At 65.1% G+C, this 227936-nt stretch carries 197 protein-coding genes, 1 tRNA gene and 3 pseudogenes (1 of these 201 only partly in view); 95 read left to right on the plus strand and 106 right to left on the minus strand.

The genetic code is table 11. The features are described from left to right. Positions 1–275 precede the first annotated feature (275 nt). Positions 276–2543, plus strand: a complete 2268-nt coding sequence (ptsP, locus tag ACE10X_RS42830) for a phosphoenolpyruvate--protein phosphotransferase (RefSeq protein ID WP_038387057.1) — start codon at positions 276–278, stop codon at positions 2541–2543. A gap of 57 nt (positions 2544–2600) precedes the next feature. Beyond that, positions 2601–3680, plus strand: a complete 1080-nt coding sequence (gene prfA / locus ACE10X_RS42835) for a peptide chain release factor 1 (RefSeq protein ID WP_038387058.1) — start codon at positions 2601–2603, stop codon at positions 3678–3680. A gap of 31 nt (positions 3681–3711) precedes the next feature. Here prfA and ACE10X_RS42840 read toward each other — a convergent pair whose 3' ends face one another. Both ACE10X_RS42840 and ACE10X_RS42845 read right to left on the minus strand, forming a co-directional pair. Next, positions 3712–4182 (minus strand): MarR family winged helix-turn-helix transcriptional regulator, encoded by a 471-nt coding sequence (locus ACE10X_RS42840; protein ID WP_038387059.1) that lies wholly within the window; start codon positions 4180–4182, stop codon positions 3712–3714. A 148-nt stretch (positions 4183–4330) separates the two neighbouring features. Next, complete coding sequence (locus ACE10X_RS42845) at positions 4331–4771, minus strand: hypothetical protein (RefSeq protein ID WP_244435932.1); 441 nt, start codon at positions 4769–4771, stop codon at positions 4331–4333. A 292-nt stretch (positions 4772–5063) separates the two neighbouring features. On the opposite strand from ACE10X_RS42845, the gene ACE10X_RS42850 reads away from it, so the two are divergent. The 4 genes from ACE10X_RS42850 (at position 5064) to ACE10X_RS42865 (ending at position 9972) form a co-directional block, all read left to right on the plus strand. Beyond that, positions 5064–6419: a substrate-binding protein gene (locus ACE10X_RS42850; RefSeq protein ID WP_038387061.1), complete on the plus strand. Its 1356-nt coding sequence runs from the start codon at positions 5064–5066 to the stop codon at positions 6417–6419. 114 nt (positions 6420–6533) lie between these two features. Beyond that, positions 6534–7409, plus strand: a complete 876-nt coding sequence (locus tag ACE10X_RS42855; protein ID WP_038387062.1) for a branched-chain amino acid ABC transporter permease — start codon at positions 6534–6536, stop codon at positions 7407–7409. A gap of 14 nt (positions 7410–7423) precedes the next feature. Further along, positions 7424–9277 (plus strand): ATP-binding cassette domain-containing protein, encoded by a 1854-nt coding sequence (locus ACE10X_RS42860; RefSeq protein WP_375763847.1) that lies wholly within the window; start codon positions 7424–7426, stop codon positions 9275–9277. Next, positions 9274–9972: an ABC transporter ATP-binding protein gene (locus ACE10X_RS42865; protein ID WP_038387064.1), complete on the plus strand. Its 699-nt coding sequence runs from the start codon at positions 9274–9276 to the stop codon at positions 9970–9972. The genes ACE10X_RS42860 and ACE10X_RS42865 overlap by 4 nt, the downstream gene beginning before the upstream one ends. Here the strand turns inward: ACE10X_RS42865 and ACE10X_RS42870 are convergent. After that, positions 9969–10394, minus strand: a complete 426-nt coding sequence (locus tag ACE10X_RS42870; protein WP_038387071.1) for an HIT domain-containing protein — start codon at positions 10392–10394, stop codon at positions 9969–9971. The genes ACE10X_RS42865 and ACE10X_RS42870 overlap by 4 nt on opposite strands. Positions 10395–10499: 105 nt before the next feature. On the opposite strand from ACE10X_RS42870, the gene prmC reads away from it, so the two are divergent. Together prmC and ACE10X_RS42880 are read left to right on the plus strand one after the other, a co-directional pair. After that, positions 10500–11387 (plus strand): peptide chain release factor N(5)-glutamine methyltransferase, encoded by an 888-nt coding sequence (gene prmC, locus ACE10X_RS42875; RefSeq protein WP_038387065.1) that lies wholly within the window; start codon positions 10500–10502, stop codon positions 11385–11387. Between the two features lie 497 nt (positions 11388–11884). Next, positions 11885–12652 carry a DUF4167 domain-containing protein gene (locus ACE10X_RS42880; RefSeq protein ID WP_038387066.1) on the plus strand — a complete coding sequence of 256 codons (768 nt, stop codon included), beginning with the start codon at positions 11885–11887 and terminating at the stop codon, positions 12650–12652. A gap of 49 nt (positions 12653–12701) precedes the next feature. On the opposite strand, the gene ACE10X_RS42885 is transcribed toward ACE10X_RS42880, so the two are convergent. Further along, positions 12702–13454, minus strand: a complete 753-nt coding sequence (locus tag ACE10X_RS42885; RefSeq protein WP_038387072.1) for a class I SAM-dependent methyltransferase — start codon at positions 13452–13454, stop codon at positions 12702–12704. Positions 13455–13638: 184 nt separating this feature from the next. Here ACE10X_RS42885 and gloB point away from each other — a divergent pair, with 184 nt between their 5' ends. Together gloB and ACE10X_RS42895 are read left to right on the plus strand one after the other, a co-directional pair. Beyond that, positions 13639–14406 carry a hydroxyacylglutathione hydrolase gene (gene gloB, locus ACE10X_RS42890; protein WP_038387067.1) on the plus strand — a complete coding sequence of 256 codons (768 nt, stop codon included), beginning with the start codon at positions 13639–13641 and terminating at the stop codon, positions 14404–14406. Next, positions 14406–14840 carry a cupin domain-containing protein gene (locus ACE10X_RS42895; RefSeq protein ID WP_304557355.1) on the plus strand — a complete coding sequence of 145 codons (435 nt, stop codon included), beginning with the start codon at positions 14406–14408 and terminating at the stop codon, positions 14838–14840. Before gloB ends, ACE10X_RS42895 begins: the two co-directional genes overlap by 1 nt. A gap of 210 nt (positions 14841–15050) precedes the next feature. On the opposite strand, the gene ACE10X_RS42900 is transcribed toward ACE10X_RS42895, so the two are convergent. The 3 genes from ACE10X_RS42900 to ACE10X_RS42910 all read right to left on the minus strand — a co-directional run bounded on the left by ACE10X_RS42900 (position 15051) and on the right by ACE10X_RS42910 (position 18284). Next, a complete protein-coding gene (locus ACE10X_RS42900; RefSeq protein WP_038387074.1) occupies positions 15051–15923 on the minus strand; it encodes a DMT family transporter in 873 nt (290 codons plus the stop codon). Between the two features lie 187 nt (positions 15924–16110). Further along, positions 16111–16836 (minus strand): acetoacetyl-CoA reductase, encoded by a 726-nt coding sequence (gene phbB, locus ACE10X_RS42905; RefSeq protein WP_038387075.1) that lies wholly within the window; start codon positions 16834–16836, stop codon positions 16111–16113. Positions 16837–17105: 269 nt separating this feature from the next. Next, positions 17106–18284 carry an acetyl-CoA C-acetyltransferase gene (locus ACE10X_RS42910; RefSeq protein WP_038387076.1) on the minus strand — a complete coding sequence of 393 codons (1179 nt, stop codon included), beginning with the start codon at positions 18282–18284 and terminating at the stop codon, positions 17106–17108. A 312-nt stretch (positions 18285–18596) separates the two neighbouring features. On the opposite strand from ACE10X_RS42910, the gene phaR reads away from it, so the two are divergent. After that, a complete protein-coding gene (phaR, locus tag ACE10X_RS42915; RefSeq protein WP_038387077.1) occupies positions 18597–19187 on the plus strand; it encodes a polyhydroxyalkanoate synthesis repressor PhaR in 591 nt (196 codons plus the stop codon). A 77-nt stretch (positions 19188–19264) separates the two neighbouring features. Here the strand turns inward: phaR and ACE10X_RS42920 are convergent, their stop codons facing one another. Next, positions 19265–21643 (minus strand): acetamidase/formamidase family protein, encoded by a 2379-nt coding sequence (locus ACE10X_RS42920; protein ID WP_375763848.1) that lies wholly within the window; start codon positions 21641–21643, stop codon positions 19265–19267. A 385-nt stretch (positions 21644–22028) separates the two neighbouring features. On the opposite strand from ACE10X_RS42920, the gene ACE10X_RS42925 reads away from it, so the two are divergent. Beyond that, positions 22029–23483, plus strand: a complete 1455-nt coding sequence (locus ACE10X_RS42925) for an acetamidase/formamidase family protein (protein ID WP_038387085.1) — start codon at positions 22029–22031, stop codon at positions 23481–23483. A 189-nt stretch (positions 23484–23672) separates the two neighbouring features. On the opposite strand, the gene ACE10X_RS42930 is transcribed toward ACE10X_RS42925, so the two are convergent. Then, positions 23673–25364, minus strand: coding sequence for a bifunctional diguanylate cyclase/phosphodiesterase (locus tag ACE10X_RS42930; protein WP_038387079.1), 1692 nt, complete (start codon positions 25362–25364; stop codon positions 23673–23675). Positions 25365–25583: 219 nt separating this feature from the next. Here ACE10X_RS42930 and ACE10X_RS42935 point away from each other — a divergent pair, with 219 nt between their 5' ends. Then, entirely contained in the window at positions 25584–25868 is a 285-nt protein-coding gene (locus tag ACE10X_RS42935) for a hypothetical protein (RefSeq protein WP_038387080.1), read from the plus strand. A gap of 52 nt (positions 25869–25920) precedes the next feature. Here the strand turns inward: ACE10X_RS42935 and ACE10X_RS42940 are convergent, their stop codons facing one another. The 4 genes from ACE10X_RS42940 to mtgA all read right to left on the minus strand — a co-directional run bounded on the left by ACE10X_RS42940 (position 25921) and on the right by mtgA (position 28203). After that, the gene (locus ACE10X_RS42940) at positions 25921–26391 is read right to left on the minus strand and encodes a nuclear transport factor 2 family protein (RefSeq protein ID WP_038387081.1); all 471 of its coding nucleotides are present in this window, start codon (positions 26389–26391) and stop codon (positions 25921–25923) included. Positions 26392–26409: 18 nt separating this feature from the next. Next, on the minus strand, positions 26410–27045 hold the full coding sequence (locus tag ACE10X_RS42945) for a hypothetical protein (RefSeq protein ID WP_038387082.1): 636 nt from the start codon (positions 27043–27045) through the stop codon (positions 26410–26412). A 143-nt stretch (positions 27046–27188) separates the two neighbouring features. Beyond that, positions 27189–27374 (minus strand): 50S ribosomal protein L32, encoded by a 186-nt coding sequence (gene rpmF, locus ACE10X_RS42950; RefSeq protein WP_021077536.1) that lies wholly within the window; start codon positions 27372–27374, stop codon positions 27189–27191. A 157-nt stretch (positions 27375–27531) separates the two neighbouring features. Beyond that, the gene (gene mtgA, locus ACE10X_RS42955; RefSeq protein ID WP_038387083.1) at positions 27532–28203 is read right to left on the minus strand and encodes a monofunctional biosynthetic peptidoglycan transglycosylase; all 672 of its coding nucleotides are present in this window, start codon (positions 28201–28203) and stop codon (positions 27532–27534) included. 199 nt (positions 28204–28402) lie between these two features. Between mtgA and ACE10X_RS42960 the strand changes: the two genes are divergently transcribed. Further along, positions 28403–29323: a polyprenyl synthetase family protein gene (locus ACE10X_RS42960; RefSeq protein WP_304557356.1), complete on the plus strand. Its 921-nt coding sequence runs from the start codon at positions 28403–28405 to the stop codon at positions 29321–29323. Between the two features lie 18 nt (positions 29324–29341). Then, positions 29342–30022 (plus strand): DUF1345 domain-containing protein, encoded by a 681-nt coding sequence (locus ACE10X_RS42965; RefSeq protein ID WP_038387087.1) that lies wholly within the window; start codon positions 29342–29344, stop codon positions 30020–30022. Between the two features lie 73 nt (positions 30023–30095). Here ACE10X_RS42965 and ACE10X_RS42970 read toward each other — a convergent pair whose 3' ends face one another. Next, complete coding sequence (locus ACE10X_RS42970) at positions 30096–30530, minus strand: GFA family protein (RefSeq protein WP_038387094.1); 435 nt, start codon at positions 30528–30530, stop codon at positions 30096–30098. A gap of 202 nt (positions 30531–30732) precedes the next feature. Between ACE10X_RS42970 and ACE10X_RS42975 the strand changes: the two genes are divergently transcribed. Beyond that, complete coding sequence (locus ACE10X_RS42975; RefSeq protein WP_038387088.1) at positions 30733–31107, plus strand: nuclear transport factor 2 family protein; 375 nt, start codon at positions 30733–30735, stop codon at positions 31105–31107. A 107-nt stretch (positions 31108–31214) separates the two neighbouring features. Beyond that, positions 31215–32822: a Na+/H+ antiporter gene (locus ACE10X_RS42980; RefSeq protein ID WP_038387089.1), complete on the plus strand. Its 1608-nt coding sequence runs from the start codon at positions 31215–31217 to the stop codon at positions 32820–32822. Positions 32823–32967: 145 nt separating this feature from the next. On the opposite strand, the gene ACE10X_RS42985 is transcribed toward ACE10X_RS42980, so the two are convergent. The 3 genes from ACE10X_RS42985 to ispG all read right to left on the minus strand — a co-directional run bounded on the left by ACE10X_RS42985 (position 32968) and on the right by ispG (position 36911). Next, positions 32968–34308, minus strand: coding sequence for a Rieske 2Fe-2S domain-containing protein (locus ACE10X_RS42985; RefSeq protein WP_038387090.1), 1341 nt, complete (start codon positions 34306–34308; stop codon positions 32968–32970). A 167-nt stretch (positions 34309–34475) separates the two neighbouring features. Further along, a complete protein-coding gene (locus ACE10X_RS42990; RefSeq protein ID WP_038387091.1) occupies positions 34476–35369 on the minus strand; it encodes a TauD/TfdA family dioxygenase in 894 nt (297 codons plus the stop codon). A 252-nt stretch (positions 35370–35621) separates the two neighbouring features. Beyond that, entirely contained in the window at positions 35622–36911 is a 1290-nt protein-coding gene (gene ispG / locus ACE10X_RS42995) for a flavodoxin-dependent (E)-4-hydroxy-3-methylbut-2-enyl-diphosphate synthase (protein ID WP_038387092.1), read from the minus strand. 259 nt (positions 36912–37170) lie between these two features. Here ispG and ACE10X_RS43000 point away from each other — a divergent pair, with 259 nt between their 5' ends. Beyond that, positions 37171–38046 carry a sulfurtransferase gene (locus tag ACE10X_RS43000; protein ID WP_375763849.1) on the plus strand — a complete coding sequence of 292 codons (876 nt, stop codon included), beginning with the start codon at positions 37171–37173 and terminating at the stop codon, positions 38044–38046. A gap of 308 nt (positions 38047–38354) precedes the next feature. Here ACE10X_RS43000 and ACE10X_RS43005 read toward each other — a convergent pair whose 3' ends face one another. The 4 genes from ACE10X_RS43005 to ACE10X_RS43020 form a co-directional block, all read right to left on the minus strand. Next, positions 38355–39392: an IS110 family transposase gene (locus ACE10X_RS43005; RefSeq protein ID WP_038388997.1), complete on the minus strand. Its 1038-nt coding sequence runs from the start codon at positions 39390–39392 to the stop codon at positions 38355–38357. 251 nt (positions 39393–39643) lie between these two features. Continuing rightward, positions 39644–39832: a hypothetical protein gene (locus tag ACE10X_RS43010; protein WP_038387623.1), complete on the minus strand. Its 189-nt coding sequence runs from the start codon at positions 39830–39832 to the stop codon at positions 39644–39646. Between the two features lie 126 nt (positions 39833–39958). Next, the gene (locus ACE10X_RS43015) at positions 39959–40915 is read right to left on the minus strand and encodes a DMT family transporter (protein ID WP_018269207.1); all 957 of its coding nucleotides are present in this window, start codon (positions 40913–40915) and stop codon (positions 39959–39961) included. 232 nt (positions 40916–41147) lie between these two features. Continuing rightward, complete coding sequence (locus ACE10X_RS43020) at positions 41148–41636, minus strand: Fur family transcriptional regulator (RefSeq protein WP_026191999.1); 489 nt, start codon at positions 41634–41636, stop codon at positions 41148–41150. A gap of 152 nt (positions 41637–41788) precedes the next feature. Between ACE10X_RS43020 and ACE10X_RS43025 the strand changes: the two genes are divergently transcribed. From ACE10X_RS43025 to ACE10X_RS43040, 4 genes are all read left to right on the plus strand, one after another. Continuing rightward, complete coding sequence (locus tag ACE10X_RS43025; RefSeq protein WP_038387624.1) at positions 41789–42283, plus strand: MarR family winged helix-turn-helix transcriptional regulator; 495 nt, start codon at positions 41789–41791, stop codon at positions 42281–42283. After that, positions 42276–43448, plus strand: coding sequence for an HlyD family secretion protein (locus tag ACE10X_RS43030; RefSeq protein ID WP_038387625.1), 1173 nt, complete (start codon positions 42276–42278; stop codon positions 43446–43448). The genes ACE10X_RS43025 and ACE10X_RS43030 overlap by 8 nt, the downstream gene beginning before the upstream one ends. 188 nt (positions 43449–43636) lie before the next feature. Further along, positions 43637–45193 (plus strand): MDR family MFS transporter, encoded by a 1557-nt coding sequence (locus ACE10X_RS43035; RefSeq protein ID WP_038387626.1) that lies wholly within the window; start codon positions 43637–43639, stop codon positions 45191–45193. 283 nt (positions 45194–45476) lie between these two features. After that, positions 45477–46787, plus strand: a complete 1311-nt coding sequence (locus ACE10X_RS43040; protein WP_304557359.1) for an ABC transporter substrate-binding protein — start codon at positions 45477–45479, stop codon at positions 46785–46787. 215 nt (positions 46788–47002) lie between these two features. Here ACE10X_RS43040 and ACE10X_RS43045 read toward each other — a convergent pair whose 3' ends face one another. The 7 genes from ACE10X_RS43045 to pcaF form a co-directional block, all read right to left on the minus strand. Continuing rightward, positions 47003–48172: a Gfo/Idh/MocA family protein gene (locus tag ACE10X_RS43045; protein WP_038387628.1), complete on the minus strand. Its 1170-nt coding sequence runs from the start codon at positions 48170–48172 to the stop codon at positions 47003–47005. A gap of 15 nt (positions 48173–48187) precedes the next feature. After that, positions 48188–49042, minus strand: a complete 855-nt coding sequence (locus tag ACE10X_RS43050; RefSeq protein WP_038387629.1) for a shikimate dehydrogenase — start codon at positions 49040–49042, stop codon at positions 48188–48190. A 21-nt stretch (positions 49043–49063) separates the two neighbouring features. Beyond that, positions 49064–49528 carry an SRPBCC domain-containing protein gene (locus ACE10X_RS43055; protein ID WP_038387630.1) on the minus strand — a complete coding sequence of 155 codons (465 nt, stop codon included), beginning with the start codon at positions 49526–49528 and terminating at the stop codon, positions 49064–49066. A gap of 11 nt (positions 49529–49539) precedes the next feature. Continuing rightward, positions 49540–49863: a helix-turn-helix transcriptional regulator gene (locus ACE10X_RS43060; protein ID WP_028344906.1), complete on the minus strand. Its 324-nt coding sequence runs from the start codon at positions 49861–49863 to the stop codon at positions 49540–49542. A 141-nt stretch (positions 49864–50004) separates the two neighbouring features. Continuing rightward, positions 50005–50607: a protocatechuate 3,4-dioxygenase subunit alpha gene (gene pcaG / locus ACE10X_RS43065; RefSeq protein ID WP_038387631.1), complete on the minus strand. Its 603-nt coding sequence runs from the start codon at positions 50605–50607 to the stop codon at positions 50005–50007. Then, positions 50608–51309, minus strand: coding sequence for a protocatechuate 3,4-dioxygenase subunit beta (pcaH, locus tag ACE10X_RS43070; protein WP_038387650.1), 702 nt, complete (start codon positions 51307–51309; stop codon positions 50608–50610). 105 nt (positions 51310–51414) lie between these two features. Continuing rightward, positions 51415–52623, minus strand: coding sequence for a 3-oxoadipyl-CoA thiolase (pcaF, locus tag ACE10X_RS43075; RefSeq protein ID WP_038387632.1), 1209 nt, complete (start codon positions 52621–52623; stop codon positions 51415–51417). A 214-nt stretch (positions 52624–52837) separates the two neighbouring features. Between pcaF and mutS the strand changes: the two genes are divergently transcribed. Continuing rightward, positions 52838–55564 (plus strand): DNA mismatch repair protein MutS, encoded by a 2727-nt coding sequence (gene mutS, locus ACE10X_RS43080; RefSeq protein ID WP_038387633.1) that lies wholly within the window; start codon positions 52838–52840, stop codon positions 55562–55564. A 231-nt stretch (positions 55565–55795) separates the two neighbouring features. Here mutS and ACE10X_RS43085 read toward each other — a convergent pair whose 3' ends face one another. From ACE10X_RS43085 to ACE10X_RS43105, 5 genes are all read right to left on the minus strand, one after another. Beyond that, the gene (locus ACE10X_RS43085) at positions 55796–56602 is read right to left on the minus strand and encodes a hypothetical protein (RefSeq protein WP_038387634.1); all 807 of its coding nucleotides are present in this window, start codon (positions 56600–56602) and stop codon (positions 55796–55798) included. A 129-nt stretch (positions 56603–56731) separates the two neighbouring features. Beyond that, the gene (locus ACE10X_RS43090) at positions 56732–57241 is read right to left on the minus strand and encodes an OsmC family protein (RefSeq protein WP_038387635.1); all 510 of its coding nucleotides are present in this window, start codon (positions 57239–57241) and stop codon (positions 56732–56734) included. Positions 57242–57297: 56 nt separating this feature from the next. Then, the gene (locus ACE10X_RS43095; protein ID WP_038387636.1) at positions 57298–58083 is read right to left on the minus strand and encodes an ABC transporter ATP-binding protein; all 786 of its coding nucleotides are present in this window, start codon (positions 58081–58083) and stop codon (positions 57298–57300) included. Beyond that, positions 58083–58916: an ABC transporter permease gene (locus ACE10X_RS43100; protein WP_375764658.1), complete on the minus strand. Its 834-nt coding sequence runs from the start codon at positions 58914–58916 to the stop codon at positions 58083–58085. Before ACE10X_RS43100 ends, ACE10X_RS43095 begins: the two co-directional genes overlap by 1 nt. Before the next feature lie 112 nt (positions 58917–59028). Beyond that, complete coding sequence (locus ACE10X_RS43105; protein WP_038387637.1) at positions 59029–60003, minus strand: aliphatic sulfonate ABC transporter substrate-binding protein; 975 nt, start codon at positions 60001–60003, stop codon at positions 59029–59031. 199 nt (positions 60004–60202) lie between these two features. Between ACE10X_RS43105 and ACE10X_RS43110 the strand changes: the two genes are divergently transcribed. Next, positions 60203–62995 carry a [protein-PII] uridylyltransferase gene (locus tag ACE10X_RS43110; protein ID WP_038387638.1) on the plus strand — a complete coding sequence of 931 codons (2793 nt, stop codon included), beginning with the start codon at positions 60203–60205 and terminating at the stop codon, positions 62993–62995. Positions 62996–63239: 244 nt separating this feature from the next. Here the strand turns inward: ACE10X_RS43110 and ACE10X_RS43115 are convergent, their stop codons facing one another. From ACE10X_RS43115 to ACE10X_RS43125, 3 genes are all read right to left on the minus strand, one after another. Next, entirely contained in the window at positions 63240–65186 is a 1947-nt protein-coding gene (locus ACE10X_RS43115) for a glycosyltransferase (RefSeq protein WP_375763850.1), read from the minus strand. Continuing rightward, complete coding sequence (locus ACE10X_RS43120; RefSeq protein WP_375763851.1) at positions 65183–66538, minus strand: HlyD family efflux transporter periplasmic adaptor subunit; 1356 nt, start codon at positions 66536–66538, stop codon at positions 65183–65185. The genes ACE10X_RS43115 and ACE10X_RS43120 overlap by 4 nt, the downstream gene beginning before the upstream one ends. A gap of 376 nt (positions 66539–66914) precedes the next feature. Then, positions 66915–67181 carry a hypothetical protein gene (locus ACE10X_RS43125; RefSeq protein ID WP_038387641.1) on the minus strand — a complete coding sequence of 89 codons (267 nt, stop codon included), beginning with the start codon at positions 67179–67181 and terminating at the stop codon, positions 66915–66917. Positions 67182–67535: 354 nt separating this feature from the next. On the opposite strand from ACE10X_RS43125, the gene ACE10X_RS43130 reads away from it, so the two are divergent. The 3 genes from ACE10X_RS43130 to ACE10X_RS43140 all read left to right on the plus strand — a co-directional run bounded on the left by ACE10X_RS43130 (position 67536) and on the right by ACE10X_RS43140 (position 70446). Further along, the gene (locus tag ACE10X_RS43130) at positions 67536–69302 is read left to right on the plus strand and encodes a PAS domain S-box protein (RefSeq protein ID WP_244435978.1); all 1767 of its coding nucleotides are present in this window, start codon (positions 67536–67538) and stop codon (positions 69300–69302) included. Continuing rightward, positions 69296–69970 (plus strand): response regulator transcription factor, encoded by a 675-nt coding sequence (locus tag ACE10X_RS43135; protein WP_038387642.1) that lies wholly within the window; start codon positions 69296–69298, stop codon positions 69968–69970. Before ACE10X_RS43130 ends, ACE10X_RS43135 begins: the two co-directional genes overlap by 7 nt. A 125-nt stretch (positions 69971–70095) precedes the next feature. Continuing rightward, positions 70096–70446 carry a response regulator transcription factor gene (locus tag ACE10X_RS43140; protein WP_244435979.1) on the plus strand — a complete coding sequence of 117 codons (351 nt, stop codon included), beginning with the start codon at positions 70096–70098 and terminating at the stop codon, positions 70444–70446. A gap of 6 nt (positions 70447–70452) precedes the next feature. Here the strand turns inward: ACE10X_RS43140 and ACE10X_RS43145 are convergent, their stop codons facing one another. Then, positions 70453–70629: a hypothetical protein gene (locus tag ACE10X_RS43145; protein ID WP_157788127.1), complete on the minus strand. Its 177-nt coding sequence runs from the start codon at positions 70627–70629 to the stop codon at positions 70453–70455. Between ACE10X_RS43145 and ACE10X_RS43150 the strand changes: the two genes are divergently transcribed. Next, complete coding sequence (locus tag ACE10X_RS43150) at positions 70628–70792, plus strand: hypothetical protein (protein ID WP_157788128.1); 165 nt, start codon at positions 70628–70630, stop codon at positions 70790–70792. The genes ACE10X_RS43145 and ACE10X_RS43150 overlap by 2 nt on opposite strands. Positions 70793–71157: 365 nt before the next feature. Here ACE10X_RS43150 and ACE10X_RS43155 read toward each other — a convergent pair whose 3' ends face one another. Beyond that, entirely contained in the window at positions 71158–71682 is a 525-nt protein-coding gene (locus tag ACE10X_RS43155) for a methylated-DNA--[protein]-cysteine S-methyltransferase (protein WP_193375444.1), read from the minus strand. A gap of 206 nt (positions 71683–71888) precedes the next feature. Here ACE10X_RS43155 and ACE10X_RS43160 point away from each other — a divergent pair, with 206 nt between their 5' ends. From ACE10X_RS43160 to ACE10X_RS43170, 3 genes are all read left to right on the plus strand, one after another. Further along, a complete protein-coding gene (locus ACE10X_RS43160) occupies positions 71889–72188 on the plus strand; it encodes a DUF1304 domain-containing protein (protein WP_080583543.1) in 300 nt (99 codons plus the stop codon). Between the two features lie 205 nt (positions 72189–72393). Next, positions 72394–73614, plus strand: coding sequence for an ABC transporter substrate-binding protein (locus ACE10X_RS43165; protein WP_028341470.1), 1221 nt, complete (start codon positions 72394–72396; stop codon positions 73612–73614). 405 nt (positions 73615–74019) lie between these two features. After that, positions 74020–75246: an ABC transporter substrate-binding protein gene (locus tag ACE10X_RS43170; RefSeq protein ID WP_038387645.1), complete on the plus strand. Its 1227-nt coding sequence runs from the start codon at positions 74020–74022 to the stop codon at positions 75244–75246. Between the two features lie 229 nt (positions 75247–75475). On the opposite strand, the gene ACE10X_RS43175 is transcribed toward ACE10X_RS43170, so the two are convergent. After that, positions 75476–75901 carry a DUF1330 domain-containing protein gene (locus ACE10X_RS43175; RefSeq protein ID WP_038387653.1) on the minus strand — a complete coding sequence of 142 codons (426 nt, stop codon included), beginning with the start codon at positions 75899–75901 and terminating at the stop codon, positions 75476–75478. Between the two features lie 248 nt (positions 75902–76149). Here ACE10X_RS43175 and ACE10X_RS43180 point away from each other — a divergent pair, with 248 nt between their 5' ends. Further along, positions 76150–78408, plus strand: coding sequence for a transglycosylase domain-containing protein (locus ACE10X_RS43180; protein ID WP_038387646.1), 2259 nt, complete (start codon positions 76150–76152; stop codon positions 78406–78408). A 229-nt stretch (positions 78409–78637) separates the two neighbouring features. On the opposite strand, the gene ACE10X_RS43185 is transcribed toward ACE10X_RS43180, so the two are convergent. The 4 genes from ACE10X_RS43185 to ACE10X_RS43200 form a co-directional block, all read right to left on the minus strand. Then, entirely contained in the window at positions 78638–79477 is an 840-nt protein-coding gene (locus ACE10X_RS43185; protein WP_038387647.1) for a M48 family metallopeptidase, read from the minus strand. A 198-nt stretch (positions 79478–79675) separates the two neighbouring features. Beyond that, complete coding sequence (locus tag ACE10X_RS43190) at positions 79676–81004, minus strand: polyhydroxyalkanoate depolymerase (RefSeq protein WP_028341465.1); 1329 nt, start codon at positions 81002–81004, stop codon at positions 79676–79678. A 128-nt stretch (positions 81005–81132) separates the two neighbouring features. Further along, positions 81133–81957, minus strand: coding sequence for an ABC transporter permease (locus tag ACE10X_RS43195; RefSeq protein ID WP_375763852.1), 825 nt, complete (start codon positions 81955–81957; stop codon positions 81133–81135). Next, positions 81954–82748: an ABC transporter ATP-binding protein gene (locus ACE10X_RS43200; protein WP_038387654.1), complete on the minus strand. Its 795-nt coding sequence runs from the start codon at positions 82746–82748 to the stop codon at positions 81954–81956. The genes ACE10X_RS43195 and ACE10X_RS43200 overlap by 4 nt, the downstream gene beginning before the upstream one ends. Positions 82749–82888: 140 nt before the next feature. Here ACE10X_RS43200 and ACE10X_RS43205 point away from each other — a divergent pair, with 140 nt between their 5' ends. Together ACE10X_RS43205 and ACE10X_RS43210 are read left to right on the plus strand one after the other, a co-directional pair. After that, complete coding sequence (locus tag ACE10X_RS43205; protein WP_028341462.1) at positions 82889–84208, plus strand: ActS/PrrB/RegB family redox-sensitive histidine kinase; 1320 nt, start codon at positions 82889–82891, stop codon at positions 84206–84208. A 135-nt stretch (positions 84209–84343) separates the two neighbouring features. Further along, positions 84344–84898 (plus strand): ActR/PrrA/RegA family redox response regulator transcription factor, encoded by a 555-nt coding sequence (locus ACE10X_RS43210; RefSeq protein ID WP_016845514.1) that lies wholly within the window; start codon positions 84344–84346, stop codon positions 84896–84898. A gap of 327 nt (positions 84899–85225) precedes the next feature. Here the strand turns inward: ACE10X_RS43210 and ACE10X_RS43215 are convergent, their stop codons facing one another. Beyond that, the gene (locus ACE10X_RS43215; RefSeq protein ID WP_038387656.1) at positions 85226–85711 is read right to left on the minus strand and encodes an MmcB family DNA repair protein; all 486 of its coding nucleotides are present in this window, start codon (positions 85709–85711) and stop codon (positions 85226–85228) included. Positions 85712–86208: 497 nt separating this feature from the next. Here ACE10X_RS43215 and ACE10X_RS43220 point away from each other — a divergent pair, with 497 nt between their 5' ends. Both ACE10X_RS43220 and ACE10X_RS43225 read left to right on the plus strand, forming a co-directional pair. Further along, positions 86209–86397: a hypothetical protein gene (locus tag ACE10X_RS43220; protein ID WP_051003242.1), complete on the plus strand. Its 189-nt coding sequence runs from the start codon at positions 86209–86211 to the stop codon at positions 86395–86397. A 117-nt stretch (positions 86398–86514) separates the two neighbouring features. Beyond that, on the plus strand, positions 86515–88215 hold the full coding sequence (locus tag ACE10X_RS43225; RefSeq protein ID WP_375763853.1) for an alpha-amylase family protein: 1701 nt from the start codon (positions 86515–86517) through the stop codon (positions 88213–88215). Here ACE10X_RS43225 and ACE10X_RS43230 read toward each other — a convergent pair. Together ACE10X_RS43230 and ACE10X_RS43235 are read right to left on the minus strand one after the other, a co-directional pair. Then, entirely contained in the window at positions 88203–89810 is a 1608-nt protein-coding gene (locus tag ACE10X_RS43230; RefSeq protein ID WP_304557372.1) for an alpha-amylase family glycosyl hydrolase, read from the minus strand. The two genes, ACE10X_RS43225 and ACE10X_RS43230, sit on opposite strands and share 13 nt — an antisense overlap. Positions 89811–90011: 201 nt before the next feature. Beyond that, positions 90012–90824, minus strand: coding sequence for an RMD1 family protein (locus tag ACE10X_RS43235; protein ID WP_038387660.1), 813 nt, complete (start codon positions 90822–90824; stop codon positions 90012–90014). Positions 90825–90999: 175 nt separating this feature from the next. Here ACE10X_RS43235 and ACE10X_RS43240 point away from each other — a divergent pair, with 175 nt between their 5' ends. Beyond that, positions 91000–91668, plus strand: coding sequence for an MBL fold metallo-hydrolase (locus ACE10X_RS43240; protein WP_028341457.1), 669 nt, complete (start codon positions 91000–91002; stop codon positions 91666–91668). Between the two features lie 8 nt (positions 91669–91676). On the opposite strand, the gene ACE10X_RS43245 is transcribed toward ACE10X_RS43240, so the two are convergent. Next, entirely contained in the window at positions 91677–92858 is a 1182-nt protein-coding gene (locus ACE10X_RS43245; protein WP_304557373.1) for a PHB depolymerase family esterase, read from the minus strand. Positions 92859–93067: 209 nt separating this feature from the next. Continuing rightward, positions 93068–94474: an MFS transporter gene (locus ACE10X_RS43250; RefSeq protein ID WP_038387662.1), complete on the minus strand. Its 1407-nt coding sequence runs from the start codon at positions 94472–94474 to the stop codon at positions 93068–93070. 272 nt (positions 94475–94746) lie between these two features. Between ACE10X_RS43250 and ACE10X_RS43255 the strand changes: the two genes are divergently transcribed. Both ACE10X_RS43255 and ACE10X_RS43260 read left to right on the plus strand, forming a co-directional pair. Continuing rightward, a complete protein-coding gene (locus ACE10X_RS43255) occupies positions 94747–95988 on the plus strand; it encodes an LLM class flavin-dependent oxidoreductase (RefSeq protein WP_028341454.1) in 1242 nt (413 codons plus the stop codon). Between the two features lie 860 nt (positions 95989–96848). Then, positions 96849–97247 (plus strand): hypothetical protein, encoded by a 399-nt coding sequence (locus tag ACE10X_RS43260; protein ID WP_375763854.1) that lies wholly within the window; start codon positions 96849–96851, stop codon positions 97245–97247. 87 nt (positions 97248–97334) lie between these two features. Here the strand turns inward: ACE10X_RS43260 and ACE10X_RS43265 are convergent, their stop codons facing one another. Continuing rightward, positions 97335–98177: an SDR family NAD(P)-dependent oxidoreductase gene (locus tag ACE10X_RS43265; RefSeq protein ID WP_038387664.1), complete on the minus strand. Its 843-nt coding sequence runs from the start codon at positions 98175–98177 to the stop codon at positions 97335–97337. A gap of 178 nt (positions 98178–98355) precedes the next feature. Here ACE10X_RS43265 and ACE10X_RS43270 point away from each other — a divergent pair, with 178 nt between their 5' ends. Both ACE10X_RS43270 and ACE10X_RS43275 read left to right on the plus strand, forming a co-directional pair. Further along, positions 98356–99318, plus strand: a complete 963-nt coding sequence (locus ACE10X_RS43270; protein ID WP_038387665.1) for a sensor histidine kinase — start codon at positions 98356–98358, stop codon at positions 99316–99318. Between the two features lie 246 nt (positions 99319–99564). After that, on the plus strand, positions 99565–101295 hold the full coding sequence (locus tag ACE10X_RS43275; protein WP_085970782.1) for an EAL domain-containing protein: 1731 nt from the start codon (positions 99565–99567) through the stop codon (positions 101293–101295). A 340-nt stretch (positions 101296–101635) separates the two neighbouring features. Here ACE10X_RS43275 and ACE10X_RS43280 read toward each other — a convergent pair whose 3' ends face one another. Next, positions 101636–102274, minus strand: coding sequence for a carboxymuconolactone decarboxylase family protein (locus ACE10X_RS43280; RefSeq protein WP_038382517.1), 639 nt, complete (start codon positions 102272–102274; stop codon positions 101636–101638). 219 nt (positions 102275–102493) lie between these two features. Here ACE10X_RS43280 and ACE10X_RS43285 point away from each other — a divergent pair, with 219 nt between their 5' ends. After that, complete coding sequence (locus ACE10X_RS43285; protein ID WP_016843571.1) at positions 102494–102898, plus strand: YccF domain-containing protein; 405 nt, start codon at positions 102494–102496, stop codon at positions 102896–102898. 21 nt (positions 102899–102919) lie between these two features. Here ACE10X_RS43285 and ACE10X_RS43290 read toward each other — a convergent pair whose 3' ends face one another. From ACE10X_RS43290 to ACE10X_RS43300, 3 genes and pseudogenes are all read right to left on the minus strand, one after another. Continuing rightward, positions 102920–103177, minus strand: coding sequence for a GCG_CRPN prefix-to-repeats domain-containing protein (locus tag ACE10X_RS43290; protein WP_240536778.1), 258 nt, complete (start codon positions 103175–103177; stop codon positions 102920–102922). A 110-nt stretch (positions 103178–103287) separates the two neighbouring features. Further along, entirely contained in the window at positions 103288–104328 is a 1041-nt protein-coding gene (locus ACE10X_RS43295; RefSeq protein ID WP_375763855.1) for an alpha/beta hydrolase, read from the minus strand. Between the two features lie 94 nt (positions 104329–104422). Next, positions 104423–105498: pseudogene (locus tag ACE10X_RS43300) on the minus strand (LLM class flavin-dependent oxidoreductase). A gap of 130 nt (positions 105499–105628) precedes the next feature. Between ACE10X_RS43300 and ACE10X_RS43305 the strand changes: the two are divergent. After that, positions 105629–105705: transfer RNA gene (locus tag ACE10X_RS43305), tRNA-Arg, on the plus strand. 55 nt (positions 105706–105760) lie between these two features. Here the strand turns inward: ACE10X_RS43305 and ACE10X_RS43310 are convergent. The 3 genes from ACE10X_RS43310 to ACE10X_RS43320 all read right to left on the minus strand — a co-directional run bounded on the left by ACE10X_RS43310 (position 105761) and on the right by ACE10X_RS43320 (position 113294). Then, entirely contained in the window at positions 105761–106081 is a 321-nt protein-coding gene (locus ACE10X_RS43310; protein ID WP_028341440.1) for a hypothetical protein, read from the minus strand. A 71-nt stretch (positions 106082–106152) separates the two neighbouring features. Beyond that, positions 106153–110976, minus strand: coding sequence for an NAD-glutamate dehydrogenase (locus ACE10X_RS43315; protein ID WP_038382519.1), 4824 nt, complete (start codon positions 110974–110976; stop codon positions 106153–106155). A 374-nt stretch (positions 110977–111350) separates the two neighbouring features. Then, on the minus strand, positions 111351–113294 hold the full coding sequence (locus tag ACE10X_RS43320) for a sigma-54-dependent Fis family transcriptional regulator (RefSeq protein ID WP_304557375.1): 1944 nt from the start codon (positions 113292–113294) through the stop codon (positions 111351–111353). A gap of 283 nt (positions 113295–113577) precedes the next feature. Between ACE10X_RS43320 and ACE10X_RS43325 the strand changes: the two genes are divergently transcribed. Then, positions 113578–115386, plus strand: coding sequence for an NAD(P)/FAD-dependent oxidoreductase (locus ACE10X_RS43325; RefSeq protein WP_375763856.1), 1809 nt, complete (start codon positions 113578–113580; stop codon positions 115384–115386). 192 nt (positions 115387–115578) lie between these two features. On the opposite strand, the gene ACE10X_RS43330 is transcribed toward ACE10X_RS43325, so the two are convergent. The 7 genes from ACE10X_RS43330 to ACE10X_RS43360 form a co-directional block, all read right to left on the minus strand. After that, positions 115579–115998: a CBS domain-containing protein gene (locus ACE10X_RS43330; RefSeq protein ID WP_038382541.1), complete on the minus strand. Its 420-nt coding sequence runs from the start codon at positions 115996–115998 to the stop codon at positions 115579–115581. A 253-nt stretch (positions 115999–116251) separates the two neighbouring features. Beyond that, positions 116252–116722, minus strand: a complete 471-nt coding sequence (locus ACE10X_RS43335) for an aminoacyl-tRNA deacylase (RefSeq protein WP_038382522.1) — start codon at positions 116720–116722, stop codon at positions 116252–116254. Positions 116723–116842: 120 nt separating this feature from the next. Continuing rightward, a complete protein-coding gene (locus ACE10X_RS43340) occupies positions 116843–117655 on the minus strand; it encodes a pentapeptide repeat-containing protein (RefSeq protein ID WP_375763857.1) in 813 nt (270 codons plus the stop codon). A gap of 331 nt (positions 117656–117986) precedes the next feature. Continuing rightward, positions 117987–118544, minus strand: a complete 558-nt coding sequence (locus tag ACE10X_RS43345) for a hypothetical protein (RefSeq protein WP_375763858.1) — start codon at positions 118542–118544, stop codon at positions 117987–117989. 189 nt (positions 118545–118733) lie between these two features. Then, positions 118734–120569 (minus strand): DUF1963 domain-containing protein, encoded by a 1836-nt coding sequence (locus ACE10X_RS43350; protein WP_080583218.1) that lies wholly within the window; start codon positions 120567–120569, stop codon positions 118734–118736. Positions 120570–120772: 203 nt separating this feature from the next. Next, on the minus strand, positions 120773–122011 hold the full coding sequence (locus tag ACE10X_RS43355; protein ID WP_375763859.1) for a CaiB/BaiF CoA transferase family protein: 1239 nt from the start codon (positions 122009–122011) through the stop codon (positions 120773–120775). Beyond that, the gene (locus ACE10X_RS43360; RefSeq protein WP_038382527.1) at positions 121998–122699 is read right to left on the minus strand and encodes a haloacid dehalogenase type II; all 702 of its coding nucleotides are present in this window, start codon (positions 122697–122699) and stop codon (positions 121998–122000) included. Before ACE10X_RS43360 ends, ACE10X_RS43355 begins: the two co-directional genes overlap by 14 nt. Before the next feature lie 94 nt (positions 122700–122793). Between ACE10X_RS43360 and ACE10X_RS43365 the strand changes: the two genes are divergently transcribed. Next, on the plus strand, positions 122794–123696 hold the full coding sequence (locus ACE10X_RS43365; protein WP_038382528.1) for a LysR family transcriptional regulator: 903 nt from the start codon (positions 122794–122796) through the stop codon (positions 123694–123696). On the opposite strand, the gene ACE10X_RS43370 is transcribed toward ACE10X_RS43365, so the two are convergent. Beyond that, on the minus strand, positions 123693–125102 hold the full coding sequence (locus ACE10X_RS43370; RefSeq protein ID WP_038382529.1) for an MFS transporter: 1410 nt from the start codon (positions 125100–125102) through the stop codon (positions 123693–123695). The two genes, ACE10X_RS43365 and ACE10X_RS43370, sit on opposite strands and share 4 nt — an antisense overlap. 298 nt (positions 125103–125400) lie before the next feature. On the opposite strand from ACE10X_RS43370, the gene ACE10X_RS43375 reads away from it, so the two are divergent. Continuing rightward, on the plus strand, positions 125401–126570 hold the full coding sequence (locus tag ACE10X_RS43375) for a hypothetical protein (RefSeq protein ID WP_375763860.1): 1170 nt from the start codon (positions 125401–125403) through the stop codon (positions 126568–126570). 115 nt (positions 126571–126685) lie between these two features. On the opposite strand, the gene ACE10X_RS43380 is transcribed toward ACE10X_RS43375, so the two are convergent. From ACE10X_RS43380 to bioB, 4 genes are all read right to left on the minus strand, one after another. Further along, positions 126686–127948: an adenosylmethionine--8-amino-7-oxononanoate transaminase gene (locus tag ACE10X_RS43380; RefSeq protein ID WP_038382530.1), complete on the minus strand. Its 1263-nt coding sequence runs from the start codon at positions 127946–127948 to the stop codon at positions 126686–126688. After that, the gene (bioD, locus tag ACE10X_RS43385; protein WP_038382531.1) at positions 127945–128577 is read right to left on the minus strand and encodes a dethiobiotin synthase; all 633 of its coding nucleotides are present in this window, start codon (positions 128575–128577) and stop codon (positions 127945–127947) included. The genes ACE10X_RS43380 and bioD overlap by 4 nt, the downstream gene beginning before the upstream one ends. Then, positions 128574–129728, minus strand: a complete 1155-nt coding sequence (locus ACE10X_RS43390; protein ID WP_038382532.1) for an 8-amino-7-oxononanoate synthase — start codon at positions 129726–129728, stop codon at positions 128574–128576. The genes bioD and ACE10X_RS43390 overlap by 4 nt, the downstream gene beginning before the upstream one ends. Positions 129729–129793: 65 nt before the next feature. Next, positions 129794–130789, minus strand: a complete 996-nt coding sequence (gene bioB, locus ACE10X_RS43395; RefSeq protein ID WP_375763861.1) for a biotin synthase BioB — start codon at positions 130787–130789, stop codon at positions 129794–129796. A 124-nt stretch (positions 130790–130913) separates the two neighbouring features. On the opposite strand from bioB, the gene ACE10X_RS43400 reads away from it, so the two are divergent. Then, positions 130914–131552: a GntR family transcriptional regulator gene (locus ACE10X_RS43400; RefSeq protein WP_038382534.1), complete on the plus strand. Its 639-nt coding sequence runs from the start codon at positions 130914–130916 to the stop codon at positions 131550–131552. A 226-nt stretch (positions 131553–131778) separates the two neighbouring features. Here ACE10X_RS43400 and greA read toward each other — a convergent pair whose 3' ends face one another. The 4 genes from greA to ACE10X_RS43420 form a co-directional block, all read right to left on the minus strand. Continuing rightward, on the minus strand, positions 131779–132261 hold the full coding sequence (gene greA / locus ACE10X_RS43405; RefSeq protein WP_038382535.1) for a transcription elongation factor GreA: 483 nt from the start codon (positions 132259–132261) through the stop codon (positions 131779–131781). Positions 132262–132340: 79 nt separating this feature from the next. Further along, on the minus strand, positions 132341–135487 hold the full coding sequence (locus tag ACE10X_RS43410) for an efflux RND transporter permease subunit (protein WP_038382536.1): 3147 nt from the start codon (positions 135485–135487) through the stop codon (positions 132341–132343). Further along, positions 135484–136719, minus strand: a complete 1236-nt coding sequence (locus ACE10X_RS43415) for an efflux RND transporter periplasmic adaptor subunit (RefSeq protein WP_244435692.1) — start codon at positions 136717–136719, stop codon at positions 135484–135486. Before ACE10X_RS43415 ends, ACE10X_RS43410 begins: the two co-directional genes overlap by 4 nt. Positions 136720–137031: 312 nt before the next feature. Next, complete coding sequence (locus ACE10X_RS43420; RefSeq protein ID WP_038382538.1) at positions 137032–138168, minus strand: hypothetical protein; 1137 nt, start codon at positions 138166–138168, stop codon at positions 137032–137034. Between the two features lie 658 nt (positions 138169–138826). On the opposite strand from ACE10X_RS43420, the gene ACE10X_RS43425 reads away from it, so the two are divergent. Continuing rightward, positions 138827–139939, plus strand: a complete 1113-nt coding sequence (locus ACE10X_RS43425; protein ID WP_038382539.1) for a helix-turn-helix transcriptional regulator — start codon at positions 138827–138829, stop codon at positions 139937–139939. Between the two features lie 25 nt (positions 139940–139964). Here ACE10X_RS43425 and ACE10X_RS43430 read toward each other — a convergent pair whose 3' ends face one another. After that, positions 139965–140723: a dienelactone hydrolase family protein gene (locus ACE10X_RS43430; RefSeq protein WP_304557376.1), complete on the minus strand. Its 759-nt coding sequence runs from the start codon at positions 140721–140723 to the stop codon at positions 139965–139967. A gap of 250 nt (positions 140724–140973) precedes the next feature. Between ACE10X_RS43430 and ACE10X_RS43435 the strand changes: the two genes are divergently transcribed. Then, positions 140974–141279 (plus strand): hypothetical protein, encoded by a 306-nt coding sequence (locus tag ACE10X_RS43435; protein ID WP_051002729.1) that lies wholly within the window; start codon positions 140974–140976, stop codon positions 141277–141279. 3 nt (positions 141280–141282) lie between these two features. Then, entirely contained in the window at positions 141283–141804 is a 522-nt protein-coding gene (locus ACE10X_RS43440) for a DUF1697 domain-containing protein (RefSeq protein ID WP_038382543.1), read from the plus strand. 139 nt (positions 141805–141943) lie between these two features. Here ACE10X_RS43440 and ACE10X_RS43445 read toward each other — a convergent pair whose 3' ends face one another. The 13 genes and pseudogenes from ACE10X_RS43445 to ACE10X_RS43505 form a co-directional block, all read right to left on the minus strand. Beyond that, on the minus strand, positions 141944–143167 hold the full coding sequence (locus tag ACE10X_RS43445) for a threonine ammonia-lyase (RefSeq protein ID WP_038382544.1): 1224 nt from the start codon (positions 143165–143167) through the stop codon (positions 141944–141946). 472 nt (positions 143168–143639) lie between these two features. After that, complete coding sequence (locus ACE10X_RS43450; protein ID WP_162832404.1) at positions 143640–143795, minus strand: response regulator; 156 nt, start codon at positions 143793–143795, stop codon at positions 143640–143642. 54 nt (positions 143796–143849) lie between these two features. Further along, a complete protein-coding gene (locus ACE10X_RS43455) occupies positions 143850–144260 on the minus strand; it encodes an aminoacyl-tRNA deacylase (RefSeq protein ID WP_244435693.1) in 411 nt (136 codons plus the stop codon). Between the two features lie 94 nt (positions 144261–144354). Further along, positions 144355–145911: a magnesium-protoporphyrin IX monomethyl ester anaerobic oxidative cyclase gene (bchE, locus tag ACE10X_RS43460; RefSeq protein WP_038382546.1), complete on the minus strand. Its 1557-nt coding sequence runs from the start codon at positions 145909–145911 to the stop codon at positions 144355–144357. Positions 145912–146027: 116 nt separating this feature from the next. Next, a complete protein-coding gene (locus ACE10X_RS43465; protein WP_018269238.1) occupies positions 146028–146768 on the minus strand; it encodes a di-trans,poly-cis-decaprenylcistransferase in 741 nt (246 codons plus the stop codon). A gap of 30 nt (positions 146769–146798) precedes the next feature. After that, positions 146799–147221: a transcriptional regulator gene (locus ACE10X_RS43470; RefSeq protein WP_375764659.1), complete on the minus strand. Its 423-nt coding sequence runs from the start codon at positions 147219–147221 to the stop codon at positions 146799–146801. After that, positions 147208–147825 (minus strand): hypothetical protein, encoded by a 618-nt coding sequence (locus ACE10X_RS43475; RefSeq protein WP_038382547.1) that lies wholly within the window; start codon positions 147823–147825, stop codon positions 147208–147210. Before ACE10X_RS43475 ends, ACE10X_RS43470 begins: the two co-directional genes overlap by 14 nt. A 128-nt stretch (positions 147826–147953) precedes the next feature. Then, positions 147954–148310, minus strand: coding sequence for a DUF1428 domain-containing protein (locus ACE10X_RS43480; protein WP_028341411.1), 357 nt, complete (start codon positions 148308–148310; stop codon positions 147954–147956). A gap of 113 nt (positions 148311–148423) precedes the next feature. Beyond that, positions 148424–149161: a thioredoxin family protein gene (locus tag ACE10X_RS43485; RefSeq protein WP_038382548.1), complete on the minus strand. Its 738-nt coding sequence runs from the start codon at positions 149159–149161 to the stop codon at positions 148424–148426. Between the two features lie 18 nt (positions 149162–149179). Next, positions 149180–149542: pseudogene (locus ACE10X_RS43490) on the minus strand (SRPBCC domain-containing protein); the annotation flags it as partial. Continuing rightward, positions 149527–149982, minus strand: a complete 456-nt coding sequence (locus ACE10X_RS43495) for a helix-turn-helix transcriptional regulator (RefSeq protein WP_038382550.1) — start codon at positions 149980–149982, stop codon at positions 149527–149529. The pseudogene ACE10X_RS43490 and the gene ACE10X_RS43495, both read right to left, overlap by 16 nt. A 130-nt stretch (positions 149983–150112) precedes the next feature. Continuing rightward, positions 150113–150400, minus strand: a complete 288-nt coding sequence (locus ACE10X_RS43500; RefSeq protein WP_028341408.1) for a DUF3551 domain-containing protein — start codon at positions 150398–150400, stop codon at positions 150113–150115. Between the two features lie 171 nt (positions 150401–150571). After that, positions 150572–151543 (minus strand): tripartite tricarboxylate transporter substrate binding protein, encoded by a 972-nt coding sequence (locus ACE10X_RS43505; protein WP_038382551.1) that lies wholly within the window; start codon positions 151541–151543, stop codon positions 150572–150574. A 204-nt stretch (positions 151544–151747) separates the two neighbouring features. Between ACE10X_RS43505 and ACE10X_RS43510 the strand changes: the two genes are divergently transcribed. Next, complete coding sequence (locus tag ACE10X_RS43510) at positions 151748–152167, plus strand: VOC family protein (RefSeq protein ID WP_038382552.1); 420 nt, start codon at positions 151748–151750, stop codon at positions 152165–152167. A 209-nt stretch (positions 152168–152376) separates the two neighbouring features. After that, on the plus strand, positions 152377–153957 hold the full coding sequence (locus tag ACE10X_RS43515; protein WP_038382567.1) for an AMP-binding protein: 1581 nt from the start codon (positions 152377–152379) through the stop codon (positions 153955–153957). A gap of 16 nt (positions 153958–153973) precedes the next feature. On the opposite strand, the gene ACE10X_RS43520 is transcribed toward ACE10X_RS43515, so the two are convergent. The 4 genes from ACE10X_RS43520 to ACE10X_RS43535 all read right to left on the minus strand — a co-directional run bounded on the left by ACE10X_RS43520 (position 153974) and on the right by ACE10X_RS43535 (position 159580). Then, positions 153974–155263: a cytochrome P450 gene (locus ACE10X_RS43520; RefSeq protein ID WP_051002737.1), complete on the minus strand. Its 1290-nt coding sequence runs from the start codon at positions 155261–155263 to the stop codon at positions 153974–153976. A gap of 151 nt (positions 155264–155414) precedes the next feature. Continuing rightward, positions 155415–156512, minus strand: a complete 1098-nt coding sequence (locus ACE10X_RS43525; RefSeq protein WP_016842658.1) for an HD-GYP domain-containing protein — start codon at positions 156510–156512, stop codon at positions 155415–155417. 294 nt (positions 156513–156806) lie between these two features. Continuing rightward, entirely contained in the window at positions 156807–159092 is a 2286-nt protein-coding gene (locus tag ACE10X_RS43530; protein WP_038382553.1) for a molybdopterin cofactor-binding domain-containing protein, read from the minus strand. Beyond that, on the minus strand, positions 159089–159580 hold the full coding sequence (locus ACE10X_RS43535; protein WP_026192016.1) for a (2Fe-2S)-binding protein: 492 nt from the start codon (positions 159578–159580) through the stop codon (positions 159089–159091). Before ACE10X_RS43535 ends, ACE10X_RS43530 begins: the two co-directional genes overlap by 4 nt. 309 nt (positions 159581–159889) lie before the next feature. Between ACE10X_RS43535 and ACE10X_RS43540 the strand changes: the two genes are divergently transcribed. From ACE10X_RS43540 to ACE10X_RS43550, 3 genes are all read left to right on the plus strand, one after another. Continuing rightward, positions 159890–160675 (plus strand): alpha/beta fold hydrolase, encoded by a 786-nt coding sequence (locus tag ACE10X_RS43540; protein WP_038382554.1) that lies wholly within the window; start codon positions 159890–159892, stop codon positions 160673–160675. Next, on the plus strand, positions 160672–161007 hold the full coding sequence (locus ACE10X_RS43545; protein ID WP_028341400.1) for a hypothetical protein: 336 nt from the start codon (positions 160672–160674) through the stop codon (positions 161005–161007). The genes ACE10X_RS43540 and ACE10X_RS43545 overlap by 4 nt, the downstream gene beginning before the upstream one ends. A 134-nt stretch (positions 161008–161141) precedes the next feature. Further along, a complete protein-coding gene (locus ACE10X_RS43550; protein WP_038382555.1) occupies positions 161142–161816 on the plus strand; it encodes a dienelactone hydrolase family protein in 675 nt (224 codons plus the stop codon). A 137-nt stretch (positions 161817–161953) separates the two neighbouring features. On the opposite strand, the gene ACE10X_RS43555 is transcribed toward ACE10X_RS43550, so the two are convergent. The 3 genes from ACE10X_RS43555 to ACE10X_RS43565 form a co-directional block, all read right to left on the minus strand. Then, positions 161954–162709, minus strand: coding sequence for a polysaccharide biosynthesis/export family protein (locus ACE10X_RS43555; RefSeq protein ID WP_038382556.1), 756 nt, complete (start codon positions 162707–162709; stop codon positions 161954–161956). A gap of 174 nt (positions 162710–162883) precedes the next feature. After that, complete coding sequence (msrA, locus tag ACE10X_RS43560) at positions 162884–163540, minus strand: peptide-methionine (S)-S-oxide reductase MsrA (RefSeq protein ID WP_038382557.1); 657 nt, start codon at positions 163538–163540, stop codon at positions 162884–162886. 130 nt (positions 163541–163670) lie between these two features. Then, the gene (locus tag ACE10X_RS43565) at positions 163671–163988 is read right to left on the minus strand and encodes a hypothetical protein (protein ID WP_016842666.1); all 318 of its coding nucleotides are present in this window, start codon (positions 163986–163988) and stop codon (positions 163671–163673) included. A 374-nt stretch (positions 163989–164362) separates the two neighbouring features. Here ACE10X_RS43565 and rpsT point away from each other — a divergent pair, with 374 nt between their 5' ends. The 9 genes and pseudogenes from rpsT to ACE10X_RS43610 all read left to right on the plus strand — a co-directional run bounded on the left by rpsT (position 164363) and on the right by ACE10X_RS43610 (position 176635). Continuing rightward, the gene (rpsT, locus tag ACE10X_RS43570; protein WP_016842667.1) at positions 164363–164629 is read left to right on the plus strand and encodes a 30S ribosomal protein S20; all 267 of its coding nucleotides are present in this window, start codon (positions 164363–164365) and stop codon (positions 164627–164629) included. Between the two features lie 1231 nt (positions 164630–165860). Then, entirely contained in the window at positions 165861–167291 is a 1431-nt protein-coding gene (gene dnaA / locus ACE10X_RS43575; RefSeq protein ID WP_038382558.1) for a chromosomal replication initiator protein DnaA, read from the plus strand. Between the two features lie 264 nt (positions 167292–167555). Beyond that, complete coding sequence (gene dnaN / locus ACE10X_RS43580) at positions 167556–168674, plus strand: DNA polymerase III subunit beta (protein ID WP_016842669.1); 1119 nt, start codon at positions 167556–167558, stop codon at positions 168672–168674. Between the two features lie 78 nt (positions 168675–168752). After that, a pseudogene (locus ACE10X_RS43585) lies at positions 168753–169117 on the plus strand (endonuclease domain-containing protein). Between the two features lie 73 nt (positions 169118–169190). Beyond that, positions 169191–170327: a DNA replication/repair protein RecF gene (recF, locus tag ACE10X_RS43590; RefSeq protein ID WP_038382559.1), complete on the plus strand. Its 1137-nt coding sequence runs from the start codon at positions 169191–169193 to the stop codon at positions 170325–170327. 417 nt (positions 170328–170744) lie between these two features. Next, the gene (gyrB, locus tag ACE10X_RS43595) at positions 170745–173180 is read left to right on the plus strand and encodes a DNA topoisomerase (ATP-hydrolyzing) subunit B (protein WP_375763862.1); all 2436 of its coding nucleotides are present in this window, start codon (positions 170745–170747) and stop codon (positions 173178–173180) included. 165 nt (positions 173181–173345) lie between these two features. Beyond that, positions 173346–174638: a UDP-N-acetylglucosamine 1-carboxyvinyltransferase gene (gene murA / locus ACE10X_RS43600; RefSeq protein ID WP_038382561.1), complete on the plus strand. Its 1293-nt coding sequence runs from the start codon at positions 173346–173348 to the stop codon at positions 174636–174638. A gap of 141 nt (positions 174639–174779) precedes the next feature. Next, complete coding sequence (locus ACE10X_RS43605; protein WP_375763863.1) at positions 174780–176165, plus strand: MATE family efflux transporter; 1386 nt, start codon at positions 174780–174782, stop codon at positions 176163–176165. After that, positions 176162–176635, plus strand: a complete 474-nt coding sequence (locus ACE10X_RS43610; RefSeq protein WP_038382563.1) for a DUF2867 domain-containing protein — start codon at positions 176162–176164, stop codon at positions 176633–176635. Before ACE10X_RS43605 ends, ACE10X_RS43610 begins: the two co-directional genes overlap by 4 nt. Positions 176636–176648: 13 nt before the next feature. Here the strand turns inward: ACE10X_RS43610 and ACE10X_RS43615 are convergent, their stop codons facing one another. After that, entirely contained in the window at positions 176649–177788 is a 1140-nt protein-coding gene (locus ACE10X_RS43615) for an aromatic acid exporter family protein (protein ID WP_304557377.1), read from the minus strand. 162 nt (positions 177789–177950) lie between these two features. Here ACE10X_RS43615 and ACE10X_RS43620 point away from each other — a divergent pair, with 162 nt between their 5' ends. Further along, entirely contained in the window at positions 177951–179321 is a 1371-nt protein-coding gene (locus ACE10X_RS43620) for an MmgE/PrpD family protein (protein ID WP_038382570.1), read from the plus strand. Positions 179322–179590: 269 nt separating this feature from the next. On the opposite strand, the gene ACE10X_RS43625 is transcribed toward ACE10X_RS43620, so the two are convergent. The 4 genes from ACE10X_RS43625 to ACE10X_RS43640 all read right to left on the minus strand — a co-directional run bounded on the left by ACE10X_RS43625 (position 179591) and on the right by ACE10X_RS43640 (position 183319). Continuing rightward, positions 179591–179881 (minus strand): DUF1330 domain-containing protein, encoded by a 291-nt coding sequence (locus tag ACE10X_RS43625; RefSeq protein ID WP_038382571.1) that lies wholly within the window; start codon positions 179879–179881, stop codon positions 179591–179593. 129 nt (positions 179882–180010) lie between these two features. After that, positions 180011–181438, minus strand: coding sequence for a serine hydrolase domain-containing protein (locus ACE10X_RS43630; RefSeq protein ID WP_375763864.1), 1428 nt, complete (start codon positions 181436–181438; stop codon positions 180011–180013). A gap of 194 nt (positions 181439–181632) precedes the next feature. Further along, complete coding sequence (locus ACE10X_RS43635; RefSeq protein ID WP_375763865.1) at positions 181633–182706, minus strand: helix-turn-helix domain-containing protein; 1074 nt, start codon at positions 182704–182706, stop codon at positions 181633–181635. 31 nt (positions 182707–182737) lie between these two features. Further along, the gene (locus ACE10X_RS43640; RefSeq protein WP_244435694.1) at positions 182738–183319 is read right to left on the minus strand and encodes a GNAT family N-acetyltransferase; all 582 of its coding nucleotides are present in this window, start codon (positions 183317–183319) and stop codon (positions 182738–182740) included. Positions 183320–183547: 228 nt separating this feature from the next. Between ACE10X_RS43640 and ACE10X_RS43645 the strand changes: the two genes are divergently transcribed. From ACE10X_RS43645 to ACE10X_RS43665, 5 genes are all read left to right on the plus strand, one after another. After that, positions 183548–184465 (plus strand): pirin family protein, encoded by a 918-nt coding sequence (locus tag ACE10X_RS43645; protein WP_375763866.1) that lies wholly within the window; start codon positions 183548–183550, stop codon positions 184463–184465. Positions 184466–184547: 82 nt separating this feature from the next. Further along, positions 184548–185462, plus strand: a complete 915-nt coding sequence (locus tag ACE10X_RS43650) for a phosphoribosylaminoimidazolesuccinocarboxamide synthase (protein ID WP_038382575.1) — start codon at positions 184548–184550, stop codon at positions 185460–185462. A 286-nt stretch (positions 185463–185748) separates the two neighbouring features. Beyond that, entirely contained in the window at positions 185749–186789 is a 1041-nt protein-coding gene (locus ACE10X_RS43655; protein WP_375763867.1) for a zinc-binding dehydrogenase, read from the plus strand. Positions 186790–186836: 47 nt separating this feature from the next. Next, positions 186837–187643, plus strand: a complete 807-nt coding sequence (locus ACE10X_RS43660) for a crotonase/enoyl-CoA hydratase family protein (protein ID WP_038382577.1) — start codon at positions 186837–186839, stop codon at positions 187641–187643. Between the two features lie 443 nt (positions 187644–188086). Then, positions 188087–190240: a SulP family inorganic anion transporter gene (locus ACE10X_RS43665; protein ID WP_375764660.1), complete on the plus strand. Its 2154-nt coding sequence runs from the start codon at positions 188087–188089 to the stop codon at positions 190238–190240. A 105-nt stretch (positions 190241–190345) separates the two neighbouring features. Here the strand turns inward: ACE10X_RS43665 and ACE10X_RS43670 are convergent, their stop codons facing one another. Continuing rightward, complete coding sequence (locus ACE10X_RS43670; protein WP_375763868.1) at positions 190346–191716, minus strand: NAD(P)/FAD-dependent oxidoreductase; 1371 nt, start codon at positions 191714–191716, stop codon at positions 190346–190348. Between the two features lie 59 nt (positions 191717–191775). Beyond that, a complete protein-coding gene (locus ACE10X_RS43675) occupies positions 191776–192477 on the minus strand; it encodes a GntR family transcriptional regulator (protein WP_375763869.1) in 702 nt (233 codons plus the stop codon). A gap of 140 nt (positions 192478–192617) precedes the next feature. Here ACE10X_RS43675 and ACE10X_RS43680 point away from each other — a divergent pair, with 140 nt between their 5' ends. Next, positions 192618–193517: an amino acid ABC transporter substrate-binding protein gene (locus tag ACE10X_RS43680; protein ID WP_375763870.1), complete on the plus strand. Its 900-nt coding sequence runs from the start codon at positions 192618–192620 to the stop codon at positions 193515–193517. A 103-nt stretch (positions 193518–193620) separates the two neighbouring features. Here ACE10X_RS43680 and ACE10X_RS43685 read toward each other — a convergent pair whose 3' ends face one another. From ACE10X_RS43685 to ACE10X_RS43695, 3 genes are all read right to left on the minus strand, one after another. After that, a complete protein-coding gene (locus ACE10X_RS43685; protein WP_375763871.1) occupies positions 193621–195687 on the minus strand; it encodes a TonB-dependent receptor in 2067 nt (688 codons plus the stop codon). Between the two features lie 622 nt (positions 195688–196309). Next, the gene (locus ACE10X_RS43690) at positions 196310–197806 is read right to left on the minus strand and encodes an NAD-dependent succinate-semialdehyde dehydrogenase (protein WP_038382582.1); all 1497 of its coding nucleotides are present in this window, start codon (positions 197804–197806) and stop codon (positions 196310–196312) included. A gap of 156 nt (positions 197807–197962) precedes the next feature. Next, positions 197963–198286, minus strand: a complete 324-nt coding sequence (locus ACE10X_RS43695; RefSeq protein ID WP_038382583.1) for a hypothetical protein — start codon at positions 198284–198286, stop codon at positions 197963–197965. Between the two features lie 346 nt (positions 198287–198632). Between ACE10X_RS43695 and ACE10X_RS43700 the strand changes: the two genes are divergently transcribed. Beyond that, positions 198633–199826, plus strand: a complete 1194-nt coding sequence (locus ACE10X_RS43700; RefSeq protein ID WP_038382584.1) for a serine hydrolase — start codon at positions 198633–198635, stop codon at positions 199824–199826. A 387-nt stretch (positions 199827–200213) separates the two neighbouring features. Beyond that, entirely contained in the window at positions 200214–201866 is a 1653-nt protein-coding gene (locus ACE10X_RS43705; RefSeq protein WP_375764661.1) for an AMP-binding protein, read from the plus strand. Between the two features lie 149 nt (positions 201867–202015). Here the strand turns inward: ACE10X_RS43705 and ACE10X_RS43710 are convergent, their stop codons facing one another. Continuing rightward, a complete protein-coding gene (locus tag ACE10X_RS43710; RefSeq protein ID WP_038382586.1) occupies positions 202016–203017 on the minus strand; it encodes an adenosine kinase in 1002 nt (333 codons plus the stop codon). Positions 203018–203255: 238 nt separating this feature from the next. Here ACE10X_RS43710 and murJ point away from each other — a divergent pair, with 238 nt between their 5' ends. From murJ to trmB, 16 genes are all read left to right on the plus strand, one after another. Then, a complete protein-coding gene (murJ, locus tag ACE10X_RS43715) occupies positions 203256–204794 on the plus strand; it encodes a murein biosynthesis integral membrane protein MurJ (RefSeq protein WP_038382587.1) in 1539 nt (512 codons plus the stop codon). A gap of 65 nt (positions 204795–204859) precedes the next feature. Beyond that, the gene (gene trpS / locus ACE10X_RS43720) at positions 204860–205912 is read left to right on the plus strand and encodes a tryptophan--tRNA ligase (RefSeq protein WP_038382588.1); all 1053 of its coding nucleotides are present in this window, start codon (positions 204860–204862) and stop codon (positions 205910–205912) included. 88 nt (positions 205913–206000) lie between these two features. After that, positions 206001–206495: a universal stress protein gene (locus ACE10X_RS43725; RefSeq protein WP_038382589.1), complete on the plus strand. Its 495-nt coding sequence runs from the start codon at positions 206001–206003 to the stop codon at positions 206493–206495. 201 nt (positions 206496–206696) lie between these two features. Next, on the plus strand, positions 206697–207266 hold the full coding sequence (locus ACE10X_RS43730) for a NifU family protein (protein ID WP_018269252.1): 570 nt from the start codon (positions 206697–206699) through the stop codon (positions 207264–207266). An 88-nt stretch (positions 207267–207354) separates the two neighbouring features. After that, entirely contained in the window at positions 207355–208050 is a 696-nt protein-coding gene (gene tsaB / locus ACE10X_RS43735) for a tRNA (adenosine(37)-N6)-threonylcarbamoyltransferase complex dimerization subunit type 1 TsaB (RefSeq protein WP_038382590.1), read from the plus strand. Further along, positions 208047–208532 carry a ribosomal protein S18-alanine N-acetyltransferase gene (rimI, locus tag ACE10X_RS43740; RefSeq protein WP_038382591.1) on the plus strand — a complete coding sequence of 162 codons (486 nt, stop codon included), beginning with the start codon at positions 208047–208049 and terminating at the stop codon, positions 208530–208532. The genes tsaB and rimI overlap by 4 nt, the downstream gene beginning before the upstream one ends. 76 nt (positions 208533–208608) lie before the next feature. Beyond that, positions 208609–209061 (plus strand): Fur family transcriptional regulator, encoded by a 453-nt coding sequence (locus ACE10X_RS43745; protein ID WP_038382592.1) that lies wholly within the window; start codon positions 208609–208611, stop codon positions 209059–209061. 27 nt (positions 209062–209088) lie between these two features. Further along, a complete protein-coding gene (locus ACE10X_RS43750) occupies positions 209089–209787 on the plus strand; it encodes an HAD family hydrolase (protein ID WP_375763872.1) in 699 nt (232 codons plus the stop codon). A gap of 59 nt (positions 209788–209846) precedes the next feature. Continuing rightward, positions 209847–211235 (plus strand): tRNA (N6-isopentenyl adenosine(37)-C2)-methylthiotransferase MiaB, encoded by a 1389-nt coding sequence (miaB, locus tag ACE10X_RS43755; RefSeq protein WP_038382594.1) that lies wholly within the window; start codon positions 209847–209849, stop codon positions 211233–211235. 5 nt (positions 211236–211240) lie between these two features. Beyond that, positions 211241–212311 carry a PhoH family protein gene (locus ACE10X_RS43760; RefSeq protein ID WP_077231173.1) on the plus strand — a complete coding sequence of 357 codons (1071 nt, stop codon included), beginning with the start codon at positions 211241–211243 and terminating at the stop codon, positions 212309–212311. Between the two features lie 68 nt (positions 212312–212379). Further along, positions 212380–212877, plus strand: coding sequence for an rRNA maturation RNase YbeY (gene ybeY, locus ACE10X_RS43765; protein ID WP_038382595.1), 498 nt, complete (start codon positions 212380–212382; stop codon positions 212875–212877). A 1-nt stretch (position 212878) separates the two neighbouring features. Beyond that, the gene (locus ACE10X_RS43770; RefSeq protein ID WP_038382596.1) at positions 212879–213991 is read left to right on the plus strand and encodes a hemolysin family protein; all 1113 of its coding nucleotides are present in this window, start codon (positions 212879–212881) and stop codon (positions 213989–213991) included. Further along, positions 213988–215601, plus strand: a complete 1614-nt coding sequence (lnt, locus tag ACE10X_RS43775; protein WP_038382597.1) for an apolipoprotein N-acyltransferase — start codon at positions 213988–213990, stop codon at positions 215599–215601. The genes ACE10X_RS43770 and lnt overlap by 4 nt, the downstream gene beginning before the upstream one ends. 261 nt (positions 215602–215862) lie before the next feature. Beyond that, positions 215863–216279, plus strand: coding sequence for a helix-turn-helix domain-containing protein (locus ACE10X_RS43780; RefSeq protein ID WP_016840389.1), 417 nt, complete (start codon positions 215863–215865; stop codon positions 216277–216279). A gap of 180 nt (positions 216280–216459) precedes the next feature. Then, complete coding sequence (locus ACE10X_RS43785) at positions 216460–217584, plus strand: M20 family metallopeptidase (RefSeq protein ID WP_038382623.1); 1125 nt, start codon at positions 216460–216462, stop codon at positions 217582–217584. Further along, a complete protein-coding gene (gene trmB, locus ACE10X_RS43790; protein ID WP_038382598.1) occupies positions 217581–218318 on the plus strand; it encodes a tRNA (guanosine(46)-N7)-methyltransferase TrmB in 738 nt (245 codons plus the stop codon). Before ACE10X_RS43785 ends, trmB begins: the two co-directional genes overlap by 4 nt. Before the next feature lie 148 nt (positions 218319–218466). Here the strand turns inward: trmB and ACE10X_RS43795 are convergent, their stop codons facing one another. Together ACE10X_RS43795 and ACE10X_RS43800 are read right to left on the minus strand one after the other, a co-directional pair. Next, the gene (locus ACE10X_RS43795; protein ID WP_038382624.1) at positions 218467–219306 is read right to left on the minus strand and encodes a phytanoyl-CoA dioxygenase family protein; all 840 of its coding nucleotides are present in this window, start codon (positions 219304–219306) and stop codon (positions 218467–218469) included. 212 nt (positions 219307–219518) lie between these two features. Continuing rightward, a complete protein-coding gene (locus ACE10X_RS43800) occupies positions 219519–220589 on the minus strand; it encodes a DUF2336 domain-containing protein (protein WP_038382599.1) in 1071 nt (356 codons plus the stop codon). 347 nt (positions 220590–220936) lie between these two features. On the opposite strand from ACE10X_RS43800, the gene rimP reads away from it, so the two are divergent. The 6 genes from rimP to truB all read left to right on the plus strand — a co-directional run. Next, positions 220937–221725: a ribosome maturation factor RimP gene (gene rimP, locus ACE10X_RS43805; protein ID WP_038382600.1), complete on the plus strand. Its 789-nt coding sequence runs from the start codon at positions 220937–220939 to the stop codon at positions 221723–221725. Positions 221726–221728: 3 nt separating this feature from the next. Next, the gene (gene nusA / locus ACE10X_RS43810; protein WP_028343910.1) at positions 221729–223345 is read left to right on the plus strand and encodes a transcription termination factor NusA; all 1617 of its coding nucleotides are present in this window, start codon (positions 221729–221731) and stop codon (positions 223343–223345) included. A gap of 15 nt (positions 223346–223360) precedes the next feature. Further along, positions 223361–224047, plus strand: a complete 687-nt coding sequence (locus ACE10X_RS43815) for an RNA-binding protein (RefSeq protein ID WP_038382601.1) — start codon at positions 223361–223363, stop codon at positions 224045–224047. A gap of 107 nt (positions 224048–224154) precedes the next feature. Continuing rightward, complete coding sequence (gene infB, locus ACE10X_RS43820; RefSeq protein ID WP_038382602.1) at positions 224155–226863, plus strand: translation initiation factor IF-2; 2709 nt, start codon at positions 224155–224157, stop codon at positions 226861–226863. A 158-nt stretch (positions 226864–227021) separates the two neighbouring features. After that, entirely contained in the window at positions 227022–227432 is a 411-nt protein-coding gene (gene rbfA / locus ACE10X_RS43825) for a 30S ribosome-binding factor RbfA (protein ID WP_253638166.1), read from the plus strand. Beyond that, positions 227432–227936 carry the start of a tRNA pseudouridine(55) synthase TruB gene (gene truB / locus ACE10X_RS43830; RefSeq protein ID WP_038382604.1) on the plus strand. The gene runs 605 nt beyond the window's last position, so only the first 505 of its 1110 coding nucleotides appear in the window; it begins with the start codon at positions 227432–227434; the stop codon falls past the right edge of the window. Before rbfA ends, truB begins: the two co-directional genes overlap by 1 nt.

A 227936-nucleotide genomic window follows, 5' to 3' on the forward strand; every position in this document is an offset into this window, starting at 1 on the left:
CCTCGGAGTTAGAATTTCTCTTAGCGGGCGCAGCATTGGGCTGACGCAGACGTTATTTGCTACTGGCAGGCGTTTTGCTTGGCAAAGCAAGCCTCGATTGGCTATACGGCCAGTCAGGTAGGCTGTCGCAAACTGTGGCACAGTTTCGGTGATCGCGAATCGGCGGGAACTGGCGAGCGGCGACACCGAATGACTAAAATTGTTGTTTTTGACGAGTTTTGCGCCAGCGGCCGGCCGCACCGGTGCGCCGGCTTCGTGGGGAGGGACTGAAACACATGCGGAGCGCGTCGGGAGGCCCCCGCATCCTGTTGAGACGGCTTCGCGAGACCATGGCGGAGCAAGTCTCCGCCCAGGAGCGGCTCGACAAGATCGTGGTGCTGATCGCGGCCAACATGGTGGCCGAGGTCTGCTCCTGCTATGTGCTGCGCATCGACAACACGCTCGAGCTCTATGCCACCGAAGGTCTGAACCGCGACGCCGTCCACCGCACCGTGATGAGCGCGCATGAAGGCCTGGTCGGCCTCGTCGCCAGCGAGGCGACGCCGCTCAATCTGTCCGACGCGCAGAGCCATCCGGCCTTCGCCTACCGCCCGGAGACCGGCGAAGAGGCCTACCACTCGTTCCTCGGCGTGCCGATCCTGCGCGCCGGCAACACGCTCGGCGTGCTCGTGGTGCAGAACCGCGCCAAGCGCACCTATGTCGAGGAAGAGGTCGAGGCGCTGCAGACCACCGCCATGGTGCTGGCGGAAATGATCGCCTCCGGCGAGCTTGCCGCGCTGGCGCAGCCCGGCGCCGAGCCCGCCGCGCGGCACTCGCTGCACAAGACCGGCGCGGTGCTCTCCGACGGCATCGCGCTCGGCCATGTCGTGCTGCACGAGCCGCGCGTCGTCATCACCAACTACATCGCCGAGGACCTGCCGAAGGAGATCAAACGGCTCGACACCGCGCTCGCCAATCTGCGCGCCGATCTCGACCGCATGCTGGAGCGCGGCGATGTCGCCGACGGCGGCGAGCACCGCGAGGTGCTGGAAGCCTACCGCATGTTCGCCAACGACCAGGGCTGGTCGCACAAGCTGCATGAGGCGGTCGCCACCGGCCTCACCGCGGAAGCCGCCGTCGAGCGCGTGCAGTCCGACACCCGCGCGCGCATGCTGCGCTCGACCGATCCCTATCTGCGCGACCGCCTGCACGACCTCGAGGATCTCGGCCATCGCCTGATGCGGCAGCTGGTCGGCCAGGACCATGCGCCGTCGCGCGAGCAGCTGCCCGACAATGCCATCCTGATCGCCCGCGCGATGGGCCCCGCGGCGCTGCTCGACTATGACCGCAAGCGGCTGCGCGGCCTGGTGCTGGAGGAAGGCACCGCGAATTCCCACGTTTCGATCGTGGCGCGCGCGCTCGGCATTCCCGCGGTCGGCGAGGTGCCGAACGCGCCCGGCATCGCCGATCCGGGCGATGCCATCATCGTCGACGGCATTTCCGGCGAGATCTATGTCCGCCCCTCCGCCGAGATCGAATCCGCCTATGCCGAGCGCGTCCGGTTCCGGGCGCGGCGGCAGGCGCAATATTCGGCACTGCGCGACAAGGCCTGCGTGACCAAGGACGGCCAGCCGATCGAGCTTCTGATCAATGCCGGCCTGACCATCGACCTGCCGCATATCGACGACACCGGCAGCGCCGGCATCGGCCTGTTCCGCACCGAATTGCAGTTCATGGTGAGCCCGAACCTGCCGCGCTCGAGCGACCAGCTCGCGCTGTACCGCACCGTGCTCGACGCCGCGGGCACCAAGCCCGTCACCTTCCGCACGCTCGACATCGGCGGCGACAAGGCGCTGCCCTATATGGAGACCGTGATCGAGGAAAATCCCGCGCTCGGCTGGCGCGCGATCCGGCTCGGCCTCGACCGTCCCGGCCTGCTGCGCGGCCAGATCCGCGCGCTGCTGCGGGCTGGCGGCGGCCGCGCGCTGAAGATCATGTTCCCGATGATCTCGGAAATCGCCGAATTCGATCAGGCCAAGGCGATCGTCGAGCGCGAGCTGACCTATCTGCGCCAGCACGGCCATTCGCTGCCCGAGCGGATTGATATCGGCACCATGGTCGAGGTGCCGGCGCTGCTCTACCAGCTCGACGAGCTGCTGAAGAAGGTCGACTTCGTCTCGGTCGGCTCCAACGACCTGTTCCAGTTCCTGTTCGCGGTCGACCGCGGCAATGCCAAGGTTTCGGAACGCTTCGACATTTTGTCGGCGCCGATCCTGCGCGCGCTGCGCGATATCGTGCGCAAGGCCAAGGCGGCGAAGAAAGCCGCCTCGCTGTGCGGCGAGATGGCGTCGAAGCCGATCGGCGCGCTGGCACTGATCGCAATCGGCTACCGTTCGCTTTCATTGTCGGCAACTGCGCACGGCCCGGTCAAGGCGCTGATCCTCGACCTCGATGCCAAGAAGGCCGAGGCGATGATCAATCCGCTGCTGGACGCGCCGGTCGGCAGCGTCTCGATCCGCGCGGCGCTGACGAAGTTTGCGGAAACCGAGGGGCTGGCCTTGTAGCGACGCTGCCGTCGCCGCTGCCGCCCTTCCGTACCTTCCGCAATTCGAGATACCGCCATGCTACCCGAAGCTAAACTCGACGTCCTGCTCGCCCATCATGCCTCGCTCGAGGCCGAGCTGCTCGGCGAGGTCAAGTCCGAGCGCTATGTGCAGATCACGCGCGAGCTCGCCGAGCTCAACCCGCTGATCGACGCGGTGAAGCTCTATCGTTCCGCGCGTAGCGAACTCGCCGATACCGAGGCGATGCTGGCGGATGCCGGGACCGATCCCGAGATGCGCAGCATGGCGGAAGCCGAGCTGGAAACGCTGCAGGCGCGGCTCGGCGAGCTCGAGCAGCAGATCCGGATCGCGCTGTTGCCGAAGGACGCGATGGACGACCGCAACGTGATGCTGGAAATCCGCGCCGGCACCGGCGGCGACGAGGCCTCGCTGTTCGCCGGCGACCTATTCCGGATGTATGAGCGCTTCGCGTCCTTGCAGGGCTGGAAGGTCGAGGTGATCTCGGCGAGCGAAGGCACCGTCGGCGGCTACAAGGAAATCATCGCCGAGGTGCAGGGCCGCGGCGCGTTCGCCAAGCTGAAATTCGAATCCGGCGTGCACCGCGTGCAGCGCGTGCCCGACACCGAGACGCAGGGCCGCATCCACACCTCGGCCGCCACGGTCGCCGTGCTGCCCGAGGTCGAGGACGTCGACGTCGATATCAAGGACACCGATTTAAGGATCGAGACCATGCGCGCGGGCGGCGCCGGCGGACAGCACGTCAACAAGACCGAATCGGCGATCCGCATCACCCATCTGCCGACCGGCATCGTCGTGATGATGCAGGACAGCCGCTCGCAGCACAAGAACCGGGCGTCGGCGATGAACATCCTGCGCTCGCGCATCTACGATGCCGAGCGCCAGCGCGTCGAGGCGGCGCGCTCCGCCGACCGCAAGGAGAAGGTCGGCTCCGGCGACCGCTCCGAGCGCATCCGCACCTATAATTTCCCGCAAGGGCGAGTCACCGACCACCGCATCAACCTGACGCTCTACAAGCTGCCGCAGGTGATCGCGGGCGAAGCGCTCGGCGAATTGATCGACGCGCTGACGACCGAGCACCAGGCGGCACAGCTCGCCGCGCAGGGCGCCGCAGCCTGACGCGCGCCGCTTGCGCCGGCGGATGCTACGCTCAGTCCTCGCCGGAAGACGGCGAGGACTTTAGCAAGCGGCGCAACGCCGGGCTCGCGACGCGGCGCAGTTCCTCGATGTTCTTCTTCGAGACCGCCTGGAGCTTCTGCTCGCCCTTTGCCGTCAGCCTGAGCTGGACCCGCCGCGCGTCGTCGGGATCGGCAAGGCGGCTGACCAGCCCGAGCTTTGCCATGCGGTTCATCAGCTCGACGGCGGAGTGATGCCGGATCAGCAGAAACCGCGCGATGTCGCCGACGGTCGGCGGACCGGGGTCGACGAAACCCTTGATGCCGAGCAGCGCCTGATGCTGCCGCGGTGTCATTCCGGCCTTCCGGGCCCCCTCCTCGCTGAATGCAAGAAACCTCCGCAACTCGTAGCGAAACTGCGCCAGCGCCCGGTAGTCCACCGTCGCGGCCGCGGCCTTGCGTTTCGTTGCGCCGGCTGGCGCTCGTCGTTGCTTGGGTTGCGGCATTCGATCGTCCTGCTGCTGGCTCGCTCCGCCGGACGGCAGACGCCGCGCAACGCTATCAAGCCCGCGCCGGACGCACCATACTACCGGTTATCCTTCCACTCATGTTTTCAACGGTTTGACGGTCGAGCGGCGGCGGGGCCGGGCAGGCTCAGGGCTGCGGCCAGCGATCGTAGGTCGAGCTCAATATCTTCAGCAACACGATCTGGAAGGCGACCGGAATCCGCGGGCTCCTGCGGCGAATGGATTTCTCCAGCGCCTCGGTGATCTCGCTCTTGGTGAGATGCCCGGCCGAGGCGCGCGCGACCAGATCGCCCCAGACCTCCGACAACGACTTGCCGGTGTGATGCGGAGACGGGATCGTTATTCCGCGCGTCGCGGCCCAATCGATGATCTCGCGCATGGTTTGCCGTCCGCAATTTCGCGCCGTCGCGAGATGGCGCGCGGTGAGCAGGCGCAGCAGATCGTCCGGCGGCGTCCAGCCCATCTTCGGCGGCACTTCGTCGAGCAGCTCGACCGCCAGCTCCTTCAGGACGTTGACCGCGCGGATGCTCAGGCTGCCCGATTGCTCGGCGCCACCGTGCTCGGTCACGGCGTGCTCTCCGGCATTTCCGGTGCGACTTGAAGGCTCCTGGATCATCGCTCCCTCACTTACAGGACCCGCACCCGGTCGGTAAACCCTCGATGCATCGTAGAACGATATTAATTCTATCGTAGGCCGATATGATTCGACGAAAGGTGACATTGACTAAATATGCCGGTGGGGAATTGTAGCTGTGACAGGCTGCTCGATTGCAGCCGGCGCATCGTGCCGCCGATCGATCCGATCCGGCGACGAGTGAACATGCGCGGCAACAATCAATATAATTGGAGGATACTGAGCGATGAGCACCAAGGATTTTCGGCCGGGCAGCGCCCTGAACGTTTCGCGCCGCACTTTGCTGCAAGCCGGCGCGGGCCTGATCGGCGGCACCGTGCTGCCGGCCTCGATCGCATCGCGGGCATTCGCTGAGGACCATCCGGCGATCGGAACCTATCCCGCGGGCACGTCGGGCTCTTCGGCCTTCATCGGCATCTCGGTGCCGCGCACCGGCACCTATGCGGTGCAGGGCGAGGATGAGCTCAAGGGCTACCAGCTCGCGATCGAGCACATCAACAGCGGCCACGAGATGATCAAGAAGATCTCGCCGAAGACCAGCAAGGGCGTGCTCGGCAAGGAGCTGAAGTTCGGCGTCGCGGATTCCGCGGCGAAGCCGAACGAAGCCGTGCAGGCGCAGCAGCGCTTCATCTCCGAGAACAAGGCGGTGATGATCACCGGCGGCACGTCGAGCGCGGTCGCGGTGGCGCTGAACAAGCTGGCGCAGCGCGAGAAGGTGATCTTCGTCTGCGGCATTTCCGGCTCCAACGACACCACCGGCAAGGATTGCGTGCGCTACGGCTTCCGCCAGAACTTCTTCGGCCAGACCGCCGCGGCGGCGATCGCGCCGGTGCTGATCAAGCAGTTCGGCAAGAACAAGAAGGCCGCCTACCTCACGCCCGACTACACCTACGGCCACACCGTCACCAAGTCGATGCAGGACTACCTCGCCCAGGCGGGCTGGACCACCGTCACCAACCAGGTCTCGCCGCTCGGCGCGCCGGACTATTCGTCCTATCTGCTCAACGTCGCGAATTCCGGCGCCGACGTGCTGATCAACGTCAACTGGGGTCACGACGCCGTGCTGTCGACGCAGCAGGCCAAGCAGTTCGGCGTGCTCGACAAGATGAAGCTCGTGGTGCCCTACCAGGTGCCGTTCATCGCACGCGAGACCGGCGGCCTGATGCAGGGCGTTTACGCCGCGACCGACTATTGGTGGACCATCGAGGACAAGTATCCGCTGGCCAAGATGTTCAACGAGGCCTTCGAGAAGAAGTACGGCTACAAGCCGGAATGGGGTGCCGAGAACGCCTATGTCAGCTTCGCGCACTGGGCCCGCATGGTCGAGGAAGCCGGCAGCTTCTATCCGCCCGACGTCATCAAGGCCTACGAGAAGGGCGAGACGCTGCCTTCGCTGGTCGGCGACGTCCACTATCGCCCCGAGGATCACCAGTGCGTCCGCCCCGTCGTCATCGTCCGCGGCAAGATGGAAAAGGAGATGAAGAACAAGGAGGACTATTACGAGGTGATCGAGATCGTCCCCGGCGACGGCCTGATGCAGAAGCCGGATGCGTTCGGCTGCCATCTCGGCGACTACACCTGATTAACGTGGGAAGACTCGGCGCCGTGGGCGGGGCGACCCGGCCCGCGGCGCCGCTTTTCTCGAAACGGATCCTCCATCGACCGGGCTAGGTATACGGCTGAGTGAACGCGCGCCATGATCAACTGGCCAAATTTCGTCTCGCAACTTTTCAACGGGCTGGCGCTCGGCGCGCTGCTGGCGCTGATCAGCTCCGGACTGACGATCATCTACGGCACGCTCGGGGTGCTCAACCTCGCCCACGGCGCCATGTTCATGATCGGCGGCTACGCCGGATATGTGGCCTATTCCTACACCGGCTCGTTCATCCTCGCCGTCATCGCCGGATCGCTGTTCGTGATGCTGCTCGGCGTCGCGATGGAGCGGATCATCATCCGCCATTTCTACCATCGCCCGCACGAGGACCAGCTGCTGGTCACGTTCGGCCTCGGCATCTGCTTCGTCGAGATCGTGCGGCTGATCTTCACCAGCCAGTCGCAGGTGGTGCCGCCGCCGGCGCTGCTGCAGGGCATCACCTCGCTCGGCTTCCTGTTCTACCCGACCTACCGGCTTGCGGTCGTCGGCATCGTCGCGGTCGCGCTCGGCGCGCTGTTCCTGATCCTGTACCGCACGCGGCTCGGCATGATCGTGCGCGCCGGCATCGAGGATTCGGTGATGGTCGATTCGCTCGGCATCAACGTCTACCGCGTCTTCATGATCGTGTTCGGCATCGGCGCGATGGCCGCGGGCTTCGCCGGCATCATCAACGCACCGGTGGTGTCGCTGACGCCGGGTGTCGGCGACGACATCCTGGTCGAGACCTTCGTGGTGGTGGTGATCGGCGGCGTCGGCTCGTTTCCCGGCGCCATCCTCGGCGGACTGATCGCCGGCGAGATCATCAGCATCACCTCGATGTTCAACCCCGGTTACGCCTACGTCATGCTGTTCGCGGCGATGACGCTCGTGCTGGTGCTCAGACCGCACGGCCTGCTCGGCACGCAGGGCCGCGAATGACGACGGATATTTGGATGCTTAAACAGCGCCCATACCTGATCGAATTCCTGACCGCCGCCGGCCTGATCGTCGCGCCCTTCGTGCTGCCGTGGCTCGGCTTCGCGCCCAACACGGTGAACCGGATCCTGGTCTGGGGCCTGTTCGGCTTCGGCTTCGACATCCTGTTCGGCTTCACCGGCCTGCTGTCGTTCGGCCAGTCGGCCTTTTACGGCACCGGCGGCTTCGTCGCCGCCTATCTGCTGACGCGCGCCGGCTTTCCCTACGTCGTGCTCGCGCTCGTCATCGGCATGGTCTCGGCCGCCGCCACCGGCTATCTGATCGGCCTGATCGCGCTGCGCCGCACCGGCATCTATTTCGCGATGATCACGGTGGCGATCGCCGAGGTGTTCTTCTTCGTCGAGTTCAATCCGCTGTCGGACTTCACCGGCGGCGAGAACGGGCTGCCGGGCGTGCCGACCCCGAGCTTCAATCTCGGCTTCACCACCCTGCACTTCACCACCGGCTGGTCGCTCTACCAGTTCCTGGCGCTGTGCTACTTCATCGGCGTCGTGATCGCGCTGCGCATCGTGCGCTCGCCGGTCGGCGCCGTGTTCAGCGCGATCCGCGACAATCCGCTGCGCGCCACCGCGGTCGGCCACAACATCCACGGCTACAAGCTCACCGCCTTCGTGATCGCCGCCGCCTATGCCGGCTTTGCCGGCGGGCTGCTCGGCGTGCTGCAGGCCTTCATGCCGCCCGACGCATTCACCTTCGACACGTCGGGCCAGCTCGTGATGCAGACCGCGATCGGCGGCCGCGGCACGCTGTTCGGGCCGCTGGTCGGCGCCGCGGTCTGGCTGTCGCTGCAGGACTTCCTGCAGGCGGCGCTCGGGCTCGGCGCGGCCTGGAAGCTCGTGCTCGGCATCGTGTTCGTGCTGCTGGTGTGCTTCCTGCGCCGCGGCATCATCGGCGGCCTCGCCGATCTCTACCGCCTCCTTACCGGACAGCGCGGCGCCAAGGAGCCGGACGAGAGCGCACCCGAGGTCGTCGCAATGGCAAGCGACCGGCACGCCGCAGCGCCCGCGCCGAAGCCGGCGGCGCCCCGCGCCGGCGGCAATCGGTCCGGCCCGATCCTCCAGGCCAGGGGCCTGACCAAGCGCTATGGCGGCCTGCTCGCCAACAGCGACATCGACTTCACCGTCAATCACGGCGAGCTGCGCGGCATCATCGGCCCCAACGGCGCCGGCAAGTCGACCTTCTTCAAGATGTTGACCTGCGAGGTGCATCCGACCTCGGGCACCATCCTGTTCGAGGGCCGCGACATCACCGGCATGAACGTCACCGACGTCTGTCAGCTCGGCCTGACCAAGAGCTACCAGGTCAACCAGCTGTTCGCCGGGCTGACGGTGCGCGAGAATTTGGTGATCGCAGCGCTATCGGCGCTGCGCGGCAAGTTCAAGCTCGACCTGTTTCGCAGCATCGACAGCATCCCCGGCCTGTCCGAGCGCGTGCAGCAGACGCTCGAGCTGGTCAATCTCGCATCGAGGCCCGATACGCCCGTGTCCGAGCTCGCCTATGGCGAGAAGCGGCGGCTGGAGATCGGGCTGGCGCTGGCGACGTCGCCGAGCCTGTTGCTGCTCGACGAGCCGCTCGCCGGCATGAGCCCGCGCGAGCGCGTCGAGACCGTCAAGCTATTGAAGTCGATCAGCCAGGGCCGCACCATGATCATCATCGATCACGACATGGATGCGCTGTTTGAGCTCGCCGAGCGCGTCACCGTGCTGCAGGAGGGCCGCGTGCTGGTCGAGGGAACACCGGAAGAGATCAAGAACAATTCGACCGTCCAGGAGGCCTATCTTGGCGGCGTGCATGGAGTGCTCGCCGCATGAGCCTGCTCGAGGTCAACGGACTGAACAGCTATTACGGGGATTCCCACATCCTGTTCGACGTCTCGATGCGCGTCGAGCGCAACGAGGTGGTGGCGCTGCTCGGCCGCAACGGCGCCGGCAAGAGCACGACGCTGAAGAGCCTGATGGGCGTCGTCACCCCGCGCCGCGGCTCGGTGATGTTCGACGGCGTCGAGATCTCCGGCCGGAAGAGCCACAAGATCGCGCAGGCCGGCATGCAGCTGGTCCATGAGGAGCGCCGCATCTTCGGCAGCCTGAGCGTCGAGGAGAACCTCGTGATCGCCGGCCTGACCGCCTCGCAGCGCTGGCCGCTCGACCGCATCTACGAGATGTTTCCGCGGCTGCGCGAGCGGCGGAGCAACCGCGGCACCGACCTGTCGGGCGGCGAGCAGCAGATGCTGGCGATCGCGCGCGCCCTAGTGCGCGATCCCAAGATCATCCTGCTCGACGAGCCGTTCGAGGGACTGGCGCCGGTGATCGTGCGCGACCTGATGAAGGCGTGCCGCGATCTGGCCGAGGCCGGACAGACCATCGTGCTGGTGGAGCAGAACCTCGCCGCGACGCTGGCGCTGGCGCAGCGCATCTACATCATCAACAACGGGCACATCGTCCATGAAGGGCCGGCGCAGGAGATCAAGGCGCAGCCCGACGTCCTGCAGCGCTATCTCGGGGTTTAACCCGCGAGCGCAGCGATCATCCGCCTGGCGTGATCTGCTAGCACATCCATCTCCGCCTTGACGGTCTGCGCCGGCAGCAGTGCGACGCCGGCCATCACTGGCATCACATGCATGTGCAGGTGAAACACCACCTGGCCGCTGGCGGGCTCGCTGAACTGCTGGATGATGATGCCGTCGGCCGCAAACGCCTTCATCGCAGCGATGGCGATGCGCTTGGCCGACCTCGCCACCGCGGCGAGGTCGTCTTCGGCGATGTCGAGGATGCCGCGCGCGGGCGCCTTCGGAATCACCAGGGTATGTCCCGGCGATCGCGGCATGATGTCGAGAAAGGCAAAGGTCCGGTCGGTCTCAAGAACCTTGAAGCTCGGGACCTCGCCGCGCAGGATCCTGGCGAAGATGTTCTGGTCGTCGTAGCCCGTCATGGTCGCGCGTTCCGGATCGATGGGTTGAGATTTCGACCGTGCGCGCCGGCGGCGCGCGGCGCAAGCCATATCGACGCCGCATCGACCATCGGCTAACAACGCGCGATGAGCGAACCCGCAGGACATGGCCAGACCGTCGAGAGTATCAGGCGCAGCCTCGCCGCGCGGCTAAAGGCGGCCGGCCACGACACCGCCGAGCTCGATGCGCGACTGCTGGTCGGCGCCGTCCTGGGGCTCGATCTGACCGGCCTGGTCACCGGCGCGAAGCGCGCGCTGACAAAGGACGAAGCCGATCGCCTCGAGCGCCTCGCGCAGCGCCGCCTCGCCGGCGAACCGGTGGCGCGCATCCTCGGCGTCAAGGAGTTCTGGGGATTGCCGCTGCATCTCTCCACCGCGACGCTGGTGCCGCGCCCGGACACCGAGACGGTGGTCGAGCGCGCACTCGAATTGCTGCGCGCCGACGGCGTGGCCGAGCGCGCGTTGCGGATCGCCGATCTCGGCACCGGTTCTGGCGCGATCCTGTTGGCGCTGCTCTCGGAACTACCGAACGCACATGGTTTTGCCACCGACATCTCGGCGGAGGCGCTTCAGACCGCGAGCCGCAACGCCGCCGCGCTCGGACTTAGCCAGCGCACGACATGGATCGAGTGCGACTACGGCAGCGGGCTGGCCGGCGCGTTCGAACTGATCGTGTCCAACCCGCCCTACGTCCCCTCGGCCGACATCGCTGGGCTCGACATCGAGGTGCGCGCGCATGATCCGCGCGCGGCGCTCGACGGCGGGGCCGACGGGCTCGACGCCTACCGCGCGCTGATTTCGCAATCCGCGGGTCTTCTGACCCCAGGAGGATTTATGGTTGTGGAAGTCGGACAGGGTCAGAGCGGCGACGTTGAAGCGCTGATGACGGCATCCGGCTTATCCCCAACGGGGCCGCCCAAGGCCGATCTGGGGGGCATCCCGAGGGCCGTTTCCGCCCGCCGGCTGCCCCGATAAAGTCCTATTGGAACGAAAAAAAACCTCTTGGATTATCCCCCGGGAACGACTACGTTCCGGGCACAACATCGGTGCTGGCCCCGTAATCCGTTACGGGTGATGACCAGGGTTCAGCAGAGCCCGCCGATCGAAAGGTTCCAGGAACGCAGGTCACATAGAGCGCAATAGCCGAAGCTGTGCTGCTCTCGACCGCCAAGCGAACGAAAGCCTGTTATTGCGCTTGAAGACTTACGCACGAGAACTGAGCCTGTCTCAACGGGCGGAATGATTTGGTCGCTGGCGCGATTGCCGGCGGTTGGGGAACGCGTCTTTGCTGCACGCGACTTTGCTGAACGAGATGGTCGGCGACATCGAAACCACTTCGAACGGTATTGCGATTCCGTGTGCCTAGGCGCGCGCCGAATCGGACTCTGGGAATCGGACTTCTGAGAAATCGGACTGCTGAGAAATCGGACTGTGGACTGCAATAACTTCAGGGCTGGAATAAAAGGCGACAGATGAGAAACGGTCAGAACAACAAGCGGATGCGCAACCGGAACAACAACAACAATAACAACAACAATAACCGGCGCGGCCAGAATCCCCTGACACGGGTGTACGAATCGAACGGACCTGACATCAAGATCCGCGGCACGGCCTCCCACGTGGCCGAGAAATACGTTCAGCTTGCGCGCGATGCGCGCTCCTCCGGCGATCCGGTGGCAGCTGAGAACTACTACCAGCATGCTGAGCACTACTACCGGATCATCGCGGCCGCGCAGGAGCAGTTCCGGCAGAATCAGCAGCCGCCGCGCCCCGACGCCGAGGTCACCCCGACCGAAGACGGCGACGACGACAGCGACGGCTATTCGAGCTTCGGCCAGGAGCCGGGCTTCGTGCCGCAGCAGCAGCAACCTTTCATGCGCGACAACGGCCAGCAGCCGTACCAGCGCGAGCAGCAGCAGCCGCGCGAGCATCGCGAGCGTGACCAGCAGCCGCGTGAGCACCGCGAGCGCGAGCATCGTCCGCAGCCGCAATATCAGCCGCAGCCGCAGAACCAGCCGCAGCCCGCGATGGCCGATGCCGGCGGCGTCGACCGCCTGCCCTCGTTCATCACCGGCGGCGCGCAGCCGCAGGTCAATGGCACCTATGAAGGCAATGGCGGCGCAGAACGCGGCGAACGAAGCGAGCGCTTTCCGCGCCGCCGCCGCCGCCCGCACGGCCCGCGCCCCGACATCGCGGCGCAGCCCGCGCCGAGCGACGACTTCAATCCGGGCAACGAGTAATCGTGAGAATCTGTCACCCTCCCTTCACAGGGAGGGTGAATTGTCCGCGTCACGACTCTGCGTGACTGGATTTGCGCGTCGCCGTCGAGGACGGCACCAGCACCGGACGCAATGACGGGATTAGCTGCGTGCGCTCGCGGCGCGCGGGGATCGCGCGATAGACCTGCTTGGTCGCCTCCACGATATGCACGCCGGCGAACGGCATCGACAGCGCCGCGCCGACCCGCTCCCACGCCATTGCCGAGCGCAGGAACCAGCTGCCCTGCACCGGCGGCATGAACAACGCCTCGCCCCACGACGACGGCGTGAACCAGGTCTGCCGCAGCAGCTGCGTGATCTGCGCCCGCGAATAGGGCCGGCCATGGCCGAACGGCGTGGCGTCGGTGCGCGTCCAGACGCCGCGGCGATTCGGGATGATCGCGATCAGCCGCCCCGAGGGCGAGAGCACCCGCCACACCTCGCGCAGCAGCCGCTCCGGATCATCGGACATCTCCAGCGCGTGCACCAGCAGCACACGGTCGACCGCGGCATCCGGCAGCGGCATCGAGAATTCGTCGATCAGGGTGGCCAGCGCCGGCCGGCCGGTCGGCCATTTCAACACGCCCTGGGCCGCCGGCATGAAGGCAATGCAGCGCTCGCAGGACTCACGGAACAGGCCGAGATAGGGGGTCGGATAGCCGAGGCCGAGCACGCGCTGGCCTTCCGCGTTCGGCCACCGCGCGCGGATACCCCGGTTGATCAGCTGCCGCGCCACGATGCCGAGGCGCTGCGAATAGAAGTCGCGCAGGTCGATGACGTCCATGGTGTTTAGCCTAACACGCCCCCTGCTGCCCGGGTGCGCCGAAAATTGCATTGCCGCCGGAGCGTTAACGCCATATTTCACCCCTATATTGGGCGCGTTAAAAGCATGATCCGGGAAAGCCGATACCGGTCTTTCGAATACATCATGCTCCAAAATGTCCGTCCCGTTTGTTCGTGGAGATATCATGACCGCCGAAATTCGCACCTTCAGCTGCCTCACCGACAATTTCGGGTATTTGATCCACGATCCCGCGACCAAGGCGACCGCGTCGATCGACGCGCCGGAGGCCGGCCCGATCATCAAGGCGCTGGAGCACGAAGGCTGGACGCTGACCGATATCCTGATCACCCATCACCATGGCGACCATGTCGGCGGCGTCGCCGAGCTGAAGCAGAAATATGGCTGCCGCGTCGTCGCCCCGCACGACCAGTCGGCCAAGATCGCCAATGTCGATTTGCGCGCCGCCAATGCCGATGTCATCAAGGTCGGCAGCCTCTTGGCCCGTGTGGTCGAAACTCCCGGCCATACGCTCGACCATATCTCCTATGTGTTCGACGGCGAGAAGGCGGTGTTCGCCGCCGACACGTTGTTCTCGATCGGCTGCGGCCGGGTGTTCGAAGGCACCTACCCCATGATGTGGGATTCGCTTTTGAAGCTGCGCTCGCTGCCGGACGATTTCCGTCTCTACTGCGGCCATGAATACACCGCCTCCAACGTGAAGTTCGCGCTCACCATCGAGCCCGACAATCCGGCCCTGCAGAAGCGGGCCGAAGAAGTCACAAAACTTCGCGCCGAGAACAAGCCGACGATTCCCGTGCTGCTCGGCGACGAGAAGAAGGCCAACGTGTTCCTGCGCGCCGACGAGCCGGCGGTGGCGGCAAAGCTGCACATGAAGGGCGCCGACCCGGCGCTGGTGTTCGGCGAACTCCGCGAGCGCAAGAACAAGTCGTGATGGCAGACCTCTCGGCGGCCGACATCATCGCGCAGCTTGCGCTGAAGCCGCATCCCGAAGGCGGACATTATCGCGAGACGTTTCGTGACGCGCGCTGCGACGCCGATGGCCGCGCGCATTCGACCGCGATCTATTTCCTGCTGGCGCGCGGCGAGCGCTCGCATTGGCACCGTATCGACGCGGTGGAGATGTGGCACTATTACGCCGGCGCGCCGCTGACATTGCGGATTGCAGAGGACGGCGGCCCGCCGCATGCCATCACGCTCGGACCTGACGTCATCAGCGGCGAACAACCGCAGGCGATCGTCACGGCCGGTGCCTGGCAGGCCGCCGAAAGCAACGGCGACTGGACGCTGGTCGGCTGCACCGTCGCGCCGGGATTCGAGTTCGCAAAATTCGAGCTGGCGCCAAAGGGCTTTTTCCCGTCATCCTGAGGTGCGAGCGGAGCGAGCCTCGAAGGATGAATCGGCCACAGACGGGGCCGTCGACCCTTCGAGACGGCCGCGTTGCGGCCTCCTCAGGGTGACGGTGAAGCAGTAGCAGCAATCTTCTTCGTAGGATGGGTAGAGCGCAGCGAAACCCATCAACTCGCCGCGTGGATAGAAGTTGATGGGTTTCGCTGCGCTCTACCCATCCTACGCTTTCTACGTCCTTTTTCTCAACACCATGTCCTTTGCCGCGATCAGCCCGCCGCCGGCGATCAGGATCGCGGCGATGGCAATATTGGCGCTGGGCTTGGCGAAGCCCGCTGCGATCAGGAACGCGGTCGAGAGCAGCGGCGTGGCGTAGGAGGCGGCACCGAGCACGCGGATATCACCGCGCTTCATGCCGATGTCCCAGGCGAAGAACGCAGCCCCCACCGGACCGATGCCGAGCGCGACGACGGCCAGCCATTGCAGCGGCGTCGCGGGCCACATCGTCGTCTCCACCATCATGTGCACGAGCGCGGCAAGCACGGCGGTCGCAAGGCAGAAGCCGGCCACCGCATCGGTCGGCACCGCCTTGAGCCGGCGCGACATCACCGAATAGGACGCCCAGACGAACGCCGCGACGAAGGCGGCCGCGAAGCCTGGAATCTGCTCTTGTGTGAAGGCGCCGGTGTTGCCGGCGAACAGCAGCACGGTGCCGGCGAGCCCAAGCAGCGCGCCGACTATGTGATGCACCGCAAGCCGCTCGCCCGGCAGCAGCGAGGAGAACAGCACGATCAACAGCGGCCAGAGATAATTGAGCAGGCCGGCCTCAGCCGGCGGGGCGAAGCGCAGCGCCAGGAAATACAGCGCGTGATAGCCGAACAGCCCGCCGACGCCGACGACCCAGGCGACAAGCGGTTGCTTCAATGCGCCGAAGGCGGCCGGACGCAACAGGAAGCTCGCGAACGCCACCGCGGCGCCGATCGCGAACGTCATGGCGGCGAGCTGGAACGCCGGGATCGTCCCGGTCGCGACCGTCATGACCGACAGCAGCGACCACATCAGGATGGCGGTCAGTCCGACAAGGGTGGCAGTTCGGGTCGTCATCTCAATTCAATCCGTCGTGGCCGGCATGACTGTCCAAAGGATGGCCGTCTGAAGCCGCTCGCCGATGTCTCGGCCGGGCCACGTCTTCCTTCGCGTGTGGCGCGTTGTAAAGACGAAAATGCCCGGCACAAGGCCGGGCATTCGCTGGTCGATTGTGCGCGCCTGCGACGCGACGACGCTGCTCGCGTCAGGCGTGATACTGGCCGCCGTTCACGGTCAGCGTCGAGCCGGTGATGAAACCGGCATCGTCGGCGGCGAGGAACACCACCGCCCGCGCGATCTCTTCGGGTTCGCCGAGCCGGGCGACCGGAATCTGCGGGATCACGTTCTTCTCGAGCACGTCCTTCGGCACCGCCTGTACCATCTCGGTGTTGATATAGCCGGGGCAGATCACGTTCACGGTGATGCCGCCCTTGGCGTTCTCCAGCGCTAAGGCCTTGGTGAAGCCGATGTCGCCGGCCTTCGCCGCGGAATAGTTGACCTGGCCGAACTGGCCCTTCTGGCCGTTGATCGAGGAGATCGAGATGACGCGGCCGAACTTGCGGGCGCGCATGCCCTCGATCACCTGGCGCGTCATGTTGAACAGCGAGCCGAGGTTGGTGTTGATCACGGCATTCCACTGCTCCAGCGTCATCTTGTGGAATGCGGTGTCCTTGGTGATCCCGGCATTGTTGACGAGCACGTCGACCGGGCCGAGATCGGCCTCGACCTGCTTGACGCCGGCCGCGCAGGCGTCGAACGATGCGACGTCCCACTTGTAGACCGGAATCCCGCTCTCCGCCTTGAACTTCTCCGCCGCGGCGTCATTGCCGGCGTAGCTTGCCGCCACATTGTAGCCCGCCGCTTTCAGCGCCTTGCTGATCGCAGCTCCAATACCGCGCGTTCCGCCCGTCACCAATGCAACACGTGCCATGTCCGTTTCCTCCTTGGCCGTCTTTTATAACCGGATAACTCCGGCCTACGCACTCACTCAACAAAGCGCGATGAGATCAGGTTGAATTGTCATCGCGCTTTGGCTCCCCTTTTTTGAGCATGATCTTCTCGGAAAACCGCTTCACACTTTTCCGGATCATGCTGTCGAAACAAAAATGCCCGGCGCAAAGCCGGGCATCTTATTTATCAGCTCGCTTCGCGGTTGACAGATGATCTTTTCATCACCTAACCGGCCTCGCTGCCTTTTGTTCAGTCGCGTGCAACGCACATAGCGATGCCCATGCCGCCGCCGATGCACAGCGTCGCGAGGCCCTTCTTGGCATCGCGCTTCTGCATCTCGTGCAGCAGCGTCACCAGCACGCGCGCACCCGACGCGCCGACCGGATGGCCGATCGCGATCGCGCCGCCATTGACGTTGACCTTGGCCGGATCCCAGCCGAGGTCCTTGTTGACCGCGCAGGCCTGCGCCGCGAACGCCTCGTTGGCCTCGATCAGGTCGAGGTCGGCGATGTTCCAGCCGGCCTTCTTCAGCGCGGCGCGCGAGGCGGGGATCGGACCGGTGCCCATGATCTTGGGGTCGACGCCGGCCTGGCCCCACGACACAATGCGGGCCAGCACCTTCTTGCCCTGCTTGGCGGCTTCCTTGGCGGTCATCAGCACGACGGCGGCAGCGCCGTCATTGATGCCCGAGGCGTTGCCCGCGGTCACGGTGCCGTCCTTCTCGAAGGCCGCGCGGAGCTTGGCCATCGCGTCGAGCGTGGCGCCGTGGCGCGGATACTCGTCGGCATCGACCACGATATCGCCCTTGCGGGACTTGATGGTGACCGGGACGATCTCGTCCTTGAACTTGCCGGCCTTCTGCGCCGCCTCAGCCTTGTTCTGCGAAGCGACCGCGAACTCGTCCTGCTGCGAGCGGGTGATCTGGTACTGCTTGGCGACGTTCTCGGCGGTGTTGCCCATGTGGTAGCCGTTGAAGGCATCCCACAGCCCGTCCTTGATCATCGTGTCGATCAGCTCGAGGCCACCCATCTTGACGCCGCCGCGCAGATATTGGGCGTGCGGGGCCATGCTCATGGATTCCTGGCCGCCGGCGACGACGATCGAGGAATCGCCGTTGAGCAGCGCCTGGTAGCCGAGCGCCACCGTGCGCAGGCCGGAGCCGCAGAGCTGGTTGACGCCCCAGGCCGGGCTTTCCACCGGGATGCCGGCCGCGATCGAGGCCTGACGGGCCGGGTTCTGGCCCTGCGCGGCGGTGAGGATCTGGCCCATGATGACTTCGGAGACCTGACCGCCCTCGACGCCGGCACGCTCCAGCGCCGCCTTGATGGCGATCGCGCCGAGGTCATGGGCCGGGGTGGTGGCGAAAGCACCGTTGAAGCTACCGACGGGGGTGCGGGCGGCGCTGACGATGACGACATCGTCTGACATGGACATCTCCTATGGGTTGTAGCTGGTTTCTCGACGGCGGGCGGCCGATTTGGCGGGCCTGTCTCTTGACGGCTATCCTGTAAACCTCGTCGAGACATGTCAATCGCACTGTCGGGCAAATCGCGCCGCGACGCACTCAAAATGACGCCCTTGGCACTTTCCTGAGCAAATCCTATGCTTTGGAATTAACCGCACAGCACAAAACTGTAGCCGAACCGCTTTGAAAATGCTTACCTTTGCTGCGATGCGTTGCATTTTGCCCTGCGGCGATGCCGTAGGGTTCCAGGTTCTTCGGTGTTGAAGTGAGAGCCCATGGCAAAATCTGAACAACCGACCACGATCAAGAAGTACGCGAACCGGCGGCTCTATAATACCGGGACGAGCACCTACGTGACGCTCGAGGATCTCGCGGCGATGGTGAAGGAAGGCGAGGATTTCCTCGTCTATGACGCCAAGACCGGTGACGACATCACCCGCTCCGTGCTCGCGCAAATCATCTTCGAGCAGGAAAACAAGGCCGGGCAGAACCTGCTGCCGACCACCTTCCTGCGCCAGCTGATCCGGTTCTACGGCGACAGCATGCAGATGGTGGTGCCGAAATATCTCGAGCAGTCGATCGATACGCTGACCCGCGAACAAGAGAGATTTCGCAAGCAGATCGCCGGCGCGCTGAGCGGGACACCGTTTGCGCCGCTGGAAGAGCAGGTCCGCCGCAACATGGAGCTGTTCCAGCAGACCTTCTCGATGTTCAAGCCGTTCGTGCCGCAGCGCGGTGGCGGCGAGGCCGAGAAGGTGCCGGAGCCCACACCCGATGACGGCAACATCGACGATCTTCGCCGCCAGATGAAGGACATGCAGGAACGCCTCGAGCGCATGTCGCAGCCGACGAAGAAGGACGAGTAGGTCCTTATCGCCGATCGGCCGGACGCACCGGCCGCTCTCGTTTCGCGAAATCCTGACGGCGGCAACTCCGGCCGGCGTCAGGCGCCGCTTGCCCCGGGAAGCATGCTCTTGCGGACGATCGCGTGCACGCCCCAATTGCCGTCGGCAACCTGCGTGACGCCGAAATCGACGCCGAGCGAGATCAGCGCCAGCGCCTCATCCTCGCTGAGGCGATAACACTCCATCAGGAATTTGCGCGTCACGCGGAACGCGTTGCGCAGTGCCAGATCGACCGACGAGCGCTGGTAGATTTCCGACTGCGCGTTGCGCCCGAGCTCGCGCAGATAATTGCCGTAGCTGAAGCCGTGCAGGATCCACTCCTCCGGCGTTTCCAAAAGCGGGTGCGCCAGCCCTTCGACATGCGGCTTGGTCGCCTTGCCGCTCTTGTGCAGGATGAAGCGAAACTGGCCGGTGAGCGAAAGCTCGAGCGCGGTGCCGTTGACCTCGCCATCGCCTTGCGCGAAATGCGGATCGCCGATCGAGAACAGCGCCCCGGGCACAGCGACCGGCAGATAGAGCGTAGTGCCCTTGGTGGCGCGCCAATTGTCGACATTGCCACCGAAATAGCCGGGCGGAATCGAATCGATGATGTCGGACTCGCGCGGCGCCACCGCCATGAAGCCGAAATGCAGCCGCGCCGGAATCCGCACGCCGGCAAGCACGCCGGGCTGTTTCTCGACGGTGGCGTGATCGACCGGCACGCCGGGATAATCCATCGTCTCGTGGCGCACGCCGAACGGATCGGTCTGCGGCGTCCAGCGGTAGGAATAGACGGCGTGGGCCCACTCGGCCTCTGCATCGGTCTCGAAGATCGTGATGGTCTCGCGCTTGGCCGGCGGATCGATCAGATCGTTGTATTGAAAGCCCCACCAGGCCGCGGCATTGCTGCCGAACGACTTGCCGGCGTAGGCCGGATTGGCTGATGGCCGCGGCCAGATGTCGAGGATCTGCACCTCGAGCACATCGCCCGGCTCCGCGCCGTAGACATAGATCGGCCCGGTGCAGATGTGCACGCCGAATCCTTCGCCGGCGCCGCGGCCGAAGATCGAACCGTCCATCGGACCGGCGCCGCGCCGTTCGACCGACTTGCCCTCGGCGGTCCAGCGAAACACGCTCTCCGCGCCGGGATCACCCTTGATCATGCGCTCATAATCATCGAAGGCGTGCTGGGTCAGCGTCTCGATCGTCACCACCGCGCCCGACTGCACGCTCATGACAGGCGGGATGGCGCGGCTGAGATAGCCCCAATGCGCGGTCTCCCTGGACACCTTGAGATGGTGATGCGAGGCGCCCCGCCCTTCCGGCACAGCCGCCGGCGGTTCAACCGGTACGATCGGCTCCAGCGGCGCAACCGTCTCGCGCGCCACCGGGCTTGACGCGAGATTTGGCGCGAGCCGCAACACCGTTGCGGTGCCGCGCGCCAGCCGCGGCCGGCCGCGCGTGCGCTCGCCCTCCACATCGCGCGGCACCGCCTTGCGGAAGTCGCGCGGCGAGGTGCCGTAGGTCGAGCTGAACATCCGGCTGAAATGCGCCTGATCGGTGAAGCCCCAGCGGTAGCTGATCTCGGCGATGCGCTGGTCGGCATAGTTCGGATCGATCAGGTCGTTGCAGCAGCGCTCCAGCCGCCGCTCGCGCACATAGGCCGAGAATGTCGTGTTCTGCCGTTCGAACAGCCGCTGCAGATAGCGTTGCGACAGCCCTTCCTGCCGCGCGATGTCGGCGATGGTCAGGCCGGCATTGCCGAGCTGGGCCTCGATCGCGGCATCGACCCGGCGCAGATGGCCGGCCTGGACCTGCGTCATTGCTTCGGCATCGAGCCGCGTCTCGCCGAGCAGCGCGCCGGCGACGAGTTCGGTGACCGCGACCTCGGCGGTGGCGAGATCGGCCTTGTCCAGGATCGCGAAATTGCCGCCCAGAGTCCGCATCACCGGACGCACGGACGCAGCGGCGATCGTGGCGCCGAGCACCGCCGGCAAACGCAAGCGATTATGCCCGAGCCGGCCGAGCAATCGCTCACGCGGCAGTTCGAGCAGCAGGATCTCGAAATCCTCCCGCAAGGTCATCCGCCAGGGCGATTGCAGGTCGCACACCGAGACGTCGTTGTCGGCAAACTCGCAGCTGCGTTGGCCGGACGTGATGCTGCCGCGGCCGTAGCCGTGGAAGATGATGGCGACCCGCGCCGGCATTCCCGGCGAGGCCGCATGACCGCTGCAGACGATCTGCTGCTCGGTCGAACGCAGCAGCGCGAGCTGGCCGCCGCTCGTCGAGCGCTTCGCGGTCAATTCGCCGAACTGGAATTGGCCGGCCTCCGGCAATTCGCAATCGAGCTGCAAACCGGCCAGCGCCTCGCGCCAGACCTCCCGCCGGTTTTGCCGCGGGATCGCATCGACCGAAACCCGATAGGTCGTCGCGACCATCACCCCTCCAGGCCGCAGCACCGCGGCCTTTCACTCACAGAGCCGTGAACGCAGCCTGCACCGATTGCAGGCAGGCGGCAAGCATGTTGCGACGGCACACGTTGCCCAGCCTGCGTGCAACGCGCGGAAGCGGCCGCTTTCGCGTGGCAGCGCTATCAGCGGCGAACGCAGTGCAACTTGATCGAATGCGCCCAAATTCTTGACCGCTCCGACCATGCCGCGATGCGAAGGCGGCCGCCGCAGATGCCTCGCACGCTGCTGCACAGGCCTTTGCGCCGCGAAGAGAGCAAGCGCGCCGACAAATTATTGGGCGCGCCCGGTCATGTCGGAGCGGCGCGGCGCCATGCACTCTCATGCGCACTTTCGATCCAAGGAGGAGCTCAGGATGTGCGCAGGTGACGACAAGAACTGCCCGGACTTCGAATTGCATCATCGCCAGTTCAAGGAGACGCTCGACCGGGAACGCCGTTCGTTCCTGCGCTCGAGCTTCGCCGCGGCGGGCGGCGCCGCGGCAATGACCGCCGGCGGCATCTCGCTGGTGACGCCGAAAATGGCGGCCGCCGCCGAGAAGCATCAGCCGGCGCAGCGCGCCTATCACCATCTGCCGGCCAATGCCGACACCGTGCATTGGGGCTATTTCAGCAAGTCGCTGAAGCCGCGCGTCGAGATCAATTCCGGCGACTTCATCACCATCGAGGCGCTGACGCATCACGCCAATGACGATGCCGAGCGCATGGTCAAGGGCGATCCCGGCGTCGAGAGCGTCTATCTCTGGACCAAGGAGAAGAAGGGCGTGAACCGGCGCGGCGCCGGCCCGATGGATGCCTCGCTGTTCGGACGCGGCGCCGGCGAAGGCCTCGGCGTGCATATCTGCACCGGACCGGTGTTCGTGCGCGGCGCCGAGGAAGGCGACGTGCTCGAGCTGCGCATCATCGACGTCGTGCCGCGGCCCTGCGCCAACCCGAAATATTCCGGCAAGGCGTTCGGCAGCAACGCCGCGGCATCGTGGGGCTTCCACTACAAGGATCTGCTCACCGAGCCGAAGCCGCGCGAAGTCGTCACCATCTACGAGGTCGACGCGACCGGTGAGCGCAACTGGGCGCGCGCCGTCTACAATTTCACCTGGACGCCGCAGACCGATCCATCCGGCGTGGTGCACAAGACCATCGATTATCCCGGCGTCCCGGTCGATCATTCGACAGTCAAGGAGAACCACGGCATCCTGAAGAACGTGCGCATTCCGGTGCGTCCGCATTTCGGCGTGATCGGGCTCGCGCCGAAAGAGGCCGAGTTCGTCGATTCGATCCCGCCGAGCTACACCGGCGGCAACATCGACAATTGGCGCATCGGCAAGGGCGCCACGATGTATTACCCGGTGGCGGTCGAAGGCGGACTGCTGTCGGTCGGCGACTCCCACGCCTCGCAGGGCGATTCCGAACTGTGCGGCACGGCGATCGAATGCTCGCTCAACGGCACCTTCCAGATCATCCTGCACAAGAAGGCGGACCTCGCCGGCACTGCGCTGGAAGCGCTCGACTACCCGATGCTGGAGACCCAGGACGAATGGCTGGTGCACGGCTTCAGCTATGCCAACTACCTCAGCGAGCTCGGCTCCAGCGCGCAGACCGAGATCTACAAGAAGTCCTCGGTCGACCTCGCCTTGCGCGATGCCTTCCGCAAGATGCGCAAATTCCTGATGACGACGAAGAAGCTGACCGAGGACGAGGCCATCTCGCTGATCTCGCTCGGCGTCGACTTCGGCGTCACCCAGGTGGTCGACGGCAATTGGGGCGTCCATGCGGTGATCCGCAAGGACATCTTCGCCGGCGGCGAGAGCTGACGAAGGACGAGTAGGCGTTTTACTTCGCCCTACTCACCCCATCGTCGCCCCGGCGAAAGCCGGGGCCCATAACCACAGATGTCGATTGTTTGAACGAGGCGTCTGCCAGATCGCCTTATCGAGAGGCTGCGGCGTATGGGTCCCGGCTTTCGCCGGGACGACGCCGGTAGCTTGACTCGCGATTGTGGATCAGCCCGTGGCGGGCACGGGCTTCTCCGCCGACGCGTTCCACGGGCGGTCCGGCGAGGCGAGGCCGATCAGGCGGCCCTGGATGAAGTCGCAGCCCCATTCGCGTAGCATCACGGCGGCTTCCTCGTCCTGCACCCATTCGGCGACCGTCTTGATCTCGAGGCGGCGCGCGAGATCGATCAGCGTCTGCACGAAGGCGCGGTCGTCGGCCGAACGCACGACGTTCTGCACGAAGGCGCCGTCGATCTTCACGATGTCGACGCCGAGCTTGCGCAGATTGCGGAACGAGGTGTAGCCGGCGCCGAAATCGTCGATCGCGATCCGGCTGCCGAAGTTCTTCAGGCGCGTGACGAAGCCACGTACGTCGTCGATATCCTGGATCGCGACCGTTTCGGTGATCTCGACGATCAGCCGCTCGCCGACGCCGGGATGCGCGCGCATCAAGGATTCGATGGTGGCCCACCAGTCCGGATCCATCGTGGTGTCGGGCGAGATGTTGAGGCTGAGCTGTACGCCGGGGGTGGCGGCGAGCTCGGCGATGGCGAGCTCCAGCACGCGGTGATCGACCAGCCGGATCAGGCCGAGCCGCTCGGCGACCGGCACGATATCGGGCGCGAGCAGCGCGCGGCCATCGTCCTGCTCCATGCGGACCAGGCACTCGTAGAACGCGGGCTGCCGCAAGCGCGCATCGACCACGGGCTCGAAGCCGATCACGATGCGGCGCTCGTTCAGCGCGGTGACGATCTCGTCGGTGACGCGGATGTTGACGCGGCGCTGGGCGTCGCGCTCGACATTCGGCTTCCACAGCGCGAACGATCCGGCGCGGCGGCTCTTGGCGGTCTCCAGCGTCTCCTGGGCGCGATTGACCGCCTCCTCCGCCGACCTCGCATGGCGCGGAATGGTGACGGCGCCGATCGAGACCGTCACCGACACCGGGCCGGACTTGGTCGGCACCACCTCGTCGCGCACCGCGGCGAGGAAGCGCTCGGCCGCGACATTGGTATCGTCGACGGTGCAGTTGCGCAGGATCAGGCCGAACTTGTTGCCGGAGAAGCGGCCGAGCATGTCGCCGCTGCGCAGCCGCGCACGAATCCGCTTCGCGACCTCGGCGATGACGGCATCCGCAACATCGAAGCCGAAGGCATCGTTGACGCGCGCGAGGTGATCGATGCCGATCAGCATGAAGGCGCAGGAGGAGCGGAAGCGCGCGCACTCCTCCATCGTCTCGGCGAGCGAGGCGATCAGATGGGTGCGGTTGAGCTCGTTGGTCAGCGGATCGTGCCGCGACAGCTTGAGTAGCTGCTCGTCGCGGGCGTGCCGCTCATTGTTGATGCGGACGACGCCCTGCACGCGCGCCGGCCTGCCGTCGGCGCCGGCAAACCAGCAGCCGGTCTCCTCGATCCAGATCACCGGCGCCGACGTGACGGCCCGCACGCCATATTCGATCCGGTAAGGAACGCCCTCCCCGCCGCGTACCGGCGCCGGCGCGCCGAGCGCATCGGATCGCACCGAGCGCGATGGCTCGATCAGCTTGGCAAGCTCGGCACCGCTCGCAAGCGCCGCAACCGGGATATCCGGGAAGACCGCCGCCACATTATCGCTCCAGGCAATCGCACCGGTCGCCAGGTCCCAGGCGAATGTCGCTTGGCCGAGCGAGGCGAGGATGCTGGCAGCTGGCGGGACAGGGGGCATCGAACATGTCTCGATTTGGGACGGCGCCCGGTGATTCTACACGCCCTCAAGATAGTGGTTCCGGCGAATCCAACGCTAGGTGAAGTTGATAAATAATCTGGAAACCACGTTTTCGACTGTCCGGGAACGAACTGGGGACGGCGGGCATGACCCTTGCCACAGGGGTGTTGCGGAGGGACGCAACGTCCCAAACTATGACGCTCCAACGGGTCGCAGACGATGCCGGATATCGATCAATCGGAAATCCTCGACGGTGAGTGCACCGGTGATCATGCGGCGGCCGGCGCGGCGCTGGTGCCGCTGGCCGCGACCACCCATTGGGCGCCCAAGATCCCGCTGCCGCATGCCGATCCGTCGTTTGTGGCTCATCTGATCGCCACCGCCGCACACGAACCGCAGACGCGCGGACAGCGGCGTGGGTCATTGGCCGACGCGCAGAGCGCTTACGGCCCGCATGTCGACGAACGCCGCAGCGTGGCGCGGCGGACCCGGCAAATCATCTAGCAAATCATCTAGAAAGACCGGACGCCGGAACTGGCGTCCAGGCAGCAGGCGATCAGCGGGCCTTGACGGGCCGATTGCCGTGGCTGTCCTGCGGCACGCCGCGTTGCAGCGACATGTGGGAATGGATGCCGAGCCAGCGCCCGTCGGCCTGACGCGCGAGAATGATCGTCGCGCGCCCCGGCCGATCAAAGCGGCTGCCGTCCGCATGGAAGCCGGTGCTCGTCCAGGGCGTGATCACCGTCGCCATGCCGCCGTCGGCGCTGATCAGCACCGCCGTATGCGCGAGATCGAAGGCGAAATCCGCGGTGCGGGGCCAGACATTATCCCATTGCATCTCGGTCCAGCGCGCGCGGCCCTGGATGAGTTCCTGATAGGTGCCGAACGAGATGATGTCCGAATGCCAGAACGGACGCGCGGCAGCATAGTCGACCGCCCTGACGCAGGCGGCGAACCGTTCGAGCCAGTCAAAGATGGATTGAGTTGTCGTTGAGTCGGCGATCGGAAGAGGCGTTTCTGCGCTCATGATCGGCCTCGAAAACACTCAGCGCTGCGGCGCGTCCGACGGCGGATGGCCGCCCGGCTGCAAATCCGGTGAAGCGACGGTCGGCTTCGGCGCGGACTGATCGAGCAGCACGGATTCCGCAACCGACGTCGCCGGTGGAACGGGTGCGGCTGGCGGCGGGGCAGCAGGCGCCGGCGCGGCGACGGGCGCGGGCTCGGAACGCGGCGTGGGCGCCTCTGCCGGCGGCGCGGGCTGCGGCGCCTCGGGCTGCGGCCTGCTGACGCTCGGTGCCGCAGGCGCGACCACCGCACGGCGGCGGGTGCGCAGCGCAATTCCGGAAATGAAATCGACCAGCGCCAGCAGCGTGAGCAGGCCATAGGTCGAGTTGCCGAATTTCGGCCAGAGCACGAATTCGGCGGCGGCGGCGCCGAACACGATCAGCGACAGCAGATGGTCAGTGAGATATTTCGCGCCGGGGCGCGCGCCCTTGATGACCTCGAGCAGCAACAGCAGCACGGCGGCCGCGAGCAGCATGTCGCTGAGCGTGATCTGCCACTGCTCGCCCGACAGCAATGTCAGCCTGATCAGTGGGTCCGTGAAGGACACGCCGGGCATCAGGAAAGCGATGATGTTGTAGACCGCGAGCGGAACGAGCAGCAGCGGAAAACCGACCATCGGGGCTTGCGCCTTATTCAGGGAGAACCAGCAATGCGGCGATGCTCATTGGCCTCGCCGCGGACGCGCCCGTCTTGGCCGCACTCGTTGACCGAATTCAGGCGCCGCGCCGCATGGCTGCGGCGCGTAGGCCGAAGGTCCGATCAGGACTCCTTCTTGGCCTTCAGGACCTGGCGGCCCTTGTACATGCCGGTCTTCAGGTCGAGATGGTGTGGACGGCGCAGTTCGCCGGAGTCCTTGTCCTCGACATAGGTCGGGGTCTTGATCGCATCGGCCGAACGGCGCATGCCACGGCGCGACGGCGAGGTTTTTCTTCTGGGAACGGCCATGACGGTGTCCTCTAGGGGTGTTGCGGAGGCATCGTCCGAAATGCGGACGGCTCAGCGCTTCGAAGCGCAAGCTGCGATGCCGGTAAGGCCGCGCTTATAGAGGAAGGCATCGCGTAAAGCTAGGGTCCGGGCCAGCAAAAAGCGCCGGAAACAGCCCTCAGGAGCCGCGATTTTCGCGCCAGCAGCGCTCCACCGCATTGGCCCGGGCCATATAGGTCGCAGACAGCCTGCGGACCCCCGGCCCCGGGTTCCGGGCGCTCCTCTTGACCGGATTCGGCAGGATCGCCGCCAAAAGCGCGGCCTCGCGGGGTGACAGCCCCGCGGCGGACCGGCCAAAGGCATATTGGGCGCCGGCCTCGGCGCCGAACTGGCCGGACGGGCCCATTTCCGCGATATTGAGGTAGATTTCCAGGATCCGCTGCTTGGGCAGTACGAGATCGATCCAGAGCGCCAGCGGCAGTTCCAGCCCCTTGCGGATCACGCTGCGGCCGGACCACAGGAACAGGTTCTTGGTGACCTGCTGGGTGATGGTCGAGCCGCCGCGGGCCATCTCGCCATCCTCGGCGTCGTCCAGCACCTCGCGCAGCGCGCCCCAATCGATGCCCCGATGCTTGCAGAAATGAGCATCCTCCGAGCCGACCACGGACCGCGCCAGGTAGGGCGACATCGCGCCGAAATCGATCCAGTGCCGCGTCACCGGGGCCCCGCGCAGGGTCCGCCAGGCCATCAGCGCCGAAACCGGATGGCCGGCGCGGTAGAACGGCGCCACCAGATAGGGCAGCAACAGCAGGGCCAGCAAAAGCAGCAATAAAATTCGGACGATGCGCAAAACAGGGGTTTCCGGGGAGGACCATTCCAGGAAGGATTTGGGACCCGCCCGCCAGAACACGGCCGGCGCCGTCGACGTCTGCGGGATAATTCACGGTTTTTCCAGCACTTTTAAGGCGCATTCCGTCGCAGGGCAGGAATTGACGAAGCCGATGCCATCAACGATTGTCCCGCCGAAAATCGATCTGGAGCAATTCTTAATGACGACCGGTACTGCAGAGTTTTCCAAGCGGCTGGACCAGACCGCGGAGGATACCGAAGCCCTGCTCGCGAAACTGCTGTCCGACGCGACCGAAAGCGACGAGATCGTGCGCCCGAAGCGGCTGATCGAGGCGATGCGCTATTCGAGCCTCGGCGGCGGCAAGCGGCTGCGGCCGTTCCTCGTGGTCGAGAGTGCCGCGGTGTTCGGCATCCCGCGCGAAGCCGCCCTGCTGGTCGGCGCCGCGCTCGAATGCATCCACTGCTACTCGCTGATCCACGACGACCTGCCGGCGATGGACAATTCCGATCTGCGCCGCGGCCGCCCGACCCTGCACAAGGCCTATGACGACGCCACCGCGATCCTCGCCGGCGACGCGCTGCTCACCATCGCCTTCGACATCATCACCCGCGATGCGATCCACAAGGACGCCCAGGTCCGCCTGCTGTTGACCCGCGCGCTGGCGCGCGCCTCCGGCATCGGCGGCATGGCCGGCGGCCAGATCCTCGACCTCGCCGGCGAAGGCCGCTTCGGCGACCGCGAGCCGGTCGACGTCGCGCGCCTGCAGCAGATGAAGACCGGCGCGCTGCTCCGCTTCGGCTGCATCGCCGGCGCGATCCTCGGCCAGTCCTCGCAGAAGGAATATCAGGCGCTCGACGATTACGGCAAAGCGCTCGGCGAAGCCTTCCAGATCGCCGACGATTTGCTCGACGTCGAGGGCGACGCCGCCGCGCTCGGCAAGCCGGCCGGCGCTGACGCCGCGCTCGGCAAGACCACCTTCGTCACCCAGCTCGGCATCGATGGCGCCAAGCAGCGCGTCCGCGACCTCCTGGCGCGCGCCGATGCCGCGCTGTCGGTGTTCGGCGACCGCGGCGACGTGCTGCGCGCGGCCGCCCGCTTTGTCGCCGAGCGCAAGAACTAGCCGAGAGCAACGCGGGAAATGAACAGGGAGATCGACGACCGCCTTGTTCGCTTCCGCAAGCTGCCGCTGCCGGTCCGCGTCGTCGTGGGCCGGCCGCGCACCTTCGGCTCGATCGCTTTCGGCATCGTGGCTGCGCTGCTGGTGCCGGGAGCACCGCGCATCGTCACGCGCCTGCTCGCGGGCTGGGACGCCTTCGCCGCGCTCTATCTCGTGCTCGCCTATGTGATGATGCTGCGCTGTGGCGTCGCCCATATCAAGCGAAGCGCCATGCTGCAGGACGATGGCCGTTTCCTGATCCTGCTGCTGACCGCGTTCGGCGCGCTGGCGAGCCTCGCGGCCATTGTGTTCGAGCTCGGCGCATCGAAGGGCAGCCCGGCCGGACTGGCGCTGGCAATCGTCACCATCACGCTGTCATGGGCCTTGGTGCACACCGCGTTCGCGCTGCACTACGCCCATGAGTATTACCGCGGCAAGACGCCCGGCGGCCTGCAGTTTCCGAGCGGCGAGGAACATGTCGACGCCGATTACTGGGACTTCGTCTATTTCTCGTTCGTGATCGGCATGACGGCGCAGGTCTCGGACGTCGGCATCACCGACAAGATCATCCGCCGCACCGCGACCGTGCACGGCATCATCTCGTTCGTGTTCAACACCGCGCTGCTCGCCCTGATGGTGAACATCGCCGCGAGCGCGATCTAGCCGCCTGATGAGATGCCGTCCGCAAGGCGGTCGGCAAGGACTACAAGCAGCACGCCGATGACGTCGCGCGGATTTATTCCCCGCCCTGCGTCACGTGCTCCTGATATTGCGGCAGATCGTCCGTTATCGCGTACCACGGCGCCTTGGAGCCGACGAAGATGTGGGCGGTCGGGCGGATCGCCGGCGCATCGCGCAGCGTGCCCATCGCGACATGGACATAGGCGCCGCCGCGGACCAGCGAATAGAGCAGCGAGCCGCAGCGGCTGCAATGCGCGTCGTGGGTGAGCTCATCGCCGTAGATCAGGAGCCCATCAGCGCCGCTGACCACGGTGAATTTGTCGCGCGCGATTCCCGCGAACGGCTTGAACGCCGATCCCGTGGTGCGCCGGCAGTTCGAGCAGTGACAATTGAGCGCATAGGCAAACGCGTCGGCCACCTCGTAGCGCACGTCGCGGCAGAAGCATTCGCCGGTCAGGATATGTTCGTTCGAATTTGCAGATGCGGTCACAACTCGTCCCTCACGCAGAATTTTGTCGCCGGCCATGGCGCAATCCGGCGGTTCATGGCTAAATCCTAGAGCCCTTTCCGTTCCAATTGAATCGGAACGGGGGCTCTAGATTCGAGCTTTGACGCGTTTTCTCCACGCGAACCGGCACCCGCTTCGCTCGAAAACGCTCCAGCCGATCCAATCCTGCCGGGAGGACCAACCAATGAGCCAAGATCGATCCAGCGTCGAAAGCGTCGTGCAAACCTATTTCGACGGTCTCTACGAGAGCAATGCCGACAAGCTCGCCGAGGCTTTTCATCCGAGCGCCGATTTGCGCTGGGTGGAGAAGGGCGAGCTGAAGGTCCTGACCGTGCCGGACTGGCTTGCCCTGGTGCGCAAGCGCACCTCGGCGAAGGCCGAAGGCAAGCCGCGCGAGGATTTTATCGTCACCATCGACCGCTCCGACGACAACACCGCCTTCATCAAGGTGCGCTGCCAGCTGCCGCCGCGCTATTTCACCGACTATCTGGTGGCGATGAGGCTCGCCGACGGCTGGCAGATCGTCTCGAAGTCGTACCGCTACGACCTCAGGGATTGATCGACCGGCGCGGCGCGCCCCGCGACGGCTTTGTGACACGCCCCCGCGGTCCGGCTCCGGCCGGACCGCATTGACTGGCGGTGGTTTCCGGGCGAATTGAGCCCGTTATGGAAGCCAAGTTTCAGATTTTTCTCACTTTGCTCGGCGTGCTGGCGGGAACCGCCCTGGTGGCGCGGCGGACCGATATCGCGCCCGCGATCCTGCTGCTGCTGGTCGGCATCGTGCTCGCCTTCGTGCCGGGCATGCCGTCGCTGGAACTGCCGCCTGAGCTCGTGCTGCTGGTGGTGCTGCCGCCGCTGATCTATTCGGCGAGCGTCGCGATGAGCTGGCGCGAGTTCAAGGCCAATCTGCGGCCGATCATCCTGCTGTCGGTCGGCTGCGTGATCTTCACCGCCTTCATGGTTGCGGCCGCGACCCATTATCTGATCGGCCTACCCTGGAGCATCGGTTTCCTGCTCGGCGCCATCGTCGCGCCGCCGGACGTGGTCGCGCCGCTGGCGATCGCCCGCAAGCTCGGCATGCCCCGCCGCATCCTGGTGGTGCTCGAGGGCGAAGGGCTCGCCAATGACGCGACCGCGCTGATCCTCTACCGCTTCGCGCTCGCCGCGATCACCACCGGGCTGTTTTCGCTGCCGAAGGCGACCGGCACCTTCCTCGTCATCGTCGCCGGCGAGATCGCGTTCGGCACCGCGGTCGGCTGGCTCAGCCTGCGCGCCCGCCGCCGCGCCAGGGATCCGCAGGTCGAGATCACGCTGTCGCTGATCACGCCCTATCTCGCCTACTGGATCCCCGAGCATTTCGGCGGCAGCGGCGTGATCGCGACCGTCGCCTGCGGCCTCTACATGAGTTGGAACGGACCGCTGCTGATCTCGGCCGCGACGCGCCTGCAGGGCATCTTCTTCTGGGACTTGATCATATATCTGATCGAGGGCCTGCTGTTCCTCTTGACCGGCTTCCAGATGCGCTCGCTGTACGAGAAGTCGAAGTCGTTTCCGCTGCACGACATCCTCATCGCCACCGTGCTGGTCGCCGTCATCGTGATCGTCGCGCGCTTCGTCTGGGTGTTTCCCGGCACCTATCTGCCGCGCTGGATCAGCCGCCGCGTGAGCGAGCGCGATCCGCTGCCGTCGTGGCGGGCGGTGTTCGTGGTGGCCTTCACCGGCGTGCGCGGCGCGGTCTCGCTCGCCGCGGCGCTGGCGCTGCCCCTGACATTGCCGAACGGGGACGCCTTCCCGTATCGCGACCTGATCCTGTTCGTCGCCTTCGGCGTGATCTTCGTGACGCTGGTCGGGCTCGGCCTCACTTTGCCGCCGGTGGTGCGCTGGCTCGGCCTCGCCAGGGACGGGCGCAGCGAGCACATCGCCGAGCACGAGCAGGAGATCGCGGCGCGGCGCGAGGCGCTGAACGCCGCGCTGAAGTCGCTCGATGCCATCACCGACGACCGCGAGCTTTCCGACGAGGTGATCAAGCTTTTGCGCTCGCGGCACGAGATCCGCATCAACCAGCTGCCCGACTCGCTCAATCCCGACACCCACGACGTCTCCGCCACCGGCACCGAGCTGACGCGGGAGCTGATCGCCTCCGAGCGCAAGTTCATCCATATGCTGCTGCGCGACGGCAAGATCACCGACGAGACCAGGCGGCGGATCGAGCGCGACCTCGACCTCGAGGAAGCGAGCCTCGCCAACCGCGAGTATCGCAGGATTCCGCTGTAGCCCCGATGTCGTCCCGGGCAAGCGAAGCGCGACCCGGGACCCATAACCACCCTTGCCGGTTTGGCGAAGGTTGGGGCCACAGCGTGGCACAACAACGAACACCTGTGGCTATGGGTCCCTGCTTTCGCAGGGACGACAGCGAAGGTTACTCCGCCGCGGCGTTCTGGCCGGGACCGCCGACGAAGCCGGCGGGATCGCCGAACCGTTCGATCATCACGGCGGTGAGATCCTTGGTCTTGCTGGTGACGCAGGCGCCGGAGCGCACGGTGTAGCGGTCCTGATGGGCCACATGCGGCGGCGCCTCGCCCTTCTGCAGTGCGCGGGCCGCCTCCATCACCAGCTTGCGGAAATGCATGATGCCGAGATCGGTCGGGCCGAGATGCTCGCGGCTGCGATCGGCGATCGGGCCCTGGCTGTCCTGCACCGCGGCGTCCTGCTCGGAAACGCCCTTGATGCCGGTGTAGCTCTTGGTCCGCTGCAGCTTGCGGTCGATCAGATAGTCGTTTGCCTTGTTGCGCAGCGGCACGTAGTTCTCGTCGACCACCGCCATCACGCCGTTGCCGTTGGCGTAGCCGTCGCGCTCGGCGTCGGTCAGCGGCCGGTGCGGATTCCACGCATAGGTGTAGATCCAGCAATTGGTGTCGGTGACCGGCACGAAGGTCTGGCCGAACATGTTCTCGCCCGGCATCGAGCTCGGCGCGTAGCTGTGGAACGGCATCAGGAACTGGGCGATGCGCCAGTAGATATTGTCGCTGCCGGTGAGCCGTCCGCCGGCCACCGTGAGGCCCGCCTCATGCGGATTGATCTTGATCACCGGGCGCGGATCCTCGGCGATCCAGCGCATGTGATCGGTCGCGACCCGCGTCAGCGGGTTCACGAAATGCTTCTTGATGTCGAGGATCTCGTTCTCCTCCTTCTCGAAGGAGAGATGCGCGAAGGTGAAATGCGCGGTGTCGATCGAGCCTTCCACCGCCTGCACCCAGTTGCAGTCCTGCCATTTCTTGGTGACGAAGCGGTGCGAGGCCGGCAGCAGCGCCATCTCCAGCGCCGGCAGTTCGGGCATCGCATCGGCGGGGCCCATATAGGCCCAGATCATGTCGCCCCATTCACGCACCGGATAGGACTTGATCCGGATCAGGTCCTTTGCGTTGAGGTCGGGATACGAGGTCGGCATGTCGACGCAGCGGCCGTCGGTATCGAACTTCCAGCCGTGATAGACGCAGCGGATGCCGCATTCCTCGTTGCGGCCGAGCCAGAGATTGGCGCCGCGATGCGGGCAGTATTGGTCGATGACGCCAACCACGCCTCTGGTGTCGCGGAAGGCGAGCAACTCCTCGCCCATCACCACGATCTTCTTCGGATCGCTGTCCCGCTCCGGGAGTTCTTCGGACAGCAGCACCGGAATCCAGAACCGGCGCAGCAATTCGCCCATGCCGGTCCCCTCACCGGATTCGGTGAGGAATTTGTTGTCCTCGGCGCGAAGCATGGGCGACCTCCCGATTTTATTTTCGTTGTAGTTCGTAGGATGGGTGGAGCGCAGCGATACCCATCAACTTTTTGAGCCGCACGATGATGGGTTTCGCGGAGTTTATCATCGGGCCGCGCGTTGCGCGGACCTGTTGGCTCTACCCATCCTACGCACCACGCAATTCCTCACACCGGCCGCTCTCCCTTCACGGTGACGCGGGTGCCGGAGCGGGTGTGCGGCCAGTAGTCCCACATCGCGCGATGCTGGGCGCAGCGGTTGTCCCAGAACGCGATCGCGTTCTCGGTCCAGCGGAAGCGGCACTGGAACAGTGGGTTCTCGGCGTGCTGGTAGAGATAGGCCAGCACAGCGTCGCTCTCGTCGCGCGGGATGCCAACGATGAAGCGGGTGAAGCCGCGATTGACGTAGAGCGATTTCTTGCCGGTCACCGGATGGGTGCGGACCACCGGATGCTCGGCGCGGGGATATTCCCGTTTATCGGCGACGCCGTAATTGGCGTAGAGGCCACGATAGGTCTGCTCGCCGTCATGCAGCGCGGTCAGCCCGTCGAGATAGGCCTTCATGCGGTCCGATAACGCCTCGTAGGCGGCGTACATGTTGGCGAACAGGGTGTCACCGCCGCGCGGCGGGCACTGCTTGATGTAGAGGATCGAGCCCATCGGCGGCTCAAGGTCGCAGGACACGTCGGTGTGCCAGCCCTCGCCATTGGCGCGCGGCGAATCCTTGTCGGCGTAGATCTTCATCAGCGCCGGATCGCCCTCATTGGGCGCGGCCGGATGCACATGCAGCTCGCCGAACTTGCGGCCGAAGGCCAAGTGCTGGTCGGGGCTGATGTGCTGGTCGCGGAAGAAGATGACGAGGTTTTCGGCGAGCGCGCGATGGATCTCGTCCATCTGGCGGTTGGAGCGCGCATCGTCGCCCACGAGCTTGCCGATATCGACGCCGGAGATTTCCGCGCCGATGATCGGCGTCAGCTTCTCGACGCCGATGGTCTCATAGGGCTCGGATTGGTCGGCGAGGTGGCGGTAGCGCGGGCCTTGCTTGCCGGACAGCGAGCTCATGGGCGTTCTCCCAATCATTCTTGATTGGGAGCATGGTAGCGCGCATCGACGGAAGCGCAATCTGCGCCTCAAACATATCTGTCGTCCCGGACAAGCGCAGCGAAGCGGAGCGCAGATCCGGGACCCATCACCACAGGATCGGGTTTAGCGAAGGCTGGTAACCCGCATCTCGTGCCACAACCACGGCCTGTGGTTAAGGGTCCCGGCTTTCGCCGGGACGACATTTGGGTGTGGATCACGCGCGGAGTGAAACTACTCCGCGGCGCCGGCCTGCTCCGGCAGCTTGGCGCCGTTGCCGTAGCGCTGGTCGATATAGTCGATCACCAGTGCCTTGAAGTCGGCGGCGATGCCCGGGCCGCGCAGGGTGCGGAACTTCTTGCCGTCGACGAAGACAGGCGCGGCCGGTGCTTCGCCGGTGCCGGGCAGCGAGATGCCGATATTGGCGTGCTTGGATTCGCCGGGGCCGTTGACGATGCAGCCCATCACCGCGACGTTGAGCTGCTCGACGCCCGGATACTTGGTCTTCCAGGCCGGCATCTCGTCGCGGATGAAATCCTGGATCGAGCGCGCCAGCTCCTGGAACGTGGTCGAGGTGGTGCGGCCGCAGCCCGGGCAGGCCGCAACCAGCGGCACGAAGGTGCGGAAGCCCATGGTCTGCAGCAATTCCTGCGCGACCTGCACTTCCAGCGTGCGGTCGCCGCCGGGCTCCGGCGTCAGCGAGATGCGGATGGTGTCGCCGATGCCCTGCTGCAGCAGGATGCCGAGCGCGGCCGAGGAGGCCACGATGCCCTTCGAGCCCATGCCGGCCTCGGTGAGGCCGAGATGGATCGCATAATCCGAGCGGCGCACGACTTCCTGATAGACCGCGATCAGGTCCTGCACGGCGGAGACCTTCGCCGACAGGATGATCCGGTTCTTCGGCATGCCGAGCTCTTGCGCGCGCGCCGCCGACAGCAGCGCCGACTGCACCATCGCCTCGCGGGTCACCGCGCGGGCATCGCGCGGATTCGCAGACGCCGTGTTCTCGTCCATCAGCTTGGTGAGCAGCTCCTGGTCGAGCGAGCCCCAATTGGCGCCGATGCGCACCGGCTTGTTGTTCTTGTTGGCGATCTCGATGATGTCGGCGAACTGCGTATCGCGCTTGTTCTTGAAGCCGACATTGCCGGGATTGATGCGGTACTTGTCGAGCGCCTCGGCGCAATCAGGATATTCGGCGAGCAGCTTGTGGCCGATGTAGTGGAAGTCGCCGATCAGCGGCGTGGTGATGCCGTGCTTGCGCAGGCCGTCACGGATGTGCGGCACCGCAGCGGCGGCTTCCTCGCGGTCGACGGTGATGCGCACCATCTCGGAGCCGGCGCGGGAGAGCGCGGCGACCTGGGCGATGGTGCCGTCGACATCGGCGGTGTCGGTGTTGGTCATCGACTGCACGACGATCGGCGCACCGCCGCCGACGGCGACGTTGCCGACCATGACCTGCGTGGTTTGGTGCCGCGGCGCGGGACCGGCGACGTCGTCTTGCGGCAAAATCTCGGGCTTGTTCATGGCGTCTCGAATATCAGGTTTTGGTGACATTCACCAAGGGGGCGATGGGCCTCGCGCGCGGCGGGCCAAACGATCGTGTTTGGGAGTGAATTCAACAGCTTATGGCGCCGATTGAGGCCAAACGCAAGCCATGCAGCGGCGTCCTGCATGATCAGCTATATTGGACCGGATTGGGGTGAATCAAAGGGCAAAGTGACAGCTTTTCATGTGATCTGGCGCATCTTAGCATTGCCTTAAGATCATTCCGGGAGGACGTGAAATGGCCGGCCACAGCGAACTGATCACCACGGCGGAACTTGCCGAGATCCTGAACCGGCCGGACCTTCGCCTGTTCGACTGCACGACCTATCTGGAGCCGGCCCTCGCCGGCAGCAACGTTCCCTATATCGTCGTCTCGGGCCGCCAGACGTTCGAGGCCGGCCACATCCCGGGCGCGAATTTCCTGGATTTGCAGGCCGAATTCTCCGAGGCCCGTACCGAGCTGCGCTTCATGATGCCACCGACAGCGCAGCTCGAAGCCGCGTTCGGCCGCCACGGCATCTCGGCGGGCAGCCGCGTCGTGCTCTATTCGATCGGCACCGCAATGTGGGCGACGCGGTTCTGGTGGATGCTGCGCTCGCTCGGCTTCGAGGGTGCCGCGGTGCTCGACGGCGGCATCGACAAATGGACCGCCGAAGGACGCGACATCGAGACCGGACTTGCCGGCGGCTATCCGCCGGCGACGTTTCCGGCACGGCCGAAGGACGGCATGTTCGTCGACAAGCATGACGTGCTCGCCGCGACCACGGAGGGCGACACCGTCATCGTCAACGCGCTCGGCCCGCAATTCTACAAGGGACTGGAGCCGAGCCGTTACGGCCGGCCCGGCCGCATCCCCGGCAGCGTCAGCGTGCCGGCGGCGACCTTGATCGATCCGAAGCACAAGACGTTCGTGCCGCTTGAGGAGGCCAAAGCGACGTTTGCTGCGCAAGGCATCACCAAGGACAAGCGCGTCGTCGCCTATTGCGGCGGCGGCATCTCCGCGACCATCGACCTGTTCCAGCTGCATCGGCTCGGCTACGACAATCTCACGCTCTACGATGGTTCGATGGGTGAATGGGCGAAGGATGAGTCCCTGCCGATCGAGAGGGGTTAGTGGACGGAGGCGTGATGCCTCCTCCGTCGTCCTGGCGAAGGCCAGGACCCATATGTGGACGGCCCCCGTGGCACAAGAGCTGTTTGGTGAGATCGGATCGCTGGCATCCATATGTCCGGCCTGTTGGGTGCGATCGAATGGATCGCTGGCCAAGATGGTTTGCGCGATGCGAGTTCCAAACAACCACGCGGCCTTTTGACGGCCGATGGGTCCTGCGGACTGTCTCGCATCGTTGCTCGATCGATCGCTCCATCTGCTCTTGCAGCTCCGGGTCGGCTGACGAGCGAGCCCGCCGGCCGGCCAATCGATTAGGCGGCGGCTGTCATGGGCTTGATCCGTGCCGCCTCGTAACTCTCGCCCGTCGCCATCAACTTCCAGGCGATACGGGCTACTTTGTTGGCAAGCGCCACGGCCGCAAGCTTCGGCGGCTTGCGCTGGATCAGGGCCAGCAGCCAGCGCGAGTGATGACCGCGTCCCCGCCTGGCCTGCTGGATCACCGCTGTGGCCCCGATGACCAGCAGACGGCGCAGGTCCTCATCGCCCGCCCGCGTGATCTTGCCAAGCCTGGTCCTGCCGGCGGTAGAGTGGTCCTTGGGTGTCAATCCCAGCCAGGCCGCAAAATGACGACCAGAACGGAACGCGTGCGGATCAGGTGTCTTCATCACCAGCGCGGTTGCAACGATCGGACCGACCGAGGGGATCTCAGCCAGGCGCCGGCCCGTGGCATCGCCGCGGTGCCAAGCCATCAGCTTGGCCTCAACCGCCTTCAACTCACCCTCGAGCCTGGCGCGCTCCCGGCCCAGCACCACAAACAGCTCGCGCGCCAGGGTGGGAAGCGTCTCGTCCTGCGCAATCCGCGCCAGCAGTGGCTCGATCGCGTCCAGTCCTTTGGGTGCGATCAGGCCATACTCCGCCGCATGGCCGCGGATCGTATTGGTCAGCTGGGTGCGCCGGACGATCAATCCGTCGCGGACACCCATCAGCATCAGCGCAGCCTGCTGCTCGGCCGTCTTCACCGGCACGAAGCGCATGCTCCGCCGGCTCATCGCTTCACACAGACCTTCTGCATCCCGCCCGTCATTCTTGTTCCGCATCACGTAGGGTTTAACCAATTGCGGTGCCATCAGCTTCACTTCGTGACCGAGCTTGGAAAGCTCCCGCGCCCAATGTTGCGAAGCCCCGCAGGCCTCCATCCCGATCACGGTCGGCGGCAATTTGGCGAAGAACTCCAGCACCTGTTTGCGCGACAGCTTCTTGCGCAGCACCACCTGCTCCGCCGCATCAACCCCATGCAGCACAAAAATATACTTCGACGTATCAATCCCAATGCGGATAATCTGGTTCACGGACGGCTCCCATGTATGAGATCTAGACAACCTCATTCTGGCACACTGATGCCGTAGGGGGCCGTCCACACCATCAACCACCGAATTGGCTTGTCAACGGGAAAGCGGCCCCGGCATCGCGCGACAATCGACATTTGGGGTAATGGGTCCTGGCTTTCGCCAGGACGACGCTGAATGTTTGGCGCGCTTACGAGAGGACACCTGCCACTAAGGCGTCAGCTTTTGTCGCAGCGGCCCGGTGGCGCGGGCGATCAAGCCGGCTTCTTGACGATCTCAAGGCCTCGGGCCGCCAATTCTTTCAGGATGCTCCGTGCGAGGTGGGAGCACTCATCCGGCTTGATCCAGCACGCGCTCCGCCAATCCGGATCATCCTCCTTGGAGTATGCGGTGAACGCGGAGCGAATACCGGCTTCAATTGCATCGGTGGCATCGATTGGCATCAGCGCGCCTCCACGGCCTTCCTCCCATGGGAGGGTTCACGGAGTATCGGTGGCAGTGTTGATGTAGATCAACACCGCATCAAGCGGCCTCATTCGCCGCCGATGATGTGGTCGCGTGCCGCGCTCTCACGCAGGCACGTTCGGGTCCGGCGTCACCTTCGGGTCGGGCTTGTTGACGAGATAGAGTCCGGCGATCACCAGCAGCGCAGCGACGCCGAACACCGCCGTCAGCGTGTCGTGCATGATGAAATAGGCCGCGACGACGCCGAACAGCGGCGTGACGAAGGTGAAGGCCGACAGCTTGCTCGCGGAGTAGGTTTTCACCATCGCAAACCAGATGACAAACGTGCAGCCCACCACCCAGACCGCCTGATAGGCGAGCAGCGAGATCGACAGCGCGCTCGGCACATGCTCGATGCGCTCGCCCGCGATCCAGGCGGCGAGGCCGAGGATCGGAATCGAGATCGCGACCTGGTAGCCGAGCGCCTTTTCCGGCGCGGCCTTGCGCAAGCCCGTGCCCTTGGCGACCAGCGTGGTTGCCGCCCACAGCGCGCCGCCACCGACCACCATGAGGTCGCCGAGCAGCACCTTGGCATCGACGTTGGGCTGCGGCACGCCGATCGCGAGCGCGACGCCGGCAAAGCTCAGCGCAAGCCCGCTCCACTGCACGGTCGAGAGACGCTCGCCGAGGAACTGGTGCGAGCCGAGCGCGACGAAGAACGGCGCGGTGTAGAGGAACACCGACGCACGCGAGGCCGAGGTGAAGACGAGGCCGGTGAAGATCAGCACGAACTCGCAGCCGAACATCAGCCCGGCGATGATGCCGGGCACGAGCGTGCCGTCGCGCTCGAAGAATTTGACGCCGCGCAGGTGGCCGACGATCAGCATCACCGGCAGCGCGCCGGCGGAGCGGATCAACGCCTGCAACATCGGCGGCACGTCGGGCAGCGCGAGTTTCACCGCAAGCTGGTTGAAGCCCCAGCTCACGCACAGCATCAGCATCACGGCGATGGCGCCGGGCGGCAGCCCGTGTCCGACGCTGACGGGCCTCGTGACGCTGGCGGAGATCGCTTGGGTCGACATGTTTCCTCGCGGGCCGGCTTGGTGCCGTGTTGTTAATTGCCGGTTGGGCTCCCTCGCCCCGCTCTTGCGGGGAGAGGGTTGGGGTGAGGGGCCGTCGCCGCAAATTCGATAGAGCCGAGCGTGCGGAGAGTCCCCCTCACCCGAAATTCGCTACCGCGAATTTCGACCTCTCCCCGCAAGCGGGGCGAGGTAGCTTGAAAGCAGTGCGAGTTAGCTAAAACCATCGCGCCATCTACGTCTTCTGGCAATGCGCGCAGGTGCCGGCGATTTCGACGACGGAGAGTTTCGGGATGAACCCCGAGGCCCGCGCCGCCGCGGTCAGGCTTTGCGCGACGGGAGCGGCCGGGATCTCGCCGACCGAGCCGCAATGGTCGCAGATCAGGAACGCCACCATCGAGGTCTCGTCATGGTCATGCGCGCAGGCGAGGAAGGCGTTGCGGCTCTCGATGCGGTGGACGAGGCCGTTCTCCATCAGGAAGTCGAGCGCACGGTAGACGGTAATCGGTGCCGGCCGCGGCATCGTCTTGGCCAGCTCGTCGATCACCTCATAGGCGCCGAGCGGGCGATGGCTCGACAGCAGCGCCTGCAGCACCTGACGGCGGATCGGGGTGAATTTCTGGCCGCGGCGCGCACACACCTGCTCGGCATGCGCCATCGCGTCCGCGGCGCAGCGGCCGTGATCGTGGTCGGGGGCAGGAAATGTCGGCTTGGCCAGGCTCATTGCCCCGATATGTAGCATTTGCGCGCCCGTTCCCAAAGCCCGGCCCCCAACCCCGATCCGTCGCCGGCGTTGCAGCCATGTCCGCAATGCGGGGCAGCCTCGCGTCAACCCGGCATGCAGAAATCATAAGCAAGCTTATTATATCCAAGCTTATGGAGACAGGATCGATGCGCGGTTCGGTGGACACCGATTTCTTGTTTACGCTGGGCGAAGTGTTCCGGCTGATCCGGGTCTACGCCGACAAGGAGGCCGCGCGCTACGGCATCACCCGCGCGCAATGGGCCGTGCTGTCCAAGGTGGAACGCCAGGAGGGGTTGAAGCAGACCGAGCTCGCCGAGCTGCTCGAGGTGCAGCCGATCACGCTGACGCGGCTGATCGACAAGCTCTGCGACAATGGCTGGATCGAACGCCGCAGCGACGAGAACGACCGCCGCGTCAACCGCCTCTATCTGAAGAAGGCCGCGCGCCCGCTGCTCGGCAAGCTCGCCGGCCTCCGCTCCGAACTCACCGCGACCGCGCTCGAGGGCATCAGCCCCGCTGACGCGTATCGCCTGCTCACCCAATTGGAATCGATCAAGGAAAACGTTCGCAATGCCGTCCAAACCCCAGCCGGCGAGCCCTCCCGAAAGGAACAGCGCTATGGCTGAACCCGTCCTCAAGCTGGCCCCCGAGCAGAAGAGCAATCCGGGCGAGCCCATCCCGTCGGGCAAGGCAAGCCGCGCGCCGCGCCGTCGCCTGATGGCCGGCCTGCGGCGCTATCGCCGGGTGCTGCTGCTCGTCGTGCTGCCGACGCTCGCTGCGATCGGCGGCATCGTGTTCTATCTCAATGGCGGCCGCTATGTCGGCACCGACGACGCCTATGTCGGCGCGCAGAAGGTGCTGATCACGCCGGAAATCTCCGGCAAGATCGACAAGATCGTCGTGAAGGAAGGCCAGCACGTCAGGAAGGGCGACGAGCTGTTCGAGATCGATCCGGTGCCGTTCCGCCTCGCGGTGGCGCAGGCCAAGGCCGCGCTCGACCAGACCAGGACCACCTATGACAACCTGGTCGACAACATCAAGATCAACGGCAGGATGCTGGAATTCGCCCAGCAGAGCATCGAATTGAAGAAGCGCGACGTCGAACGCAAGTCGACGCTGGCCAAGCAGAATTTCGGCTCGCAGCTCGATCTCGACAACGCGGCGAATGCGCAAGTGACGGCCGAGAGTCTCGCGCAATACATCAGGCAGCAGATCTCCAAGGACAAGACGCAACTGCTCGGCGATATCGACCTGCCGATCGAGCAGTTCCCGCCCTACGCCCAGGCCAAGGCCAAGCTCGACGACGCCCAGCGCAATCTCGACCACACCGTGCTGCGCGCGCCGATGGACGGAGTCGCGACCCAGGTCGACCAGATCCAGCTCGGCCGCTTCGTCGCCGCCGGCTCGCCGGTGTTCTCGATCATCGATGTCGACCATCCCTGGGTCGACGCCAATCCGAAGGAAAGCGACTTCACCTATGTCGCGGTCGGCCAGCCGGTTGAGCTCGATGTCGACGCGTTCCCGAACCATCGGTTCAAGGGCAAGGTCGGCTCGCTGTCGCCCGGCACCGGCGCGCAGTTCGCGATCCTGCCGCCGCAGAACGCGACCGGCAATTTCGTCAAGGTGGTGCAGCGCGTCCCCGTGCGGATCTACTTCGACGAGAACGATCCGTTCGTGAAGAAGCTGAAGGCCGGCATGAGCGTCTACGCGACGATCGACACCAACCACCGCCGCACGCTGGCCGGCCTGCTCGGGCTGGCGCCGGCCTCGGCGCACCCGGACCACGAGTAGAATAGGTGAGATGAGGCCGAACCGGCGGCCGCGATAACAGTGCGCCCCCTCTCCCGCTTGCGGGGGAGGGCCGGGGTGGGGCTTTCTCCACGAGTCATGTTGTGGAGAGAGCCCCCACCCGGCGCCACGCGCCGACCTCCCCCGCAAGCGGGAGAGGTGACTCCAACGCTCGAACAGGACTGACCTGAATGAATGCACCGTCACCATCAGCCGTGCCCGGCATGCGCCGGAACATGGTGACGATCTGCGCGATGACCGCGACGATCATGCAGGCGCTCGACACCACGATCGCCAACGTCGCGCTGCCCTATATGCAGGGCTCGCTGTCGGCCTCGCAGGACCAGATCAACTGGGTGCTGACCTCCTACATCGTCGCGGCCGCGATCATGACCGCGCCGGTCGGCTGGATCGCCAACCGCTATGGCCGGAAGCGCATCTTCATCATCTGCTCGGCCGGCTTCACCGTCGCCTCGGTGTTCTGCGGCCTGGCGCAGGACATCAACCAGATGGTGCTGTTCCGCCTGCTGCAGGGCGTGTTCGGCGCGGCGCTGGTGCCGCTGTCGCAGGCGGTGATGCTCGACTCCTACGCGCTGCATGAGCGTGCGAAAGCGATGTCGATCTGGGGCATGGGCGTGATGATGGGCCCGATCATGGGGCCCTCGCTCGGCGCCTGGCTGACCGAGACCTATTCCTGGCACTGGGTGTTCTTCGTCAACCTGCCGTTCGGCGCGATCACCGTGCTCGGGCTGGCGGTGTTCATGGACGAGACCAAGCAGGACCTCAACCTGCGCTTCGACTGGTTCGGCTTCGGCGCGCTCGCGGTCGCGATCGGTTCGCTGCAGCTCGCGCTCGACCGCGGCGAGCAGCTCGGCTGGCTGGAATCCAACGAGATCATGATCGAATTCATCGTCTCCGCGGTCGGCTTCTACTATTTCTTCGCCCATTCGCTGACGACCAGCCGGCCGTTCATCCAGTTCGCGCTGTTCAAGGACAAGAACTTCCTCGGCGGCTGCGTGTTCATGACTGTCATGGGCCTCGTGCTGTATTCGACCATGGCGCTGTCCTCGCCTTACCTGCAGAACGTGGTCGGCTACCCGATCATCACCGCGGGCCTGTTGTTGGCGACCCGCGGCGCCGGCACCTTCGTCGCGATGATGCTGGTCGGCCGCATGATGCGCTACATCGAGGCACGCACGCTGATCATCTCCGGCCTGGCGCTGACCGCGGCCTCGCTGTTCCAGATGACCGGCTGGACCGACATGACGCAGGCCAACGAGATCATCGTCGTCAGCGTCGTTCAGGGCTTTGGCTTCGGCCTCGTGTTCGTGCCGCTGTCGACGGTGGCGTTCATGTCGCTGCCCAACCATCTGCGCACCGACGGCACCTCGATGCTGACGCTGCTGCGCAACGTCGCAAGCTCGGTCGGCATCTCGATCGTGATCGCGCAGCTGACGGAAGGCGGACGGCGGATCTACGCAAAGCTGTCGGAGCAGATCAATCCGTTCAACCACGCGCTGCAGATGCCCGACGTGTCAGGCATGATCAACCTCAACACCGACGCCGGCCGCGCAATGGCCGACAAGATGGTGGCGGCGCAGTCGCAGATCATCGCGTTCTCGCACGACTACCAGCTGGTGATGCTGTTCATCCTGGTCTCGATCCCGCTCGCGCTGATGATCGGCTCGACCAAGGCCACGCTGCGCTCGCAGTCCGCGCCGTCGGACCATGCCGCGGTGATGGAGTAGATTCTCCTCCGTCGTTCCAGCGCTCGTACCGGACTTTTCGACCCGTCATCCTGAGGCGCGAGCGGAGCGAGCCTCGAAGGATGCACGGCCGCAGTTGGGCCGTCGTCCTTCGAGACGGCCGCTTTGCGGCCTCCTCAGGGTGACGGTGATAGAGATGACACTCCCTCCCAAAGCGCAAGACGCCGCAGCCGCAAGCCGCGTTGACTTTCCGACCTCGCCTCCCAATACTCCGCGAAAACAAGCAAGACCCGTCACACAACTGACGGTTTCAGGGGAGGACGCGATGCCGACTTCACGCAGGACGCTGCTGAAGACTTCAGCGGCTGCCGCCGCTGCTTTCAGCTTCGATTGGACACGGGCACAGGCGCAGGCCGAAACGGTCCGGATCGGTGTGATCTACGACCTGACCGGCCCGTTCGCCGCCGGCGGCTCGGTCGCCTCCTCGATCGGCACCCAGATCGCGATCGACCTCGTCAACGAGAAGGGCGGCGTCGGCGGCAAGTACAAGATCGCGCCGGTCAACGTCGACTCCCAGAGCAAGCCCGATGTCGCGATCAACGAGGCCAATCGCCTGATCGACCAGGAGAAGGTCGACATCCTCAACGGCGTGTTCGCGAGCTCGCACGCGGTGCCGCTCGCCGCCAAGGTCGAGCAGCAGAAGCGGATCCTGTGGATCACGACCGCGGTCTCGACCGCCGTGTTCAAGGACAAGAACCTGCAATACGTGTTCCGCGCGCAGATCCATTCCGACCAGTACGGCCAGGCCTTCGCGAGCTTCATCAACGAGCACGCCAAGGCCAAGCTCGGCATGGAGCCGAAGGACGTCAAGGTGGCGCTGATCCATGAGGACGGGCCCTATGGCGTCGGCGTCGCCGCCGCCGACGAGGCCTTCGCCAAGGAGGTCGGGCTGCAGGTGGTGCTGAAGGAGGGCTATTCGGCGTCCGCGCCCGATCTCTCGGTGCTGGTCACCAAGCTGAAGCGCGCCAAGGCCGACGTGATCTCGCATGCCGGCTACAATCCCGACATCACGCTGTTCCTGCGCCAGGCGCGCGAGAGCGGGCTGAAGTTCAAGATGCTGTTCGGCGCCGGCGCCGGCTACAGCCAGCTCGACAAGCTGCGCGCGACCTTCGGCGCCGACATCGACAATTTCTGCAACATCGATCCCGTGCCGGCGCAGCTGCTCGATCCGGCCAAGCTCGCGCCCGGCGTCGGCGACCTCACCAAGACCATGGTCGCGCGCTACCGCGAGAAGACCAATGCGACCGAAGTGCCGCCGCACTGCTCGATGGGCTTCAACCAGACCTGGATTTTGCTCAACAATGTGCTGCCGGTCGCCAAGGAGAAATATGGCGGCTTCGATCCGGAGGCGATCCGCAAGGCGGCGCTCGACGTCGACATCCCAGCAGGCGGCACCATCCAGGGCTATGGCGTGAAGTTCTATCCGCCGGGCACGCCGCTGTCCGGCCAGAACGAGCGCTCGACCCCTGTCGTGATGCAGAACGCCGGCGAGCGCATCACCGTGGTGTGGCCGACGAATATCCGCACGCAGGATCCGGTGTTTCCGCTGCCGAAGGGCTCGGTGTACGCGGCGTAGGGACGATCGTTTGCTGTGCGGCTCGCCGGAGAACTATCCCCGTCATCCTGAGGAGCCCGCACTTGCGGGCGTCTCGAAGGATCGACGGCCACCGGCCGGGCCATGCATCCTTCGAGACGCGCTACGCGCTCCTCCAGCGACAAAGGCGAAGCCTTTGCGCGGGGATGACGGGTCTGGCGTGAGCATATGCGCGTAATCTCGTTGTTCCCGCCACCCTACAGCGCCACCCGCCTGCCCTCATCCGCCGCCCAGTAGCCGGCGTAGTTCACCTTCGTTGTCTCATACGCCAGCGCGAGATCGGCGAGGGGCTGCCGGCCGGTCGCAACGCATTCCATGAAGTCCTGGATCTCCTGCAGGTAGCCGCGGGTCCATTCCTCCTCGAGGCAGACATATTGCCAGCCGGTTTTGCGATCGACCTTTTCGGTGATGTAGACCGAGGCGAGCTTCTCCTCGCTCGTCTGGTAGCTCATCAGATGCGTGTTCGGAGTGATGTTGGCGAACAGCGAGCCGCCGCTCGTATAGGTCTCGATCAGGTTGCGTACGCCGCCCATGATCATGTCGCCCGAAAACACCGTGGCCTTGGTGCCGTCGGAGAAGGTTGCGGTCAACGTGCCCCAATCCTCGACATCGACGGGATTGGCCTTGATGTAGGCGCGCTCCTCCGATTTAAGGCCGGCGGTGACATTGCCGACGTCGCAGGTGACGCTGGCGACCGCGATGGTCTCGCCGCGCGCGCGGGCCTCGACCTGCTTGAGATAGAGCACCGCCGACAAGGGATGGCAGCCCATCCGGATCAGCGAGCCGCCGCCGGTCATCGCCCACTCGGCGGCATGCGCCGCATGCGAGCCGGAATGGCTCTCCTCGCCCTTCATGAACAGGATCTTGTCGCCTGTCGCGCGGATGATCTCCGCGGTCTTGGTCACCGCCGGCGCGTAGATCCAGTCCTCGGCATACATGAAGAGTTGTCCGCTTCGCTCGATCGCGGCGCGGGTCACCTCCATCTCCTCCATCACCCGCTGGTACATCAGCGCTTTCGGCACATGCCTTCCGATCGGCGCCTGGTCGCCGTCGCGGCCGAAATAACCGCTGAACGGCTTCTCGCAGATCACGTGCTTGCCGGCCCGCATTGCCGCGACGATCATCCCGGCGTGAAGGTTCGGCGGCGTGCAAATGTCGATGACGTCAAGCTCGCGGTCGGCGATCAGATCGGCAAAGCTGCGATAGACATTCGGGATTGCGTGCTTGCGCGCGAACGCATTGACATGGTCGCCGCGCGCCGCGACCGCCCTCACCTCGACGTCGACGCCATAGACTCGCCGGTAGGCAACCATGTGCAGCTCCGACACGAAACCGCAGCCGGCCAGCCCGATCCTGATTTTTGTCATTTGTGTCTCCGCCCTTCAGGCGGGCGCAGAGTAGCGCGCGGCCATCACCGCGTCGAACGCATTTGCCATCACGGCGTGCGGCGGCGTCAGCCCCGTGAACAGCTCGAACGCATCGGCCGACGCATTGATCGCGAGGTCGCGTCCGGTCAGAACATCTGCGCCCCTTTCCTTCGCCATGGTCAGTAGCGGCGTCCAGAGCGGCGTGTAGACCGCATCGGCGACCCACATCGAGCGATGCAGCAGCGCATCCGGCACCGGCGTGTCGCGGCTCGGCAGCATGCCGACCGGCGTTGCATTGACGACGCCGGTCGCGCCGTCGACCGCGCCCTCGACGCTGGCGACACCACGGATCGCATGACGGCCGGCCAACTGGCCGGCCAGCCGCGCGACCTTCGCGGCATCGGCGTCGAAGATGCGGAGCTCACCAACGCCGAGGATGGCGAGCGCGAAGGCGATCGCCTTGCCGACGCCGCCGGCACCGATCAGCGCGATCGGGCCGCGCGGCGCTGATGCAAGCAGCGGCGCGATCGCACGCACAAAACCTGACGCGTCGGTGTTGTGCCCGACCAGCCGCGTGCCATCGGCGACGATGGTGTTGACCGCGCCGATCGCGCGCGCATCCGGCGCGAGGTCGTCGAGCAGCTCGACCACCGCCTCCTTGTAGGGAAAGGTGACATTGACGCCGGCAAAGCCGAGCCGCCGGATGCCTTCCACCATCGCACGCAGCTCGTCGCGACCGGCGCCCTTGACCTCGATGAGCTGGTAGTGACAGCGGACGCCGAGCGCTGCTGCGGCCGCTTCATGCATCGCGGGCGCCGCCGAATGCGCGATCGGATAGCCAATCAGACCCGTCAGGAAACGGTCGCGCATTGTCCCTCACGTCAGTCACGCTCAGCTCATGGCGTCGAGCCGAGCATAGCTGTCTTCCATGCCGTGCTCCATGCCGGTCGCAAGCATCGCCGCGCGCGTTTCGGCATCCGGCAGCGTCATCCGCATCGTCATCAGGGTGCCGTCGCCGTCGGGCGCGAAGCGCGTCTCGACGTGATTGTCCGGCGTCGGATCCGGCAGATGCATGCGCTCGACATGCACGATGCGGCTGAACGGTTCGAGCGCGAGATATTCGCCGGTCAGATGGAAGCCGCCGCCCTTGCCGTCGGTCCATTCGTAGCGGATCCTGCCGCCGGGCTTCGCCTCGCTGATGCAGACCGGCATGGTCCAGCCGTCGGGACCGAGCAGCCATTTCTGCAACAGCTCCGGCTTGGTATGCGCGCGATACACCGCCTCGGGCGGCGCGACGAAGCGCCTGGTCACGACGACATAGCGGTCGCCTTCGGTCTTCAGCGTCAACTTGCTCATGGGGATACCCTTCACTGCTCAGGCTTCATTGCGGCCAGCACACCGTCCAGCCGGTCGTAATTGGTTTCCAGCGCGCGGCGCAGCATGCCGAGCCATTGATCGATCTCGGCAACCGCTGACGGCGCGAGCCGGCACGGCCGCTTGGTGCCTTCGATGCGCCGCACGATCAGGCCGGCGCCCTCGAGCACCTTGAGATGGCGGGAAATCGCGGGCTGGGTCATGTCGAACGGCTCGACCAGCTCCATGACTGTCGCCTCGCCCAGCGCGAGGCGCGCCAGGATCGCCCGGCGGGTCGGGTCGGCGAGCGCGGAAAAGGCGGCGTCGAGATTGGCCATGCTTGATCTCGTCCTTTTATATAACAGATATGTTATATAACCGATGACGCATGGTCAAGCGAAATCCGCTGCGGCGAACGCGCACAGCGGATTTCGGTCGTCCCTTCAATGCTGGAATTGCGCGCCGCTCGCGGCGCGCAGCTAGACGTCGAAGAACACCGTCTCGTTGCCGCCCTGGAGATGGACGTCGAAGGTGTAGGTGTTGCCCGCGCCGGCCTTGCGTCTGGCGATCAGCGTCGGGCGGCGATCGGCCGGCACCAGCGCCAGCGTGGAATCGGCGGCGTTGCCGGCTTCGTCGTCGAAATAGATCCGGGTGTAGAGATGCAGCAGCATGCCGCGCGCGAACACCGCAAGCCCGATGTGCGGCGCCTGCGGCTTGCCGTCGGCATCCGGCACCACGCCCGGCTTGATGGTGTCGAAGGCGTAGGCGCCGCTCTTGTCGGTGCCGCAGCGGCCAAAGCCCTTGAACGAGGAGTTCGGCAACGCGCGCGCATCCTGCGGATCCGAGAAGCGGCCTTGCGCGTCGGCCTGCCAGATCTCCAGCATGCAGTCCGGGATCACGGCGCCGTCCCCGTCATAGACCTTGCCCTCGACGCGGATGCGCTCGCCGGACACATCTGATGTCAGCAGGTTGCTGGTAAAGGCGTCGTTCCATTCGTATTCGCCGTTCGGCGTCAGGCCATACTTGAAATAGGGGCCGACGGTCTGCGAGGGCGTAATTCCATCAGGACGCGGGTTCGACACTTACCTGGTCTCCATCGGCGTAGCGTTGCGGCCGCGCAGCACGATATCGAAGCGGTAGCACAGCGCCCATTCCGGCTTGGTGTTCTCGAGATCGAACGAGGAGACCATCCGCGCCCGCGCCTTCGCATCCGTCACCGAGTTGAAGATCGGGTCGAACGGGAACAGGGGATCGCCGGGGAAATACATCTGCGTGACGAGCCGCGAGACGAAGGAGTGCCCGAACACCGAGAAGTGGATATGCGCGGGCCGCCAGGCATTGTGGTGATTGCCCCAGGGATAGGCGCCGGGCTTGATGGTGATGAACTTGTAGTAGCCCTTGGCGTCGGATTGCGTCCGGCCGGCGCCGGTGAAGTTGGGATCGAGCGGCGCCGGGTGCTGATCGACGACATGGATGTAGCGGCCGCAGGCATTGGCCTGCCACAGCTCGACCAGCGTGTTGGGCACGCCGCGACCATCCTCGTCCAGCACATAACCATGCACGATGATGCGTTCGCCGAGCGGCTCGCCCTTGGCCTGGATGGTGAGATCGTTGTCGTGCGCGCGCACGGTCTCATGACCGTAGACCGGGCCGGTCAGTTCCGAGAGCGTGTGCCGCATCGGGATCAGCGGCTTCTGCGGCGACCGCTTCACGGTGGAGCGATAGTCCGGCGACAGCCGCGCCGGATGGGCCGCAAGCGATTGCAGCGGGTACAACAAGGTCATGGCGAATTCCTCCGCGGCCCACGCGCCCGGTGAGCTCACGTCAGATCATTATAATGCATAACCAAATTGGGGAAGGGCTGTTTTAAGCCCTTCCAAGCCACTGACTCAATTCAGCTTTTCGATCGCGACCGCAACGCCTTGGCCGACCCCGACGCACATAGTTGCCAAGGCAAGCTTCCCGCCCCGCTTCTCCATGCCGTGCACGGCGGTCAAGACCAGCCGCGCGCCGCTCATGCCGAGCGGGTGGCCGAGCGCGATCGCGCCGCCATGCGGATTGACGAAATCGGCGTCTTCCTTGACGCCGAGCTGGCGCAGGCAGGCGATGCCCTGCGAGGCGAAGGCCTCGTTGAGCTCGATCAGGTCGAAGTCCGACACCTTGATGCCGAGACGCTCGACCAGCTTCTTGGTCGCCGGCACCGGACCGATGCCCATGATGCGCGGCGGCACCGCGGCCGACGCGAGGCCGAGGATTTTTGCGCGCGGCGTGAGGCCGTGCTTCTTCACAGCTAGCTCGGAAGCGAGGATCATCGCGGCGGCGCCGTCATTGACGCCGGACGCGTTGCCGGCGGTCACCGTGCCCGGATTGCGCACGATCGGCTTCAGCTTGGCGAGACCTTCCAGCGTGGTCTCCGGACGCGGATGTTCGTCCTTGTCGACGGTGATCGGGCCGGCCTTGCCACCCGGGACCTGGATCGGCACGATCTCCTCGGCGAAGTAGCCCGACGCGATCGCCGCGCCCGCGCGCTGCTGCGAGCGGATCGCCATCGCGTCCTGATCGGCGCGCGACACCTGGAATTCCTCGGCGACGTTCTCGCCGGTCTCCGGCATCGCATCGACGCCGTACTGCGCCTTCATCAGCGGATTGATGAAGCGCCAGCCGATCGTGGTGTCGTAGATCTCGGACGAGCGCGAGAAGGCTTCCGCGGCCTTGCCCATCACGAACGGCGCACGCGTCATCGACTCGACGCCGCCCGCAATCGCGAAATCGATCTCGCCGGCGCGGATGGCGCGGCCCGCGGCGCCGACTGCGTCGAGGCCCGAGGCGCAGAGCCGGTTCAGGGTCTGGCCGGGAACCGACTCCGGCATGCCGGCGAGCAACAGCGCCATGCGCGCGACGTTGCGGTTGTCTTCGCCGGCCTGGTTGGCGCAGCCGAAATACACCTCGTCGACCTCGTTCCAATTGAGCGTCGGGTGCTTGGCCATCAGCGCCTTGATCGGGGCCGCGGCGAGATCGTCGGCGCGCACCTTGGCGAGCGAGCCGCCGAAACGGCCGATCGGGGTCCGGACGGCATCGCAAATGAACACATCACGCATTGAATCTCTCCCTAAATGCCGCGACTTAGGCGCTGGATCGGCTGGAACTTGAGATCGGTTTTAGGAGCGTGCCCGCGACAGGTCAATTGACGTGGCTGCGCGGCCTGCACGCATTACCGTGATGCCTCGTCATATTTCGGGCCGTGGAGAAGGTGGAAAACCCCGACGCCGCGGATAGGACCGCGCGACGAAATTTTGTAGTTTCCCGGCCCTCATGACCATTCAGCAGCCCATCCCCGTTCCGCCCGAAGCCACTGCCGCCGAGGCGCCCTCGCGCGTCACGCCGATGATGGAACAGTATCTGGAGATCAAGGCCGCCCATCCCGGCCTGCTGCTGTTCTACCGGATGGGCGATTTCTACGAGCTGTTCTTCGAGGATGCGGAGATCGCCTCCAGGGCGCTCGGCATCGTGCTGACCAAGCGCGGCAAGCATCAGGGCATGGACATCCCGATGTGCGGCGTGCCGGTCGAACGTTCCGAGGATTACCTGCATCGCCTGATCGGCGCCGGACATCGTGTTGCGGTGTGCGAGCAGACGGAAAATCCCGCGGAGGCCAAAGCCCGCGGCAACAAGAGCGTGGTCCGCCGCGGCGTGGTGCGGCTGGTGACGCCGGGCACGCTGACCGAAGACACGCTGCTCGACGCCCGCACCAACAACTACCTGATCGCGATCGCGCGCGCCCGCGGCTCGGCCGGCGCCAACCGGCTCGGGCTCGCCTGGATCGACATCTCGACCTCCGAATTCATGGTGACGGAGTGCGCCACCGCGGAGCTCGCGGCGACGCTGGCGCGCATCAATCCGAACGAGGCCATCGTCACCGATGCGCTCTACAGCGACAGCGAGCTGGCGCCGACCTTGCGCGAGCTGCCGTCGGTGACGCCCCTGACCCGCGACGTGTTCGACAGCGCCACCGCCGAGCGGCGGCTGTGCGACTATTTCGCGGTCGCGACCATGGACGGCCTGTCGGCGATGTCGCGGCTGGAAGCGACCGCCGCCGCCGCCGCGGTCACCTATATCGACCGCACCCAGGTCGGCAAGCGTCCACCGCTTTCGCCGCCGGCGCGCGAGGCCGCCGGCACCACGATGGCGATCGATCCGGCGACCCGCGCCAATCTCGAACTGACGCGCACGCTGTCCGGCGAACGCCGTGGCTCGCTGCTCGATGCGATCGACTGCACCGTCACCGCGGCGGGCTCGCGCCTCTTGGCGCAGCGCCTTGCCGCGCCGCTGACCGATGTCGCCGTGATCGCGCGACGGCTCGATGCTGTCTCGGCCTTCGTCGCGGATTCCGCGGCGCGCGAGGACATCAGGACCGTGCTGCGCGCGGCGCCCGACATGTCGCGCGCGCTGGCGCGGCTCTCGGTTGGCCGCGGCGGCCCGCGCGATCTCGCGAGCCTGCGCGACGGCATCCTCGCCGCCGACCAGGCGCTGGAGCTGCTGGCGCAGCTGTCCAATCCGCCGGCCGAGGTCTCCACCGTGATGGCGGCCCTGCAGCGTCCCTCGCGCGATCTGGCGCAGGAATTTTCTCGCGCGCTCTCCGAGCAGCTTCCGCTGATCAAGCGCGATGGCGGCTTCGTCCGCGAGGGCTATGAGGCCGCGCTCGACGAAAGCCGCAATTTGCGCGACGCCTCGCGCCTCGTCGTCGCCGCGATGCAGGCGCGCTATGCCGAGGACACCGGCATCAAGACGCTGAAGATCCGGCACAACAATGTGCTGGGCTACTTCGTCGAGGTCACCGCGCAGCACGGCGACAAGCTGTTCGCGCCGCCGCTGAATGCGACCTTCATCCACCGCCAGACGCTGGCCGGGCAGGTCCGCTTCACCACGTCGGAACTCGGCGAGACCGAGGCCAAGATCGCCAATGCCGGCGAGCGCGCGCTCAATCTCGAACTCGAGATCTTCGAACGCTTGAGCGCGATGGCGCTCGCGGCGAGCGACGATCTGCGCAATGCCGCACATGCCTTTGCGATGCTCGACGTTGCGACGTCATTGGCCAAACTTGCGATCGACGACAATTACGTGCGGCCCGACGTCGACGGCTCGCTCGGCTTTGCGATCGAGGGCGGACGGCATCCGGTGGTCGAGCAGGCACTGAAGCGCGATGGCCAGCCGTTCATTGCCAATGCCTGCGACCTGTCGCCGGCGCCCGCACAAAAATCCGGCCAGCTCTGGCTGATCACCGGTCCGAACATGGCGGGTAAGTCGACCTTCCTGCGCCAGAACGCGCTGATCGCGCTCTTGGCGCAGATCGGCTCTTATGTGCCGGCGTCGCGGGCACGGCTCGGCATCGTCGACCGGCTGTTCTCGCGCGTCGGCGCCGCCGACGACCTGGCGCGGGGGCGCTCGACCTTCATGGTCGAGATGGTTGAGACCGCGGTGATCCTGAACCAGGCGAGCGAGCGGTCGCTGGTGATCCTCGACGAGATCGGCCGCGGCACGGCGACCTTCGACGGGTTGTCGATCGCCTGGGCCGCGATCGAGCATCTGCATGAGAGCAACCGCTGCCGCACGCTGTTCGCGACGCATTATCACGAGCTGACGGCGCTCTCGGCCAAGCTGCGGCGGATGTTCAACGCCACGGTGCGGGTCAAGGAGTGGCAGGGCGACGTCGTGTTCCTGCACGAGGTGCTGCCCGGCTCCGCCGACCGCTCCTACGGCATCCAGGTCGCAAAACTCGCCGGCCTGCCGCCGGCCGTGATCACCCGCGCCAAATCGGTGCTGGCAAAGCTTGAAGCCCAGGACCGCGGCCAGACCGCGCGCGCCTTGGTCGACGATCTGCCGCTGTTCGCCGTCCCCTCCCGCGCCGCCAGTGAGGACAAGCCGCCGAGCGAAGCCGATCTGCTGGTCGAGGCGGTGAAGGCGCTGCACCCCGACGAGATGTCGCCGCGCGAGGCGCTGGACGCGCTGTATACGCTAAGGGCGAAGCTGCCGAAGCAATAGATCCGTAGCCCGGATGCAGCGAAGCGAAATCCGGGGACGCGCTCTCCGTCGCACGACCGCCCCGGATTGCGGAGAGCCCGTCATCGGGCGCGCGTTCGCGCGACCCGTTGGCTTCATCCAGGCTACGCAGTACCGAAGGGATACACGCTGCCGTAGGATGGGTAGAGCGCAGCGAAACCCATCAATTGTTGTATGCCGAAGCATGATGGGTTTCGCTGCGCTCTACCCATGCTACGCTTTCTGCGCTGGCTGCTTCCTCCGTCCGATCCGCCACAGCGCCAGATTCCAGACGATGCAGGTGGCGAGCGCGCAGCAGAGGCCGATTGGCGAGCCGAATTGCAGCACCGCGACGTGCAGCACCGCTACCCCGAGGCCAAAGCCCATCAGGCCCCAGGCGCTGTTGGCGAGCACGGCGGCGGTTGCGGGGCCGCCGATGCGCGGATGCAGGATCAGCATCATCGAGGAGAATACGATCGGAAACAGCGCCATCACGCCGGTGACGCGCGGGCCGACCCAGCCTGACGCCGTGACCACGGTGCCGACCAGGCTTGCGACCAGCGCGGCGCGCAGCGGAATGTCGTACCAGCGCCGCGCGATCAACGGCATTTTCGCGACGTGCCGATAGGGCCGGAGCAGCGGGATGCAGATCGCGAAGGTGATGGCATTGACGATCAGCCCGGCGGCGAGCGACCACTCGAACTGGCGGATGATGGTGGCGAGCACCAGCCACACCGCGATCGCGCTGCCCGCGCTGATCCACATGCTGAAGCGCTGCGCCAGCACGGCGTAGGTCAGACCCATATAGATCGTGGCGGCGTTGACCGGCAGGCTCGCCAGCGCGCCCTCGGCGATGAAGGCGGCGTCATGGTCGAGCGCGAGGAAGGTGTAGGACGGCCCGGCCGAGATCGGCAGGGTTGCGATCAGCGCGCCGATCACCGGTCCCGAACGCTCCGTGATGATGGACGCACTGACCACGAATGCGGCCGCAACCGCCATGCGCAGCACGAGAATCAGGACGAAGTGGAGTTCGGGGGACATTCTGCGTCATCCCGGCGAAGGCCGGGATCCATGACCACGACTGTTCGTGTGGAGTGAAAGCCGTCGAACAGCGCGGCTTGAATCGAGAAGACACGGCGTATGGGCCCCGGCTTTCGCCGGGGCGACGCGCTAAACCCGCTGCATCGTCACCGACACCTTCGGGCCATTCTTGATGGTCTGATAGACCACGCAATAGCGCTCGGTGAGTTTCAGCAAGAGGTCGAGCTTGTCCTGCGGCGCGTCGGTGCCGATCTCGAAGCGCAGGCGGATCTCGCGGAAGCCGACCGGGGTCTCCTTGTCGACGCCGAGCGTGCCGCGGAAATCGAGATCGCCTTCGGCGAAGACGTTGCCGACCTTCAGCGGCACCTCGACGGCGGTCGCAACCGATTTCAGCGTGACGCCGGCACAGGCGACCAGCGCTTCCAGCAGCATGTCGCCGGAGCAAAGCTCGAGCCCGGAGCCGCCTGTAGCGGGGTGGAGGCCGGCGATCGCGAGCGCACGGCCGGTCTCGACCTTGCAGGCGATGCTCTCATTGTCGATCGAGCCCTTGGCCTTCAGCGTGATCACGGCGGCCTGGGGGTCGGTCTTGTAGCGCTCCTTGATCGGAGCCTGCATTGCGCGGAGTTCGGCGGAGTCCATGGGTCTGCTCCCGGCTATTCTTCTTTATGCCGATGTAAGGCCTTAACGAGCGGATGTCACCACCACATCGCCTCGCCGGCGCTCGATTTGTCCGCGACGTCCCGCACCGAACGGTCGAGCGAGCGGTCGAGCGCGGTCAGCACGCGGCGCTTGAAGGTGTCGAACAGCTCCGATTTGCGGTCACGCGGCCGCGCCAAATTGATGGTGATCTCCTCGAACAGCCGGCCCGGCCGCGGCCGCATCACCAGCACGCGGTCGGCCAGCACCACGGCCTCGTCGACGTCGTGGGTGACCAGGATCAGGGTCGGCCGCGTGTCGGCCCACAGATCGAGCAGATGATCCTGCAGATCGCGCCGCGTGAAGGCATCGAGCGCCGAGAACGGCTCGTCGAGCAGCAGCACTTCGGGCTGCGGCACCAGCGCGCGGGCGATCGCGACCCGCTGCGCCTGGCCGCCCGACAGTTCGCGCGGCCAGGCCGCGGCCTCGTCGGCAAGGCCGACGCGGGCGAGCGCCGCCGCGACGCGCGCGCGCCTCGCCTCGGCCGGAAGGTCGGCGAGGCCGAAGCCGATATTGTCGGCGACGCTGAGCCAGGGCAGCAGCCGCGGCTCCTGGAAGATGATCCCGATCTTGGCGTGCGGCGAGGTGATCACCGCATTGTCGAGCGTCACGCTGCCCGTGCTGGCACGATCGAGGCCGGCGATGGCGCGCAGCAGCGTCGACTTGCCGCAACCGGAGCCGCCGATGATCGCGATGATCTCGCCGGGCGCAATCTCGGCCGAGAAGCGCTCCAGCGCGTGGACGCCGTTCGGATAGGTCTTGCCGACTTCCTTCAGCGCCAGCATCACTGCCCTCCCCGCGCGCCGAACGCGTCCTGCCAGCGCAGCAGCGGCGCGGCCGCAACCTCGATCAGCCAGTCGGTGGTCTTGCCGAGGATCGCGAAGATCACGATCGCGGCGAGGATCTGCGCCGGCTTGCCGAGCTGCTGGCCATCGAGCAGAAGGTAGCCGAGGCCTTCGGAGGCGCCGATCAGTTCGGCCGCGACCACGAACATCCACCCCAAACCAAGCCCGACCCGCAGCGCCACCACATAGGCCGGCAGCACGGCGGGCAACAGGATGCGGCGGATCATGGCGGGTCCGGACAGGCGGAACACGCGGCCGACCTCGACCACCTTGCGATCGACCGAGAGGATCGCGCCCATCACGCCGAGGTAGATCGGAAAGAACACGCCGACCGCGATCAGCGCGACCTTCGAGGTCTCGAAAATGCCGAGCCAGAGCACGAACAACGGGACCCAGGCGAGCGAGGGGATCGCGCGCAAGGCCTGCACCGTCGGGTCAAGCAGCCGCTTGGCGAAATCCCAGTAGCCGGAGATCGCACCCATGATGGTGCCGGCGACAACGCCGAGCGCAAAGCCCGCGCCGACGCGCCACAGCGTCGCGAGGATATGGCGCGACAGCTCGCCGCTCTTGGCGAGCTCCACGATGGTTTCGAACACCTTCGACGGCGGCGGCACCAGGCGGCCATTGGAGTAGCCGAGAGAGACAATGAGTTCCCAGCCCAGCGCGAGCGCAACCGGCAGCACGAGCCCGAGCACCGGGCGCGCATGGCGCGACCACCGCGCCGGCGCACTGGGCGGGGCCGTCTGTTCCAGCGCGGGCAGGTCAACGGTCATGGCCATAGCAAGAACTATTCTTCCGGCGGGATTGCAAGGTGGCGCCCGCCCAACTCCATCCACGTCGTCCCGGCTTTCGCCGGGACGACGGTGGTTAGTTTGACGGCGGTGGTTAGTTGGTCGGAAGCGGGACCTGGTCGTCGATCAGCGCATCCACCGCCGCCTTCACGTCGGTCTTGGCGTCGATCACGCTGGCCTGCTGCAAGGCGAGGCCGGCGGCGAGGATCGATTCGCGCTGGGCGCTACCGATCCGGCTGTGGGTCAGCTCGGTGCGCTCCTTGAGCTGCTTGTCGACCACGGCATCCGGCAGCTTGGTCACCGCGATGAACGTCTTCTTCAGCTCGTCATAGTTGGCCAGCGAATATTTCCGCGCTTCCTCGTAAGTCGCGAGCACGCGGCGGACGATATCCGGATGAGCTTTCAGGAACTCCTCGCGCACATTGAGGATGCCCCAGGTGTTGGCTTCAGCCTTGCGGTAGAACAGCTTTGCGCCGTCCTCGACCTCCGCCTGCGCCATCATCGGATCGAGGCCGGCCCAGGCGTCGACATCGCCGCGGATCAGCGCGGTCTTGCCGTCGGCGTGCTGCAGCAGCACCGGCGTGATGTCCTTTTCGGTGAGGCCGGCGCCGAGCAGCGCGCGAACCAGGAAGATGTGCGGGTCGGTGCCACGCGTCACCGCGACACGCTTGCCCTTGAGGTCGGCGACGGAAGCGATCTTGGAGTCCCTGGTCGTGACCAGTGCGGTCCATTCGGGACGCGAATAGACATAGATCGACTTGATCGGGTTGCCGTTGATCTTCGCGACCAGCGCGGCCGAGCCCGCGGTCGAGCCGAGATCGATCGAACCGGCGTTGAGGAATTCGAGCGCCTTGTTGGAGCCGGCCGACTGCACCCAGACGATGTTGATGCCGTCCTTGGCGAACTCCTTCTCGAGGAGGCCCTTCTGCTTCAGGACCATCGACACCGGGTTGTAGGTCGCCCAGTCGATCCGGATCTCCTTCAGCGCGTCGGCGGCACGCGCCGCGCCGGGCAGCAAGGTCGAGATCGCGAGCAGCACTGCGAACGTGCGCCGGGAAAATTTTTGCATTCGTCGACCCCCCTCGATCAGATTATAAAACAATCTTTTATTTCAATGAGTTAGCCTTGCGGTCAACGAGAAAATCTCTACCCTTTACGAGATGGCGCGAGAACGATCTTGCTCAAAGCGTCGTGGAGAGAGCATGGAGCCGCTGTCCTTATACTTTGGTCAGTGACAGCAACAGCTCTGTCCGATATCGGATGAACCTATGGACAGCGTCGTAGCCGAGGCCCGCCCTGAAGCGGATGATCGTTTCGAGACCGTTCGGATCACCGCGGCGGTCAATGCACTTGCCGAACAGCACGCCGGCCGCGAGGACCAGTTCCGCGCCGCGATGGCGCAGCTGCTCAAGGCCGAGCTGATCGCGGCACGCGCCACGGCGCAGGCGCTGCTGCTGAAGGACCGTCACGGCCGCCGCTGCGCCGAACGGCTCTGCTTCGTGCAGGACGAGATCATCCGCATCCTCTACGCGGCGGCGACCCGTCATCTCTACCACTCGCCGATCCCATCGGGCGCCGAACGCATGGCCGTGGTGGCGACCGGCGGCTATGGCCGCGGGCTGATGGCGCCGGAGTCCGACATCGATCTGTTGTTCATCCTGCCCTACAAGCAGACCGCCTGGGGCGAACAGGTTGCCGAAGCCATTCTCTATTGCCTCTGGGACATGGGGTTGAAGGTCGGCCACGCCACGCGCTCGGTCGATGAATCGATCCGTCAGGCGCGCGGCGACATGACGATCCGCACCGCGATCCTGGAGACCAGGTTCCTGACCGGCGACCAGCCGCTTTATGACGAGCTGGTCGAGCGCTTCGACAAGGAAGTGGTGCAGGGCACCGCGTCGGAATTCGTCACCGCCAAGCTCGCCGAGCGCGAGGAGCGGCATCGCCGCGCCGGCCAGTCGCGCTATCTGGTCGAGCCGAACGTCAAGGACGGCAAGGGCGGCCTGCGCGACCTGCATACGCTGTTCTGGATCGCCAAATACGTCTACCGCGTGCGCGAGACCGACGAACTGCTGGAACGCGGCGTGTTCGACGCGCAGGAATACCGCACCTTCCGCCGCTGCGCCGACTTCCTGTGGTCGGTGCGCTGCAATCTGCACTTCTTCGCCGGACGCGCCGAGGAACGGCTGTCATTCGACATGCAGCGCGAGATCGCGGTCCGCCTCGGCTACACCTCGCATCCCGGCATGCAGGACGTCGAGCGCTTCATGAAGCACTACTTCCTGATCGCCAAGGACGTCGGCGATCTCACCGCGATCCTGTGCGCCAAGCTCGAGGAAGAGCACAACAAGCCGGCGCCGGTGCTGAGCCGGATGGTGGCGCGGCTGCGCCCCGGCACCAAGCGGCGGCGGGTTAACGGCAGCGACGACTTTATCGTCGACAACAACCGCATCAATCTCGCCGCGCCCGATGTGTTCAAGCACGATCCGGTCAATCTGATCCGGATCTTCCGCCTCGCCCAGCAGAACAACCTCGCGTTCCACCCCGATGCGATGCGCACGGTGACGCGCTCGCTCAAGCTGATCAACACCCAGCTGCGCGAGAACGACGAAGCCAACCGCCTGTTCATGGAGATCCTGACCTCCGACAACGCGGAGATCGTGCTGCGGCGGATGAACGAGACCGGCGTGCTCGGCCACTTCATCCGCGCCTTCGGCAAGATCGTGTCGATGATGCAGTTCAACATGTACCACCACTACACGGTGGACGAGCATCTGCTCCGCTGCATCGGCTTCCTGCAGGACATCGAGCGCGGCGGCAACGAGGAGTTCACGGTCGCCAGCGACCTGTTCCGCAAGATCCGCCCCGAGCACCGCCCGGTGATCTATATCGCGACCCTGCTGCACGACATCGCCAAGGGCCGGCCGGAAGACCACTCGATCGCCGGCGCCAAGGTGGCGCGGCGGCTGTGCCCGCGGCTCGGCTTCTCGGCGGCCGACACCGAGCTGGTGGCGTGGCTGATCGAGGAGCATTTGACGATGTCGACGGTGGCGCAATCGCGTGACCTGTCCGACCGCAAGACCATCGAGAATTTCGCTGCCGTGGTGCAGTCGGTCGAGCAGATGAAGCTGCTGACGATCCTGACCACGGCCGACATCCGCGGTGTCGGCCCGGGCGTGTGGAACGGCTGGAAGGCGCAGCTGTTGCGAACGCTGTATTACGAGACCGAGCCGGTGCTGACCGGCGGCTTCTCCGAGGTCAACCGCGCCCAGCGCATCGCGGTGGCGCAAGCCGAATTCCGCCGCGCCTTCACCGAATGGCCGGAGGCCGAGCTCAACGCCTATATCGGCCGGCATTATCCGGCCTACTGGCTCAAGGTCGAGCTGCCGCGCAAGATCCGCCAGGCGCGCTTCATCCGCGCCAGCGAGCAGGCCGGCCACAAGCTCGCGATCAATGTCGGCTTCGACGAGGTCCGCGCCGTCACCGAGCTGACGATCCTGGCGACCGACCATCCCTGGCTGTTGTCGATCATCGCCGGCGCCTGCGCCTCTGCCGGCGCCAACATCGTCGACGCCCAGATCTACACCACGACCGACGGCCGCGCGCTCGACACCATCTCGATCTCGCGCGAATACGACCGCGACGAGGATGAGGGCCGCCGCGCGACGCGGATTGGCGAGATGATCGAGCACGTGCTGGAAGGCAAGCTGCGGCTGCCCGAGGCGGTGGCGAAGCGGGCGGTGCGCAGCAAGGCGCGGCCGTTCATCGTCGAGCCCGAAGTCACCATCAACAACCAGTGGTCCGACCGCTACACCGTGATCGAGGTCTCCGGGCTCGACCGGCCCGGCCTGCTCTACCAGCTCACCACCGCGATCTCGAAGCTCAACCTCAACATCGCCTCGGCGCATGTCGCGACCTTCGGCGAACGCGCCCGCGACGTGTTCTATGTCACCGACCTGCTCGGCGCCCAGATCACCGCGCCGACCCGGCAGGCCGCAATCAAGAGCGCGCTGCTGCATCTGCTGGCGAGCGAGGACCAGGCGGCGAAGCCGGCGGCGTAGATCAAGGCGTAGGGGCGAGCGTGCAAGACCCGTCATCCTGAGGAGGCCGCGCAGCGGCCGTCTCGAAGGATCAACGGCCACGTTCTTTCCGCAAGAGAGTGGGAGTACGCCGAAGCGACCGGGCCGTCGATCCTTCGAGATGCGCGTTCCGCGCTCCTCCAGCGACAAAGGCGAAGCCTTTGCGCGGGGATGACGGGATCGAAAGCCGTTCCCACCGAAGGAGCGAAGCCCCGATCCTGGCGGATCAACCGAACAACCGCATTAGCAGGGCCTTGCCGACCGGCGCCGCACGCACGCCTTGGAAGGCGCGGACATATTCGCCGGCATAGAATGCGCGCACGACATTGACCCGCGTCGCCACCGCGTCCTCGAAGCGGACGCCGAAGCCGTCGCGGGTGCGCCGGACCACGGTCGCGGCCACGTTCTGTCCGTAGACATTGCATTTGATCAGGGAACCGATAGCGGGCGGGACGGGATCGATGAAGCGCGCGCCCGAGATCGAGATGTCGGCCATCCGGATCAAGCGCATCTCGCTGTCCTGATGGATCAGGATCGGCTCGTCGCGTTCGAACCGCTCGGCCTTGCGGCGCCTCGGCTGCTCGATGCAGATGAAGCACACGATCGCGAGCACGACGCAATTGTACAGGCTCCATGCCAGCGCCAGCCCGCCATAGGCAATGCTGTCGCCGCGCAGATGCAGGATGAAGGCATAGGCGATCGCCAGCAGCGTGATCAGCAGGGCGGCGCCATAGAGCCGCAGCAGCGGCCATTCGATGAAGCGGCGATTGCGGTCACCGCCCTTGGCCGTCACCTTGAACTTGTGGCCCTGCGGCTTGACGAGGCCGGTCACGACCGCCTTCAACACCGCGGGCGCCGCGATGTATTGCGACACGTCGGTCATGATCGCGAGCGAGCGGCCGCGTGAGATCCAGGCCATCGTGAAGGCGTGCCAGACATAGAACGGCAAGAAGTATTTCAGCAGCTCGAACAGGTCGGCATGGACCGCCTTGATCCCGAACAGCAGATAAAGCCACGGCACGACCAGGCCGAAAACCTTGGTGCTGTAGACCGCCGCCCAGCTCATGAAGGCGTCGACCAGCGACAGCCGGTCCATGAAGGCAAGCTTCGATTGCCGCGAGAACGGCCCGCTGCGGCCCCGGAAGATCTGCATGAAACCGAGACACCAGCGCCCGCGCTGCGTGATGTATTCCTTCAGTCCCTCCGGCGCGAGGCCGATGGTCAGGCGCTCGTTCAGATAGACCGTGCGCAATCCCTTCTCCTTCAGGCGCAGCGTGACGAGGTAATCCTCCGTCACCGAATCGGTCGGGAAGCCGCCGATCTGCATCAGGCCGAAGAAGCGGATCAGCGATGAGGTGCCGCAGCAGAACGCCGTGTCCCAGGCATCCTTGGCCGGCATCAGGATATCGAAGAAGAAGCGCTGCTCGTCGGGCCACACATCGGTCGCCGCGAGATTGGTCTGGATCGGATCCGGGTTGATGAAATGCTGCGGCGTCTGCACGACGCCGACGCTGCCGTCCTGCATCAGGCTCATCGCCCGGGTCAGGAAGTCCGGCATCGGGACAAAATCCGCATCGAGGATCGAGATGAACTCCGGCCGCTCAGCCAGCCCGGAAACGTGCTGGAGCGCATGATTGATGTTGCCGGCCTTGGCGTGGCGGTTGTCCGGGCGGGCCAGATAGTTGCAGCCGAGCTCCTGGGCGAGCCGGCGCAGCCAGAGCCGGCGCCCGTCGTCGAGCACCCAAACGCGGTAGTTCGGATAGTTCAGCCCGGTCGCGCCGATGATGGTGCGCTCCAGGATCGCCTTCTCCTCATTGTAGGTGCAGATGAAGACGTCCACGAGCGGCGCAGCCGCGCTCGCTCTGGATCGACGCAGGATCGCATTGACCTCGGGTGAGCGGTCGATGGTCCGGCTGAGGAACAGCAGCGACAGGCACACGGCGATCATCGAGGCCGCCTCGGCCGCAACGAAGGGATAGCCGACCAGCGCGTCGGCGGTGAGGCCCGGAGGCGGCAAGGTGTGGGTCACCCGCCACGCGAAATAGTGGACCAGCAGGACGAACGACATGCCGGTCATCATGACGCGGGCCAGGGTCTGCTCGCGGTGGAGCAGGGGCAGGATTGCAAGACAGGCGCCGAAGGCGACCAGCCCGGGCGCAAATGCCGCCATCATGACTTTGCCGCGTCCGCGTTGAACACCACACGCCCGGTGCGGCCGACCGCGCAATCCTTGCCCGTGGTGTCGAGCGCCGGCATCGAGACCGTCACCCGATAGGGTTCCTTGTTCAGCGCATCCGGATTGATCGCAAGGTTCGCGGGCGCGCCCGACGCGCCGGTGAGATTGACGATCTCGCCCTGGAGCGCGGCGCTGCCGTCATTCGGCTCGAAGCTCGCCTGCTCGCCGAGCTTCAGCCCGTTGTAGACGTTCTCGGTGACGTTCGCCGTGACCACCGCGCCGCTGCAATCGAGCAGCTTGAGCAAGGGCTGCCCGGCCCTGACGTCCTCGCCGGGCGAGGTCATCATCTCCCAGATGCGGCCGCCGACCGGAGCCTTGATGTCGGCTTCGGCCCGGTTGACGTAGTGCAGCTGCTCGGCGGCGATCTCGTGGGTCAGCCAGTCGATCTCGGCATCGGCATGCGCCAGATCGGCGCGCAGGTCGCTGACGCGCTGGCGCATCTCCTCCTCGCGCTGCACGGAGCTCGGCCGGTCATTGTAGCTGTCGCCGAGATAGGTGCCGTTCCTTGCCGCGGTGAGCTCGACCTTGGCGGCGTCGAGGCGCCGTCGAGCGCCGATTTCGGTCTGCTGCGAGATCGCCTGCTCGCGCGTCAGGCGGGCCATTTCGACCGTCGACACGCTGCCCGACTTGATCAGCGACGACGCCCGCTCGACGGCGGCCACGGCCTCCTCCCGCCGTGCGGCGGCGGCCTCGATCGCGGTCTGAATTTCGGCGATCCGGGCCTCGAGCTGGAGGATGCGGCCGTCGCGGAACTGGCCGGCCTGGCGGGCAAGATCCTGTTGCGCCGTCTCGGCGGCCGCAAGCTTGGCGGCCAGACTCGGGCGCTCATTTTCCAACCGGGACATTTGCCGCCGGAGATCATCGAGCCGCGCGCGATCGCCGCGCGCGTTGACGACGTGAAGGATCGCATCGCCCTCGCGAACCACGCTGAGCTGCGTGGATTTCTGCGGCTCCGCGCTCACGGTGCCGTCGATCGGTGACCGCAAGGTCACGATCCTGGCATTGACCACAGCCTCCACGCTCGAGGTCTGCAACACGGCCCTGAGCGGCAGCCATCCGAAGACGGCGACGATGGCAAGGCCAATGCCGACCTTGAGCAGGCGGCGAACCATCCGGCCTGAGCCTGCAGGCGCTTCGGGATGGGGAGCGCCATCGCTGATCGGCTCCTCATGCTCCGGCTGCAGCCGTTCCTGCAGATCGCGCTGCAATCCCCGTGCGCCCTCGGACTCACCCTTGGTGACGGAATTGTTGTCTTCGGGAAACGGCTTGTGCTGCTGTGCCTGATTCATGATAACCGGCCCCTGATCTGTCAGTGCGCGAACCAACGCACAGCTCTGCAGAGCGATGCCGTTGCCGGACAGATCCAATAATCAGGTGCTTCAAAAGCGGCTAAAGCGAAGGGGGCATCTTTCGAAAAAATTGCTGCAATTTGCCGCGGTCGGGACCCTGGCGCGGGAGCCGGGCGTCGACGGGTCGTTCCCGGTACGCCATTGCGCAGCTGAGGGCGCCTGCAGGACCGAGCCCGGAATCCATCAGGCCGGGGCTAGGCGGGAATGGATTCCGGGCTCTCACGGAGGCTGTGATCGGACCCGTCTTGCGCGACCCAGGCGTGAGCAGCCAGCGCTTCGGTCCCGGCAGCCTGCCGGACTTCGAATTCAGGGTCGGCTACCACCCTGAATCCGGCACGTCGAATTGCGGCTGCAGCGCCGCCAGGCTCGCTCCCAGCAAGGCCAGATAGCTGGCCTGACAGACCACCACGCCCAGATCGAATGCGTCCAGCAGATCGATCCACGGGCTGTCGGCCAGCGTGCTTGCTGTTTGCTTGCCACCATCGATAACGGAAGGCTGGAAGCTGCGATCGCGTCTCCGAGGCCTTGCCTCGTGGTCGACGTCGTCGGAGCAAACGATCAGATGCAGGCGCGCGCTGGGCATTTCAATCTCCGTCTCTGATTGGCGATTGCTGAACCCCGGAAATCTCTACCGTCATCGAGTTACCCAATAAGCGTAGTCACCGGGATGGAACGGGCCATTGAACGGAGGTTGATCGGACCGTTACATTCGGTGGGGACGACTCATACTTGAGTTTAGGTCGCAACCTGGACCTGAGCGCGCTCGACGGCTTCGCTTTCTGCGCGATCTCACGGATGTGGACCGCCAAAAAGGCCAGCGTGATCCCGTCCGGGCGGCAAGAAAGCTGCTAATATACAGTCTGTTGGGAGGGCGACGTTGTCGCCGCTGATGGTAGCAGTCACCTAGCGACGCAGCGCGGCCCATGATGATGGCCAAGTGCCGGTGCTGCCGATGATCCGCGACCCGACCACGAAGTCCTGGTCAGCCGAGCAATGGCTGCTCGGCGGCATGGTGCTGGCCTTGGCGGCAACCTGCATCGGGCTGTTGCTTGGTCCACAGCCGGCCGCTTCCGCCCATCTGATTGCCCTGGCGCTGCTCGTCGCGTCGCTGACCGCCGCATTGCTGATGATCCGCCTGGTTGGCCGTTCGCAAAGGCGGATGGAAGCCATGTTGCGCGGCCGGGCCAGCGGCGAGGAGCGCGCGATGGAGGCGCTGCGCAATAGCGAAGCGCAATGGAAGGAGGTATTTGAACACAACCCGGTCATGTACTTCATGGTCGACGCAACGGGCCTCGTGCTGTCGGTCAACACGTTCGGCGCGGCACAACTCGGCTACACCGTCGACGAGCTGCTTGGACAATCGGTGCTGCGGGTCTTTGCCGCCGAAGACCGGGATATGGTCCAGCGCAACGTCGCGGCATGCCTCGACAACATCGGCCAGACCCACAATTGGGAAATCCGGAAGGTCCGCAAGGACGGATCACGGCTTTGGGTTCGCGAAAACGCCAAGGCCGTGCGGCGGCTGGGCGATCAGCTGATCGTGCTGATCGCATGCGAGGATATTACCGAGCGCAAGCACGCCGAAAATGCGCTGCAGCAAAGTGAAATGTACCTGACCGAAGCCCAGCGATTGAGCCACACCGGCAGCTTCGGCTGGCACGTCGCCAGCGGCGAGATCATCTGGTCCGAAGAGACGTTCAGGATCTTCGAATTCGACAGGGCTCCTTCCATCACGCATGCCACGGTGCTGCAGCGCGTCCATCCGGATGATCGCGCCCGCGTGCAACGGACCATCGACCGCGCTTCGCTCGACGGCAAGGACTTCGAGCACGGCTATCGATTGCTGATGCCCAATGGGGCGATCAAGTTTGTTCACGCCAGGGCGCATGCGGTGACGAACCTTTCGGGCAACACCGAATTTGTCGGCGCGGTCACCGACGTGACCGCCCGCAAGCGAGCCGAGGCGGAATTGCACGAAGCGCAGACCAACCTCGCGCACGTCACGCGCGTGACGGCGCTCGGCGAGCTCGCCGCATCGATCGCCCATGAAGTGAACCAGCCGCTCGCCGCCGTGGTCACCAATGCCGCGGCATGCCTGCGGTGGCTCAACCGGGCGGCCCCCGATCTGAACGAAGCCCGCGGCGCGGTCAGGTCGATCATCAGCGACGGCAACCGCGCGGGCGAGGTCATCCAGCGCGTCCGCGCGATGGTGAACAAGACGACCGATCAGAAGGCGCCGCTCGACATCAATGACGTCATCAACCAGGTGATCGGCCTGGTGCAGCATGAACTGCAGAGCCATCTCGTATCCTTGCAGCTCGACCTCGCTCCCGCGCTCCCGTCTGTCGTCGCCGACCGTATCCAGCTGCAGCAAGTCATCCTCAACCTGGTCCTCAACGGCATCGAGGCCATGCAGCCGGTCACGGACAGGCCGCGGGAACTCGTGATCCGGACGCGCCATGACGAGGCCGGGCAGATCGTGGTCACGGTCACCGACTGTGGTGTCGGGATCGCCGCCGAGAATGCCGAACGGCTGTTCGACGCCTTCTACACCACCAAGGCCAGCGGCATGGGAATGGGATTGTCGATCTGCCGATCGATCGTCGAGGCCCACCGAGGCCGCCTATGCGTGGCCGCAAACATCGGCCCCGGTACGACGTTCCAGTTCACCTTGCCACTGCGCGAAGAGGATCATGCATGGTGACCGGGCGCGCGACATCGCCTTCGGGTCTGGCAAGCGCCGAGGACCCCATCGTCTTCGTCGTCGACGACGACGCGTCCGTGCGCGACGCACTGAGCAATCTGTTCCGGTCCGTCGGCTTGCGGACCGCAGCGTTCGGCTCGGCGCATGAATTTCTGCAGCGCAAGCCCCCGGATGTCCCGAGCTGCCTGATCCTCGACATCAGGTTGCCGCGGGTGAGCGGGCTGGACTTTCAGGCGGAGCTGGCGAAGGTCGGCATCCACATTCCGATCATCTTCATGACCGGCCACGGCGATATCCCGATGACGGTCAGGGCCATGAAGGCCGGCGCGGTCGACTTCCTGACCAAGCCGTTTCGCGACCAGGACATGCTGGATGCCGTCACGACAGCGATCGAGCGCGACCGGAATCGTCGCGATGAGGCCAAGGTTCTCGCAAACCTGCGCGCCGCCTTCGCGACCCTGACGCCGCGGGAACGCCAGATCATGAGCCTCGTCACCGCGGGGCTCATGAACAAGCAGGTCGCCGCAGAAATCGGCGTAGCCGAGATCACGGTCAAGATCCATCGCGGGCACATCATGCGGAAGATGGCGGCGAAATCGTTGCCCGACCTGGTCAGGATGGCACAGATGCTCGGCATCGGGCAGGCATCCGGCGGGGCGCAAACCTAAGTATGATTCTCCGGCCCCGATTGGCGACGCACTGTGGTCGGCACAAGATCGCACCACCAGGGGCCCCTCCGGGCCGGGAAAACTCCTTGCCAAATCCGCCAGTGATATCAATCATCGACGATGACATGTCGGTTCGCACCGCGACCGACAACCTCGTCAGGTCGCTGGGCTACGCGGTCGAGACCTACGCGTCGGCCGAGGAATTTCTGCACTCGCCTCGCCTGAACGACACATCCTGCGTGATCGCGGATGTCAGGATGCCGGCCATGAGCGGGCTCGACCTGCAGAGCCACCTGATTGCCAGCGGACGCCGCTTTCCGTTCATTTTCGTCACGGCGTTCTCCGTCGAAAGCGATCGAATCCGGGCGCTGAAGGCTGGAGCGATCTGCTTTCTGAGCAAGCCCTGCGACGGGGACGTCCTGATCAAATGCCTCGATACCGCCCTCGCGCAGCACAGCACAGCGCCGGGTGCGTGAGTTGAATCAGCCATCACCGCGCCGGCTATACGCAAGGATGATGCCACAAAACATCTGGACAAGTTGCGCATGGATGGCGGCGGCGCGAGAGTTCGCATCGTCGTCCTTCGGGAAGATCGACGGCGAGGACAGCACCAGACATTTTGATTGGCAGATGGCAATTCCTCGGAGGGAGGTCGCCATGCGTGCGGAACCGCGCTGCGCCCAGTGTGACAGCGAAGAGCCCAAGATCATCTGTTTGCGAAATCCGGCGGGTGAACGCTATTGCGGACGCCTGTGCCTTTACAAAGGTCAGGAGAATTTCATCCGCTGGTTCACGCGTTCGAATGCGGAGGCGGTGTCATGACAGCCCGTTGCGGAAACCCGGGATGCAAACGGCCTTTCGGGCTGATCCGACATAGCTGGTATTTTGAGCAGTTTTGCTCGACGAAGTGCCGCGACGTCCACAAGCGGCAGCTGGAGCGCAACAAGGCCTATTGGAAGTGGCTATATCCCTTCCCCAGAACCGGCGCCCCATCGAAAAGCCGATCTGACGGCGAGTGCCAACAGCGCCTGAGGGAAGCTCCATGACGACGGTCGATGCGATGCTGGCAGGAGCGATCCTCGCGTGGGTGCCCTCGTTCGTTGTCTTCCTCTATATCGTGCGCGATCTGCGCAACATGCCCCGCGAAGATCTCGATTGATTACCGCACCGGCGGCTGAAGTGGTCCGCTATACCTCCACGCCCTCGTGACGCAGCAGCCAGCGCTTGCGCTCCAGCCCGCCGCCATATTTGACCAGCGAGCCGTTGGCGCCGATCAGGCGGTGGCAGGGCACGACGACGCTGATCGGGTTGGAGCCGTTGGCATGGCCGACCGCGCGCATCGCGTTCGGCGCGTTCAGTTTCGCCGCCAGCGCGCCGTAGCTCATGGTGGTGCCCGGCGCAATCTTCGGCAGCGCGTGCCAGACCTTCTGCTGGAACGGCGTGCCGGCGACGCGCCATTCGACATCGGTAAGCCGATTGAGATCGCCCTTGAAATAATCGCCGAGCGCCTTGCGCATCGCAGCCGGCGCGCGGCCGTCCCGCAGCGTCACGGCGCCATAATGCAGCCGCAGCAGGTCGAGCATGCGCCCTTCATAGTCGTCCCAGTCGAGCGCGCGCAGCACGCCATCATCATCGGTGACTAGCAGCGCCGTGCCGATCGGGGTCTTGAGACGGTCGAGGTTGAAGGTCTGCGCTGTCTTGCGGTCAGCCATTGTCATATCTCGGGCAAGCGGATCGGTCGGCATACAATTCACCGCCCGCATGCTAGCGTCCACCCGAATTCCGGCGAGCGCGTTTTTGAGCGAAGTGGGCACCGGTTCGCGTGAAGAAAACGCGTCAAAACAGGAATCTTGAACTTCGGTTCTGATTCAATCAGAACCGAAGCTCTGGGGGGACCGCAATATGCTGTTGCTTGCCAATGTTCTGGTCGCGGTGGACCAGGCCGCTCGGGCTGAAGACCTTCCGCAACTCGATCGAGAAGGCAACGGATACTGCGGTGCTCGCCGCCAATCAGGGGCTCTATAACGGCTTCCTCGCCGCCGGACTGATCTGGGGCCTGGTGCACGGCAACGCCGGCTTCGCGTTCCAGATCAAGACATTCTTCCTGCTCTGCGTGATCGTCGCCGGCGTCTATGGCGCCGCCACTGTCAGCCGCCGCATTCTTTATGTGCAGGCAGCTCCGGCTGCGCTCGCGCTGATCCTGCTCTGGCTTGCTTAAAGCGCGGGCGCGCTTTTGTTTTTCCTGAGCATGATCCGCTCGGGAAAGCCGCATCACACTTTTGGATCATGCTCAAACGCGACATCGCGCGCAGGGTGCCTCGTCTTGCAATGCCCCCGACGTTCCTCCATCATCCCCGACAACGGTGACATCCGCCGGCCGTCGCTTGCGGACAAGATCACCGGCAACATGGGAGGTCACGGACATGAGAAGCGTGCAATTGCTCGCTGCGACGGCGCTTGCGATCGCGTTGTCGGTTACATCGGCCACCGCGCAGAAGAAATACGACGTCGGCGCGACCGACACCGAGATCAAGATCGGCCAGACCGTGCCGTTCTCGGGCCCGGCATCCGCCTATGCCGGCATCGGCAAGACCCAGGCCGCCTATATCAAGATGATCAACGAGCAGGGCGGCATCAACGGCCGCAAGCTCAACCTGATCCAGTATGACGACGCCTATTCGCCGCCGAAGGCGGTCGAGCAGGTGCGCAAGCTCGTCGAGGGCGACGAGGTGCTGTTCACGTTCCAGATCATCGGCACGCCGTCGAATGCCGCCGTGCAGAAATACCTGAATGCCAGGAAGGTGCCTCAGCTGCTCGCCTCCACCGGCGCGTCGCGCTTCTCCGATCCGCAGAATGCGCCGTGGACGATCGCGTTCAACCCGAACTACCAGTCGGAGGGACGCATCTACGCCAAATACATCCTGGCCAATCACCCGAACGCCAAGATCGGCATCTTCTACCAGAACGACGATCTCGGCCGCGACTACATCACCGGCCTGAAGAGCGGGCTCGGCGACAAGGCCGCGAGCATGATCGTCACCGAGGTATCCTACGAGCTGACCGACCCGACGGTCGATTCCCAGATCGTGAAGCTGAAGGCCGCCGGGGTCGATTTGGTGTATGACGCCTCGACACCGAAATTCGCCGCGCAGGCGATCCGCAAGATCGCCGACCTCAACTGGAACCCGGTGCACATCCTCGACATCAATGCGAGCCCGGTGTCGGCGACGCTGAAGCCGGCCGGTCTCGACATCTCCAAGGGCATCATCTCGACCAATTACGGCAAGGATCCCGCCGACCCGCAATGGAAGGACGATCCCGGCGTGAAGGCCTATTTCGCGTTCATGGACAAGTATTATCCGGAAGGCGACAAGCTCAACACCGTCAACACCTACGGCTACTCGACGGCCGAACTGCTGATCCAGGTGCTCAAGCAATGCGGCGACGACCTCACCCGCGAGAACCTGATGAAGCAGGTGACCAGCCTGAAGAAGTTCGTGCCGAGCCTCGCGCTGCCGGGCATGTCGATCACGACGGGACCGAACGACTACCGCATCAACAAACAAATGCAGATGATGAAGTTCAACGGCGAGCGCTGGGAGCTGTTCGGCCCGATCATCGAGGACACCGGACCGGCGGGCTAATGGCTTCGCCATTTAAGACCCGTCATGCTGAGGAGGCCGCGCAGCGGCCGTCTCGAAGCACGACGGCCCAGTTGGGGGCCGTTCATCCTTCGAGACGCGCTACGCGCTCCTCCAGCGACAAAGGCGTAGCCTTTGCGCGGGGATGACGGGGATAATGCGGTTGCGGCGGGAGGTTCGACGAACTCAACCCACCTTCCGTGACACGCTCGGCGCGCCCCCGAGCGTCCCTTTTTCGCATCGCCCCCTACTTTGGTTGACTGAAATCGCTCACCTTTTCGGCAGCGCTCGTCTTGCGTTGCAATAACGGTTCCTCCAGTATCCCGGCCCAGCGATGGCGACCGCGGGACCTTGAACCCGCGGACAAGATCATCGGCCAACCATCAGTCACGTGAGGGAAACAGCATCATGAGGAACGGGATTTTCCACCTGGTCACGGGAACGGCGCTCGCGATTGCGCTGTCCGCAAGTCCGGCCTTTGCGCAGAAGAAATACGATCCCGGCGCAAGCGACACCGAGATCAAGATCGGCCAGACCGTCCCCTTCTCCGGACCGGCCTCCGCCTATGCCTCGATCGGCAAGACCCAGGCGGCCTATTTCAAGATGATCAACGATCAGGGCGGCATCAACGGCCGCAAGATCAACCTGATCCAGTATGACGACGCCTATTCGCCGCCCAAGGCCGTCGAGCAGGTGCGCAAGCTCGTCGAGAGCGACGAGGTGCTCTTGACCTTCCAGATCGTCGGCACGCCGTCGAACGCCGCCGTGCAGAAATATCTCAACGCCAAGAAGGTGCCGCAGCTGTTTGCCGCCACCGGCGCCTCGAAATTCACCGACCCGAAGAACTTCCCCTGGACGCTCGGCTTCAACCCGAACTACTTCGTCGAAGGCCGCATCTACGGCCAGTACATCCTGAAGGAGCATCCCAACGCCAAGATCGGCGTGCTCTATCAGAACGACGACCTCGGCAAGGATTATCTGAACGGCATCAAGGCCGGCCTCGGCGACAAGGCCGCCAAGATGATCGTGGCCGAAGCCTCCTACGAGGTCTCCGACCCGACCATCGATTCCCAGGTGATCAAGATCAAGGATGCCGGCGCCGACCTGTTCTTCTCGGCCTCGACGCCGAAGCAGGCGGCGCAGGCGATCAAGAAGATCGCCGAGCTTGGCTGGCATCCGATCCACATCGTCGACATCAACGCGACCTCGGTCGGCGCCGTGCTGCAGCCGGCGGGCCTGGAAGCCTCCAAGGGCCTGATCAGCACCAATTACGGCAAGGATCCGGCCGATCCGCAGTGGAAGGACGATCCGGGCATGAAGCGCTATTTCGACTTCATGGCCAAGTACTATCCCGACGGCGACAAGAACTCGAACTTCAACACCTATGGCTACTCGACCGCCCAGCTGATGGTGCATGTGCTGAAGCAGTGCGGCGACGACCTGACCCGCGACAACGTGCTGAAGCAGGCGACCAACCTGAAGAATGTCGAGCTCGACATGGCGCTGCCCGGCATCAAGGGCAACACCGCGCCGAACGACTATCGCGTCAACAAGCAGCTGCAGATGATGCGCTTCAACGGCGAGCGCTGGGAGCTGTTCGGCCCGATCCTCGAGGATGCCGGCCCGGCGGGTTAGTGTTCGCGCAGGTTTGAATGCGATCGGCGGCCTCCGGGCCGCCGATTTGTTTTTGCGATGAGCGCCGCCATCTATCCCCGTCACCCCCGCGCAAAGGCTTCGCCTTTGTCGCTGGAGGAGCCGCGAAGCGGCGTCTCGAAGGATGCACGGCCACTAGCGGGGCCGTGCATCCTTCGAGACGCGCTACGCGCTCCTCAGGATGACGGGATAGAAATCTCGCTTCCTGCTCTCACCCCGGTATCTCGCCGAAATTCTTGCCTACCGGCAGCACCGCATGCCGGATCAGGCGCGAATCCTCCACGCCCGCCTGGCGGTGCTTTACGGCCTCGCGATAGACGGGATCGCGGATCATCTCGACGAAGGCGGCGACGCTCGGATATTCCGCGATGAAGCAGTGATCCCAGCGCTCCTCCTGCGGACCGATCAGCATCAGCTCGAAGCGGCCTTGCCAGACGATGCGGCCGCCGAGCCGTTCGAACACCGGTCCGCTCTCGCGGCCGTAGGCCGCATAAGCCTCCGCGCCGGTGGCCTTGCGGCCGTCGGGATAGGCGGCCCATTCGCGCAAGCGCACCAGGTTGAGCATGTGGATCGGGCCCGGCCGGTTGTTGTCCCGGAATTGCGCGAAGACGTCCTTGGTCGGATCGATATGGCCCATGCGGTGCTCCTTCGTTTTCTTGTTCCCTGGCGCGATCGCTCGATCGCGCTCTTCCATCCTGTTTGAGCATGATCTCCGCGCAAACGCTCCGCGTTTGTCGCGAGGCAAAACCGGTGTCCACTTTTCCTGATCATGCTCCTTATGTAGCATGCGCTGCCTCACCTCCTAATCCCCCGTTAAGCTTTGCGTAACCGCCCCTTAAACCGGGAACGCTAGCGTGCGTCCCTGTCAGGGTGTGAGCGTTGCGGATGGCGTGGGGACGTAAAAAAGGCGGTGGACGCAAGGAGCCGTTGTTCGGGCTTCCGGCCGCGCTTGCCGACCTCAAACTGTCGCCGTCCGATCGCATTCCCGGCGGCGACGACGACAAGCCCGCCAAATCCAAACCCAAGAGCAGCGACAGGAGCAGCGATTCCGGTAGCGAGAAACCGCGCCCGTCGCGCAGCGGCAGCAAGCGGCGCAGCAAGTCGCGCGGCCTCAGTATCGGCCGCCTGTTCTATTGGACCGCGGTGCTCGGCCTGTGGGCCGGCATTGCGGTGATCGGTGTCGTGGTGTGGGTCGGCGCGCATCTGCCGCCGATCCAGTCGCTGGAGATTCCCAAGCGTCCGCCGACGATCCAGATCGTCGGTATCGACGGCAGCGTGCTGGCGCAACGCGGCGAGATGGCCGGCGCCAACATCGCGCTGAAGGATCTGCCGCCCTATCTGCCGAAGGCCTTCATCGCGATCGAGGACCGCCGCTTCTATTCGCATTACGGCGTAGACCCGGTCGGCGTCCTGCGCGCGGCGGTGACCAACATCCTGCATCGCGGCGTCTCGCAGGGCGGCTCGACGCTGACCCAGCAGCTCGCCAAGAACCTGTTCCTGACCCAGGAGCGCACCATGCAGCGCAAGCTGCAGGAGGCCGAGCTCGCGCTCTGGCTGGAGCGCAAGCATTCCAAGAACGAGATCCTCGAGCTTTATCTCAACCGGGTCTATTTCGGTTCCGGTGCCTATGGCGTCGAGGCCGCAGCCCAGCGCTATTTCGGCAAGTCGGCGAAGAGCGTCACGCTACCGGAAGCCGCGATGCTCGCGGGGCTCGTCAAGTCGCCGTCGCGGCTGGCGCCAAACCGCAACCCGGAAGGCGCCGAGCAGCGCGCGCAGGTCGTGCTTGCGGCGATGGCCGACGCCAAGTTCATCACCGAGGCGCAGGCCAAGGCCTCGATCGGCCAGCCCTCGATTGCGGTGAAGCCGGCCGGCGCCGGCACCGTGAACTATGTCGCCGACTGGATCGGCGAAGTGCTCGACGATCTGGTCGGCCAGATCGACCAGGACATCGTGGTGCAGACCACGATCGATCCGAAGCTGCAGAACGTCGCCGAAGCCGCCATCATCGATGAGCTCGCCGCCAAGAGCGTGAAGTTCAATGTCAGCCAGGGCGCGCTGGTGGCGATGACGCCGGACGGCGCGGTGCGCGCCATGGTCGGCGGACGGAACTACTCGGAGAGCCAGTACAATCGCGCGGTCGCCGCGAAGCGGCAGCCGGGCTCGGCGTTCAAGCCGTTCGTCTATCTCACCGCGGTCGAAGCAGGGCTGACGCCGGACACCATCCGCACCGACGCGCCGCTCGACATCAAGGGCTGGAAGCCGGAGAACTACACCCACGAATATTTCGGCTCGGTGACATTGACCCAGGCGCTGGCGATGTCGCTGAACACGGTTGCGGTGCGGCTCGGCGTCGAGGTCGGCGCCAAGAATGTGGTGCGTACCGCGCACCGGCTCGGCATCTCCTCCAAGCTTGAGCCCAACGTCTCGATCGCGCTCGGCACCTCGGAGGTCTCGGTGATCGAGCTGGTCGGGGCTTATGCGCCGTTCGCCAATGGCGGCTACGTGGTGTCGCCCCACGTGGTGACCAAGATCAAGACCAGTTCGGGCAAGCTGCTCTATGACCGCCCGACCGATCCGCCCAACCAGGTGATCGAGCCGCGCTATGATTCAATGATGAACAGCATGATGCGCGAGACGCTGATTTCCGGCACCGCGCGCAAGGCGGAGATTCCGGGCTGGACCGCCGCCGGCAAGACCGGCACCAGCCAGGATTATCGCGACGCCTGGTTCATCGGCTACACCGCCAAGCTCGTCACCGGCGTCTGGCTCGGCAACGACGACAATTCACCGACCAAGAAGGCGACCGGCGGCGGCTTGCCGGTCGAAGTGTGGACCCGCTTCATGAAGGCGGCGCATCAGGGCGTGCCGGTCGCGGCGATCCCGAACTCGCAAGGCAGTTGGGGGCCGGCGAACCTGATGCAGATCTCGTCGCAGGTCACCGCGCCGTCGGCGCCGGCGGGACCGATGCAGATTCAGCCGCCGATGCAGGCACCGCAGCCGCAGGCGCCGGTGCCATCCGGCGGCGGCTATTATCGCCCGCCATCGCCGATGCCGGCCCGCGCCTCGGCGCCGCCCAACCCGAACGCGCGGCCGGAGGCGGCAGCAGGACTGGACGGCTGGCTGGCGGATCGGTTGTTTCGGTAAGGCGCCGGGCGGACGAACCGCGTAGCTTCGTAGCCCGGATGAAGCGGAGCGAAATCCGGGGACAGGTCGCGCCGCGTTGAGAGCCGCCCCGGATTGCGCTTCGCTCCATCCGGGCTACGCACGGGATCCAGTACGCCGCGGTTTATCCGCTGAAATACAACTGTCTCTGGAATACTGGATCGCCCGCTTTCGCGGGCGATGGCAGCAACGTTCGGGGCGAAGAGGTCCCCTACTCCTGAATCCCGTAGCGGTGCAGGTCGTTGCCGTAGGTATCGAGCCAGTTCTTGGCGCGCATCACCGACGCGCAGACCTTGTCGACCACCCGCCAGAACCGCGCCGAGTGGTTCATCTCGACAAGATGGGCGACCTCATGCGCGGCGAGGTAATCGAGCACGAAGGGCGGCGCCAGGATCAGCCGCCATGAGAACGACAGCGAACCCGCCGAGGTGCACGAGCCCCAGCGGCTCGACTGATCGCGGATCGATATCCGGCGTACCCGCACGCCGAGTTCCGCGGCGTGAAGCTGCGCCGCCTTCTGCAGATCCTTGCGCGCCTCGCGCTTGAGGAAGTCGTGCACGCGGCGATCCATGTGCTCGACGCCGCCGGCGACGCAAATGATCTTCTCGCCGCTGTCGCGCGTCTCGGTCCACACCGTGCCGCGCTCGCCCGAGCGGTGCACCAGGCGATGCGGCACGCCGCGCAACGGCACCACGGTGCCGGGCTGGAACGGCGCGGCCTTCGGCAAGCGGCCAAGACGGGCGGCAATCCAGCCGCCATGGAGATTGGCGAACTCCTTGGCTTCAGGAATCGTGCCGCGCGGCGGCATCGTCAGGATCGCCTCGCGATCGGTCGGATGTATCCTGAGCGTGTAGCGGCGCGCGCGCCTGTGCCGGCGCAATCTGACGGTGAAGAATTGGGAGCCGTGTCTGACCAATACGGTCGCGGGTTCGGCAGGCCGCCGATAGAGGAGCGCGCGAGTAGCCATTTCTGAGAGTCCGGGGAGCAGGAGTTCGCCCGAACTTTGCCATATCCGCCGCCAGGGAAAGCGCTCAGCGCAAAAACAAATCATTTGCCCAATATACAGGGGCTGGCCGTTAATTGACCTCTACCGGCAGGGGTCGGAACCGGAATTTTTCTAATGAATCGGAGTCGCGAACAAGGCTCAAAGGATGAAGTTAAATTCACCCCTTGAGCTTTGCCCGATTTGAGATTCTTTTAGTTAAATCAGTGGCTTGCGTGACCACGAAAATCGCGGCCGGGGCGATACCTATTCGGCGGCGGCGACCAGGGAAAGCCGCGTATTGGCCGCCGAAACCATGAAATCGGAGATTCGCGGCACGATTTCGGAGCGGAAACGCGAGCCGTTGAACACGCCGTAGTGCCCGACGCCCTTCTGCACGTAATGCACGCGGCGATGGTTCGGAATCGCGGTGCAGAGCGCGTGCGTCGCCTCGGTTTGACCGAGGCCGGAGATGTCGTCCTTCTCGCCTTCAACCGTCATCAGCGCGACGCGGCGGATCTTCGACGGATCGACCGGCTTGCCGCGATGGGTCATCTCGCCCTTCGGCAGCGCGTGCTTGACGAAGACGAGATCGACGGTCTGCAGGTAATATTCGGCGGTGAGGTCCATCACCGCGAGATATTCGTCATAGAATTCGCGGTGCTTGTCGACGAGATCGCCGTCACCCTTGACCAGATTGGCAAACAGCGCCTTGTGCGCGTCCATGTGCCGGTCGAGGTTCATGCTGATGAAGCCGTTGAGCTGCAGGAAGCCCGGATAGACGTCACGCATCACGCCCGGATGCGGGAACGGCACCTTGGTGATGACATTGTTGCGGAACCACTCGATGCCGCGCTCTTCCGCGAGGTTGTTGACCGCGGTCGGATTGCGCCTGGTGTCGATCGGCCCGCCCATCAGCGTCATCGACAGCGGCACGAACGGGTCGTTATTGGCTTCCATCACCGAAACAGCCGCCACGACAGGCACCGAAGGCTGGCACACCGCGATGACGTGCATGTTGCCGCCGAGCGCGTGCAGCATCTCGATCAGGTAGTCGACATAGTCCTCGAGATCGAACCGGCCGGCCGCGAGCGGCACCATGCGCGCATCGGCCCAATCGGTGATGTAGACCTCGTGCGTCGGCAGGAACGCCTCGACCGTGCCACGCAGCAGCGTTGCATAGTGGCCGGACATCGGCGCCACGATCAGCACGCGCGGCTGCGGCGAGCGCAACGGCCGCGTCAGCTTGCGATCGAAATGCAGCAGGCGGCAGAACGGCTTTTCCCAGATCGAACGGACCTCGACCGGGGTGCGGATGCCGTTGACCTCGGTCGTCGGCAGGTTCCATTCGGGCTTGCCGTAGCGGCGCGTGGTGCGCTCGAACAGCTCACAGCCGGCGGCGATCGACTTGCCGAACTCGGTGTGGGTCCACGGATTGAGCGGATTCTGAAACAGGATCTTGGTGGCGTCGGTCACCGCGCGCACCGGGTTGAGCGACGCATGCGCCATCTCGTACATCCAGTACAACGGCGTCGTGAGTGCCGGGCTGCCTTCCGCCGCTAGTGGCGGGGCACCGCCAAATTCACCGATGGGCATAGTATTTTCAGACCCCTGTTTTGCGCCGCAGCATACTGACCAATGCGTAACAATGCGTCAATGCGCCGCGAGCCGAATCTGGGGTCGATATCGGGCTAATACACCGAGAATCCACGAGAAAGTGACATTTATTCACCACCGGCGAGCAGCGAGCCGTTGCGCTTGGCGCTCTGCAAAAGGGCAAGGAAGATCGCAAAAGAGGCAGCGAACAGGACCGCGTTGATGACCAGCGCCCACGCCATCAGGTCGGCGCGGAAGACGTGATCGATCAACAGCGAGCGCATGCCTTCGAACACGTAAGTCGGCGGCAGCGTCCAGGCGACAGCTTGCAGCCAGGCCGGCAGCACCTCGACCGGATAATAGATGCAGGCGAGCGGCATCACCGCGAACATCAGCGTCCAGACGATGCTTTCCGCCCCTAACCCGTTGCGCAGCACGAGGCCCGAGGCGAACACGCCGACCGACCAGCTTGTGAAGATCAGATTGCAGAAGAACGCGATCAGCGACAGCCCGATGGCGTAGAAGTTGAAGCCGAAAAAGAACAGCGCCAGCAGCGTCATCGGGATCACGCCGATGGCGAGCCGGATCAGGCTCATGATCATCAGCGAGAGCAGGAATTCGATCGGCTTCAGCGGGCTCATCATCAGGTTGCCGAGATTGCGCGCCCACATCTCCTCCAGGAACGAGATCGAGAAGCCGAGCTGCCCTCGGAACAGGATGTCCCACAGGATCACGGCGCCGATCAGCGTGCCGCCCGCCTTGGCGAAGAAGCCGGATGCCTGCGAGATGTAATTCTGCAGGAAGCCCCAGGTGATGATCTGCAATGCCGGCCAGTAGACCAGCTCCAGCAGCCGCGGCCATGACGACATCAAGAGATACCAATAGCGCAGCACCATCGCGTTGATGCGTTGCAGTGAAATGGCGTGCTGGTGCTGGCTGACGAGTTCGCTCATGGTGCACCCTCCCGCACCCGGCCGCGCGCCACGTCGAGAAACACCTCCTCCAGCGTGTCGCGGTTGTAGCGCGCCATGATCCGCTCGGGGCTGTCGTCGTCCTCGATCTTGCCGCGCTTCATGATGATGACGCGGTCGCAGAGGCGCTCGACCTCCAGCATGTTGTGTGACGCCAGCAGGATGGTCGCGTTATGGGTCTTGCGATAGGTCTCGAGATGCTGCCGCACCCAGTCGGCGGTATCCGGGTCGAGCGATGCGGTCGGCTCGTCGAGCAGCAAGAGGTCCGGCTCGTTGATCAGCGCCTTCGCCAGCGCGACGCGGGTCTTCTGCCCGGCGGAGAGCTTGCCGTTGGAGCGGTCGAGGAATTCCTTGAGATCGAGATCGTCGGCGAGCTGGTCGATCCGGTCGCGCAAATTCTGCACGGCATAGAGACGGCCGAAAATGGTCAGGTTCTGCCGCACCGTGAGCCGCATCGGCATGTCGACATAGGGGCTTTCGAAATTCATCCGGCCGAGCACATCGTAGCGCTGCTCAGGGATTCGTGCACCGAGCACCTCGACGCTGCCCGAGGTCGGCAGCACCAGGCCCATGATCATCGCGATCGTCGTGGTCTTGCCGGCGCCGTTGCCGCCGAGCAGGCCGGTGATGCTGCCGCGCGCGATACGGAACGAGATATCGTCGACCGCGCGGGTGGTCTTGTAGAGCTTGACCAGATGCGCGACGTCGATCGCGGCCGATCCGCCCCGATCGACCGCCGGCGCTTGCGCCTGACCTGTCCCGACCTGTTGCATATGGCCGTCATTGAGCCATTGCGACAATAAGCGCAAGGCTCGGCGTAATTAAAGGCTTGGCGGTAATTAAACGCTTGCCCTGCATCGTTGCGCTAAGTTGCGAATTTGTGCGCCGCCCACTGCGCAGCTAAGGTCCAGGAATGACCGACGTCGCTTCCGATTTCCGCCAACCCCGCCGCTACGTCCGCCTGGATACGATCCTGCGGCTGCGCTGGCTCGCCGCGCTCGGCCAGCTCGTCGCCATCTTCATCGTGGCGCAGGGACTGGAATTCGACGTTCCGATCGTCCCATGCGTCACCATCGTGACGTTCTCGGCGCTGCTCAATCTGGCGCTTCAGATCGCGTTCAACCCGATGCAGCGGCTGGAGCCCGCCTATGCCGCCGCGCTGCTCGCTTTCAACATCGTCGAGCTCGGCGGGCTCTTGTACTTCACCGGCGGATTGCAGAACCCGTTCTCGTTCCTGTTCCTGGCACCAGTCCTGATCTCGGCCACCGTGCTGCCGATCCGGCTGACGATCGCGCTCGGCTGCCTTGCGGTCGCCTGCGCTTCGGCACTGTTCTTCTACCATCTGCCGCTGCCCTGGGACGCCGACGATCCCTTGGTGCTGCCGCCGATCTATCTGATCGGCGTCTGGCTTTCGATCCTGCTCGCGATCGGTGTCACCAGCCTTTACGCATTCCAGGTGACCGAGGAAGCGCGCCAGCTCTCCGATGCGCTCGCCGCGACCGAGCTGGTGCTGACACGCGAACAGCACCTGACCCAGCTCGACGGCCTCGCTGCCGCCGCCGCGCATGAGCTCGGCACGCCGCTGTCGACGATCTTCCTGATCTCGCGCGAGCTCGAGAAGACGGTGCATGACCCGGCGATCGCCGGCGACCTCAAGACCCTGCGCGAGCAGGCGCAGCGCTGCCGCGACATCCTGAGCAAGATCGCGCAATTGTCATCGAGCGGCGCGCCGTTCGACACCATGAAGCTGTCGACCTTGATCGAGGAGGCGGTGGCGCCGCATCGCGATTTCGGCATCAACATCAAGGTGCGGCTTGCTGTCGCAGCAACGCCTGAACCGGTCGCCGCGCGCAATCCGGCGATCCTCTATGGCGTCGGAAACATTCTCGAAAATGCGGTCGATTTCGCGCACCAGACCGTCGAGGTGAACGCGTGGTGGAACGCCGAGACCGTTGAGGTCGTCGTTTCCGACGACGGTCCGGGCATCGCGCCCGATATGCTGAAGCGGATCGGCGAGCCGTATCTGTCACGCCGCCGGGGTGCGGATGAGGCCCAAAACCCACGTGGGGGCCTCGGTCTGGGCGTTTTCATCGCAAGGACGCTGCTGGAACGCACCGGCGCCAAGGTGTCGTTTACCAATCGCACCTTCCCCGATCACGGCGCCGTGGTGCAGATCGTCTGGCCGCGAGAGAGCTTCGAGGAATCCGCGCCGGGCGACGAAACCGAATCCTAAGAACGATTCTTAACTCGCAACTCTGGCATTACGGATGCATTGCTCTTTCCAGACAAGCACGCGACTTTCGGCTGCCTTGGCAGCGCCACGGTAGGACCCCATATTGTTGGTGTCTGCCACAGGGAAAAATGGACCGTGAACGCCATCACTGAATTGAATGACCATGCTGACCGCTCGCTCCTCATTGTTGAGGACGACAAGCCGTTCCTGGAACGCCTGTCGCGCGCGATGGAGACGCGCGGCTTCGCAGTGAAGTCATGCGACACGGTGTCTGATGGTCTCGCCGAGATCGGCCGCGCCGCGCCCGCTTTCGCGGTCGTCGACCTCCGGCTCGGCGACGGCAATGGCCTCGACGTCGTTTCGGCGTTGAAGCGCAAGCGCCCCGAGGCGCGCGCGATCGTGCTGACCGGCTACGGTAACATCGCCACCGCCGTCACCGCGGTGAAGATGGGCGCCGTCGATTATCTCTCGAAGCCCGCCGACGCCGATGACGTCGTCGCCGCGCTGCTCGCGACCGGCACCGAGAAGTCCGAGCTGCCGGCCAATCCGATGTCGGCGGACCGCGTGCGCTGGGAGCACATTCAGCGCATCTACGAGATGTGCAACCGCAACGTCTCAGAGACCGCGCGCCGTCTCAACATGCACCGCCGCACCTTGCAGCGCATCCTCGCCAAGCGCGCGCCGCGGTAAGCGATCGCTTCATTTGTTTTCGCGATGGCCGGGCTAGTCCCGGCCATTTGCTTTTTCGATCTCCTGTAGCCCGGATGGAGCGCAGCGAAATCCGGGACAGACCATCCGCGGATCGGCCTTCCCGAATTGCGCTGCGCTCCATCCGGGCTACGTAGCTCGACCCACCTCACGATTTAATCACCGTCACCCTGAGGAGGCCGCGAAGCGGTCGTCTCGAAGGGTCGACGGCCACCGGCCGGGCCGATTCATCCTTCGAGGCTCGCCCAGCGGCGCAATTGCGCCGCAAGGCTCGCGCCTCAGGATGACGGGCAACGACCATGTTCTTCGCTAAAAGTCGCTGTGCCCCTGCGGATCGACGAGGCGGTTGATCCGCTGCGCCGCGGCCATGGCAAAGCGCACCGTCATCGCCTTGCGGGTGGCCGCCGGCAGGCGATGCTCCGGCGCCTCGCAGTGCAGATGCGCGCCATAGGCGTCGGCGATGATCAAACCGGTGTCGACGGGAAAGATCTCGCACGGCAGATCCTGCGTGAAGGCGAAGAACAGCCGGTCGCAATGCATCCGGTAGTCCTGCCATTTCTGGTCGGCGCGCAGATCCTCGACCGATGACTTGATCTCGACGATCCAGATCTCGCCGCGCTCGTTCAGCGCGACCAGATCGGCTCTTCGGCCGGACGGCAGCGGCAATTCGCTGATGCAGGAAAATCCCAGCGATCTCAGAAGCCTCGCAGTGCCGCGCGCGATCGCAAGCGCAGTCTCCGACTGGCGTCGGTCGGGCGCGGGCACAAGCGCGATCTGGCGGGCGGATGAGTCCATTGCGCGAAGATTAGCCGATTCCGCGAGAGCATGATCCGGAAAAGTGGAAGCCGGTTTTACGCGAAGATCATGCTCCAGCCGATAGAGCGCGGCAGCGCCGGAATCGGCCGAAAATTCGCGAGGAAGGCGCCTTGATTCCGGCCTCATCGCACCGCGAAGCCGACGGAACCTGGTTCCGAGGGACACGGCCAGATCGTCACCATCGATACGCCGTTCGACGAGGACATCATCATCCTGCAGCGCCAGATCAACGGCACCGTGATCCCCTACGGTCCGCGCGCACTGCAGAAGCGAACGGAATCCAAGACCCAGCAGCTGGCGAGCGTCGCCGCGGCTTCGCCGGCCCGTGCGTCGGAGATGGTAAGCTTCATCGCAAGCGCGCCAAAGCGACGTCGGAGGCGGTCACCGGCGACGGTGATCTGGTCGCCGACGTCGCGGTCGGCCGCAACGATGTAGCAAAGGTCACGGACGAGGATCTGCCGGACAACCTCCGCGCCATGAAGTCAGAAGCACGCAGCGCCGAGATCGACAAGCAGATCGTCCAGCGCAAGGCGCCGAACGAGAAGCTCGCCGCGCTGCTCGCCAAGCGCGACAAATACGTCGCCGAGCACCGCAAGAGCGCGCCGAAGGCGTCATCGTTCGATCGCGTCGTCGAAGACACGTTGAAGGCGCAAATCAAGCGGTAGCCACTCGGCGCCGAGCGTCGTCCGGCTCCTTGCGGGACGGCGCTCGCAGGAACCCGTCGCCGCCTCACCGCTTATCCTCCCGGCCGCCGCCACGGGTGGACCGAAGAGGATTGCCTGGTGATCGACGACCTCTGGTACAAGAACGGAGTGATCTACTGCCTGTCGGTTGGCACCTACATGGATGCCAACGGCGATGGCATCGGTGATTTCAGCGGCCTGCTGCGACGCCTGGACTATTTGCACGGGCTCGGCATCACCGCGATCTGGCTGATGCCGTTTCAGCCTTCGCCCAACAGGGACGACGGCTACGACATCTCGGACTATTACGACGTCGATCCGCGCTACGGCACGCTGGGTGATTTCGTTGAATTCACCCATGGCTGCCAGCAGCGCGGCATCCGCGTCATCATCGATCTCGTCGTCAATCACACCTCGGATCAGCACGCCTGGTTTCGATCAGCGCGCAGCTCGAAGGACTCGCCGCACCGCGACTGGTACGTCTGGTCGGACAAGAAGCCCGCCAATGCCAATACCGGCATGGTATTTCCCGGCGTTCAGAAATCGACCTGGACGCGCGACAAGCAAGCCGGTGCCTGGTACTTTCATCGCTTCTACGATTTCCAGCCGGACCTCAACACATCGAACCCGCATGTGCAGGCCGAGATCCTCAAGATCATGGGGTTCTGGATCCAGCTCGGCGTCTCGGGCTTCCGCATGGACGCCGTGCCGTTCGTGATCGCGACCAAAGGCGCCTCCAGGCGCAAGCCGGTCGAGCAGTACGACATGCTGCGATCGTTTCGGGAATTCCTGCAATGGCGCCAGGGCAACGCGATCATCCTCGCGGAAGCCAACGTATTGCCCGAGACCGACATGGAATATTTCGGGCGTGACGGCGACCGGATGCACATGATGTTTAACTTCCACGTCAATCAGCACCTGTTCTACGCGCTGGCGTCGGCGGATACGAAGCCGCTGGCGAAGGCCCTGACAGCAACCAAGCCACGGCCCGCGACCGCACAATGGGGCTTGTTCCTGCGCAATCATGATGAACTCGACCTGGGCCGCCTCACCAAGCCGCAGCGCGAGACGGTGTTCAAGGCATTCGGTGCCGACAAGAGCATGCAGCTCTACGACCGGGGCATCCGGCGACGGCTTGCGCCCATGCTGGGCGGCGACCGCCGACGCATCGAGCTCGCTTACAGCGTGATGTGCACGCTTCCCGGCACGCCCGTGATTCGCTACGGCGATGAGCTCGGCATGGGCGACAATCTCGACCTGCCCGAGCGCGGTTGCGCGCGCACGCCGATGCAATGGTCGACCGAGCCGCACGCCGGCTTCACCGAAAGCGATCGGCCATGTGTGCCCATCATCGACAATGGACCGTATGGCTATGAGCACGTCAACGCGGCCAAGCAACGGCGCGACCCCAATTCGATGCTGAACTGGACCGAGCGGATCGTCCGCATGCGCAAGGAAGTCCCCGAGGTCGGCTGGGGGGATTTCAAGGTCATCGCAACCCGAAATCCCGCCATCCTGATCGTCCGGTACGACTGGCGTAACAACTCGGTGCTGTTCGTGCACAATTTCGCGGAAAAGCCGCTCGAGATATCTTTCAACGTCAGGCTGCCCGACGACGCCGGCAATCTCCTCGTCAATCTCCTGACCGAGGACCACAGCCGCGCCGACGATGCCGGTCGCCACAAGCTTCTGATCGAGGCCTATGGCTATCGCTGGTATCGGGTCGGTGGGCTCGATTACCTGCTCAAGCGCAGCGACATCGATACCAATGAGCCCCGCACACGGCGTCAATCGTCCTGATGCGGTCCGAGGATCACGCCCTCATTGGCGCGCAGATCGAGCACGCCTTCGACCTTCTCGCCCTGCCGGTCCATCAAGGTCGACAGGAGGACTTCATTGCTGAAGCCGATCGCGCTTGAGGAGACCGACGCGGCGGCCGCGCCGAAGTTCAGCGCGATCACAGCCACGCCCTCAATGCTACGCCGCCGGTAGAGCAGCACATCACCGTGCGCCGCCACCGGCTCATAGCTGCCATGGACGAGCTGCGGCAGCCTTCGCCGCAGCGCGATCAGCGCCTTGTAGAGATTGAGGATCGACGCCCGCTCTTCCTCGAGACTTGCGACATTGTCGCTGGCAAAATCCTGCGCCAGCGGCAGCCACGGCGGGGCCGTCGAGAAGCCGGCATGGCGCTCGGCGCTCCATTGCATCGGCGTGCGGCAGCCGTCACGGCCGACGCCGATGTCCGGCACGTTCTTCTCGAAGGGATCGCGCACCTGATCCGGCGCAATCGCAACCTGGCGCATGCCGATCTCGTCGCCGTAATAGAGCGTCGGCGTGCCGCGCAGCGTCAGCAGCAGCATCGCGGCGACCGGCGCCTGCGCCGGCCCCACCCGGCTCGCCACCCGCGGCCGGTCATGATTGCCGAGCACCCAGTTCGGCCACGCACCCGGCGGCAGCGCCTTTTCGTAGTCGGCGATGATCATCTCGACCGCTCGCGCACTCCACAAGGTCGACAGCAGCGCGAAGTTGAACGGCATCTGCGCGCCGCGCAGATCGTTGCCGTAATAGGCAACCAGCCGGTGCAGCGGCAGATAGATCTCGCCGATCAGCACGCGGTTGTCGAATTCCTCGGTGACGCCGCGCATCTCGGTGATGACCGTGTGCACCTCGAGCTGATCGGTCGAATATTGCGTCAGCAGCTTTTCGTGCGGCGGCCGGTCCGCGCGATAATGCGGGTTCGTCGGGTTATCGCGGAAGTCGGCATCCTTGATCAGGTGCCAGATCACGTCGACGCGAAAGCCGTCGACGCCCTTGCGCAGCCAGAAGCGCATCACGTCGTAGATCGCGTCCCTGACCTCGCGATTGCGCCAGTTGAGATCGGGCTGCTGCGCAAGGAAGGCGTGATAATAGTATTGGCCCGAGGGCTCGTCATACGCCCAGGCACTGCCTCCGAACTCGGACAGCCAGTTGTTGGGCGGGCCGCCGTCCGGCGCCGGATCGCGCCAGATGTACCAGTCGCGTTTGGGGTTGTCGCGCGAGCTCTTCGCCTCGATGAACCAGGGATGCTGGTCGGATGTGTGGTTCGGCACCAGATCGAGGATCAGCTTGAGGCCGGAATCGTGCGCGGCCGCGACCAGCGCGTCGAAATCCTCCATTGTCCCGAACAGCGGATCGATGCCGGTGTAATCGGAGATATCGTAGCCGAAATCGGCCATCGGCGATGAAAAGATCGGCGACAGCCACACCGCGTCGACGCCAAGCCGCGTCAGATAGGGCAACCGCGCGATGATCCCCTTGAGATCGCCGACGCCGTCACCGTCGCTATCTCCGAACGAGCGCGGATAGACCTGATAGAAAATGCCGCGTCGCCACCAGTCCCGGTCGTCCTGATCCATCCCGTCCCCCAAGCTCGCAGCCCGGCCCAGGCCGCCCCGCGCCCGGGGCGGCCGATCGGTTCAGGGATGACGCACAATTCGGGACGGAAAGATGGCGCCGTAGCGCCGTAGCCCGGATGGAGCAAAGCGTAATCCGGGACCACTGGCACAATTGGCGAGATTCCCGGATTTCGCTTCGCTCCATCCGGGCTACAGGTAGACTTAGTGCCGGGCCATCGCCAGCTGATAGATGGTGATCAGCACCTCGAACAGGATCAGAAAGACGATGATCAGCTCGAGCCGCAACGAGCGGCTGGTGTCGATGATGTCGGTCAGCACCTGCGCGGTTTCGGCGACGACCGCGAGCTTGCGGTTCAGCGATTCCGCACGCTCCTTCAATTCATACTCGTCCTCGAGCCTGGCGTAGAGTCGCTCGAGCTGCGGCTTGTCCCAAAGGATATCGGGCTTCTCCGACACCTCGACCGGTCCGGCCACGCGATGCCGCACCAGCAGCGCGTTGCCGATGTGCTTGAGGATCGCAACGCGGCCGCCATGGACGCGGCCGCCCTTGGCGAGCTCACGTGCAAGCGGCTCGGTCGTGTCGAAGACCGCTCGGACCTCGCGCTCGTGCCGCGCCAGCACCACGCTTTTCGCCAACGCCTCGCCGACCAGGATCAGCCGCTCCGGCGAGAGGCCTTGCAGATAGATCGGGCCGCCCGGCGGAATCTGATCCTCCTTCTCGGCGGCGAGCTCGATGATTGCGATCTCCTCCTCGCGCCGCGTGAACAGGCCGGTCATGCGCGACTGCAGGCTGCGCAGGAATTCATCCTCCTCCAGCGCATTGAGGCCGATCAGGACGACGACGCCGTAGCGGAACAGAATCGCCACACCATTGTCATTGACGCGAAACGCCAGCGGCGTCGTGGCCAGCACGTCGCCGCGCTCGAGACCTGACGTGTTGATGCGGTCCGCGACGAAGAAGGCGCGCGCGGTGGTCCGGGGTCCGCCGATCGGTGATTTGGGAGCCTGGGTCATGAAGTTCCGGACTACGAGGACTTGAATCGTGATCGAGAGCAGCCGCGTACCGGCCTGCTCACGAACTTGTTCTGCTGGAGGCGACCTTATCACGGTCCGTTTTGGGATCACACGCCGAGGCAGCCGCATTTCCGGTGCGTGTTGACGGCGTTTGCCGGAAGCCTATGGTGCCCTCATGAACGAGACAACCGACACCAAACCGAAGGCCGGCGCGATCATCGTGCCGGTGACGCTGTTCGAGCAGAACTGCACCATCATCTGGCACGAGCCGACCAAGAAGGCCGTGGTGATCGACCCCGGCGGCGACGTGGCGAAGATCCAGGCCGCGATCAAGCAGACCGGCGTGACGGTCGAGAAGATCTGGCTGACCCACGGTCATATCGACCATGTCGGCGGCGCCGCCGAATTGCGCGATGCGCTGCAGGTCAAGATCGAGGGCCCGCATATCGCCGACAAATATCTGCTCGACAATGTCGTCTCGAGCGGCGAACGCTTCGGCATGACCGGGGTACGCAATTTCGGACCAGACCGCTGGCTCGATGAGGGGGATCAGGTCTCGATCGGCGATCTCACCTTCGACATCCTGCACTGCCCCGGCCATTCACCGGGCAGCGTGGTGTTCTTCAACAAGGAGCTGCGCTTCGCCCATGTCGGCGACGTCCTGTTCGCCGGCTCGGTCGGGCGCACCGACCTGCCCGGCGGCAGCCATCCGACGCTGATCCAGTCGATCAAGGACAAGCTGCTGCCGCTCGGCGACGATGTCGGCTTCATCTGCGGCCACGGCGCCGGATCGAGCATCGGCCAGGAGCGGATGACGAACCCGTTCCTGACCGGCGAGATGTAGCTACTTCATCAGCCCTTACTCATCAGCCCCGCGGCGGTGAGCGCCCGCGTGATGGCGCCGCCGACATCGACACCCTTGCTCCGTCGCTTGCGCGGCCGGTCGCTCTTGCGGTCGGATGCCACCTCCGGCTCGGCCGCGGGCACCGGTACCGTCATCGACACCGTGTTGGCGCGCTCGCGCGGGATTCCGGTCGGCGCGATATGCGGCTGACGGACCTTGTCGGTCAGGCCGAAGAAGCTCGCGATGTGATAGGACGAGGAGATCCCGGCCTCGATCAGGAACGCGCCCTCCACGCCATAGCGCTCGTCATTGTCAGCAAGCCCGAGCGGCGTGCCATGCGCCATGTCGGCGATGGTGTAGGACTCGACCAGCGTTTCGCCGTCGGCGTTCCACCACACCTCGCGCGGATGGCCGTCGACATCCGCCTTCGACATCGCAGCAAGCGGCAGGCCGTGCACGTCGAGCCACTGCCGCACGATCGCATCGGCATTGCCCGGGTGCACGGTGCGGTCGGCGCTGCCGTGCCACACCGAGATCTTCGGCCAGGCGCCGCCATGCGTCGAGGCGTTGCGGACGAGACCGCCGAGCTCGGGCGCGGACAGCGCGCTGCCATGCATCATCGCGTGCAGCGCTTCGCGCAGATCGGTGGCGACGCCGAACGGCAGGCCGGCGATGATGGCGCCGGCCGCGAACACATCCGGATAGGTCGTGAGCATGACCGACGCCATCGCGCCGCCGGCGGACAGTCCCGTCACATAGATGCGGCGCGGGTCGATCTCGTGCGTGCCGACCAGATGCGCGATCATCTGCCTGATCGACGCGGCCTCGCCCTGCCCGCGCGCGATGTCCTGCGGATTGAACCAGTTGAAGCAGGTGTTGCCATTGTTGGCCGCCTGCTGCTCCGGCATCAGCAGCGCAAAGCCGTAATGCGCCGCAAGCGCCGACCAGCCGGCACCGAGATCGTACGACGCGGCGGTCTGGCCGCAGCCATGCAAGACCACGACGAGCGCGGGCGACCGCGCCAGCTGCGCGGGCACGAACGAGAACATTTTCAGATCGCCGGGGTTGACGCCGAATTCGGTCGTCTCGACGAGCGGCGTCGGCACGGCCGGCGCGAGTGCGCCAAGGCCGCTGAACGCGTTCATCTTCGGCAGATGACGCAGAAATTCGACGTTGTTGATCAGGGACAACAGCAACTCCTGAGGTGATTTAGTCTTCTGTGTCACCCGATCAGATAATTGCTGCACCGCAAAATGAAAAGGCCGTATGCTGTCTTTCCCTGCGGAATTGTGAGAATCGGCGTTAACGCGTGATCGCGCCGCGGGCTGCGTGAAATGGTTGCCTTAGCACCTTGTCGAGCATGAATTTTTTGAAAGGAACGCACCACATGCGCGCGGATTCATGCGCTCGCACGGCGCATCCATGACAGAAATGCGGCTGAAATGGTGATCGACAGCACAAACAATGCGCATGCCGCAAACAGCGCCAGACGTGCTGACATCGTGCTCTCGATTGCGAAGAAGACGGCGCCGATCGCGGCAACGCCGCCCGCGTTGCCGATCTGCGTCGTCGTGCCGTACATGCCGGAGCCGGCACCGGCGCTGGCGGGCTGCACGCTCGCGAGCACCGCGCTCGACAATGGCGCCATGACAAGCCCCTGGCCGTAGCCGAAGATCATCAGCACCAGTGCGAGCAGCAGTGCCGACGGTGCCGCGACCGCCTCAATTGTCGCGACCAGCACGGCGAGACCGACGATCTGCAACGCACAGCCCTCGATCAGCACCAGCGTGCCGCGATGCCTGGCGCGCACGCCGCTGTGACGCGAGGCAACCACGAAGGTCAGCGCCAGCGGCACGAACACCAGCCCGGCCTCCAGCGGCGGAATCTGCAAGCCCTTCTGCATGAACATGGTCATGATGAGGTAGAAGGACAGGTTGGCGAAGAAGAAGAAAAACACCGCGACCAGCCCGCGCATGAAGGCGCGATCCGACAGCAGCGACAGATCGATCAGCGGCATGCCGCCGCGGCGCGCGACGGACCGCTCGAGCCGCACGAAGGCCGCGATCACAGCGATGCCCGCTGCCATCACCAGCCACACCCATGCCGTCCAGTTAAGATCATGGCCGAACAGCAGCGGACCGATCAGGCACAGCAGGCCCGCGAACAGCACGATCGCGCCCGGGATATCGAGTCGCGTGCCGGCGCGGCGCGGCACTGTCGGCATGATCTTCAGCGCCGCGGCGATGATGACGACGCCGCACGGCACATTGACGAAGAACACCGCGCGCCAGCCAAGCCCGGCGAGGTCGAGCGTCACCAGCACGCCGCCGAGCATGAAGCCGGCGGCGCCCGCGAGCCCCAGCACGATGCCGTAGATGCCGAACGCCCGCGCGCGGGCGGCGTCTGAGAACAGCAGATGCAGCGTCGCCAGCACCTGCGGCACCATCAGCGCCGCGGTTGCGCCCTGCGCGAGCCGCGCGACGATGAGCTCGGGCCCGGACTGCGCGAGACCGCACCACAGCGAGGTCACCGAGAATCCGGCGACGCCAGCGATGAACACGTTCCTCGTGCCGTGGATGTCGCCAAGCCGGCCGCCGGTGACCACCAGGGTGGCATAGGCGATCAGGTAGATCGCGATCACGGCCTCGATCTGCGCCGGCGTCGCGTGCAGCTCCGCCGCGATCGTCGGGATCGCGACGTTGACGATGAAGGCATCGACACCGAACATGAATTGCGCCGACACCACGATCGCCAGCACCCACCAGCGGCGGGATGTGTCCGCTCGCGCCGAAACGATCTGGTGCATGTCCTGTCCTGCCCGAAATGACGTTATGCCGGACATCAGCAGATTCCGGTCATCGCTTCGATTACCTGCGAGGTAAGCCCGGGATCACAGACGCCCGAGCCCCGGCTGCCAATTTGCGTTGACGCGCTGGGAAACATTCCGGAGGGCGGCAATCGCCGCCGATTTGCGCAACAACCATGCGACCGCCGCAACCCCCGAGCATTGCCTTGCCCCGGGCCACCCCGTAGGTTGGTGGAAAGCCCCCGATAACAATAGTCCGGAGAGAACGACCCATGGCGCGCCTCAAGTTCGGAGCCTTCCTCGCCCCGCATCACCCGATCGGCGAGCATCCGATGCTGCAATTCCGCCGCGACCTCGATTTCGTCGAGCAGCTCGACGCGCTCGGTTACGACGAATTCTGGTGCGGCGAGCACCACTCCTCGGGCTGGGAGACCATCGCCTCGCCGGAAATGTTTCTGGCCGCCGCCGGCGAGCGCACCAAGCGCATCAAGCTCGGCACCGGCGTGATCTCGCTGCCCTATCACCACCCCTTCAACGTCGCGCAGCGCATGGTGCAGCTCGACCATATGACCGGCGGCCGCGCCATCTTCGGCTCCGGCCCCGGTGCGCTCGCCTCCGACGCCCATACGCTCGGCATCGACCCGATGACCCAGCGCGACCGCCAGGATGAGGCAATTTCGGTGATCCGCCGCCTGTTCAACGGCGAGCGCGTCACCGCCAAGACCGACTGGTTCGAGATGCACGACGCCGCGTTGCAGATCCTGCCGCTGCAGGAGGACATGCCGTTCGTGGTGGCCTCGCAGATCTCGCCGTCGGGCATGACGCTCGCCGGCAAATACGGCATCGGCATCATCTCGCTCGGCTCGATGTCGACCCAGGGCCTGATGGCGCTGCCGCAGCAATGGCAGTTCGCCGAGGACGCCGCCAAGAAGGCCGGCACCACCGTGAGCCGGTCCAACTGGCGCGTGCTGCTGTCCTGGCACATCGCCGAGACCCGCGAGCAGGCGCGGCGCGAGGCCGGCGCCGGGCTGATGCGCTGGCACAACGAATATAATGTCGGCACCCTGATGCGGCCGGGCCTGACGGCGTTCTCCTCGCCGGATGAGGCCGTCGACAAGACCGCCTTCGTCGAAGGCGCCGCGTCCACCATCGGCACGCCGGATGATCTGATCAAGATGATCAAGAATCTGGTCGATGTCTCCGGCGGCGTCGGTTCGATCATCGGCTTCGCGCACGACTGGGCCAATCCGGAAAACACCCGCCGCAGCTGGGACATGGTCGCGCGCTATGTCGTGCCCGAGATCAACGGCTATATCGACGGCCTGCGCAAGTCGCGCCAGTTCCTGATCGACAATCGCGCCGTGTTCGAACGCGCCGGCCAGGCCGTGATGGCCAAGATCATGCAGAACGACAAGGCCGCCGCCGCGCTTCAACAAACCGGCCCCGGCCGCGTCGCGATCCCCGCGGTGAATGCACCGGATCTTGCGAAGGCAGCGGCCAAGCAGAAGGTGTGATTTACGACCCTTCCTGGAGGAAGAAAGAACGCCAGCTCGCGCCACATCCACCGCTGTCGTCCCGGCGCAGGCCGGGACCCATATGCCGCGGCGGATGTTGTGAACGGGACTCGTCGTTCCACCATTGGGCAACAATCACCATTCGTGGTTATGGGTCCCTGCTTTCGCAGGGACGACAGCGAGTGTGTTGCGCGGCCCGTGAATCGTGAGTTCGCATTCTCGCGACACGATTCGTCCGAGCTTTGCTCTTCGTTCCGCCGTCTGTGTCGTAGAGGGCGCAGGGAAAGCCGGGTGCCGATCGCACCCATGGGCCCCGAGCAATGGGTAGTAAGCTCGGGGGTAGGACCACAGGTGTAACCGGAGCAATCCGGCTTTCCCTGCACGATGGGCTACGGCTTATACGTGCTCTCCCCGGCGAGACTGGGCTTTTTTGTCACCGCCGTCGCAAAACGCGCTTTCGCGTTCTGCAACAGGACACCTACCGCTAGGGCGTCAGGCCTGCACGACTTCGCCGTCCGCCTCATACGCACTCGTCAGTTGCGCAATCAGCGTCCACCGCATCCCACGCCGCGTTCGTGACGATCGCGAAGCGCCCCTCGATCGGGTGAGACGGGCGGAATTGAACATCTGATTTGCCCGACGACGGAAGCGCTAATTTGCCCGTCGGGTTAATTTGCCGCACCTGATGCCAGCGAAGCCGGCTTGCGTCGCTTTGTGACCCTTCGCGACCAGCAGCTTCAACAGCTGCGCCGTCACTACGATATTCGGAGAATCTCATCGACGGTTGCGGTGACCGACCTCGTTGTTTCGATCTCGTAGTGAGCAGACTTCCGTAACAGAGGCTCGATGGTCGAGGTCAGATGGCAAACCTTGTTCCGCTCCTCCGCGATTTGTCCGTAGCCGCCGGATCGCATCGCGAGCCGCGCCATGATTGTTGCGACAAGAGCCGAGAGAAGGACTATGACATCGATCATGGAAAAAAGTCGGCGCATATTCTCGGCACAACCGCTAATGAACAACGTACCGTCTCCTGGCTTGGACAGGAGCACGCGAACGCGATCTTCTCGCTAGACCCAGTCCTTTCCTTGCGTTGGCGTCAGGGTGTCTGCGGGATCTGTGTCGACCCATTGAGACCACTCGGGCGTGTCAAGGTCGTAAGCCTGATGACCTCGCGCAACCAGCTCTTCGACCGCGGACGATTTCCCCGTTCCAGACATGCCCGTGATCAAGACGCGCTTCATGCATTTTCCTCGCCCTGAAGGAATCTGCCGTGCACGTTATGGATTGCTTCCGCCTTCGCCAATGCTTCTGCGGACAAATCGCGTCGCTCGCAATGACGGATGCTGCTACCCCGCCCCCTGATCGAACGCCTTGCGCAGCGCGACGTAGCCCGCCTGCTGCTGGCTCCAGTTGCGGCCGCCGGTGATGGCGCCGTCGATCACGAGGTCATGGCCGTTGATGAAGCTCGACTCGTCGCTCGCCAGGAACACCGCGGCATGCGCGATGTCGTCGGGCAGGCCGGCGCGCGGGATCGGCTGTGCCGCCTTGTAGACCTCGCGCATCACGGCCGCGGTCTTCTCGGCCGCTTCCGTCGACAACCCGAGCGCCTTGCCGAAAATGCCGGTGGCGATCGCACCGGGCGAGATCGAGTTGACGCGGATGCCGGACTCGCCGAGCTCCATCGCCACGCATTTGGTGAAATGGATGACCGCGGCCTTCGCGGCGCCGTAGACCATCGACGAGGAGAAGCCGGCGAGCCGTCCGGCGATGCTGCCATTGTTGATGATGCTGCCGGAGCCCTGTTTGCGCATGTAGGGCGCGGCATGCTTCATGCCGAGCATGACGCTGCGCACCAGCGTCGCCATCGCGGCGTCGAACCGCTCGACGTCGAGACCTTCGATGCCCCCGGTCTGCGCCGGGCCGCCGGCATTGTTGAACAGGCAGTCGATCCGGCCGAACTTCTCGACCGCAAGCGCGATCAGCGCCTGCATCTGTTCCTCGACCGTGACGTCGGTCTGACGAAACACGCAAGCCTCGCCGAGCTGTTGCGCCAGTGCCTCGCCCTCCGGCGCGCGACGCCCGGCGATCACGACCTTCGCGCCCTCCGCGACAAAGATCTCCGCCGTGCGTAGCCCGATGCCGCTGGTCGCCCCTGTGATCACCGCGACCTTGCCGTCCAGCCGTCCCATGTCAGTCCCTCAACTTACGTATGATGTTGCGGATATTCCCCAGCTCCTGCTGCCAATACAAGCACTTGCACGCCGCCACGCTCGCAAGGTCCGCCTGTGGCTATAAGGCCACAACTGCGGTTTTTCGGTCGCAGCGGCCTTATTTTGGGTCGCCTGTTCACGTGAACTGGAACGAGCAATGGCGAAATGGATCGATGATTTCAGGGCGTGTTGGCGGGGCGATGTCCAGCCGTCGGTGCGGCTTGCGGTCGCCTTCGCGGTGCTTTGTCTCGTTTTGGCCACGGCCGCGCGCTTCGGGCTCGCCCAGATCCGGCCGGACGTGTTCTTCACGCCCTATTTCCCGGCGGTGTTCTTTGCCACCGCCCTTGGCGGTTTCCGGATCGGGATCGCAACCGCGCTGGCGAGCGGGCTGCTCGGCGTGGTGCTCAATTTCAGCGGTTCGCACGCCGATCCGGCGCGCTTTGCGCTGTTGATGATCTTCTGGGTTGTGTGCGGCATCGCGATCTGGGGCGTGGAGCACTACCGTTCCCTGGTCGCTCAGCAGCGCGAAGTTTCCAAACGGCTGATCGAGGAAGAGCAGTACCGCAAGGTCGTGGTCGACGAATTGCAGCATCGGCTGAAGAACAAGTCCTCGACCATTCACGCCGTGCTGCATCAGGCGCTGCAGGACCGGCCCGATGTCTGGCAGCGCATCGACCATCGCATCCGCGCGCTCTCGGCGACCGACGATCTGATCGCGCGGGTCGACGGCTATGGCTGCGATATCAAGGATTTGCTACGCTCGGAACTCGGGCCCTACGGCCACGTGCGGTTCAACCTTAATGGCGAGCAGCTGTTCCTGCCCGCCAAGCTCGCCGTCTCGCTGGCGCTGATCTTCCATGAGCTCGCAACCAACGCCGGAAAGTACGGCGCCTTCTCCTCGCCGCGCGGATTTTTACAGGTGTCATGGACGGTCGACGACGGACGTCTCAACGTGATTTGGGACGAGACCGAAGGACCGGTAGTCGAGGCGATCGGCGAAGCCGGCTTCGGCACCAAGCTGCTCAAGTCGGCGCTGCGGCCGTTCGACGGCAAGACCGAGATCAGTTACCTGAAGACCGGTGTTCACTGCACCATGCAGTGCAAGCTTCCGAGCTGTTGATAAGTCGTCATTCCGGCACAGCCGCACGTGTTGGTGCAACCGCGCGCGCCGCAATCGCTTTCACCAGCGGCCGAAGCCGACATTGATACTCTGTTAATGACGATTGCCGCGACGGCTTGCGAAAGCCGTCGCGGTCTCATTCTGTCACGGCATTTCGCAGGTCCGCTTAACCAAAACTACAACGGACTTTGCCAAGGTCGGCGCATGCACAGTCTCACCAGACACGATTTTCAGACGGGCGCGGCAGTGACCGGCCAAGACGATATTTCCAGCAATGAATTACGTATCCTGCGCGACCTTCTCCAACTGCTGCCGGCGGGCGTAACCGTTCAGGATGAGCAGGGCGAGCTCATCCTGGTGAATGAAGCAGCCGCGAGCCAGCTGCAGCTGGCGGCCAGCGCGAGCCAGCCGTCCCCGGTCGACGAGCGCCACGCCGCCAACCTCGACCTGCTGCGCAGCGGCCGTCCGGTGGTGCTCGAGGAAGTGCTCTCCTGCGGCGCCTCCAAATACGTGTTCCTGACCTCGCACCGGCCGGTCCGGATCGCCGGTCGCAATCTCCTGATCTCGACCTCGACCGACATCAGCGAGCAGAAGGCGTTCGAGGACCAGCTGTTCCGCTCGGCCTATTACGACGAGCTGACCGGCCTGCCGACCCGCCGGGTGATCGAGCACCGCGTCAGCGGCCTGATCCGCGACGATTCGCAAAACCATTTCGCGCTTGCCTTCCTCGACGTCGACAACTTCAAGCACATCAACGACTATTACGGCCACGCGATCGGCGATGCGCTGCTCGTTGAACTGTCGAAGCGGCTCGGCCACGCGCTGCGCGAAACCGATATCCTGTCGCGCATCTCCGGCGACGAATTCCTGCTGCTGCTCAACCCGATCAGCGGCAATGACGAAGTCGCCGAATTCATCCAGGTCATGCAGGAGCGGCTGAAGGCGCCGTTCTTCATCGAGGAATCCGAGATCTTCGCCTCGACCTCGATCGGCGTCAGCCTCTATCCGATGCATGGCCGGAGCTACGAGGCGCTGCGCCAGAACGCCGACATCGCGATGTACCGCGTCAAGAACAACGGCAAGGGCTCGACCGCGTTCTTCGACAACAGCATGGAGCGCGAGGCGCTGGCGCGGATGAAGATCGAGCAGTCGCTGCGGCTGGCGATCCTGGAAAAGCGCTTCTGCTGCGCGTTCCAGGCCAAGGTCGATATCCGCACCCAGGAGGTGAAGGGCATCGAGGCGCTGGTGCGGCTGCGCGACGACGAGGGCGTGATCCAGGCGCCGGGCACCTTCATCAATCTCGCGGTCGAGCTCGGCCTGATCGACGAGCTGACGTTCCTGGTGCTGGCGGAGATCGTCAAGTCGATCGACCTGATCAACGACACGTTCGGCCCGATGGCGACGATCAGCATCAATGTCGCCGCCAAGCAGGCCTCGAACCTCGAATTCATGCGCCGGTTCGCGCGCGCGATCGAGGAGACCGGCTTCCCGAAACGCTTCATGATCGAGGTGACCGAAGACGCGTTCGTGACGCGGTCGCATTTTCAGGACCAGATCCTGCCGATCCTGCGCGGCATCGGCGTCGGCATCTCGATCGACGATTTCGGCATCGGCTATTCGTCGCTGTCGGCGCTCGCCGACATCACCGCCGACGAGATCAAGATCGATCGCTCCTTCATCACCGACATCCATCAGCGGCCGCGCAGCCAGGGCATTCTGCGCGCGATCGAATCGCTGAGCGAGGCGCTCGGCATGACCGTGATCGCCGAGGGCATCGAGTCCTACGAGGAGCTCACCTATCTGCAGGCGGCGACCAAGATTCGCTATGCCCAGGGCTATTACTTCGCCAAGCCGATCTTCCTCGAGGATTTGAAGCCGGCGACGCCGGTCGCCAGCGAAACGCGCGCCAGCATGGCCGCGCGCCCGGCACTGGAAGGCCGCCAGGCCTATTCGCGCGCCAGCGGTTTCCGGCGGTAGGGGCGCGACGTGACTGCGCTCCCTCTCCCGCTTGCGGGCAGGGCTATCGCATAGGCCCCTTGGCGACCGCGCAAGTGCTTGGCCTCGTGGTTCGAGACGCGCCGCAAGCGGCGCTCCTCACCATGAGGGTCTACTATTGTGCCGCAAAACAAGACCTCATCCTGAGGAGCCCGCCGAAGGCGGGCGTCTCGAAGGATGGCCACGAGGGCACCGCCACCAAATGCGATAGCCCTGCGCTTGCGGGGGAGGGTTGGGCCGGGATCTAACCGCGAATCGTTCTGTAGAGAAAGCCCCACCCGCAAGCGGGAGAGGTAGGAGAGCGAGACGGCTGCAGATGCGGCTACTTCTCCAGCACCGCCAATGGCTGCACGCCGTTGTTGGCGGGGCCGGCCTGCATTGCGATCAGCGTCATCGAGACCATGTCGTAGTAGCCCATGATGCCGATGATATCCATGATGCCGCGCTCGCCGAATTTCTCCAGCGCGGCCTTGTAGACGGCGTCGCTGACCTTCCTGTCGCGATAGAGCGCGACGCCGAGATCGTACAGCGCGGCCTCGTCGTCCTTCATGCTCTCGGGCCGCGTGCCCTTGGCGATCGCATCCGCGATCTTCGGATCGAGCCCGCCCTTCATCGCCAGCGGATAGTGCGCGGACCATTCATATTGCGCGGTCCAGTGCCGCGCCGTGATCAGGATCGCCATTTCGCTGAGCCGCGCCGGCAGCGAGGTATTCCAGCGCAGATACTCCGACAGGTTCGACAGCTTCGGCGCCAGATCGGGATTGCGGATATAGGCGCGGTAGGGCGGCGCGGTGAATTTGGCATTGCGCGGCGGCGCGCTGATCATGTCGGCCCAGGCCTTTTGCGCCGGTGACAGCTCCTCCGCCTTCAGCGGCGCGAAGCGCACGGTATCCTCGGCCCGCACGGCCGACACCGACAATGCCAGCGCCGCCAGAATCCCTGCTCCGAATATTGTTCTCATTGTTGTTCTCCCTTTTCGGTGCAGGCGTCGTTGCGCCCTGCCCGGTCGCGCGAGATTAGTGGCCGTCGCGATGGATGCAATGAGGTGCGAGCTGTCGTTCAGCGCCGGCCGCCGGTGAAGCGCCTCGTCACGGCAGGCGCGCGCTTAGGCCACACCTACCGCAGCGCCGGGCAGCGGCGTATATAAAGAATAGTCCCAAGCGGCGCGAAGGTGTCAGCCATGCAGCCTGTGTCTATCCTCCTGAACATCCTCTGGATCCTGATCGGCGGCGCGTGGATGGCGTTCGGCTGGCTGGTCGCCGCCGTGATCATGGCTGTGACCATTATCGGGCTGCCCTGGGCGCGCGCCGCCTTCAACATCGCCGTCTACACGCTGCTGCCGTTCGGCTCGCGTGCGGTGCGCCGCGATGAGGTGACGGGCACGTCCGACATCGGCACCGGACCGCTCGGGGTGATCGGCAACCTGATCTGGTTCATCCTGGCCGGCTGGTGGCTCGCGATCGGCCATGTGATCACCGCGATCCTGCTGGCGGTGACCATCATCGGCATCCCGTTCGCCTGGGCGCATCTCAAGCTTGCCGGCATCGCGCTGTGGCCGATCGGCAAGGTGATCGTGCCGGCGTGACGCTGGCCTGGCCGTCTGCGGCTAGAGCCAATCCTTCGTCGTCTGCGAACAGGCCTGGAGGTCGCGCCGCCAGATGAAGCCACCGCCGCCACACGGGGGGCGAGCGCGCGAGGTGGCGGGGCACTCGTTCCTGACCCGCGCGCCGGTGCCCCAGCCGTCGATCACGCAGGCACCTCGCGAGGTCCTGTGGCAACCGTCGCCGCATCCCTCTGCGGCGTTGGCCGGGGTCAAGCCGAGGAAGGCACCGGCTGTCAGAAGCGTGATCAAGCCTGCTCTCATGATGTTCTCCATCGAGCTGTCGGTCGTGATGCTCCATTCGCGACACGAGCGTAGGCGATCTCGGTGCCGCTTGCCACCGAATCCGCGCACAAATTCCGGTGTCGGGGGGCTCAGCGCGCCGCTTCGCAGCCGGGGATGTCGAACACCGCGGTCAGGCCGCAGGGCGAGTTGAGCATCTTGCCGCCGGCATGACCGACGCCGGGCACATCCCACACGCTGTGGTTTGGCGCGCCGCCGGCGCGGGCCTGCATCACGGCGGCATAGGAATGCCCGCGCGCGTAACGGTACGGCCCTTCGGCCTCCGCCATGCAGGATTTGTCGAGCGCGGGATGATTGGGGTTGGTGTCGAGCGTTCCGAGCAGATAGATCACGCGGCGCGCGACATAGGCCTGCTCCAGCGCAGCCGGCGAAGGCTCGGCAAGATAGGGCGGGCGGTTGTCCATGCCGAACTTCCAGCTGTTATAGCCATGGCAGGTCGCCGCGATCGCGGGCTCCGGCCGCTCCTTGGTGAAATAGGCGTAGGAGGACGGATTGGCGACCACATAGCGCACGCCGATACCCTGGCGCAGCAGCACCTGGTCGCCCTTCACCGCGATCGCATAGCGCTGCACCACCTGGCCGCCGCCGGAATGACCGAACACGACGACCTGCTGCAGGTTCGGAAACAGCTTGCGGTCGCCGAGCTTCGCCAGGATGGCGTCGAGCGCCTGGAACGAACTCGCCGGGCTCGGTGCGACCGCGGGCTCGCCGCCCTGCCAGCCATAGAGGCTCCAGCGCAAGGTCTCCGGCGGCAGCTTGAGTGCCTCGACATCCGATGCGATCAGGAATTGCCGCGCGATCATCAGCGCATGCTCGCCAGCATCGCCCGCTGCGGCCTGCGCGCTCAGCGCCGCGCGAAAATAGTCGTCGGCATTGCGCAGCACGCCGTGTAGCACAAGCACGGCGCGCGTGACATCGGGAAGCGGATTGGACCAGTCGGCCGAGAGGTAGAGCGGAAAGCTCGCATTGCCGACGGCAATCCGCGCATTGGCGATCTCCTTGACCGGCTTCAGGTCGCGCTCGGTCTGTGCCTGCGTCGCGGACGCTGTGGGTACGTGCGCCGCCGTCACGACGAGCAATGCCGCGGCCGCAAGCCAGGCGCGGTGATGCATGGTTCGACTCCGTTGCTGCCGCGGGCTCGGCAGGATCATGGCGCGTCAGGCGCAGATTCACCCGTGAATTTTCGGAAAGCTTCCGGATCGCGCCTCAGGCGACGAGGCGCCCATGATTGTTGGCCGCGAGGATCGGGCGGATCAGGCGACCGAACCGCTCGGCCTCCTCGTCATGCAGATAGCCGGACAGGCAGAAGGAGTGGCAGCCGGCGTCGATGAACTGCTGCAAGGTGGCGGCGCATTGCGCGGGGTCGCCCACCACGGCGATGCCGGCGCCGGGCCGCACCTTGGTGATGCCGGTCCACAGATGCGGCATCAACAGATCGCCGTAGTCGCGCGCGAGCTGCTGCACGCGCTGGTTGGCCTCCGAGCGATTGTAGAGCGTCTTCATCTCCTGCTGCCGCTCGGTGGCGTGGCGCACCAGCTGGTCGGCCGCATCCCAGGCATCCGCCTCGTTCTCGCGGCAGATCACCTGCAGCCGCATGCCGAAGCCGATCGCATCCTCGCGGTCATGCGCTGCGCCATCCGCCGGATCTCGGCGATATTCTCCGCGATGCGCTCCGGCAGGTCGCCCCAGAACAGATGAACGTCGGAATGCTTCGCGGACACCTCCCAGGCCTGCCGCGAGCCGCCGCCGAGATAGAATTTTGGAAACGGCTGCTGCAGCGGACGCGGCCTGATATGCGCGCCGGAGATGGTGTGAAACTTGCCCTCGAAATGCACCGGGCCGCGCGTCGTCCATAGCGCTTTCAGGATCGAGACCTCCTCCTCCATCAGCGCGTAGCGCTCTTCCTTGGGCTGACGCACGCCCTCGGCCTCGACCTCGCTCTCGTTCTGGCCGGCGATCAGATTGATGCAGATTCGCCCGCCCGACATCTGGTCGAAGGTCGAGATCATCTTTGCCATCAGCACCGGGTTGATATAGCCGGGCCTTGCTGCGATCAGCGGCTTGATCCGGCTCGAGCGCGCCGCCATGAAGGCGCCCGTGATCCAGGCCTCCCAGCACACCGAGCCGACCGGGATCAGGAGATATTCGAAGCCGGCGTCCTCGGCGGCCGCGACCACGCGCTCGCAGAGTTCCGGCGAGCCGGCGATCTGCGCCTCCATCAGCCCATAGGCCGTGGTGTCGCCATGCGTGGGCAGATACCAGCCGAATTCCAGCGGACGCATGGGCAAACTCCCTCGAAAGACGGCCTTTTTCCGCGGCCTGTCATATTGTCGGGAGCCAGTTTACAGCCCTTAACCGGCCGGACAACGCCGTTGCCGACAGGGAGCCAATCAGCTAAATGAACCCCTGCACGCACCCGTAGCTCAGCTGGATAGAGCGTTGCCCTCCGAAGGCAAAGGTCACACGTTCGAATCGTGTCGGGTGCGCCATTTCCGCTTCGTTTGCCGCCGGTCAATTGTGGCCTTTGCCGCGCTTCCCGCGGCTTTAAGGGATTCTTGCCACAACGTTGGGCCGGTTTTTCTCGAGCCAGGCGACGGCCTCGGGTCCATCGACGACACACTCGAAGGTTTCCCAGGTTGGGTCCTCCAGAGATTCCAGTTGCAGTCGCTTCGCTGCATACTCAACGAGGTCGTGCAGGCGTTCGTATCCTTGTCTGTGCTCGAGGGAATCTGCAATCGCAGTGCTGGTCCATCCTCGATGGGCCAAATCGATAATACTCGGAGCGTCAGCCTCGCTGAACCACGGTGTGGCATCGAACTCGATGCAGCGAACATTGTCGGCGGTATGACAGGTGGCGTGGATCATTGGATTCCTCCGTTTGCCGGCTAACTACCTGCGCCAGCCTTGCGCTTCCCACATCGCTGCCTCGCACGCCCTCAGGCCTTGACCAGGTCCCCCAGCAGGTTCGCCGCCACCGTCAGCTTGGCGAGGGTCAGGCCACTGGCAGCGATCTCCTCGACCGAGCGGCGGATACGCGTCGCCTCGGGGTGAGCCGCGAGCCAGGTCTCGACGGCCTGCTGGCCAGACTGGCCGGTTGCCAGCATATCGGCGGCCAGTCTCCTTTCGGCGCCGGCGATCTGCTCGACGGCGCGATCGATGGCCATGCGTTCGAAATAATCGTTGGCCGGCACACTGCGTGCGGCGGCGATGATGCGGTCGAGACGGAAATTGGCCTCGGCGGCGTAGAAGGTCGCGGCGGCATCGCCGATGGGGCGCGTGGTGCGCTCGGCAACCGTCACGATGTCGGGAGCCGAGACCAATGCGTCAAGATCGGCGAGCTCGCCGGCGAGGCCGGCCGGGACACCGGCGTCGGCGAGTTCCTGCCGCCGCTTGACGCGCGCGGCTTGCAAGTCCGGCGGCAAGGCAGTGTCGAGCCCGGCAACGATCTGGCGGATCGCCGGACCGAAGCGCGCGACGACGGCCTCCAGCCCGTCCTTGAAATCGACATTGCGCACGTACCAGACCATGCGGGAGAGCAGGAGGTCCTGCACCGAAGCGTAGAGGGACAGCTGCAGCTGCCCGTCGATGCAGGCGTCGAGCGCGTCGATGGCGTCATTGAGCCACTTCAGGCCGAAGCATTCATCGACCGCCACATAGGCCATGACGATGGTCGGGATATCGGCGTCGGTCTCGTCGATCAGGCGCACGACGCAGGCCGGGCCGCCGCGATTGATCACCGCATTGGCGAGACTGGTCGCGATGATCTCCCGCCGCAGGCGATGCAAGCCGGCCGCGGTCGGGAATTTGTCCTGAACCTCGCGTGGAAAATACTGGGATAGTTCGCGCGCAAGATAGGGGTCATCGGGCACGCTGGTGACGAGCAGGTCATCGTAGAGGGTCAGCTTGGCGTAGGCGAGCAGCACGGCAAGCTCGGGCCGCGCGAGCGACTGGCCGCGCCGTGTGCGCTCGGTGAGCGCGGCGTCGTCGGGCAGGAACTCCACAGCGCGGCTGAGCAAGCCGCGCTGTTCGAGCGACTGCATCAGGCGGGTGAGGAAGCCGGTCTCGGCCACACCCTTGCGCTCGGCCAGCGAGAGCGCCAGCGTCTGCAGATAGTTGTTGCGCAGCACCAGCGCGCCGACCTCGTCGGTCATCGCGGCAAGCAGGCTGTTGCGGTCGGTGGGACTGAGGCGCCCCTCGCGCTCGGGGCGTGCCAGCGCGATCTTGATGTTGACCTCGACGTCGGACGTGTTCACGCCGGCCGAATTGTCGATGGCGTCGGTGTTAAGCTTGACGCCCTTCTGCGCCGCTTCGATGCGGCCGCGCTGGGTAACGCCGAGGTTGGCCCCTTCGCCGATCACCCGGGCGCGCACGTCGCCACCGGCGATGCGGATCGGATCGTTGGCGCGGTCTCCGACCTGATCGTCGCTTTCCCCGGAGGAGCGGACATAGGTGCCGATGCCGCCAAACCACAACAGGTCCGCGCGAGCCTTCAGGATCGCCGTCATCACCTCGAAAGGCGTGGCTTGCGGCTTGTCGAGATCGAGCAGCGTGCGCACTTCCGGCGCAAGCGGGATCGCCTTGAGCGAGCGCGAGAACACGCCGCCGCCCTGCGAGATCAGCGACTTGTCATAGTCCTGCCAGCTCGATCGCGGCAGATCGAACAGGCGCTTGCGCTCGGCGAAGCTGGTCGATGGATCGGGCGAAGGATCGATGAAGATGTCGCGATGATCGAAAGCCGCCACAAGCCTTGTCGCCGGCGAGAGCAGCATGCCATTGCCGAAAACGTCGCCCGACATGTCGCCGACGCCGACCGCGGTGAACGGCATGGTCTGAATGTCGGTGCCGAGCTCGCGGAAGTGGCGCTTGACCGCCGCCCAGGCGCCGCGCGCCGTGATCCCCATCTTCTTGTGGTCGTAACCCTGGCTGCCGCCGGATGCGAAGGCATCGCCGAGCCAATGGTTCTTCTCGGCCGAAATCGCGTTGGCGACGTCGGAGAAGGTGGCGGTGCCCTTGTCGGCGGCAACGACGAGGTAGGGGTCGTCGCCGTCGTGGCGCACGGTGGATTCGGGCGGCACGACGATGTCGCCGTCGAGATTGTCGGTGAGTTCGAGCAGCGAGCGAACGAAGATGCGATAGCTTTCGGTACCCTCCGCCAGCCAGGCGTCGCGCTTGGAAGGCGGCGGCAGGCGCTTGGGCACGAAGCCGCCCTTGGCACCGACCGGCACGATCACGGCGTTCTTGACCTGCTGCGCTTTCACCAGGCCGAGGATCTCGGTGCGGAAATCCTGCGGCCGGTCAGACCAGCGCAAGCCACCGCGCGCAACCTTGCCGAAGCGCAGGTGAATCCCTTCGACGCGAGGGGAATAGACGAAGATCTCGTAGAGCGGGCGTGGAGCGGGTAAGTCGTCGATCCGGCGCGCCTCGAACTTGAAGGAGATCACCGGACGCGGATGTCCATCCTCGCCGATCTGCCACAGATTGGTTCGAACGGTAGCCTGCACCAGATTGGTGAAGCGGCGCAGGATGCGGTCTTCATCGAGCGAGGCGACGGATTTGAGCTGTTCCTCGATCTCGGCAAGCAAAGCCGCCTCGCGCGCCGCGCGCTCGGCGTCCGTCAAGGCGAGGCGCGGATCGAGGCGGGTCTGGAACATCGCGACCAGGCTGGCCGTGATCGCGGCGTTCTTGCGCACGGTCTCCCACATGTAATCCTGGGTGAACGGAGCGCGGATCTGGTGCAAATAACGCGACAGCGCCCGGATGGTCGAGACTTCCCGCCAGCTTAGGGCGGTGCGCAGGATCAGGCCGTTATATCCGTCGGATTCGGCGCGATCGGTCACCACCGCCATGATCGAGGCTTCCAGGCGATGGCTGAATTCCGGGTTGATCTCGATGGGCTGGCCGTCGCTGGTCTCGATCGTCATGTCGTGCAGCCAGACCGGCGCAGGCCTGGTACCGGGCACGATCTGATAGGTGCGTTCATTGACCACGCGCAGGCCGTGATTTTCGATCACCGGCACGCGGTAGGACAACGACAGCGGTACGGCGTCCGAAAACACCTTAAGGCCGAAGCGCCTCGGATCGTCGCCTTCGATGCGGTAAACCGAAATCGTTACCGGGCGGGCCGGCGTCAGCTTTTCGACGGTCGTGATATCGGCGATCGCCTGTTCCGCGCTGAACACCTCGGTATAGCCGCCGCTGAAGGCCTGGGCATATCGGTTGGTGAGCATGCGCGCCCGCATGCCATCGGTCGACGCGGTGAGCGCGGCCTTCAGCTTGTCGGCCCAGGTCGCGGCAATGGCGCTGATCCCGGCTTCGAGCAGGGCGCGGTCGACGACAGGCGTTTTGCCTTCGTAGCGTCCGATGATGAAGTGGACGCGCGCAAGCGCCCCTTCAGGGAATGATACGTAGGAGGCGGAGAGCTTCCCTTTGTAGGCCTGCGCCAAAAAGGCTCCGACGCGCGTGCGGACGTCGGTGTCGTATTTGTCGCGCGGAATGAAGGTGAGGATGGAGACAAAGCGATCGAACTTGTCGACCCGCGGCAGCGCCCGGACGCGCGGACGCTCGTAGAGGATCAGGATCTCGATGACGAAGTTGTAGAGCGTGTCGACGTCGATCTGGAACAGCTCATCGCGCGGATAATCTTCGAGAATATGCATCAGCGCCTTGCCGGAATGGCCGTTCGGGTCGAAGCCCGCGCGCTGCAGCACCCGCGAAACCTTGTGGCGGACATAAGGGATCTGCCGTACCGAGCGAGTATAGGCGCCCGAGGTGAAAAGGCCGACGACGCGCAATTCGCCTTCGAGCCGGCCGTCGGGCGAGTAGAGTTTGATGCCCACATAATCCATCCGGGTGCGGCGATGGACGCGGCTGGAGACATTGGCCTTGATGACGATCAGCAGGGTCGGCTCGTGCATGAACTCGCGGATTTCCGGCGTCATCACCACCATTTCGCTGCCGCGGCGCAGGACCTTCACGTCCGGATCGCGCAGGATCCCGAGGCCTTCGCCGGTTGTAATATCGTCCGACGCGTCGCTGTCGGGCGAGAAGCGATATTTGCGCACGCCGAGGAAAGTGAAATTGTCCGCGCAGAGCCATTGCAGGAACTGGTTGGCTTCGGCGAGTTCGTCGATCGGCAGCGGCGGCGGATTGGAAGAGAACGTCTTGATCGCTTCCTCGACGCTGTCACGCATGACGCGCCAGTCGGCAACGCAGGCGCGGACATTGTTCAACGTCCTGGTCAGGCCGTCGATCAGCTTTTGGCGATCGGAATCCGCATCCAGGCGGGTGATGTGGAGATGAATCAGGCTTTCGCGCGCGCCCTTTGCTCCCTCCGGCAGTGCTTCCCCGTAGAATCGCAGCAGCTTGCCCCCTTCATCGCGCTCCACGGCGATGATCGGGTGAGCGACCAGGGTGACCTCGAGGCCCTGCTCGGCGAGCTCCGCCATGGTGGAATCGAACAGGAAAGGCATGTTGTCGTTGAGAATTTCGAGCACGGAAATCTCGCGCCCGTTCGGCAACGTCGGATTGACGACGCGGATATCGGCGCTGCCGGCCGTGCGCCGCTGCACGTGCTCCCAGGCCTGCTCCGCCAGGAGGGCAAGCGAGGCGGCATCGTAATTGGCGAGATCCTCGATATTGGTGTAGCCGAACAAGGGCTCGGCAAAGGCCCTGGGGCTCTTGCCCGCTGGCACGCTGCCCGCTGCATCGCGGATCAGGGCTGCCCGGGCCTTGTCGTCACGCCACGCCATAATGTCCTCCATTTGCCGTGCCGTCCGATCGCAGCCGCGACCATCCGCTTGATTCTGGAGTGCATCTCTTCGTGCGTCGCGATCGAATGCTACGCGAAATCCTAGCTTCGACGGCTGCGGACGACAATACTACGATCCCGCAGCGAACGGCGCACGCTGTCGTGAGGCGTGCTGAATTTTCGCTTGCGACAGCGGCTGGGCCGAAGTCGGCGGCGACGGCGGTTGAACACCTCGGGGCGGGAAAAATCACGTGCAATTTCAATTATGTATGAGTTCGTTGTTTTGTTCTGAATGGTGCACCGATTTTCCACCATTCAGCCAGCCACCGTTCGGCAGGGACATCTTATCTGACCAGGGCGGTCAGCGACGGCGGGCAGCGCCTGCGGTCAGGTCAGGTCTTTCGGCATCGTGATGCCAAAGCGGAGAATCTGGCGATGGATGGTCGAGCGATCGACGCCGCGTTCGCGTGCCACCCGCGAGACGTTCCAGCGATTGTTGCGCAACGCCGTCAGTAGCGCATCGGCTTGCCGTGACGTTGCCGCTCCGCCTCGTACCGGCTTTCCGGAGCTGTCCTCACGCAAGGGCTGAGCGATCCGGTCCGGCAGATCGGCAAGATCGATCGTGCCGTCGTTCGACAGCGCGCAGCCATGATCGAGCGCGTTGATCAGCTCGCGGATATTGCCAGGCCATTGGTACTTGAGCAGCGCGCCCCGCGCGCTTGCCGTCAGCGCATAGTTGGCCTTGTGCTCCATCGAAAGCCGATGCAGGGATTGATCGATCAGCCACTCGATATCGGTGCGCTGACGCAGCGGAGGCAGCGCAAGCACCGCGCCGTTGAGGCGGAAATAGAGATCCTCGCGGAATTGCCCCGCCTTCACCAGCGCGACGAGGTCGCGATGGGTGGCAGCGATGACGCGGACATTGAGCGGGACCGGCCGGGTGCGGCCGACCGGTGTCACCTCGCGTTCGGCCAGCACGCGCAACAGGCGCGTCTGCGACGAGATCGGCATGTCGCCGATCTCGTCGAGGAACAGGGTGCCGCCGTCGGCCTCGAGCACGAGACCCTTCTTGCCCTTGGCCGCCGCACCGGTGAAGGCGCCCGCCTCGTGGCCAAACAGCTCGCTCTCGATCAGGCTTTCCGGCAGCGCGGCACAGTTGACCGCGACGAAAGGTCTGCCTGCCCGCGCACTGACCGAATGCAGCGCCTTCGTCAGGTGCTCCTTGCCGGTGCCGGTTTCGCCGGTGATGAGCAAGCCCATCTGGGTATTGATGAGCTTGGCGGCGCGCGTCACCACATGATGCATGGCGGGATCGCCGCGGAACAGGTTGCGCAGCGGCGCCGGAAGCGCCGACTCGCTGCGGGAGGGGGCCGGCACCGCCAGCTTGTTCGGGGGCGGCAAGGTCTGCGCGAACAGCGTCGCGCCGCTGTTGGCAAGCCGCAGCGTGCGCTGACCGGTGGGGCGCGAATGGGCGAAGCGCGGCAGATCGTCGATGGTGCATTCGAAGATGTCGGACACGCCGAAGCCGTCGGCCCGCAGGCGAAGGTCCGGACGCTTGGCCAGTTCGCGGGCGAGCAGCTGCCTTGCGCGATTGTTGAAGCCGATGATGTGGCCGCTGCTGTCGACGGCCATCACATAATCCGGATCGACATCGGCGAATTCCGCGGAGCCGGACAGCTTGATGATCCATTCCTGCCGGAAACGGTTCAGCAGGTTCGCATTCTCGATCTTGTGAGCGAACGACTTGACCAGTTGCAGCGCCAGGAACTGGCTGGCCTTCGGTTCCGGCGAGCGCAGCGCGGAAATATCCAGCACCGCGGCGAGCTTGCCGCTGGGATCGAAGACCGGCGCGGCCGTGCAGGTCAGCGGAATATGGGTGGCGTCGAAATGGTCGGATTGGTGCACCGTCAGGGCTTCTTCGGTGGCGATGCAGGTGCCGACCGCGCAAGTGCCGGCATGGGGCTCGTTCCAGTCGGCGCCGAGATAAAGGCCGGCCTTGCGAAGCGTGTTGTTGAATGTCGGGTCGCCGATGAAATCCACCGTGATGCCCCTGGCATCGGTGAGCAGCAGGACGTAGCCGAGTCCGGCGATCTGGCGATACAGCATCTCGACGCCGAAGCGCGCGGTGTGGAGGAATTCGTCCATGGCGTCGCGGTGCTCACGCAGCCGCCCGGATGTCACGATATGAGCGTCGCGCAGCACCAACGGATCAAGCTTGTGTTCGGAGACGCATCGTACCCACGACTGATGGATGATTGCATCACGCGCGCTGGTCTGGCCGACCGCAACGCGAACCAGCTCGTCGATGTGCGCAGCCCGCTCCGTCGTCACGGCTGATGCTCCTGGATGTTTCCCCGCACGTTGTTGCGTCAAGTGTCACTCGGATTGTGCCGCCGATCAAGTTTGTTGCGTGCAACACCTGTTGCATGTCGCAACAAGTGAGGCGGCCTGGCGCCGGCAGTTAACGCGAGGAAATGCCGAGCGTTTTTCGAGATGCGCCGCAGTGGCATGAGGCTTGCTGACATGGTGGTCGAGGCAAGATTCGACCTCGCTAACGATCGCGCCGGAACCACGACGCAAAGGCGATCGACGCCGGCATATGGGAGAATGAGACATGCTCACGAAGGCCCCGGACGGAAAGATCACCGCGCTGCTCGACGAGTTCAACGCCGCATTGTCGTCGGGTGACATCGAACGCGCGATCGCGCTGTTCCAGACCGATTGCTACTGGCGCGATCTGGTCACCTTCACCTGGAACATCAAAACCATGGAAGGCAAGGATCAGATCCGCGACATGCTGAAGGCGCGGCTTGCGGACAGCAAACCGTCGGGATGGCGCATTGCCGATGGCGACGCCGCGAGCGAAGCCGGCGGCATCATCGAGAGCTGGATCGAGTTCGAGACCGATGTCGCGCGCGGCTATGGTCACCTGCGCATGAAGGATGGACGCATCTGGACCTTGCTCACCACCATGGCCGAGCTCAAGGGACATGAGGAGAAATCCGGCTTCACCCGTCCGCTCGGCGCCAAGCACGGCCATGACAAGGACCGTAAGAGCTGGCGCGAGGAACGTGACCAGGAAATCACCGAACTGGGTCATGCAAAACAACCCTATACGCTGATCATCGGCGGTGGGCAGGGCGGCATCGCGCTTGGCGCGCGGCTGCGGCAACTGAATGTCCCGACCATCATCATCGAGAAGAACGAACGCGCCGGCGATTCCTGGCGCAAGCGATACAAGTCGCTCTGCCTGCACGATCCGGTCTGGTACGACCATCTGCCCTATATCGACTTCCCGAAAAACTGGCCGGTGTTCGCGCCGAAGGACAAGATCGGCGACTGGCTGGAGATGTACACGAAGGTGATGGAGCTCAACTACTGGAGCTCGACCACGGCGAAGTCGGCCAAGTATGACGAGAAGGCCGGGGAATGGACTGTCGTGGTCGAGCGCGACGGCAAGGAGATCACGCTCAAGCCGAAGCAGCTCGTGCTGGCGACCGGCATGTCGGGCAAGGCGAACTGGCCCACCTACAAGGGGCAGGACATCTTCAAGGGTGAGCAGCAGCATTCCTCGACCCACCCGGGGCCGGAGAAATATCGCGGCAAGAAGGTGGTGGTGATCGGCTCCAACAACTCCGCCCACGACATTTGCGCGGCGCTGTGGGAAGGTGGTGCCGACGTCACCATGGTGCAGCGCTCATCCACGCACATCGTGAAGTCCGACACGCTGATGGATATCGGGCTCGGCGCGCTCTATTCGGAGCAGGCGGTCGCGAGCGGAGTGACCACACGCAAGGCCGACCTGATCTTCGCCTCGCTACCCTACAAGATCATGCACGAATTCCAGATTCCGCTCTATCAACAGATGCGCGAGCGCGACAAGGATTTCTACGCCGCGCTGGAGAAAGTCGGCTTCATGCATGACTGGGGCGACGACGGCTCCGGCCTGTTCATGAAGTACCTGCGCCGCGGCTCGGGCTATTACATCGACGTCGGCGCCTGCGATCTCGTGATCGACGGTTCGATCAAGCTCAAGAGCGGCAAGGGCGCGGCGGTGCAGGAGCTGACCGAAACCGGCGTCAGGTTCGTGGACGGTAGCGAACTCCCCGCCGATCTCGTCGTCTATGCCACCGGCTATGGCTCGATGAACGGCTGGGCCGCCGACCTGATCTCGAAGGACGTCGCCGACAAGGTCGGCAAGGTCTGGGGTCTTGGATCCGAGACCACCAAGGACCCGGGCCCGTGGGAGGGCGAGCAGCGCAACATGTGGAAGCCGACCCAGCAGGAGGCGCTTTGGTTCCACGGCGGCAACCTGCACCAGTCGCGGCATTACTCCCAATATCTCGCGCTGCAACTGAAGGCGCGGATGGAGGGCATCCCGACCCCGGTCTACGGCTTGCAGAAGGTTCATCACCTGGGTTGATTGACCGGGCGATAACGCGACGTCGGGCGGATCGTCGTGCGATCCGCCCCTCGACAGATCGGCTGGAGATCGAACGGTGCCGATGGCCGTCCAGCTTCGGGCCGATGCCTGTGAGACAGCCGGCACCGGTTGCCTTCCCGGTTGATCATGATACTGGCCGGTCTGCCAGATTTCCCGCAGGCCGGCCTCGCTTCAATGATGAGCAGACACGCTCTTCATGCATTGGGACATGAGATCGGCACCCGCAAACTGGCCTATGTCCCCCAGGCTGACCATGCCGACCATTCGTTTGCTCTTGTTGATGACAGGCAGCCTGCGGATCTTCAGCGTTTCCATGTGGTGCACCGCTTTCGCCAGATCGTCGTCTTCGCGGCAGCAGTGGATGCCTTCGGTCATCACATCCCGCGCCGTGGTACGCGCAGAGTTGAAGTCCTTGCTCGCAAGACCTTTGCAGACGAGGTCGCGATCCGTCACCATCCCGATCAGACGATCGTCTTGCCCGATCGGAATGCAGCCGATGTCGTGGCCTTGCATCAATTTCGCGATTTCGGTGATTGGAGTGTCGGGGCTTACCCAATCGACGCCCTTGTGCATCACGTCCTTGACTTTCATGGAGGACCTCCCGTCCAAGGCAGCAGCCCCCTCACTCGCAATTATACAACAGAGCTGGCGCGACTGCATGCGTGCCGCGCCTTACGGCGCAATGATGAAACCGGGTCGAAACGTCATCGCGCATGAGCCCCTTGTTGAGCATGATCTCCGCGCAAACGCGTTCCACCTTTGTCGCGCGAGAGAGCCGCTTCGCACCCTTCCGGATCATGCTCCGGTCGGGGCGCACCGATAGATGGTCCGCTGTCATGCCGCCTCAGTCGTGCGTACTGAAGCAGCCATGCAGGGAACCGGCGGTCAGGCGTGCGAATTGCGCGCGACCGAGATGAAGCAACGTCTCATGATCGCCGGCTTCGATATAGATCTCGGGCTGCATCCGGATGCTGTCATCAACGATAACGTCGAGCCCGTAGCAACTGCCGGCGGCAGGAACCGCCCCATGCGCACAGTCCGCGAACAGCCGATCGATCTCGCTTTCGGCGGCCATAGCGATATCGTCACCGAATCTCGCCCTGAGATCCGCCAGCCTGAGGTGATGTGATGCCGGCAGCACGGCGAGCAGGTACCCGTCGTTGCGGCGCAGCACGATGGCCTTGGCCAAGCGATCGCCCGAGACGTGACAAGCCTGGGCGGTAAGGGCGGACGACATCGTCAGTACGTGCGGGATTTCGTCGTACTCGATGTTTTCTGCAGCGAGATAATTGTGCAGTTTGGGAGAAATGGTCATGGCGTCACCTCCGGTGCCACATGCAACCATCCACCGTGGTCCTGCCCGCCGCACGATGAGCGGCCGCGTGGTTCTCAAGACAGAACATAGGTCTTGTCGCTGCACACTGCAATTCGATCCCTAATGGGAGCGCCGCGCCAGGTTCAAGTTCCGGGCCTTGTCCAGATTGCGGGCCTCGGCCAGCGCGGCCGCGCTTGGCAAGAGGGCCGACGCAAGGTCGGTCTCGGTGAAATCTGCGCCGGCGACATTGGCGTCGGACAGGTCGGCTCCCGCAAGGTCAGCTCTGTAGAGGCTGCAGTTCGCCAGATTGGCGTTCTGCAGTTGCGCGAATTCGAGATCGGCGCGAGCGAGGTTGGCGCCGCTGAGATCCGCATTCCGCAGGTCGGCGGATTTGAGCACGCCGCGCATCAGACCCATCGATTGGTTGCGCATATCGGCGCTCAGATCGGCGCCCGCAAGCCTGGCCCCGATCAGGCTGGCACCGGAGAGATCGGCGGTTATCCGAGCGCCGCTCAAATCGGCGCCGCCAAGCCTGGCGCGTTGCATCTGCGTGCCGAGCAGCGATGCCTTGACGAGTGACGCCCCCGTCAAGTCCGCGTCGATCAGCCAGGCCTGGTTCAAGATGGCCCGATCGAAGCGGGCGCCTTTCAGATTGGCCCGGTTGAGCTTTACGAGATGAAGGTTGCCGCCGGAGAAATCGAGGCCCGAGAGATCGAGGTGCGACAGTCGCTTTCCATCCAAATCCGCATTGCGTCCGTCCCCTTGAGGGACCGCCTTGAGGAGCGCGTCGACCTCGGCGCGCGTCATCTCCGACGTCGTCATTTCCGGACTGTTGAGGTCGACACTCCGCAGCATGTCCTGCGACACGGCGTCAGTCGGATCAATCAGCAGCGCCGCTATCGACACAAAGGCAAATGCGAGACGAAACGACATCGCCGTCTCTCCGCCGCTCAGTTACCCGGTATCGTCTCTTGAATTCTCCGGGTCGGCCGCGCCGTCAGGTTAGCTGGCCGGCTCCGGCCTATGCCAGAGTATGAAACCGGATATCGATCCTGGCAATGCCAGTGCCCCGTCCGAGGGAGCGCTGCCTCGCAAGGCAAAGTGCCAGATTGCGGCCCGATGCACGTCTCGTCCCGGTAGGCGATCTCAAGCCCGAAGGGGCGCGACAGGAAGAACGATCCGCCGCTCGTCGCCGACGGCGCGACGCGGCATCTGCTCGGCGATAGCTCTATCGACCGGCCTTCGCGATCCGTTACCGAGCCGGTTAATGCAAGGTTAGCCGGCCGCGCTCGTCGGCAAGCGCCGGGAATCGGGTCGCGAGCGCCACTGTCAGCGGCGCATTCTGCTCGACCACTTGAAATGTCATTCTGCCGAGCCGGTAGCCCGCCTCGAAGGCGGCGGCGAGATTGTCAGGCGAGACCACGACAACGGATTTAGGCTTGTTCGCGTCGGTGAACGTCACCAGGGTCGGATAATCCTTCGGACGCAGGACGCCGAACGACTTGGCTTTGACGGCCGCGCTCATGGTTCTCGCATTGTCACCGGACGGAAGAGGCGGCGCCAGCTCGCGATAACCGAGAACCTGGACGACGATATGCGTCATGCTGCTCAGATAGCTGTAGTTTCGATCGTAATTCGTCGCGAACAGAACCTTTCCGTCGCCAAGATCCACAAACGGGGCTTCGCCGTGCACGGTGAAGCCACCACCCCAGTCGGAACCACCGGCGCCCGGCATCGGGATCAGGAATTCCCGCTCAAGGCGCAATTCCATGATTGACGAGCCGGACTTCATCCCGCCGGGGGTTTCGACCTCGATGGTCATCCGGTAGCGCAAAGATGCCTGCGGCGTACTGCATCGGACCAACAGCCACGCCAATGCAATTGCTACGCCGGCAAAGATGACAGGCCGTTTCAAGAGGACACCTTTGCGCAGCCATTGATCGGATATTGGCCGTCTTTCGCTTCGCCGATCATTCGGTCGCTACCGGCAACTGCCTTTGCGGCGGATCTGTCAGTTCGAGACATCCACCCGCACATGTCTGAAGTCGTGCCGTTCAAGATCGGAGCGGAAGATCGAGACGACGAGGTCGTTGACATCGCCGCATCTGAAATGCGTGAGATTGTTGGTCGGAAATTGCAGCAGCATGACCGAATTCGGCTTGTTTTCGATGAAGTCCGCGCACCAGCCTCGCGGCGCGCCGCCAATCTGGAGCGTGGCTTGCTCGGCGTCGAACGCCCAGTCCGCCTCGAGAAGATGCCGAGCGGCCGGGATCACTGCGTCGGGATCGTCGGCGTAAAGCTGCTTGGCGATTTCGGAGCGCAACACCCTGTACCCCGTCGACCAGAACTCCGGCAGCGCCTGATCGGCCGCACGCTCGTCGAGCAGCCGATAGAACGCGGTCCACTCGTCAGGCACGAACGCGGCATCGCTCGGACGATCGCGGACCCTGCGCAGGACCGCTTCCAGCTCTACGACGAGCGCATCGGCCTTCTGCTGCCTGCTCCGTGCGATAGCGGGCCTCTGGCCCTCGCTTGCCTCGACCGTTCCGAGCCTGCGCAATTGCTCATGCGCCCAGTCGCGCTCGCTCTCCGCGCGCCCGCGCGCGTCTGCCCAGCTATCGGGCGGCGGCAGCCCACGACCATGCGCCATCGTCGGCTCGAGCGCCGCGGCGTTCTCGATCCAGAACGCATAATAGAGCCCGCGAACCTGGCGAACCCGCGCCGCATAGGCTTCCCAGTCCTGCGGAAATTTCTCCCTGTATTCCAGCCAGCCGGCGAGATCGGCTGAAACGCCCCTGTCGGGCGACGGGATCCGCACATCGGCCTGAAGATCTCGTTCAAGGTCCTGAATGAGCCGAACCAACCCGGCATATCTGCGCCCTTGCTCGGTGTCGGGCGGAAACAGCGGCGCTTTCGATTTCACCCAGATCGGCGCCAGAAAGCCCTCGCCATTGGCGAGCTCGATTTCCGACTTGTCGAGCGCCGCAACGAAGCTGGCGCCACGCTGCAAGGTGATCTCGTCGTGCAGTTCTCTGATGCGCAGGACCAGTTCGGCGTGAGACAGCCAGCTCTGCAACGAGAATGGCTGCACCGCTTCGGAACGCGCCAGCCCCTCGCGCAGCCGTTCCGCTGTTTCAGCGAGTTGCTCGAACGCCGCCATCAACTCCCTGCGCGGCGGCTTGAGCTGCGCTTCCTGCTGCCGCGCGGCGTCGGCCAGACGAGCCGACCACGCCCTCGATTGGGCAAGCGCCTCCTGCACGAGCAACTCGAGCGTTCTCCAGTCGATCGGCTGAAGCTCCCAGGATGCGATGGCGAAAACCGCATCGGCAGAAGGCTTGCGCCGCAGCCGGTTTGGAACGCAGTTTTCGCCGTCGACGGGATGCACGAAGTCGAGCGGCCATCTGGGCGGCGGTGCCAGCAGCGCGTCATATTTGTCGTCGACCCAATATAGACCCGTGGCGCTCTTCTGCCAGGCGCGCTCGTTGCAGCGTTCCGATCCGAGCGTCGGCTGATGGATCAGCTTCACGTCGATGCGACCGGAAACGGCTGCGAAAAATGCGAGCCATCCAGTCCTCGGACCGAGGCCGCCCCACAGGCTGGACGGCAAGGATGCGCAATTGATCTGGCAAAGAAACTGATACGGCTGCCCGTCCCTGCTGGGCCATTGGAAGGGATCGGGAAGTTTTGGATTGCCGCCGATCCAGCCGACCTCGGCTGCGACCGGGCGAGCCGGAATCGCAGCACGCAGCCAGACAGCATCCTGGTCACGTGCGGCCGAATCCTCGTCCGAGGCCTTGGCAAGCATTTCCAGATTGTACGTTAGGAACTTGGCTATAAAGTCCTTCATCGCGCGCCGCTCCTCAACCTGGGCCAGAATATCGGCGTCGATTCAGGATTGCGCCATCCAAATTCTGTATCTTGGAAAGCGAGTTCTTAATTCCCGCGAACGGGCGCGCCTGATTTGGCAAAGGCCAAGACCGTGCTACGCGCCATTTCGCCGCACGTTGGGCGGCGTACCCCGGCGGCGCAGCGCGACCGCCGCAGCGCCGCTCACATCGACGATCGCACGAATGTCCGTCCGAGGTCGCCGAACGCGCCCTCGTCGGCAAATCTCCCGAGCTGATCGTCGCTCCAGCCGAGCCATTCCGCAAACACTTCGCTCGTGTGTTCGCCGAGCATCGGCGGCGGCGTCGAAGGCGGCGGCGGGACGTCGCCGAATCGCGTCGGCCTCGCGATGAACTTCACATCTACCGCGGCCGGATGGCTGATGGTCTGGACCATTCCCCGCTGCGTGAGCTGCGGCGTTTCGCAGACCTCGCCGACCGACTTGATCGCGCCGCACGGAATGCCAGCCGCGCCGAGCGCCTGCAGCCAGTCGGCGCGGCTTCGCCGGGCGAAGATCGGCGAAAGGATCGCGACGAGCTCGTTGCGGCTCGCCGCGCGCTTCGGAGCGGTTGCGAAGCGGATGTCTTCGCGCAGTTCCGAACGGCCGATGACGTCGCAGAAGGCCGCCCAGAACTTGTCGTTCGCGACCCCGACATTGATCCAGCCATCGCTGGTTTCGAACGGTTCATACGGGCTGATGGTCGGATGGACATTGCCGCGGCGCTTCGGGCTTTGTCCCGAGGCGAAGTACATGCCGGCGTTGAACGTCAGCAGCGATGCCATGGCGTCGAGCATGGAGACGTCGACCTGGCCGCCTTCGCCGGTGCGGCTCTTCCGCATCAGGGCAGCCAGCACCGAATGCGACGCATAGAGGCCCGTGACGAGGTCGGCGATCGACGTGCCGACCTTGGTCGGCGGCCCATCCGGATCGCCGGTGATGTCCATCACGCCGGATTCGCCCTGAAGGATCAGATCGTAGCCGGGGCGCGCGGCGTCGGCGCCGGTGCGCCCGAACCCCGAGATGCTGCACAGGATGACGTCGTCCTTGCGGGCCCTCAGCGCGTCGAAGCCGAGCCCCCATTTGTCCAGCGTACCGGGACGGAAGTTCTCGATGACGACATCTGCGACGGATGCAAGATGGAGCACCGCGTCGCGCCCCGCCGGCGACTTCAGATCGATAGCGCAACTTCGCTTGTTGCGGTTCACCGACAGGAAATACGCACTCTCGCCGCCGATGAAGGGCGGGCCGTAACGGCGGCTTTCGTCGCCTTGTCTGGGATCCTCGATCTTGACGATGTCGGCGCCGAGATCGCCGAGCTGCATCGTGGCAAACGGGCCGGAGACCACGCGGCAGAGGTCGAGGACCCTGATGCCCGACAGCGGCTCGCGATCAGACGATCGCATCGGCGAGGTCCTTCATCGACGGCACCAGGATGTCGGGCTGATGCGGCGTGATGCCGAACGGGCGGCTGCGCCGGTCGATGAAGGCCGTCCGCATGCCGGCGGACTTGGCGCCGATGCAGTCGAAGGCATGATTGGCCACGAACAGCACCTGCTCGGGCTTCACGCCCATGATCTCGGCCGCTTTCGTATAGGTCGCGACATGCGGTTTGAACGAATTGGCCTCCGTCACCGAGATCACGCGATCGAACGGGACCTTGTGGTACTGCTTCGCGGTCTCGAGCATGTCGGGATCGCCGTTCGAGAGCACGACGAGCTTGTACTTGCGTTGCAGCCGCGCCAGCGCGTCCGGCACCTCCGGAAACGGCACCAGCTTCTCGATCTCGCCCACGAGGTAGCGCACATCGTCCATCGTGTAGTCGATCTTCGCGCGGTCCATCACGTGGGCAACCGCGCGGTGCCCGATCTCGCGATAGGGCGTGTGCTCGCGATGCAGCAGCGCATCGATCATCGAATTCTCGAAATGCGTGCGACGCCACCATGTGACGAAGGAATTCGGGTCACCCTTCCAGCCCTTCTTCTCGAGGAACGGCGCCGCGACCCTGGTCAGACCGCCCTGCATGTCGACCACCGTGCCGTACTGGTCGAACATGCAGATCTTCACGTCGTGCTTGATCGTCTCAAAGCTCATTGATGCCTCCTTGGTCGGAATCGATTGATACGCCCTCCATCATCATGGATGAAATGGATTTGTGATCTTTCGTCATTCACGATATGAATGACGGATGAACCTTCGATCCATCGACCTCAATCTGCTCGTCGCGCTGGACGCACTGCTGACCGAGCGTCACGTCACCAAGGCGGCGGATCGCGTCGGCCTCAGTCAACCGGCGATGAGCAATGCGCTCAACCGGTTGCGCGGGATGTTCAAGGACGAACTCCTGGTGCGGACCACGACCGGGATGAAGCCGACGCCCCGCGCCACCGAACTCGCGGAGCCATTGCGCCAGGTCCTGCGCCAGGTCGAGCGTGTGATGGCGAGCGACGCCGGCTTCGATCCAAACCGGACGGAACGCACCTTCACGATCAGGATGTCGGACATTCTCGCGTGCCTGCTGCTGCCGCGACTCGCCGCAGCGCGGCCGCAGGACGCACGGATCTCCTACAATACGATCCATCTGCCGCCTGCTCTGACGATCGATGCGCTGGAGCGGGACGAGATCGACGTCGCGGTGAGCATGGGGCTCGAACATTCCGCATCGATCCGTTCCGAGACGCTGCTCCGCGACCGCATGGTCTGCCTGATGCGACGCGGACACCAGATCAAGCGCGCACGGCTGACCTTCGAGCACTTCATCGCGCAGGAGCACATGAAGGTCTCGATGAGCCCGACCGATCTTCGCTTCGTCGACGACGTGCTCGCCGAACGCGGCCATCGAAGACGCATCGCCCTGAACGTCCCGCATTGGCTGGTCGTGCCTCACGTCTTGAAGAAGACCGATCTGCTCGCGGTGATGCCGAGGCACCTCGCGACCGTGCTGATGGACGACGATCTGAGGATGGAGGAATTGCCGTTCGAGTCCGCGCCGTTCGACTGGATGTTGTACTGGCACCGCAGATACGATCAGAGCAATGCTAATGGCTGGCTCCGCGACCGGATCAGGGCGGCCTGCTCCGACCTGAACTAGGCGCCGAGGTCCGCCGGCCTCCGCGCCATCGACGACCGCTCTCCCGCCTCGGCGTCCGTGACCGCCGCCGCGTCCTCCAGAGATCGTCCCTTGGTCTCGAAACCGAACACGAGAAAGACCACGGCCTGGAAGACGAGGATGCCGGCCAGGGTCGTCAGCACGCCGGTCAGCCCCTGCCAGGCGAAGATCGCGACCACGACGTACTGGACCAGCGCGGTCGCGATGCGTCCGGACGTGGCGCAGATCGCCGTGCCGCGAAGCCGATACCGCGTCGGAAACAGTTCGGGAACGTGCATCGCGAATCCGGTCGCCAGCATCACGTAGATCGCCGTGATCAGCAGGAAGCCCACGACTGCCAGCGCAACACCATCCGGCATGCATGGATAGGCGATACCGAGCACCGCTGCCGCAATCGACGAACAGACGATCGAGAGCCTGCGTCCGAGCCGGTCCGCCAGCACGAGCCCGATCAGCGATCCGACCGGACCGCCCAGCGCCATCACCGTGGTGTAGCCCAGCGAGGAAACCACGCTATGGCCGCCCTTGACCATGAAGGTCGGCAGCCAGCCGATGAACCCGTAGAGGCTGAAGCCGACGACGATGTGCAACAGGCTGCCGAGCAGCGTGCGCGCGAGATACGGAGGCTGGAAAAGACGCCAGACCGCGCCGGGAGACTCCTGCGCCGGCGCGCGGGCAGCGACGGCAGGAAGTACCGCCTTGCGCGCGGCCTCCGCTTCGATCGCCGACAGGATCTTCTCGGCCTCATCGACACGTCCATTGGCGGCGAGCCAGCGCGGCGATTCCGGCATCGACTTGCGCAGAAACCAGACGACCATCGCAAGGCAGCCGACAAGGCCGAACATGTAGCGCCATCCAAGCGTCGGGATCACCCACAGGCCGACCATGGAGGATACGAACAGCGAGAAATTGGTGATCACGGCGAGCAGCCCGATCCAGCGCCCACGCGAGGAAGCCGGCACGAATTCCGTCAAGGTCGCATAGCCGACCACGATCTCCGCGCCGAGGCCAATGCCGATGATGAAACGCAGGCCGATCAGGACGATCATGTTCGGCGCAAAGGCCGCGGCGATCGACGCGAGGCCAAAGATCGCGAGGTTCATCTGATAGGAGAAGCGGCGACCGAACCGATCGCCGAGGATGCCGGAGCACCACGCGCCGATCGTCATCCCGACGAAGGTCGCGGAGACGAACGCGGCGTTGAGTTCGAGCGTCGACCAGCCTTCCTTGAGCACGGCGCCCAGCACGCCGCCGGCCAGATAGATATCGAACGCATCGAGGAACATGCCGGCGCCAATCAGGGCCAGGATGCGCCAGTGGAATCCGCAGATCGGCAGCCTGTCGAGGCGCGCGCCCGCGTTGATGTCGATGTCGGCGGATCGCGCCATGCCAAACCTCCCTGCCCGGCCTTTGGCAGCCGGATGCTCCGGGCACCGATTGATGACGCGCAGAGGGTCGTCGTCCAATTCAAATCGAAAATTCGACTATTTGGCGCAGTGATGAAGCTGACGAGACCGCACGATCGCGTTCCATCCTGACACCGAGCTGACTTGCATTCGCCGTCGTTAACGATCCCGCCGTCGCGCGATCTCGAAATCACGGTGTCAGCACAAACATTCACAACGGGTTCATGTCGCCGCCACTATTCGACTCCAACGCTGGGGGAAGAAGATTGGAGTATCTGCCATGCGCCGCATCGCCGGACTGCCTTTCGCCTTGGCTCTCAGCCTCTGCTGTTTCTCACCGCCCGCGCCAGCGCGCGCGCAGCTTGCCATCGGCATCACCGTCAATGCGGCGCCGCCGCCATTGCCGGTCTATGTCCAGCCGCCGATCCCCGCGCCCGGCTACATCTGGACTCCGGGCTATTGGGCATGGAACGACGATACCGGTTACTACTGGGTGCCCGGCACATGGGTGCGTCCGCCGGCGCCTGAATTGCTATGGACACCCGGCTATTGGGGCTGGAGCGACGGCGCCTACGCCTTCCACGCCGGATACTGGGGCGCGACGGTCGGCTTCTACGGCGGCATCTCTTATGGCTTCGGCTACACCGGCGTCGGCTATGAGGGTGGCTACTGGCGCGGCGGCAGCTTCTTCTACAACAGCTCCGTCAACAACATCTCGAATGTCTCGGTCACCAACGTCTACAACAAGACCGTCGTCAACAACACGACCAACGTCAGCTACAACGGCGGCACCGGCGGGACCGCGGTGAAGCCGACGCCGCAGCAACTCGCGGCCCAGGGCGAGCACCACGTGACCGCGACCGGCGAGCAGACGCGACACGCGGAGGCGGCGATGAAGAATCCGGCGCTGACGCTCGCCAACAACCATGGTCATCCGGCGGTCGCCGCGACCGCGCACGCAGCGCGGTTCAGCGGCGCCGGCGTGGTGGCCGCGCGCCCAGGCAAGCCGATCGCGGCGCCGCCGCCCCGACATGCGCAACCCACGGCCGAGCACGCCTTGCCAACGGGACATGCTCTCCCGACGGGGAATGCTCCGACGCCAGGACACGCTCTGCCGACGGCAAATGCTTCGCCGGCCGGACACGCTCTACCGACGGGGAACGCGTTGCCGCCGGGGCACGCCTTGCCGACTGCGCATGCTCTGCCCAGCGCAGGCGCACATCCTGCACCGGCGCCGCACGTCGCTCCGCCGGCGTCAAGACCGCAGCTCGTGCAGCATGCACCGCCGCAGGCACGCGCAGTTGCGCATCCGCCGGCACCGCGCGTCGCGCAAGCGGTTGTGCGTCGGCCCGCGCCGCCGCAGGTATCACGACCGGCGCCGCGGCCTCATCCGGCACCACGGCCACATCCCGCTGCGAGGCCGCATCCGGCGCCACAACAACACTCATGATCGAATTCATCGGCGTGCCTGCAAGGGCACGCCGATGTCGTATGAGACCCCATCGCAGGCACAACGGCACGCGATGCATTCATTAATCCTGGACTATCGGGCGCGAAACGCGTCCTCAAGCCAGTTCGTCGGCCGCACACCTGATCCCGTCGTAGATCTCCTCGAGATCCGCCTCCGTGACGCAGTAGGGCGGCATGACGTAGATCGTGTTGCCGAGCGGCCGCAGCAGCAGATTGCGGCGCGCGAAGAAGGCCTGAAGCTTTGGGCCGATGCCGGCGAGATAGCCCGCATCTACTGCCTTCAGATCAAGCGCGGTGATGGTCCCGGTGCGACGGACGTTCTCGAAGCGCGCGTCGGCGCGGAACGGTGCGATCAGGCGCTCCTGCATCGCAGCCACCGCAGCGACGCGCGCGCCCGCGCCGTGTTGCCAGAGCTCGAGGTTTGCTTTTGCGGCGGCGCAGGCGATCGGATTCGCCGTGTAGGAGCTGGAATGGAAGAAGGTGCGGGAACGATCGCTGGAATAATGCGCGTCGTAGATCTCGGCCCGGCAGAGCGTCACCGCGAGCGGCAGCGAACCGCCGGTGAGGCCCTTCGAATAGCAGGCGATATCCGGCGTGATGTCGGCCTGCTCGCACGCGAACAATGTGCCGGTGCGGCCCCAGCCGGTCATGACCTCGTCGGCGATGAAGACCACGTTTGAGGCTGCGCAGATGCGTTTCATTTCCTTCAGCACGCAGGGCGGATACATCAGCATCCCGCCCGCACCCAGGATCAGCGGTTCGACAATGAACGCTGCCGCGGATTCCGTCCTGCACGCGGCTTCGAGCGCGTCGAGTGTCGCCTGTTCACGGCCGGGTGCCGGAAACGGAATCGACGCGACGTCGAACAGCAGCGGCTCGTAAGCCCTGTTGAAGACGCCGCGCGCGCCGACCGACATCGTCCCGACCGTGTCGCCATGGTAGGAATGCTCCATCACGATGATGCGGGTGCGCGTCGCGCCGATATTATGCCAGTAGCCGAGCGCCATCTTCAGCGCCACTTCCACGCTGGTCGAGCCAGAGTCGGAGAAGAACACGTAATCGAGCCCATCGGGCGCCAGCTTCAGGAGTTGCGCGGCGACCTGTTCGGCCGGATCGTGGGTATGGCCCGCGAAGATGATCTGGTTGAGCTGCTCCGCCTGGTCCTGGATCGCGCGCACGATGTGCGGATGGCAATGACCGTGGGTCACGACCCACCAGGATGCGATCGCATCGATGATGCGACGATCATCCGCGGTGTAGAGATAGGCACCCTCCCCGCGCACGATTCTCGTCATCTCGCCGTGCAGCGCGTGCTGGGTGAACGGGTGCCAGATCGGCGACTTCCGAGCGGATGTCATGGATTGAAATCTTCCCGCCGGAACGACGCCTTGAACGCTGCCTGCAGCGTGTCTGCCGCAAGCGCAGCAAGCCAGGGCAACCGGCCCAGCCGTCGCACCTGCCCGATCTCGCAAATCGCGCGCTCGCTCTCGGGATTGCTCTCGCCGACAAATGCGATCCCGAGAATGTCGATCCCGCGCTTGCGCAATGCCTCGACCGACAACAGCGAGTGATTGATGGTGCCGAGCGCGGTGCGGGCGCAGAGCACGATCGGAAGGTGCCATCGCGCGAAGACGTCGATATAGAGCGTGCTGCCGTCGAGCGGCACCATCAGCCCGCCGGCGCCCTCGATCACCAGCGGCCGGTCCCTGACATCGGGCACGTCGAGCGCGGCAGGATCGATGCGCACGCCGTCGAGTGCGGCGGACTGATGCGGCGAAGCCGGCGTTCGAAGCCGGTATCGCTCCGGCACGATGCGATCCGCCGGGAGCCCGCCAAGCCGTGCGACCAGTTGCGCATCGGTTTCCTCCTCGATGCCGGCCTGAACCGGCTTCCAGTAGCGCGCGCCGAGGAAACCGGCGAGGCCCGCGGAGAACACCGTCTTCCCGATCCCAGTATCGGTGCCGGTCACCACGATCCGGCAGCTCATCGCGACCAGCCTTTCGTCTCCTCGACCAGCGCATCGAGCAGAGCGCGCACGTCGTCCTCTCCGACATTGAGCGTCAGCGCAATCCGCAACCGCGCGGTGCCCGCCGGCACGGTCGGCGGCCTGATGCCTCTGATGTCGAAGCCGCGCGCCTGCAGCGCTGATGCCAGCTGCATGGCGCGCGCATTGTCGCCGACGATGTAGGGCACGATCTGCGAGCGCGACGGGCTGTGCCAACCACGCAGGTCGAGCTCGCGATGCGTGAACGCGACCAGTTTTGCCAGGCGCTGCTGATGCTCGGGCTCCTGCTGCAGGATCAGCAGCGCCTCACGCACGGCAACGGCCACAAGCGGCGACGGCGCGGTGGCGAAGATGAACGGGCGGCAGCGATTGACCATGAAGTCGCGCAGCACGGTCGAGGCCGTGACCAGCGCACCGGCGGCACCCAGCGCCTTGCCGCAGGTATGAACGATCACGAGGTTCTCGCGCCCCTCATAGGACGCCGTCAGCCCGCGCCCCTGCTCGCCATAGACGCCGGTGCCGTGCGCCTCGTCCACCACCAGAAACGCGTCGTGCCGGTCCGCGATGGCGACGAGGTCGCCGAGCGGCGCGACGTCGCCGTCCATGCTGTAGACGCTTTCGACCACGATCCAGACCCGGCCCGTGCCACCCTCGGCGCGCCAGCCGCGAATAGTGTCTTCGACCGACCCGGGATCGTTGTGCGCGCTGATCCGGAATTCGGCCCGGCCGGCCCGCGCGCCTTCATGGATGCTGGCGTGCACGAGAGAATCGAGCACCAGGAGGTCGCCGCGCTGCGGCAGCGTCGTCAGCACGGCGAAATTGGCGACGTAGCCGCCGCCAAAGAACAGCGCCGTCTCGGCTCTAAAGAACGCGGCGGCTTCGGCCTCCAGCCGTTCGTGCTCCTCGCAATTGCCGCGCAGCAGCCGCGACCCGCCGGCGCCGATCGGCGTGCCGGCCTCGAGCGCGGCCGCGACCGCCTGCTTGATGCGCGGCGCGCTCGCGAGCGCCAGATAGTCGTTCGAGACGAAATCGATGCCCGCGCGCGGCTTGAGACCGCGCAGCCGATCGTCCTTGCTCAGGGCGTGCAAGGCCGCGGCGTAATCAGCGACCTTGGCCGCATGGATTGCGCTCATGCTTCTCTCTCAGATTTGTCGTTGGTCGCGCGGCGAATCCCACCGCGCGCGTGCCGGAGGCGCGCTTAGGCGAGGGCGGAGTTGATGCCGAGCCGGTCCAGCAGATTGGCGTCGCGATCGCGCTGCGGGTTCCTGGTGGTCAGCAGCACATCGCCGATGAAGATCGAATTCGCGCCGGCAAGGAAGCACATCGCCTGCAACTCGTCGGTCATGTATTGCCGTCCGGCCGACAGCCGCACCACGCTCTTCGGCATCATGATCCGCGCGGTGGCGACCAGACGCACCAGCGCGATCGGATCGGGCCGTTCCGCGGTGTCGTTGACCGGCACGCCCTTGACCTCGTTCCACAGATTGATCGGCACGCTCTCCGGATGGCTGGGGAGACTAGCAAGCAGCATCAGCATGCCAAGCCGGTCATCGACCTGTTCACCCATGCCGATAATGCCGCCGCAGCAGACCTTGATGCCGGCGTCGCGCACATGCGCGAGCGTATCGATGCGATCCTGCAGGGTGCGGGTGGTGATGATCTTGTCGTAGAACTCCGGCGAGGTGTCGACGTTGTGGTTGTAGAAATCGAGCCCGGCGTCGGAGAGACGCTCGGCCTGCTTTGGCGTCAGCATGCCGAGCGTGACGCAGGTTTCCATGCCGAGGCCCTTCACCGCGCTGACCATGTCGCAGACCTGATCGAGATCGCGATCCTTCGGGCTGCGCCAGGCCGCAGCCATGCAGAAGCGGGTTGCGCCGGCATCCTTGGCGCGCTGCGCGACCGCGACCACTTCCTCCCGCGGCATCAGGCGAGTGGCCTTCAGGCCGGTATCGTAATGCGCGCTCTGCGAGCAGTAGCCGCAGTCTTCCGGGCAGCCGCCGGTCTTGATGCTGAGCAGGCTCGCGGTTTCGACGTGGTTCGGATTGAAGTTGGCGCGATGCACGCCTTGCGCCTGAAACATCAGGTCCGCAAACGGCAGGTTATAGAGTGCTTCAGCCTCGGCACGCTCCCAGGTCTTGCGGGGCGCTGCACTGGTGCGGCTGTCGGTCCGTTCGATCTCCACGACATCAACCATAGAGCTTGCCTTCTCGTTTGCTATAGATCATAGATAATCTGACATATTATCTATGATATTTGGACTTAGAACGATGCTAGCCGAGCCCGGACGAACGCGCACCCGTTTTTACGATAGATAATCTATGACGAACGAAGGTGAGAACACGACCACCGCGGGGCGCATCGCCGAGGCGATCGGCGAGCGCATCATCAGCGGCGAGTTGCTGCCGGACGCGCCGCTGCGGCAGGACCATGTCGCGCGCGAATTCCACTCGAGCCACGTCCCGGTGCGCGAGGCCTTCAGGCAATTGGAGGCGCAGCACCTCGTCGTTGCGGTGCCCCGTCGCGGGGTGCGGGTCGCGCCGCTCGACACCAGATCGGTGAAGGAGATCGCCGAGATGCGCGCCGCGCTCGAAGTGGTCGCGTTGCGCAATGCCGCCCCCAGGCTCACATCGGCCCATCTGGCACGGATCGAACTCGCCATGATCGAAGGCGACAATGCCGAGACGGTGCAGGATTTCGAGATGGCCAATCGCGCCTTTCATCATGCGCTGGTGGCGCCGTGCGCGATGCCGCGACTGCTTGCCAACCTCGACGGCCTGCAGCTTGCGAATTCGCGACTGGTGTTCGCGATGGCGCGCAATGCCGGCTGGCGGCCGCGGCCGAGCCAGGATCACCGCGTGATCCTGCAGGCGCTGCGCGCGCGCAACATCGAACAGGCCTGCAGCCTGCTGGCGCGGCATATTCAAACCATCGAGCGGCTTGCCCTGCCGGCGGCGTGATCACTTTGCTCCGAATCGAGCGGCGGACTCCGGTTCACCTCGCCCCGCGTGCGGGGAGAGGTCGGAACGCATCGGCAGATGCGTTCCGGGCGAGGGGGAGTCTCCGCGAGAGTATCTGTCTCCGTGTGTGCGGAGGCAGCCCCTCACCCCAACCCTCTCCTCGTAGTTACGGGGCGAGGGGGCGCACCGCCCTTGCGACCGCCATTCAATCTAATCCCATCACTTTCTAAGCGATCGCAACGATCTCCAACTCCTGATCGCCGGCGCCTGCGACGTCGCCCACGGCCTTGCCCATCAGCGACCTCGCCACCGGCGAGACAAAGGAAATCGAGCCTGCCTTTGGATCGGCTTCGTCCTCGCCGACGATGCGATAGGTCTGCACCCGCCCGTCGGCGCGGCTGAACGTCACCGTGCTGCCGAAGGCAACGGTTTCGGTGGAAGCAGGGTCAGGCACGACCTGCGCGGTGCGGAGCCGCTCCGTGAGATAGCGCACGTCGCGTAGCGGAACCGCCGACTGCCGCCGCCGTTCGTTGACGTCGTCCAGCTGTTGCGCGGCCTCAAAGGCCTCGCGCGCCGCCTGGAACTCACGCTCCAGTGCCTTGCGTCCTGCTTCGGTCACCAGGTTGGGATGCGGCGAAATAGGGCGATCCGGCAACAGCGTTTCAGACGCGGTCTCGGCACTTTCTTCCTTGGTGAAGGCAACGCTCAATCCAGAACTCCGTCGATGAGGCAGGCAGTATAGCCCCGCCTCACGCGTCCCGCTAATGCGCGATGGGATTAGGCTGGATCTAATGCGACGCCGGCTGTTCCGCCTTGCCTCGACGACCGAAGCGGTTTTTGGCACTCTCGCGCCAGCCTTGGAAGGTGACAAAGAGCATCGGCACCAGGAAGATGCCGATCGAGCTTGCGGCGAGCATGCCGCCGAACACCGCGGTGCCGACCGCGCGGCGGCTGATTTCCGCAGCGCCGGTCGCGACCACCAGCGGCACCAGGCCGAGGATGAAGGCGATCGAGGTCATCATGACCGCGCGGAAGCGCATTTGCGCGCCCATCGTCGCGGCTTCGGCGATCGGCCTGCCGGCCTCGCGCTGCTCCTTGGCGAACTCGACGATCAGAATGCCGTTCTTGGCGGCGAGCGCGATCAGCACCACGAGGCCGATCTGGCCGTAGAGATCGAGGTTCAGACCCGCGAGCTTGATCGCAAGATAGGAACCGAACACGCCGACCGTGACCGACAGCAGCACGGGAATCGGGATCGTCCAGCTCTCATACAGCGCCACCAGGAACAGATAGGCGAACAGCACCGCGAGCCCGAGGATGATGCCGGTCTGGCCGGAGGCGGCCTGCTCCTGATAGGCGGTGCCGGTCCATTCATAGGAGTAGCCCGAAGGCAGCGTCGACTTGGAGAGATCGGCCATCGTCGCGATCGCGGTGCCCGAGGACACGCCCGCCGCCGGGCTGCCGTTCACGGTGACCGAACGATAATTGTTGTAGCGCGTGATCACCTGCGGACCGGTCACGATCCGCAAGGACGCGATCGAGCGGATCGGCACCATCTCGCCGCCGCTGTTGCGCACATAGATCTGCCAGATGTCGGGGATGTCGCGGCGGTTGGCCGCGTCGCCCTGCACATTGACCTGCCAGGTGCGGCCAAACAGGTTGAAGTTGTTGACGTAGATGCCGCCGAGCGTGGCCTGCAGCGCGGTGAAGACGTCCGCCATGTTGAGGCCGAGCGCCTGCGCCTTGGCGCGATCGATATCGAGATAGACCGAAGGGTTGGTCGCGGTGAAGGTCGAGAACACGCGGGCCAGATTTGGATTTCGGTTCGCCGCGCCGATCAGCCCGCCCATCACGCTGCTGAGCGAAGCCGGATCCTGCCCTTCCAGCGCCTCGAGTTGATATTCGAAGCCGCCGGAGGTCGAAAGCCCGATGATCGGCGGCAGGTTGAACGGCAGCACCGAGGCCTGGCGGATCTGCGATCCCCCGACGAAGGTCTGCCCGATCGCCGCCTGCACCGAGTCGGTGACGGCCTTGCGATCGGCGAACGCCTTCATGCGCGCCACCATGAATGCCGAATTCGGCTCGCTGGCACCGTCGAGCAGCGAGAAGCCGATGATCGACAGCACATGGTCGATCGCCGGATTCTTCTTCAACAGCGCCTCGACCTGCTTGGTGACCTCGCTGGTGCGCGCCACCGATGCGCCGTCGGGCAATTGCACCGCGATGAAGAAGGCGCCCTGATCCTCCTCGGGCAGGAAGCCGGTCGGCGTGATCTTCGACACGCCGAACACCGCGCCGGCAAACACCAGCACCGCGACCAGCGACAGCACCGCCACACGAACCAGCCGTTGCACCACGCCGGCGTAGCGGTCGCGCACCCAGTCGATGCTGCCGAGCACCCGTCCCATGATGCCGCGGCGCGGTCCGCCATGGCGCAGGAACACGGCGCACAGTGCCGGCGACAAGGTCAGCGCATTCAATGCCGAGATCACCATCGCGGCGCTGATCGTCACCGCGAACTGGCGGAACAGCGTGCCGGAAATGCCCGGGATGAACGCGATCGGCACGAACACCGAGAGCAGCACCAGCGAGATCGCGATGATCGGCGCGGTGATCTGCGCCATCGCCTTCTTGGTGGCGTCGGCCGGCGACAGCTCCGGCTCCTCCTCCATGACCCGCTCGACGTTCTCGACCACGACGATGGCGTCGTCGACCACGATGCCGATCGCAAGCACCATCGCCAGCAGCGACACCGTATTGGCGGAATAGCCGAGCGCCAGCAGCACCGCGAAGGCGCCGATCAGGCTGACCGGAACCGCGACCGCCGGGATCACCGTGGCGCGCAGATTGCCGAGGAACAGGAACACCACGATCACGACGAGCACGAAGGCCTCGCCGAGCGTCTTCATCACTTCCTTGATCGTATCGGACACGAAGGTGGTGGAGTCGTACTGCACGAGATAAGTCAGCCCCGGCGGAAACCGCTCTGACAGCCGCGCAAGCGTGGCCTGCACCGCCTTGGCCGTGGTCACGGCATTGGCGCCGGGCGCGAGATAGATGCCCATCGGCACGCCGGGATTGCCGTCGATCCGCGACTCCGAATCCATGTTCTGCGCGCCGATCTCGACGCGAGCAACGTCCCTGATCCGCAGCACCGATCCATCCGGATTGGCCCGCAGCACGATGTCGCCGAACTGCTTGGATGTCGTCAGGCGGCCCTGCGTCTGCACATTGAACTGGAACTGCTGGTCATTGCTGATCGGACGTGCGCCGATGCGGCCGACCGGCGCCTGCACGCTTTGCGCCCGGATCGCGGCGATCACGTCCGACGGCGCCAGATTGAGGCTGGTCAGGCGCTGGGTGTCGAACCAGATCCGCATCGAGTAGTTCAGCTTCGCGAACAGCGAGGCCTGTCCGACGCCCGGCGTGCGCGAGATCGCATCCAGCACGTTGATGATCGCGTAGTTGGTGATGAACAGCGGGTCCTGCTCGCCGCTCTTGCTGTACAGCACGATGAATTGCAGCACCGCCGAGGATTTCTTCTGCACGGTCAGGCCCTGCGCCTGCACCTCGGTCGGCAATTGCGCGAGCGCGCTCTGCACGCGATTGTTGACGTTGACGGTGTTGATATCGGGGTCGGTGCCGAGCGCGAAGGAGACCGTCAGCGTGTAGCTGCCGTCATTGCCGCTGGTCGACTTCATGTAGAGCATCTTGTCGACGCCCACGACCTGCGCTTCCAGCGGCTGGGCGACGCTCGATTCCACCACTTCAGCCGATGCGCCGGGGAACACGGCGGAGACCGTGACCTGCGGCGGCACGATGTCCGGGAACTGGGCGACCGGAATCTGCATCAGCGCCAGCGCGCCCGCGATCGTGATCACGAACGCGATGACGATCGCGAGCCGCGGACGATCGACGAAGACAGCGGAAATCATGGATTATTGCCCGTCGATTTCGGCGTGCTGCTGGCGCCGCCGTCCGCCGAAACCTTCATGCTCGACTGGATCAGCGCGCTAACAGGCCCCGGCGCCACCACCTCGCCCGGTTTGACCTTCTGCAATCCCTCGACGACCACCTTGTCGCCGAGCGAGATGCCGCTCGTCACCGCCGCGATCGTTGCGGTCGATTGCCCAAGCTGGATCCGCCTTTGCTCGGCCTTGTTGTCCGCGCCGACGACATAAACATATTCACCCTGCTGGTCCGACAGCACCGCCGAACGCGGGATCGCCAGCACCTCGACCGGCTGCACGCCTTCGAGGAGAACGGTCACGAACTCATTGTCGGTCAGCTCGCGGACCGAGCCGCCGGCGGCGACGGACGTGTATGTTGACGGGTTGGGGATGACGCCGCGCAGGGAGATGGTGTCGGTATTCTGCGCGATCGTGTTGTTGACGAAGTTCAGCTCACCCGTCTTCTCGTAGAGCCGGCCGTCCGGCAACCGCAGGCGGATGACGACGGCCTTGAAGCCGCCGCGCGTCGCATAGCGGTCGCGCAAATCGAGCGCCTCGCGGACGGGCACGGGAAACGTGACATACATCGGGTCCTGGCTGACGATGGTTGTCAGGGTTCCCGAGCTCGGCGTCACGACGTTGCCCTCGGTCACCGCGGTGCGTCCGATCCTGCCGTCGATCGGCGAGTGGATCATGGTGTAGTCGAGATTGATCTGCGACAGGTCGACCTGCGCCTGCGCGGCCTGCACCTGCGCCTCGAGGCTCTGCTGGTTGGCGACCGCCGCATCAACGTTGGATTGCTGGCCGGCCGGACCGCCCATCAGGGCCTTGGCGCGGTCGGTGGTCAGCTTGGCGTTGACCAGCGTCGCCTGCAATTGGGCCACCTGTGCCTTCTTCGATGCAAGATCGGCCTCGAACGGTCCGCGCTCGAGTTGATACAGGAGATCGCCGGCCTTGACCTCGGCACCCTCGACAAAGTTCCGCTTGTCCAGGAATGCCGTGACGCGCGCCACCACGTTGACTCGGTTGGGGGCCTCGATGCGTCCGAGAAATTCACTGGTTTCGGTGACCGGCCGCTTCACCGCCTCGAACACGCCCACGGCAGGAGGCCCGGGCGGTCCCGCCTGGGCATGGGCCGCTGATACTCCCGCCGCCACCAATCCCGCCGATACGAGAAGCCCTGCCAAACGACCGAGCATGCGTTCCGTATCACTCATGCAGTCCAACCCTTCGGCTACCAACAGACGCTACGAGACGGATATGACGTCGAGTTCCCTCAGACCCGAAGGTCAGGATGGGCAGGTGCGTTGCAGCAGATCATAACGCGGCCAATCCGACAATCCTGCAACTCGACCGCGATCGTTGCGCCGATCCCGACGACAGCCAGCTTTCAAGAGCGCTGCAATGCCACCATGACACAGCCATTGCGGCCGCGCGGACCGGCTCAGTGCATGCCGCCGGCGCCGAAAGCTCCCGTCAATGTGATCCACGCGAGCGCACCCTCGATACAGACGAGGTCGGGCTGCCGCTCACAGCGCGATGGCGTTCTTCAAGCGAGCGGTGTCTTGATAGGCTGGCGACGCCAGATGTTCGGATAGCCATGGCCGCGCGCGCTTGCCGCTGACCTCGTGCGCGCCATCGAAGACGTCCATGTCGATCAAATGTGGATGGCCTGACGATGCGTAGATCGACTGCATTTGCGAAAACTTCTCATCGCGCCCAAGTTCCACGGCGTTTGCACCGTCACGGCTCCCGATCTCGACAAACAGCGGGCACGGGCAGAGCAGGCACGCCAGCTCTGCGCCGGTGTACTTGGCGCGGCCGTTGCTGAAATGAATGTAAGCCGCAAGTTCGACGCCGAGATTCTTGCTGATCACGGGCGACGTCAGAAACCTCTTCTCGTCGCGCATATATCCGGAGACGACGGTCGGCCGCATCCGCCCCGTAGCGGCTTCCAGATGGAGCGCGAGAAAGGCGCCCCAGGACACCCCGTATACGCCGACGTTCAAACCCGACGCGCCGGTGAGCTTCCGGCAGACAATTTCGCCGGCGTCGAGCGATGCGCATGACACGTTGTGGGCGGAGACACCGTGGGATGCCAGCATCGCTGCGATGTTGTTCTGGCTCTCCTGATTTCCGATCTGGACGATGTAAGGACACCAGACGACATAGCCGTCCCGACATAGCCGTTTGCCGAGCGCGTTCATGTAGTCCCTGTCGGTATCGTCGAAGCAGCGCTCCGGCGTGCTCGCCATGCCGTGGCCAAGCAGGATCAATCCCTTGAATTCTCCGTCGGGAATTCCAAGACATCCGCGCACCGGCACGCCGCATTCCAGATCGAACTCGATCTTCACGACCGAGAATCCATCCGCGGGCGCGCGCCAGAGAACCCGGATCTCGTCGTGCGACGGCCGATAAAGCCGCCGCGCCCGGAACAGAGATCGCATCTCTGCGCGAATCTCCGAACCGGTTGCGACCGCATGCAGCCTGCCGCTTGCTGCGATATCGAACAACGACCGGCAGAACTGATCGTAGCCAAGGGTCGGCAAGTCGACATTCGCGCATGATCCCTGGCAATGGCGCAGCGCCAGCCCGTCGTTGCCGGCCCGCGACGAGGGGCCGACCAGCGTCATCAACAATCCGGAAAGCGCCCTGCGGCTGATCATCGACTCTCCCCGAGCCGACGATGGCTCGCATGAATGTCAGAGGTGGTTGCCCAAAGCGCGATGAGACCAGGTTTGTATCGCCATCGCGCTTGAGGCCGCTCCCTAGGCATGATCTTTTTCGGAAAACCGCTTCGCACTTTTCCGGATCATGCCGTAGCTGGCGCTACGGATTGCGCGGACACAAATTAAAGGATGTTCATGCTCGAACGATCGCGTGCAGCGTTGCAAATGTGTGACGCCGGCAGGCTTGGCGTAGCGTCAATCCACGCCAATCAGGTTTCGGGATGCTTCGGAATATTTCCGCCTGTCACGCAGCTTCGATTTCGCCACACGCGACGATGATCGTCAGGCCTTGATTATCGAGTCTTCATCAAGTCTCTATCAAGCCTTGGGCTTGACCCCGCCGACCTGGCATCGGCCTTCGAATTCGTCGTCCGGGCGCCGGCGGCCGCGCGCCGGGTCGCAGCCGACCGAGCGAGGCCCACGCGCCCGCCCGAAAATCGCGAAGAAGAGCGGCGAAAATGTCGTAATTCCCCCTGATGCGCGTGAACGCGCACCGGAATAACCCGGACTCGTGGCTCGGACTGAATTGCTTTACGCAATATTTCCGGGGTCGCCGGGTTTATCTATTGGGCAACAACGGTTTTTGGAACGACCGATGGCGAACGACCTGCACGAACATCTGATTGAATTGGCCTATGAGGCCGCGGTCGTCCCCGAATTGTGGCCGAATGTCCTGCATCAGGTCGGTGCGATCGCGCGTGCGCGCGGTATCGTGCTGCTGACGGCGGCCCCGCACGACGTCCGCTGGGTCGCATCCCCCGACATGCACGACGACACGGTGGCCTATGTCGAGGGCGGCTGGCACGAGCGCAACGGGCGATTGCCGCGCCTGCTCGCGGCCAACCATGCCGGCTTCCTGCGCGACATCGACGTGTTCGATACGCCCGAGGAGGTGCAGCAGGATTTCCAGATCCGCGAATTCTTCCGCCCGCGCGGGCTCGGATGGGGCGCCGGTACTGCGATCCCGGTGCCGAGCGGCGACGTGCTGATCTACAGCGTCGAGCGCGAATACCAGCACGGACCGATCGAGCGGGAAGCAATCGAGCAGCTCGACGCGCTGCGGCCGCATCTGGCGCGCGCCGCGCTGCTGTCGGCGCGGCTCGGGATGGAGCGCGCCAGGGCGGCAACCGAATCGCTGGCGATGCTCGGCCTGCCCGCGGCAGTGCTGCGGCGCGGCGGCCGCCTGATGGCGGCCAACACGCTGTTCGACCGCCTCGTGCCCGACGTGATGCAGGATCGCGGCGAGCGCCTGACGTTGGCGGCGACCACTGCCGACACGCTGTTCGCCCAGGCCCTGGCCGCGCTTGATCAGGGACTGATCGGCGTGGAGGTGCGCTCGGTGCCGATCGCGGCGCAGGAGGATCGGCCGCCGCTCATCGTGCATCTCGTCCCGATCCACGGCGCGGCGCGTGACCTGTTCGACCGCGCGGCGGCGATCGTGATCGTGACGCCGGTGGTGCCGGCCGAGGTGCCGACCGCGGAAGTGCTGCAGGGTCTGTTCGACCTGACGCCAGCGGAGGCGCGCGTTGCGCGCGGCATTGGCGAAGGACGCACCGTCGAGGCAATCGCCGGCGCATTCGGCATCTCCCGCGAAACGGTGCGCAACCAGCTCAAGGCGGTGCTGGCCAAGACCGGACTCGGCCGGCAGGTGGAGCTGGCCGGACTGCTGGCCGGCGCGAAGGTTCCGCCGGGGTCGTCAGGAGACTAGCGCACCCCGCGCACGGCCCTCGGCCTCAAGCCGCGCTCAGGCGGGCCTGGAAGAAGCCGGCAACACGGCTGACCGCATCAGCGGTCATCGGATCATTGTCCGCGAAATCGAAACCGTGCGCCTTGCCCGGATATCGGACGATCTCCGCTTCGGCGCCGACCGACTTGCCAAGCCCGACAAGCGCCTCACCCTTGGCGAGCGGCACGTTGCGGTCCGCCTCGCCGTGCAACTCGATCATCGGCGGCAGGTGCTTGACCTCGGGCGCAATCTTGTCGGGCACGCCGCCATACAGCACGGCCAGCGCGGACACCCGCGCGTCGCGGACCGCCGCAGCAGCGGCAACGTAGCCGCCGAGCGAGAAGCCGAGCAGTCCGATCCGGCCGGAACTGTCCGCGCTCGATAGCACCGCTGATAGCACAGCCGAGACGCGCGCAGCCCAGGCGTCAAAACGCCCGCTCTCGTAGGCCTCGCGGCGATCGCTGGTGTGCATCGTCTCGAGCGCCTGCTCGTCGGCCGGCGTGTAGTAGCGAACGTAATAGGCGTCGATGCCGTCTGCGGTCAGCGCGTTGGCATAACGTTCATAGGCCCGCGGCCTGAGGTCGAAGCCGCGCGAGCCGTGCAGGACAAGCACGGCCGGCCGCTTGCCGGTACGCCCGCAGGCAAAACGATTGAGCGTGACGCGGCCTTCGCCGGCATCGACGCTCAGCGTCTCCGCGGCGGCCGCCGCAAGCGAAGGCGATGCCGCCAGCAGGGCAAGGAGGCTCCGTCTGCTGATTGCTCGCATCGAAACCTCGTTCGGACTGCGCGGCTCTTGGGCCGGGCTGCGCCGCTATATCATGCCGGACCGCACGCCCGGTAGAGCATGTCATCGGCCGCCGGCGGCCAGCCCACCGGCACGCCTGCCGCCGATCGTGGCGGCAGCCGCGGGGACATCGCAAAAGGATCGCATGTTCAAACGGCACCGGTTACGCTAGGGGTAGCTCCCCTCCCTCCGCGCCCGCTCCGGCGCATGTCCAGTCAATGAGTGCATCTGAATGGCCGAAGCCGACCTCGACGCCGTCATCCGGCAAACCGCAAAAGCGCAGACCAAGGCCGTGATGGCGGCTGCCAAGAAACATCAGGCCGTCTGGGTCGCGCGCGCGGCCAAGGCCAAGGACAAGGAGGCCAAGGCGCGCTTCCGCTTCCTGGCCAAGAGCACGATGCTGAACGCAACCGCGACTGCCAAGCGGTTGCAGAATTCGGCCGAGAACGCCGCCGACGCCTATGCCCGCGCCATGAAGAAGGCGATGGAAGAGCTGCCGCCGGCCAAGAAGCCCGCGACGAAGAAAGCCGACGGCTAGTCGATGCCGCGTTACGTCGCCCTGTTGCGCGCGGTTAATGTCGGCGGCACCGGCAAGCTGCCGATGACCGAGTTGAAGGCGATGTGCGTCGACGAGGGATTTGCCGACGCGCAGACGTATATCGCGAGCGGCAATGTCGTGTTCCCCTCGAAGCTCGGCGCAGCCAAGGTCAAGGCCGCGCTGGAGCGGCGGCTGCAGGCTTATGCCGGCAAGCCGGTCGGCGTCGTCGTCCGCAGCGCGGACGAGATCGCCGCGGTGCTGAAGGCCAATCCGTTTCCGAAAGCGCCGCCGAACTATACTGTCGCGATCTTCCTCGACGAGCCACCGCCGAAGGACGCCTTGAAGGACATCAAGGGCCGGCAGGACGAAGAGGTGAGGCTCGGCAAGCGCGAGATCTATGTCGCCTATGGCAGCGGCATGGGCCGCTCGAAGCTGAAGATCCCCGCCGCCGCCAAGGGCACCGCGCGCAACATCAACACCATCGCGAAGCTCGCCGAGCTGGCGGCGGGTGATGACGAAGGTTAGTTCGCCCATTGAAATCCGTCATCCTGAGGAGCGCGCACTTGCGCGCGTCTCGAAGGATCGACGGCCCGGCTGGTGGCCGATTCATCCTTCGAGGCTCGCTCCGCTCGCGCCTCAGGATGACGGTCAAGCAGTCTGACAGCTAACTCTCCCGCACGGCAAATCCGGCGGCGCCGAGCCTTGCCAGCACCTCCTCCAGATGCGCGCGGTCGCGCGTTTCGATCACGAGCTCGAGCAGCGTCGCCTTCGCCGGAAGATCGGAGAAGGTGCGCTGATGCGAGACCTCGATGATATTGGCGCCGGCATCGGCAAGCAGGATCGACACCGCCGCGAGCTGTCCGGGCCGGTCGACGATGTCGAGCGCCAGCTGCGTCAGCCGTCCCTCGCGGGCGAGCTCGCGGGTCAGGACCGAGGCGATCAGCCTGGTGTCGATATTGCCGCCTGTCAGCACCAGGCCGACATTGCGGCCGGCAAAGCGCGCCGGTGCCGCGAGCACGGCGGCGAGGCCGGCCGCGCCGGCGCCTTCGACCACCGTCTTCTCGATCGAGATCAGGGTCGCGACCGCGCGCTCGATCTGGTCCTCGCTGACCAGGATGATGTCGTCGACGAGCTGGCGGACGATTTTCGTGGTGATCTGCCCGGGCGCCTTGACCGCAATGCCCTCGGCGAGCGTGTCGCCGCGCATCGGCAGCTGCTCGCCTTTGACCGTATTGTACATTGACGGATAGAGCTGGGCCTGCACGCCGACGACCTGGATCGACGGCTTCAGCGCTTTCGCGGCGGTGGCGATGCCCGAGATCAGCCCGCCGCCGCCGATCGGCACCACCAGGATATCGAGCTCCGGCACCGCCGCGAGCATTTCAAGTCCGATCGTGCCCTGACCGGCGATGATCAGCGGATCGTCATAGGGATGGATCAGGATCAGGCCCTTATGTGCGGCATGCGAGCCGACGAACGCGAAGCATTCTTCCAGCGTCTGCCCGGTGATGATGACCTCGGCGCCGTGCCGCCTGGTGTTCTCGATCTTCACCATTGGCGTGCCGATAGGCATCACGATGGTGGCGGGGATGCCGAGCCGCTTGGCGTGATAGGCCACGCCCTGGGCGTGATTGCCGGCCGACATCGCGATCACGCCGCGCTTGCGTTCCTCGGGCGACAGCGCCTGCAGGCGATTCAGCGCGCCGCGCTCCTTGAAGGTCGCCGTGAATTGCAGGTTTTCGAATTTGAGGAACAGGCGGCAGCCGCAGATCTCGCCCAGCGTGCGGCTCTCATTGCAGGCCGTGACCATGACCGCATCCCGGATCACATCCGCGGCACGGCGTATGTCGGCAAGGGTGATGGCGGCGGTATGGGCAGGCTGCGGCATCGGGTTTCGCTTTGGTCCGTTTCGTCAGACGGAACCTAGCGGGTTTCGGCGCCGAAAACGACCGCGCAGAGCATGATCCGGAAAAGTGCGAAGCGGTTTTCCGGAAAGATCATGCTTAAACAACGAGCTAGAGCGCGATGACGATTCAACCCGATCTCGTCGCCCTTCAGCGTGCGGTCAACAGCCGCTCGTCTGGCCTCGCCGGCCCGGCCAGCTGAACCTCATCGCATTTTGGGCATATCAGCGCGGTGCGGAAATGCTTGTCGAGCACAATGGTTCGCGTCCTGCCGCACTGGCAGCGCATCGGCTTATCCATGTAAAACCGGCCTGGGTTCGAGATGCAAGGAAAGCGTGCGCCTAGCTACCTCGGTCCGGTTAACCCAATACGACCTGCCGCCGGAGAATTTGTCGCGCGGTCTTTTTTGAGCAAGATCTCTTCGGAAAACCGCTTCGCACTTTTCCGGATCATGCTTCAGAAGAAGCCGGCGCTGAGATCGAGGCCGTAGCTCGCCCTGAGCGCCGCGACGAACAGCACCGCGGCGGCAAACAGCAGGACATGCCGGGCGATGCTGCTTCGAAGCGAATTGGCCGGAAACGCGCGTGCGATCGATTGAGCCAAAGCAGCCATCTGCGACCTCCGGAGCCACGTCCCGAAGGTAGGTCGCGTGCAGCGCAGTGAGGTTCAATGCGGCTCGCGGATCGGCCGGCGGCGCGCCAACGTGCTCTGTTCGGGATCACGCTGTGGCCGCACCCGGCTTTTGAAGCGGTGACCGACCACGATCAGCTTGCCATCGGCGCGGATCGCGGTCTCGGCCGCTGGCGCGGACGGCAGATTGTCTTGCGTGACCGCCTCCAGCGCGCGGAGGAACTCGCGACCGGCCGATGTGATCTTCCAGCCTTCGACGTCACGGAGCACATAGCCATGGCTAAAGATATCGAGTTCGGGGACCCGCGATGCCAGACGTTTGATCCGCGCATGCCAATCGTCGCCGCTCGATGAGAGGATTGCGAGGTCGCGCTTAAGTGAATTGAGGGTGGCTCTGCCGCCGAAATGACTAGCCAATATTTTTAAGATCGCAACCTGTATGCTCAACTCGACGCCTCGACCGCCACGGTTCTTTTTGTTCTGCGCAGCCGATCTGGAAATTATCGCGCCGATGACTCAGGCGTCCAGTCATCAGCGCCAGTTATCCAGAACCCGGCAAGACGGTATCGACTTGCGCTGCGCGTGATGTGCCGACGCGACGCTCGGGCCGGCGCGACGACATCGATTCCGCCTCCATATCCTGCGGCGCGCCCCAAAATTCCTGCACCGTCGGTCCGTGCTTCAGTCTTTTGTCGCGCAGGAAGCCGAGAATTTCGTGCGGCCAGACCCGGCGGCCCATCTGCGTGTACCAGCGCATCGCGTGGCGAAGTCCGGCGTCGCGGTGAAGCAGCACGCGGAGCAGCGCCTTCGGGCGGCATTGCAGCACCATCTCGGTGAACTTGAACCAGAGCAGCACGCGCCATGGCGGCATGTGCCGGGTCGCCAGCACCTGATGCTTGTAGTCCCAGAGCCTACGATCGGTCTGGATGACGCGCCGCTCCGCCGCGAGACGGAAATAGGGCGTCCAGCGATGCGGCGTGACGTAGAGCATCTGGATCTGATCGGGATCATAGGACAACAGCTGCCTGAGACCGCGCCAATGATCGCGATCGGTCTCCTCCTCGAAGCCGACCACCCAGGTCGCCATCGACAGGATGCCGTGCCGGCGCATCAAACGGATGGCCTCGCGATCGATCGTGGTGGTCGCGCCCTTGCGGATCAGCTCCAGCGTCTTCTCGTCGGTGTTCTCCATGCCGAGCAGGAAGCGCTGCCACCCGGCTTTCTTGTAGAGATGCAGGATGTCGGCATCGCGCACGATGTCGTCGGCGCGGGTCGAGCCGACCAGGATCAGATCGACATCCTCCGCGATCAAGGCCTCGAGAAAGGCCCGCCACGCCTTCTTCGAGACGGTCGGGTTCTCGTCGGCGAAATTGATCACTTTGACGCCGTGCTCGCGATGGAGCCGCGCCAGCTCCTTCGCAAACCGCACGGGATCGCGGTGCCGCCATCGCGTCCAGAAGCCGCGCTGGCCGCAGTAATTGCAGAGATGCGGACAGCCGCGCGAGAATTGCACAACGACGGCGCGCAGGCCGCCCCAATAGCTGTACCGCGCGTGATCGATCAATTCCCAGCCGATGCGATAGGCATCGAGGTCACGGATAACAGGCGCAGGCGGCGTCACGCGCGGCCCATAATCGTCGCGGAATGCGATGCCGTTGATGATGCGGAGATCCTCGCCGGCCTCCAGCGCCCGCATCAAACGCCGCACGGTTTCTTCGCCCTCGCCGCGCACGATCGCGGTGACGTAGCGCTCCTCGCGCAGGATGTCGCGCCAGTGGTAGGTCGGAAACACGCCGCCATAGACGATCCGGACACCGGGCACAGCCTTGACGATCGCCTGCGCCACCTCGGCGATAACAGGATGGCCCGACGTCGAGCCGGAATGGCCGAACAGCACCGCATCCGGTGCAGATCTCGATGCCTCCGCCACGATGGCTTCGACCGGCATCGGTCCGAACTCGGCATCGATAAGACCGACGTCGTGGCCGTCATCGATCAGCGGCCCGCCGATCGACAGCAGACCGAGTGGCGGCAGATGGTCGTCGGGGATCCGGCTGCCGATCGCCGGATGCGGCACGTTGATGAGAAGAATGCGCATGGATGATCGCTCCCGCTTTGGTTGGCGTGATCGTTCGTCCCCGCATCTTGTGAGAGAAAAAGCCCAACCCCCCCGGCCGGGCTTTAGGAAGAGAGCAGTTGGCGCGGCTTGACGCGCTAGAGGTTCGGCACCTCCGCCGGCGCGATCGCGGTCAGTCCGCCGAAGCGGCGCTCGCGGCGATGGAAGGAGCCGAGTGCGTCGGCGAGATCGTCGGCATCGAATTCGGGCCACATCCGCTCGGTGAAATGCAGCTCGGCATAAGCGCCCTCCCAGAGCAGGAAGTCCGACAGCCGTTTCTCGCCCGAGGTGCGGATGATCAGGTCGACGTCGCGCAGGCCGGCCTCGCCGGTGATGAGATCGGCGAAAGTCTCGCGGCTCAGCTCGCCGGCGCCGGCCGCGCGTGCGGCGGCGTTCAGGATGGCGTCGCGCGCCGAATAATCGATCGCGATGCGCAGATGCAGCGTGGTGCCGCCGGCGGTCTCGGCCTCCGCGCGCGTGATCGCTGCGGCGATGCCGTCGGGCAGCCGGTCGCGGCGGCCGATCACGGTGAGGCGAACGCCGTTGCGCACGAGCGCGGCGATCTCGTTGGCGAGATAGAACCGCAGCAGCCCCATCAGCGCCGCGACCTCGGCCTTCGGACGGCGCCAATTGTCGCTCGAGAAGGCGTAGAGCGTCAGCGTGCCGACGCCCTGGTCCGGTGCGGCCTCGACGATGCGGCGGATCGCCTCGACGCCGGCCTCGTGTCCGCGCAGGCGCGACAGGCCGCGTCGTGTCGCCCAGCGGCCATTGCCATCCATGATGATGCCGACATGGAGCCTGATGGCGGCTTCCGGCTTGAGCGCGACGTTACTTTGCATCACAAAGTCTCCGGACAAAAATGGGATGATTCAAACCGGCTGGATACCGAGGCGGCTGGCTGCGCGGTCGTCCTTGCCGATGGCCTTTTCTGCCGTACCGGCAGCCCTCTCGGCCGTGCCGGCGGCCTTGGCCGCGTCACGCACCAGCTGCTCGAGCACGGCGAGATAGTCGAGGAAACGGCGGCGACCGCTCTTGGTCAGGCGGCAGGTGGTGTGCGGACGATTGCCTTCATAGCCCTTGATGACGTCGACGAGACCGGCCTCCTGCAGCACCTGCAGGTGCCGGCTGAGGTTGCCGTCGGTCAGGCCGCAGAGCTGCTTGAGATCGGCAAAGGCGAGCCCCTTCGGATGCGCCATCAGCGAGGTCAGCAGGCCGAGCCGCGCCTTCTCGTGGATGACGCGGTCGAGGCCATCATAGGCGAACGGCGCGGTGGTCAGGTCAGTCTTCGGCATCATGGCCTCCGGAAGCGAAATAAAGCAGTGCTGCGAGCAGCAACTGGCCGATCGCGAATGGCAGTCCCATGGTCCAGGGCGACAGCGCGTGGCTCTGGCTTGCGATCAAGAGCACCGTGAAGCCCGACAGGAAATACCAGGCGCCGCCGAGCGCGATCGTGCGCGGCAGCAGGCGGACCGAGGCGAACACGCCGAGGCTGACCAGCACCTGCCACAGGCCAGGCAGCATCCACAGCGTCTCGGGCGCGAACTTCCATTGCAGGACAGCGAGCAGCACGCCGGCGATCACAGCCGGAACGAACTGCTCGATCGCCTGCTGGACCATCGCGTCCGCAAGGCCGGAATGATGCCGGCGCGAGCGCGCCTGCATCTCGATCCAGATCAGCACGGCGGAGACCAACGCGGCCGCCGCCCAGCCTGCGAGGAACGCGACCGGATGAGCGGTGGGATCGGCAAGCCAGAGATATTGCGCAAGCGCCGTGATGAGCGCGATGCCGCTGGTGGCGGCGACGGTCGCCGGACCGTAGCCGCGAAACGCCGTTCCGGCCGCAATCTGGCTGCGGATCGCGAGGATATCGGCCAACGCCTTGTCGAGGTCACGCATGATTCGCCAGAACTTTGTATTGCAAAGTATACGGGATCACCAAGTAAACGCAAGCGGCACCGCGCCGGTTGCCGAGCGTGATGTTTAACAGCCGGTTACTGTGCGGATTGCGGCGAAACCGTGCCGCGTCAGACCTTCACGAGGCTGGCGAAGCCGCCATAGATCATCCGCTTGGCGTCGAACGGCACGTCGCCCGTGCCCATCGATGCCAGGCGTGGATCGGCCATCACCTTGGCGTTGATCCTGTCGCGCTGGGCGCGCGACTTGTAGGTGATCCAGGCGAACACGACGGTTTCACCGGCCTTCAGTTTCACGCTCTGCGGAAATGAGGTCAGCTTGCCCGGCTTGACGTCGTCGGCAACCCATTCGCGATAATCCAGCGCGCCATACTCGCGCCAGACCTTGCCGGCCTTCTTCGAGAGTTGCGCATAGGCTTTGAGTTTCTTCTTCGGCACGGCGACGATGAACCCATCGACGTAAGGCATGCGGATGACTTCCTGCTGTTTGGTTCCCCGTCATTGCGAGGAGCGAAGCTATGAAGCAACCCATCTCGACACTTGCGGCGCGATGGATTGCTTCGCTGCGCTCGCAATGACGATCAGGAGTGACAGCAGGATGCCTGAACCGGCGCCGGTTGGTACTGGTCACGTAGCCGCACCCAATCCATCGGATAGGGCAATCCTTCCTCGTGGCGGCCGAGCGGCGTCAGGTCGAGATAGTGATAGGCGGCATTCATCATGTCGAGGCCGCGCGCGAAGGTCGAGTAGGTGTGGAACACGCTTCCCTGCTCGTCGCGACAGAACACGCTGATGCCGGGCAGTTCGGGACCGTAGAGCGGGGTCGTTCCATAGTTGTACTTCGCGGTCCCCGCATCGATCTGCGCTTGCGTGAACGAGACGCCGTAATCGTAGTTGAAGTCGCTCTCTCCCGAGGAGACCCAGTCGAAGGTCCAGCCCATCCGTGCCTTGAATGCGTCGAGCTTGGCGAGCGGCGCCCGCGAGATCGCGATCATCGTGGTGTCGCGCGCGGCCAGATGCGGAACCATGCGCTCGAAGCCGTCGGCCCAGAACGAGCAGCTCTTGCACGCTGCGTCCCACTCCGGCGCGAACATCACGTGCTGCACCACGAGTTGCGGCCTGCCCCTGAAGAGATCGCCGAGCGTCATTTTGCCGCCAGGGCCGTCGAACACATAGTCCTTGTCGACCTTCACCCATGGCAGTTCGCGGCGCTGCCGGCTCAGCGCGTCGCGGGCCTGGGTCAGTTCCTTCTCACCGGCCATCAATGCCTTGCGGGCTGCGATCCATTCCTCGCGCGAGACGATCTTGTGCTGTTGCATGGGATGCTCCTTTGCAGATCAGGCGTCGACAAAGCTTTCCAGATTGCCGAGGAATGCGGTCCAGCCGCGCTGGTGGTTGTCGCGGGCGGTCTCGTCGACGAACTGCGCGTGATGGAAGGTGAGCAGCGTACCGCCGGCATCGGGCTTGATCGATATCGTCACCTCGGATTCGCGTTCGGGCGTCGAATGCCAGGCCCAGCTGAACACCAGCTTCTCGTTCGGCACCACCTCACGATAGACGCCGCCGACCTCGTGATACTCGCCGTTCGTGCCGATGAATCCGATGCGATAGCGTCCGCCGACGCACACATCGAGCTCCGCACGCGTCGTGGCCGGCTTGACCCCACCCGGTCCGAACCACTGCGCTAGATTTTCCGGCTCGGTCCACGCGGAGTAGACTTTTTCCGGCCGCGCGCGGAGCCGCCGCGTGAGAGTGAGGCTTGGGCGCGCGGCGGGGCCGGCATCGACGGCGACTGCGGATTTGTTTGCCATGGATCTTCCTCCACAAAAGCGGCAAGGCGGTCGAGGTTGTCGGACCAGAATTGCGCATAGCGATTGAGCCAGTTCATCGCCTGCTCCATCGGCCGCGCGGTGAGCCGGCACGCCACCGTGCGTCCGGTCTTTTCGCGCGCGACGAGACCCGCATCGGTGAGCACGTCGAGATGCTTCATGATCGCGGGCAACGACATCGCGAACGGCTGCGCCAGCTCGCTCACCGACAGGCTGTCCTGCTCGCCGAGCCGCGCCAGCAGCGCGCGGCGGGTGGGATCGGAAAGCGCGGCAAAGGTGCGGTCCAGCGTCTCGTCCTGATACTTAACCATGTGGTTTAGTATAGGCGCAAACGGCGCGACGTCAAGCGCGCGACTTCACGATGGCGTCAAGACGTGGCCCGGCGCAGGGACGAACGTCAGGAACGGTGGCGACAGACCGCCTTGCGGTAATGCCGCAACGCTAGTCGGGATAAACGGTCCGGTGCCGGCGCTGATAGCGGCCCGGTGGCGGCGGCGGCGGTTCGCTGAACAGGAAGCGCGGATTCTCGCCGCAATAGAGATAGCGGCCGGAAACGCTCGCGAGACATTGCTCGTAGGTTCGATAGGCGCATTCGCCGGGATAGCCCAGGCTCGGGCCCTGCGCACACCATGGGTAGTCATAAGGATCGGCGGAAGCGGGCGTGATACTCGCCGCGCCGGCGAGCGTCACCGTTCCCAGAACAAGCATTGCCAATCCCGATGCGCGCATGATCCGGCTCCTCGGATGCCGCAGTTAGCAAGATACGGCATCCTTTGTAAGGTTCCTGAACGTCATTTTATTCCGCGTCAAGGCCGACGAATTTGGCTTCGGCCAGGGACCGGCTGTTCCGCGCGGGCCACATTGGTCCCGCGCGATCCAGCATCGCACCTCTTGCGGCGTCTACTCGACCTTGAGGCCGGCGAATTCGACCACCTTCTTCCACTTGTCGGTCTCGGCCTTGATGTCGTTGCCGAAGGCTTCCGGCGTCTGGATCAGCGGATCGCCGCCGAGCTCGACCAGGCGCTTCTTCATGTCGGGTTCGGCGAGCACGGCGTTGATCTCGGTGTTGAGCTTGGCGATAACTTCCTTCGGCATGTTCTTCGGCGCGCCCATGCCGAACAGCGCGCTCGCCTCGTAGCCCTTCACGGTCTCGGCGACCGACGGAACGTCCGGCAGTTGCGAGGATCGCTCGGTTGACGTCACCGCCAGCGCGCGCAGCGCGCCGGAGCGGATGTGCTGGATGATCGAGGGCATGTTGTCGAAGATCACCTGCACCTGGCCGCCGAGCATGTCGGTGATCGCGGGCGCGGCGCCGCGATACGGCACGTGCTGCATCTTGCAGCCGGTCATCGCCATGAACATCTCGCCGGAGAGATGCACCGAGGTGCCGTTGCCGGAAGAGGCCATGTTCACCTTGCCGGGATTGGCCTTCACATATTCGATGAACTCGGCGACGGTCTTGGCGGGCACGTCCTTGTTGACGGTCATCACGTTCGGCACGCGATTGAAGGAAGCAACCGGCGCGACATCGCGCACGAAGTTGAACTTCAGATTGGCGTAGAGCGAGGCGTTGATGTAGTTGGCTGGATTGACCAGCAGCACAGTGTAGCCGTCCGGCTCGGCGTTGATCGCCGCCTCGGTGCCGATATTGTTGCCGGCGCCCGGCTTGTTCTCGATCACGAATTGCTGCCCGAGCCTCTCCGACAGCCGCTGCCCGATCAGGCGCGCGATGATGTCGGTGGCACCGCCCGGCGGATAACCCACGATCCAGCGCACCGGCCGCGCCGGATAGTCGGCAGCGGAAGCGCGGCCGATCGCGAATGTCGAAATCCCCGACCCGATCAGGCCCAGCGCGGTACGGCGTGAAATCATGAAGTTTCTCCCAATCCAGCAGGGTTTGGCGCCCTGCCCGTTTCTGTTGCGTTGCGTGCGGCGCGGTTTTAACAAACAATGCCTGAAGCGGCCAGTGCGACACGTGCGCCGCCGACCGCGACGAAAGACTAAGCTTCGGCTCTGATCGCATCAGAACCGGCGACCACATCGCTCGAAAGCACTCTGGACCGAAGAGGATCGATCATGTCCGTCAAGGTGAATGGGCTCGACCATCTCGTGATCAACGTCACCGATGTCGTGCGCTCGGTTGCCTGGTACAGCAGGATCCTCGGCATGGAGGTGAAGGTGTTCGACCCGGGCAAGGGCAAGACACCGCGCACCTCGCTGGTGTTCGGCAACCAGAAGATCAATGTGCGGCCGCGCGATGCCGACAAGGTGGACTGGTTCACCGCCGATCACGAGGCGGCCGGCAGCGACGATCTCTGCTTCCTCACCTCCAGCACGCCCGAGGAAGTGGTCGCGCATCTGAAGGCCAATGGCGTCAGGATCGAGGAAGGCCCGGTGGCCAAGCAAGGCGCGCGCGGCACGCTGCGCTCGGTCTATTGCCGCGACCCCGACGGCAGCCTGATCGAGATCTCGTCGTACGAGAAGGGCGCGACCTAGCTTTCGCTCGTCCTTGCGAGCCGGCGTGGCGTGCGAATGCGCGCCCGATGACGGATGCCGCGAATAAATCGATCTCTTCCGCGCGGCGGAACAGATTGCTTCAACGCAAAACCGCTTTGCAAATCCCGATTTGCTCTCGGCGCATACCGATGGCAGAACTGCTCCCAACCAAGACCAATGGCGGCCGGCAAGGCCGCGCGGGAGGACATATGAGCAATTCAAAAGCAGTGCCGGGCGTCGTCGGACCGTTTGCGGGGCTCGACGTGCCATGGCTGCTGCGGATGCGCGCCGAGGTGCGCCGCGATCATCCATTCCTGATCTGGGCGCCGTTCGACGCGCCGGCACGGCGCTGGAGCTACGGCGAATTCCATGAGCGCGTCGGCGCGCTCGCTGCGGGTCTTGCGAAGCGCGGCATCCGGCGGGGTGACTATGTCCTGATCCATCTCGACAATTGTATCGAGGCGATCATGTCGTGGTTCGCCTGCGTCGAGCTCGGCGCCATCGCCGTCACCACCAATACCCGTTCCGCCGCCGCCGAGATCGAATATTTTGCGGGCCATTGCGGCGCGGTCGCCGCGATCACCCAGCCGGCCTATGCCGAGCTGATATCAGCCAACTGCAAGGGCCTGCGCTGGATCGCGGTGACCTCGCACGACGCCGGGCAAGCGCCGGCTCAGCCGCCCGCGCGCGGTGACAGCTTCGACGCGTTGTTTGCCGACAGCGCAGACCGGCCGCGTCGCCCGACCGATCCGTTCGCGCCCTGCAGCGTGCAATATACCTCCGGCACCACGTCGCGGCCGAAGGCGGTGCTGTGGACCCACGCCAACGCGCTGTGGGGCGCCAAGATCAACGCCGTACATCAGGACCTGCACGCCTTTGACGTGCACCAGACCTACCTGCCGCTGTTCCACACCAACGCGCTGGCCTATTCGATGCTGGCGAGCCTGTGGGTCGGAGCGACCTGTGTGATCCAGCCGCGCTTCTCGGCGAGCCGCTTCTGGCCGGTGGCGCTCGAGCACGGCGCGACCTGGACCTCGACGATCCCGTTCTGCATGAAGGCGCTGCTGGAACACGAGGTGCCGAAGAATCACAAGTTCCGGCTCTGGGGCACCGCCGTGAACGAGCCGCCGGCGTTCAACGTGTTCGGCATCAAGATCATCGGCTGGTGGGGCATGACCGAGACCATCACCCACGGCATCATCGGCGAGGTCGATCAACCCAACACGCCGATGTCGATCGGCCGTGCCGCGCCCGAATACGAAATCCGCATCACCAATGACGACGGCACGCCGACCGGCGTCGGCGAGACCGGCAACCTCCTGATCAAGGGCATTCCGGGCCTGTCGCTGTTCGCCGAATATCTGCACAACGAGACGGCCACGCGCGAGAGCTTCGACGAGCACGGCTATTTCATCACCGGCGACCGCGTCACGATGCTGGAGCGCGGCTACGTCAAGTTCGGCGATCGCTCCAAGGACATGCTGAAAGTCGGCGGCGAGAATGTCGCGGCCTCCGAGATCGAACAGGTGATCGCGGTGGTGCCGGGCGTGCGCGAGGCCGCTGTCGTGGCGAAAAAGCATCCGATGCTGGACGAAGTGCCGGTCGTCTTCATCATCCCGCAAACCGGCGTCGCCGCCCTGCCCGCCGATTTGCACGACAACGTCATGACCGCCTGCCGCTCCGGGCTCGCGGACTTCAAGGTGCCCCGCGAGATCCGCTTCGTCGACGAAATGCCGCGCTCGACGCTGGAGAAGGTCGCGAAGGCGGAGCTCAGGAAGATGCTGGAGTGACGTGGCCCTGGCCGCGTCAATTCACCTCGAACCGGATCGGCAGCTTCTTTGGGCCGTTGACAAAATAGGCCCGCGTCATCTTCACCTCGCCGTCGAGCGACAGCGACTTCAGGCGCGGCAGCAGCTCCTCGAACAGGATGCGCATCTCGAGCTTGGCGAGGTACTGACCGAGGCAGAGATGCGCGCCATAGCCGAACGCGACATGGCGATTGGGCTTGCGATCGCTGCGGAAGCGATCGGGGTCCTCGAACACCTCCTCATCGCGATTGCCTGAGGCGTAGCATAGCATCAGCCAATCGCCCTTGGCGATCTTGCGGCCGCCGAGCTCGGTATCCGCGGTTGCCGAGCGCATGAAATGCTTGACCGGCGTCATCCAGCGGATCGACTCGTCGACCAAGCCCGGGATCAATTCCGGATTGGCCTTCACTTTGGCAAATTCCGCGGGGTCCCTGGCCAGCGCCCAGATCGCGCCCGCGGTCGAGGATGAGGTGGTGTCGTGGCCCGCGGTCGCGACGATCATGTAATAGCTGGTCTGGTCGTGCTCCGGCATGTAGTCGCCGCCGATCTTCGCATTGGCGATGACGGTGGCGAGATCGTCGCGCGGGTTCTGGCGGCGATCCTCGGTGATCTTGCGGAAGTAGGCGGAGAAGTCGGCGATGATCGCCTGCAGCATCGCGGAGACCTGCTCCGCGCTCAGCGCGTCGCGAACGCGCGCGGTGTCGGGATCCTGCGGGCCGAACAGTTCCTGCGTCAGCTTGAGCATGCGCGGCTCGTCCGCCTCGGGCACGCCGAGGATCTCCATGATGACGTGCAGGGGATAGCCGAGCGCGACGTCCTCAACGAAGTCGCAGGCGCCGCCCCTCGCGAGCATGCGTTGCACCGTGGCGCGCGCGATCTCGCGGACGCGGGCCTCGAACTTGCCGAGATTGGCCGGCATGAACCAGCCTTGCGTCAGCGCGCGATATTTCGGATGATCGGGCGCGTCCATCTGCACCAGCGAGCGCACCAAATTGGGCCCGCCGGTGATCTTGCGAACGCGCTCCTCGAGCGCCTGCGTCGTCAGCGTGGTCGGCCGGTCGGCGTTGTGGAACAGCTCGTTCTGCCGGCTGATTGCCTGGATATGGGCGTGCTTGGTCACCACCCAGAACGGATCGAACTTCTCGGGCCGCGCGATGCCAAGCGGGTTATTGGCGCGCAGCCATCGATAGCTGTCGTGGATGCGGTCGTCCGCATAGGCGACGGGATCGACAAGGGTTGCCGCGATGTCGGCGGGGATGTCGAAATCCCCGGTCGTTGCCGTATCCATGATCGTCCTCACTCGCCCCAGCATCGGTCTTGCCGATGATCACCGGAATCTAGGCGGAGGTAAGGAGCACGACTTGCGTTGATTGGCTAGAGCCGTCGCCTCAGCCGGCATTGCGACGACGAAGCGACGTAGCAATGACGGGGTTGAGGGCTCAATAATGCCCGAACGCCACCGGGCGGAACGCCTGCAGCAATTGCTGGTCGAGCTTGCCGCCCATCTCCTCCATCATGGAGAACGCCTTGGCGTGGGTGAACTGCAGCCGGTAGGCGCGCTTCTCGACCAAAGCGGCATAGACATCGACGATCGTGGTGACGCGGACGATGTCGCTGATCTGGTTGCCGCTGAGGCCGTTCGGATAGCCGGTGCCGTCGAGGAATTCGTGGTGGTGCAGGATCACGTCGAGCATTTCCGGCGGGAAGCCGCCCTGCGCGGACAGCGCCTCGTAGCCGCGGCGCGGATGCTCGCGCATCTCGGCCATTTCCTCGACCGTCAATGCGCCGGGCTTGTCGAGCAGCGCGACCGGAACGAAGGCCTTGCCGACGTCGTGCAGCAGCGCGGCGCGGGCGAGCCGGCGCTGATCGTCGTCGCGCATGCCGAGATGCTGCGCGAACGCAACCGCAAAACCGGTCACGAACAGGCAGTGGCGATAGGTCTCCTGGTGATGGCAGCCGACCGTGGTCAGCCATTCGCGCAGCGAGTTGTGCTTGATCGCCTTCAGGATCTTGTTCTCGGCAGCGACGATGTCCTCGAACTTGAGCGGCTCGCCGGCGCGCATCCGCTCGAACATCTTGACCATCACGCCGTGCGCGGCTTCGACGCCGCGGTTGAGCGCCTTGCCGCGGTCGGTCTCGTCATAGCCGCTGTCGTCGGGAAACGCGGCGCGGATGCGCTGCAGGATGCCGCGCGCATCGAACGGCCGTGAGATCGTGTCGGTGGCGCCGAGCGCCCAGGCCTGCATCGAGGCGTGATGCAAGGCATCCGCCAGCACGAACAGCCGCGGCATCTCGCGATAGGCGTCGGCCTGCAGCTTGGCGCGGACGAGTTGCACGGCTTCGGGCGAACGCAGGTTGATGTCGACGACGATGCCAGAGAGATCGCGGGCCGGCTGCTCGGGAATGTCGGAGGTCGGAACGGTATCGACCTCGCCCACCGAGCGCAGGATGCTGGCAAGCTCGTTGCTCTGATCGCTTCGATCTGACGCCAGCAGGAGGCGGCGCTTCGAAGTCTGGTTGTTGGCTAAGGCAGTCATGGCATCCCCGTCGCGGTAACGACCGACGCTGGGACGCTACCTGACGATGCGTTCCCTCCGGCTTAATGGGGATGCTGAACGGCGCTTAAGCGCAATGGATACAATTTGACGGATCGCCGAATCCGCCAGCAAAATCAGGCCGGCCGAAAATCAATGCAGATGCGAGCGTCGGCGGCGAATCATGAATTTTTGCGGCTTCGAGGGTGTTGATGCGGTCACCGCCCGGCCGACGCGCGGAGCAAAGGAAAACGCCGGAGAGCCCGTGCTCTCCGGCGTCCTTGTTCGTTCAGGCCGTTACGCCTTCATCGCCGCCTTGACGGCTTCCGCGGTGATCGGCAGGCCGCGGACGCGGGCGCCGACCGCGTTGAAGACGGCGTTGCCGATTGCCGGCGCCACCACCGTCACCGCGGGCTCGCCGACGCCGGTCGCCTTCTCGCCATTGGCGATGACGTTGACCGCGACTTCCGGCAGCTGGCTCATCCGAAGCGGCGTGTAGCTGTCGAAGTTGGTCTGCTCGATGCCGCCGTCCTTCAACGTCGCCTTCTCGAACAGCGCCAGCGACATGCCCCACAGCGCCGCGCCCTCGACCTGGGCCCGGATGCCGTCGGGATTCACCTGCGTACCGACGTCGGTCGCAACCGTCAGCTTCTTCACCGTCACCTCGCCCGACGGGGCAACCGCGACATGGGCGACACAGGCGGTCCAGCTCGCCGTGGCGCGCTCCTGCGACGACACGCAGGCAACCCCCATGCCTTCGCCCTTGGGCAGCTGCTTGGTGCCGTAGCCGGCAAGGCCCATCGCAGCGAGCAAGGTGTTGCGGAGACGCTGCGCGCCGCCGTCATTCTTGCCCTTGCCGTCGAGCAACGAGATGCGCAGCTGCGCCGGGTCCTTGCCGGTCGCATGCGCGATCTCGTCGATCATGCTTTCGACCGCCCAGAACGTCCAGCCCGGCGCCACCGAGCGGAGCTGACCCGACGGGGTGGCATTGTGCGCCATCTCGTTCTTGATCGCCCGCACATAGTGGTTGGGCACGGTGTAGAAGAAGTCCGCTCCGTTCACGGTAAAGGAGTCGAGCGGCCCTTTCTTGTCGACCGACGGTGTCAGGAAATCGGGGATCCCCCAACGCGCGGTCGGCCAGGCCGAGACCACGTCGTGGCTCATCGCGACGATCTTGCCGTCGCCGTCCATGCCGGCCTTCACCTTCTGGTAGGTCAGTGGACGCGAGAAATCCATCGTCATGTCGTTTTCGCGCGTGTAGATGACCTTGACCGGCTTGCCGACGGCCTTTGCCGCCTGCACCGCGGGCACCATCATGTCGGCGTCGAGACGCCGGCCGAAGCCGCCGCCCAGCCACATCTGGTGCATCACCACGAACTTCGGATCGATCCCGGCGGCGCCGGCCGCAATCGCACCGGAGCGCGTCGCGAACTGGTTGCCGGAATAGATGTGCAGGATGTCGCCCTTGAACTCCGCGGTGGCGTTCATCGGCTCCATCGGCGCGTGGATATTGATGTTGGTGGTGTATTCCGCCTCCAACAGCTTGGCCGCCGAGCCGAAGGCCGCGTTCGGATCACCGTCCTTGACGAAGAACTCTCCGGAATCGCTCAATCCCTGAAGCCGCTTGGCTTCCGTGAACAGCGATTCGCTCGACAGTTTTGCGTTCGGACCGCCGTCATAGCTGATCTTCAGCGCCGCCGCGGCCTTCTTCGCCTGCGCATAGGTGTTGGCGACCGCGACGACCCAGCCGGTCGTGGTTGTGGTCTTGTCGTCGAGGGTGACGGCCTTGATGAAGCCGGGCAGCTTCTTGGCCGCGCTATCGTCGACCGACTTCACGGTGGCGCCGTAACGCACCGGCGGGGTGACCAGCGCGCCGTGGACCATGCCCGGCACCATCACGTCGATGCCGTACTTGGCCGTGCCGTTGACCTTCGACGGAATGTCGAGCTGCGGCACCGAGACGCCGATCATGGTGTACTGGTCGGGCGTCTTGAGCTTAATCGCCTTCAGGTCATCCGCCGTGAAGGTTTTGGTCGCCTTGCCGCTCTTCACCACCTCGGCGAACGACATCGACTTCTTCGACTTCGCATGGCTGATCTTGGAGTCGCGCACCACCAGCTCGCCGGCCGGCACGCCCATGGAGGCTGCCGCCGCTTCGGTCAATGCGATGCGGCCAGCTGCGCCGGCGCGGCTCATGGCGTCGAAGTTCATCATCGTCGACCAGCTGCCGCCGGTGATCTGCGCGCCCAGCACGGGATCGTTGAACTTAGGATCGTTGGAGGCGAGCTGGACCCGCATGTCCTTCCAGTTCGCGCCGAGCTCTTCGGCCACGATCTGCGCCATGGTCGAGGCGACGTGCTGGCCCATGTCGGCCTTGCCGCAGGTCACGGTGACGAGACCGTCGGGCGCGATCGAATACCAGACGCTCGGCTCGAAGTTGGCGGGTGCGGGTGCCGCGAGCGCCTGGTCGATGCCGGACGCTGAGTAGCCGAGCACGAGGCCGGTTGCAGCGGTGCCGACCAGGAAGGAACGGCGGCTGAGATCGGTCGTCTCGGACGCGAGGTTTTTCACGTGCTTGTTCATGTGGCCCTCCGCTCGGATCCGGTGGCCGATGCGGTGCGCATGTCGGACGCAGCGCGCATGATCGCCTTCTGGATTCGTGAATAGGTCATGCAACGGCAGAGATTGCCGTCCATATGCGCGACCACTTCTTCCTTGGTCGGGTTGGTGTTCTTCGACAGCAGCGCCGCCGCCTGCATGATCTGGCCGGACTGGCAGTAGCCGCATTGCGGCACCTGCTCGGCGACCCAGGCCTTCTGCAAGGGATGATCGCCCTTGGCGGAGAGGCCTTCGATGGTGGTGATTTTCTTGCCGACGGCGTCGGCGACCGAGGTCTGGCAGGACCGCACCGCTTCGCCGTTGACGTGAACCGTGCAGGCGCCACACAGACCGGCGCCGCAACCGAATTTGGTGCCCGTCATCTGCAATTGCTCGCGGATGACCCAAAGCAGCGGCGTGTCATTGGCCGCCTCGACGGACATATTCCGTCCGTTGATATTGAGATTTGGCATCTCTCTCCCCTTCCGGTGTAGGAAGCCGCTTACGGCGGCAACTCACTGTTGGGTCTTGGCCGGCGCCCACCGGGTCAGCGACAGTTGCCGAAACAATGATCCGGTTCCCGGCTGGAGGCAATCCAATTTGGAATTGCTCGAAAAGAATAAATTTCCGAAGATGCCTGTTGTGCGATGCGGCAACGGCATGACGCTTTTTGGAATGCCAGCGTTCGTGTCTAATCGACTGGCGCTTGCTCAAAGTGTCGGCAGCAGGGATCGGCAACGCCGTCCGATGACAGCGGCGAGAGAAACACAAGGAGCCCGTCAATGGCCAAACTCAACCGCAGCGGCGTCGACATCTACTACGAGGTTCACGGCAGCGGCCCGCCGCTGATCCTGACCCACGGCTATTCCTCGACGTCGGCGATGTGGCAGGGCCAGATCGAGGCGCTGTCGCAGCGGCACAAGCTGATCCTGTGGGACATGCGCGGGCACGGTCAGTCCGACTATCCCGACGATCCGGATGCCTATAGCGAAGCGCTGACGGTCGGCGACATCGCCGCTTTGCTCGACGCCGCCGGCGCCGACAAGGCGATCGTCGGCGGGCTGTCGCTCGGCGGCTACATGTCACTCGCCTTTCATCGCGCCCATCCGGAGCGGGTGCGGGCGCTGCTGATCATCGACACCGGCCCGGGCTTCAAGAAGGACGACGCCCGCGAGGTCTGGAACAAGCGCGCCCGCGACACCGGCGACCGCTTCGACCGCGAAGGGCTCGAGGTGCTGAGATCGCTGAGCGCAGAGCGCGCGTCGGTCACCCATCGCAACGCCAGGGGCCTCGCGCTCGCCGCGCGCGGCATGCTGGCACAGCGCGATGCACGGGTGATCGAATCGCTGCCCGGGATCCAGGTGCCAGCGTTGGTTGTGGTCGGCGCCGACGACACGCCGTTCCTGGCGGCGTCCGACTACATGGCGGCGAAGATCCCCGGCGCGCAGAAGGCGGTGATTCCGAACGCCGGCCACGCCGTCAACATCGACCAGCCGCAGGCCTTCATCGCCGCGGTGCTGCCGTTCCTGGACGGCCTTGAGGGCGCGCCGGGAAAGACCGCGCCATGAAGACAATCGCCGTTGCCTTGTTGCTGACTGCGGCCACGACAGGGGCGAGCGCGCAGAAGCTGCCGTTCGTAACAGCCCCGTCCACTTTCACCGCGACGTTGTCGAACACCACGCCGCTGGTGTTCGGCATGGGCGTCGCGGACGCGCAGCGCGCGCTCGGCACGCCCCTCACCTATGTCAGCGGACGGCCCGGCAACGAGATCTTCCTGACCTTCCGCGACCTCGGCGGCAGCGGGCTGTTTCCGCACCACGACCGTCTCTTCCTCCAATTCCGCAAACACCGGCTAACCGGCTGGAAGGCCGACTGGGGCGAGAACTGGATGTGGCGCTAGAGCATGGTCCGGAAACGTGGTTTCCGGAAAGGCCATGCTCAAACGAAGAGCCAAAGCGCGATGACAATTTCATCGCGCTTTGGACCACATCGTCGATGACCTTCATGCAACCCCCAAACTGACAAGGATGGACCATGGGACAAGACATCAAACTCAAGGCTTCGGACGGATTTGAACTCGGCGCCTACCGCGCCGATCCTGCCGGCGCGCCGAAGGGCGCGGTCGTCGTGATCCAGGAGATTTTTGGCGTCAATCACCACATCCGCTCGGTCTGTGACCGGCTTGCGAAGGAGGGCTATGTCGCGGTTGCACCTTCGATCTTCGACCGCATCACGCCGAACTTCCAGAGCGGCTATTCCCCCGACGAGATCGCCGAGGCGCGGAAGTTCGTCGCCAATCCGGACTGGGCCGCGATGCTGCGCGACACCCAGGCCGCGACCGACGCGGTCAAACCGGTCGGGCCGGTCGGCATCATCGGCTTCTGCCTCGGCGGCAGCGTCGCCTATGCTGCCGCCACCAAGCTCGCCGGGCTGTCAGACGCGGTCGGCTATTACGGCGGCGCCGTCGTGCGCTTCGCCGACGACAAGCCGGCAGTGCCGACGCAGCTGCATTTCGGCGAGAAGGATGCCGGCATTCCCTTGAGCGATGTCGAGACCATCAAGTCGAAGCGGCCCGAGGTCGAGGTCTTCATCTATCCCGGCGCGCAGCACGGCTTCCATTGCGACGAGCGCGCCAGCTACGACAAGGCAAGCGCCGACATCGCCTGGCCGCGCAGCATGGAATTTTTCGCGAAGCATTTGAAGCGGTAGGAAGCGAGCTTCTCCACCCGTCGTTCCGGGGAGCGCAAAGCGCGAACCTCAGGTGCGCAATTGCGCACCGGGGAACCTCGAGATTCCGGGTTCGATGCGGCGCACCGCCCCGGAATGACGAAGGACGCTGTCCTTCGTCAGAACCAGCGCTCGCCGACGAACACCGTATCGCCCGGGCTCATCGGCGTGCCCAGCGGCACCACGAAGCGGCCGGAGCCGGACGCATCGGTGTGGGTCAGCGTCACGCTGTCGCGGCGGGCCCGCGGCGAGAAGCCGCCGGCGATCGCGACCGCGCTCTCGACCGTCATGTTCGGCACGTAGGGATATTGGCCGGGGGCCTGGACTTCGCCGAGGATGAAGAACGGACGATAGGACTCGATCTCGACCGCCACCGAAGGCTCGCGGATAAAGCCGTTGCGCAGCCGTGCCGAGATTTCGCCGGCAAGCCCGGCCGGCGTGCGGCCGCGTGCCGGCACCGAGCCGATCAGCGGCATGGTGATCGCGCCCGCGGCGTCGATCGCATAGGAATTGGTCAGGCCTTCCTGGCCGTAGACCACGACGCGGAGCTTGTCGCCGGGGCCAAGGTGATATCCGTTGTCGTAACCGGCGGGGGGTCCACCCGGGGAGGCGGCGGCATAGACGACCGGGGCGGCGGCCGGTGCGGCATAGCCATAACCAGGGGACGTGCTGGCGAAGGCGGAACGCAATGCGCTGATCGCACCGCCGCCGCCTGCATCGGCAACCGGAGCGGGTGCGTAGGCCGGGCCATAGCTGACGGCATCGACGCCTTGCGGGCCGACGGCGACGGGACCGGACGTGCTCATGCAGCCAGACAGCGCGAGCGCAGCCACAACGGCAGTGATCGGCAATCGTAACGCGCGTGCAACCGGCACCGGACCTATCCCTCAACGGCGAGACAGGCCCAGTCTTGCACCACTTATGGTTAATAAAGGGTTTTCGAGGGGTCGAGCGGGAGGCCGGAAAAGCCGGCCTCCCATTGGCTTAGCGCCGTGCCCGGCAAGAGCGCAAAGCGGCTTTCCGGAGCGAGCTCTTTCTCAACCAGACGATCAGGCGGTGACGCCGACGCCGATCGGGCAGGACACGCCGGTGCCGCCGAGCCCGCAATAGCCCGCCGGATTCTTGGCGAGGTATTGCTGGTGGTAGTCCTCGGCGAAGTAGAATTCGCCGGCTGACGCGATCTCGGTGGTGATGGCGCCGAGCCCCTTGGCGGCCAGCGCCTTCTGATACATCGCCTGCGACTCGTCGGCGGCTTTGCGCTGCGCGTCGCTGAACGTGTAGATCGCGGAGCGATATTGCGTGCCGATGTCGTTGCCCTGGCGCATGCCCTGCGTCGGGTTGTGGCTCTCCCAGAATGTCTTTAGCAGCTTCTCGTAGGAGATCTTCTTCGGGTCGAACACGACCAGCACCACTTCGGTGTGGCCGGTGCGCCCCGAGCATACTTCCTCATAGGTCGGGTTCGGCGTGTGGCCGCCGGCATAGCCGACCGCGGTGGTGTAGATTCCCTCGCCGAGTTCCCAGAATTTGCGCTCCGCGCCCCAGAAGCAGCCGAGCCCGAACACCGCCTGCTCGAGGCCTTGCGGATAAGGCGGCTGCAACTTGCTGCCATTGACGAAATGGGTGGTCGCGGTCGGGATCGGCGTGGCGCGGCCCGGCAGCGCCTCGGCGGCGCTTGGCAACGCGGTGGTCTTGCGCATGAACAACATGGACACCTCCAGGCGGGACATCGGCCGACGCGGCAACGGCCTGCGGGCCGGCTGTCACCTATATATGTCCTTACGCGGATGATGGCAGCCCCGTTACTGAGGGCTGCAGCCAAGGAGGGCTGCCGACAAATCAGTCGCGCGCGTAGCCGATCAATGGCTTGCGCGGCCGGAACAGGATCATCAGCAGGATGCCGGCAATGCCGAGCACTGCGAACACCGGCTGCTCAAGAAGCAGGCGGATCACGTCATTCCAGAGCCAGGGCGCGAAGCGATCCACCCAGGCATGGAATGCCTGCTGGCTCGACTGGTGGATGTCGTTCCAGAACTGGCCGAATTGGGTGAACCGCAGGCTCTGGTCGGCGACGTAGCGGGCCCCGTCATAGACCATGAAGATGAAGCTGCCGGCCAGCAGCAGAAGGCCGATCAGACGGAAAAAGCCGCGGATCATGCGTCACCCTAACTCCCAGTCGCGCCCCACGCGTCGTCAGGCCTTACCGGGCGCCCCCCGGAAATTCAACCTCTTCAGCGGCTTATCCGGCCCCCGCGGGGGCGATTTCGGGCCCTTTTTGGGTCCCGAAAGCGTTGACGCTTCAGCCCGCGCCATCTATAAGACCGGCCGATGGCGGCGGGCGCAATCCTGCCGCCGCTGTTCTTTGGACAGTGCCGCAGGCGCGGGGCAGCATTTTGCGCTCCTCGCATGGCCGCCTCAAGGACACCCAAGAAAACCACCTTGGACAAATACATCAGAGTTGAGATTTGAACCGGCCGGTGCGCGCAAGCCCGACCACCGAGCGATCACCGCCGAAGGACAGTTAGAGAACCATGGCCAACACCACCTCCGCCAAGAAGGCGACCCGCAAGATTGCCCGCCGCACCATCGTCAACAAGTCGCGCCGCACGCAGATGCGTGGCGCGGTGCGCACCGTCGAGGAAGCGATCAAGAGCGGCGACCGCGAGGCGGCACTGAAGGCGATGAGCCGCGCCGAGCCCGAGCTGATGAAGGCAGCGCAGCGCAACATCATTCACAAGAACAACGCGAGCCGTAAGGTGTCGCGTCTGTCGCAGCGGATCGCCAAGCTCGCCAAGTAAAAGCTCGGCGCGTGAGCTGACTGGAAGACACATTTGTCACGAAGCCCGGCTCGCGCCGGGCTTTTTGTTTTTATCTCGACTTTTGTCGTGGAAGTTTCATAGCGCGAGAACACTTCGCGTTGCCGCGCAACGAACTGCGTGTCATGTTTCGTTTCGTCGCGTCCGTAGTTCTACCGGCTCAACATGCTTAACGCGCCGCACTCGCGCACAGATTGTTCTGCGCTAAGCTGGATAGATGGAATAGCGCACAAGCATTTCGCGGCGAAACTTGCGACGCGGGGTTACCCTGCAAAAGTAATCGAGAAAAATGACGTCTCGCGAATTACTTATGCACATAGCGTTGGACAGCGATTGGAAAAATGACCGGCGCGAGACCAAATGTAAATTTTCTATGAAAAATTTTTGGTATTGCACCGTCGTTTGTGACGCGCGTGAATCTGTGCGCTGATTCAAAAACTTGCTTTCGCAACTCAGCATCGGCAACGCCGCAACAGTCGCGAAGAGTCTCGGTCCCCGTCGAATCCACGGATTGTCAGGAAATGTGCTTGGTGTATTTATTTCTTGTTCGCGACGCCCACGGCTCTCCAGATCAGCGCGGTTTGAGACCCAGGGGCGGACGCACAAATCGGCGGCGGTGTGTGCGTTAGCGACGCTTTCCAAGCGAAGCTGGATTGACGGCTCATAGCGATATGAGGACGGACGACCTGTGTCAAAAATTCTCCGGCGATGTCCCCGGCAATTTGGGGGATCGAACAAGAGAGACCAGGACGTCGGTCGGAATCTGGCAGCGGGAACGCGGAGCGAGTGAACGGGTTGACGACGACACGGCGGCGGCGAAGCGCCGGGCATTTCGGTGTTCGGTAGCAGCAGTTCGAATTTGAAGACACGAGCAAGCTGACAACTTGCCGCGATACGTCGCGGCGGGAGGGGGAGGACTTATGCCTTACGGTATCATCACTGCAGTCGAACCAACGACAGCCGAAGCGCAAATTTCCAGTGGTGCCGTAATCAACCCCTCGGACGTCAGTTCCTACCCGCAGCGTCCGTCGAGTACGCGCTGACCTCGCGGGGCGCATCTTCTCCAAACAGCTGATCTGTCGGGTGGCGCATGGTCGCCGCACGGGAGAGCTTTGTCCGGAGCAGACCGCGCCCGCTAGAGGTCGCGCCGTGGCAGGAAACCTGCGCGGCGCTTTCGCAACGAATATCTCTCAGACTTGGAAGTACGAAGGCAATGACGAACACGGAACAGGATCGCTGGTCGCGGGTAAAGGGACGTCTGCGGACGAGCGTTGGCGAGGACGTTTACACGAGCTGGTTCGCACGGATGGATCTGGAGAGCGTGCACGACGAGAGCGTGCACCTGTCGGTTCCGACCCGGTTCCTCAAGAGCTGGATCCAGGCGCATTACGCTGATCGCGTGCTGTCCTGCTGGCAGGCCGAGATGCCGGAAGTGCACAAGATCGACCTTACCGTCCGCTCCGCGATCCGTGCGACGGTTCCGGTGAAGGAAACGGCTGCGCCCGTCGAAGTGCGCCGCATCGAGCGCACCGACGGCCGCACCGCGCCCGAATTGCGCTCGTTTGCGACTGCGCCGGTGTCGGCAAGCCATGACGCGCTCGGCGGTTCGCCGCTCGATCCGCGCCTGACCTTTGCCAGCTTCGTCGTCGGCCGGTCCAACACGCTGGCTCATGCGGCGGCCCGCCAGGTCGCGGAAGGTCGCCGCGGCGATCCCGTGATGTTCAACCCGCTCTACATTCATGCCGGCGTCGGCCTCGGCAAGACGCACCTGCTGCAGGCGGTGACCTGGTCCGGCAATTCCGGCGGCGAGCGCAAGGTGCTTTATCTCACCGCCGAGAAGTTCATGTACGGCTTCGTCGCGGCGCTGAAGACGCAGACGGCGCTGGCCTTCAAGGAGGCGCTGCGCGGCATCGACGTGCTGGTCATCGACGATCTGCAGTTCCTGCAAGGCAAGTCGACGCAGGCCGAGTTCTGCCACACCCTGAACGCGCTGATCGATGCCGGCCGCCAGGTCGTGATCGCGGCCGACCGTCCGCCGTCGGATCTGGAAAGCCTCGACGACCGCGTGCGCTCGCGGCTCGCCGGCGGCCTCGTGGTCGAGATGGGCTCGCTCGGCGAGGAGCTGCGGCTCGGCATCCTGAAGTCGCGCGTCGCCGCGGCCCGCGTCCACCATGCAAGCTTCGACGTGCCGGAGGAAGTGCTCGACTATCTGGCGCGCACCATCACCCATAACGGCCGCGACCTTGAAGGCGCGATCAATCGCCTGCTGGCGCACTCGAAGCTCAACAACCAGCCGGTGACGCTGGAGATGGCCGAGCGCGAGGTGCGCGACCTGATCCGCCCGCAGGAGCCGAAGCGGATCAAGATCGAGGACATCCAGCGCGTGGTCGCCCGGCAGTACAATGTCAGCCGCTCCGACTTGCTGTCGTCCCGCCGCACCGCCAATGTGGTGCGCCCGCGTCAGGTCGCGATGTATCTGGCGAAGACGCTGACCTTGCGCTCGCTGCCGGAGATCGGCCGGCGCTTCGGCGGCCGCGACCACACCACGGTGTTGCACGCCGTGCGCAAGATTGAGGCACTGGTCGCCAAGGACACGACGCTCTCGGAGGAAGTCGAATCGCTGAAGCGCCAGCTGCAGGAATAGGGCCGCTTCATCCGGCCGGCTCGTTCCATCGCCCTCCCCTTGCCAAAGGGGAGGGCTAAACTTTTTTCCGACCCAAAACGTGGGGAACGGGGCTCGTTTCACGCCCGTATCCCTTGCACCGGCCGCCCATCCGCGCCACCTTGCGGTCCCCCCGTGGGTTTGATCAAATCCGGTATTGATCCGGCTCTTCGGGTTTCCAATGCCGCGGTGCTGCCCTGAACGGCCGCCCGGCTTTTCCATCTGAGGGATCTGGCGGGTATTGCAATGAAGGTCACCGTCGAGCGCGCGCAACTCCTGAAATCGCTGGGTCACGTTCACCGCGTGGTCGAGCGCCGCAACACCATCCCGATCCTCGGCAACGTGTTGATCCGCGCCGAGGGCGCCAAATTGTCGCTGAAGGCGACCGACCTCGACCTCGAGGTGACGGAGACCTTGGCCGCCGAGACTGGAACCGCCGGCTCGACCACAGTGCCCGCGCACATGTTCTACGACATCGTCCGCAAGCTGCCCGACGGCTCGCAGATCGTGCTGGAAGCCGATGGCGACCGCTCGGTGCTCGCCGTGCGTGCCGGCCGCTCGCGCTTCACGCTGCAGACCCTGCCCGAGAGCGACTTCCCCGGCCTTGCCGCCGGCGACATGACGCATTCGTTCTCGCTGCCGGCGTCCGATATCAAGCGCCTGATCGACCGCACCCAGTTCGCGATCTCGACCGAGGAGACCCGCTACTACCTCAACGGCATCTACCTGCACGCGGCCGGCAACGCCAAGGCGGCGACCCTGCGCGGGGTTGCGACCGACGGCCACCGGCTGGCCCAGATCGACCTCGCGCTGCCCAAGGGCGCAACCGGCATGCCCGGCGTGATCGTCCCGCGCAAGACGGTCGGCGAGGTGCAGCGGCTGATCGAGGGCGACGACGCCGAGATCTCGATCGAGCTGTCGGACGGCAAGATCCGCTTCACGCTCGGCAATGTGGTGCTGACCTCGAAGCTGATCGACGGCACCTTCCCGGACTATGGCCGCGTGATTCCGCAGAACAACGACAAGGAACTCGTCGTCGACAAGAAGGATTTCGAGGCCGCCGTCGACCGCGTCTCGACGATTTCCAGCGAACGCGGCCGCGCGGTGAAACTCGCACTGTCCGCGGGCAAGCTGGTGCTCTCGGTCACCAACCCGGATTCCGGCAGCGCCACCGAAGAGCTCGAGGTCGAGTACGCCTCCGACGCGCTCGATATCGGCTTCAACTCGCGCTATCTGCTCGACATCGCCGCCCAGATCGAGGGCGAGGTCGCGGTGCTGAAGCTCGCCGATCCCGGCTCGCCGACCCTGGTGCAGGACCGCGACAGCAAGGGCGCGCTCTACGTGCTGATGCCGATGCGGGTGTGATGACCTTCTCCGCATGCTCAACTGCACCCTCTCCCCTTGTGGGAGAGGGTGGCGCCGAAGGCGCCGGGTGAGGGGTTGGTGCCGCGAACGCCGCACCATCGACCGACCGATGAACGCCTCCGCGGCTTCGCAAAGAAGATGCGCCGAGAGCCGACTGACGCGGAAGCGAAGATGTGGCGCCTGCTGCGCGATCGGCGCCTGTCGCACTTGAAATTTCGAAGGCAGGTTCCATTTCGCAATTACATTCTCGACTTCGCGTGCTTTGAGAAGCGCCTCGCCATCGAGATCGACGGCGGTCAGCACGCTCGTCGCCGCGTGATGCATCCAGGACTGACGCGCTTGCGGCGGAAGGCTTTCAGGTCTTGCGCTACTGGAACAATGACGTCTTGCGGACGCCCGGGGCAGTGCTGGAAGACATTGTCGCCAAGTTTGCCGAGCTGTGAGATACCCCTCACCCGTCGCCTCACTTCGTGAGGCGCCACCCTCTCCCACAGGGGGAGAGGGGAAGGAAGAGAGATGACCCCGTCCCGCATTCATCGCCTGTCGCTGACGCATTTCCGCAATTACCGGACGGCGACGCTGCAGGTCGCCGGCGACATGGTGGTGCTGGTCGGGCCGAACGGCGCCGGCAAGACCAATTGCATGGAAGCGGTCTCGTTCCTGTCGCCGGGCCGCGGCCTGCGCCGCGCGACGCTGGAGGACATCGCCGACAACCAGGGCGACGGCTCCTGGGCGGTCTCGGCCGAAGTCGTGGGCGCGCTCGGCCTTGCGACGCTCGGCACCGGCATTGATCCGCCGACCGGTGACGCCGGCAGCACGAGGCGCTGCCGCATCGACCGCGAACCGGTGGGGTCCGCAACCGCGTTCGGCGATCATCTGCGCATCGTGTGGCTGACGCCGGCGATGGACGGCCTGTTCATGGGCGCCGCGTCGGAACGGCGGCGCTTCTTCGATCGCCTGGTGCTGGCGATCGATTCCGAACACTCCAGCCGCGTTTCCGCGCTGGAGCGGTCGCTGCGCTCGCGCAATCGGCTGCTCGAGGTGCGCAACTATGACGACCATTGGTGTGATGCGATCGAGCGCGAGACCGCCGAGCTTGCGGTCGCGGTCGCGGCGTCGCGGGGCCAGACCGCCGCCAAGCTCGCCGTGATGCTGCGCGAGCGCGGCGCGGCCTCGGCCTTTCCCTCCGCCGAGATCATGCTCGACGGCTGGATGGAGAACGCGCTGCTGCAGGAGCCCGCAACCGCAGTGGAGGACCGCTACCGCGAGATCCTGCGCGCCGGCCGTCCGCGCGATGCCGCCGCCGGCCGCACGCTCGACGGCCCGCATCTGACCGATCTGCAGGTGGTCTACGCGCCGAAGAACATGCCGGCGCGTGACGCCTCGACCGGCGAGCAGAAGGCGCTCTTGATCGGGCTGGTGCTGGCGCACGCCACGATGGTCGCGGAGATGACCGGCATCGTACCGCTGCTGCTGCTCGACGAGGTCGTCGCCCATCTCGATCCGAACCGCCGCAAGGCGCTGTTCGACGAGCTCGCCAAGCTCGGCGCGCAGGTCTGGATGACCGGCGCCGATCCCGCGGCGTTCGTCGACCTCGGCCCTCGGGGGGAGATTTTCGACGTCGAATCCGGCCGCGCCACACGGCGCGGCTGATTGGCTAGTCTAGGGCAATCCGAAGCGATGGCGCCGTCGCAGAGCGCATTGCCAAAATATCGAAAACAACCCCATGCAAAGTAGCCAGCGGCGGCCGGCGTTCGACCAAGCAGCTTGACACGTCGGGCAACCCAGGAACATTATTCTAATATTCCGAAATTTCGCCAGCACCCCTCGCCCCCGGTTGGCGGCGCAGAATCGGCCTCGATAAGGGCTCCGAATCCGCCACCGAATCGGGCTTTTCAAAGCCCTCGGAATCGGTCTTTGAAAGCCTTGAAACAGGCCTAAAAAATCCTATTTATTCAATAGTTTGTAGATGGAGACTTTGCGCTAGGCGCAACCCCTCTTTCGTGGCACAAATAGCGGAATCAGCGCCTCATTTTGCGCAGCTGATTCGGACATCCTCGAAGGCCTCACATGACTGAAACTGCCCGGCAGACCCCTGCCGAATCTGAGCATCCCGTTCCGGCCGAATATGGTGCGGAATCGATCCGGGTGCTGAAGGGCCTCGACGCCGTCCGCAAGCGCCCCGGCATGTATATCGGCGACACCGACGACGGTTCCGGCCTGCACCACATGGTCTACGAGGTCGTCGACAATGCGATCGACGAGGCGCTGGCCGGCCATGCCAGCCGCGTCCTGGTCACCCTCAACGCCGACAATTCCGTCACCGTGTACGACGACGGACGCGGCATTCCGGTCGGCATCCACAAGGAAGAGGGCGTCTCGGCAGCCGAAGTCATCATGACCCAGCTGCACGCCGGCGGAAAATTCGACCAGAACTCCTACAAGGTCTCCGGCGGTCTGCACGGCGTCGGCGTCTCCGTGGTCAACGCGCTGTCCAGCAAGCTGGGCTTGCGGATCTGGCGCGACGACAAGGAGCACTACATCGAATTCGCGCACGGCGACGCCGTGGCGCCGCTCAAGGTGGTCGGCGATGCCCCGGGCAAGCGCGGCACCGAGGTCACCTTCCTCGCCTCGACCGAGACCTTCAAGAACGTCGAATATGATTTCGCGACGCTGGAGCACCGGCTGCGCGAGCTCGCCTTCCTCAATTCCGGCGTCAACATCGTGCTGTCCGACATGCGTCACGCGGTCGAGAAGCGTGAGGAGATGCACTATTCCGGCGGCGTCGAGGAATTCGTCAAATATCTCGACCGCAACAAGAAGGCGATCGTGCCGGCACCGATCATGGTGCGCTCGGAAGCCAACGGCATCGGCGTCGAGGCGGCGCTGTGGTGGAACGACAGCTACCACGAGAACGTGCTGTGCTTCACCAACAACATCCCGCAGCGCGACGGCGGCACCCATCTTGCCGGCTTCCGCGGCGCGCTGACCCGCCAGGTCAACGGCTATGCCGACGCCAATGCGAGGAAGGAAAAGATCGCGCTGACCGGCGACGATTGCCGCGAAGGCCTCACCGCGGTGCTGTCGGTGAAGGTGCCCGATCCGAAATTCTCGTCGCAGACCAAGGACAAGCTGGTGTCCTCGGAGGTTCGGCCGGTGGTCGAGAACGTCCTGAACGAGGCGCTCGCCGCCTGGTTCGAGGAGAATCCGAAGGAAGCCAAGGAGATCGTCGGCAAGGTGATCCAGGCCGCCGCGGCTCGCGAGGCTGCGCGCAAGGCCCGCGAGCTGACCCGCAAGAATCCGCTCAGCGTCTCCTCGCTGCCCGGCAAGCTCGCCGACTGCCAGGAGAAGGACCCGGCCAAATCCGAACTGTTCATCGTCGAGGGCGACTCGGCAGGCGGCAGCGCCAAGCAGGGCCGCAACCGCGAATTCCAGGCGGTGCTGCCGCTGCGCGGCAAGATCCTCAATGTCGAGCGCGTCCGTCCCGACAAGATGCTGTCGTCCGAGCAGATCGGCACGCTGATCACCGCGCTCGGCACCGGCATCAGCGACGATTTCTCGGTCGACAAGCTGCGCTATCACAAGATCATCGTGATGACCGACGCCGACGTCGACGGCGCCCATATCCGCACGCTGCTGCTGACCTTCTTCTATCGTCAGATGCGCTCGATCATCGATGGCGGCTATCTCTATATCGCCCAGCCGCCGCTCTATAAGGTCTCGCGCGGCAAGTCGGAGCAATACCTGAAGGACGAGCGCGCCCTCGAGGACTATCTGATCTCGACCGGGCTCGACGAATGCGTCTTCAAGCCGGCCTCCGGCGACGACCGGTCGGGCCGTGATCTGCTGTCGCTGGTCGAAGACGCACGGGTGATCCGCTCGGTGCTGCGCAACCTGCACAGCCGCTATAATCGCGCCGTCATCGAGCAGGCCGCGATCGCGGGCGTGCTCAATCCCAGGATCACGAGCGATATCGCCACCGCCAATTCGGCGGCCGAATACATCGCCAAGCGGCTGGACGCCGTGGCCGAAGAGGTCGAGCGCGGCTGGATCGGCACCTTCACGGAAGGCCAGGGGTTCCAGTTCGAGCGCACCGTGCGCGGGGTCAGGGAATTCGCCGTGATCGACGACGCCTTCCTCGGCTCGGCCGACGCCCGCAAGCTCGACGAATACGCGACCGAACTGCAGGAGATCTACGTGCGCGCGGGTAAGCTGCGGCGCAAGGATGCCGAGCAGATCATCCACGGCCCGATCGACCTGTTCGAGGCCGTGACCGACGCCGCCCGCAAGGGCATCTCGCTGCAGCGCTACAAAGGTCTCGGCGAGATGAACCCGGAGCAGCTCTGGGAGACCACGCTGGACACCGAGGCGCGCTCGCTGCTGCAGGTGAAGATCAAGGAGGTCGACGAGGCCGACGATATCTTCACCAAGCTGATGGGCGACGTGGTCGAGCCGCGCCGTGAGTTCATCCAGGACAATTCGCTCAGCGCCACCATCGACATCTAGGGTTCTGCCGACGGCCAGGCCGGCGTGCGCTTCTCGGCGCCGGCACGGCGCTACCTTTCGTGTGGAAGCTGCGCCGGAAGTTGTGTTACGGTGCCGGACGGCCGTTGATTCCGTTGTGGAATTTCCAATGGCCCGGTCTGAATGATGCGTTAGGGGACATTCCGCGTGCCGCCGATCCAATACATCGTCGAAGGCGGCCGCCGCCTTTCGGGCACCATCGAGCCGTCGGGCAACAAGAACTCCGCACTGCCGATCATCGCCGCGGCACTGCTCACCGAGCACCCGGTCACGCTGACCAACGTGCCGCGCATCCGCGACACCGAAACGCTGGTCGAATTGTGCCGCTCGGTCGGCGCCACCGCCGAATGGACCGAGCGCAACACCCTGCAGATTCATGCCAAGGAGATCCGCGCCGCCGATCTCGATCCGGCGTTGTGCGCGCGCATCCGCGCCTCGATCCTGCTCGCAGGCCCGCTGCTCGCCCGCTGCGGCGAGGTCGCGCTGCCACCGCCCGGCGGCGACGTGATCGGCCGCCGCCGGCTCGACACGCACTTCCTGGCCTTCGAGCAGCTCGGCGCCACCGTCACCGCGACGCACCGGCTCGAATTCCGCGCCACGCGGCTGAAGGGCGCCGACGTGTTCCTCGACGAGCCCAGCGTCACCGCGACGGAGAACGCGCTGGTCGCCGCCGTCGCCGCCCGCGGCACCACCTATCTGCGCAACGCGGCCTCCGAGCCGCATGTGCAGGACCTCGCCAATTTCCTGATTGCGCTCGGCGCCAGGATCGAAGGCGTCGGCACCAACACCATCGTCGTGCACGGGCCGGCGACGCTCGGCAGCACGACTTTCGCGATCCAGCCCGACCATATCGAGGTCGGATCGCTGATCGGGCTCGCCGCGGTGACCCGCTCGCCGCTGCGCATCGCGCGCGCCGGCGTCGAGCATCTGCGCTCGATCCGGATGGGTTTTGAGCGGCTCGGCATCGTCTGCGGCATCGAGGGCGACGACCTCGTCGTACCGTCCGGCCAGACCATGAAGATCCAGGACGATTTCGGCGGCCATGTGCCGAAGCTCGAGGACCAGCCGTGGCCGGCCTTCCCGGCCGACCTGATGTCGATCGCGATCGTCACCGCGACGCAGTGCGACGGCGTCATCCTGATGCACGAGAAGATGTTCGAATCCCGGATGTTCTTCGTCGACAACCTGATCGCGATGGGTGGCCGCATCGTCCTGTGCGACCCGCACCGCGCGATCGTCGCCGGCCCCAGCCGGCTGCGCGGCGCGCCGATGAACTCGCCCGACATCCGGGCCGGTATGGCGATGCTGCTGGCCGCGGTGTGTGCCGAGGGCACCTCTACCATCAACAACGCCGACCAGATCGAGCGCGGCTATGAGCGGATCGATGAGCGGCTCAACGCCCTCGGCGCCAAGATCAAGCGGATACCCGCGCGATCGTGATCCGGGCACGATCCGGAAAAGTGTAAGGCGGTCTTCCGGTCTCAATCGACAATCTGGGACGCGACCACCTCTGCGTGAGATCGTCGCGTTTGCGCAACTTGGCCATCCTTCCGGCCGGTTTGCCGTGCTAAGCGTGCCGTCATGACCTGCATCGACAAGATCGACCCGGCCGCGCCGAACGCGGCCGTTGTCGTCCCTCGCAGCCTGCTCACGGCCGAGTTCGCGGAAACGCTGAAGCTCGCGGTGCCGCTCGCGCTGACGCAGCTCGGTCAGATCGCAATGATGACGACCGATCTCGCCTTCATCGGCCGGCTCGGCAGCGAAAACGTCGCCGCCGCGGCGCTGGCGCACACCGTGTATTTCGTCAGCTTCACCATCGGCATGGGCATGATGTCGGCGGTCTCGCCCCTTGCCGCGCAGGCGTTCGGCGCGCGCAACCCGCGCGTGATGCGGCGCGCGCTCCGCGTCGGCCTGTGGGCCGGCTTCTTCATGGTGCTGCCGCTGATGGCGCTGCCGTTCCAGGGCGAGCGCATCCTGCTCGCGCTCGGCCAGACCCAGGCCACCTCGCATCTGGCGCAGCAATATCTGTTCGGGCTCGCCTGGGGCATCTTGCCGGCGCTGTGGTTCATCGCGCTCCGCGGTTTCATGAGCGCCGTGAACCGACCGGAGCCGGTGCTGTGGATCACGCTTGCGGCGATCCCGGCCAATGCGCTGATGGTCTACCTGTTGCTGTACGGCAAATGGGGCATGCCCGAACTCGGCATGTTCGGCGCCGGGCTTGCGACCACGATCGTCAATCTCGGCACCTTCCTTGCCGGCGTGTGGTTCGCGGCGCGCCGGCGCCCGTTCCGCAAGTACCACGTATTCAGCCGCGTCTGGCGCATCGACTGGCCGCTGATGGGCAAGCTGGTCGCCGTCGGCGCACCGATCTCGATCGCCTTCCTGCTGGAATACGGCCTGTTCGGTGCGGCCGGCCTCTTGATGGGGCTGATCAGCACCACGGCGCTGGCCGCGCACCAGATCGCGGCGATCCTGTTCATGGTGCCGTTCGGCGTCAGCATGGCCGCTACCGTGCGGGTCGGCCAGGCCGTCGGCCGCCGCGATACCGACGCGGTGCAGCGCGCCGGCTTTGTCGCGATCGCGCTCAGCGGGATCTTCATGAGCATCATGACGCTCGCGGTGATCCTGGCGCGCTTCGAGATCGCGGCGCTGTTCCTCGGCGAGGCCTCCGACACCACCGCGCAGCTCACCGCGGCGCTGCTGTTGATCGGCGCGACCTTCTTCATCGCCGACGGCATCCAGACCACCACCGCGGGCGCGCTGCGCGGCATGAACGACACCCAGGTGCCGCTGCTGTTCGCCGTCATCAGCTATTGGCTGATCGGCTTCGCGTCGGCCTCCGCTCTCGCCTTCTGGGTCAGGCTCGACGCCGCCGGTGTCTGGATCGGGTTGTCGCTCGGGACGGCGGTCTATGCGACCCTCCTTGTCTTGCGTTTCCGCCTGCTGGCACGCAGACTGGGCAAATGAGGGTCGACGAGGTCAAGCCGAACGTGGATTCCGCCGCGCTGCTCGCCGGCGCGCAGTTCATCGATGCGTTCCGGATCGCGACCACGCGTCCGGACCTCGACGCGCGCCACGCCGCCGAAGCGATGGTGACGCGCCAGCCGCGCTGGTTCGAATGGCTGGTCGCCTTGCGCAATCTCCTGGTCGCGCCGCTCGGCCTGAAGACGTCAGGCGCAACTGAGGGCGTGGCGCGCGACATGATCGGGATCTTTCCGGTGGTCAGCGAAACGCCGGAGCGGCTGGTTGCGGGCTTCAACGACAAGCATCTCGACTTCCGGCTCGTCGTCGACGTCGCGCCCGCAGGGCCCGCGCGCAGCATCACCGCGACCACGCTGGTGCTCACCCACAACTGGCTCGGGCGGGCCTATCTTACGGTGATCATGCCGTTCCACCGCCTGATCGTGCCCGCGATGCTGCGCAAGGCCGTAGACTGAGCCCTGCTCCATCTTAAGCCGCGCTCTTCTCCGGCGTGTCGGCGACGATCTTCTCGGATGCTTCGGCGTTGGTGCACCAATTGCCGTGGCAGCGCTTGAGGTCGTTGAGATTCTGCCGCATCTGGTCGAGCGAGAAGCCGAGCGCGTAGAAGCGCTCGGCGGCATCGACCGGCAGGCCGCGGATCAGGCCATCCCTGCGGACCGCGGCGACCTCCTCGCTATAGGCATGCAGCGCGGCATCGACCGGCGCCATGTCGGCCGGGCCGCTGCCGGCACGCAACGCGGTCGCGACCGCCACCATGTAAGTCACGATCGCCTTGCTGACGTCGGCCAATGGCCGCGCCAGCCTCGCCTGGATATCGGCCGGCAGCGGCACCACACAGGCGCGCCCGATCATCACGACGTCATGCCGCAGCCGCTGGATGGTCCGCAGCAACGGACCGGTGTCCGGCCCCGATGACAGATGCATCGAGCGCTCGCGCTCGGCCTCGAGGCCGGTCGCGTGCAGATTGGTCACCGCGGTGCCAATGCCGTCCTGGATCCGGTGCAGCGCGTCGTTGTCGAGGCCGCGGGTCAGCCCGGCGAGCAATTCGGCGAACGCCGCCGACAGCAGCTCCAGCAGCTTCGATCCATTGACCCTGATCTGGCTGACCGCGCGCGACGGCAGCACCAGGAACGAGATCAGGAGCCCGGTGAGCGCGCCGACCGTCACCTCGAGGACGCGGTCGATCGCGGAATCCAGCGGATTGGAGTGATGCATCGTCGGCAGCAGCAGCACGATCACCGCCGTCACGGTCGCCGAGTTCAGGCTCGGATTGAGCGCGGCGATGAAGGCCAGCGGCACGATCGCCAGCACCAGCAGCGCCAGCAGGCTGCCCTCGCCGGAATGCGGGATCAAAACCGCAATCGCGCCGCCATAGACGGCGCCGCCGATGGTACCGAGCATGTAGTCGCGGCTGGCCTTCAGCGAGCGGCCGACGCTCATCTGGGTCACGATCAGCGAGGTCAGCACCGCCCAGAGCGGCAGCATCAGGTTGAGCGCCAGCGCGATGGTATAGGCCGCCACGCCGGCGGACGCGATCCGGACCGCCAGCGCCAGCTGCGTCTTGCGGGTCCAGAGCTGGTCGAACATGCGTTTTGCGAAGGTCCTCATGCACCGTGATCCGCAATCAAAGGAAAGGCCCGTGTTACATGACTTGAAGCTAACCGACCTGAAGCTAACCGATCTGGAGCATGGCAGCTGCCCGCGGCGGCAAGGTGGCTTGAAAGGCCTGACCTGCCCGCCTACCCTGCGCCGCAAAATTGAGGAAACACGATGGCCCACGAAACCGCAACGCTCGCCGCCTATGTCGCCGACCTGAAATATTCCGACATTCCGCCGGAGGTGCTGGAGCGCGCCAAGGTTTTGACGCTGGATTTCCTCGGCAGCACCATCCGCGCCCGGCGCGATGCGGAATCGACGCCATCGCTGATGAAGATGCTGGAGGCGCTGGCGCTCGACGGCAAGGGCGAAGCCACCGTGTTCGGCGACGCCAAGACCTGGACCCCGGCGGTCGCGGCGCTGCTCAACGGCGCGCTCGGCCATTCGCTCGATTTCGACGACACCCACGCCGATTCTTCGCTGCATCCGAGCGCACCGGTGGTGCCCGCCGCGTTCGCGGTCGGCGAGATGGTCGGCGCCTCCGGCCGCGACGTGCTGACCGCGATCGTCGCCGGCTATGAAGTGTGCTGCCGGCTCGGCAACGCGCTCGACCCGACCTCGCATTACGCCCGCGGCTTCCACCCGACCGCGACCGCCGGCACCTATGGCGCCGCCGCGGCGGCGGCCAAGCTGTTCGGACTGTCGAAGGAACAGATCGTTTCCGCGTTCGGCGTCTCCGGCAGCCAGGCTGCGGGCTCGCTGCAATTCCTGGTCAACGGCGCCTGGAACAAGCGCTACCAGGTGGGTGCCGCCGCGATGAACGGCGTGATCGCTGCGACGCTGGCGCGCAACGACTTCATCGGCTCGAGCGAGTCGGTCGAAGGCAAGCACGGCCTTCTGGTCGGCTATACCGATGACGCTCATCCGGACAAGGCGGTGGCGGACTTGGGCCACACCTACGAGACGCTGAAGATCGGCGTGAAGCCGTATCCGAGCTGCCGCTACACCCACGCCGCGATCGACGCGCTGATCGCGATGCGGCGCGAGCACAATCTGACGCCGGACCAGATCAGGAAGGTCGAGATCGGCCTGCACCGCAACGGCATCACGCTGACCGGCGACGCCGCCACCAAGCGCCACCCGACCTCGGTGGTCGGCGGCCAGTTCTCGATGTTCTTCACCGGCGCGATCGCGCTCGACCAGGGCCATTTCGGCTGGGACGATTACGATCGGCTGGGCGATGCGGCCATCGACGCGCTCGCCGACAAGTTCGACGTGGTGCAGGACGACCGGCTCGAGGTCGGCCGCACCCATCCGTTCGGCGCCCGCGTCTCGATCACGACAGATGACGGCACCCATGAGCGCCTCTATGCCGATCCCTCCGGCGAGCCGACCTCGTTCCCCGACGCAAAGGCGATGCAGCAGAAATTCCTGACGCTGGCCCGTCCGGTGCTCGACAAGCGCGCCGACCAGCTCGCCGACGCCATCCTGACGCTCGAGCGCTTCGACCGCGTGGAGAAGGCGACGCAGCTGGGGCGGCAGTAAGTCTGCACTCGTTGTTACAGCGCGGGGCTGCGCGCCACACCCACCGTCGTCGTCCCTGCGAAAGCAGGGACCGATACGCCGCGGCGGGTGTTGTTGAGGATACTCGTCGTTCCGGCATCGCCAACCAATGACCATTCGTGGTTATGGGTCCCTGCTTTCGCAGGGACGACGGTGGGGATGGATCGCAATTCAACGTGTCAAACAGCGCGGTGTCATCACCCGCGCAGGCGAGTGATCCGGTATTCCAGAGACGGAGAGTGCGGCGCGCCTTACTCCGCTCCGTCGATGATCACAAAATCCCCATCCGAGTATTTCTGCCGGATCGCCTTCGCGGCCTGATATTCCGGGCAGGTGTAGCATTCCATCGCGGTGGCGCGATCCTTGAATTCGATGACGAAGTTGCGCTGGCGCGTTGCGCCTTCCATCACCTCATAGGGGCCATTGCGCACGATGAAATTGGCGCCGTACTTCTCGAACACCGGGATCGCGGCGGCGAGATATTCGGGATAGCGGGCTTCATCGTGAACCGTGACGTGCACGATCCAGTAGGCTTTCGGCATGATGGTCTCCGGTTGACGCGTGCTTCAAGAAACTATGGCGCGCCTCCTCGCGAGATGCGCCACAGCATCAGAGAATTCCGGAGGCCAAGATTCAATTCACGATCGCGCGGGTGTTGTGTGACGTGCCGGTCAATTGCCGCCCGCGAGCCGCGCGCTTGCAGACGTCGCTGTGACGACGTCACGGACCAGATCGAACACGCCGTCCGCCTCGGGCGGCATGTTCGGCGAGCGGCCGAGGCGGACGATGACGAGGTGCTGCGACGGCACGATAATCACATACTGCCCGATCGTGCCCTTGGCGAAGAAGGCGTCGCGCGGCCAGCCGTGCGCGACCCGGTAGTTGGCGCCAAAGCTGTCGCCGAGATCGGTCCAGAACCCCGCGCCGATGCCGACCCAAGCGCGCGGCGTCGGCGATGCGGAATACTTGACCCAGCCCTCGGGCAGGATGCGCTTGCCGCCGGCCATCCCGTCATCGAGGTAGAGCTGGCCGAACCGCGCCCAGTCGCGCGCGCTCGCCATCATCGCACCCGATCCTTCCGGCGTGCCCGCAGCATCGAACTGCATCACGACATTGCGCATGCCGAGCGGTCCGAACAGCTCCTCACGGGCGAAGCGCATCACGTCAGCCGCATGCCCGCCGGCGGCGTTGCGGATCAGGTGCGAGAGGATCAGGTAGTTGCCGTCGTGATAGTTCCAGACCCGGCCGGGCGCGCTCTCCAACGGAGCGCTCTCGGCGAAGGCGGCCATATCCGATTCCATGAACTTCATGCGGTTGACCGGCTCGAGCACGGATGCCAGCGACGCCTGCAGCGAACTGCCGAGTGCGAGGCCCGCGGTGTGGCGCAACAGCTGATCGACCGTGATCGCGTGCCGCGGATCTTTCGGATCCTGCCAGGCTGCGATCGGCACCGGCCGATCGATCGCCAGCTTGCCGTCGCGCATCAGGATTCCGATCAGCGCCGAGATCACCGATTTGGTCGCGGAGAAACCGAGCAGCGGCGTGTCGGTGCCGATGCCGTCGGCGTAGCGCTCGGCGACGATGCGGCCGTCCTTCAGCACGAGGACAGCGCGGGTGTGGCGGAACGGCGGCTCCGCCGGTTCGGCAAAGGCGCGGTCGATCGCGGCCGCAAGCTGCGGGGTTTGCGGCGCGACGAGCGCGGGGCCGGCGATCTCGGGCAGCAGCGCGGCCTGCGGCCTCAAAGGCGGCAACGCAATCTCGCCCAGCGTCTCGCCATGGTCGAGCGTGCAGCCCATGCCCTCGCGATAGATTGCATGGCTGCGGCCGAGCCCGAACAGCGTCACGGTGACGTCCTTGCGATCGAGGTCGACCTCGGTGTCCATCGCCCAGGTGATCAGGCCGGCGCCCGGCATCGCGTCCGTGGTCTCGGTCAGGTTTCGCCTCGGGTCGAGCCCGCTGACGAAGGTCTCCGAGCAGATCACATTGGCGACAAAGCCGGTCGCGACCTCAGGCACATCGCGGGCGCGAGCGGCGGACAGCGCCAACGCACCGAACGCGGTGGTGGCGGCGAGAATGAGAAAGAGCTTTCGACGGGTCACGGGATCCTCCGGCGTGGCGCAATGGGCATGGCCGGGATCAGGCCGCAGGGGGCGGGGAGACGCTCGCCGGATTTGGAAATCGGGCTGGCCGAGAATTGGCGGCGGCTGGTCGATTCTGGAATTGTGACGTGATTACAATGGCTTTAGCAGCGGGCTCGCTTCACCTCCCCCGCAAGCAAGCGGGAGAGGGAGGTTCACACCGCACCCACCTTCAGCTTCCGATACTCAGTCGGCGTCACGCCAGTCGTCGCCTTGAAGGCGCGGTTGAAGGGGCCGAGCGACTGGAAGCCGGCGTCCATCGCGATGGTGATGACCGGGACCTCGGCCTGCGCGGGGTCGGCGAGCGCGGCCTTGGCTTCCTCGATCCGGTGGTTGTTGAGGAAGACGTTGAAATTGCGGTAGCCGAGCCGCTGGTTGATCAGCCGCCGGAGACGATATTCGGGAATCTTCAACCGGGTCGCCAGCGTTCCGATCGTGACATTGTCGTGGCGATAGATGCGCTCGTCCGCCATCAGCCGCATCAGGGCATCGACCAGCTTGCGGTCGGCCGCCTCCTCGGCCGCGGCCGGCTTCGTCAGCACGACGGCCTCCGCCGGCACCGTGAACAGGTCGGCGCCGTCGACGCGCATCATCGCCCAGGTGATTGCGGCCACGATGGCGGTGAGCACGGCCGCGTTCATCAGGTTGGCCCATTCCACTGTCACGCGGCTGCCGGCATAGGCAATCTGAAGCAGCGCATTGAATCCGCCGTACAGCGCAGACGCGGCGACGATGAAGACGCGGACACGGCGGCGGCGCTCGACCAGATCTGCCGACCACGATCCGATGGTTTGCGCCACCGCGAGCGCAACGAAGACGAGCGTGAGCGAATTGACCATGATGATCGCGATCCGCGCGTGACCGGCGGGTGCAATCCACATGCAACTGACGAAGCTGTAGGCCACGACCGCGGCCCAGATCAGGCCGTGCCACCAGCGCAGCACAAACGCGTCATCGAACAGTGCGCGCGTGAATAGCCAGAACACCACGATATCGCCGGTCGAGAGCGCGATCAGTGGCGCATGCCAGTCCGAGACCGGCGGCCCGGCACCGATCGACGCGGTCACCGCATGCGCGGCCGCGCCGAGCGCGAAAGCGGCCGCAAGGCGCCCGGAAAGCGCCTTGCGAAAATCAGTGAGCAGCAAGGCGGCAAGCACCAGCAGCAGCGCCACGCTGGCGCTGCGCAGGCAGAGTTCAAGTGCGGCCCAGTCCGAAGCAGCCGATGTCATCGCCGAACAATCGTCGGTCGGACATGGTTTTTCAAGATGGCTCGCGCTGCCAGCGCTGGCGTGTCGTCACCCAGATATCGACCACATCGCCCTCGAGCCTGCCCGGCCCCTCGTTCACGGCACCGAGTCGCCGCGCCACCGCCTGCGAGGCGACGTTGGCCGGATCGATACAATGGATGATGCGGTCGACCGTGAAGTTGTCGAATACCCAATCGATAGCGGCGCGCGCCGCCTCCACCGCATAGCCTTTGCCGCGGTGCTCTTTGGCAATGCCCCAGCCGACCTCGAAGCCCGGCCATTCCGGCGGATGATACGGGCCGACGCGGCCGATGTAGCGGGCGGAAGACTTCTCCTCCACCGCGAACATGCCGAAGCCGTGCAGCGCCCAATGGCCCGAGATGACGGCGGCGTTGCGCCAGCCCTTCAGCTCCGACGTGACCGGCTGATGATCCGGCGTGATGAAGCGCGCCGTCTCGGGATCGGACAGCATTTTCGTGTTTTCAGCGACATCGGATGCACGCCACGGCCGCAGGATGAGCCGCGCGGTCTCGATCACCGGACCATCGACCCGCAGCAGTCTTGCGCCTGGCTTGATCAGAGAAACCATCGGCATCCCCGGTTTCCAAGATTATGCTGTTATCACGCGCGCGCACGCGCCAGAAGTAGTTCGTCGTCCCTGCGAAAGCAGGGACCCATAACCACAAGGCTTTGTTGTTAGGCGAAGCCGTGGCCACAGCCTGCTCAATCACCGCGCCCTGTGGTTATGGGTCCCGGCTCGCGCTTCGCTTGGCCGGGACGACGATTGGAGTATGATCGCTACACCACTGTTAAGGAGTCCGACATGAGCTGGCAGCCCTCGACCGATCCCGAACTCGGCGATCCCAAGACCTGCGACGCGCTGAATCTGATCATCGTGCCGCGCACCCGCGATCTCGGCGACGGCTTTGCGGTGCGCCGCGCGCTGCCGCACGGCAAGCGGCAGATGGTGGGGCCCTTCATCTTCTTCGACCATTTCGGCCCCGTGCAGTATCTCGCCGGCAAGGGCATGGACGTGCGGCCGCATCCGCATATCGGGCTCGCCACCGTCACCTACCTGTTCGACGGCAGCATCATGCACCGCGACAGCGAGGGCAACATTCAGGAGATCCAGCCCGGCGCAATGAACTTGATGACCGCGGGCCGCGGCATCGCGCATTCCGAGCGCACGCCTGACGTGCAGCGCCGCGACGGCCAGAAGATGCTGGGCCTGCAAAGCTGGATCGCGCTGCCTGCGGGCAAGGAGGAGATCGCGCCGTCGTTCCAGCATTATGGCGCGGGCGACCTGCCGATGATCTCCGAGCGCGACTTCACCGCGCGCATCATCGCCGGCTCGGCGTTCGGTATCACCTCGCCGGTCAGCATGGTCTCGCCCTGGTTCTACACTGAAGTGACCGCGAAGGCCGGCACATCGGTGCCGCTCGACCCCGACCATGAGGAGCGCGCGATCTACCTCGTCGACGGCGAGGTCGAGATCGCTGGCGACCGCCACGAGGGACCGCGGCTCCTGATCTTCCGGCCCGGCGACCGCATCACCGTGAAGACGCTGCGGCCAACCCGGATGATGTTCCTCGGTGGCGATGCGCTGGAGGGGCCTCGCCACATCTGGTGGAATTTCGTCTCGTCATCCAAGGAGCGGATCGAGCAGGCCAAACAGGACTGGAAAACCGGCCGTTTCGCGCAGGTTCCGCACGAACACGAGTTCATTCCGCTGCCGGAGTGAGTTATTTCCTGTGATAACCTCGAACGCCCGCACGGCCGTGTGCGGGCGCTCGTCTTTGAAGGCCACTGAGAAAGATCACGCCATGACCGCGATGCTATCCAGCGATTTGCCCCTGCCCCGGATCGGCCGCGGCAAGGTGCGCGATATCTACGCCGTCGGCGACGACCGCGTGCTGCTGCTGACCACCGACCGGATCTCGGCATTCGACGTGGTGATGGCGGAGACCATTCCGATGAAGGGCGCGGTGCTGACCCAGATCAGCGCCTGGTGGTTCCGGCAGCTCGAGGGCACCGTGCCGCATCACATGATCAGCGCCGATGCCGACGAGATCATCCGCGCGGTGCCTGAACTGAAGGATCATCGCGCCGACATCCTCGGCCGCGCGATGCTGTGCAAGCGCACCACCGTGTTCCCGATCGAATGCGTGATCCGCGGCTACATCTCCGGCTCGGCTTGGAAGGAATACGCGGCCGACGGCACCCTCGCCGGCGAGAAGCTGCCGGCCGGCCTGGTCGAGAGCCAGAAGCTCGAGCCCGCGATCTTCAGCCCGGCGACCAAGGCCGAGGCCGGCCATGACGAGAACATCACGGTTAAGCGGGTGCGCGAGATCGTCGGTGCCGACGTCGCCGCGACGCTGGAGACGATGGCGCGCGACGTCTACGGCCATGGCGAACAGACCAGCCGCGCCCGCGGCATCATCATCGCCGACACCAAGTTCGAGTTCGGCCGCGACAGGGACGGCCGCATTATCCTGATCGACGAGGTGATGACGCCGGATTCGTCGCGGTTCTGGGCGGTCGATGCCTACAAGCCCGGCCAGCCGCAGCCGAGCTTCGACAAGCAGCCGCTGCGCGACTACCTCGACGTCGAGCGCCGCGCCGGCCGCTGGAACGGCGACGCCCCCGCCCCGCCGCTGCCGGCGAGCGTGGTGGATGCGACGAGCAAACGGTATCTGGAAGCGTATCGCCGCGTGACGGGAAGCGAGCTGAAGGTCTAGCAGCACCGTCAGCGCGTTCGCTCTTTCACGGTCACCCCCGCGCAAAGGCTTCGCCTTTGTCGCTGGAGGAGGCCGCAACGCGGCCGTCTCGAAGGGTCGACGGCCCCGCTGGTGGCCGCGCATCCTTCGAGACGCGGTACGCACTCCTCCAGCGACAACGGCAGAGCCGTTGCGCGGGGATGACGGGGGGAGAGGCCGGGTGAATCCCATTCACCCCTGTTGAAGACAAACCTTTTGTCGCGGCGTCCACCGCGCTGCACTCTCCGACCAAACGGAGAGCTTCACGATGCGGCAATTGACTTATGTCGGCGGCAACAAGGTCGAATGGTGGGACGTTCCGGCGCCGAGACTCCAGGACGACCGCGACGCGCTGGTGCAGCCGCTCGCGGTGACGCGCTGCGATCTCGATCTTGCGATCGTGCACGGCCGATCGGGCCTCGCGGGTCCGTTCGCGCTCGGACATGAGACGGCGGGCCGCATCGTCGACATCGGCGGCGCGGTGAGGAATTTCGCGCCCGGCGATCTCGTCATCGTTCCGTTCCAGATCAGTTGCGGGGTCTGCGACCGCTGCCGGCGCGGCCACACCAATGCCTGCACCGCGGTGCCGTTCCGCTCCTCCTACGGGTTGAAGCCGGTCTGCGGCGTGGAATATGGCGGCGGCCTGTCCGACCTGATCCGCGTGCCGTTTGCCGATCACATGCTGGTCCATCAACCACAGGGCCATGCCTTGTCGCAAACCGCAGGACTGGCCGACGGCGCGACCGACGGGTTCAGCGCGGTGGCGCGCTGGCTCGCGCAACGGCCCGGCGCCGACGTGCTGGTGATCGGCGGTTTCGCCCAGTCGCTCGCGCTGTTGGCGGTACAGGCGGCGGTGGCGCGCGGTGCGGGCCGCATCGTCTATCTCGACGACCACGCGCCGCGCCTCGCCAAGGTGAAGTCGCTCGGTGCCGACGTGATCGAAGCGCCCGCTGGCCTCTCGATGGAGCCGCCCGGCCTGTTCCCGATCGTGATCGATGCGGCCGCGACCGACGCCAGCATGCTGCTCGCGATTCGCGCAACCGAACCCAACGGCATCTGCCAGCGCATGTATGGCGACTTTGCAGAGACGACGCCGGTGCCGCTCCGGCACATGTACGGCATCGGTGTCACGCTGAAGGTCTCGCGCGTCAATGTCCGCGCCGAGCTGCCCGAATGCGTCGCCCATGTTGCGGCAGGCCATTACCACCCGGAGGAGGTGATCAGCCGCCGCGTCCGCTTCGAGGATGCGCATGAGGCGATCGGCGACCCGACCATCCGCGTGGCCTTCGTTCGCGATGGCATTGCCTGACGGAGACCGTTAGGTTGGCTCCAACCAACAAACGAAGGGAGCGCCCCATGCCTGATGCCGATACCGTGCTCGTCGAGCGCGACGGTCCTGTCACCATCATCTCCATCAACCGTCCGCACAACCGCAACGCCGTCGATGGCGCCACCGCGCGCAAGCTGTATGATGCGTTTCTCGCCTTCGATGCGGACGCGAGCGCATCCGTCGCGGTGTTCACCGGCACCGGCGGCTATTTCTGCGCCGGCGCCGATTTGAAGGCGGTGGCGGCGGGCGATCCCGAGAAGAAGCGTGAGGTCGGCGGCCACAACACGATCGCGCCGATGGGACCGAGCCGGCTGCGGCTCTCGAAGCCGGTGATCGCCGCGATCGAAGGCTTTGCCGTCGCCGGCGGCATGGAGCTCGCGCTGTGGGCGGACATGCGCGTCGTTGCCGAGGACGCAACCTTCGGCGTGTTCTGCCGCCGCTTCGGCGTGCCGCTGATCGATCTCGGCACCATCCGCCTGCCGCGGCTGATCGGCCATTCGCAGGCGATCGACCTGATCCTCACCGGACGCCCGGTCGGCGGCGCTGAAGCGCATCGGATGGGGCTCGCGAACCGATTGGTGCCGAAGGGCGAGACGCGCGCGCACGCCGTCGCGCTCGCCAAGGACATCGCGAAATTCCCGCAGAATTGCCTGCGCGCCGACCGGCTGTCGGCGCTGCGGCAGTGGGACCTCGACGAGGAAGAGGCGATCAGGAACGAGATGCGCGGCGGGCTCGAGGTGATCGCCTCAGGCGAAACGCTGTCGGGCGCGGCGCGCTTTGCCTCCGGCGTCGGCCGTCACGGCGCCTTCGGCAATGAGGGCGGCCACGGCTAGAGCTTTTCCCGTTCCGATGGAATCGGAACGGGGCTCTAGATTCTTGTTTTGACGCGTTTTCTTCACGCGAACCGGTATCCACTTCGCTCGAAAACGCTCTAGATCACGTCTCGCTAGCCTTCTCCTTCCCCCTGAAAGGGGGAAGGCCGGGATGGGGGTCAACCGCGGGCGATGCTTGATGCGGAGAGAGCAGATCCCCACCCGCTCTGCTCTGACGAGCAAAGCGACCTCCCCTTTTCAAGGGGAGGTCCGAGCCATTTCCGCGGCGCTGGGTTTCGCCGCGCTCTGCGCGAGAAGCAAAATGCGCGCGTTGAGAATTGGTTGTCACAAAAATCCTGTTGTCGTCCTGCGCCGGGCTCGTCTACGACTGGCGGCGAAAGTTCAGGACATTATTTAACGTGATTAGTCGATCGCTTTATTTCGGCTCGCAAGCGCGGCGGGCCATGCACGACGTGCTCGGCGGCATTGCCGCCAGTGTGCTCGGCATCACGTTCGGCCTGTCCTACGCGCTCTTGATCTTCGCCGGGCTATTGTCGCCCTATCTGTCATACGGCGTCGCGGCGACATTCATTTCCTCGGCAGTGCTCGCGACCTTCATCGCACTCGGCAGCTCGCTGCCCTTCGCGGTCGCCGGCCCCGACACCTCCACCGCGGCGGTCACGGGAATCCTGATGGCCTCTCTGGTCGAGCGCGTCAGTGCCGCCAATCCGACGGCGCCGCTGCTCGCGCCGGTGCTGATCACGCTAGGGCTCTCGACCATCGTCACCGGCATCGTGCTGTGCTGCCTCGGGCTGACACGGTTCGGCCGCGCCATCCGCTACGTGCCTTATCCTGTTGTCGGCGGATTTCTCGGGGCAACCGGCCTGTTGATCGTGCTGGGCGCGATCAGGGTGATCACCGGCTACCCAGTGCAGCTCAGCACGCTCTTCCACTTCACCAACATCATCACGATCTCCGAGCTCAGTGCTGCCTGCGCGATGGCGCTGGTGCTGTATCTGACCTGGCATCGCTCGCGCACCCCGTTCGGCCTGCCGATCATCCTGATCGGCGGCGTGATCGTGGCGCACCTCGTATTCTGGATCATCGGCATCACGCCCGAGGAAGCGCATTTGACCGGCTGGACCTTCGAGCCGCCGCCGGCATCGACCTTCATGCTGCCGTGGCACATGGCCGAGCTTGCGCAATATCCGTGGTCGGCGGTGCCGGACCTGCTCGGCAACATGATCGCCGTCGTGTTCGTCACGGCGGCGAGCACGCTGTTCAACACCACCGGCATCGAAGTCGCGGTACATCGCGAGGCCAATCTCGAGCGCGAGCTCAACATCACCGGCTTCGCCAACATCCTGACCGGCGCGCTGGCCGGCTATGCCGGCTGCATCTCGGTCAGCCGCTCGATCCTCAACTTCTCCAGCGGCGGGCGCGGCAGGCTCTCGGGGCTGACGGTCGCTGCGATCTCGCTGCTGATGCTGGCGGTGGCGCCGCAGCTGCTCGGCTACATGCCGAAATTCGTGCTCGGCGGCCTCCTGATCTATCTCGGCGCGGACCAGCTGCACAAATGGATGATCGAATCGCGCAAGCGGCTGTCGCAGACAGAATATGTGTCGCTGCTTGCGATCATCGCCATCATCGTGACCTGGGGCTTCGTGCCCGGCATCCTGATCGGCGTCATCATCGGCTGCGCCACCTTTGCGCTCAGCGCGGCGCGGGTCGAGGCGATCAAATACGGTTTCGACGGCTCGGAATATCGCAGCTCGCTGGATCGCTCGCGCGACGACCGCGAGGTGTTGTCGGCCCATGGCGGCAAGATCCAGGGGCTGACCCTGCAAAGCTATCTGTTCTTCGGTTCCGCCAACCGGCTGTACCAGCACGTCAAGGCGCTGCTGCGCGAGCACCCGGAGTGCCGCTATCTGCTGTTCGACTTCAAGCTCGTTACCGGCGTCGATTCGTCGGCGGCCTACAGTTTTGCGCAGATCAAGCGCAGCGCGCACGAGGTCGGCGTCGAGCTGGTGCTGGTGCATCTGTCGGCCAAGGCCGAGCAGGTGCTGCGCTCCAGCGATTTCATCGCCGAGGGCGTTACCATGATCGACGAGCTCGATCGCGCGCTGGAATGGTGTGAGAACGAGATCATCGCACAGCACCAGGAGCTCGCGCAGGAGGAGGCCGACCTGCGCGGCTGGTTCGCCGGGATGCTCGACAGCGAGAACGACGCCGACACGCTGATCCGGCGCTGCCAGCGCATCGAGGTGGACGCCGGCGAGGTCATCGTGCACGCCGGCGACACCGCCGATTCCATGCACTTCATCCTCGACGGCCGCGTCGGCATCATGGTGCCCGCCGAGGACGGCCGCTCGACCCGGGTGCGCAGTCTCGGCCGCTACACCACGATCGGCGAGATGGGCCTCGTCTCGCAGGCCCCGCGCAGCGCCACCATCCAGGCCGAGATGGCGAGCGTGCTCTATGTGCTGAACACCCACCAGTTCGCCGCGATCCGCGACGAGGACCCCGAGCTCAGCCACAAGCTGCTGACCTATTTCGTGTCGGTCATGGCGGAGCGGCTGACGTTTGCCAATCGCACGATTGCGGTGCTGCGGCGGTAGACAGAGCGTAGCCCGGATGGAGCGCAGCGAAATCCGGGAACCACGTTGCCGCGCGGAGATAACCCCGGATTGCGCTTCGCTTCATCCGGGCTACGAAGGTGAGAACTACAGCAGCCCGCGGCTTCCGCTCGCCGCAAGCTCCGCCATCAGTGCCTTGTCGTCATAGCGCGCCAGCGAAAGGCTGCGGGCGAAGGCCGGCGCGGGCGCGCCGACGATGGCGCGAGCGCAGAGATCGCCGGTGGCGCAGGCGCCCATCGTGCCGTAGCCCGACAGCGCCGCGGCGAGGAACACGCCCGGCGTCTTCGCAGCCCCGATCAGCGGCCAGTTTTCCCTGGTCATCGGATAGTAGCCACCGTAATGCACGCGGTCGCGCGGCAGCGCGCCGAGATAGTGCGCGAGCTTTGGCTGCAGCCGGCTCGCCGCGCGCAGCACGACTTCGGGGAAATAGGGATTCAGCTCCGGCTCTCGGACCGGCTCCGTGGTCTGTTCCGCGTTGAAGGCCCAACCGAGCTTGATCCACTCGCCGTGATCGCCACCGTCGGGCCGACAATGGATGCTGCCCGGCATCGGCGCCAGCAGGCGCGAAAATTCCGGTGCCGCTGCCAACGCCTCGCGCTCGTCATCGGACCAGGCCAGCGTCTGACCGTCGAGATCGATCGCGAACGGCATTTTGCGATCGACCGCGCGGCTGCGGTCGGCGAACGCGATCTTCTGCTGCAGCACGTTGACGATCGGCAGCGCTTCGCCATGCATCGCCGCGACATGAGCCGCGAACGGGCCCGCGGCATTGACGATGATGTCGGCCTTGATGGTTTGTCGCGCGCCATCGGCCAGCACATCGACGGCGAAGCGATCGGTCTTCGCGATACCGAGCGCTTTGGCCTGCTGAAACTGCGCGCCCAGCGGCCGCATGGTTTCCAGCATGTACTGGCCGAGTTGCTGGCCGCTGATGTCGCCCGCGCGGCGGATATGCAGCGCGGTCGCGACGTCCTTGTCGAAGTTTGGATAGTGCGACTGGATCAGATCGCGGCCGAGCAGAACGTCGACACCGTCGGGCGCACTCTGCCAGTCCGCCGAATGCGGCGGCAGGTAGCCGCGGCTTGCCCCCTCGTGCAGGCGGATCAGCTTTTCAGCCTGCGGGCCATAGCCGGCGTAAAGTTGCTGCAGCAGTTCCTCGGGCTTTTCCTCGCGCGTGACCAGAAGATAGCCGCGCCGGGTCATGTGGATGCGGTTGTCGCTGCGGCGCGCGATCTCCTCCATCAGGTCGGTGGAATGGTTGGTGAAGTCGGCCATCGTCGGATGCGGCCACCAGTTGCGATAGTTCTCGCCCGACTGCGCCGAGGTCAATGCCATGGGCTGGCCTTCGTCGACAATCAGCACGCGCGAACGCTTGTGTTGAACGGCCATGTAATAGGCCGTGGCGATGCCGACGATGCCCGCACCGATCACCAGGATTTCGACGTCATTGGTCTTCACGCGCACTCTCCTGCGGCCGCGCAGCGCGGCCCGCGATCATTCACATTGTCAGAACGTGATCAGACCGGACGACCCTCGCCCGCATCCCGCAACGCCTGGCGCTGCGCCGAGCGCAGCGTCTTCTGCGTCTCCTCGATATGGTCGCGCAGCAGCCGGACCGCCTTCTTGACCTCGCCGTCGCGGCAGAATTCGAGCAGCCGGTAATGCTCGCGTTGCGGACGCTCCTTGCCGGTCGCCTGCGACACCAGCGCCCGGGCGAAGCGGCCGACATGGCCGTAATTCGCCTCGATCATGCCGAGCAGGCGCGGGCGATTGCACGGCGCGTAGAGCGTGGCGTGGAATTTCCAGTTGAAGGCGCCCCATTGCGCCGGATCAGGCTCGGTATCATAGGCGCGGAGGATTTTCGTCGCCGCCTCGAGATCGATCTCGCCCATGGCCGGGATCGCCAGGCGCAGCGCGTGGCATTCGAGCGCGATCCGGATCTCGAGCAACTCGATCACCTCGTCGATCGAGAGATCCGAGACCACCGCGCCGCGGTTGGGCAGGAAGGTCACGAAACCCTCGGCCTCGAGCTGACGCAGCGCCTCGCGCACCGGGATGCGGCTGGTCCCGAACCGCGCGGCGAGCTCGTCCTGACGCAGCTGCAATCCGGGCGCGAGCTCACCCGAGCTGATCGCGGCCCGCAATGCCTCGCGCACGGCGTCCGGCGCGGAACCGTGGGGTCCGGCCCCTCGATGGCTGGTGACGGTTGCGGGTTCCATCCGGCTCCTCTCTCGCTTTGCGGCGGCGGCCAGGATATCCGGCCTAGCCGATTGTATAAAATCAGTTTGCCGATTATGCAATGCTGTGTATAAAATCCTGCCTCATCGTATCCAACATTGCCAGCATTCGCGAGCATCCGATGCATCAGGCCAACAAGCGATTGATCTGCCTAGCTTTTCTTGCGGCGGCGACATCCGCCCCGGCACAGGCCCAATCGTCCGGCGGCACCCTGGCCAAGATCCGCGATGCCGGCGAAATCCGGCTCGGCCACCGCGACGTCTCGGTCCCGTTCTCCTATCTCGACGACAACCAGAAGCCGGTCGGCTTTGCGATGGACCTTTGCACCCAGATCGTCGATACGGTGAAGGCCGAGCTGAAGCTGCCGGCGCTGCAGACCAGGCTGCAGCCGATCCAGCTCTCCACCCAGATCCCGCTGATCGAGAACGGCACCATCGACATCGTCTGCGGTCCCGCCACCAACACGCTGGAGCGGCAAAAGGTCGTCGCCTTCAGCAACACGATCTTCGTGTCGAGCATCCGCGCGGTGGTGCAGAAGGACGCGCCGATCAAGACCTTTGAGGATCTCGGCGGCCGGCCGGTCTCGCTGACCTCGGGCTCGACCTCGATCGGGCTGTTGAGCGCACGGGCCCAGGAGAAGAACTTTCAGACCAAGAACATCCTGACCGCGGATCACGCCGCATCATTCCTCGCGCTGACCACCGGGCGCAGCGAAGCCTTCGTGATGGACGACATTCTGCTGGCGAGCCTGATCGCCGGCAGCCGCACCCCTACGGACTGGCGCATCATCGACGACAGCCTGCGCACCGAGCCCTACGGGCTGATCATTCGCAAGGGCGATCCGGAGTTCAAGGCGCTGGTCGACAAGACGCTGGTCGCCATGATGAAGAACGGCGAATTCCAGGAGCTCTACGCAAAATGGTTCACGCGGCCGATCCCGCCGAAGAACGTGAACCTGAATTTTCCGATGACCGCGCCGCTCAAGGACGCCGTCGCCAACCCGAACGACAAGGGCGTGTGACGCAATCGCCGGATCGGCGGCGGATCTTTCGCAACACAGCCGCGACGACTGAGCGGCCACCGCACACCAGCGTGCGGCGCGCGATGACCCCTCGGCTTTCCTGCTAGAAATCCACCGTCATGGAAAGCCACAGCGTCCGCGGCATGCCGCTGATCACATAACCGGTTGGATTGCCGATCCAGTAGTGCTTGTCGAACAGATTGGTCAGTGACGCCCTGAAGGTGGTCGGACGCCCCGCGAGGGTCGTCGCGTAGCGCGCACCGATGTCGAAGGTCGCCCAGGCGGGGACGCTTTGGACGTTGTCGGCACTGACATAGGCCCGGCTGGTGTAGATGGCACGCGCCGTCGCGGTGAGGCCGGGCACGAAGGGCGTATCCCATTCGACACCGAGATTGCCCTGCAGGTCGGGCGCGCCGATCGCGTGATTGCCGTCGTAGAGGTGGCCCTGCGTTTGGGTGAGCCGGGCATCGAGCCAGGTCACGCCACCGAGAACGCGGACGCCGGGCGTGACCTCGCCGAAGGTATTGAGCTCGATACCGCGGTTTCTCTGCTCGCCATCCAGACTGTAGATCTTGGTGACGGGATCGATCACACCGCTCGGTTGGCTGATCTGGAACGCCGCAAGGCTCGCACCGAAGCCTCCGAGATCGAGCTTCGTGCCGACCTCGACTTGTCGCGTCTTGAACGGCGCAAACACCGCATTGGTATTCACCGCGCCAGAGGGCGGCGTCGGCCCCGGCGTCAGGCCTTCGATGTAATTGGCATAAAGCGAGAGTTGCTTGATCGGCCTCACCACCAAGGCGATCGAAGGCGACGTCGCGCTATCGTCGTAGTGTGTTGTTTCCAGGCCGCTGACCGGATTGAAGCTATTCGCGATCACCTGCTGCTGGCGCGCGCCCACGATCACCTGCAACAGGCCCCCCATCGTCGTGATGGTGTCGGCAACACCGACGCTGCGCAGCCCGAGGAAGCCGGACTTGCCCTCCGGGAATGTCGATACCGGCGTGCCAGCGGTCGTCAACAAGGTCGGTCTGTAGATGTTGGTCAGGTAGGTCGCGTAGTTGGTCTGGCCGAGCCAGTCCGTCCGGTTTTGCGCGCTGCCGCTGACCACGACCTCGTGGCCGATGGGACCCGTGTCGAAACGCGCGCGTACGCCCGCCTCGCCGGAGGCGCACTCCGACTTGCCGGTCTGGAACCGTGACGTGCCCAACGCATCGCCTGCGGTGTTGAGCAGCGTGGCACCGGGATCCTCCTGCTTGTCGTAGCGGAACTGGTTGCCGCCGATCGCGCCAAACACGGTGACGCTGTTGCTGAGATCGTATTCGGCCCTGGTCAAGCCGGTCAGGCTTTGCGACCGCGCATAGTCAAACGGCTGCGCGAGATTGATACGCGGATCGGGGGCGCTCGGCATGGCGATGCCGGGCACGGGCGTGTAGCCGCGCTGGGCCGCCTTCATCCAGTCGTCCTGGGAGATGATGTCCGCCGACCAGCGAAAGCGCTCTCCATGATAGTCGACGCCGAGCGAGCCCACGCCGTTGCGCGCCGACTGCCGATCGATCGTGGTGTTGCCGCCGTCGATCCCGCCGTTGAAGCGAACGCCCCATTCCTTCTGTTCGCCATAGCGGCGTGCGAGGTCCAGCTCCGTTCCAAAACGTCCATCCGAGATGTAGCCCGCGGTCAGGCGCGTGATGTCTTCCGCCGCCCGCTTCGTCACGACATTGACCGTGCCACCGATGCTGCCTTGCGGAGCCATTCCGTAGAGAAAGGCACCCGGCCCCTTGAGCAGCTCAATGCGCTCGATGGGAGCCGGATTGATGCGGTAGGCCGGAACGAGGCCGTAGAGCCCGTTCAAGGCGATTTCGCTGTTCTCGACCCGGAAGCCGCGGATCGTCAGCGCGTCGTAACGGTTGCTGCTGCCGATCGCAGCACGCACCGACGGATCGGAATTGGTCAGCACTTCCGCAACGCTGGTTGCCTGCTGATCGCGGATCGTCTTCTCGGTGTAGCTCGTCAGACTGTACGGGGCCTCCATGTAGTCCTTGTTGCCGAGCAGGCCGAGTTGCCCGCCGCGCGCGACCTGGCCGCCGATATAGGGCACGGGCAACGCCGCCTGCTGCGCGCCGGCCGTCGGCGCGGCCGCAGCCTGCGGCGCGTGCTCGCGCCTGCTCACCTGATGCGATGCCGATCGGCGCACTGAGCGCGACGACGACGGCCTCCGAACCGGCGTGGCTCGATGCTCTGGCGCGGTGACGACGACTGGAGGCAGCGGCGCAACGCTGCTCGCGGGTGGCTGCTCCGGCGACTGGGCGAGCGAAGGGACCGCGGAAAGGAGAAGAGACGCGCACGCGAATTGGAATGCGCGTGGAGCGTTTGAACTGACGAGCATGAGGTCCCCGGATTCTTCGTGGCTTCGCCTCGAACATCATCAGGGTTCGAGCGCGACCACCGGGGCATAAGCAGCATGCGTTGTGAGGCCAACTAGAACGCATCTAAGCAACCGGGATAACACCTGCTGCATGAAGCGACATCGATGCGGCAGATTCCGCATTTCGATTATTCCTTCGCTGAATCGGCGTTTGCGCGCATGCGGCTTGCTTCTAATCGCCACCTTCGAGGTTAGAGGGATTCTTGATGCGATCGTCGTCGCGATCGACGCGCTGCATCCAATCGTCGCGGTGAATTGTCGCAGACCGCGGATGCCGGCGAACGGAGCGATCGACAACGACGACCGATGGATTCACCGGCATGCGTCCCCTCGCCCGCCACGGCGAAGGGACACGCAGCCACGGCGATCAGACGCCGGCCATCATCACGTATTTGATCTCGACATATTCATCCATGCCGTGGCGCGAGCCTTCGCGGCCGAGGCCCGATTCCTTGACGCCGCCGAACGGCGCCACTTCGGTCGTGATCAGGCCGGAGTTGACGCCGACCATGCCCGACTCCAGCGCCTCGGCGACACGCCAGACGCGGCCGATGTCGCGCGAGTAGAAGTAGGAAGCGAGACCGAACGGCGAGGCATTGCACATCGCGATCACGTCGGCCTCGTCCTTGAAGCGGATCACCGGCGCGAGCGGGCCGAAGGTTTCTTCGTGCGACACCAGCGCATCCGGCCGCACATCCGAAAGCACCGTCGGCTCGAAGAAGCTGCGGCCGAGCGACGAGCGCTTGCCGCCGGTCACGATCTTGGCGCCGCCCTTCACGGCGTCGGCGATGTGCCGTTCGACCTTCTCGATCGCTTCCATGTTGATCAGCGGCCCCTGCGTCACGCCCTGCTCCGTGCCGTCGCCGATCTTCATCTCCGCGACCTTCTTCGACAGCTTCGTGACGAACGCGTCGTAGATCTTGTCCTGGGCATAGAGACGGTTGGCGCAGACGCAGGTCTGGCCCATGTTGCGATACTTCGAGACGATGGCGCCTTCGACCGCGGCATCGATATCGGCATCGTCGAACACCACGAACGGCGCGTTGCCGCCGAGCTCGAGGCCGAGCTTCTTCACGCCGACCGACGCCTGCCGGTACAGGATCTTGCCGACCTCGGTCGAGCCGGTGAAGCCGACGAAGCGCACGGCCGGATGCTCGCACAGCACCTTGCCGATCGGCGGCGCATCACCGGTGATGATGTTGAACACGCCCTTCGGCACGCCGGCCTTCTCGGCCAGCGCAACGAGCGCGAGCGCCGACAGCGGCGTCTCGTTGGCGGGCTTCAGCACCACGGTGCAACCGGCCGCCAGCGCCGGCGAGACCTTGCGGGTGATCATCGAGTTCGGGAAATTCCACGGGGTGATGGCGCCGCAGACACCGATCGGCTGCCGGATCGCGAGCAGCCGCGCGTCCGGACGTTGGGTCGGGATCGTCTCGCCATAGACGCGACGCGCCTCTTCCGCGAAGAATTCGACATAGGCGGCGCCGATATCGACCTCGCCGAGCGCTTCCGCCAGCGGCTTGCCCTGCTCGGAGGTCAGGATCAGCGCGAGATCCTCGCGATTGGCGATGATCAGATCGAACCATTTGCGCAAGATGTTGGAGCGCTGTTTCGCGGTCAGCTTGGCCCAGGCCGGAAACGCGCGCTCGGCGGCCTCGACGGCCTTGGTCGCGTCATCGGCGCTCAGCTGCGGGATCTTGATCAGCTCGACGCCGGTCGCCGGATTGTTGACGGCGAATTCGGGGGTGCCGACCCAGGCGCCATCGATATAGCAGCGGTCGCGCAGCAGCGAGGGGTCCTTCAGGCGGCTTTGCAGGGAGGATGCTGCGGATTGGGTGGCGCGTGCGGCAACGGGCGGGGTCATGGCGTTACTCCTGTAATTTCTGGAATTTCTTGGGGGTGTTCGCCGCCTATATAAGCGGAAAGCCGCTGCGATGCACCGGCGCCGGGCGCGACCCTGCTTCAAGCAATATTGAGGGCTCGCGCGCGATCTTTTCCACGCGCCGACGTGCAGCGGCGCTCAGACTGCGCCGCCGGACATATAGGTTTCCCGACGGCCGATCATGCGCTCGGCCGCGGCCTTGGCGTCCGCTTTGGTCGAGGTCGCGCAGGTCCGGTATTCGAGGTCGGCCTGCGCCCGCGCATCGCGGCGGCCGAACCAGGATTTGGCGCCGGACCGCAGCAGTGCCAGCGCCTGCGCGACATTCTCGACGGCCTCGAACGAGTGCAGTGCGCCGGTACCCGCGTAGCGGACTTCGTAGAGACCTGGGCTGATCGGCGCCTCGATATTCTCGCCGCGGCCCGGCCGCGGATAGCGCTTCCATTCACTCCATGTCGAAATCATTGCTGCGCCCCCGCAAGGCGGGAAATGACGAATCTTTTCGTCAAATCCGGTCCAATCCGCCGCACCGTTTGTGCAGCGATCTGAATGCGTTAATGCAAATAATCAGGTACGAAAATCATTCCTTGATCACGTTACCGTGGCCGCTTGCGGAGGTCACCGGGACTTGCGCGGCGTCCCCTGCAAAATCTGCGCGCGTGGTGAACGCCTCCCGACCAAGGCCGTTCCTAGCGGCCCGGCCTTCACGACATCGCGACATCGTCGCATCGCGCCCGCCTTGCGGGAGCGGAAAAGCGGGAGGATGATCCGCCCACTTCAAAACAATAAACCCCACCGGAGGAAGCCCCCAATGCAGAGCAAGGCCCAGATCGATCAGGTATTGCGCCAGAAGAGCGAGGCAAAGGAAATTCCCGGCGTGGTCGCCATCGCGGCCACCGGCAAGGACGTGATCTACGAAGGCGCGTTCGGCAAGCGCGACCTCTCCAAGAGCGATCCCATGACGGCGGACAGCGTGTTCTGGATCGCCTCGATGACCAAGGCGGTGACCTCGGCGGGCGCGATGCAGCTTGTCGAGCAGGGCAAGCTCTCGCTCGATGAGCCGATCGGCAAGCTGTTGCCCGATCTCGCCGCGGTGCAGGTGCTCGACGGCTTCGACGCCAAGGGCGAGCCGCAGCTGCGGCCGGCGAAAAAGCCGATCACGCTGCGCCAGCTCATGACCCACACCGCCGGCTTCGCCTACGATATGTGGGACGGCAACCTCGGCAAATATCTGGAAAAGACCGGCACGCCCGGCATCATCACCTGCCTGAATGCCGCGCTGAAGACGCCGATCATGACCGATCCCGGCACGCGCTGGGAGTACGGCACCAATATCGACTTCGTCGGCAAGGCCGTGGAGGCCGCATCCGGCAAGAAGCTCGATGCCTATCTGCGCGACAACATGTTCGCACCGCTCGGCATGAGCGACACCGCGTTCAAGATCTCCGACGACATGCGCAAGCGGCTGGTCGGCATGCATGCCCGCGGCGAGGACGGCACGCTGGCGGCAATCCCGTTCGAGCTCGAGCAGAATCCTGAATTCCACATGGGCGGCGGCGGCCTGTATTCGACCGCGGCCGACTACATCAAGTTCTGCCAGATGATCCTCAACAAGGGCAAAGGCAACGGCAATCAGGTGCTGAAGGCCGAGACGGTCGCGACCATGGGGCAGAATCACATCGGCGAGCTCACCGTCGGCAAGATGACGACGGCCTTGCCGATGTACACCAACGATGTCGATCTATATCCCGACATCGTCAAGAAGTGGGGACTGAGCTTCCTCATCAACACCGCCAAGACGCCGGAAGGCCGCAGCGCCGGCAGCCTCGCCTGGGCGGGCCTTGCCAACACCTATTACTGGATCGATCCGTCGCGCGACGTCTGCGGCGTGATCCTGACCCAGCTGTTGCCGTTCGCCGACAAGCACAGCCTGGAAGCCTTCGCAGGCTTCGAGAAGGGCATCTATGCCGGGCTGGACGCCGGCAGCGGGCAGAGAGCGGCGTAAGGCTCGATGAGATAAGTCGTACCAGCCGTGACGGGACTCCTCTCCCTCTCCCCGTTGTTACGGGGAGGGGTTGGGGTGAGGGGCTACTTCCGCGCAGACGGTCGCAATTGGACTCGCAGAGACTCCCCTCAGTCGGATCGCATCTTCGATGCGATCCGACCTCTCCCCGCGCGCGGGGCGAGGTGAAGCGGAACCCGTCACCGCTACAATCGAAAACCATACCCGCCATTGGTCGGGCCTGTCCCATCGGCGCCAAACGACTAAGATCGCGCAAAAAAGCGCGGCGAAGCGAACACGACCACGACCACGACCACGAGGAGGACGAGCTTGGCACCCACACCCAAGGGAGACAGCAAGGCAGACAGCTATGTCTGCGGCATTTCCGATATGCCGCTGCTCGGTGAAACCATCGGCCGCAGCCTCGACCGTGCACGGGCGCGCTGGGGCGAGCGCGAGGCGCTGGTCTCGCCGAGCCACAACGTGCGCTGGACCTGGAACGAATTCGCCGAGCGCGTCGAGGCCTTGGCGGCGGGCTTTCTCGCGCTCGAGCTGCAACGCGGCGAGCGGATCGGCATCTGGTCGCTGAACCGCCCGGAATGGACGCTGACGCAATTCGCCGCCGCGAAAGCCGGACTGATCCTCGTCACCATCAATCCGGCCTATCGCCTCAGCGAGCTGGAATTCGCGCTCGGCAAGGTCGGCTGCGCCGCGATCGTGACGGCGACTGCATTCAAGACCTCGGCCTATATGGAGATGCTGAACACACTGCTGCCCGAGCTTGCAAGCTCCGAGCCCGGCCATCTGCGCTCGGCGCGGCTGCCGCAACTACGCGCCGTGATCCAGATCGGCGGACCGGCGGCGCCGGGCACCATTCCATTCGATGCGGTATCGCAGATGGGAGGCGAGCGCCATCGCGAGCAGCTTGTGGCGCTCGGCGAGAGCCTGCAATTCGACGATCCCGTCAACATCCAGTTCACCAGCGGCACCACCGGCTCGCCGAAGGGCGTGACGTTGACCCATCACAACATCCTCAACAACGGCTACTTCACCGGCCGCGCCATGCGCCTGACCGAACAGGACCGCATCTGCATTCCGGTGCCGCTCTATCACTGCTTCGGCATGGTGATGGGCAACCTCGCCTCGGTCACGCTCGGCACCACCATGGTGTATCCCGGCGAAGGCTTTGATCCGCTGGCGACGCTGACGACGGTCGCACAGGAGAGATGCACGACGCTGTACGGCGTGCCGACCATGTTCATCGCCGAGCTCGACCATCCCGACTTCGCGCGCTTCGATCTGTCCTCGCTGCGCACCGGCATCATGGCCGGGGCGCCCTGCCCGATCGAGGTGATGAAGCGCGTCAATACCGAGATGAACATGCGCGAGGTGACGATCGCCTACGGCATGACCGAGACCAGCCCGGTGAGTTTCCAGAGCGCGACCGACGATCCACTGGAGCGCCGCGTCTCGACCGTCGGCCGCATCCATCCGCATGTCGAGGTCAAGGTGGTCGATCTCGACGGCAAGGTGGTGCCGCGCGGCGAACGCGGCGAGCTCTGCACCCGCGGCTACAGCATCATGCTCGGCTACTGGGACGAGAAGGAAAAGACGTCAGACGTGCTCGACGCCAATGGCTGGATGCACACCGGCGACCTCGCCGTGATCGACGACGAGGGCTATTGCAACATCGTCGGCCGCATCAAGGACATGGTGATCCGCGGCGGCGAGAACCTCTATCCCAGAGAGATCGAGGAATTCCTCTACCGCCATCCGAAGATCCAGGACGTGCAGATCTTCGGCGTCGCCGACGAGCGCTATGGCGAGGAGCTGTGCGCCTGGGTCAGGATCAGGCAGGGCGAAACGCTCACCGCCGACGAGGTCCGCGCCTTCTGCCAGGGCCAGATCGCCCACAACAAGATCCCGCGCTATGTCGAGTTCGTCGACGAATTCCCGATGACGGTGACCGGCAAGATCCAGAAATTCGTGATGCGCGACGCGGTGGAGCAGCGGCTGGGATTGAAGGCGGCGAAGACGGCGTGATGCCGTTCTGCTCCCTCTCCCGCTTGCGGGGGAGGGTTGGGGTGGGGGCTTTTTCACGCGAGTCATATCGTCGAGAGAGCCCCCACCCGCCGCGCTTCGCGCGTCGACCTCTCCCGCTTGCAAGCGGGAGAGGTGAAGAAGGACTTTGGCTAAACCAGCAGCCCCTGCTGCTTCGCCAGATACTGCAGCGACACCAGCGGCCGGGCGCCGATGTGCTGGATCACCTCGGCGGCGGCGAGCGCGCCGAGCCGGCCGGCATTCTCATGGCCGACATTGCGCACGAGACCGACCAGGAAGCCGGCGGCGAACAGGTCGCCGGCGCCGGTGGTGTCGACAAGCCTGTCGATCGGCGAGGCGGGCGCCGCGACGACGCTGTCGCCGGAGATCACGACGCAGCCCTTCTCGCTGCGGGTGACGACGCCGAGCTTGGTGTCCTTGCCGAACTGCTTCAGCGCGGTGTCGAAATCCGAGGTCTGGTACAGCGAGTGCAGCTCGGACTCGTTGGCGAACACCAGATCCACGATGCCCTTGCGCATCAGGTCGAGGAATTCGTCGCGGTAGCGATCGACGCAGAACGAATCCGACAGCGTCAGCGCGACCTGGCGGCCCGCGCCGTGCGCGATGGTCGCCGCCTTCACGAAGGCATCCTTGGCGTTCTTCGGATCCCAGAGATAGCCCTCGAGATAGATGGTGCCGGCGGCCGCGATCTGGGCCGGATCGATATCGTCCGGCGTCAGGTCCTGCGCGGCGCCGAGATAGGTGTTCATGGTGCGCTCGCCGTCCGGCGTCACCAGGATGTAGGAGCAGCCGGTGGCCGGGCCGGTCTTGGCCGGCGCAGTGTCGAAGGCGACGCCGGCGGCGCGGATGTCGTGGACGTAGAGCTTGCCGATCTGGTCGTCCTTGACCTTTCCGACATAGGCGGCGCGGGCGCCGAGACTGCAGACGCCGACGATGGTGTTGGCGGCCGAACCGCCCGACATTTCGGTCGCCACCCCCATGTCGCCGTAGATCGCGGTGGCGCGCGCCTCGTCGATCAGTTGCATCGAGCCCTTGGTCATGCCGTGACGGGCAAGGAATGCCTCGTCGGTCTGCACCAGCACGTCGAAGATCGCGTTGCCGATCCCAAGAACGTCGTATTTTGCGTCAGCCATAGACCTGCCCTGTGTTAACGCCACCCAACAAGAGTGGCGGCCTATCACGTTCAGGCTCGGGGCAGCAAGGGAAGCTCTACGTTCCGTCATCCTGAGGAGCGCGGAACGCGCGTCTCGAAGGATGCGCGGCCCGGCTCTGGCCGATTCATCCTTCGAGGCTCGCTTCGCTCGCACCTCAGGATGACGGGTTTAAGACGGCACCACTGGAAGCAATACCTGCTACTGCTATACAGACCCCATGTTCCGCTCCCTCCTCACGGTCTCCTCGGGAACGCTGGCCTCACGACTGCTCGGCTTCGTGCGCGATTCCGTGATCGCGGCGCTGCTGGGTGCGGGGCCGGTGGCGGATGCGTTCCTGGCGGCGTTCCAGCTTGTGAACGTGGTGCGACGGCTGCTGGCCGAGGGCGGGCTGAATGCCGCTTTGGTGCCGGCCTGGCTGAAGGCGCGCGATGCCGGCGGCTTGGACGCGGCAACCGCCTTTGCTGGCCGTGTGCTCGGCACCATCAGCGCCGCCGTGATCGCGGCCGCGCTCGTCATCGGCGTGCTGATGCCGCTGGTGATCGCGGCGATCGCGCCGGGGTTCGTCGGCCGCGACACACTGCAATTCGCCGTCGACGACGCGAGGCTGATGCTACCCTATCTCGCCTTCGCCGGCCCGGTCACCGTGATGATGGCGCTGCTCAGCGCGCAGGGGCGCTTCGCGCTGACCGCGTTCTCACCGCTGTTGTTCAACATCGCGCTGATATCAGTGATGGCCGTGCTGCTGGTGCTGCAGCAGGAACCGGCGCAGGCGGCGCTTGTCATGGCGGCGACGATCGGCATCGCCGGCTTCCTGCAACTGTCGATGCTGGCGCTGCGCGGCGCGAAACTCGCTTCGCCGCTCAGCGTGTCCTTCGATCCTGACATGCGCCGCTTTCTCGGCCGCGCGGTCCCGGGCATGGTCGCGAGCAGCGCGCCGCAATGGCTGATGGTGGCAGGCGCGGTGATCGCATCGACCTCGCCGTCGGCGGTGTCCTGGCTCTATTTCGCCAACCGCTTGCTCGAGCTGCCGCTCGGCATCGTCAGCGTCGCCATGGGCACGGTGCTGATCCCGGAGATGACGCGCGCCGTGCGCAGCGGCGAATCCAGCGCGATCGCGCATGCGGAATCGCGTGCCCTCGAGCTCGCGGTCGGGCTGGCGCTGCCGGCGACGCTCGGCCTGATGGTGCTGAGCGAGCCGATCGTGCGGATGCTGTTCGAGCACGGCGCGTTCACCGCCCAGGATAGCGCGGCAACCGCGCAAGCCTTGACCTGGCTGACGCTGGCTTTGCCGGCGCATGTGCTGGTGAAGGCGCTGTCGCCGGCATTCTTTGCGCGCGAGAACACGCTGACGCCGCTGCTCGCAACGCTGAAAGCGGTCGTGGTGGCGATCGCGGCGGCCTTCCTGCTCGGCCAGATCTTCGGTGCGAGCGGAATTGCCGCAGGCATCGCGCTCGGCGCCTGGAGCAACGCACTGGCACTGATCCGCAAGGGGGCCGCGACCTTCGGCTTCTCGATCGATGCCGATGCGCGCCGCCGGCTGCCGCGCATCCTGGTCGCGGCGCTCGCGATGGGCGCCGTGCTCTGGCTCGCGGAGGGCGCGCTGCCGTCCGCCGGCAGCCACGGTTTCGTGCAGGCAGCCTCCCTGCTCGTGCTGATCGCGGCAGGTATCGCCGGTTACGGGCTGTTCTTGCAGCTTTTCGGCGTCACCGGCTGGCGCGAGGCGATTAACGCCGTCCGGCAAAGGCGCCCCGCCTGACTTGCGCGCGCGGAGCTTAAGTGGCAAACGACGCGGCAAAACTAGCCATTTCCGGGAATTAGACCATGGCGTTCGTTGAACGGGTTTTCTCAGGCGTCCAGCCGACGGGCAATCTGCACCTCGGCAACTACCTCGGCGCCATCGTCAACTTCGTGAAGATGCAGCAGACCCACAACTGCATCTATTGCGTCGTCGACATGCATGCGATCACGCAGGGCGTCGAGGTCTGGGGCGGCCCGGCTGAGCTCGCCCGCAACACCCGCGAGGTCACCGCGGCCTTCATCGCCGCGGGCATCGATGCCAAGAAGCACATCGTGTTCAACCAGAGCCAGATCGCCGGCCATGCCGAGCTGACCTGGATCTTCAACTGCGTCGCGCGGATCGGCTGGCTGAACCGCATGACGCAGTTCAAGGAGAAGGCCGGCAAGGACCGCGAGAACGCCTCCATCGGCCTCTACGACTATCCGGTGCTGATGGCCGCCGACATCCTGTTGTACCGCGCCACCCATGTGCCGGTCGGCGAGGACCAGAAGCAGCACCTGGAGCTCTCGCGGGATATCGCACAGAAGTTCAACAATGACTTCGGCGATTCGATTCGTGGCCACGGCTTTGCCGACGGCCTGTTCTTCCCGCAGCCCGAGCCGCTGATCACGGGGCCGGCGACGCGGGTGATGAGCCTGCGCGACGGCACCAAGAAGATGTCGAAGTCGGATGCATCAGACAATTCCCGCATCAACCTCACCGACGACGCCGACACCATCGCGCAGAAGATCCGCAGGGCGAAGACCGATCCGGAGCCGCTGCCGTCGGAGGAAAAGGGCCTCGAGACCCGCCCCGAGGCCGACAACCTGGTCGGCATCTATGCGGCGCTCGCCGGCACCACCAAGCAAGAGGTGCTGACGCAATTCGGCGGCGGGCAATTCTCTACGTTCAAGAACGCCCTGGTCGAGGTTTGCGTCGCAAAACTGGCGCCGATCGCCTCCGAGATGAAGAAGCTGGTCGCCGATCCCGGCCATGTCGACGCAGTCCTCGCCGACGGCGCCAACCGCGCCCGCGGCATCGCCGACGAGACTATGCGCATCACCAAGGATATCGTCGGCTTCATCCGTCCGCGCTGACACACAAGGCAGGAACTGCGCGCTCCCTCTCCCAAACGGCGAGGGAGTATGGCACCATGGGTTGGTTTGGTTCAGCACCGGGACATGCATGACCACCCAGCGACGAAGCTACGAGTCAGGTCACAAGCCGAAATGCCTCGTCATCGTTGACGACACTGCGGAATGGGACCGCGCGGTCTATTACGCCAGCCGGTGGGCGATCCGGGTCGGCGGCGGCGTCGTGATGCTGCGGGTGATCGAAACCGAGGACCAGAACCAGCAATGGCTCGGGGTCGCCGACATCATGCGCGCGGAGGCCGAGGAGGCCGCCAACGAGGCGCTCGACCGCGCCGCCGGCCGTGCCAACGGCATCGCCGCGATCACCCCGGAGCGGGTGATTCGCGAGGGCGACCCGATCGAGCAGATCCTCGACGTGATCGACAAGGACGTCGATATCGCATCGCTGGTGCTGGCCGCCAATCCGGGCGCCGAGGGGCCCGGGCCGATCATCACCACCATGGCCAAGACCATGGGGGCATTCCCGATCCCGGTGACCATCGTGCCGGGCGGCCTGACCGACGCCGAGATCGACGCCCTGTCCTAGCGCGTTACCGGCGCCGGACCCGCTTCCGGGCATGGGTATGCGCCTGGAACCGCGGTTTTGCGGCTTGATCGCGGGCTTTTTAGTTGCCATCTGACTCGTTGATTTGTCGCGTTTTCTTCGCGAACCGGTGTCACTTCGCTGGAAAACGCTATAATGGAACCCAACGCGCCGGCCTTGAACCGGCGACGCCGGAGACAGCAAATGTTCATTCAGACCGAAGCCACGCCCAATCCCGCCACGCTGAAATTCATTCCGGGCCGCATGGTGCTCGACAGCGGCACCATGGAATTCTCCTCGCCCGAATCCGCCGCGCGCTCGCCACTCGCCGAACGGCTGTTCGCCGTATCCGGCGTTACCGGCGTGTTCTACGGCGGCGACTTCATCACCGTGACCAAGGCGGACGGCGACTGGCAGCACCTCAAGCCCGCGATCCTCGGCGCCATCATGGAGCACTACATGTCCGGCGCGCCGCTGCTCGCCGACGGCACCGCCGGCAGCGACGACGCCCGCGACGAGGAAGACGAGTTCTTCGACGAGGCCGACGCCGAGACGGTCGAGCAGATCAAGGACCTGATCGAGACCCGCGTGCGCCCCGCGGTTGCCAATGACGGGGGCGACATCACCTTCCGCGGCTTCAAGGACGGCATCGTCTACCTCAACATGAAGGGCTCCTGCGCCGGCTGCCCGTCATCGACCGCAACCCTGCAACACGGCATCCAGAACCTGCTCCGGCACTTCGTGCCCGACGTGCAGGAAGTTCGGCCGATGTGATGGAGCGGCGAATGGCGAGTGGCGAATCGCGAATAGCATTCTCCGCTGGATCCCTGTTCGCCATTCCCTATTCGCTATTCGCCCTCCCATGATGATTCTCGCCATCGATACGGCGCTCGACGCCTGCTCCGCGGCGGTGCTCGACACCACCTCCGGCAATACGATCGCCATTGAATCGCAGGCGATGCAGCGCGGCCATGCCGAGGCGCTGATGCCGCTGATCGCTCGGGTGATGAAGGAGAGCGGCATCGGCTTTGCCGGGCTCGACCGCATCGCCGTCACCACCGGCCCCGGCAGTTTCACCGGCCTGCGCGTCGGCCTCTCGGCGGCGCGCGGCCTGGCGCTGGCCGCGGAAAAACCGGTGGTCGGGCTGTCAACGCTCGCCGCCTACGCCGCGCCTGTGGTCGCCGAGAACGGCGCGTCTGCGATCCTGTCGGCGATCGATGCGCGGCATGATCACGTCTATTTCCAGCTGGTGAGCGGCGACGGCAGCCCGATCATCAAGCCGAAGGTCGCGCCGATCGCGGAAGCGCTCGAGGCCTCCCAACACGGCGCGCTGCATCTGGTCGGCAATGCTGCCAATATCCTCGCCGAGCGCTGGCCCGCCGACGCCGCACCGCCGGTCAAGGTCGACCGGCAGCCCGCGCCCGATATTACCTGGGTCGCCTGGATCGGCGCGGCCGTGGATCCTGAGACCGCGCCGCCGCGGCCGTTCTATCTGCGTGCGCCCGACGCCAAGCCGCCGAAGGACCGGCTCGAAATCAGCACGCCGCGATCGACATGATCGGCTGGCTGTCACGATGGTGGGGCGGCGGTCCGCCCGTGATCGAGCCCGCGTCGCTGCGCGATGCGGCGCGGCTCGCGCAATTGCACAGCGCGTCGTTTCATCGCGGCTGGGGCGAGGGCGAATTCGAGGCGATGCTGACCGAGCGCAACACGCTGGTGCACCGGCTGCGGCAGGGACGCAACGTGATCGGCTTTGCCGTCTCGCGGATGGCGGCGGACGAAGCCGAAATCCTGTCGATTGCGATCGATTCCAATCAGCGCGGCCGCGGCCTGTCGCGCGATCTGCTGCTGACCCATCTCGGCCATCTTGCCGGCCGCGGCATCCGCACCATCTTCCTCGAGGTGGAAGAGAACAATCAGCCGGCGCGACGGCTCTATGAAAGGGCCGGATTCGGCGTGATCGGCCGCCGCGAACGCTACTACAAGCAGCCCGGCGGGGAACATTTGAACGCGCTTCTGATGCGCCGCGACTTGTCGTAACATCGGCGCGATGGCAGAACAGCGCCTGCTCTGCCATCCAAGGCCCAAGGACTGGCCAAGGACCTGCCAAGGACCCATGACGACGGTGAAAATCACGCCTGCGCAGAAGAATACCGGCATCGAGGCGCGCTGCGCTGCGACCGGCATGCGCATGACCGAACAGCGCCGCGTGATCGCACGCGTGCTGGCGGAGGCCATGGATCACCCCGACGTCGAGGAGCTCTACCGCCGCTGCGTTGCGGTCGACGACAAGATCTCGATCTCGACCGTCTATCGTACCGTCAAGCTGTTCGAGGACGCCGGCATCATCGAGCGCCACGACTTCCGCGAGGGCCGCGCGCGCTACGAGCAGATGCCCGAGAGTCATCACGACCATCTGATCAATCTGCGCGACGGCAAGGTGATCGAGTTCACCTCCGAGGAAATCGAGAAGCTGCAGGCCGAGATCGCGCGCAAGCTCGGCTACAAGCTGGTCGATCATCGTCTCGAGCTGTATTGCGTCCCGCTCGACGAAGACAGCAAGGCCTAGGCGCGTGCGGGAACGCGTCACCCCACCATGACATTCGATCTCGTCATCTTCGATTGCGACGGCGTGCTGGTCGACAGCGAGGTGATTTCCTGTCGCGCGCATGCGGAAACGCTGACGCGGCACGGCTTTCCGATTACACCTGACGGAGTGCTGAAGCGCTTCCTCGGCGTGTCCGATCGCGAGGCGCGGCGGATCGTCGAGAGCGAGATCGGCCGCGCGCTGCCCGAGACCTTCGAGGCCGAGGTCAAGCACGCGACGCTCAGTTTCTATGCCGACGATCTCAACGCCATCGCGCATGTCGGCGAGGCGATCGCCGCGCTCAATCTGTCGAAATGCGTGGCCTCCAGCGGCACGACGGAAAAGATCCATCGCGGCCTGACCTGCGCCGGGCTCTACGACCAGCTCGCGCCGCATATTTTCTCCGCCACCCAGGTCAAGCGCGGCAAGCCGGCGCCCGATCTCTTCCTGTTCGCGGCCGCGCAGATGGGCGCCAACCCCGCGCGTTGCGTCGTGATCGAGGACAGCGTGGCCGGCATCACCGGCGCCCGCGCCGCCGGGATGACCGTGCTCGGTTTTTACGGCGGCAGCCATTGCACGGCGGAACATCAGGACATGCTGCGCCAGGCCGGCGCGGCCGTCACCTTCGCCGATATGCGCCAATTGCCCGATTTGATCGCCCAGACCGGCCAAAAACACGGCTCGATCGCTGGATTTTCCCCGGTTTAAGCTATATTTCAGCCTCGGCGCCCGATGGCGCCGTTTCCATTTTTCGCTCTCAGGGTTCCATGACGACGCCGCGCAAGCTGCACATCAAGTCCTATGGCTGCCAGATGAATGTCTACGATGCGCAACGCATGGCGGACACGCTGGCCGGCGAGGGCTTTGTCGAGACCGCGAGCGCCGAAGACGCCGACCTCGTGATCCTCAACACCTGCCACATCCGCGAGAAGGCGTCGGAGAAAGTCTATTCCGAGCTCGGGCGGCTGCGCGTCGCCAAGGACGAGGCCGCGCGGGCGGGCCGGGAGATGAAGATCGCGGTCGCCGGCTGCGTCGCGCAGGCCGAAGGCGCCGAGATCATCCATCGCGCGCCGACCGTCGACATCGTGGTCGGGCCGCAGAGCTATCATCATCTGCCCGAGCTTTTGAAGCGCGCCAAACAAAACGGCCGCGCGCTGGAAACGGAATTCCCGGTCGAGGACAAGTTCGGCTTCCTGCCGCAGCCGAAGCCGGATGCGATCCGCGCCCGCGGCATCTCAGCCTTTGTCACGGTGCAGGAAGGCTGCGACAAGTTCTGCACCTTCTGCGTGGTGCCTTATACCCGCGGCGCGGAAGTCTCGCGTCCGGTCGCCAGGATCATCGACGATGTGAAGCAGCTCGCCGACAATGGCGTGCGCGAATTCACGCTGATCGGACAGAACGTCAACGCCTATCACGGCGAAGGCCCCGACGGCCGCGTCTGGCCACTCGGCAGATTGTTGCAAAGGCTCGCCGCAATCCCAGGCGTCACGCGGCTGCGTTACTCCACCAGCCATCCGCGCGACGTCGATGACGCCCTGATCGCGGCACATCGCGATTTGCCCGAACTGATGCCGTTCGTGCACCTGCCGGTGCAATCGGGGTCGGACCGGATCCTTGCCGCCATGAACCGCAAACATACCGCCGATGACTACCGGCGCGTCATCGACCGGTTCCGCGCCGCACGGCAAGATATTGCTTTTTCATCAGATTTTATCGTGGGCTTCCCCGGAGAGACCGCGGAAGAATTTTCCGCCACCCTCGCGCTTGTCACGCAAATCGGATACGCTGCGGCGTATTCATTCAAGTATTCGCCACGGCCGGGCACGCCGGCGGCGGAGATGCGGGAGACAGTGTCAGCAGCCGAGATGGACGAGCGCTTGGGGCGGCTTCAGGAATTGATCGACAGCCAGCAATCGGCCTTCAACCGGGCTACGATTGGCACAACGGTCGATGTGCTGTTCGAGCGCGCCGCGCGCAATCCGGGCCAGATCGTCGGCCGCACCGCCTATCTGCAGCCCGCCCATGTGATGGCATCGCCCGACATCATCGGCCAGGTCCTCCCGGTGCGGATCGACAGCCTCGAGCGCTACAGCCTGATCGGCGAACTCGCGCCGCGATCCGCGCCCGGCCTCATTTCGCAGACCATTGGAGCCTGAAATCCTTGCCCAAAAGCGCATCGGATTCGTCTTCGCTCGCTCCCAGCCGCAAACCTGACCGCGACATGCAAATGCCACCTGAGACCCGTCCCCCTGAAACTCAGGTCGTCATCGATTTCGACGACAACCGCGCGGCATCCGCGCTGGTCGGCCCCTACGGACAAAATCTGGCGCTGATCGAGCGGCGGCTCGGCGTCGTGGTCGATTCCCGCGGCAATCATCTCACCATCGCAGGCTCCCGCGACGGCTGCGACGCGGCGCGGCGCGTGCTGGAGACGCTCTATGCGCAGGCCGTCGAAGGACACGACCTCGACCAGGGCGAGGTCGAAGGCGCGATCCGCGCCGTGATCGCGCAGGGCTCGCTGTTCGAATTCGACAACAAGACCGCCAAGCCGACCTTCGAGACCATCAATCTGCGCAAGCGTCCGGTGCGCGCCCGCACCGCGGCGCAGGATTCCTACATCCGCGCGCTGAAGCGGCATGAGCTGGTGTTCGGCATCGGCCCGGCCGGCACCGGCAAGACCTGGCTCGCGGTCGCCCATGCCGCGCAGTTGTTCGAGCGCAAGGAGGTCGATCGCATCATCCTGACGCGGCCCGCGGTGGAAGCCGGCGAGCGGCTCGGCTTCCTGCCCGGCGACCTCAAGGAAAAGGTCGATCCGTATCTGCGCCCGATCTATGACGCGCTGTACGATCTGATGGACGCCCGCGTCGTCGAGCGCGCGCTGCAGGGCAACGAGATCGAGATCGCCCCGCTCGCCTTCATGCGCGGCCGCACCCTGACCAATGCCGCCATCATCCTCGACGAGGCGCAGAACACCACGACGATGCAGATGAAGATGTTTTTGACGCGTCTCGGCGAGAACAGCCGGATGATCGTCACCGGCGACCCGTCGCAGGTCGACCTGCCGCACGGCCAGGCCTCGGGGCTCACGGAAGCCGTGAAGCTGCTCGACGGCGTCGAAGGCATCGCGCAGGTGCATTTCAAGGCCGAGGACGTCATCCGCCATGAGTTGGTGGCGCGCATCGTGGCCGCCTATGAGGGATTGCCGCAAAAGCCGGCAAACGCCAGATCTTGAGACCAATAGCTTCGGCCGCGAGCCCGCACGACGCGGGATCCGGCCATAACGCAGATTTTGAAACCAACGTGTCTGCTTTTCCTGCAACCGAGGTTCTCGTCACCGCCGAATGCTGGCAGGCCGAGCCCAATGCCGACGCGGTGATCCACCGCGCCATCGAGGCTGCCGCCGAAATCGCCGATGCCGATGTCGCCGACGCCGAGCTTGCGGTGATGCTGACCGACGATGCCGGTATCCGCACCCTGAACGCCAACTGGCGCAGCATCGACAAGCCGACCAATGTGCTGTCGTTTCCGGCGCTGCAGCCTGAAGGCGCCAGCGGACCCGACGATGCCCCGCGCATGCTCGGCGATATCGCGATCGCCTATGAGACGACGCGGCGGGAAGCCGATGAAGAACAGAAGCCGTTCGACCACCATTTGAGCCATCTCGCGGTGCATGGCTTCCTGCACCTGATCGGTTACGACCACGAGAACGACGACGATGCCGAGGACATGGAGGCGCTCGAGCGCGAGATCCTCTCTTCCCTCGGCATTCCCGACCCCTATGCGGATCGGATCGCCTGACATGCCGGATTCCGAACCGACCCACGACAACCCGCGCAACGTGAGCAATCTGCCCGCGGTGGTGCACGACGGCGAGGTGCAGCGCCCGGCGGCCGAGGGTTGGCTGGTGCGCGCGATCCGCACGCTGTTCGGCTGGAAGGCCGGCTCGGTGCGCGATGATTTGCAGGTGGTGCTCGACGCCTCGACGCCCGACGATGTCGGCTTCTCGGCGATCGAGCGCACCATGCTGCGCAACATCCTGTCGCTGAACGAGCGGCGGATCGCCGACGTCATGGTGCACCGCGCCGACATCGTCGCGGTCAAGCGCGACATCCCGCTCGGCGAATTGATGAGCCTGTTCGAGAGCGCGGCGCATTCGCGGCTCGTCGTCTACAACGAAACCCTCGACGACCCCGAGGGCATGGTGCACATCCGCGACCTGCTCGCCTTCATGACCGCGAAGGCCCGCGTCACCGACGCGACCAAGACGAAGCGCAAGAAGCCGTTCCCGGCGGGGCTCGATCTGCGCAGCGTCGATCTCGCACTGCCGCTGTCGGAAGCCAATATCATCCGCAAGCTGCTCTACATCCCGCCATCGATGCGCGCGATCGACCTGCTGGCGCAGATGCAGGCCTCGCGGATCCATCTCGCGCTGGTGGTCGACGAATATGGCGGCACCGACGGGCTGGTGTCGATCGAGGATATCGTCGAGCAGATCGTCGGCGAGATCGACGACGAACACGATTCCGACGAACCGCCGTCCATCGTGCGCCAGCCGGACAACTCTTTCATCGCCGACGCGCGCGCCAGCCTCGACGATGTCCGCTCGGTGATTGGCGAGGACTTCGTGATCGGCGACGCCGGCGAGGAGGTCGAGACCCTCGGCGGCTACCTCGTATCGTTCGTCGGGCGCCTGCCGGTGCGCGGCGAGGTGATTTCGGGACCCGGCAATTACGAGGTCGAGGTGCTCGACGCCGACCCGCGGCGGGTCAAGCGCGTGCGCATCACCGCGCGCAAGGAACGGCCGACGCCGCGCAAGGAGCGCGAGCGGCGCCGCGAGCAGGCGCCGGACTCCGGAAACCCGCAGGCGAACGACAACATGCCGCCGCCCGGCGACGGAGCCGGTCCGCAGTGAGGCTGTCCGACAAGCTCCGATCGATCGGCCTTGCAATCATCCTGACCTGGGGATGGAAGCGCGCCGTCCTCGCGCTCACGGCCGGCGCGCTGTCTTCGCTGGCGATGGCGCCGTTCAACGCCTGGCCGGTTCTGTTTCTCACCTTTTCCATCGCGGTCTGGCTGATCGACGGCAGCGCGGCCGGCCGCTGGCGCGGTCTGCCCGCCGCGGCGCTGTCCGGCTTCTGGTTCGGCCTCGGCTATTTCGTGCCGGGGCTGTACTGGATCGGCTACGCCTTCTTCGTCGATGCGGACACCTTCGCCTGGCTGACGCCGTTCGCGGTGCTCGGCCTGCCCGCCTATCTCGCTTTGTTCACTGCGTTCGGCTTCGCGCTGGCGCGGCTGATCTGGCCCCGCGATGTCTCGCGCGTGCTGGCGCTCGCGGTCAGCCTGACGATTTCGGAATGGCTGCGCGGCCATCTCCTCAGCGGCTTTCCGTGGAATGCGTTCGGCTACGCACTGACCGAGCCGCTGGCGCTGGCCCAGACCGCGTCGCTGATCGGGCTGTGGGGCATGACGTTCCTGGCCGTCGCGATCTTCGCAAGCCCGGCCGTGCTGATCGACGGCGCCTCGCGCGGCCGCCAGCCGTGGCGCGCGCCGGTGGCGGCGGTGCTGGTGCTGGCAGCGATGCTGGCGTTCGGCGTGGTCCGCCTCGCGCAGCAGCCGACCAGGATGGTCGACGGCGTCAAGCTGCGCATCATGCAGCCTGATCTGCAGCAGGACGCCAAGTTCAACTACTCCGCCAAGGCGGCGGTGATGCAGAAATATCTCACCCTGTCGGATCGCGCCTCCGGGCCGCACGCCACCGGCGTGAAGGATGCCACCATCCTGATCTGGCCGGAATCCGCGTTTCCGTTCTTCCTGACCAAGGAAGCCGACGCGATGGCGCAGATCGCCGACCTCCTGCCGAAGGGAACCGTGCTGATCACCGGTTCGGTGCGCGCGCCCGATCTGCCGCCCGGCGTCCGCGTCACGCGCGCCTATAATTCCATCTACGTCATCGACCATGACGGCAGCGTGCTTGCGGTCTACGACAAGCTGCATCTTGTCCCGTTCGGAGAATATCTGCCGTTCCAGGACTGGATGGAGAAGGTCGGCTTCATGCAGCTCACCAAGGTGCAGGGCGGCTACATTCCCGGCACGATCCGCCGGACGCTCGATATTCCGAATGCACCGCGCGCCCTGCCGCTGATCTGCTACGAGGCGATCTTTCCCGGCAATGTCGTGAGCCGCGACGACCGTCCCGGCTGGATCGTCAATGTCACCAATGACGGATGGTTCGGAATCTCGACCGGCCCTTACCAGCACCTGCAACAGGCCCGGCTGCGCACCATCGAGGAAGGCCTGCCGATGGTCCGCGCCGCAAATACGGGCATTTCGGCCGTCATCGACCCCGTCGGCCGGATCGTTGCACAACTCGGGCTCGGCATCGAAGGCGTGCTCGATGCCGGCCTGCCGGCGGCCATCGCGCCGACGATCTATGCGCGTGTCGGGAACATCCCCGCCGCTGTGATTGTGATCACAGCCCTGGCGTTCGTGTTGCGGCGGCGGTTTGTGAGGCGAAAAGCCTGACGGCCGCATATCGCCGGTTGTCGCGAACCCGAAAAAACGTCGAAATTTACCTCAGTATGATTCCACCAGTTGACAGATCGACCGTGCACTTCGCATTGTACGGGTCCACGCGAAATCACAAGCCAAGTCAGCCCCTTTGCGCAAATTGTCCGCATTTCGTCCCGATCCTCCTTGCAGGATTTGACGGCACCGGCGCCTGAGGCATACTCCACTTCCAACTTGCCTCATCCACGGGCGCGCAATCCCTTAGGAGAGTTGGAGATGTCCACCAAAGCGCCCAATCCTGTTGACAAATATGTCGGCAGCCGCGTCCGGATGCGACGCATCATGCTCGGCATGAGCCAGGAGAAACTGGGCGAGGCGTTAGGCCTGACGTTCCAGCAGGTGCAAAAATACGAGAAGGGCACCAACCGCGTCGGCGCCAGCCGGCTGCAGCAGATCTCCGAAATCCTGCAGGTGCCGGTCTCCTTCCTGTTCGACGGCGGCCCGAGCGGGGTCAAGACCGCCGACGGCTTCAGCGAGGGCGCCTCGCCGACCTATGTCTCCGATTTTCTGGCAACCGCCGAGGGCCTGGCCCTGACCCGCGCCTTCACGCGGATTGCGGACGCCAAGCTCCGCCGCAGCATCGTCGAATTGGTCGAGCAGATCGCGGCGCGCGAGGCGGCCGAGCAGGTCTGATTCAGCCATATCCGTTTGAGCGATCGTCAAATCTGGAATATGCCATTCCGGCGTACGCTAACGCGATGAGTTCAGCTTGAGCATCATCGCGCTTTAGCGCCTCGTTTGAGCATGATTTCGGATCATGCTTTGGCGCGTGCGCGCAATGACAAAGCGAAATTCACAGGCGACGACAACAGCATGTCCAGCAATCCGTTCGAAACCGCCGTGATTCTCGACGGCATCCGCCGCTGGGTCGAGATCGAATCTCCGACCGAGCGGCCCGATCAGGTCAACAAGCTGGCTGATCTCGTCGCGTCGGGCTATCGCGACCTGCCGGCCACGGTGGAGCGCATCGCGGGACGCGACGGCTGCGGCGATCACCTGGTGACGCGCTCGTCCTGGGGCCAGGACGCGCCGGGCATCCTGGTGCTGAGCCATCTCGACACAGTCCATCCGATGGGATTCATCGAACGGTTACCATTCAAGGTCGACGGCGACAGCGCGTTCGGCCCCGGTATCTACGACATGAAGGGCGGCGCCTATCTCGCCTATCATGCATTCACGCAGGCCTGCGCCGACGGCGCGCGCCCGCCGCTCGGCATCACCCAGCTCTACGTATCGGACGAGGAGATCGGCAGCCCGACCTCGCGGGCGCTGATCGAGGCCGAGGGCCGCAAGGCCAAATACGTGCTGGTGACGGAGCCGGCGCGCGACGGCGGCAAGATCGTCACCGGACGCAAGGGCGTTGCGCGGTTCGACGTGTTCATCAAGGGCGCGCCGGCCCATGCCGGCACGCGCCCCGAGGACGGCCGCAGCGCGATCCGGGAACTCGGCAATGTGATCCAGGCGCTGGAGGCGATGAACGATCTCAAGCGCGGCGTCACCGTCAATGTCGGTGTCGTCCGCGGCGGCACCAAGCCGAACGTGATCGCCGAAGAGGCCTATGCTGAAGTCGACATGCGCGTGCCGACCATGGCCGACGCCGACGAATTGGTGCCGCAGATCCTCGGGATCACCTCACGCACCGAGGGCGTCAGCGTGAAGATATCGGGCGAATTGAACCGTCCGCCCTATGAGAAGAGCAACGCCGGCGCCGCACTCTACGAGCACGCCAAGGGGCTGGCCGCCGAGCTCGGCTTCGAGCTGGCGGATGTGTTCACCGGCGGCGGCTCCGACGGCAATTTCACCGCCCCGCACACCGCAACCCTCGACGGCCTCGGCGTCGACGGCAAGGGCGCGCATACCCATTACGAGCAGCTCTATATCTCGTCGATCGAGCCGCGCGCGCGGCTGCTCCACCGTCTCTATCAAACGCTGCGATGACACCGGCTCCAGGCGACCGCGGCGATCGCGATTCCCCCGACGGTGGCGCGATGGCGCATGCGCGCGGCTCGTTCTTCGGACGGCGCAAGGGCCACAAGCTGCGCCCGCATCAGGCCGACCTGATCGACACTCTGCTGCCGCATCTGGCCATCGACATCTCGGCGCCCGCGCCCGAGGCGCTGACCGAGTTGTTCGATGACGGCACCGAGAATGTCAGGCTCGAAATCGGCTTCGGCGGCGGCGAGCATTTGATCGCGGAGGCACAGGCCTTTCCGACCACGGGCTTCATCGGCTGCGAGCCCTATGTCAACGGCATGGCGAAGATCCTGACCCAGATCGAGGCACTGAATATCCGCAATATCCGCCTGTTCGCCGGCGACGCGGCCGAACTGCTGGCCTGGGCGCCACAGCGCTCGCTTGCGCGTATCGACCTGATTCATCCCGATCCCTGGCCGAAGCGGCGGCACTGGAAGCGGCGCTTCGTGCAGGATGCGACGGTCACTGCCATGACGCGGCTGCTTCCGCCGGGCGGCGAATTCCGCTTCGTCAGCGATATCGACGACTACTGCGCCTGGACACTGGCGCATCTGATGCGCTCGCCCGACTTCGCCTGGCTCGCCGAGCGCGCGATCGACTGGCAACAGCCGTGGCCGAACTACACAATGACGCGCTACGGCGCCAAAGCCGAGCGCGAGGGGCGCAAGGCGGCGTATTTGAGGTTTCGCAGGCTCTAGAGCTTTTCCCGTTCCGATGGAATCGGAACGGGGCTCTAGATTCTTGTTTTGACGCGTTTTCTTCACGCGAACCGGTATCCACTTCGCTCGAAAACGCTCTAGCACCTCGTCATGCCCGGGCCTGTCCCGGGCATGACGGCGAAGGGAATTACTGCCCCGCCAGGCGCGCCTTCCTGACGTCGGTCGCCTCCCACACCATCCGCTTGCCGCGCTCGCGGCCGAGCAGTTCGATCGGATCGTGATTGTCGATGTGGCCGAACTGGCCCTTGTAGACGCTGTAGCCGCACAATTCCTGCAAACGGCGCGGAAAGCGGGCCGCGGTCTCGCGCGGAATGCCGAGTTGCAGGTTCTCCTGCTGCCGCATCCAGCCCCAGCAATAGGCGCAGGAGAAGGCAAAGCGCCTGGCGTCGCTGCTGTTGGCGCCGCCGCCATGCCACAGCGCGCTGTCGAACAGCATCACGCTGCCGGCCGGCATGGTCGCGGTGACCGCGTCGTACTTTTTGCCGTATTCGGGCGACGAATCGAATTTGTGGCTGTGCGGAATGATCCGCGTCGCGCCATTGTCGTCGCGGAAATCGGACAGCGCCCAGATCGCATTGATGGTGATCGGAATGTGCGGCCGCGGCAACGGGATCAATTGGGTGTCTTCGTGAATCGGTTGCGCCTCCTGGCCGGGCCCGAGCACCAGCGAGCAGAACGACGAGAGCAGGCATTCCCTGTCCAGCACGCGTTCGACCACCGGCAGCACGTTGTCATGCAGCGGCACCTCCCAGAACAGGTCGTCATAGGTCAGGAGGTTGTTGATGCGCAGCGTCTTGAAGCCTTCGAACGACGTCCTGGCAGGTACGAGATTGTGCTCGCTCTCGATTCTCAGCACCGCCGCCTTCAACCCCTCGACCAAATCGGGCGAGGCGGCGCGCTCGATCACGGTATATCCGTCGTCGCGGATCCGCGCGGCGTGCGATTGGATGTCGGCGTCCGTCAGCATGGCGATCTCCCCGTTGGCGCTGTGTCGCGCCTTGCGGAAAGCATAGCGGGTCAATTTGAAATTGGGAGGTATTTGATGATCCGTCATGCTGAGGAGGCCGCAAAGCGGCCGTCTCGAAGCACGACGGCCCGGCTGCAACAGCGTGGCCGTGCATCCTTCGAGACGCGCCTGCGGCGCTCCTCAGGATGACGGGTTTCAACGTTGCGCTTGAACTAACGCGACTTCCAGAACTCCACGACGCGCTGCGCCGTTGACGGCATCAGGCGCACGAAATTCACCCGCGCACCTTCGATATCGGCAGGAGACGGCACGCGGTTCGGTCCGAGCCGCATCAGGATCAGGGCGCGCACGGTCGGCCATTCGAAGCCGATCGTCTTGCTGGCGATCAGGATCGGATCGTAACGGTCGCCGGAGATCAGGCGATCGAGCGTGACGATTTTCACGCCGGCCATCGCGGCGAGCGCCGCCACGCATTCCTCATATTTGAAGGCCTTTGCGAAGCCGGCCACCGCGGCCTCGTTCAATTCGCCGGCGCGATGCAGCGCCAGGATGGCGCGCTGCGCGGCTGTGAAGTCGCGGCCCTCGACCTGAACGATCACACCCTCGATCTCGTTCATCGCCAGCTTGATCTCGGCCTGGCGTTCCGGCTTGGCGACGGCATGCAGACGGCGGCGGATCACGTCGATCGAGCCGGCGAGCAGGCCCTTCAGATGCTCGGGCGGAAGATCATCGCGGCGGCCGATCCGCAGCGTCAGCACGCCGTCCTGGCCGGCGCGCCGCACCAGCGTCGCGAAGGACGCATCCGAGAACGCGGCGCCCGCATTGCCGGCCGCGCATCGGATCACATCGCGATCGCCGCGGCGGACGAGGACGTCGGTCAGCGCGGTCGAGAGCTTCGATCGCTCAGCCATCGCGAGCAGATGGCCCTGGCCCTTGGCATTGGCGATCTCGACCAGCACCTTTTCGTCAATCACCGGCGATCGGCGCAGCAGCGGCCCCGCGATCGCGACCTCGTCGTCTCGTGCGAGCTGCCCGACCAGATGGCGCGGCGCGTTGCCGAGGAGCGCGAGCCGTTCGGCGAGATCGACCCGCGCAGCAAGCTCGGCATGCGGCACCAGGCTGGTCAGCACCCCGTCGAACAGGTCGATATGATCGGGGCGGAAGCTCGCGGCGCCCTGCAGGAATAGCTCGCCGAGCCGCCGCGCGGCCTCGGCGCGGCGCTTGGGGTCGCCGCGGCGAACGATGTCGTCGAGTTCCGGGATCAGCGCGGGGGCTGTCGTCATGAGCCTTGTCCAACCGGCGGCTTCTGCCGATTTTCGGCAATCTATGGTCCCGTTCGTAAACGGAGGGTTAGATCAATCCGGCATCCGGGCAGCCGTAAAATCGCCTCCCGCCGGACCCGGGGGCCTTGCCGGACCCGGGCAAAAGAGCTATATCCAGCGCAACTTATGGCATCTCATACGATCGCGTAGGAGAGTGGGCCCCCCGGGACCCGCTCTTTTTTATTACCTGACGGGGACCCAGCGAGGCCGGGTCCCGTTTGGGTAGCGTTAGCGGCCCCTTAAGGCCACCTGAACAACACAACAGACCTCAGCAGCCTTTAGACCTTAGACAGCCTTTGACACTGGATATGACCGAACCGACCTCCACGTCCGTGGACACCGAACTGCTCGCCGAGCCGCGTCTCGTCGTCGAGCCCGGGGTTGCGGCGCGCGTCGCCGCGGTCGCGGTCCCGGTGCTGCAGGGCATGGGCTATCGCCTGGTGCGCATCAAGGTCTCGGGCGACGCCGGCTGCACCGTGCAGATTATGGCGGAGCGGCCCGACGGCTCGATGCAGCTCGAGGATTGCGAGGCGATCTCGCGCGCGCTGTCGCCGGTGCTCGATGTCGCCGACCCGATCGAGCGCGCCTACCGGCTGGAAATCTCTTCGCCTGGCATCGACCGCCCGCTGGTGCGCCGCTCCGACTTCGAGCGCTACACCGGGCATCTCGTGAAGATCGAGATGGCGGTGGCGCATCAGGGCCGCAAGCGGTTCCGCGGCGTGCTGGCCGGCGTCGAGGGTGATGCGGTGCGCATCAGGCGCGACGATCCGCGTCCCGACGAGGACGCCGAGGTTCTCCTGGTGATGGAGGACATCTCGGACGCGCGGCTGGTGCTGACCGACGAGCTGATCGAGGAATCGATGCGCCGCGGCAAGGCCGCCGAGCGCGAGCTGCGCCGCGAACTCGGCCTCGCGCCGCCGCAACCGGCCCACGCCAAGATGAGCGATCCGGCGAAGAGTCAGAAGCCGAAACCCAAGCCTGGTGACAAGCCTGCTCACAAGCCCGACAAGAAGCCGGCCCCGACCAACACCAAAAAGCACCGCCTGGCGGCCGAGCGCGCGCGCCGTGGCGAGATCGATCCATCCGAAGGAGACTAAGCCATGGCAGTCAGCGCCAACAAACTCGAACTGCTGCAGATCGCAGACGCAGTTGCGCGCGAAAAGTCGATCGACCGCTCCATCGTGATCGCGGCGATGGAAGACGCCATCGCCAAGGCCGCGCGTGCCCGCTACGGCAGCGAGACCGACGTCCATGCCGAGATCGATGCCAAGAAGGGCGAGCTGCGGCTGACCCGCCACATGCTGGTGGTCGACGTCGTCGAAAACTCGTCGAACCAGATTTCGCTGCACGACGCGCAGCGCGCCAATCCGGGCGCCCAGGTCGGCGACACCATCGCCGACACGCTGCCGCCGCTGGAATATGGCCGCATCGCCGCGCAGTCGGCCAAGCAGGTGATCGTGCAGAAGGTGCGCGAGGCCGAGCGCGACCGGCAGTACCAGGAATTCAAGGACCGCATCGGCGACATCGTCAACGGCATCGTCAAGCGCGTCGAATATGGCAGCGTGATCGTCGACCTCGGCCGTGGCGAAGCAATCGTGCGCCGCGACGAGATGCTGCCGCGCGAGGTGTTCCGCAACGGCGACCGCGTCCGCGCCTATATCTTCGACGTGCGCCGCGAGACCCGTGGTCCGCAGATCTTCCTGTCGCGCACCCATCCGCAGTTCATGGCGAAGCTGTTCGCGCAGGAAGTGCCGGAGATCTACGACGGCATCGTCGAGATCAAGGCGGTCGCCCGCGATCCGGGCTCGCGCGCCAAGATCGGCGTGATCTCGCGCGATTCCTCGGTCGACCCGGTCGGCGCCTGCGTCGGCATGCGCGGCTCGCGCGTGCAGGCCGTGGTGAACGAGCTGCAGGGCGAGAAGATCGACATCATCCCGTGGTCGCCCGACATCGCGACCTTCGTCGTCAACGCGCTGGCGCCGGCTGAAGTCGCCAAGGTCGTGATCGACGAGGACCGCGAGCGCATCGAGGTCGTGGTTCCCGACACCAACAACCAGCTGTCGCTGGCGATCGGCCGCCGCGGCCAGAATGTCCGCCTCGCCTCGCAGCTGACCGGCTGGGACATCGACATCCTGACCGAGCAGGAAGAGTCGGAGCGCCGCCAGGCCGACTTCGAGAACTCGACCCGCGTGTTCATGGAAGCGCTCAATGTCGACGAGGTGGTCGGCCAACTGCTCGCCTCCGAAGGCTTCACCTCGGTCGAGGAACTCGCGCTGGTCGACGTCAAGGAACTCGCCGGCATCGAGGGTTTCGACGAGGAGACCGCCAACGAGCTGCAGACCCGCGCCCGCGAATATCTGGAACAGCTCGAGGCGGAACTGGAAGCCAAGCGCAAGGAACTCGGCGTCGAGGACGCCATGAAGGACGTACCCGGCATCACCGGCAAGATGCTGGTCAAGCTCGGCGAGAACGACGTCAAGACGGTCGAGGATCTCGCCGGCTGCGCCACCGACGATCTGGTCGGCTGGACCGAGCGCAAGGAAGGCGGCGAGCCGACCAAGCATGCCGGGTTCCTCGACGGCATCGAGATTTCGCGCGACGAGGCCGAGGCCATGATCATGCAGGCCCGTCTGAAGGCCGGCTGGATCACCGAGGCCGACCTCGCCAAGCCTGCCGAGGAGGCCGAGGCCGCCGAAGCAGAAACGACGGCTTCGTAAGGAGATGCCCGACGGATGCTGGCTCAGGCTGACCCCGATCTCGACGATGGGCCGCGGACGCAGAAGTCCGCGACCACGCGGATGTGCGCGGTCAGCCGCGAGGTGCGTCCGATCGACGAGCTGATCCGGTTCGTCATTACGCCCACAGGCGAGGTGATCCCGGATCTGAAGCGCAAGCTGCCCGGCCGCGGATTATGGGTTTCCGCATCGCGGCGCAGCGTTGCGGAAGCGGTCCGCCGTCACCAATTTAGCAAGGGATTCAAGCGCGACGTCCGCGTCGCGCCGACGCTTCCCACCGACACCGACACCCTCCTGGTGCGCAGCGTCACCGAGGCCCTGGCAATGGCCGCCAAGGCCGGTCAGGTCGTTTCGGGCTTCGGCAAGGTCGAGGACGCACTCAACCGGAACGAAACTGCAGCCCTGATCCACGCTTCCGACGGCGCAGCGGACGGAATCCGCAAATTGGACGCGATCGTCAGGCAAAGGGGCGAAAAACGTGGTGAATCGCCGGTAATCCCCGTCGTCAATGTTTTGACGTCGGAAGAATTGGATTTGGCACTTGGGCGATCAAATGTGATACATGCTGCGCTGCTCGCGGGCCCAGCGAGCAAGACGTTCCTGTCGCGCTGCCAGATGCTGGTCCGATACCGGATGGCCGACGACGACAAGACCGCCGAAGCGGCCAGAAATTCCAGAGCGTGATCCGGGAAGGCGGACGCCGTCTTTCCGACCGGTCATGCTCAGCAAACGACGACACGTTGAAGGATTTGTGCGGCAAACGCACAGCGAAACGAGATTAGGACTGCTGAATGGTTGATACCAAGACCCCTGGCGACAAGACTTTGAGTGTCCCGAGCAAGACGTTGTCGCTGAAGCCGCGCGTCGAGACGGGCACCGTGCGCCAGAGCTTCAGCCACGGCCGGACCAAGCAGGTCGTGGTCGAGAAGCGCGGCAAGCGCCGCGTCGGTGGCGATGGCCCCGGCGAGGCGCATGCGCCGGAACCCGTGGTTGCAAAGCCGGCGGCGCCCGCCGCCAAGCCGCCGCTCGGCCGCCCCTCGGGCCCGCCTCCCGGGCAGCAACAGCGTAACACCCGCTCCGGCGTGGTGCTGCCGACCCTGACCGAGGATGAGCGTTCCGCGCGTGCCAGCGCGCTGGCCGACGCCCGTCAGCGCGACATCGAAGAGCGCCGCCAGGCCGAAGAGGAAGCCAAGCGCCGCGCCGTCCGCGAGGCTGCCGAGAAGGCCGAGCGCGAGGCCGCCGAGGCCCGCCGCAAGGCGGAGGAGGAACGCCATCGCCACGAGGAAGAGGCCAAGCGCAAGGCCGAGGTCGAGGCCAAGCGCCGCTTTGGCGAAGGCGAGGCCAAGCCCGGTGCGGCGCCTGTCGCTGCTCCCGCCAAGCCTGCCGGAGCCGCACATGCGTCTGCTCCGGCCGCCCGTGCGCCCGGCGCAGCCCGCCCGACCACGACCACGACGCCTGCTGCGCGCACGCCTGCTGCCCCGGGGCGGCCGCCGGCCGTTGCCGCCGAGGCGGACGAGGACGAAGGTCCGCGCCTGGTGCGTCGCCCCGGCGGCGCCGTGCGTCCCGTCGCGGCCCCGAAGACCACTCACAAGCCCGGCCCGCAGAAGCAGCGCGGACGCCTGACCGTCGTCACCGCGCTCAACGCCGATGACGTGCGCGAGCGCTCGATCGCCTCGTTCCGCCGCCGTACCCAGCGGCTGAAGGGTCACGCCGCAAACGAGCAGAAGGAAAAGCTGATCCGCGAAGTCGTCATTCCGGAAGCGATCGCGATCCAGGAACTCGCGAACCGGATGTCGGAGCGCGCGGTCGATGTCATCCGCATGCTGATGAAGCAGGGCGCGATGCACAAGATCACCGACGTGATCGATGCCGACACCGCGCAGCTGATCGCCGAAGAACTCGGCCACACCGTCAAGCGCGTCGCCGCGTCCGACGTGGAAGAAGGCCTGTTCGACGTCGTCGACGATTCCACCGACACCGAGCCGCGTTCGCCCGTGGTCACCGTCATGGGCCATGTCGACCACGGCAAGACCTCGCTGCTCGACGCGCTGCGCCATGCCAACGTGGTGTCGGGCGAAGCCGGCGGCATCACCCAGCATATCGGCGCCTATCAGGTGCTGTCGCCGGAGAGCGGCACCAAGATCACCTTCATCGACACGCCCGGCCACGCCGCGTTCACCGCGATGCGCGCCCGCGGCGCCAAGGTCACGGACATCGTCGTGCTGGTGGTCGCGGCCGACGACGGCGTGATGCCGCAGACGATCGAAGCGATCAACCACGCCAAGGCGGCCAAGGTGCCGATGATCGTGGCGATCAACAAGATCGACAAGCCCGACGCACGCCCCGAGCGCGTGCGCACCGAATTGCTCCAGCACGAGGTGCAGGTCGAATCGCTCGGCGGCGACGTCGTCGACGTCGAGGTCTCGGCCAAGAACAAGACCAATCTCGACCGGCTGCTCGAGATGATCGCGCTGCAGGCCGAAATCCTCGACCTGAAGACCAATTCGCAGCGTCCGGCGGAAGGCACCGTGATCGAAGCCAAGCTCGATCGCGGCCGTGGTCCGGTCGCAACTGTGCTGGTGCAGCGCGGCACGCTGCGCATCGGCGACATCATCGTGGCCGGCGCCGAAATGGGCCGCGTCCGCGCCTTGATCTCCGACCAGGGCGAGAATCTCGAGGAGGCCGGTCCGTCCGTGCCGGTCGAGGTGCTCGGCTTCAACGGTCCGCCGGAAGCCGGCGATCGTCTCGCCGTTGTCGAGAACGAAGCCCGCGCCCGCCAGGTCACGAGCTACCGCGCGCACCAGAAGCGCGAGAACGCGGCTGCCTCGATTTCCGGCATGCGCGGCTCGCTCGAGCAGATGATGTCGCAGCTGAAGACCGCGGGCCGCAAGGAGTTCCCGCTGATCGTCAAGGCCGACGTGCAGGGCTCACTGGAAGCGATCCTGGGCTCGCTCGAGAAGCTCGGCACCGACGAGGTCGCCGCCCGCATCCTGCATGCCGGCGTCGGCGGCATCTCGGAGTCCGACGTCACGCTGGCGGAAGGCTTCAACGCCGCGATCATCGGCTTCTCGGTCCGCGCCAACAAGGAAGCGGCAGCCGCGGCCAAGCGCAACGGCATCGAGATCCGCTACTACAACATCATCTACGACCTCGTGGATGACATCAAAAAGGCGATGTCCGGCCTGCTCGCGCCCACGCTGCGCGAAACCATGCTGGGCAACGCGCAGATCCTGGAAGTGTTCAACATTTCCAAGGTCGGCAAGGTCGCGGGTTGCCGCGTCACCGACGGCACCGTGGAACGCGGCGCCAATGTTCGCCTGATCCGCGACAACGTGGTGGTGCACGAAGGCAAGCTGTCGACGCTGAAGCGCTTCAAGGATGAAGTGAAGGAAGTGGTCGCCGGCCAGGAGTGTGGCATGGCGTTCGAGAACTACGGCGACATGCGCGTCGGCGACGTGATCGAGTGTTACCGCATCGAGACGATCCAGCGCTCTCTGTAAGTCCAAATCTTACGAAGCGTTGGGTCCATTTAACTGAAAATGCGACTGCGCGGCCGGACTTTTGGTCCGGCCACCAGCGCATTGTCTGATTGAAAGCAAAGCTAGACATTGATGCCCGCGGCCAAGGCCTGCGGGCGTGACGGTTTTGGAAGAAGGTCATGCCCCGTCAAAAGAAGAGTTCCAGCCCCGGCGGATCGCAACGTCAGCTGCGCGTCGGCGAAACGGTTCGCCATGCAGTTGCCGAGATTCTGTCACAGGGTGAGGTCCACGATCCCGATCTGGAAGGCCACATCATCACCGTTCCCGAGGTGCGTATGTCGCCGGACCTGAAGCTCGCGACGATCTATGTGATGCCGCTCGGCGGCCGCGACACCGACACGGTGATATCGGCGCTCGAGCGCAACAAGAAGTTCCTTCGCGGCGAGATCGCGCATCGCGTCAACCTGAAATTTGCACCCGACATTCGCTTCCGCGTCGACGAGCGGTTCGACGAGGCGGAGCGCATCGAGAAACTACTGCGGACACCTGCGGTGCGGCGAGACCTTGCACCCGATTCGGACGACGAGTGATGACTGTGATGACGACCAACGGCGTTATCGACGCGAAGGATGCCGACGCGCGCGACGCTGAGCGGGATGCTTTTGCCGGCCAGCGCAGCGACGATGCGCGCCGCACCAACAACGACCCGCGCCAGAAGCAGGGCAGGCAGAACCAGCAGCCGCGCCGCGACAAGCGCGACGTCCACGGCTGGGTGGTGCTCGACAAGCCGATCGGCATGACCTCGACGCAGGCGGTCGCGGTGCTCAAGCGCCTGTTCCAGGCCAAGCGCGCCGGCCATGCCGGGACGCTCGATCCGCTCGCCTCCGGCGGCTTGCCGATCGCGCTGGGGGAGGCCACCAAGACGGTGCCGTTCGTGATGGACGGCCGCAAGCGCTACCGCTTCACGGTGTGCTGGGGCGAGGAGCGCGACACCGACGACACCGAGGGGCGGCCGGTCAGGACCAGCGAGAGCCGGCCGACCGCGGATTCGATCCGGGAACTTTTGCCGCGCTTCACCGGGGTGATCGAGCAGA

Origin of the sequence: Bradyrhizobium sp. Pha-3 (genome assembly GCF_042258325.1) — a bacterium.
Taxonomy (GTDB): Bacteria; Pseudomonadota; Alphaproteobacteria; order Rhizobiales; family Xanthobacteraceae; genus Bradyrhizobium; species Bradyrhizobium elkanii.

Excerpts from the sequence above, each read along its gene's own strand:
- ptsP (WP_038387057.1), top strand. The coding sequence starts at position 276 with ATGCGGAGCGCGTCGGGAGGCCCCCGCATCCTGTTGAGACGGCTTCGC.
- prfA (WP_038387058.1), top strand. The coding sequence starts at position 2,601 with ATGCTACCCGAAGCTAAACTCGACGTCCTGCTCGCCCATCATGCCTCG.
- ACE10X_RS42840 (WP_038387059.1), bottom strand. The coding sequence starts at position 4,182 with ATGCCGCAACCCAAGCAACGACGAGCGCCAGCCGGCGCAACGAAACGC.
- ACE10X_RS42850 (WP_038387061.1), top strand. The coding sequence starts at position 5,064 with ATGAGCACCAAGGATTTTCGGCCGGGCAGCGCCCTGAACGTTTCGCGC.
- ACE10X_RS42855 (WP_038387062.1), top strand. The coding sequence starts at position 6,534 with ATGATCAACTGGCCAAATTTCGTCTCGCAACTTTTCAACGGGCTGGCG.
- ACE10X_RS42860 (WP_375763847.1), top strand. The coding sequence starts at position 7,424 with ATGCTTAAACAGCGCCCATACCTGATCGAATTCCTGACCGCCGCCGGC.
- ACE10X_RS42865 (WP_038387064.1), top strand. The coding sequence starts at position 9,274 with ATGAGCCTGCTCGAGGTCAACGGACTGAACAGCTATTACGGGGATTCC.
- ACE10X_RS42870 (WP_038387071.1), bottom strand. The coding sequence starts at position 10,394 with ATGACGGGCTACGACGACCAGAACATCTTCGCCAGGATCCTGCGCGGC.
- prmC (WP_038387065.1), top strand. The coding sequence starts at position 10,500 with ATGAGCGAACCCGCAGGACATGGCCAGACCGTCGAGAGTATCAGGCGC.
- ACE10X_RS42880 (WP_038387066.1), top strand. The coding sequence starts at position 11,885 with ATGAGAAACGGTCAGAACAACAAGCGGATGCGCAACCGGAACAACAAC.
- ACE10X_RS42885 (WP_038387072.1), bottom strand. The coding sequence starts at position 13,454 with ATGGACGTCATCGACCTGCGCGACTTCTATTCGCAGCGCCTCGGCATC.
- gloB (WP_038387067.1), top strand. The coding sequence starts at position 13,639 with ATGACCGCCGAAATTCGCACCTTCAGCTGCCTCACCGACAATTTCGGG.
- ACE10X_RS42895 (WP_304557355.1), top strand. The coding sequence starts at position 14,406 with ATGGCAGACCTCTCGGCGGCCGACATCATCGCGCAGCTTGCGCTGAAG.
- ACE10X_RS42900 (WP_038387074.1), bottom strand. The coding sequence starts at position 15,923 with ATGACGACCCGAACTGCCACCCTTGTCGGACTGACCGCCATCCTGATG.
- phbB (WP_038387075.1), bottom strand. The coding sequence starts at position 16,836 with ATGGCACGTGTTGCATTGGTGACGGGCGGAACGCGCGGTATTGGAGCT.
- ACE10X_RS42910 (WP_038387076.1), bottom strand. The coding sequence starts at position 18,284 with ATGTCAGACGATGTCGTCATCGTCAGCGCCGCCCGCACCCCCGTCGGT.
- phaR (WP_038387077.1), top strand. The coding sequence starts at position 18,597 with ATGGCAAAATCTGAACAACCGACCACGATCAAGAAGTACGCGAACCGG.
- ACE10X_RS42920 (WP_375763848.1), bottom strand. The coding sequence starts at position 21,643 with ATGGTCGCGACGACCTATCGGGTTTCGGTCGATGCGATCCCGCGGCAA.
- ACE10X_RS42925 (WP_038387085.1), top strand. The coding sequence starts at position 22,029 with ATGTGCGCAGGTGACGACAAGAACTGCCCGGACTTCGAATTGCATCAT.
- ACE10X_RS42930 (WP_038387079.1), bottom strand. The coding sequence starts at position 25,364 with ATGCCCCCTGTCCCGCCAGCTGCCAGCATCCTCGCCTCGCTCGGCCAA.
- ACE10X_RS42935 (WP_038387080.1), top strand. The coding sequence starts at position 25,584 with ATGCCGGATATCGATCAATCGGAAATCCTCGACGGTGAGTGCACCGGT.
- ACE10X_RS42940 (WP_038387081.1), bottom strand. The coding sequence starts at position 26,391 with ATGAGCGCAGAAACGCCTCTTCCGATCGCCGACTCAACGACAACTCAA.
- ACE10X_RS42945 (WP_038387082.1), bottom strand. The coding sequence starts at position 27,045 with ATGGTCGGTTTTCCGCTGCTGCTCGTTCCGCTCGCGGTCTACAACATC.
- rpmF (WP_021077536.1), bottom strand. The coding sequence starts at position 27,374 with ATGGCCGTTCCCAGAAGAAAAACCTCGCCGTCGCGCCGTGGCATGCGC.
- ACE10X_RS42960 (WP_304557356.1), top strand. The coding sequence starts at position 28,403 with ATGACGACCGGTACTGCAGAGTTTTCCAAGCGGCTGGACCAGACCGCG.
- ACE10X_RS42965 (WP_038387087.1), top strand. The coding sequence starts at position 29,342 with ATGAACAGGGAGATCGACGACCGCCTTGTTCGCTTCCGCAAGCTGCCG.
- ACE10X_RS42975 (WP_038387088.1), top strand. The coding sequence starts at position 30,733 with ATGAGCCAAGATCGATCCAGCGTCGAAAGCGTCGTGCAAACCTATTTC.
- ACE10X_RS42980 (WP_038387089.1), top strand. The coding sequence starts at position 31,215 with ATGGAAGCCAAGTTTCAGATTTTTCTCACTTTGCTCGGCGTGCTGGCG.
- ACE10X_RS42985 (WP_038387090.1), bottom strand. The coding sequence starts at position 34,308 with ATGCTTCGCGCCGAGGACAACAAATTCCTCACCGAATCCGGTGAGGGG.
- ACE10X_RS42990 (WP_038387091.1), bottom strand. The coding sequence starts at position 35,369 with ATGAGCTCGCTGTCCGGCAAGCAAGGCCCGCGCTACCGCCACCTCGCC.
- ispG (WP_038387092.1), bottom strand. The coding sequence starts at position 36,911 with ATGAACAAGCCCGAGATTTTGCCGCAAGACGACGTCGCCGGTCCCGCG.
- ACE10X_RS43000 (WP_375763849.1), top strand. The coding sequence starts at position 37,171 with ATGGCCGGCCACAGCGAACTGATCACCACGGCGGAACTTGCCGAGATC.
- ACE10X_RS43010 (WP_038387623.1), bottom strand. The coding sequence starts at position 39,832 with ATGCCAATCGATGCCACCGATGCAATTGAAGCCGGTATTCGCTCCGCG.
- ACE10X_RS43015 (WP_018269207.1), bottom strand. The coding sequence starts at position 40,915 with ATGTCGACCCAAGCGATCTCCGCCAGCGTCACGAGGCCCGTCAGCGTC.
- ACE10X_RS43020 (WP_026191999.1), bottom strand. The coding sequence starts at position 41,636 with ATGAGCCTGGCCAAGCCGACATTTCCTGCCCCCGACCACGATCACGGC.
- ACE10X_RS43025 (WP_038387624.1), top strand. The coding sequence starts at position 41,789 with ATGGAGACAGGATCGATGCGCGGTTCGGTGGACACCGATTTCTTGTTT.
- ACE10X_RS43030 (WP_038387625.1), top strand. The coding sequence starts at position 42,276 with ATGGCTGAACCCGTCCTCAAGCTGGCCCCCGAGCAGAAGAGCAATCCG.
- ACE10X_RS43035 (WP_038387626.1), top strand. The coding sequence starts at position 43,637 with ATGAATGCACCGTCACCATCAGCCGTGCCCGGCATGCGCCGGAACATG.
- ACE10X_RS43040 (WP_304557359.1), top strand. The coding sequence starts at position 45,477 with ATGCCGACTTCACGCAGGACGCTGCTGAAGACTTCAGCGGCTGCCGCC.
- ACE10X_RS43045 (WP_038387628.1), bottom strand. The coding sequence starts at position 48,172 with ATGACAAAAATCAGGATCGGGCTGGCCGGCTGCGGTTTCGTGTCGGAG.
- ACE10X_RS43050 (WP_038387629.1), bottom strand. The coding sequence starts at position 49,042 with ATGCGCGACCGTTTCCTGACGGGTCTGATTGGCTATCCGATCGCGCAT.
- ACE10X_RS43055 (WP_038387630.1), bottom strand. The coding sequence starts at position 49,528 with ATGAGCAAGTTGACGCTGAAGACCGAAGGCGACCGCTATGTCGTCGTG.
- ACE10X_RS43060 (WP_028344906.1), bottom strand. The coding sequence starts at position 49,863 with ATGGCCAATCTCGACGCCGCCTTTTCCGCGCTCGCCGACCCGACCCGC.
- pcaH (WP_038387650.1), bottom strand. The coding sequence starts at position 51,309 with ATGACCTTGTTGTACCCGCTGCAATCGCTTGCGGCCCATCCGGCGCGG.
- pcaF (WP_038387632.1), bottom strand. The coding sequence starts at position 52,623 with ATGCGTGATGTGTTCATTTGCGATGCCGTCCGGACCCCGATCGGCCGT.
- mutS (WP_038387633.1), top strand. The coding sequence starts at position 52,838 with ATGACCATTCAGCAGCCCATCCCCGTTCCGCCCGAAGCCACTGCCGCC.
- ACE10X_RS43085 (WP_038387634.1), bottom strand. The coding sequence starts at position 56,602 with ATGTCCCCCGAACTCCACTTCGTCCTGATTCTCGTGCTGCGCATGGCG.
- ACE10X_RS43090 (WP_038387635.1), bottom strand. The coding sequence starts at position 57,241 with ATGGACTCCGCCGAACTCCGCGCAATGCAGGCTCCGATCAAGGAGCGC.
- ACE10X_RS43095 (WP_038387636.1), bottom strand. The coding sequence starts at position 58,083 with ATGCTGGCGCTGAAGGAAGTCGGCAAGACCTATCCGAACGGCGTCCAC.
- ACE10X_RS43100 (WP_375764658.1), bottom strand. The coding sequence starts at position 58,916 with ATGACCGTTGACCTGCCCGCGCTGGAACAGACGGCCCCGCCCAGTGCG.
- ACE10X_RS43105 (WP_038387637.1), bottom strand. The coding sequence starts at position 60,003 with ATGCAAAAATTTTCCCGGCGCACGTTCGCAGTGCTGCTCGCGATCTCG.
- ACE10X_RS43110 (WP_038387638.1), top strand. The coding sequence starts at position 60,203 with ATGGACAGCGTCGTAGCCGAGGCCCGCCCTGAAGCGGATGATCGTTTC.
- ACE10X_RS43115 (WP_375763850.1), bottom strand. The coding sequence starts at position 65,186 with ATGATGGCGGCATTTGCGCCCGGGCTGGTCGCCTTCGGCGCCTGTCTT.
- ACE10X_RS43120 (WP_375763851.1), bottom strand. The coding sequence starts at position 66,538 with ATGAATCAGGCACAGCAGCACAAGCCGTTTCCCGAAGACAACAATTCC.
- ACE10X_RS43125 (WP_038387641.1), bottom strand. The coding sequence starts at position 67,181 with ATGCCCAGCGCGCGCCTGCATCTGATCGTTTGCTCCGACGACGTCGAC.
- ACE10X_RS43135 (WP_038387642.1), top strand. The coding sequence starts at position 69,296 with ATGGTGACCGGGCGCGCGACATCGCCTTCGGGTCTGGCAAGCGCCGAG.
- ACE10X_RS43140 (WP_244435979.1), top strand. The coding sequence starts at position 70,096 with ATGTCGGTTCGCACCGCGACCGACAACCTCGTCAGGTCGCTGGGCTAC.
- ACE10X_RS43150 (WP_157788128.1), top strand. The coding sequence starts at position 70,628 with ATGCGTGCGGAACCGCGCTGCGCCCAGTGTGACAGCGAAGAGCCCAAG.
- ACE10X_RS43145 (WP_157788127.1), bottom strand. The coding sequence starts at position 70,629 with ATGGCGACCTCCCTCCGAGGAATTGCCATCTGCCAATCAAAATGTCTG.
- ACE10X_RS43155 (WP_193375444.1), bottom strand. The coding sequence starts at position 71,682 with ATGGCTGACCGCAAGACAGCGCAGACCTTCAACCTCGACCGTCTCAAG.
- ACE10X_RS43160 (WP_080583543.1), top strand. The coding sequence starts at position 71,889 with ATGTTCTGGTCGCGGTGGACCAGGCCGCTCGGGCTGAAGACCTTCCGC.
- ACE10X_RS43165 (WP_028341470.1), top strand. The coding sequence starts at position 72,394 with ATGAGAAGCGTGCAATTGCTCGCTGCGACGGCGCTTGCGATCGCGTTG.
- ACE10X_RS43170 (WP_038387645.1), top strand. The coding sequence starts at position 74,020 with ATGAGGAACGGGATTTTCCACCTGGTCACGGGAACGGCGCTCGCGATT.
- ACE10X_RS43175 (WP_038387653.1), bottom strand. The coding sequence starts at position 75,901 with ATGGGCCATATCGATCCGACCAAGGACGTCTTCGCGCAATTCCGGGAC.
- ACE10X_RS43180 (WP_038387646.1), top strand. The coding sequence starts at position 76,150 with ATGGCGTGGGGACGTAAAAAAGGCGGTGGACGCAAGGAGCCGTTGTTC.
- ACE10X_RS43185 (WP_038387647.1), bottom strand. The coding sequence starts at position 79,477 with ATGATTTGTTTTTGCGCTGAGCGCTTTCCCTGGCGGCGGATATGGCAA.
- ACE10X_RS43190 (WP_028341465.1), bottom strand. The coding sequence starts at position 81,004 with ATGCCCATCGGTGAATTTGGCGGTGCCCCGCCACTAGCGGCGGAAGGC.
- ACE10X_RS43195 (WP_375763852.1), bottom strand. The coding sequence starts at position 81,957 with ATGAGCGAACTCGTCAGCCAGCACCAGCACGCCATTTCACTGCAACGC.
- ACE10X_RS43200 (WP_038387654.1), bottom strand. The coding sequence starts at position 82,748 with ATGCAACAGGTCGGGACAGGTCAGGCGCAAGCGCCGGCGGTCGATCGG.
- ACE10X_RS43205 (WP_028341462.1), top strand. The coding sequence starts at position 82,889 with ATGACCGACGTCGCTTCCGATTTCCGCCAACCCCGCCGCTACGTCCGC.
- ACE10X_RS43215 (WP_038387656.1), bottom strand. The coding sequence starts at position 85,711 with ATGGACTCATCCGCCCGCCAGATCGCGCTTGTGCCCGCGCCCGACCGA.
- ACE10X_RS43220 (WP_051003242.1), top strand. The coding sequence starts at position 86,209 with ATGAAGTCAGAAGCACGCAGCGCCGAGATCGACAAGCAGATCGTCCAG.
- ACE10X_RS43230 (WP_304557372.1), bottom strand. The coding sequence starts at position 89,810 with ATGGATCAGGACGACCGGGACTGGTGGCGACGCGGCATTTTCTATCAG.
- ACE10X_RS43235 (WP_038387660.1), bottom strand. The coding sequence starts at position 90,824 with ATGACCCAGGCTCCCAAATCACCGATCGGCGGACCCCGGACCACCGCG.
- ACE10X_RS43240 (WP_028341457.1), top strand. The coding sequence starts at position 91,000 with ATGAACGAGACAACCGACACCAAACCGAAGGCCGGCGCGATCATCGTG.
- ACE10X_RS43250 (WP_038387662.1), bottom strand. The coding sequence starts at position 94,474 with ATGCACCAGATCGTTTCGGCGCGAGCGGACACATCCCGCCGCTGGTGG.
- ACE10X_RS43255 (WP_028341454.1), top strand. The coding sequence starts at position 94,747 with ATGGCGCGCCTCAAGTTCGGAGCCTTCCTCGCCCCGCATCACCCGATC.
- ACE10X_RS43260 (WP_375763854.1), top strand. The coding sequence starts at position 96,849 with ATGGCAAACCTTGTTCCGCTCCTCCGCGATTTGTCCGTAGCCGCCGGA.
- ACE10X_RS43265 (WP_038387664.1), bottom strand. The coding sequence starts at position 98,177 with ATGGGACGGCTGGACGGCAAGGTCGCGGTGATCACAGGGGCGACCAGC.
- ACE10X_RS43270 (WP_038387665.1), top strand. The coding sequence starts at position 98,356 with ATGGCGAAATGGATCGATGATTTCAGGGCGTGTTGGCGGGGCGATGTC.
- ACE10X_RS43280 (WP_038382517.1), bottom strand. The coding sequence starts at position 102,274 with ATGAGAACAATATTCGGAGCAGGGATTCTGGCGGCGCTGGCATTGTCG.
- ACE10X_RS43285 (WP_016843571.1), top strand. The coding sequence starts at position 102,494 with ATGCAGCCTGTGTCTATCCTCCTGAACATCCTCTGGATCCTGATCGGC.
- ACE10X_RS43290 (WP_240536778.1), bottom strand. The coding sequence starts at position 103,177 with ATGAGAGCAGGCTTGATCACGCTTCTGACAGCCGGTGCCTTCCTCGGC.
- ACE10X_RS43295 (WP_375763855.1), bottom strand. The coding sequence starts at position 104,328 with ATGCATCACCGCGCCTGGCTTGCGGCCGCGGCATTGCTCGTCGTGACG.
- ACE10X_RS43310 (WP_028341440.1), bottom strand. The coding sequence starts at position 106,081 with ATGATCCACGCCACCTGTCATACCGCCGACAATGTTCGCTGCATCGAG.
- ACE10X_RS43315 (WP_038382519.1), bottom strand. The coding sequence starts at position 110,976 with ATGGAGGACATTATGGCGTGGCGTGACGACAAGGCCCGGGCAGCCCTG.
- ACE10X_RS43325 (WP_375763856.1), top strand. The coding sequence starts at position 113,578 with ATGCTCACGAAGGCCCCGGACGGAAAGATCACCGCGCTGCTCGACGAG.
- ACE10X_RS43330 (WP_038382541.1), bottom strand. The coding sequence starts at position 115,998 with ATGAAAGTCAAGGACGTGATGCACAAGGGCGTCGATTGGGTAAGCCCC.
- ACE10X_RS43335 (WP_038382522.1), bottom strand. The coding sequence starts at position 116,722 with ATGACCATTTCTCCCAAACTGCACAATTATCTCGCTGCAGAAAACATC.
- ACE10X_RS43340 (WP_375763857.1), bottom strand. The coding sequence starts at position 117,655 with ATGTCGTTTCGTCTCGCATTTGCCTTTGTGTCGATAGCGGCGCTGCTG.
- ACE10X_RS43345 (WP_375763858.1), bottom strand. The coding sequence starts at position 118,544 with ATGACCATCGAGGTCGAAACCCCCGGCGGGATGAAGTCCGGCTCGTCA.
- ACE10X_RS43350 (WP_080583218.1), bottom strand. The coding sequence starts at position 120,569 with ATGAAGGACTTTATAGCCAAGTTCCTAACGTACAATCTGGAAATGCTT.
- ACE10X_RS43355 (WP_375763859.1), bottom strand. The coding sequence starts at position 122,011 with ATGCGATCGTCTGATCGCGAGCCGCTGTCGGGCATCAGGGTCCTCGAC.
- ACE10X_RS43360 (WP_038382527.1), bottom strand. The coding sequence starts at position 122,699 with ATGAGCTTTGAGACGATCAAGCACGACGTGAAGATCTGCATGTTCGAC.
- ACE10X_RS43365 (WP_038382528.1), top strand. The coding sequence starts at position 122,794 with ATGAACCTTCGATCCATCGACCTCAATCTGCTCGTCGCGCTGGACGCA.
- ACE10X_RS43370 (WP_038382529.1), bottom strand. The coding sequence starts at position 125,102 with ATGGCGCGATCCGCCGACATCGACATCAACGCGGGCGCGCGCCTCGAC.
- ACE10X_RS43375 (WP_375763860.1), top strand. The coding sequence starts at position 125,401 with ATGCGCCGCATCGCCGGACTGCCTTTCGCCTTGGCTCTCAGCCTCTGC.
- ACE10X_RS43380 (WP_038382530.1), bottom strand. The coding sequence starts at position 127,948 with ATGACATCCGCTCGGAAGTCGCCGATCTGGCACCCGTTCACCCAGCAC.
- bioD (WP_038382531.1), bottom strand. The coding sequence starts at position 128,577 with ATGAGCTGCCGGATCGTGGTGACCGGCACCGATACTGGGATCGGGAAG.
- ACE10X_RS43390 (WP_038382532.1), bottom strand. The coding sequence starts at position 129,728 with ATGAGCGCAATCCATGCGGCCAAGGTCGCTGATTACGCCGCGGCCTTG.
- bioB (WP_375763861.1), bottom strand. The coding sequence starts at position 130,789 with ATGGTTGATGTCGTGGAGATCGAACGGACCGACAGCCGCACCAGTGCA.
- ACE10X_RS43400 (WP_038382534.1), top strand. The coding sequence starts at position 130,914 with ATGACGAACGAAGGTGAGAACACGACCACCGCGGGGCGCATCGCCGAG.
- ACE10X_RS43410 (WP_038382536.1), bottom strand. The coding sequence starts at position 135,487 with ATGATTTCCGCTGTCTTCGTCGATCGTCCGCGGCTCGCGATCGTCATC.
- ACE10X_RS43415 (WP_244435692.1), bottom strand. The coding sequence starts at position 136,719 with ATGAGTGATACGGAACGCATGCTCGGTCGTTTGGCAGGGCTTCTCGTA.
- ACE10X_RS43420 (WP_038382538.1), bottom strand. The coding sequence starts at position 138,168 with ATGATCAGCCGCAGGGCGCTTTCCGGATTGTTGATGACGCTGGTCGGC.
- ACE10X_RS43425 (WP_038382539.1), top strand. The coding sequence starts at position 138,827 with ATGGCGAACGACCTGCACGAACATCTGATTGAATTGGCCTATGAGGCC.
- ACE10X_RS43430 (WP_304557376.1), bottom strand. The coding sequence starts at position 140,723 with ATGCGAGCAATCAGCAGACGGAGCCTCCTTGCCCTGCTGGCGGCATCG.
- ACE10X_RS43435 (WP_051002729.1), top strand. The coding sequence starts at position 140,974 with ATGGCCGAAGCCGACCTCGACGCCGTCATCCGGCAAACCGCAAAAGCG.
- ACE10X_RS43440 (WP_038382543.1), top strand. The coding sequence starts at position 141,283 with ATGCCGCGTTACGTCGCCCTGTTGCGCGCGGTTAATGTCGGCGGCACC.
- ACE10X_RS43445 (WP_038382544.1), bottom strand. The coding sequence starts at position 143,167 with ATGCCGCAGCCTGCCCATACCGCCGCCATCACCCTTGCCGACATACGC.
- ACE10X_RS43450 (WP_162832404.1), bottom strand. The coding sequence starts at position 143,795 with ATGGCTGCTTTGGCTCAATCGATCGCACGCGCGTTTCCGGCCAATTCG.
- bchE (WP_038382546.1), bottom strand. The coding sequence starts at position 145,911 with ATGCGCATTCTTCTCATCAACGTGCCGCATCCGGCGATCGGCAGCCGG.
- ACE10X_RS43465 (WP_018269238.1), bottom strand. The coding sequence starts at position 146,768 with ATGCAAAGTAACGTCGCGCTCAAGCCGGAAGCCGCCATCAGGCTCCAT.
- ACE10X_RS43470 (WP_375764659.1), bottom strand. The coding sequence starts at position 147,221 with ATGCCGAAGACTGACCTGACCACCGCGCCGTTCGCCTATGATGGCCTC.
- ACE10X_RS43475 (WP_038382547.1), bottom strand. The coding sequence starts at position 147,825 with ATGCGTGACCTCGACAAGGCGTTGGCCGATATCCTCGCGATCCGCAGC.
- ACE10X_RS43480 (WP_028341411.1), bottom strand. The coding sequence starts at position 148,310 with ATGCCTTACGTCGATGGGTTCATCGTCGCCGTGCCGAAGAAGAAACTC.
- ACE10X_RS43485 (WP_038382548.1), bottom strand. The coding sequence starts at position 149,161 with ATGCAACAGCACAAGATCGTCTCGCGCGAGGAATGGATCGCAGCCCGC.
- ACE10X_RS43495 (WP_038382550.1), bottom strand. The coding sequence starts at position 149,982 with ATGGTTAAGTATCAGGACGAGACGCTGGACCGCACCTTTGCCGCGCTT.
- ACE10X_RS43500 (WP_028341408.1), bottom strand. The coding sequence starts at position 150,400 with ATGCGCGCATCGGGATTGGCAATGCTTGTTCTGGGAACGGTGACGCTC.
- ACE10X_RS43505 (WP_038382551.1), bottom strand. The coding sequence starts at position 151,543 with ATGATTTCACGCCGTACCGCGCTGGGCCTGATCGGGTCGGGGATTTCG.
- ACE10X_RS43510 (WP_038382552.1), top strand. The coding sequence starts at position 151,748 with ATGTCCGTCAAGGTGAATGGGCTCGACCATCTCGTGATCAACGTCACC.
- ACE10X_RS43515 (WP_038382567.1), top strand. The coding sequence starts at position 152,377 with ATGAGCAATTCAAAAGCAGTGCCGGGCGTCGTCGGACCGTTTGCGGGG.
- ACE10X_RS43520 (WP_051002737.1), bottom strand. The coding sequence starts at position 155,263 with ATGGATACGGCAACGACCGGGGATTTCGACATCCCCGCCGACATCGCG.
- ACE10X_RS43525 (WP_016842658.1), bottom strand. The coding sequence starts at position 156,512 with ATGACTGCCTTAGCCAACAACCAGACTTCGAAGCGCCGCCTCCTGCTG.
- ACE10X_RS43530 (WP_038382553.1), bottom strand. The coding sequence starts at position 159,092 with ATGAACAAGCACGTGAAAAACCTCGCGTCCGAGACGACCGATCTCAGC.
- ACE10X_RS43535 (WP_026192016.1), bottom strand. The coding sequence starts at position 159,580 with ATGCCAAATCTCAATATCAACGGACGGAATATGTCCGTCGAGGCGGCC.
- ACE10X_RS43540 (WP_038382554.1), top strand. The coding sequence starts at position 159,890 with ATGGCCAAACTCAACCGCAGCGGCGTCGACATCTACTACGAGGTTCAC.
- ACE10X_RS43545 (WP_028341400.1), top strand. The coding sequence starts at position 160,672 with ATGAAGACAATCGCCGTTGCCTTGTTGCTGACTGCGGCCACGACAGGG.
- ACE10X_RS43550 (WP_038382555.1), top strand. The coding sequence starts at position 161,142 with ATGGGACAAGACATCAAACTCAAGGCTTCGGACGGATTTGAACTCGGC.
- msrA (WP_038382557.1), bottom strand. The coding sequence starts at position 163,540 with ATGTTGTTCATGCGCAAGACCACCGCGTTGCCAAGCGCCGCCGAGGCG.
- ACE10X_RS43565 (WP_016842666.1), bottom strand. The coding sequence starts at position 163,988 with ATGATCCGCGGCTTTTTCCGTCTGATCGGCCTTCTGCTGCTGGCCGGC.
- rpsT (WP_016842667.1), top strand. The coding sequence starts at position 164,363 with ATGGCCAACACCACCTCCGCCAAGAAGGCGACCCGCAAGATTGCCCGC.
- dnaA (WP_038382558.1), top strand. The coding sequence starts at position 165,861 with ATGACGAACACGGAACAGGATCGCTGGTCGCGGGTAAAGGGACGTCTG.
- dnaN (WP_016842669.1), top strand. The coding sequence starts at position 167,556 with ATGAAGGTCACCGTCGAGCGCGCGCAACTCCTGAAATCGCTGGGTCAC.
- recF (WP_038382559.1), top strand. The coding sequence starts at position 169,191 with ATGACCCCGTCCCGCATTCATCGCCTGTCGCTGACGCATTTCCGCAAT.
- gyrB (WP_375763862.1), top strand. The coding sequence starts at position 170,745 with ATGACTGAAACTGCCCGGCAGACCCCTGCCGAATCTGAGCATCCCGTT.
- ACE10X_RS43605 (WP_375763863.1), top strand. The coding sequence starts at position 174,780 with ATGACCTGCATCGACAAGATCGACCCGGCCGCGCCGAACGCGGCCGTT.
- ACE10X_RS43610 (WP_038382563.1), top strand. The coding sequence starts at position 176,162 with ATGAGGGTCGACGAGGTCAAGCCGAACGTGGATTCCGCCGCGCTGCTC.
- ACE10X_RS43615 (WP_304557377.1), bottom strand. The coding sequence starts at position 177,788 with ATGAGGACCTTCGCAAAACGCATGTTCGACCAGCTCTGGACCCGCAAG.
- ACE10X_RS43620 (WP_038382570.1), top strand. The coding sequence starts at position 177,951 with ATGGCCCACGAAACCGCAACGCTCGCCGCCTATGTCGCCGACCTGAAA.
- ACE10X_RS43625 (WP_038382571.1), bottom strand. The coding sequence starts at position 179,881 with ATGCCGAAAGCCTACTGGATCGTGCACGTCACGGTTCACGATGAAGCC.
- ACE10X_RS43635 (WP_375763865.1), bottom strand. The coding sequence starts at position 182,706 with ATGACATCGGCTGCTTCGGACTGGGCCGCACTTGAACTCTGCCTGCGC.
- ACE10X_RS43640 (WP_244435694.1), bottom strand. The coding sequence starts at position 183,319 with ATGCCGATGGTTTCTCTGATCAAGCCAGGCGCAAGACTGCTGCGGGTC.
- ACE10X_RS43645 (WP_375763866.1), top strand. The coding sequence starts at position 183,548 with ATGAGCTGGCAGCCCTCGACCGATCCCGAACTCGGCGATCCCAAGACC.
- ACE10X_RS43650 (WP_038382575.1), top strand. The coding sequence starts at position 184,548 with ATGACCGCGATGCTATCCAGCGATTTGCCCCTGCCCCGGATCGGCCGC.
- ACE10X_RS43655 (WP_375763867.1), top strand. The coding sequence starts at position 185,749 with ATGCGGCAATTGACTTATGTCGGCGGCAACAAGGTCGAATGGTGGGAC.
- ACE10X_RS43660 (WP_038382577.1), top strand. The coding sequence starts at position 186,837 with ATGCCTGATGCCGATACCGTGCTCGTCGAGCGCGACGGTCCTGTCACC.
- ACE10X_RS43665 (WP_375764660.1), top strand. The coding sequence starts at position 188,087 with ATGCACGACGTGCTCGGCGGCATTGCCGCCAGTGTGCTCGGCATCACG.
- ACE10X_RS43675 (WP_375763869.1), bottom strand. The coding sequence starts at position 192,477 with ATGGAACCCGCAACCGTCACCAGCCATCGAGGGGCCGGACCCCACGGT.
- ACE10X_RS43680 (WP_375763870.1), top strand. The coding sequence starts at position 192,618 with ATGCATCAGGCCAACAAGCGATTGATCTGCCTAGCTTTTCTTGCGGCG.
- ACE10X_RS43690 (WP_038382582.1), bottom strand. The coding sequence starts at position 197,806 with ATGACCCCGCCCGTTGCCGCACGCGCCACCCAATCCGCAGCATCCTCC.
- ACE10X_RS43695 (WP_038382583.1), bottom strand. The coding sequence starts at position 198,286 with ATGATTTCGACATGGAGTGAATGGAAGCGCTATCCGCGGCCGGGCCGC.
- ACE10X_RS43700 (WP_038382584.1), top strand. The coding sequence starts at position 198,633 with ATGCAGAGCAAGGCCCAGATCGATCAGGTATTGCGCCAGAAGAGCGAG.
- ACE10X_RS43705 (WP_375764661.1), top strand. The coding sequence starts at position 200,214 with ATGCCGCTGCTCGGTGAAACCATCGGCCGCAGCCTCGACCGTGCACGG.
- ACE10X_RS43710 (WP_038382586.1), bottom strand. The coding sequence starts at position 203,017 with ATGGCTGACGCAAAATACGACGTTCTTGGGATCGGCAACGCGATCTTC.
- murJ (WP_038382587.1), top strand. The coding sequence starts at position 203,256 with ATGTTCCGCTCCCTCCTCACGGTCTCCTCGGGAACGCTGGCCTCACGA.
- trpS (WP_038382588.1), top strand. The coding sequence starts at position 204,860 with ATGGCGTTCGTTGAACGGGTTTTCTCAGGCGTCCAGCCGACGGGCAAT.
- ACE10X_RS43725 (WP_038382589.1), top strand. The coding sequence starts at position 206,001 with ATGACCACCCAGCGACGAAGCTACGAGTCAGGTCACAAGCCGAAATGC.
- ACE10X_RS43730 (WP_018269252.1), top strand. The coding sequence starts at position 206,697 with ATGTTCATTCAGACCGAAGCCACGCCCAATCCCGCCACGCTGAAATTC.
- tsaB (WP_038382590.1), top strand. The coding sequence starts at position 207,355 with ATGATGATTCTCGCCATCGATACGGCGCTCGACGCCTGCTCCGCGGCG.
- rimI (WP_038382591.1), top strand. The coding sequence starts at position 208,047 with ATGATCGGCTGGCTGTCACGATGGTGGGGCGGCGGTCCGCCCGTGATC.
- ACE10X_RS43745 (WP_038382592.1), top strand. The coding sequence starts at position 208,609 with ATGACGACGGTGAAAATCACGCCTGCGCAGAAGAATACCGGCATCGAG.
- ACE10X_RS43750 (WP_375763872.1), top strand. The coding sequence starts at position 209,089 with ATGACATTCGATCTCGTCATCTTCGATTGCGACGGCGTGCTGGTCGAC.
- miaB (WP_038382594.1), top strand. The coding sequence starts at position 209,847 with ATGACGACGCCGCGCAAGCTGCACATCAAGTCCTATGGCTGCCAGATG.
- ACE10X_RS43770 (WP_038382596.1), top strand. The coding sequence starts at position 212,879 with ATGCCGGATTCCGAACCGACCCACGACAACCCGCGCAACGTGAGCAAT.
- ACE10X_RS43780 (WP_016840389.1), top strand. The coding sequence starts at position 215,863 with ATGTCCACCAAAGCGCCCAATCCTGTTGACAAATATGTCGGCAGCCGC.
- ACE10X_RS43785 (WP_038382623.1), top strand. The coding sequence starts at position 216,460 with ATGTCCAGCAATCCGTTCGAAACCGCCGTGATTCTCGACGGCATCCGC.
- trmB (WP_038382598.1), top strand. The coding sequence starts at position 217,581 with ATGACACCGGCTCCAGGCGACCGCGGCGATCGCGATTCCCCCGACGGT.
- ACE10X_RS43795 (WP_038382624.1), bottom strand. The coding sequence starts at position 219,306 with ATGCTGACGGACGCCGACATCCAATCGCACGCCGCGCGGATCCGCGAC.
- ACE10X_RS43800 (WP_038382599.1), bottom strand. The coding sequence starts at position 220,589 with ATGACGACAGCCCCCGCGCTGATCCCGGAACTCGACGACATCGTTCGC.
- rimP (WP_038382600.1), top strand. The coding sequence starts at position 220,937 with ATGACCGAACCGACCTCCACGTCCGTGGACACCGAACTGCTCGCCGAG.
- nusA (WP_028343910.1), top strand. The coding sequence starts at position 221,729 with ATGGCAGTCAGCGCCAACAAACTCGAACTGCTGCAGATCGCAGACGCA.
- ACE10X_RS43815 (WP_038382601.1), top strand. The coding sequence starts at position 223,361 with ATGCTGGCTCAGGCTGACCCCGATCTCGACGATGGGCCGCGGACGCAG.
- infB (WP_038382602.1), top strand. The coding sequence starts at position 224,155 with ATGGTTGATACCAAGACCCCTGGCGACAAGACTTTGAGTGTCCCGAGC.
- rbfA (WP_253638166.1), top strand. The coding sequence starts at position 227,022 with ATGCCCCGTCAAAAGAAGAGTTCCAGCCCCGGCGGATCGCAACGTCAG.